Below are 230,686 nucleotides of genomic sequence, written 5' to 3' on the forward strand. Positions count from 1 at the left end.
GGAGGTTGGCGATGCGTTTCCCGGCCAGCTTGCCCGCGGGATCGAGAATGAGGATGTTCGATAGCGGCGGAGGCCCGAGCGGCTCCCGGATGCCCATGTCGGTGGCGGGGGGCTGCACGCCACGGATGGTGACGTATTGGCGGATGTGATCGACGGCCTCGGCCAAGGGCAGGTCCTCGCCGAGGAAGGAGACGACGACGACTTTCTTCATGGCGTCCTCGCGGAGCTGGGCGAGGGCGGCATCCGCTTTCTTGCGCTCATCGGTGCGGGTGTCCGGGAAGACGCCGGGCTCGATGGTGATGGAGCGGTCGTGGTAGCGGGCAGTGGCACCGCACGAAATGCAGAAGTAACGGAGGGCAACCGGGATGGGGAGGCAGCGGGCCCGCAGAGTCAACCGCCTGGCTTTCAGCGTGCCCTGGGGATCGACGAGGTCGAAATCGACGATGCGTTTTCCGGCGAGTTCCGGGATGCGCAGGTGGAAGTAGGCGAGGGCCTCCGGGAGCGTGGTGCCTTCGAAGTTCAGGCTCGGCAGGGTGACACGCTCGAGCGCGGCCTCCAGGCCCTCCGGCTCCGCGGGAGCCGGTTCGGCACAGGCAGCGGGGGCCATGGCCAGGCACGCGGCGGCGACAAGCAGCGGACGGAGGGGCATGGTGGAGTTTCTAGCAGGGGGCGGCGGGGGAGGCGAGTTCGGTTCAGGCGGCTCCTCCAGAAGGGAGTCTGTCACTCTGGGTGCCCGCCCCGTCTGGCCCGTGACCGAAAGAACCCGCGCAGGATGAAACCGATCCCCACGACGAGGCACGCGATGGCCCCCACCAGCACGGCCACCGCCACCAGGTTGGAATCCCGGTTGCCCAGGTCGACCTCGGGGCGATGGAGAAACGCCGCCACCAGGCTGGCCACCACCAATCCCAGCGGCAGGGCGAGACCGCCAAGGCACAACCACCACGCGGCGCTCCGGTAGCAGCGGGCCCGCGCGGAATGGCGGCACCAGCCGGTCTCCCCGGCGGGAGGCCGGTCAGGCAGGGGCATGGGCGATCCGTCCACGCCTCCCTTTTACCCGGCGGCAGGGGAGGGCACAAGGTCTTGGGGTAGCCGCGCTCGGGAGAGCGTGGGCGGCGTGGATCGCCCCGTTTCCGTGCAGCTCCAGTCCCCGGTTCGCGACCGTCATCCCCGAGCCCGGAGGGCGACGTATCCCAGCCGGTGGCGCCAGCCACCGGGAAAGATCGGCCATGAGGTCCAAGCCCCGGCCAGGGGCGACGCAATCGGAGGCCGGACGACGATCCTCATCCAGGTCCACATCCAACGTTCGAAGAGAGGCCCCGAGCGGAACCGGACGTGCGAGGATCGGGGTGAATCCACCCAGCCCACGCTCTCCCGAGCGCGGCTACGCCAAGATCCCGCCCTCCTGAAGGAGGAACGACGTACGAAGAACGCCCCCGGAAACCCCACCGCCGCAAACTTTTATCCCCCCGTGACGAAATTCCAAACATCCAACCCTTTACAAGAGGGGGCAGGGATGCCAAACCCCTCGAAATTTAGCCCTTGCGCGCCCTAACCGGTCCGCACGCCCCGCTTCCCGTCATGCCAAAAGACACCTCGATCCGCAAAATTCTCGTCATCGGTTCCGGTCCCATCGTCATCGGACAGGGCTGCGAATTCGACTACTCCGGTGTCCAGGCCTGCAAGGCGCTGCGCGAGGAAGGCTACACCGTCGTCCTGGTGAACTCGAATCCGGCCACGATCATGACCGATCCGGAGTTCGCCCACCGGACCTACATCGAGCCGATCACCCCGGAAGTCGTCGAGAAGATCATCGCCCGCGAGAAGCCGGACGCCCTGCTGCCGACCCTCGGCGGCCAGACGGCGCTCAACACCTCGATGTCGCTCTTCAAGTCCGGCGTGCTGGACAAGCACAACGTCAAGATGATCGGCGCGAACGCCGACGCGATCGACAAGGGCGAGGACCGCTTCCGCTTCAAGGAGGCGATGCTCAAGATCGGGCTCGATGTGCCCGAGTCCGGCGTGGCCCACACCATGGAAGAGGCCCGCGAGGTGGCCGCGAAGATCGGCCGTTTCCCGCTGATCATCCGCCCCGCCTTCACCCTGGGTGGCACCGGCGGCGGCATCGCCTACAACCGCGAGGAGTTCGAGGAGATCGCCTGCTCCGGCATCGACCTGTCCCCGGTGTCCGAGATCCTCATCGAGGAGTCCCTGCTCGGCTGGAAGGAATTCGAAATGGAGGTCATGCGTGACCGCGCCGACAACTGCGTGGTGATCTGTTCGATCGAGAACCTCGATCCGATGGGCGTCCACACCGGTGACTCGATCACCGTCGCGCCGATCCAGACCCTGACGGACCGCGAGTACCAGATCATGCGCGACGCCTCCTTCGCGGTGATCCGCGAGATCGGCGTGGAAACCGGCGGCTCGAACATCCAGTTCGCCACCGATCCGAAGACCGGCCGCATGATCGTGATCGAGATGAACCCGCGCGTGTCCCGCTCGTCCGCGCTGGCCTCGAAGGCCACCGGCTTCCCGATCGCCAAGATCGCCGCGAAGCTCGCCGTGGGCTACACGCTCGACGAAATCCGCAACGACATCACCCGCGAGACCCCGGCTTCCTTCGAGCCGACCATCGACTACGTGGTGACCAAGGTGCCGCGCTTCACCTTCGAAAAGTTCCCGAAGGCCAACCCGGTGCTGACCACCGCGATGAAGTCCGTGGGCGAGGCGATGTCGATCGGCCGCACCTTCAAGGAGTCCATGCAGAAGGCGCTGCGCTCGCTGGAAACCGGCCGCTGGGGCTTCGGCTTCGACAGCAAGGAGGCCCACGGCGTGACCCGCGAGGACATCGAGCGCAAGCTGCGCGTGCCGAACGCCGAGCGCATCTTCTGGCTCCAGACCGCGTTCGTCCATGGCTTCACGCTGGAGGAGATTTTCGAACTCACCGCGATCGACCCATGGTTCCTGGGCCACCTCCAGCAGATCGCGGAAGAGGGCAAGGACCTCGCCAACCTCGACCTGAAGCGCGCGAAGAAGCTCGGCTTCTCCGACCGCCAGATCGCCCGTGCCCGTGCCCACTCGCAGGCGATCCACAACGTTTCCATCCACGGTGAAACCGACCAGCCCGCCGGTGCCCCGCCGCGCGCCGAGCCGGAACCGGCCGTGGCCGACGTGCCGACCGAGGACACGATCCGCGCCGAGCGCAAGGCCCGGAAGATCATTCCCACCTACCGCCTCGTCGACACCTGCGCCGCGGAGTTCGAGGCCTACACGCCCTATTTCTACTCCACCTACGGTGACGAGAACGAGGCCCGCCCGTCCGACAAGAAGAAGATCATCATCCTCGGCGGCGGTCCGAACCGCATCGGCCAGGGCATCGAGTTCGACTACTGCTGCGTCCACGCCGCCTTCGCCCTGAAGGACCTCGGCTACGAGACCATCATGGTGAACTCGAACCCCGAGACCGTCTCCACCGACTACGATACCTCGGACAAGCTGTTCTTCGAACCGCTCACGCTCGAGGACGTGCTGAACATCTGCGACCAGGAGCAGCCGGACGGCGTGATCGTCCAGTTCGGCGGCCAGACCCCGCTGAACCTCGCCGCGGACCTGAAGCGCCACGGCGTGCCGATCATCGGCACCAGCCCGGAAAGCATCGAGCTGGCCGAGGACCGCAAGCACTTCTCCGCGCTGCTCGACCGCATCGGCCTGAAGCAGGCCGAGGCCGGCACCGCCACCAACGAGGAGGACGCCATCGCCGCCGCCGACCGCATCGGCTACCCGGTGCTCGTCCGCCCGTCCTTCGTGCTCGGCGGCCGCGCCATGATGATCGTTTACTCGGAAGACGAGCTCCGCCGCTACATGCGCGAGGCCGTCACCGCCTCCCCGGAGCGCCCGGTCCTCGTCGACCGCTTCCTGGATGGCGCGACCGAAATCGACGTCGACTGCATCAGCGACGGCCAGCAGGCCGTGGTCGGCGCGATCATGCAGCACATCGAGCAGGCCGGCATCCACTCCGGTGACTCCGCCTGCGTGATCCCCGCCTTCTCCCTCAGCGAGAAGATCAAGGCCGAGATCACCCAGGCTGCCAAGGATCTCGCCCGCGAGCTGAACGTGAAGGGCCTGATGAACATCCAGTTCGCCGTGAAGGACGACGAGCTCTACGTCATCGAGGTCAATCCCCGCGCCTCCCGCACCGTGCCCTTCGTCTCGAAGGCCATCGGCGTCTCCCTCGCCAAGCTCGCCGCCAAGATCATGGTCGGCAAGACGCTCGCCGAGCTCGGCTTCACCGAGACCATCATCCCGCCGCACTACTCGGTGAAGGAAGCCGTCTTCCCGTGGAACCGCTTCCCCGGCATCGACATCGTGCTCGGCCCGGAAATGCGCTCCACCGGCGAGGTCATGGGCATCGACGCCGACCGCGGCATGGCCTACGCCAAGTCCCAGATCAGCGCCTTCAACCCGCTGCCGACGAAGGGCAACGTCTTCCTGTCCGTGAACGACCGCGACAAGGACCGTGCCCTGGAAATCGCCCGCGGCCTGATCGAGCTCGGCTTCGAGATCTACTCCACCGGCGGCACCCAGGCCCGCCTGATCGCGGAAGGCCTGCCCTGCCACCGCCTCTACAAGCTCTCCGAAGGCGCCCGCCCGACGGTGATCGACGCCATGAAGAACGGCGACGTGCAGTTCGTGATCAACTCCCCCAGCAGCCACGAAAGCCGTGAGGACGAGATCAAGATCCGCGCCGGCGCGATCCAGATGAAGATCTCCCACGCCACCAACATGGCCGCCGCCGAAGCCTCCGTGGAAGCCATCCGCGCGCTGAAAACGCGGGAGCTCACCGTGAAGAGCATCCAGGAGTACCACGAGTGATCAGGGAGCACGGACATTCCTGTCCGTGTTTCTTCACTCTTCACAAAGAGGGACAGGAATGTCCCTCCTCCCTGAGCCCCCGGCCACCCGGGGGCTTTTTCTTTCGTAGCCGCGCTCGTGAGAGCGTGGGCGGGGCGGATTCTCCTCCACCCCGGCGCGGCGGTCCCCTATGAAGATCGGAGCACATCTTGTCGCCACCCTGCTGCACCACGAGCAGGAGAAGGGCTCGCCATTGACCGAAGCCGAGGTCATCGCCATCCGCGATCAAGCCCCCTGCGTCATGTCCCCGCGGGACGCCTTCGAGAAAGCCCGGGAAAGCCGCGGCTACGACGACATCGACCCCGAGGATTGCTGGAACGGATGGCAGGTGGTGAGGAAGGGCCTGCTGTGAAAGCCATCGCCCTTCAGGACGTGCATACCTTTTCCCCGTTTTCCATGCACGTTGCCACAACATGTATAGAAAAGTGACGTTTTCTATACACGTCAACCTCGACATGTATAGAAAACGATGCTTTTCTATACACGTTGATGAACCTGATTCGTTCCCTAGAACTCCTTTCAGCTCAACGGTTTGAAACACCGGAGATCTTGAAAAAGCTCAACGCTGCCAGCCGCCGTCTGGCGGAGCTGAAAGGCGTGGTCGAATCCATTCCGAACCGGAACATTCTGATCAACACCCTGGCCATCCAAGAGGCAAAGGACAGTTCCGAGATTGAGAACATCGTCACCACCCACGACGAGCTTTTCCAGGACGACCTCAGCGGAGGGAGCCGGTTGGGCCCCGCAGCGAAGGAGGTGCTGCGCTATCGGGAGGCCCTGCGTGCCGGGTTTGAGAAGGTTCGGGGCGACGGTCTCCTGACCAGCCGCCACATCCTGGAGATCCAGGCGGTCCTCGAGCAAAACCACGCGGGCTTTCGGAAAGTCCCGGGTACCACGTTGAAAAACAGCGCTGGAGAAGTCGTCTACACGCCCCCCCAGCACCCGGATGAAATCGAGGAACTGATGGCAGGGCTAGAGCGCTTCATCAACGAGCCCAACCTTTTCGACGCCGATCCGCTCATCAAGATGGCGCTGATCCACCATCAGTTCGAGAGCATCCATCCGTTCTACGATGGCAATGGACGCACCGGGCGGATCATCAACGTGCTGTACCTCGTCAAAGAGGGACTGCTTGAGATCCCGGTGCTGTATCTCAGCCGCCATATCGTGCGGACCAAGGCCGACTACTACCGGTTGCTCCAAGCCGTGAGAACGGAGGACCGTTGGGAGGAATGGGTCATCTACATGCTCACTGCCGTCGAAAGAACAGCCTCCGAAGCCATCGTCATCATCCAGAAGGTCAAAGCCGCCCTTCTCGAGACCAAGCGCCGTATCCGGGATGCCTACAAATTCTACAGCCAGGATCTCATCAACAACCTCTTCAACCACCCCTACACCAAGATCGAGTTCGTCGAGCGGGATCTAGGCGTCTCCCGCCTCACCGCCACCAACTACCTCAATGAACTCGCCGAGGGCGGCTTCCTCCAGAAGCAGAAGATCGGACGCTCGAACTACTACGTCAATGTCGTCCTGACCTCCATCCTCACCGGAGAATCCATGCAGAGGCCGGGGGCGTAGTCACACCCACGCCACTAACATGGCCGCCGCCGAGGCCTCCGTCGAAGCCATCCGCGCCCTGAAGACCCGCGAGCTCACCGTGAAGAGCATCCAGGAGTACCACGAGTGAAGTAGCGCGAGGCTCCCGCCTTGCGTGCTTCTCACGCACACCCCGAGGACGACGCGTTCATCCCTCCTTCCAAAGCCCCCGGCCACCCCGGGGGCTTTTTCGTTTCGTAGCCGCGCTCGTGAGAGCGTGGGCGGGGAGGATTCTCCTCCACCCCGGCGCGGCTATCTTCCACGGACTCAAGCAGAAGCGGCACTCTCCTGATCACCGAGGAAAAATGCTACTCATAGTCTGTCGAAGCTTCCAGCCGCCTCGGGCATGATGCGGCGATGCGCTCACTTCTTCCGAAAGATCTTCGCCCGATGCTCGGCGAGGAAGGCGGTTTCGGGCAAGGCCGAGTCGGCAGGCAGGATCAAGGGAACCCTTTCGTAAGCACCAAAGTTCTCTGCCACCGTCCTTTGCGACAGGGCTGCCTTCAGCTTGGGAGAGAGAACCATCCGCAACTCTTCATCGAAGGCGATCAGTCCTTGGTCGAATGCGGCATCGTGGAGGCGGGAGAGGCAGAGTCCATTGCGGACGTTCAGGCGCTCGCTGGGATGGGTGCCCCACGGAAGGATATGGGAGGCGATGAGCAGCTCACGGATCGCAAGCTGCGTGACCCCGCACCTGCCTCCGAAATTGTTCACCACGGAATTCCGGAAGTAATCCTGTCCGCGCCTCTGCTTCACCAGTGCGGTCTTCTCGGTAACCTCATCAAGGGGGCGCTTGCGGACTTGGAAGCCCTTGCCCGGAACAACCTCCATCGTATCGGTTTCTCTGGCTCCAATGAGTTTGCGCATGGCCTCCTCGCTGGCAGGGGCCGCCTCGTTGAGGTTCTCGTGGAACTCCTGCCACATGCTGCGGTCGAGGTCACTCGCGCCAGCAAGCCCCTTGATCCCCCGGAGCTTCAGGGCCGGATCGAGGGAGGCGAGGTTGCAGAGCTTCATGGCCACGCTACCCGGGGTGCGGCCGAGTTTCTGGGCAAGCGCGATGATCACCGGCGTGCGGGCATCCATCTGCCCGAAGGTGAGCTTGTGGTACAGATTCAGCGCCACAAGCAGCTCGTCGCGCGTCCATCGTTTGCCAGAGGCCATGTGAGGTAGCGTGACAGGGGACCTGAAAACTTCCAGCTTGTGTTAGAGCCGCCTCCTGGCCAGGTGATTCTGGCGATGAACGATCGCGTGATTCACTTTTCCCTGCCGGTGGAGGACTTCGGGCAGATGCTGGATGGGCTGATTGCCCGGCAGGAGGCGTGGGCGAAGACGGCGGCTTGGCACCGCGGGGAGGTGAACGATCCGTGGTTCCAGATCGAGGAGAGCAAGGACGAGCGTGAGGCGGAGTGGATCGCGGAGACGTATGCGGGGATCATCAGGGCGTTGCAAGAGCAGGCACGGGGGCAGCGATGAAGGACTGGAGCCTTGGGGGAACGGGGCGGATGCACCCCGCCCACGCTCTCACGAGCGCGGCTACGATGAAGAACGGGGCCGACGTGTATAGAAACCGGGCGTTTTCCACGCAGATCGCGGGGACGTGTATAAGAAATGGTGTTTTTCTATACACGTCAGGGTTCTCGCACTCAAACGCGTACCAGCTGCATGAGGGGCTCGAAGCGGTAAACGGCAGATTGACGGCCCGATGAGGGTCTCACGGTTTGCAGGAGGCCTTCGTCCAGAAGGATGCGGGTGAAGCGGGCGGCAGTGGCGGCGGGAATGCCGCTGTCATTGGTGAAGCCGCTGTTGCGGAAGAAAATATTTGAGAAACAAATGAACTTGTTGGCAATAAAATTCAAAAAATGAGAAACAAATGAGGTTGTCGTGCACGCATTACCATCAAACCTTCTTGTCTCTCAAAAAAACGATAATGTGATCAACAATCACATTTGACCCTCGAAAGTTTACGCCAAAAGGAATGGCAGCCTCAACCACAGCACCTCCCCCACTCTCCCCGTTTTGTGGTGCTTGTGGCCGGGGAGCCGGCACGGGTGGGCGGGTTGGGCGATGAGGCCCGCATCGAGGCCGAGGAGGGGGGCGTGGTCTTTCAGGGAGGCGAGGACGGGTGGAGGCGGGGTGTCGAACCAGGCGTGGAGGCTTTTGCCGCCGGTGTGGAGGATGGCGGCGAGGGTGAGGCCCATTTCCCGCCGCAGGAACCGGATGATGGCGAGGGAGTGGTGGAGGTGCGCCTCGTGCTCGGCCGGGGTGACGGGGTGGATGCCATCGAGGCCGTCGAAATCGAGGACGGTGTAGGGGCTGGATACGACGTTCGCCGTAGTTCGGGAGACGGTGCCGGGGGCCCAGTGGGCGGGGGTGGTCATGGGGCCTATCCGGAGAGGAGGTTCATGATCGGGGGCAGCGCACCATTCGGCGCAGGTGCGCCAGCGGGGGGCGTGACGGGGGCCGCTTTCGTGGACTTCGCCGGTCCAAAGCAGGGCGTGGGACGGGAAGAGGGTTTTGAGAAAATGGCGGGGATCGTGGAGGACGAGGGGGCCATCGGGGCGCTGGGGGGAGTCTTCCCAGGCGTCGTAGGGGTCCCAGGCGTGGCGGGCGAGGAGGGCTGCCCGCGAAGACGTAAGACTGGAAGAAGTAAGAGGTAAGACGGGGGAAGAAGAGGAAGAGGGGATGGGGGGACGTGGGCGGGAAGTGCGGGAGGTATGGAGGTGGCCGGTGGGGAGGCGGGATTCGTGGGAATCGCGGGGCGGGCGGGGTTCATGGACTCCGGCGAGGGCGTGGATGCGCTGGCGGTGGGCGGCATCGCCGGGGCGGGCGGCGCAGGCGAACTTGCCATCGGGGAAGATGACGAGGTGGTTGCCGGTGCGGTCGCCCTGGTCCTCGGCGCAGGCGGGACAGCGGGCGTGGGTTTTGTTTCCGCGGTGACGGAGTTTTTCGAGACGGGTGGGGTCGAGCATGGGAGAAGACGGAAGACTTGAAGACGCAAGAAGGAAGAGAAGAGGGAGAGGGCCGGGAGAGGACTTGTCCTGTTTGTTCGCGAGCCTAGGGGAATGGACAAACAGGACAGCGCATCGAGGGGCGCGGTGGAGGCTTCTGAAGGAGTTGAGCCTTGCCCTTCGGACCATGCCAGTTAGCGGCTTCGCCGGAATTAGCCCGTCGCTATCGCTCCTGCCGCATTCAGGCGAGGAGGGTCTTCCCCGGGGGCGGAGGCTGGTGGGCGGTCCCGTGGGGAAGCGGTGTGCGGAATGTCCTTCCAAGGGAGGAACGACGCACAAAGAGAATCGATAGGACGGAGCGTGGGCAGATAGAGGGAGATCGCATTCTCTCTTCTTACTCTCTCTCCTTCTGTTCACGCTCGTTCGCCCAAGACCTCCCGTGCGTCGTTTACAACGATCGAAGATCTTTCGGACTCCGCCTCCCGGGAAGACCTTCCTCGCCTGAAGGCTCAACTCCTTCACAGGCGTCCCCCGCGTTTGTCCTGTTTGTCCATTCCCCTAGGCTCGCGAACAAACAGGACAGATCCCCACGGGTCACGGTTTCCAAGTCAGGCGGCCCTCGCTGTCCTCAATGATGTGTTCCGGGTGTTCCTTGAGAACGCTGTAAGCACGGCTGCGGGAACACAGGTCATGGGAGCAGAGGCGGTTGACCGCCTGAGTGCGCGTTTCAAAACGCATGCCGGAGAGGGCTTTGGAGAGCGCCTGCAACGGGATGCCCCGTCCTTTCACGTCCTCTCCGGCCAGGAACCCGTCCATGTCGAACTCGGGGTAGGGGGTGAAGAGTCCATCGCGGCGGTGCCAGGCGCTCGGCGGGCCTTCCTTGCCGTCGTTGTTCTTGCAGCAGGTGAGGACGACGGTGTCGTCGGCGGTGGCATTGCTGGCGGGCTCGAGGGCGAAGACGCAGCGGGCGGCACTGCCGATCTGGTAGCTGCCGGCGAGCTCGTGGAGGAGATCGCGGCCGACCTTGCGGGTGGACTCGCTGCTTTTCTTCCGCATGTGGTGGAGGATGAGCAGGGCGGGTTTTTCGCAGGGGTCCTCGGGGAGGCAGGAGAAGACGGCATCGAGCGCGGCGCGGTAGTCGGTCTGCTTGTCGCCATCGGTGGCGCGGTTCCAGGGATCGAGGACGACGAGGGCGGGCCGGATCTGGGCGATGCGCTCGCGGAGGCGGACGCGGAAGGTGAGGTCGTGGAAGGCGAGGCCGTGCGGGGGTGGCGGGGTGATGCGGACCCAGTCATCGAGGTCCACGCCATCCGGGCGCTGGAGCAGCGGGGTGAGCTCGGACTTGAGGCGGTAGGGGCCGTTCTCGCACTGGACGATGAGGGTGCGGAAGCGGGCGTGGACGGGGTGGCCGAACCAGGGGGTGCCGGTGGCCCCGGCGATGGCCAGGGCGACGGCGGCACGGCTTTTCCCGACGCCGGGCCAGCCGCCGAGGACGGTGAGGCCGCCGCGGGTGAGGTGGCAATCGCCCATCAGGATGAAGTCGCGCGGCGGCTGGAAGTTGGCGAAGTCCGAGGGCCGCCAGATCGGGATCACGTCATCGAGGCGGAACATTTCCGCGGCGGCCTCGCGGAAGGAGGGGGTCTCCAGGACGGTTTTCAATGGGCACCTCCTTGCTCCGGTTTCACCGCGCGGCCGGTGCTGGCCTCGATGAAGGCCTCGAGATCGGCGCGGCGGAAACGGATCGCCGCGCCGAAACGGACCACCGGGATCTCCCCGGCGTGCACGAGATTGGAAAACTGGCGCGGCGAGAGCCGCAGGTAGGCAGCGGCCTCCCGGCGGGTGCAAAGCGGTGCGGTGTCTTTGTTTTGGTGATGGTGTGATACATCTGGATTCATATCGCCGCGAGGATGGGTGGACGCGGTCGGGGGCGGCGAGTGAACAGATGGCCAACCCTCCGGAAGACGGAAGACTGGAAGACGCAAGAAGGAAGAGAAGAGGGGGTGGTCGCACGGTTCCGAAGCAGGGCGGATCGCCAACGCGCGGCGGCAGGAAACGTAGCGCGAAGCTTGGCTTCGCGTGCAGGTGACGGCCCTACACGGAAAAGGGCATCCCCGGTTCCCATCGAGCTCTCCGCCACACGCGAAGCCAAGCTTCGCGCTACCTCGCGGCCCGGACAGGGAAGGCGGCTCCCCGGACTCCGCCCCCCGGAAGACCTTTCTCGCCTAAAGGCTCAACTCCTGCCGGAAACGGAGATTTCTTCCAAGGAACCGCCGCGCGGAGTGTCATCCCGGATGATGAAACCATCGATCACCGGCTTGGCGTTGGCAGGAGTGCTGGCGTGCGTTTCCGCTCAAGCGGAGGAGGCACCGCCGCAGCGCCTGAAGAACCTGAAGATCGAGGACGCGAAGCCGCAGGAGGGCGTGTTCCTGACCTACACCGGCTACGAAACGACGGTGCTGGAGCTGAAGGGCGGGAAGTTCCGCTACTGGTTCGAATCGGACATGAAGGGCCAGGACGACCCGGCCTATCCCCTCACCGGTACCTACACGGTCCAGGGCAACGTGGTGACGCTCGCGAACGACAAGATCTACCAGCCCGCGCGGACGTGGACGGTGCTAACGGTGAACGGCACGCCCAGCCTGTGGCGGTCCGATGCGGCGAAGCTAAAGGACACCTTCGTGATCAGCGATCTGGCCTACTTCCGCCGCTACGGCCAAGGCAGTATCCTAGTGCCCGCGAAACAAGGCGCGGAGGACACGTGGAAACACCGCGGCGCGCCGACGATCCCGGTGCCGAAGGAGGAGTGACGCGTGGAGACGGAAGACTGGAAGACGCAAGAAGGAAGAGAAGAGGCAGAGGGCGCAGGCCGGACCAGCAGCAGGAATGCTTGTGCTACTGAGGGCGCGTGGCCTAGACCGGGCGCATGTTCCACCTCGTCATGGTCGCGCCGGAGATCCCGCACAATGCCGGTGCCGCGGGCCGGCTGGCGCTCGCCACCGGATCGGTGCTGCACCTGGTGAAGCCGCTCGGGTTTTCCCTGGAGGACAAGTACGTGCGCCGCACCGGGCTGGACTACTGGCAGGACGTGGACGTGCGGGTGTGGGAGTCCTTCGCGGACCTCCAGGCGGCGGCCGGGGAGGGGGCGCGCTTCTGGTACCTGAGCACGAAGGCGACGCGCTCGCCGTGGACCACCGCCTTCCAAGCCGGGGACTACCTGGTCTTCGGCTGCGAGACGAAGGGGCTGCCGGAGGAAATCGTGTACGCCGCCGGGGACAGCGCGCTGCACATCCCGATGAAGCCGGACTCCACCCGCAGCCTGAACCTCTCCACCGCCATCGCCATCACCCTCTACGAAGCCGTGCGCCAGCAGGAGCCGGAGTGGTGAAGGGGGCAAAGGTAGGGTCGCACCGCCGGGGCGACCGGGTCGAAAAGATCCGTCCGCTGCCACGGGCACATCCCTTTCCCTCCACCACCCGGTCATCCCGGCGCGAGATGACCCTGCCGCCTCACGGCTGCTTGAAGACCACCTCGGGGGCGTCGCGGCGGTGGCCGCCGATGTCGCCGAAGAGGTCCTTGCTGGTGACGTAGAGCATCAGGCTGATGAGCATCAGCGCGAAGGCGGTCTGCACCCACTCCAGCGCGCGCGCCTTCACCGGGCGGCGGGCGATCGACTCCATGAGGGCGAGCAGGATGTGGCCGCCATCCAGCACCGGGAAGGGCAGCATGTTCAGCACCGCGAGGTTCACGTTGAAGAGCACGAAGAAGCCGAGCAGGCGGTTGTAGGGATTCTCCATCTGGAGCATCCGGTACTGGGCCTTCGCGATGCCCGCCGGGCCGCTGAGGTGGTCGATGCCGATGCTGGAGTCCTTCGAGGTGACGCGGTCCAGCGTGGTCCACATCATGCTCAGGCTTTCCCCGATCTGCTCCCACGCGCCCGGCGTGCGCGTATCGGAAGTCTGGTCCGCGATATCGGCCGGGGCGAGGCCCACCATCGGCGCGTGGTTCGCCGGAGAAACCGGCACTTCGGCCTGCACGGTCGCCGTTCCCGGGGTCCACGGGAGTTTCTTCAGCTCGCTGAGCTTCATGTCCTCCATCTTGTCGTGGCCCTCGGAGGTCCGTTCATAGGCGATCTCCACCGGCGTGGTGCCCGCCTCGGCGATGAATTTCAGGAAATCCGACACGCACGCCACCTTCCGGCCATTCACCGAAACCAGGCGGTCCCACTGCTTCAGCCCCGCCCTCTCCGCCGGGCTGCCCTTCATCACGGTGGAAACGAGCACCATCTCCGGCATCGGACTGATCCCCACCTCCCGCAGCGCCTTGCGCTGGTACCACTTCGTCTCCGGGATATCGAACTTCGACACCAGCTCGATCGGCTGCGGCTCGCCCTCGCGCTGGATGGTGAAATGGATCTCCTGGCCCTTGCTGAGAATGATCTGCTCGAAGATGCCGTTCATCTTCGAGCTGCCCGCGAAGACCTCCACCTTCTGGCCGTTCACCGCCAGGATGGTGTCCCCGGTGCGGATGCCTGCTTTCGCACCCGGGCTATCCTTGTCCACCGAACCCACCTTCGTGGTCGGGATGGTGTCCACCGGCTTGCCCACCACGGACACGATGCCCGCCGCGGCCAGCGCCAGCAGCAGCGAGAACAGCGGCCCGGCGATGGCCACGATGATCTTGTCCAGCGGCGAGATCGGTGCCAGCGGCTCGCCCTTCTCCGAGGTGCGGCCCTCGATGGACTCCATCGGCGCCATCTGCGGCAGGCTCACGAACCCGCCGAAGGGCAGCCAGCCGAGGCCGTACTGCACGCCGTTCCAGGTCTTTTTCCAGATCGGCTTCCCGAACCAGATCTGGAAGCGGTCGATCTTCAATCCGCGCCAGCGGCCGGCGAGGAAGTGGCCCAGCTCGTGGACGAAGATGATGAGATTGAACCCGAGCAGGATGAGCAGCACCTGCAGGGCGGTGTGGAGGATCTTGGCGATGTCCGGCATGAAATCTTTTTTCCGCTGCCACCCTAGCGCCGGAACCCGGTGCATCAAGTGGATTGACGCACCCCGCCCGCTTCGCAGAGACTGCACCTCATGGCATTCAGGATCGACGACGCCCTCGTGCGCGGGGAAATCGACAACACCATCGAGGGCAGGACCACCGGCCGGCTGTGGTTGCTCGGCCGCGAGGAGCCCGTGGTGCTCGATCTGGATGGCGATTGCTGGCGTGATCTGGCCGGCGCGAAACTGCTTTTCGAAAACCCCGAGCCGAAGGCCGAGGCCACCGGCACCGCCCTCGATCCGGTGCAAAACGGCGTCACCGGGGACATCACCGCCTCCCGGAAGGCCCGCGTCTCCACCGTGGGCGAGGAGGAGATCCACACCCTCCACGCCGCCGGGCAGGAGATCCCCTACCAGTGGAAGCACCTGCTCTACATCGAGTGGTTCAGCCAGGCGAACGGCCGCGTGCTCATCGAAAGCTCGTCCTTCCGCCTCACCGTCTCCGATCCGGCCTGGTCCATGGACGAGGATGCCGAGCAGGCCCAGCAGCTCGCCAATCTCCACGCCATGCGGGACTTCATGAGCACCATCATCCGCCGCCGCCAGGGGCCCGCCCCGGCCACGGACCAGGATGGCGATGACCTCGACGAATACGAATGGGAGGAGCGCCTGAAGGAATCCGACCGCCTCGCCGAAGCCTACCAGGAGGTCCTGGAGAAGTACATGGACGATGCCGACGCCGAGCGGAAGGAGGCCTTCGTGATGGGCTGGGACGGCCTGCTCGATGCCCTCGCCGAGCGCGATGAAAACGACATCCCCGGCCTCACCGAGGACATGGAGTTCTCCTCCTCCTGGACCCCGGACGAGGACGAAACCCCGGAGGCCCAGGACGACGACCGCCACCCGCTCCAGGCCCTCGCCTACGAGGTCGCCCTGCGCTCCGTGGACCTCGTCTCACGGGACGGCGGCCCGGACACCGCCGCCCACTGCCTCGTTTCCAATCTCCTCCAGGTCAGCGCCAAGCTCGCCGGAGCCCTCAATGGCTGCGGCAGCGGCTACGAACCGGAGGCCGGCTTCGTCCTCGCCGTGCTCAAGCGCTGCCTCAATTGGCTCAATGAAGCCATGGCCGCCTGCCAGGCCCTGCTCGATCAGGAAACCGACCCGGACCAGCTCCAGGCGCTCACCCGCCTGCGCCAGTCCGTTTTCGAGATCCGCGACGGAATTGTCGCGCTGCGGCGGGAACTTAAGCAAAGTTAATGATTGCGCCGGAGGAAAATGCGCGTATGGGAATTCCCATGAAAGCGCTGCTTCTTCTCGCCGCTGCCGCCGCCGGCCTTCTCCTTTCCTCCTGCAACACCGCCATCGGCTTCGGCCGCGACCTGCGCCTGCTGGGCCAGGGCATGGAAACCTCCGCCAACAAGAGCCAGGGTGGCGGCGGCGGTGGTGACCAGAGCGGCGCCCCGGTTTACTGAGACCACGGGTTCTCCAGGTAGCGCGAAGCTTGGCTTCGCGTGCGGATCACGACCCCTTTTTGAAAAGGGCGTCCCCGATACCTGTCGAGCCCGCCGCCAGACGCGAAGCCAAGCTTCGCGCTACTTCACGCTCTCACGAGCGCGGCTACGGGAATGAGGCCCACGAAAAAAGGGAAGGACGTCTCCGTCCCTCCCTCGTTCGAATTCATCACACGGCCCGCGCTTCAGCGGTAGGAGGCCCAGCCGGCGGCGTAACCGCGGTTGAACTCCACGTGCTCGCCGCCCGGCACGCTGCCCCAGTGACGGGCGGAATTGTAGGTCAGGCCGCGGCGCTTGTCGCTCGCGCCCGCGCTGTAGCCCATGCGGTAGTAGCTCACGTGGGAACCGCCGCCACCGGGATAGCCCCCGCCACCGGGGTAACCACCACCACCGCCGCCGGGATAACCTCCACCCGGATAGCCGCCCACCGAGCGGAAGCCCACCGAGTAGCCGCTGCGGTAATTGTCACGGAAGGGCGGAGCCACCGAGTACTGACCGCGGGTCGGATTGTAGCCGCGGCCCGTGCGCTTGTCGCGCGCGCCGTCGTTCTGGCCGAGGCGATAGGCCTGGCCGGCCTGGGCACCACCTCCGGGATAGCCGCCGCCGGGGTAACCCCCACCGGGATAGCCACCGCCCGGGTAGCCACCGCCACCACCGGGATAAGGATCGTAGGCGCAGCTCGTCAGGGCGACGACGCCCAGCGTAAGGGATGCGAGAATTGCATTTTTCATGGCGTGCCACGCTAACGCCGGTCCGTGCGTTCGTCCAGTGCTCTCCAACAGATTCGAAGCGCATCCCGGCCTCGACGGGTAACCCGTCCGTGACCGTTGAAGTTGACCTCACCCGCCGCAACCGGCACCCTGCGCGCCCGTCATGGAGTGGCTTCACCAAATTCTCGGCCCGGATATCAAAGCGGCGATCCCGATCGTCCTCGGCATCATCGTCTTCGAAGGCGTGCTGTCCGTGGACAATGCCGCCGTGCTCGCCACCATGGTCCGCAAGCTGCCCGTCGACCAGCGCGGCAAGGCCCTGAAACTCGGCCTGCTCCTCGGCTACGTCCTGCGCGGCTCCTGCATCCTCGCCGTGAATTTCCTCACCCAGGTGTGGTGGGTCGGCCCGCTCGGCGGCGCCTACCTGCTGTGGCTCGCCATCAAGCACTTCACCGGCCACGAGCATGTCGAACAACAAGCCGAAGAAGCCGTGGAAGTGGAGCAGGGGAACTGGTTCTTCCTGAAAGCCGCCGGATTCCTCGGCACCTTCTGGGCCACCGTCCTCGCCGTGGAGGTGATGGACCTGATGTTCTCCATCGACAACGTGCTGGTGGCGAATGCCCTCACCGACAACCGCTACCTCATCTGCATGGGCGTCTTCGTCGGCATCCTCGGCATGCGCTTCGCCGCCCAGGGCTTCGTGAAGCTGATGCACCGCTACCCGTTCCTGGAAACCTGCGCCTTCGTCGTCGTCGGCCTGCTCGGCCTGAAGCTCCTCGGCGGACTGTGGGTCCACTTCCAGCCCCAGTCCGGCTTCGCCCACCTCATCGAAAGCCAGACCTTCAAGATCGTCTGGTCCGTGCTGATGCTGCTGCTCTTCATCATCCCGGTCATCACCCACCGCCTGCTCGGCTGGCCGCGCGGCGCGGCGGAGGAAACACCCGAGGACCCCGCCTGACCTTCCCGCGGGGTTGCACGATTCCGCCATCCGCGCCATGGTGGCGGCGGTGACCGACCCCTTCGACTGGCCCGCCTTCCTTCCCACCTTCGCCTCCGCGGCGGTGGCCGCCGGCTTCCGTCCCCAGCGCTTCGGCACCACCGCCTCCGGCGACCTCATCGCCTGGCTGAAGCCCGGCCCCGGCCGCCGCACCTACCTCTCCGCCGGCATCCACGGCGATGAACCCGCCGGCCCGCTCGCCCTGCTCGAGCTCGTCCGCACCGGTGCCTTCCACGATGATGGCGAGTGGCTGCTCTGCCCCGCCCTCAACCCCACCGGCCTCGCCATGGGCCGCCGCGAGAACGCCGATGGGCGCGATCTCAACCGCGACTACTGGGTCCGCCGTACTCCCGAGGTCTGCGCCCACACCAAATGGCTCCACGCCAGCGGCATCGCCGACCGCTTCATCTCCCTCCACGAGGACTGGGAAAGCACCGGCTTCTACTTCTACGAGATCAACTGCGGCCCGGACAGCCCCGCCCGCGCCCGCGCCATCCTCGACGCCGTCTCCCCCTGGTTCCCGCCCGAACCCAGCGCCCTCATCGACGGCCACGACATCCGCGAACCCGGCTGGATCTACCACCCCGCCGAGGCCGACCTGCCCGAGCACTGGCCCGAGGCCATCTTCCTCGCCAAGAACGGCTGCCGCCTCTCCTTCACCTTCGAAACCCCCAGCAGCGCCCCGCTCGCCCACCGCGTCGCCGCCCACGTCGCCGCCGTGAAGGCCGCGATCGTCTAGCAGGAAAGGTAGGGTCGCACCGCCGGGGCGACCGGATCTCACACCCCCGTCCGCCCCCCTCAGCGCGTCCCATCCCTTCGTCTGTTGGGACGGCCTTCTTCCCGCAACCACCTCCGCCGCCCGGTCATCTCGGCGAGATGACCCTACCTCCAGAGGCACGCTGCAAAGGTAGGGTCGCACCGCCGGGGCGACCGGGCCTAGCACCCCCGTCCGCCCCCCCTCAGCGCGTCCCATCCCTTCGTCCAATGGACTCTCTTCCTCCCCCCCCACCACCCGGGCATCTCGGCGAGATGCCCCTACCGAGCACCCTACTTCTTCATCCCCAGCACCACCACCCCCGCGCCCACCATTAGGATCCCCGCCCACTCCCGCGGGCTGGGCCGCTCCTTGAGGAACAGGAACGCGAAGGCCGCCACCAGCAGCAGGCTGGACTTGTCGATCGGCGCCACCTGGGAGGCCGTGCCATCCTTCAGCGCCCGGAAGTAACACACCCACGAGGCCCCCGTCGCCAGCGCGGAGAGCACCAGGAACAGCCATGTCTTCCCCGGCAGCGCCGCCGGATCGCTCCACTTCCCGGCCGCCACCACGAAGGCCCCCAGCACCAGCAGGATCACCGCCGTGCGGATCAGCGTGGCGAAATCCGAGTCCACGCCCTGCAGGCCCAGCTTCGCGAAAATCGTCGTCACCGCCGCGAACACCGCCGATAGCACCGCCCAGTGGAACCACGTCATGACGCCACCTTAGCAGCCCGGCCGCCGCTTGTCCGCCGGAGATCGCCGGCCGTGGCGGAGGAGCCCCTCGCCAACCCACCGGAAAACCCGGCTGGATCCGCCCGGGAATGTCCTTGCTCCCTGTGGCCGCCGCGATAGTCAGCCGGAATGACATTTCGGATTCTCGCCTGCCTCTCGTTCGCGACCTGTCTCGCCACCGCGGGACTGGAGAAAAAGGAAGCCGCCGACCTGGTGGCGAAGCTCGCCGCCGAACGCCTCGCCACCCTGAAAACCGAGCGCGCCGCCGAGATCGAGGCGAAGTCCATCACCGTGGGCGACAAGACCATGCCGTGGCTGGAAAAAACCTTCGGTGACGCCCCGGTCGGCAAGCGCAGCCTGTGGATCTCCATGCACGGCGGCGGCAATGCCCCGGCCGCCGTCAACGACCAGCAGTGGCAGAACCAGATCAAGCTCTACCAGCCCCCCGAAGGCATCTACATCGCCCCGCGTGCCCCCACCAACACCTGGAACCTCTGGCACGAGGGTCACATCGATCCGATGTTCGCCCGCATCATCGAGGACATGATCGCCGTCCGCGGGGTCGATCCGGACAAGGTCTACCTCATGGGCTACTCGGCTGGCGGCGATGGCGCGTGGCAGCTCGGCCCGCGCATGGCGGACCGCTTCGCCGCCGTCGCCATGATGGCCGGCCACCCGGGGGACATGGCCCCCGCCAGCCTGCGCAACGTCCCCTTCGCCATCTTCTGCGGTGGCTGGGACCGCGCCTACGACCGCAACAAGCTCTGCAAGGACTACGGCGAGAAACTCGACGAGCTCCAGAAAGCCGACCCGGAGGGTTACACCCACATGGTCCGCATTTACGAAGGTCTCGGCCACTGGATGAACCAGAAGGACGCCGAAGCCGTGCCGTGGATGGCCGGGTTCACCCGCCGCACCTGGCCGAAGAAGGTCGTGTGGGTCCAGGACGACGTCCTCCACGACCGCTTCTACTGGCTCGGCACCCCCGCCGCCGCCGCCAAGGCCGGAGCCAAGCTCACCGCCACGGTCGAAAAGCAAACCATCACCTTGGACGGCGACGCCCCCGCCGGCACCACCCTCTGGCTCTCCGACGCCCTGCTCGATCTCGACCAGCCCGTCACCGTGAAGGCGAACGGCAAGGTCGTCCACGAGGGCAAGATCGAACGCACCCGCGACGCCATCACCGCCTCCCTCGCCGACCGCCCGGACGCCGCCGCCTGCGCCACCGCCCGCCTCGTGCTGAAATAAAGAAGGAGTTGAGGCTTCAGCCGAGGAAGGTCTCCCGGGGGGGCGGAGGCCTGAAAGTTTGCTGGTTGGCAGTGTTCAGTTTTCAAGAAGAGAGGACACCCCGTTTCCACGGCTTTCGGAGGAATCGTGCCACATCCAGCTCTTCCTCTTCTCTGGGTTCTGGATTCTGGACTCTGGGTTCTCGGCCTAGCCGTCCCGCTCACCTGACTCCCCCCGGTCATCTCGGCGTGACCCTACCTCCCCCAAAAGCAAACCGGCGGCATCCCGAAGGATGACGCCGGTAGAGTTTCCAGCAAACGAACGGAAAATCAGTTCACGGCCACCGCGGAGGAACCGGTCTCACCGGTGCGGATGCGGATGGCTTCCTCGATGGTCGAGATGAAGACCTTGCCGTCACCGATCTTGCCGGTGTTGGCGCTCTTCACGATGGCTTCGGCGACACCGCCGGCCTGCGCATCGTCCACGACGATCTCGATCTTCACCTTGGGAAGGAAATCAACGGTGTACTCGGAACCACGGTAGATCTCGGTATGGCCCTTCTGACGGCCGAAACCTTTCACTTCAGTCACCGTCATGCCCTGGACACCCACTTCGGCGAGCGCCTCCTTCACTTCTTCCAGTTTGAATGGTTTGATGATCGCTTCGATTTTTTTCATGGTTCCGGCGGATTGGTAACGGGGCTATAGCAACGGGCGTGCCAAGTTGAGGTTGGAAAATCCAACAACACCGTTTTTCTTTTAACGATCCGGGAGCCCTTTGACGAGAGGAAATCCCGCCCGCCACAAGGGATGCGGCGGATTTTCCGATCCTCCGCGCGGATTCGCCCGCGGCCGCTCATGTGGGTTGCGCGCGGCCGAAAGATCATGCAGGTTCCACCCGTTAACCTCATCCTCTCCAACATGAACAAACTGATCTTTTCCCTCGCTGCCGCCGTGCTCGCCCCGATCGCCATGGCGGAAGACGCCGCCAAGGTGGAGCTCACCGGCAACGACGCGATGCAGTTCAGCTCGAAGGCCTTCGAAGTGACCGCCGGCCAGAGCGTGAGCCTCACCTTCAAGCACATCGGCCAGCTGCCGAAGACCGCGATGGGCCACAACGTCGTCATCCTCAAGGCCGGCACCGCCATCCCCGCCTTCGCCACCAAGGCCATGACCGCCAAGGACACCGACTACATCCCGGCGGACGCCGAGTCCAAGGCCCTCATCATCGCCCACACCAAGACCATCGGCGGCGGCGAGTCGGACACCATCACCTTCACCGCCCCCACCGAAGCGGGTTCCTATCCCTTCCTCTGCACCTTCCCCGGCCACTTCGCCGTGATGCAGGGCGTGATGACCGTGAAGGCCAAGTAAGCCTTTCCGATCCGATTCCTTTTAAAAGCAGGCGGCTCCGGTGCACGGGGCCGCCTGTTTTGTTAAGTAGCACAAGCATTCCTGCTTGTGGGTGGGAAGACTCGCGAAGTCCCTCGTTCGTCCAGTCCGCCCATGAGGATCTAGGGATCAGGTGCTGGGGGCCAGGGGGAATCGACATTCAGAAAGCCCCAACGGGGCGTCATGTGACAGCCCGGGGCAACGCCCCGGGTGGTGGAGTCGGAAGGAGTCGAGCCCCTCACCGGCGGACTGGACCTCCACGGAACTCCGCGAATCTTCCCACTCGCAAGTTGGAAACTTGCGCTACTTCGCCTGCAGCGCCTGCCGGCCCGTCTCGCGGCCCATCGCATCGTAGCGGATGCAGGTGTCCCACGCGCCATTCCGGTCCAGGTCCTCCCACTTCGTCTCGAGGATCCCGTTCCTGTCGTAATCGTAGCGGAACAGCGGGAAGCCGCTGCCGCCCGGCTTGATGGTCGTGCTCACCGCCCGGCCGTTCTTCCACTGGCTCACCGAGTCGTAGCTGCCATCGAAATCCAGATCCTGCTCGGTGAGCGTCACCACCCCGTTCTCATAGGCTTCCTTCGCGTCCCACTTCCCGTCCGAGTTCTGGTCCAGGTAGCGGGCGGTCACCTGGCCCTTCGCATCGAGCTCCACCCGCTCATCGATCTTGCCGTCGTGCCGCCGGTCCTGGTCGACCTTGGAGCCACGCGGTCCGCTGCTCCGGTGGTTGAGCCCCGCCACGAACAAGCTGCCCACCGCCGCCGCCACGATCGTGAACACCAGCCAACCGGGCACCGCGTTCCGACGCTCGCGCCGGGTTTCCTCCACCGGCGGCACGCCCAGCACCTGCCGGGCCGCCGCCGCGTCCTCATCCGCCACCGCCAGCCGGATGCCGGAGGAGTTCAGCAAATAGGGCGCCGTGGAAGCCGTCGCCTCGTCCAGGATGTCCGCGGCGATGCCTTCGTTCTCGAGCTGGTTCTTCGCCAGCCACGCCTGCTCCAGCGTCGTGCACTCCTTGACCACCGTCATGCGGCAGTCATCGCACGGGGGCGGCGTGGCCGAAACCTCAAACCGTGGCCGCGGCGCGGAAAGCCACCAGACCCTCGGCACCCATGTGGCGCACCAGCACCTCGTCCGGCGCCTGGCTCAGGTCCACCAGCACCAGCGCGTCGAGCACATTGGCGAAATCCGGGTCGACGTTGAACTCCAGCAGCGTGGCATTCAGCTTGAGATACTGGCGCAGCAGCACCGGCACCCCCTTGCCATCCGGCTCCACCTGGGCGATCGCGGCGGAGACTTCCTCGATCGAGCCGAGACGGCTGCTGATCTCCTCGGATTCCAGGTCGATGGAATGATAGGGGTGGAACGGCTCCACGGTGCCGGTCAGGCCGCTATCGCGGCGGCTGCCGCGCATGAAGCGCACGATCAGCTCCTGCGAGATCGGCGAGTAATCGTTGGAAATGCTCACCGGCCCGAACAGGCGGGCGTAGCGCGGGTAGCGCGCCACGAACCGGCCGATGCCGCGCCACAGCAGGCCCAGCGGGTGGATCGAACGCTGGTATTCCGTGGCCACGAAGGAACGACCGAGCTCCAGCCCGGGCGTGAGGTGGTCCAGGAACGGCTGGCCGAGCTTGAAAAGGGTGGAGGTGTAGAGCCCCTCCGCGCCGAACTCCGCCAGCAGCGTGTCGGTGCGGCCCAGCCGGTAGGCACCGGCCACGGCCTGCGCCTCGCGGTCCCACAGGAAAAGGTGGAGGTAGGAGCGGTCGTAATGGTCGAGGTCCAGCGCCTTGCCGCTGCCCTCGCCCACGGCGCGGAACGCGATTTCACGGAGGCGGCCGATCTCGTGGAGGATCGCCGGGATGGCATCGGCATTCGCCAGATACACGTCGAAGCGCGCTTGGGAAACCAACGGACCGGTGGCGGCGAGACGCGCGATCTCGTCCAGCACCAACGCGCGGTCGGCGGGAGCGGCGACGGGCACTTGCTGAGCGTCTGGGCCTCGTTCGCACGAGGACGTCTGATCTTGAGGCTGAGGGTTCATCGGGTGATGTACCGGGTTTCGTCTCGCGGGCAGGGCAGTGCCCGTGTTTGGGCCCGCCGTCAAGCGAAAGATGGTCGACCGGGAGGGCGAGTCCACCCGTCCGCGTCAACGGTTTCGTCACGGAAGCGGCACCGACTCCATCTTTCGTCGGAGCAGTTCCGTGGCATCCGCCGACCCTTGAATGTCAGCAATTTCGATCAAATCCCCGGCCCGGCAGACGACGCGGTGGCCACGCCGGGACAGGATCACACGCGGCAACAAGGCCGTCCGCACCAGCGGATGGATCGCCCCGGCTACGTGGAACCACGGGGGGTTCTCCCCGAAGAAACGCACCGGCAGCACCGGCACCCCGGCCTTCCGCGCCAGCGCCGCGATGTGGGGCGACCATGGCCCGTCCGCCACTTGCCCCAGATGCCGCCGCCAAGTGGAAACCTCGCCCGCCGGAAAGACCGCCAGCAGCCCGCCGCCGCGCAGGTGCTCCAGCGCCGCGCGCAGCGTCAGCGCGTTCTGCCGCGCCGCCGCCCGGTCACCCAGGATCGAAAGCGGCAGGAACCAATGGCCCACGCCCGGGGCCGCCGCCGCCATTTCATTGGCCAGAATCGTGAAATCCCGCCGCGCCCGCAGGCACAGCGCGATGAGCGTGAGCGCGTCCGCGCCGCCGAAGGGGTGGTTCGCCACCACGATCGCCCCGCCCGTGGCCGGGATCGCCTCGACCACGCCCGCCGCATCCGGAGTCAGCCCGAACTGCCTCAGCACGTCCTCCGCCGGGTCCTCATGCCGCGAGGCATCCAGGAACGCCTGCCGGGACCGCCGGATACCCAGCACCGACTCCAGCAGCCCCCGCGCCGTGGCCCGCCAACCTCCCCCCGCCAGCGCCGGGAGGGCATCCTCCACGGCCATGAAACGATCCGGATTCGGGGTAGGGGAGGGTGCGGGTGTGTCCAAGTCGTGTGGCCGGGTTCAGGCCTTGTTCTTGAGGAGATCCCGGATTTCGGCAAGCAGCTTCACATCCGCCGGCAGTTCCGGCTCCGGCGCGCCCGGCTCCTCCGCCTTCTTCTCCATGCGCTTCTTCAGGTTGTTCATCGGCTTGATGAAGATGAAAAACAGGATCGCGCCCACGATGATCAGCGAGAGCGCCGAATTGATCACCACCCCCAGGTCGAAGATCCACAGCTTCAGCGACACGTCCGGCTTGCCGCCCACCGCGTTGATCAACGGGTTGATGATCCCGGTCGTGAAGGCCTTCACCACATCGCCGAACGCCGCGCCGATCAGCACGCCCACCGCGAGGTCGATCGCATTGCCCTTGAGGATGAACTCTCTGAATTCCTTTAGCATGGTTGGAAGGGGTTGAAATCAACCCACCATCCCACATGCGACCCTGTTTCCAAGCCGATTCTAACCGGAGACTTGAGAAGCGGAGGAGCCTCGGCTTCACTCCGGATGCCATGAAAATTCTCGCCTGTCTTTCCGTCATTACCCTCGCCACCACGCTCGTGTCCTGCAAGGACGGCAAGTCCGGTGCCGCCGCCAGCAACACCGTGGTGCTGGCCACGGCCGACGGCCTGCCGAAGACCGGCGCGAAGTTCACCACCAGCCGCACCATGGCCGTAAAGGAAGGCAGCGTGAAGATCAGCGCCGGCGGCCAGAACATGGACGGCACCATGAACCTCTCCGATTCGGAAACCGAGGACGTCGAGATCGCCGCTCCGGACAAGATCAAGGTCACCGTCACCGCCGGGGAGAAGGTCCAGGCCATGAAGCTCAACGGCCAGGAGCTCCCGAACGAACCCGTCCCGCCGCAGCTCCTCAAGGCCCCCGTCACCTTCACCAAGGCCGCGGGCAAATGGACCGGCGCGCTCGACACCGGTACCCCCACCGATGTCCAGAAGGCCGAAATCGCCAAACGCGAGCGCAAGTTCACCCAGGCCGCGAACGCCGCCATGTACGGCACCGCCCCACGCAAGGTCGGCGAGACCTGGAGCGTCGACGCCGCCCGCATTTCATTCGCCGAGGGCACCAATGACGTCAAAGGCAGCGTGACCCTCACCTTCAAGGGCATCGAGGACCACGGCGGCCGGAAGTGCGCCCGCCTCGAAGGTCCGATGGAGTTCAGCGGCAAGACCGATGCCGACAAGGGCGGCCAGGACCTCACCATGAAGGGCGACATCGTCGTGCTCCGCGCCATCGACGAAATGGTGGACCTCCAGACCACCTTCAAGGGCCGCATGGAAATGAAAGGCACCATCCCCGGCGGCAGCATGGCGATGGAGGGCTCCGTCTCCGTCGACGAGCACACCGAGCTGAAGTGAGGGCCCGTGGCCCATTCACGTTCGGTCGGTTAGGTGCCATCGCCGCCACCATTGGACGCTTGATCCGGCCGGGAAAATATCCATAGGCTGGAGGGCTATGAAAATCACCAACCAGCTTCTCACCCTCGCGGCCTGTACCGTCCTCGCCGCCACCGCTTCCGCCGCGGACGAAACCTACGTCCTCGCCAAGAAGGACCACACGCCCAAGGCCGGCAGCAAGCACGTCGAGTCCAAGAAAATGGCGATGAAGAACGGCACCCTCAAGGTGAAGGCCGGCGAGCAGGCCATGGAAGGCACCTGCGCCATCACCGAAACCGAGACCGAAGCCGTCGAATACGTCTCCGCGGACAAGGTGAAGCGCCTCATGACCGTCGGCGAGAAGAGTCAGAAGATGACGATGAACGGCCAGGAGCTCCCGGACGAACCGCATCCGAACCCGCTCCTGAAAGTCCCCGTGACTCTCACCAAGGCCGATGGCGAGTGGACCGCCACCCTCGACGACGGCAAGGAACCCACCGACGAACAGGAAACGGCCCTCTCCAAGCACGAGAAGAACATGGACAAAAGCGAGTCCGTGACCATGTACGGCACCGAGCCCCGCAAGGTGGGGGACACGTGGACGGTGAAGGCCGCCGACATGCCCTTCGCCCAGGACCAAGAGGACACCGAAGGCAGCGTCAAGCTCACCTTCAAGGCCGTGGAGGACTACCAGGGCAAGAAGTGCGCCCACCTCGAAGGCCCGATGGAAATCAAGGGCAAGTCCGCGGAAGGCCAGAGCATCTCGCTGAAGGGCAATGTCATCGTCTACCGCTCGATCGAGGATCTGGTCGACCTCAAGGTAAGCCTCGACGGCAAGATGGAAATGAGCGGCGACATCCCCAATGGCTCGATGAGCATGAACGGCGACATGACCATGGAATTCTCCACCAAGGTGGAGTAAGGCACCCAAGGAGTGGCGGATTTCGATCCGCCATGCCTCCAGCGACGTCCATCGCTCCGGCACCCTCGGTTCCCGCGGAACCCGGTCGTCGCGAAGCGCATGGACGTCCGCCTCCGCTCCACGCCCACCGCGGGCTTGATATACGAATGGAGCACGGCATATCTAGGCGGCCATGCGATTCACCAATCCGATCCTCACCCTCGCGGCGTCCGCCGCCCTCGTTTCGCTTTCGTCCGCCGCGGATGAGACTTACATCCTCGCGAAGAAGGACGACATGCCCAAGCCCGGCACGAAGCTCATCCACTCCCGCCTGATGGCCATGAAGAAGGGCACCGTGAAGGTGAAGGTGGGCGACCAAGCGCTCCAGGGCACCTGTGAAATGATCGAAACCGAAACCGAACACGTCGAACACGTGTCCGCGGAGAAGATCAAGCGCCTCCTCACCGCGGCGGAGAAATCCGAGAAGATGACGATGAATGGCCAGGAGCGGCCGCACGAGGCCGAGCCCAACCCACTGCTCAACGTGCCCGTGACCCTCTCCAAGGCCGATGGCGAGTGGACTGCCACCATCGACGGCGGCAAGGAGCCCACCGCGGCGCAGGAAAAGGAGCTGAGCAGGAAGGAGAAGGCGATGAGGAAGGACGAGGATGTCGACATGTACGGCACCGTCCCGCGCAAGGTGGGGGACTCCTGGGAAGTGGATGCCTCCAAGGCCCTGCCATTCTCTGAAGACGAAAAGGACACCCAGGGAACCCTCAAGCTCACCTTCAAGGCCGTGGAGGAATTCCAAGGCAAGAAGTGCGCCCGTCTCGAAGGCGCGATGGAAATGACCGGCAAGACGAATCAGGGCCAGAACATCACGATGAAGGGGAATGTCATCGTCTTCCGCTCGATCGAAGACCGCGAGGATCTGAAGGTGACCATCACCGGCACCATGGGCATGAGCGGCGAGATTCCGAACGGCTCGATGAGCATGGATGGCGACCTGACCATGGAGCTGACCACCAAGATGGAGTGAGCCCTTCCGGGCACGCCCGCGAAGGTAGGGTTGCACACGCCGGGGCGACCCTGCCTTCGCCGCTCCTTGGCCTCACAACTCCAGCAGCCCGTCCGCCCAGATGGCGTAGCCCTTCTCCGTCGGGTGGGTGCCATCCGACATCAGCTCCACCGGCAGCGTGCCGTCCGGTTGCAGGAACTTCGCGCCGAGATCGAGGAAGGTCACGCCGGGGACATTGCCCCATTGGGCCTTCAGCAGCGCGTTGAGCTCCGCGATGAGCTTCCGCCGCGGTGAGTCCGCCGCCTTGTCCCGCGGGAACACGCCCATCAGCACGATCTTCGAGGAGGGCGATTTCGACCGCACCCGCAGGATCACCTCGCGGATGCCCTCCGCCACCTCCGCCGGGGTATTCGCCCGCGCGTTCTTGGTGCCGGAGAAATTGTTGGTGCCGATGTTGATCACCACGCGTTCCGGATGCAGGCCGTCGAACTCGCCGTGGTCCAGCCGCCACAGCACGTTCTGGGTGCGGTCCCAGCCGAAGCCGAGGTTCAGCGTCTTCTTCCCGTCGAAGGCGCGCTCCCATGCCTGCGGCCCACGTGCCTTCGCGCCCGGGCTCTGCGGCTGGCCGCCCCAGAAGTGCGTGATCGAGTCCCCGATCAACACCACCTGCGGGTCGAGCCCTTCCTTCGCCTTCAGGATGTCCTCGTGGCGCTTGAACCAGTCGTAGGAATCGCTCTCCAATTTCGACACCGGCACCACCGCGTTGTTCGCGGGCGTAGGCTCCTTCGGCGTGTCCCCCATCAGGGCGGAAAGCGTCGGCTCCATCGCCTTCGCCCACGCCAGCGCGCCTGCCGGACCGGGGTGCAACAGGTCGGGCGCCAGCGCCGGATCGACGGTGCCGTCCGGCTTCAGGAACACGTGGTTCACATCGAGGAAGAACACGTCCTTGCCGTCCGCCAGCTTCGCCACCAGCTCGCCCGCCCGCAAGTTCGCCGCGAACCGCTTCTCCGCGCTGCCGCGCTCGCTGCCGTCCGGCTTCTTGTAAACGTTGGTGCGCGGGAAGATCCGCAGCAGCAGGATCTTCGATTGCGGGCACTTCTCCCGCAGCAGCTTCACGATCGCCGAGACGCCCTGCGCCACCTGCTCCGGCGTGTGGACCACCGGGTAGTTCGCGTCATCGGTGTTGTTGGTGCCGATCAGCAGCGTCACCGCCTTCGGCGACTGCCCTTCCAGCTCACCGTTCTGGAGGTTCCACAGCGTGTTCTCGGTGCGGCCGCCGCTGTAACCGAGGTCGATCGCATTCCGCGGCGCGAAGAACTGCTCCCACACCGCCTTGTACTCCGGCTTCTCGAAATTGTGCGTGATCGAGTCCCCGATCATCAGCAGGTCATACTTCTTCGCCCGGATCTGCTCCACCTTCTGCTGGTGGCGTTTCTCCATCCCCCTCTGCGGCACCGGAAACACCGGCGAACCGGGGGCGTCCTGGGCGCGGGCCACGGCCCCGCACAGCATGAGCGACAAGACGGCAATCGAACGAAATGACATGCCTCCAAGACGAAATCACCCCACGCCGCCTTTCAAGAAGGAAGGAGTGTAGCTGAAAGCCCGGGCATCCAAGTAAATACCCGCACCGTCGCAGATCTTCCTCTTTCTGGATTCTGGGTTCTTGATTCTGGACTCTCGGCTCCGCCGCAAATCACTGCATCGCCTTCGCCAACGCGTCCCCCCAGATCTTGTAGCCCTTCTCCGCCGGATGCACCCCGTCCGGCATGATCTCGGCGGACAACGAGCCATCCGGCTGGAGCAGCTCCGAGTTCACATCGATGAAGCGGATGCCCGGCACCTCCCGGTAGCTGTCCGCCAGCAGCTTGTTCAGCTCGTTGACCGGCTCGCGCTTCGAGGCATCCGGATCGCGGCCAAACGGGAACACGCCGGTGATGACGATCTTCGAGCCCGGCGATTTCGCCCGCACCCGCAGCACGATCTCGCGGATGCCATCTGCGATCTCCGCAGGCGAGTTCACCCGCGCGTTCGGCGTGCCCGCGAAGTTGTTGCTGCCGATGTTGATCACCACCCACTGCGCGTGGATGCCGTCCAGCTCGCTGTGGTCCAGCCGCCACAACACGTTCTGGGTGCGGTCCCAGCCGTAGCCGAGATTGATCACCCGCTTTCCGGAAAACGTCTGCTCGAAGGAAAGGGGACCGCGCGGCTTCATCTGGTCGGACTGCGGCGCGCCATCCCAGAAATGCGTGATCGAATCCCCGATCAGCACGATCTCCGGCTTCAGGTCGTCCGCCAGCTTCAGGATCGCGCGGTGGCGTTCCCACCAATCGTAGCCGTCCTTCTCCAATTTCGAGACCGGCACCACCGCGGTGTTCGCGGACAGCGGCTCCTTCGGAGCCTCGCCGAGCAGCGGGGCCAGCACCGGCTCCATCTCGCGCGCCACCTCCATCGCCCCGGCCGGAGTCGGCCGCTGGGACGCGGGCAGCAGCAGCGGATCGAGCGAGCCATCCAGCTTGAAAAACACGTGGTTCACATCGAGGAAGAACACCTTCTCCTCATCGGCCAGCTTCGCCACCAGCTCACCGGCCCGCAGGTCCACCGCGGCCCGCGCGCCGGCGGCCTCATCCGCCGCGGCCTCGGTGCGTGGCAGCGCGCGCAGCAGCAGCACCTTCGCCTCCGGGCACTTCTCCCGCAGCACCTGCACGATCGTGGCAACGCCCGCGGCCACCTCCTCCGGCGTGCGCCCGGCCTCCGCCGTATCGTCCCCGCCGGTCAACAGCGCGATCGCCTTGGGCGATTGCCCGTCCAGCTCGCCGTGCCGGAGATTCCACAGCAGGTTCGCCGTCCGGCTGCCCTCGTAGCCGAGGTCCAGCGGATGGCGGGCATCGAGAAAGCGGTCCCACACCTCGCGGTAAGGCGCGGTTTCCAGCGCCGCGATCTCCGCGCCGCCGATCAGAATCAATGAATGGTTGCCCGCCCGCGCCGCGGCCACCTTGGCCTCGTGCCGCGCCTCGGTGCCCGCTTGTTGGAGGCCGGGGCCCGGTTCCACCGGAGTCTCCGCGGCCAACGCCAGCGAGGCGCTTGCCAAGGCCGCCAACGCGGTCGCGATGCCATTCGGGAGCATGCTTCCATGGATACTCTTCCCCGCGGAATTGCCAAGTGTGGTCTTTACGAGTGTCAGCATGACGCGTCCGTGTTCCAGAGCACAGCGGCACACCCCGTGCCATTCGTTCCTCGATGTCCCGACCGTGCGATTTGCAGGACGTTGGAATCGCCGCCGGTGTTTCGAACCGGACGCCCTTTGCCTTGTCCACCAAGGCCCCGCCGCGTTAGGTGGAGGTGATGACCGGCGCGTTCCTCCCGAAGCCCCTCCGCCATGACTGACCCGCGCGTGCTCCAACCCGCGCCGCGCGCGCGCCTGCTCTCCTTCGATGGCGGCGGCATTCGCGGCCTGTTCGCGTTGCAAATCGCGAAACGCATCGAGACCCTGCTGCGCGAAAAACACGGTCGCCCGGACCTCGTCCTCGCCGATCATTTCCACTACATCGGCGGCACCAGCACCGGCGCCATCATCGCCGCCTTCCTCGCCTGGGGGCTGCCGGTGGACGACATCGTGGGCCTCTACCGCGAGAACGCCGTGGCGATGTTCCGCAAGGCCGGTTGGGCCCAGCGTTTCACCAGCCACCGCTTCGTGTCCGAAGGCCTCTCGGAGTTCCTCCGCTCCTTCTTCGTCGAGGACGATGGCACGCCCGCCACCCTCGGCACCGGGAAACTGAAGACCCTCTTCCTGCTGGTCGCGCGCAATGCCTCCACCGGCTCGGCCTGGCCGCTCTCGAACAACCCGCGGGCGAAATACAACGACCCGGTCTCGCCCGGCTGCAACCTCCAGATCCCGCTCTGGCAACTCGTCCGCGCCAGCACCGCCGCGCCCACCTTCTTCCCTCCCGAGGTGCTGGAGGTGAAGGGCGAGCACGGCGAACCGCTCACCTTCGCCTTCGAGGACGGTGGTGTCACCCCCTTCAACAATCCCGCCCACCTCATGCACCTGATGGCCACCCTGCCCGAGTACCGCCTCGGCTGGGCCACCGGCATCGACCGCATGAGCGTGGTCTCCATCGGCACCGGCAAAGTCCGCACCGGCCGCGGCGACAAGCTCTTCGTCGATGTCCTCGCCCAGGCCAAGAACCTGCCCGCCTCGCTCATCGGCTCCTTCCAGCAATACCAGGACCTGCTCTGCCGCATCGCCGGGGAATGCCGCCACGGCGCGCCCATCGATGGCGAGCTGGGCGACCTCATCCGCCCCCACGATGGCGCGAAGTTCCTCTACGCCCGCTACGACCGCACCTTCGACGAAGAGGACCTCGGGCTCGCCGCCAAGCACACCGAGAAGGGCTTCACCCTCGACAACCTGGAGCTCATGGACTTCCTCGCCGAACGCGGCGCGCACCATGCCGAAGCCACCGTGAGCCTCGCACATTTCGACGATGTCTGACACCCCGCCCACCGTCATCCGCCGCCTCTGGTTCACCGCCTTCGCCGGCCACCGCGCCGTGCCCGATCCCGCCGCCGCCAAGGCCGCGATCGCCCGCGAACTGGAAACGATCCGCGGCACCATCGAGGGCGAACTCATCGGTCTCTCCAGCGCCGCCGCCGGGGCCGACCTTCTGTTCCTCGAGGCCTGCGCCGAGGCCGGCATCCGCACCGTGGTGCTGCTGCCCTTCCCGCGCGAGCGCTTCCGCGAGGACTTTGAGGACGAGATCGAATGGGCCCGCGCCTGCCGCCTGATGGATGCCGCCTGGTGGTGCGAGGTTTCACCCGGTGGCGAGGACGCCCCCGCCGCCTACCACGTCGTCGCCCGCGAAACCCTCGACATCGCCGACCGACTGCTCTTCCTCTGGGACGGCAAGGCCCCGCGCGGTCTCGGAGGTACGGGGGAAACCGTACTCGAAACCCGCGAGCGCCGCATTCCCTCCCGCATCATCGCCGCGGACACCCTGGAAGCCCGCTGGGACATCGACCCGCCCGCCACCAAGGCCGACCCCGCCTTCACCGATCTCCCCGCCGCCACCGAGGTCGGGGAACTGTTCCAGAAGCTTGACGAACGCGCCTCCGCCGGGGCCCCGCGCTCGCGCTGGTTCGCCGCCGGCTCGATGTCGCTCAACCACCTCGCCACCCTGCTCCAGGCCATCCTGGTGGTGGTCGCCATCGCCGCCGAAGTCGGCGCGCTGGTGAAGTTCCTCCTCGTCCTCATCGCCGCCATCCTGCCGTGGATCGGCGGCCGCCTGCGCTGGAAGGAACGCTGGATCCGCGACCGCGTCGGCGCGGAACTCCTCCGCTCGCTCCTCGCCAGCCACCAGCCCGGCAGCCCGCTGCGCCCGCCCGCCCTCGAGCTTTTCGGCCGCGAGGAAGCCCTGCTCCGCACCGCCGCCATGCACCTCATCCGCCACCGCGGCGATTGGGAAACCGCCCGCGACCTCTACCTCCGCGAGCGCGTCGACGGCCAGATCGGCTACCTCAAGTCGAAGGGTGAAAAAGCCGCGTCCAAGATGCGGATCTTCGGCACCCTCTTCTGGGCCAGCGCCTGGACTTCGATGGTGCTCGGCGGCGTCGCCGTCACCGGTGCCTTCATGGGCGCCAAGGCCACCTCGCCCGCCGGCATCTGGCTCACCTTCCTCACCACCGTCCTCCCCGGCCTCGCCGCCTGGTGCCTCGCCATGATCTCCGTCTTCGAGTTCAAGCGCCGCGCCTCGCTTTACCGCCAGCTCGTCGACGAACTCATCCGCCTCCGCCCCAAGGTCGCCGCCGCCAACTGCTCCAGCGCCCTCACCCGCGCGATGCAACAGATCGAACGCCTCCTCCTCAACGAGCTCTGGGAATGGCAGGGCTCGCGCGACAAATGACGCCGGGGCGGGGAATGGGGCAGGGGACCCGAGTCACAACTTCCGGGCCCCGCGCATCACGAACGACACGATCCAAAGGATCAGGAAGATCACGAACAGGATCCACGCGATGTGCGCGGATGCTCCCGCGATTCCCGAAAAGCCCAGAACGCCCGCGATCAGGGCGACCACCAGGAAAACAAGGCTCCAGTGCAACATGGCTGTAAGGGTTTGGGTTGAACCGGCCCGGCAACCGGATGCCACCGGGACCACCTAACCGGTCGCCCCGGAGCCCGGGAAACGCAAATGTCCTCCCAAAGAAAATCCGCGTTCCAAAATCCAGGGATTGACAGCCGCCGCCCCAGCCCCTACGCAGTTGCCCCCGTGCGAACGGCGGAGTAGCCAACCGGTAAGGCAGTGGTTTGCAAAACCACCATTAGTGGGTTCGATTCCCGCCTCCGCCTCCACTTTTATTCTCAGCCTGTTGCGAGAATCCGGAGGTCATTATCTCCAACCATTTTTCCTGTTCGGGAGATTCGTGCCGAGGAGGCCTGATTGGCGGATTTCCGGGCCGGGTATTGTCCGGAGCACTGGAGCTCTGAAAAGAAAACAGGCCCCGGAGCGGGCGCTCCGGGGCCTGGGTGATCAGGTTGTGGCGGCAGCCGTTTAGAAGCTGGTGCTGACCTTGAGGTTGATGGAGTCGATGTCGTAGTTCTGGTTGATGGCCTTGGTGTAGTCGAGGCCGACGGAGACATCGTTCACGAAGAGCAGGTCCGCGCCGAAGCTGAGGCTGCCCACGGAACCGAGGGCGACCGGCAGGTCCATCGGAGCCACACCACGCGGGGCACCGGCGAAGCCGGCGATGACGTTGGTGTGATCCGGGGTGAGGAAGTGCTGGTAGGCGACCTCGGCGTGGAGGCGGAGCTGGGCACCGGACTGGAAGGGAATGACCTTCCCGAACTCGATCGCCGGGCGGACCCAGGCGTGGGCTTCGTTGTAGTCCCCGAGGACGAGGCTGGTGGCCCCGGCTCCGGTTTCGGTGGCGGATTCGGCGCTCAGGCGGGAGGCTCCGAAGTCGATCATCGGCTTGATGTAGAGGCCGTCGCTGGCGAACTCATGCGAGACGCGGATCATGGCGGTGAGGGCCTCCAGATCGCGATCGATGTGGGTGTAGTACGGCGTGGTGACCGCGCCGGAGCGGCGGGACTGGGCCTGGTTCCAGCTATAGGAGAGGACGCCGGCGATTTCGGTGCCGTCGAAGTCACGCTTGATGATGGCACCGAGGCGCTCGGTGTCGCCATTCGCCTTCCAGCGGCCATCATAGCCACCCGCGGTGTTCTCTTCCAGGGCGGCGGCGGCCCCGACGATCCAACCGTTCTTCAACTCCTGCTCGAAGCCCGCGGCGAAGCCATTGGAATTGTGGCGGACGGTCTTGTAGTCGTCGTAACCGCTGTGGACGGTGTCGGAGCTTTCGAAGTCGAACCACAGCAGGCGGCCCTTCTTGCCGTAGCGGTAGGCACCGCCATCGAAGAGGGTTTCGCCGAAGCGCTGGCTGCCGCGGAGCACCTCGGCCTGCTGCTCGGCGTAGAAGTCCGGGGTGAGCATGGACAGGGACTCCTTGTAGGCCTGGATCGTGGGATCGTAGAGCAGCTTGATGACGGTATCCGCGAGCGCGGGCGAGCTGCCGGCGTTCTGGATGCGGTTGATGTAGCTACCAACCTCGGTGAGGTTCCGACCCAGCTTGCCCGAGGGCGAGAAGTCGACGGTGTAGTCCAGGATGGCGTCCTTCCCGGTGGGGTAGAGGATCTGGTAGTTGATGACCATGGAGGGAGCCGTGACGAGCTCCAGGCCGTCGTTGGTCACGCCGCCATCGCCGTGGTAGAGGACCTTCTGGAAGTGGCCGGACTTGACGAGCTGCGGATTGAGCAGGCTGACATTCACCTTGCCATCGAGGCTGGCGGTGCCGGTCATGTAGAGTTGGTCGATGGTTTCGCTGCCGAAGTCGAGCTCGGCGTAGGTGATGCCGGTGTCGCTCTGGGTGAAGCTGCCGGTGACGTCGGTGTGCTGCGCCAGGAGCATGTTGCCCGGGAGCAGGATGCCGTCGTTGACGAGCTGGTTGGCGGCGGCTCCGAGGAGGAACAGCGGACCGGGAACCATGACGCCATCGGTGTGGTTGACGAACTTGTTCGCGCCCGCGCCGAGGTCGACCTGGCCGAGGAAGTCGCCGTTGTTGTCGATCACCTCGTTGCCATCGGTGCCCTTGATGCTCCACGCGGCGAGGCCATCGGCGCCGGAGACGGTGCCGTGGTTGACGAACGAGTTCGCGGCACCGCCGGAGAAGCTGATGCCGGTGCCGTTCTCGCCGAAGTAGAGGAACTTGTCCGCGGCGAGGTCGATGCTGATGTTGCCCTGGCCACCGGCACCTTGCGATTGGGCGAAGATGCCGACACCGCCTTCACCATCCGCCACCACGTTTCCGATCATGCGGAGGGTGACGGCTCCGGAGGAACCGGTGCCACCGGTGCTGCCGAAGAAGAAGTCATCCACGAATCCACCGCCGCCGCCGAGGCTCTGGGCGATGACCCCGACCGCGCGGTCGCCATGGACGACGACATCGCCCTTCTGGGTGAGATCGATGATGCCGCCGTTGCCGGTGTTGGTGGTGTTCTTGGTGATGGTGATGTTCGCGGGATCGAGGTCGGTGAAGACCGCTCCGCCGCCGCCGCCGATGGACTGGAGGATCAGGCCGTGGGCGAGTTCACCCTCGGTGTAGATCATGCCGGTGTTGTCCAGGGTGACGCTGTTGCCATTGCCGGACGCGCCGTTCTTGCCACCCAGGGACAGGGCGAGGGCCTCGAGACCGGTGAGGTCCAGCTTGCCGCCGCCCGCACCGATGCTCTGGTAGAGGGCACCGTAGGCGCGGTCACCGGCGGTGCCGATATCGCCGGTGGTGAGGAGGTTGACGACACCACCGTTGTTGGCGGCTCCGCCATCGGCCCCGAGAGACGCATCGGTGACCACCGGCGGCGGGATAAGCGCCGGTCCGGAGGAAAGGGCACCAAAGGCTGCCAACGGGGTGGGGGTGAGGTCCGGCACCCGGACGACATTGACGGACAGGTTGCCGCCGCCGCCGCCGATGGACTGGACCTCGACACCGCCGGAGCCATCGCCGGTGGTGATCACCTGGCCGGTGCGGGTGGACTTGATGTCGCCGCCCGCGCTGTTGGTGGCATCGGTGCTGCCGAGCTCGAGGTTGAGATCGACCGTGGCGTTGGTGTTGACGACGACTTCCTGGGTGGAATTGCCACCGCCCGCGCCGATGGACTGGAGCAGGGAGGCGATGGCCTTTTCACCGGAGGTGTAGAGGTCGCCAACGTGGGTGGCCTCCACGGCACTGGCGGCGCAGTTGGAAGCGAAGTCGGTGCCGAGTTTGACGGTGGACTTGATGAAGCCCATCACCGTGTCGACGTCGCCGCCGTTGTCGGGCAGCTCCACGCCATCGTCGCCGAGGGCGACGGCGTGCTTGCTGACGTCCAGGAACAGCTCGACGTTGCCGCCGCCGCCGTTGATCGACTGGCCGAGCTGCGCCGTGCTGTTTTTCCCATACATCACGATGGTGCCGGTGGTGTTGAGGGTGACGGTGCCGGCGATGCCCGCGGTGCCGTCGCGCGCGCCGAGGGCGCCCTCGATGACCAAGTCGGCCGCCATCCAGGTGGGGGCGGTGAGTTCGTAGGCGGCATTGCCACCGCCGCCGCGGACGGACTGGGCGAAGATACCGTAGGAATTGTCGCCGTGGGAGATGATCGAGCCGGTGTGGTTGACCGTGACGTTGCCGCCATTGCCACCGTCCCCGCCGAAGCCGCCGAGGCCGATGTTCATGAAGGACTTCGCCATGTCCGTCTTCGGGTTGAAGAGGATGTTCCGCGAGAGGGTGGCCGCGAAGCCGCCATCGCCACCACCGCCACCGACGCTCTGGGCGTAGATGCCGTAGGCGCTCTTTCCGAAGACCTCGATGGAGCCGCTGTTGTCGACGGTGACGGCACCGCCGTCGTTGCCATCGCCACCGGAGCCGCCGAGGGCGATGGAAACCACCTTGCCGGTGTTGTCATCGGGCTTCTTGCCGAGGGCGAGGTCGCCGGTGACGCTGACGCCACCGCTGCCGCCGCCGCCGCCCACGGACTGGGCGAGGATGCCGTGGGCCTTGAAGCCGTAGGTGGTGATGGAGCCCTCGTTGTCGACTTCGACAACACCGCCGGTGCCGCCGCTGCCACCCGCTCCGCCGAGGTTGAAGAGCAGGGCGTTGGTGGTGGCGTCCGCGGACGTTCCCTTGGTGGGCCGGAGCACGCTGATCGCGGTGCTGCCAGTGCCGCCGCCGCCGCCGATGCTCATCGCGGCGATGCCGTGGGAGTAGTTGCCCACGGTGATGATCTTGCCGCTGTCGTCATCGTCGTTGGTCTTGTTGGTGACGGTGACCTTGCCGCCGGCACCGCCGGTGCCGCCCTTTCCGCCGATGGTGATGCTGAGGTTGTTGCCGCCCGCGGAACCGGTGACATTGCTGCTGACCACGGTGTCGGCATTGCCGCCGCCGCCACCGATGGACTGGGCGAAGATGCCGATGGAGCTTTCCTTGCTGGTGCCGATGCCGCCGGTGTTCTTCACCTCGACCTCGCCACCGATCGCGCCGCTGCCGCCGCTGCCGCCGACGGTGATCATGCCGCCGTTGGTCGGGTCCTTCTGGGTGTTCTTCAGGACGGCGTTGATGGCCATGCCGGAGTTGCCACCGCCGCCGCCGAGGCTCTGGGCGAGGATGCCGTGGGAGCCGACGCCATCGGTGATGACGATGCCCCCGTTCTCGACGGTCACCTTGCTGGCATACATGCCGGTGCCGCCATTGCCGCCAACGCTGACGGAAAGGCCATCGACCTTCGAGCTGACGCCGCCCGCGCTGGACATGCCGCCGGTGCCACCGCCGCCGCCAACGGACTGGGCGAGGATGCCGACCGAGCCATCGCCGTAGGTGCGGACCTGGGCGTTGCTCTTGACCGTCACCGTGTTGCCGTAGCCGCCGATGCCACCCTTGCCGCCGACCGCGACGCCGATGGTGGCGCTGCTGAGGCCGAAGGTGTTGGCGGAGCCGCCGTTGCCGCCGCCGCCGCCGATGGATTGAGCGAAAATGCCGTGGGCGTTTTTCCCGTGGGTATCGACGAAGCCCTCGGCCTCGACCAAGACCGTGCCGGCGTAGCCGCCCTCGCCGCCTTCAAGACCGACCGCGACGCTCACCGCCTCGGCCGGTTTTTCCTCGGTGTCGGCACCGGTGATGGCGACGGAAGTGGAGGAGCTGTTGCCGCCGCCGTTGCCGACCGACTGGGCCAGCATGCCGAAGGAGCCGTCCCCATGGGTGAGGATACTGCCGTCGGAGGAGAGGGTGACATTGCCCGCGTAGCCGCCCTTGCCACCGATACGGCCGATGGTGATCGAGCCGCCGCCGCCGTCCGAGATGGCCATGGCGAGGTCCATGCCGGCGTTGCCGCCGCCACCGCCGATGGACTGGGACAGGATGCCGTAGGATTCTTTGCCGAAGGTCTCGATGTCGCCGACCTGGACCACATCGACGTTGTCACCATGGCCGCCATCGCCGGGAGCACCGCCGACCGCGAGGGCGAAGCCCAGGGTCTTGTTCTCCTTGTTGGGATCCTTGAACCCGCCGTAGGTCACGGAGAGGTTGAAATTGGCATTGCCACCGCCGCCGCCGATCGACTGGGCGATGATGCCGTGGCTGTTGGCCTGCTTGGTGAGGATGTCGCTGTAGTTGGTGACCTTGGCGGTGCTGCCGTTGCCCGCTTCGCCACCGGCGCCGCCGATCGCGAAGTTGGCGACGAAGCCGCCGTCGTCGGGGTTCTTGCCCGCCATGGTGACACCCGCGTTGAAGTTCATGCCGGCGTCGCCGCCGCCGCCACCGATGCTGGAGGCTTCGATGCCGTAGGCGTTCTTGCCATCGGTGGTGATGGTGCCGGTGGAAGCGGTCTCGCTGCCGCGGGTGACCTCGACCGCGCCCGCGTGGCCGCCGCCGGAACCCGAGCCGCCGACGCCCACGGAAATGGGCGAGCTGCTGCGGCTGAAGACGCCGGTGACGTTCATGCCGCCGGTGCCGCCGCCGCCGCCGATGGACTGAGCGGCCACACCGCGGGCGTTGTCGCCCTTGGTGGTGACGATGCCGTTCTGGGTGACCTTGACGTCGCCCGCGTCCGCGCCCTTGCCGCCGTTGCCGCCGACCCCGGCGACCACGGTGATGTCCTTTTTGCCACCGGAGTTGTCGGAGTCGGACCAGTTGAACGCGCCGGTCACGTTGAGGGCGCCGTTGCCACCGCCACCGGCGATGCTCTGCGCCATGAGGCCGTGGATCCAGTTTCCGGAGGTCGCGATGTTGCCGGTGTGGTCGACGGTCACGTCACCGCTGATGGCACCCGCGCCACCGGAACCGCCGACGCCGACGGTGATGGCGGGAACGCTGCTTTCCTTCGCGATGGCGATGCTGCCGCTGACGTTGAGGCCGCCATTGCCGCCGCCACCGCCGAGGCTCTGGGCCATGATGCCGGCGGAGGCCAGGTTCTGGGAATCCTTCGCGGACGCGTAGATGTCGGCCGTCGCGGTGACGGTGACGTCCTTCGCGACACCGGCATTGGCACCGCTGCCGCCCACGCCGACGACGAGCGGGGAATCGGACACGATGCCGCCGCTCACATTGGTGCCGCCATTGCCGCCGCCGCCGCCCACGGACTGGGCGAGGATGCCGGAATGACCGGCACCATAGGCGGAGATGCTCTTACCCCCGGTGACGAGGACATCCACGGTGTCGGCGTTGCCACCATTGCCACCGTAGCCGCCGACTCCCACCATGATGCCGTAGGCGTCACCCTCGCCGCGGGCGAAGGAAAGGCCGCCGCTGACATTGAGGCCGCCGTTGCCGCCGCCGCCGCCGATCGATTGGGCGGCGATGCCGTGCGAGCCCGCGCCATTCTCATCCAGTTCGAAATAGCCAGGCGTCACCACGTGGGTCACCGGATCGGTGACGGGCGGATGATAGGTGCCGGGAAGGGCGGAAATCGTGCCGTCGTAGGTCACATCGACCGCACCGGCCTTGCCGCCGCCGCCGCCGAAGCCACCCACACCGATGGAGGCCGCGAGCGTTTTCGCGGGACCCGAGGAAGCCGCGGTGAAAGCGATGGTGCCGCTGACATTGGTGCCGCCATTGCCACCGCCACCGCCGATCGACTGGGCGAGGATGCCGTGGGACTGGTTGCCCATGGTGATGATGTCTCCGGTGACATCCACGGTCACGATGCCGGAATCCCCCGCGCCGCCGCCAAAGCCGCCGATGCCGACGCCGATGGCGGCACCGTTCTTGCCGGTGACATTGACCGCACCGGTGACATTGGTGCCGCCGTTGCCGCCGCCGCCACCGATGGACTGGGCCACGACGCCGGACGAGTTGTCCCCGGTGGTGCCGATCTGGTTGTGGGCCGCGGTGGTCTTCACCGTGCTGGTGACATCCAAGGCATCGCCGCCATTGCCGCCGAAACCGCCCACGCCGATGCCGACGCTGCCGCCGTTCTCCTTGCTGAGATTCACCGCACCGCTGACGTTCAGGCCGCCATTGCCGCCGCCGCCACCCAGTGACTGGGCGACGATGGCATCGGAGTAATCACCCGTGGTGACGGTGCCGCCCGTGACCGTGTTGGTGACGGACTTGGCGTTGCCGCCGTCGCCACCCAAGCCACCGATGCCGATCGCGAGGGCGCCGCTGCCCTGCTTGGACGCGGTGAAGACACCGCTGACATTGAGGCCGCCGTTGCCACCGCCACCGCCCAGCGACTGGGCGAGGATGCCGGTGGAGTGGTTGCCCTGGGTCTGCACGTAGCCGGTCACGGTGTTTTCGACCTCACCGCCGTCGCCACCCTTGCCGCCCGAGCCGCCGAGACCGAAGGCGAGCGCGCCCGCACCGGTCTTGGCCGCGGCAATCGAGCCACTGATGGAAATGCCGCCGTTGCCGCCGCCACCGCCGATCGACTGGGCCGCGATGCCACCGCTGTCGTTGCCGACGGTGTAGACATCCCCGGTGACGCCACTGATGACCTTGCCGGCGTAGCTGCCGTCCCCACCCGAGCCACCGAGACCGATGCTGACCGCGCCGGTGCCGGTGCTGGCGAAAGAAACCGCGCCCGCGACGGACATGCCGCCATTGCCGCCGCCGCCGCCGATGGACTGGGAAAGAATGCCCGCGGAACCTTCCTTGGCCGTGGAAACGCTGCCGGTAACCGTGGTGGTGACCGCACCCGCGTAGCCGCCGGTGCCCGCGCTGCCGCCGATGCTCACGCCGACCGCACCGCTGCCGGTGCTGGCCCCGGAGAGGGACGCGGTGACATCGAAGGCCCCGTTGCCGCCGCCGCCGCCGACCGATTGGGCGATGATACCGGCGGAGTTCTTGCCGGTGGTCATGACGTTGTTGGCGACCGTGAGATCAACGCTCATGGCGTAACCGCCACCCGCGCCGCTGCCACCGAGGCCGACGCCCACGGAGCCGCTGCCGGTGCCCGCGCCGGAACCGGCGACGTTCACATTGAAGCCACCATTGCCGCCACCGCCACCGATGGACTGGGCGAGGATACCGCCGGACTTGTCACCGGTGGTGGAAATGAAGTCGCTGGTCTTGGCGATCACGATGCCGCCATGGCCACCACCGCCGCCGCTGCCACCGAGGCCCACGCCGATGGCACCGCTGCCGGTGCCCGCGCCGGAGACCGCCGCGTTCACGTTGAAGCCGCCATTGCCGCCGCCACCGCCGATCGATTGGGCGATGAAGGCGGTCGAATTGTTGCCCTTGGTGGTGATCGTGCCGCTGGAGCTGACATCGACCTTGTAGCCATCGCCGCCACCATCGCCGCTGCCGCCGAGGCCCACGCCGATGCTGCCGCTGCCAGTGCCCGCACCGGAACCGGCCGCGTTCACGTTGAAGCCGCCATCGCCACCACCGCCGCCGATGGACTGGGCGAGAATACCGGCGGAGTTTTCGAGAAGCGTGTCGATGTCTCCGGAGATGGTCGCCTTGACCTCACCGCCATCGCCACCGCCGCCGCCCTTGCCGCCGAGGCCCACGCTGATGGCACCGCTGCCAACGCCCGCACCCGTGCCGGCACCGGAGACGCTGAAGCCGCCGCTGCCGCCGCCGCCACCGATGGACTGGGCCACGACCGCCGCGGAGTTTTTCCCGGAGGTGCTGACGTCGTTGGATGCGGTGAGGGTGACTTTCTGGCCAATGCCGCCGCCATCGCCGCTGCCGCCGAGGCCGACATTGACCGCACCGCTGCCGGTGCCCGCGCCGGACCCGGCAACCGCCACGCTGAAGCCGCCATTGCCACCGCCACCGCCGATCGACTGGGCGAGCAGGCCGATGGAATCGGAGCCCTTGGTGGTGATCTTGCCGAGAGAGGTGTTCACGGTGACGATGCCACCGTTGTTGCCGGCACCGCCACTGCCACCGAGGCCGACGTTGACCGCGCCGCTGCCAACGCCCGCGCCGGATCCAGCGACGGTCACGCTGTAGCCGCCATTGCCGCCGCCGCCGCCGATGGACTGGGCGACGAAGCCCGCGGAGTTGTTGCCCAAAGTATCAATCTTACCGGTCGAAGAGGCGGTGACATCGCCGCCGATGCCGCCGGTGGCTCCCTTGCCACCGAGGCCGACCGAAACCGCACCGCTGCCGGTGCCTGCGCCCGCCGCACCGACCGCCACATTGAAACCGCCATTGCCACCGCCGCCGCCCACGGACTGGACGAGAATGCCGCCGGAGTTGTCCTTGGCGGTGCTGACGTTCGATTGGAGATCCGCGATGACGATGCCGCCCGCGCCGCCGCCGCCGCCCTTGCCACCGAGGCCGATGTCGAGCGCACCGGCACCGACGCCCGCGCCCGCTGCACCCGCGGCGATGGAGTAGCCGCCATTGCCGCCGCCGCCGCCGATGGACTGGGCGATGATGCCGGTGGAGTTTTCACCGCCGGTGGTGATGGTGCCGGTGCGGGTGGCGAGCCAGACGTCGCCGCCCTTGCTGCCGGTACCGGCATTGCCGCCGATGGCCAGGCTCATGCTGCCCGCGCCGCCGCCGGAGCCAGCGAGCGAGGCCGCGATCGAGCCGCCGCCATTGCCACCGCCGCCGCCGACCGATTGGGCGAGCAGGCCGGTGGAGTTGTCCTCCTCGGTGGTGATGTTGCCACCGATGCCGACGGCAACCTTGCCGCCATCGCCACCGCCCGCGCCTTCACCGCCAATGCCGATGCCGATGGAACCGCTGAAGGCCAGCGAGCCGCTGCCCGCCGCGCCGACCGCGAGGCCGCCATTGCCACCGCCGCCGCCCACGGACTGGGCGAAGAAACCGGTGGAGCGTTCGTCCTTGGTCAAAATGCTGCCGTCGAAGCCCGTGGAAATGAGGGCTCCCGTGGTGGCATTGAAGGAACCCACGGTGACCTCGCCGCCCTTGCCCGCGGTGCCGCCATTGCCGCCCACGGCAACGCTGAGCGAGCCGGACACCGGACCGCCGGAAGCGGCCACTGCGACGGAGTAGCCGCCATTGCCACCGCCACCGCCCACGCTCTGGAGGAAGACGCCCGCGGAGTCGACCCCGTCCGTCTCCACCACGCTGTAGCCGGTGCCCTTGGTGAGATTGACCACGCCGCCATCGCCGCCCTTGCCGCCTTGGCCGCCGACCGCGAAGGCCCCGGCGAAACCGACGCCCACGGAGACCTGGACCGCGCCGCCGCCGCTACCGCCGCCGCCGCCCACGGACTGGGCGAAGACACCGGTGGAGCGATCGCCCGAGGTGCTGATGAGCGAGGCATTGCTCGCATCCACGCCTTGCAGCACGACATTGACGTTGCCACCCGCGCCGCCGTTGGAGCCGGAGCCCCCGACCGCGACACCCGCGAAGACGCCCACGGAGCCGGTGCTGCCGCCGTTGCCGCCGCCACCGCCGACGGATTGGGCCATGATGCCGCGGGAGTCATTGCCGAGAGTCGTGATCGATCCACCGTTTTTCACGGTGACCGTGGAGCCGGAACCGCCGCCCGAGCCCTTGCCGCCGACCGCGACCATGCCACCGGAATTGCCACCATCACCGCCGCCGCCGCCGATGGACTGGGCCACGATGCCGCGGGAATTGTCCAGGGCTGTGGAGATGGTGCCGTAGTTTTCCACGGTCACCGCGCCGCCGCTGCCGGCCGCGCTGCCGCCGCCGCCCACGGCGACCAAGCCGCCTGCATTCGAGCCGGAGCCGCCGCTGCCGCCCACGGACTGGGCGAAGATCGCATCGGAGCTCAAACCGGTGGTCGTGATGGACCCGGTCGAGCCGTTGGTGACGGTCACCATGCTGGCGCTGCCGCCATTGGAGCCGGAGCCGCCGAGGGCGATCAGGCCGCCGGAGGTGCCGCCGGAGCCGCCGCCGCCGCCGATGGACTGGGCGAAGATGCCCTTCGACTCCTTGCCGGTGGTGAGGATCGAGCCGTTGTTGGTCACCGTCACGGTGCCGCCATTGCCACCGTTGTCGGAGGAGCCCTGCAGGGAGAGAATGAGGTTCCCGGTCGTTCCAGACGAACCACCGGAGCCACCGATGCTCTGGGCGAGGATGCCGTGAGCCTGCTCACCGGAAGTGGAGATGGTTCCGCCCGCCGAGTTGGTCACCGAGACCGCGCCGCCATTGCCACCGGTGCCGGCGGAGCCACCGGCCCCGACGATGCCCCACTGGCTGCCGCCGCCGCCGCCCTTGTTGCCGACGCTGAGGGCGTAAATGCCGTGAGCGCCATTGCCGGTGGTGATGATGTTGCCCTTGTTGTCGACCGTGACGCTGCCGCCATCGCTGGAGGCACCACCCGAGCCGCCACCCGGAGCGCCGTAGCCGGAGCCACCGGCACCCGCGGCACCGCTGCGGCTGTAGGCGAACACGCCGTACTTGTCGTCACCGGTGGTCGCGATCTGGATGCCCGCGCTGTTGGTGAAATTGACCGTGCCGCCCGCGCCACCGTCACCGCCGTTGCGGCCGCTCCAAACCGAGAGGTAGGCGCTGCCGCCATTGCCACCGTTGCCACCGATGCTGCCGATTTCGACGCCGATCTGGTTGTTGGTCGAAATGACGGTGGTGTTGGTGTTGGAGACGGCAGGGCCCGTGGCCCCGTTGCCGCCGGAAGAGGGAGGCACCACCAGCGCGCCCGCGCGGCCATTCGAACCGCCCGCACCCACGCCGACGATTCTCACGCCCGCGGCACCGCCCACCACGGTGGGAGCCACTGCCGCATCCCCCGCGGTGCCACCGCCGGGGGTGAGGAGGGTCTGGAGAGTCGTGTTGGTCGAGAACACCGTCTGATAGGAAACGGTGATCGTCCCGTTCTTGGCCGGATCCGGATCCGCCGGGAACGGAGCGAGCACCACCTCCTTGGTGGTGGTGTTCTTGCTCTGGATCTTGAAGCCCTGGGGAGGGGTATCGCCGTTGTAGACGACGTCCCCCACGGCCTTCACCAGGAAGATGTAACCGTCCGCCGTTCTCACGAAGGCCACCGTGCCCGCGGTGGGCGTGCCGGCCGGGTCCGTGACCAAGCTGGTCACCGTGGTGGCCGCGGAGGTGGCCGGGTTGTTCACCGTCATGCCGACCGTGGAGCTCTGCGAGGGGTCCGGATTGGCGGCCCAAGCGGCGGAGGACATCGAAACGAACACCGTGCTCATCGCGAGCGAACGGAGGGCCTGGCCACGGTTACTTTCTGAGGCGAACATATCTTTGGAGGGTGAGGGGGGGGTGCGAAAAACGGGCGGAAACTCCCTTCCGCGCTGGGGACGCGGACGTGCCACCATCTAACAATGCGGGCGGCATCAGGACGGGGTGACATTTCCCTATCAGGATCAAGGATTTCCGGCAAAGCTGTTTCCGTACGAATATCTTATAGGGAATCGTGCATTTTACACTGCCGTGACATTCACCCCGGTACCCGTTAACCCGTGAATACGCCGGAAAGGCTCACCGGACGTTAAAAGTTGCTCCCCCACCAAGCTCGGCTTGAATCCCGGCTAACATGGATCGGGTTCTGGAGCCGTTGGCACAGCACCGCGCGCTGGTGGAGTGGTTGAAGACCCACGAGCGGGCGGTTTGGGATTGGTACGGGGACGCGGAGCGCCAGGGACGGGACGCGGAGGCGGTGCGGCTCTCGCTGCTGCGGGACACCTACCGGATGGACGCGGAGGGGCACCCGGAGTTGTTCGTGGAAATCGCGGCCGCGAAGGAGGCGCTCGGCCTGCAGGCAGTGGAGGTGTCCGCCTATCAGGCGCAGGGGGACGGCCGGATCAACGCGGCGATCTGTTATCTGCCCGGCGAAGCCCATCTGATCTTCTCCGGCCCGATCCTCACGCTGCTTTCATCCGCCGAACTGCGCGCGGTGATTGGTCACGAATTGGCGCACTACCGCCTGTGGGACCAGGACGGCGGTGACTTCTTCCGTGCCGACCGCATCCTGCATCAGGCGGCCGACCATCCGGGAGCGCAGCCGAGCCATGGCCACAGCGCACGCTTGTGGAGCCTCGCCACCGAGTTGTTCGCGGACCGTGGCGCGTGGCTCGCGGCCGGCGATCTGGAAACGGCGGTGGCCGCCTTGGTGAAGATCTCCACCGGCCTGCCGCAGGTCAGTGCGAAGAGCTACCTGGCCCAGGCGGACGAGATCTTCTCGAAGTCAAAGCCCCGCACGGAGCAACTGACCCACCCCGAGACCTTCATGCGGGCACGGGCCCTGCGGCTGTGGGCGGACGAGGATGAGGCATTGGAGGAAGCCATCGCGACGATGCTGGTGGAGCAGGAGGGGTTGGATGAAATGGATCTGCTCCAACAGGCGCGGCTCGCGGAGCTGACCCGGCGTTTCATCGGCCACCATCTCGCGCCCTTGTGGTTCCGCAGCGAGGCGGTATTGGCGCACGCGCGCTTGTATTTCCCGGACTTCGCACCCGCCGCGGCCGGGGACGGGCTGGAAAACGAGCTGGCCTCGCTTTCGAAGCCCCGCCGCGAATACCTCTGCCACGTGATGCTGGATTTCTGCGCGGTGGACCCGGACCTGGAGGACCTGCCGCTGGCGGCGGGTTTCGAGCGGGCGCGCGACCTGGAGTGCCTGGGGCACTTCGAGAAGATCGCGACGAAGGAGCTGAAACTGAAGGCGAAGGACGTGAAGAAACTGAAGGACAAGGCCGCCGGGATGCTGGCCGCCGCGAAACTGGAGACACCATGAGCGACAACCCGTTCACCGGATTTTTGCAAGGCGGGGCCGCGCGCGGCGGCTTCGGCGTGGAGGACGTGTTGGCGGCGGTGCTGCCACTGATGCGGGAGGTGGCCGCGATCCATGACGCGGGCCGGGTCGCGCCCCTGCGCGGGCTTTCCGCCATCGCGGTGCAGGACGACCGCGCGCTGGCACTGACGTCGGCGGAGGGAATCGAGCCACGCCACCACGAAGGAGTGGTCCAGCGCTTGCTCGCACCCGCCAGCCACGGCGTCGAGGTCACCGGAGAGCAGCGGCGCGAGTCGGACGAAGGACGGCTCACCCACATCCGTAATCTCGACGTGGCCGTCTCTTCCGACGGGATCACGCGCCCGGTTTATCTGCCCGGCCACGTGAGCTGGGAGCATGCGGTGGATCACCATGACGAGCTGACGGACGTGTTCTCGCTGGGGATGCTGCTCGCCAGCCTGGCCTGTGGACTCGATTTCACGGAACTCCCCGATCTGGAGCTGTTCGCGAACTCGCGGAAGAACCTGTTCGCGCTCGCACCGCGACTGCATCCGGTGGTGGCCGCGGTGATCGTGGAGATGACCGAGCTGCACCGCGGCCGCCGCGCGCAGGATCTCGTCACCCTGATCCGCACGCTGGAAACCTACCGCGACCAACCGGTCGACGCCGACGTCAACCAGCTCCCCGGTCTCGAACAGGCCTCGAAGGGAGGCCGCCGCCGGATCATCCAAACGCATCTCCGCGACCGGCTGTTCGATGTGTCCCGCCGCAACCGGCTGCTGTATTTCAAGAGCTCCCAGTCCACGCTCAATCTCACCACCGCCAGCGTGCCGCTGGTGTTGGACTTCCGGAACATCCAGCCGGGACAATTGCTCTATTGGCACGCGCCGCTGGCGGCCGAGATCGCCGCGGGGCACACGCTGGCGTTGCAAAAGTGGCTGCGGTTCGAGGAGGCTCCCTATCTGCCGGGGCAGCTCGACAAGCTGATCAGCGAGGCTCGCCGCAGCCGCGCCGAGTTCGGTTTCTCGCAGCTCCGCCTCGTCGTCGCCTTCCTGCGTTGGAACAACCTCAAGGAGGAGCCGAACGTCCGCATCCACTCGCCGCTGCTGCTGCTGCCGGTGGAGCTGGCGAAGCGGAAGGGCGTGAAGGACCAGTACACGCTGGAACCGCAGGGCTCGGAGCTGGAGGTGAACCCGGCGCTGCGCCACCATCTCAAGCAGCTCTACGACCTCGACTTGCCGGACAGCATCGACCTGCGCGAGATCACGGTGGAGGCCTTCCACGCCGATCTCCAAACGCGCATCCGCGCCACCGAGCCGGGCGTGGGTTTGGAGCTTTCCGCGAAACCGAAGATCCAGCTCATCCACCAGAAGGCGAAGCAGCGGCTCGACCAATACAAGCGTCGCCTGGCCCGCCAAGGCCGCGTGGTACAGCGCGCCGCCGGTCTCGATTACAGCTACGACCGCGCCGACTTCCGGCCGCTGGGGCTCCAGATGTTCCAGAAGCTGGTGAAACCCTCACCGCTGCCCACCCGCGAGCTGGCGGGCGTGCCGCCCGAACCGCGCACGCCCTTCATGGTGTCCGCGGAAGCCGCCGGAATCGAAATCGAACAAAGGATGTTCACGCTCGTCGAAGAGGCGGAGGGAAACCCCTACGCGTGGGAGTTCGACCTGTGCGCGCTCACGCTGGCGAACTTCAACTACCGGAAGATGACGCTGGTGCGCGACTACGCGAACCTGATCGAGCAGGACCTTCCAAGCGTCGCCTTCGACCGCGTGTTCTCCATCGAGCCGAAAGCCGTGGAGGATGCCCCGCTCGCTCCGCTGCCACCATCCGACCAGCACCTCATCATCGCCGCGGATGCCACCCAGGTGGGCGCGATCGCGAAGGCTCGTCTCGGTGACAGCCTCATCATCCAGGGCCCGCCCGGCACCGGGAAATCCCAGACCATCACCAACCTCATCGCGGACTACGCCGCCCGCGGCAAACGCGTGCTCTTCGTCTGCGAGAAGCGAGCCGCCATCGACGTGGTGTTCCACCGCCTGCGGCAACAGGGCCTGGATGAACTGTGCTGCCTGATCCACGATTCGCAGACGGACAAGAAGGAGTTCATCCTGAACCTGAAGCAAACCTACGACCAGTGGCTCGCGGGTGAGGCCGGCAACGATGCCAGCCAGGCCAGCCGCACCGCGGCCCTGCGCGCCTTGGAAACCGAACTGGCCGCGCTGGAGGAGTACACGACGAAGATGGCGACAGCCCCGGAAAGCGCGGGCCTGCCGGTACGGGAGCTGATCCAGCGGCTGATCGAGCTCCGAGGTAGCGCCGATGGCCGTGCCTGCCCGGACTTGAACGCGGTCGAGCAGGAACGCCTGCCCTGCTACGACGAATGGCTCCGCCATGGCGACGCGGTGGTGCGTCTCGGCAGCGTGCTGCGGGATCTTGGCACAGCCCCGGTGTTCGCCAAACATCCGCTGCGCTGGCTGGGCGAGGCGGTCATCACCAGCGAGACCCCCTTGGAAGGACTCGCGGCCCGGCTCGATGACGCGGAGCGCCAGATCGACGATCTCGACGACACGCTGCGAGAAACGGGCTTGGCGGCAGACCATTGGAACACGCTCGATGAGATCGGTCAGCTCCTCGATTTCGCGGAACGCCTGCGCCCGCTCGCCGAGGGTGGATTGCTGGCACTGCTCGATCCGAAGAGCGCGAAGTCCTCGGCACTCGAGCAACTGCGCGGCGAGCATGGCGCAAGGTCACAGGCCCTCGAACAAGCGCGGGCGAAAACCCTTCACTGGCTCGACAAGCTGCCGCCGGATGACACGGCGAACGCACTCGCGATCGCGCCGAAGGTGCAGGGCGTGTTCGGCTTCCTCAATCCCGCGTGGTGGCGCCTGCGCAAGGTGATGAAATCACGCTACGATTTCAGCAAACACGCCGTGGCGCCGACATGGGAAGCACTGCTGAAGGACCTGGCCACCGAGCACGCGGCGCAGGCCGATTGGGCGGCGGTGCGGGCACGCGGTTTGGCGGAATTCGCCAGCGAGGATCCGACCGCCTTCGGCGAAGGCTTGAAACCGCTGGTGGCGCACGACGCACCGCCCGCGGTGGCCGCGCTGCGTTCGCGGTTGTTGGAATCGGAGCAGGGAACCGCGCTGGTGAAGACACTCGCGGGACTGGCTCCGAAATTCCAAGCGCTGCGCCGCGAGATCGAACTGCTCGTCTTCGGAGCCAGCGCCCAAAGCCTGGAAGACCTCGCCGCGGCCATCCGCGAGATCCGCGAGGAATCCGACGCCATTCCCGAGCTGCTGCCCACCCTGCGCGAACTGGCAGCCACGCCGGAAAAACTGCGCCGCGCCACGCGCGGCTTCGCATTCACCGCGGAGGAACTGGAGGCCGCCTGCGCGCGCAAGACACTGGAGAATCTTTATCGCTCCGACCGCGCGCTGCAGCGGTTCGACAGCCACCTGCTCCAACAAAAGCTCGACCGCCTCGCGGGTGCCCACCGCCAGTGGCTGGAGCACAATGCCGCGTGGATCCGCCGCCAGGTCCGCCAGCGGTTCCTGGAACACGTGCAGACCGCGAACCAGTCTGCGACCGTGCTCACACCGGATCAGAAGACCTTCAAGAAATCCTACAGCGCCGGACGCCGCGAGCTGGAGCACGAGTTCGGCAAGACGATGCGCTACAAATCGATCCGCGATCTCGCCGCCGGGGAAAGCGGTGACGTGGTGCGGGATCTCAAGCCAATCTGGCTGATGAGCCCGCTGTCGGTATCGGACACGCTGCCGCTCGACACGGAGTTGTTCGACGTCGTGATCTTCGACGAAGCCAGCCAGATCCCGGTGGAGGACGCGGTGCCCGCGGCCTACCGCGCGCAGCAGGTGATCGTGGTGGGCGATGAGATGCAGCTCCCGCCCACCAGTTTCTTCAGCAGCGCGGGCGAGGGCGATGACGAGCTCTCCGTGGAGGAGGAGGGCGAAACCGTCAGCGTGATGATGGACGCGGACAGTTTCCTCACCCAATCCGCGCGCAACCTGCCGAGCACGCTGCTGGCATGGCACTACCGCAGCCGCTACGAGTCGCTCATCAGCTTCAGCAACGCGGCCTTCTACGGCGGCGAGCTCTACACCATCCCGGACCGCCAGATCAGCGCGGCGGACGGGGGAGACATGCAGGTGTCCTCGGCGGAGGAAGCCGCGGAGCGGGTGACGGAACTGCTGGCGAAGCCCGTGAGTTTCCTCCGCTGCGACCACGGCGTTTACACCGACCGCCGGAATCCCGCGGAGGCCGAGGTGGTGGCCCATCTGGTGCGCCGTCTCCTGTTAACCGGGACCGGCATGAGCATCGGCATCGCCGCGTTCAGCGAGGCGCAGCAGGGCCAGATCGAATCCGCGCTGGATGCCCTCGCCGCCACCGATCCGGATTTCGCCACCCGCTTGGAAGCCGAATACGTGCGCGAGGAGGACGACCAGTTCTGCGGCCTGTTCGTGAAGAACCTGGAGAACATCCAGGGCGACGAGCGCGACATCATCCTCATGTCGGTGTGCTACGCGCCCGACGAGAAGGGAAAGATGCGGATGAACTTCGGCCCCATCAACCAGCGCGGTGGCGAGAAGCGCCTCAACGTCATCTTCAGCCGCGCCCGCCAGCACATGGTGCTCGTCAGCAGCATCCGCCACACCCATATCACGAACGATTACAACGACGGCGCTCGGGCTTTGAAGAACTTCCTGCACTACGCCGAAAGCCTGTCGCGCGGCGAATCTGCGATGGCTCGCCAGGTGCTTGATGGACTGAACCCGCTCAAGCGCAAGCCGCTCGAGCACGGTGCATCCGGCGGCCTGATCGCCACCCAGATCGCGGAGGCCTTGGCGTGCCGCGGCTGGCAAGTGGAGACGAACACCGGCCAGAGCCGCTTCCGCTGCGATGTGGCGGTGCGGGCCGCGGGCACGGAGCGCCACCAGCTCGCCGTGCTGGTGGAAGGAGGTGGAACCCGCGGCGTATTGGAGCGTTTCCATACCCGCCCCGGTATCCTGCGCGCCTTCGGCTGGCAGGTGGCCATCGTCACCGCGAAGGACTGGTGGCACAACCCCGCCGCGATCCTGGAGCGGATCGAGCGCGTGCTGCGCCGCGAGATTTCCGACGAGGAACCGGTGGCCGCCATCGAGCCCGCTCCCGAAATCGCCGCACCGGCACCGGTGGCCCCGCCTCCGCAACCGGAGCCCCTCGCCATGCCGACGGGCACGCCCGCAGGCGTCCAACGCTTCGAGTTCGTGGAAGGTCCGTCACGCAAGTTTTGGGAAGTCGCCCAAGCCGGTGAATCGCTGGAGATCCGCTACGGCCGCATCGGTACCGCGGGTCAATCGCAGGTGAAGACCTTCCCCGATGCCGCCCGCGCCACCCGCGAGATGGAGAAGCTGGTCCGCGAAAAAACCCGCAAGGGCTACCAAGCCGCCCCACCGAACCAAGCCCGCGGGTGATGGTCCGGAGCACTCCACACCGGGCCTTCTCACTCCACGGACACCTGGAGGCGCATGAAGCCGCGCGGGGTATTCCCAATCGGTGCCGTGCAATACCAGGTGAAGACCTCGAAATCACCGTCGCTCACCGGGGCTCCGGCCTGGACGACATTGGCGGCCGCGCCCGTGGAGGAGAGGCCAGTAAGGGTATCCGCCGCCCGCGGGGACAGAGTCACGCCGACGCGGACCTTTCTCAGCCGCGCCTGGAGGGTGAGATAGGTTTTCCCGTCCGCGAGGCCAATTTCGGCCGCCGGTTTGGCTTGGACGACAATCGACGACCCCGCGGCATCGGACACGAGTGGGTTGGTGCCGATCAACCATTCGATGGCATTGGAGAGACCGTCGCCATCGGGATCGGCGGCGGCCCCATTGCCACCGCCGGGGAACGAGTAAGCGGCGGCCCACGCGCCAAAGGTGCCGGGGGCGCTCTCGACCGTCAGGACGCCGTTCGGAAGATTGGTGGTGTTCCACTGGAGGCTCGCGCCGAGGGCGGGCAGCGAGGTGGCGCTGAAGCTGCCCGCGAAGGACCCCGCCGTGAACAGCGTGAACGAATCCCCGGCCGCGAAGGTGCCGCCGAGGCTGGTGACCTGCAACGTGCCCGCACGGGTGAAGGTGCCGGTGACTGCCAGCTTGTCGCAGGTGCCCGCGGTGCGGTTGATCTCCAGGCGGGTGGTGCAGCCGGTCTGAAGGGTGAGGCCACCGCCGAGGGTGAGGGTGCCGATGCCATTGCCCGGCGAAAGCGTGCCGCCAGATTGCACCGTGACCGCTCCGCCGACCGAGCCGCCGCCGCCGAGGGTGGCGGTGCTGGCGACGGTGACCGCCGTGGAGCCGAGCGAGCCATCGACCACGAGCGAGCCCGCACTCAAAATCGTCGCGCCGGTGTAGCCGCTGGCTCCGGAGAGGGTCAGCGTGCCGGTGCCGACCTTGTTCAGGGCGAGGATCTTGGCACCGTTGTTGATCGATCCGGCAAAGGTGTCGGCGGTGTTGAGGTTGCCGATCTTCAGGGTGGTGGTGCCGGTGACCGACAAACCGCCGCGGACGAGGGAGTTCGCCACACCATTCAGGGAGCCCATCTCCAGCGTGTAGTCGTTCGCGCCTCCGAGCACGAAACCCTGGAGCGATCCCTGGGCGCTCGCCAGGGTATAGGCGGCGTTCTTGCTGGTGGCCATCGCGGCATTGAACGCCGTGGAAACAGTGGTCGAGTTGTGGGTGTAGCTGCCGGTGAAGCCGCTGAAATCCCCGGTGATCGTGCAGGAGCCGGTGTTGGTGATCGTGACCGGACCGGTGAGGGTGTTGGCGAGGGTGATGTTGCGGTTGATGTTGAGCGCGGTCCCCGCGGAGGTGGTGATGGCGGCCCCACCGAGGTTGCCGCCATTGACGAGCGTGATGGTGCCGCCGGAAAGGGTGGTCGCGCCGATGTTGGTGTTCGCGCCGGAGAGCGTGAGCGTGCCCGCGCCAGTCTTCACGATCGCGATGCCGGAGGTGGCGCTGCCATCGGACAGCACCCCGTTCACGGCGAAATTGCCCGCACCTTGGAACGTGAGCGTCCGCGAGCCGGTGGCCGCCGAGGTGATGGCGCCGCCGAAAGTGAGCGTGCCGGCATCGGATTGCAGGAAGTAGTTTCCGCCGCCGGAGTTGATGGTGAGCGCGCCGGAAAGCGTGTTGTCCCCCGAGAGGTTTCTGAACGCGGGCACGGTGCCGCTGCGCCCCGACAGGGCGAGGGTGGAGGCGGTGGTCACCGGACCACGGACGCCATCGAGCTCCAAGGTCGAGTATCCGGCGTTGTTGTTCCGGATCTGGATCGCGGTGATGGCGGAGGCGGCGGTGGGATGGGCGATGCGGACGATACCGCCGTTGGTCGCGTTGTTGGCATCGATGGCGAACGTGCCCGAGAGCGAGCTCGCGCCACCCAGCACCAGCGTGCCGCTGCCGAGCTTGTTGAGGCCCTGCGTGCCCGCGAGCGGCGTCAACACGTTCGCCGTGTTCTGGGAAACGGTGATCGTCGGCGTGCCGCTGGCAGTTTCCAGGGTCAGGGTCTTGCCGCTCACGCCCGCGAGCGTCCAGGACTCCGCGCCACCCGTGTCTCCGAACTGGAGGTTGCCGATGGTGCGGGAGGCATCGAGCGTGACCGTGCGGTCCGCACCGATGTTCAGCGTGCTGAAGTTCGCGGTGTTTCCCGTGCCATTGGCGGGGAAGCTGCCGTTCCACTTCGCGACCTCGCTCCACAGGCCGCTGGTGTCGCTGGTCCAGATGCCGTTGCCGTTCACCGAGGGCAGGGTGATGTTGAGCACGGCGTAGGCGCTGGCTCCGGTGGTGTCGGTGGCGAGCACGAGAAACTGCTGGAGGCCGCCCTCATCGTAACTCGGCGTGCCGGTGAGCGCGCCATTCGCCGCAACGGTGAGCCACGCCGGTCCCTCGACCTTGCTGAAGGTGATGGTGTCGCCCGCGTCGGCATCGGTGGCGGTGCCGGCGAGCGTGCCGGAGTAGGCGACGTTCTGGGTGCCCGCGTTGCCGGTGATCGTAGTGCTGGCGAACACCGGCGCGTTGTTGGTCTGCATCGCGGCCACCTTGGTATCGGCCAGCGCGTAGGGCAGGAACTGGACGTCATCGAGGACACCGCCGAAATACGGGTCGCCGGTGAACTGGCTCTTGCCGAGGAAATTGGTGGTGGTGCCGAGGTCGACCGGATTGATCGTCATCCCGGTGTTGGTCGCCACCAGCGCGCCGTTCACGAACAGCTTGCCGGTGTTGCCGCTGATGGTGACCGCCACGTGGGTCCAGGTGTTGGTGGGCAGCACCCCGGTGTTGAGCTGCTGCTCGCCGCCACCGTTCTTGATGGCAAAGCGCATGTTGCCGCCGCCGCTCGGAGTGAGGAACATGTAGCTGTCCGTGCCATTGCCGAGATCGAAGATGCGCTGCCAGTTCGCACCTCCATTCCAGTAGACCCACGCGCCGAAGGTGAAGTCGGTGCTGTCACCGAGGCGGGAGGAAAGTTGCACATGGTCGGCGTTCGCGGCGTTGCCACTGAGCTTCACGCCCTGACCGTTTTTCCCCGCCGTAAAGGTCGCCTGGCCCTTGAGCATCGCGGCGTGGCCGTAGGCGAAGCTGTCGCTGGCATTGTTCTCGAAACGGTAGCAGGCCGCGGGTAAGGTCGGCACCTCCGGAATCACCTGCGAGTAGGACAGCGACGACGCGTGGTCGCGGTACACCACCCCGGCCGCGGTGAGAGAGCCATCGTCCCACTTCACCCGCCGCACGTCCTCGACCCAGTTGTAGAGGGCGTAGCGTTCGACGAAGGGCGTGCTCTCCAGCATGTCCATCATCTTGCCCACCGTCGCCGCCTGCTGCGCCGCGGTCGGATCGGGACCGGTGGTCCAGTTCGCGCCGTTGTTGAACTCGGTGACCCAGATCGGGCGCTTCGTGCGGTCGTAGACGTCCTTGAGAAAATTGTAGAACTGGGTGGTCGCTCCATCCGGATCGGAGGCGCTCGAATAACTGCGGTAGTAGTGGACCGCCACGTAGTCGACCCGCAGGTCGCCCGCGTCCGCCTGGTTCATGAACGATTCCAGCCATGCCACGCCGCCATCGGTGGGCGCGGGCGAGCCGACGCGCAGACCGGTGTTCAGCAGGTCCGGCCACGACCAGATGGCATCGCCCACGGCGATGTTCGCCTGGTCCGCGGAGTTCGGCTCATTGTAACCGAGCAGGGTGTTCGCCCCGCGTGCCTTCCAGTCCTGGGCCAAGCTCGGCCAGTAGCGCTGGGCCCGGATCGGCACGTATTCGAGATCGAGCGATGAATTCTGGTCGATGTTCCAATTGTAGTACCAGCCGACGTCCAGGCCGGACGCGATGGCCCCGCCGATGCCCTTCTTGTTCACCCAGCGCCATGGGAAGATGCGGATGAAGCTGATGGAATCGTTCAACTCGTCCGGCAGCACGCTGACCTCGATGTCACCGTCCTGCGCGACGTAGTTCCGGCTCACTCCCGTGCCGTCCGCGTTCTGCGCGACAGTGGCGGTGTAGCCGCGCTTCAGTTTGAACGAGCTGATGTTGTTCGCGTAAGTCGTCCCGAGATTGCTGTCGGAATACGACGTGTAGGTCGCGAGCGAGGTCGACGAGCCGGTAAAATGGCTGCCGGTGAAGACCTGCATCGGCGTGAAGGTCGAGGCCTGCGGGATCACCACCGTGCCATCGCCGTATTGCACGATCCGGCAGTTGGTGTTCAGAACCGCGGCCGCGCCATTGACCTTGATCTGGCCCAGATAGGTCGAGCTGACCACCGAGGGCTTGATCGCCGTCATGAAGAACCACGAGTCGGTGGAGTTCAGGTTGATCGTGCAACCGGACAGCGGGGTCGTCGCGCCGGTGATGCGCAGCTCCGAACGCCCGGTCATGGTCACCGTGGTGTTGGTGAGCGTGGCGTAGCTCTGCGAATCATTGGTCAGTGTCAGCGTCTGCGCGTGCGCGCTGGCGAGACACAGGGCCGCGAGCAGCCATCCCGCGGCGAAGCGGAGGCGCGGGCACACACGGTCCATCCACCGGCCCAGGGCAGGCCGGAAGGGGGTTCCAATCGTCACGGGTTTTCGAGTGGTGGGTTTTCTTTCAGGAGGGGGAAGGGGAAAGCCACGCCAACCGGCCAAGTTAACCTCCAAACCGGGGGTTCTCAACCGGGGTCGGCGACCGGCTCACGCGCGGCGGCGGCGGACCAGCGACAGGGCGATATCATTGGAACCCGCCACGAGCGTGGCGAATCCCCACAAGGAGGATTTGAGAAACAGGGAGCGTTGGGAGGGTTTCATGGACGATGCAATGCGCCGGGGGGCACCTCCCGTCGGGTCCACGGGAAACTCCCAGCCCGTCATTGCAGCCACGGAAAATGGCGTGAAACAAGGGCATTCGGCAAAACCCCCCGATCGGGGGGCTTCGCGGATCACTCAATTTGAACGATCTACGACTCACTTGGACGAAGGATTCGCGGCGGATTCCTCCCCTCGCCACGGAAGCCACGGACCCGGTCTTCCCGCTCGATTTCGCTCCGGCGGTGGGGTACGGATGCGGCCATGGAACAAGAATCCACGGCGGCTCCGACGGCGGCGTCCTCCAAGCACGGCCACCTGCGTTTCCATCTGCCGCACGCCCACCTGGCGGCCACCTTCGGCAACGATTGGTTCGGCCTGAAGGCGGAATCGTTCGCGCGGTTCTTCGGCACGCCGACCTTCCTCATCGGTCAGACGGTGATCGTGGGCGTGTGGATCGTAGCGAACCTGCTCGGCTGGTCGAAATTCGACGCCTATCCCTTCATCCTGCTCAACCTCGCCTTCAGCTTGCAGGCGGCCTATGCCGCGCCGCTGATCCTGCTGGCACAAACGCGGCAGGCGGAGCGGGACAAGACGACCTCCGACGCGGACGCGCAGCACCGCGAGGATCTGGCACGCATCTCCGCCGAGCGCCAGGCGACGGCGGCCGAACAGACCGCCCATCTGCTGGAACTGATGCGCCGCAATACCGAGCTGACGGAATTGACCAAGGCCCTCAGCGAGCGCATCGAAACGCTCACCGAGGAAGTACACCGCCACATCCTGGCCACCGAGAGTCCCCAGCGGTAACGGCGCGTCTCAGCGCGCGTCGGTCGCGAGGCGGAAGCCGAGATCGGGTCGACGCAGGCCGCGCTCCTCCACCCACTCGCGGGCCTGGGCGCCATTGGCGGGGTTCAGGAACGAACCGCCGATGATCACCCACAGCTTTTCGCCGAGGGGATTGGCCGGGTTCACCGACTGGCTGCGGGTCCACTCCGCCACCGAGCCGGCCATGCCGAGCAGGCCGTTTGGCGTGCGGTCCGGCGTCTCGGCGGTGACCGGTAGCCAGTTCGACGGCTTCAGTGTGGCTGGCTGCTGGACGCCCACGCGCAGGGCGGCGAACCATTCCTCCTGGCTCGGCAGGCTGCCCTGCTTCCACTCGCAGAAGGCGGTGGCATCCCACCAATCGACGCCCACTACCGGGGTGTCCAGGGTGACGGGGCGGCCCTTCCAGGTGCCGTTCGTCTTGGCCGCGGTGCGGAGGGTTTCCCAATCGTCAGGGAGGTGATCGGTCTTGGTCGCGGGCTGGCCTTCGTGGTCAAAGGTGCGCTCGCGCTTGTCCTTCGCCAGCAGGGCGAGGGTTTCCAAAAACTCCGCGTACTCGCCGATGGTGACCTCGTGCGAGGCCAGACGGAACGCCCGCAAATCCTCGTCCAGGCCGTCCGGCGTGGGATGCTTCCCAGCGGGAATGAGCACGGCTCCGGGCAGCGACGCCTTCGGTGGACCGGCGGGCGGCTTCGGCTTCATCACCGACAGGCCGACTCCGGCCGCCGCGATCACCAGCGCGGCGACCCCGGCAATGGCGGCCACCGGCAGCTTCTTCGGCGCGGGCAGATGGGTGGTCGCCGGACCGGCACCGGCCGCGGGATCGGCGAGCTGTTGCTCGATCTGACTGGCGTAAGCGCGGACCTGCTCCCAGGTGAGGGGAATCTCCAGCCCCTCGCCGCGCATCCACGCCAGCAGCGTGAGCATGCGCGAGGCCCCGGGGTGGCCATCCGCCACCAGCGGCACCAGGCGTTCGCCGAGGTTGACGATGTCCTGCACGGATCGCTCCGGCTCGCGCTCGCCAGCAACGGCGAGGTTCACCAGACGCACCACGCCGCTGTCTTCCAAGTGGATGTCCTCCGGATCGAGCTGGGCGGTGGCCTGGCCGCGGGATTCGAGATACAGGTTCGCCTCCGCGACACGGCGGACGGCATGGGCCAACTCGGACGGGCGCATCGCCTCGGTGGCGTGGAGGCGCTCTTCCAAGGTGGCACCAGCCAGTTTCTCGCGGGCGAAAAAGCAGTGCTCGTCCTTCGCCACAGCCTCGTACACCGAACCGATCAGCGGGTGGTCCATCGCAGCCTTCGAGCGGATGTCCGCCAGGAACGACTCGCGGGCCTCCTCGGCCTCCGGACGGAGTTCATCGACGAGGACATTGCGGCGCACGGAAACCTGCTCCGCCAGCCACGTGCGGGTCAGAGGGCCTTCCGCCAGGAGTTCGATGAGCCGGTAATCGCCTAACAGGGTGGGTGCGTCGGAAGGGGAATCCATGCGAAAGGGTGAAGCGCTCAATGGGAAGGCAGCGGCAGCAAGGGCGCGCCGGGATTGAAGTCCCGGGGCAGCTCCTCCTTGTTGAGGAACTCGGGCGGCACATCGCCGGGGCCGGGCAGGCCGTTCGGCTGCTGCTGCGGTTGTTGCGGCTGCTGGACCTGCTGGTTGCGGGCGGCCAGGTCGCGCGGCCAGGCCTGCACGTCGATGAGCTCGTTCTTGTAGTTCAGCTCCACCGATTGGCCATAGTAGGCGCGGTGGCCGAAGAGGTGCTCGTCCTGCTCATCCTGGCGCGGGATGATGTAGGTCACGCGCAGCAGTTCCTCGCCGCCGGCCCAATCGATCGGCAGGCTGGCCCACTCGGTCTTCACGACGCTGGTGTCGCGGGCCGGGACCACTTCCTTGCCCTTCAGCGAATCGTAGAAGAGCACCTTCACGAAGAAATCTTCCGCCGCCACGCTGGTGCCGGGCGCGGCCTGGACCGGGATGGTGAGCACCACGCGCTCACCGTCCTGGTATTCCGCGTCCTTGAAGATCCGGGTGCGGCCGAGCACCAGCTTGCCGCGGACGTCCGGCTCCTGGATGCCATCGCGGAGCTTACCGGCGGCCATTTCATAAAGCGTGCCAGCCTTCGAAGCCCCCATGCGGAAGACATTCTCGTAGTGCTCGGAGGCCTTGTCGTAGACGCCCATCGCCTCGTGGACGAGACCCAGCTCGTATTCCACGTTCGGTTCGTCGGGCGATTTCCGGGCGGCTTCCTCAAGCTTGATGATGGCGGCCCCCATGTCCTCGGCCACGCGGGCCTTGCGGGCCTCGGTGACGAGGCGCTCGACCACCGGATCCGCGATCGGCGGGGTGGCCACCGGCGTGGGGGCAGGCCCCACCGGCGCGACGGGAAGAGGGTTCGCCGGCGGTTTTGCGACCACGCCGGAATTGTCCGAGTCGGTCGGCAGCGTGGCCGAAATGGCCGAAATGGCCGGAATCCCCGGGCGGACGGCGGGATCGACCGCGGCCGGCACCGGAACGGCCACGATCTTCGGCACCTCGACGATCTTCTCGACGATCCGGACCGGGCGGTTCGTCTCCAGGCGGGCAGCCAACGCCACGGCGGCGCTCATCACCTCCGCGAACGCGATGACCCCGATCGTCCAGCAGGAGATGCGGAACGCGGTGAAACGGTGAGCGGAAGCGGAATGGCCTGCCATTCTTTGGACACTGGTGAATCCACCGCGGGGTGTCAATCCAGCGGGGTGGTTGTTAGCAGGGGGATACGTGGAATCCGTCCGGTGGATTCCACGATCGGTCTACCCGAAGAAAAGTCCCCCAAGCCCCAGAATGGCGACGCCCAAGGCCACCTGGCACCATCTCAGCGCCCGCTTCGCCCCGGCATCACCCTCCTGCGCCAATTCGGCGCAGCGGGACAAATCCGCGAAGATGACGCTGAAAAACGAGGTCGAGAAATTCCCCTGCCGTCCGGTCACCGGACGAACGAGCCAGAGCCAAGACAAGACCAGCATCGCGAGCCCGATGGGGACCAGGAGGAATGCGCCGGACTGCATGCCGGGCATTTTCGCACGCCCGGCATGGTTTTCAATCCAACGGATTCCTCACGGATCGAGGAACTTGCCCGGATTGAGGATACCGTGGGGGTCGAGCGTGCGCTTGAGCGAGCGGTGGATGGCATAGGACGCGTCGCCGAGCGCCTGCTTGATCCACGGTTTCTTGGCCAGGCCCACGCCGTGCTCGCCGGTGATCGCGCCGCCATTGGCGAGGATCCAGTGGAACAGCACGTCGAGCGCGGCATCCGCCTTCTCGCTGACCAGCGGATCGTTGTAATCCTGCACCATCAGGTTGGTGTGGATGTTTCCGTCCCCGGCGTGGCCGAAGCACGCGACCGGGATGCCGGTCTCGTCCTGCAGGCGGCGGGCGAAATTGACGAGTTCCACCAGCTTCGAACGCGGCACCACGATATCCTCGTTGAGCTTGGTCAGGCCGGTGTCCCGCAGCGAGTAGGAGAACTCGCGGCGGAGCTGCCAGATGCGCTCGCAGTCCTCCTCGTCCGGCGCGATCTCCAGGTGGGTGGCACCCGTCCGCATCAGCAGGGCGTGGAGTTCCGCCAGCTCCGAGGCCACCGCGGTGGGGCGGCCATCGATCTCGACGATCAGGTAGGCATCGCCCGGCGGGAACACGTCCGCGCCGAGGCGCTTGCGGGCCGCGGCAAGGGTGAAAGCATCCGTGATCTCCAGCGCGGAGGGCAGGTGGCCGGAATTCAGCACCGTCTGCACGGCGGCCGCGGCCATCGCGAAATCCGGGAACACCGCGGCCACCATGGCGCGGGCCGGCGGGCGGGGAATGAGACGCAGGGTGGCCTCGGTGACGATGCCGAGCATGCCCTCCGAGCCGGTGAAGAGCCCGCACAGGTCGAAGCCGGTCTTGTTCTTGTGGAGGCGGCCGCCGGTGCGCATCACGCGGCCGTTCACCAGCACGACCTCGAGGCCGAGGACGTAGTTACGGGTCACCCCGTACTTCAGGCAGCGCGGGCCTCCGGCGTTGGTGGCGATGTTCCCGCCGAGCGAGCAATCCTTCAGCGAGGCGGGGTCCGGCGGGTATTCCCAGCCGATCTCGCGCGCGGCGCGCTGGAGCTCCACGGTGATCACCCCGGGCTGGACCACGGCCACGCCATCGGCGGGGGCCAGTTCCAGGATCCGGTTCATCCGGGCGGTGGAAAGCACGATGCCGCCGCGCACCGGCACGCAGCCGCCCACGTAGCCGAATCCGGCACCGCGGGTGGTCACCGGGATGCGATGCTTGTGGGCGTAGGCCATCACCGCGGACACGTCGGCGGTGGATTCGGCGAAGACGACGACGTCCGGCTGGTGGCGGGCGTACCACTTGTCCCCGGCATGCTCGGTGAGCACCTTGTCGCTCAGGTCGACCTTGCCCGGCCCGATCCGCGCAACGAGGTCGGCGGCGATCTGCTCGGAGGAAATCACGGTCGGTTCCGGTGCTGGCGGAGCCTTTTCAACGGGGGCCTCCGCCACCACGGGAGCCGGGTTGGCGGGAGCTGGGGCGACGGGTTCGCCGCCCGGGACCACGATCACCCGCGGCTCGCCCTGGGAGTCCGCGTCGAGCGGCTCCCAAATGGCGGCTTCCGCCGGGGATGGCGGGGTATTCCGGACGAATCTTCCGTTTCGCTTCGGAGGCAAGGGCATGCCTCAAAGGACGCTGTGGGCCGGTGTCTGGTCAATCACCGGTTGCGCCGCCGAGGCGTAAATTTTCGTGTAGTACTCGCCCGCCATCCGGTCGGAGTCGAAGAAAGGCACGACCTCGTTCATTGAGCGCAGCATCATCCGCGCCCAGCCTTCCGGATCGTCGTAGTAGAGCGGCAGCGCCTTTTCCTCCATCTGCTCGTAGAAGCCGAGGAGATCGTGGCGGTCCCGGGACTCCGGCGAGAGCGAGGGATCGGCCGGCGGGATGATGAAGCTGTTCGTGCCGGAGAAGTCCGCGAACTCGCAAACCCAGCCATCGTAGGTGGAAAGGTTCAGCGCGCCGTTCATGGCGGCGGTCATGCCGGAGGTGCCGGACGCCTCGCGGGTGACCACCGGGTTGTTCAGCCAGATGTCCGCGCCGTTCTTGAGGAAACGGGACAGCTCGAGCTCGTAGCCGACGAGCACCGCCGCGTTCGGGTGGTGGCGGCAGAGGCCGGCGAGCTTGTTGAAGGTCTCGATCGCGCCGAAGTCGAAGGGGAACGGCTTGCCGGCCCAGATGACCTGCACCGGGCGCTGGGTGTTCGAAAGCAGCTCGCGGAACAGGCGGATGTCCCGGGTGATGAGGTCCGGGCGCTTGTAGCCGGCGAAACGGCGCGCCCACACGATGGTCAGCACGTCCGGGCGGAAGATCTTGCCAGTCTGGTCGGCAACCACCCGGAACAGGCGCTCCTTCAGCTCGCGCTTGCGGTTGCGGAGCAACTCGGTGTCGCCATGGACACGCGCGGCTTCCAGACCGTGGTCCGCCCAGTATTTCTTGTTCTGGGCGTTGGTGACGTGGGTGATCGGGCAGAGGCCCTTGTGGCTCTTCCACATCTGGCGGGACACCTCGCCGTGGAGCTTCGAGACGCCATTGGCCACGTGCGCAAGGCGCAGCGCGGCCAGCGAGTGGTTGAACACCTCGCCCTCGATGCCGGTGATCTTGCGGACCTCGGCCTCCGGCACGCTGCCGAAGAAGGTGAAATCGTTCAGCAGCTTGAAGTCGTGCTTCTCGTTGCCCGCCTCTTCCGGCGTGTGGGTGGTGAAGACGAGGCGCTTCCGCACCTCTTCCACGCTGCGGTGCTTCTCATACAGGCGGAAGGCCGCGGACAGCCCGTGGGCCTCGTTGAGGTGCCAGATCTCGGGATCGACGCCGAGTTCCTCCATCAACCGGGCACCGCCCGCGCCGAGGATCGTGTACTGGGCGATGCGGCGCAGCGGGTCGTTGTCGTAGAGGCGGTGGGTGATCGCGCGGGACAGCGGATCGTTCTCCTCCACGTCCGTGCTCAGGAAGAACATCGGCACCGTGGAGAAGGTCTCACCCGGCAGGTAGAGCGCCTTCACCCACACCGGATGGCCGTGGATCGGCACGGTGAAACGAATGCCGGTGTCCCGGAGGAACGCGTACTCGTTCTTCCGGAACTGGACCGCCATCTCGCCCTCGTCACCGCGGGTCTGGTTGTAGTAACCGTAGGACCAATAGATCCCCACGCCGCACAGGTTCTGCTTCAGCGCCGCCGCCGATTTCATGTGCGAGCCCGCCAGGAACCCGAGCCCGCCCGAGTAGATCTTGAAGCTCTGGTCGAGGGCGAATTCGCAGGAGAAATACACCGCGCTCTTCGAATACTCGGGAGCGATCTCATACGAATGGGCGAACGGTTTCGGAAGGAAGGACATGCAGCGAGGGGATGGTGTGTGGGGAGCAGGCGGTCACCCGCCTTCGGGTCACGTCCAATCCAGCACCACCTTGCCGGATTGGCCGGACATCATGGTCTCGAAGCCTTTCGCGTACTCAGTGTAGTGGAATCGATGCGTGATCACAGGCGAAATGTCCAAACCGGCACGAATCATGCTGCTCATTTTGTACCAAGTTTCGAACATTTCCCGACCGTAAATGCCCTTGAGGATCAGGCCCTTGAAAATGACCTTGTCCCAATCGATGGCGATTTTTTCCGGGAAGATGCCGAGCAGCGAGACCTTGGCGCCGTTGGAGGTGTGTTGAAGGATGTCATTGAGGCCGGACGGGTGGCCGGACATTTCCAGCGCCACGTCGAAGCCTTCCTTCATCCCGAGCTCCTTCTTCACGTCTTCCAAGGTTTCATTGGCGACGTTCACGACACGCGTGGCGCCAAGTTTCTTGGCGAGCTCGAGGCGGTAGGGGTTCACGTCGGTGACGACCACGTGGCGGGCGCCGGCGAACTTCGCCACGGCGGCGGCCATGCAGCCGATCGGACCGGCGCCGGTGATCAGCACGTCCTCCGCCACCATGTCCCAGGACAGGGCGGTGTGGACGGCGTTGCCGAGCGGGTCGAAGGTCGAGATGACTTCCTCCGGGATGGAGGGGTCGACCTTGTAGACGTTGGTGTAGGGGATGGAGAGGTATTCGGCGAAGGCACCGGGACGGTTCACGCCCACGCCGAGCGTGTTCGGGCAGAGGTGGCGGCGGCCCGCCAGGCAATTGCGGCAGCGGCCGCAGACGATGTGGCCTTCACCGGAGACGAGCTCGCCCGGGACCACGTCGGTGACGCCGGAGCCCACGGCCTCGACGACGCCGCAGAACTCGTGGCCGACATGCATCGGCACGGGAATGGTGCGCTGGGCCCACTTGTCCCATTTCCAGATGTGGACGTCCGTGCCGCAGATCGATGTCTTGCGGATTTTGATGAGCACGTCCTTCGGACCCACTTCGGGTTCCGGGACGTCCTGGAGCCACAAGCCCTCTTCCGCCTTTGCCTTGACCAATGCTTTCATAAGTTACGCGGGGGATGGTGCATGGGCCGGGCCACGGGGCCACGAAAATCTTCCGCAGCATGCGGGACTCAGGGATTCCGCGCCATACGTGCTTTTACTCCTTGGGCCGGAACCTCCAGCATACGCCAGGAAACCCACGCCAGCGCCCAGGAAATCAGCGCGAACACCCCGAGCCGGGCGGCGAACCCGAGCCCGTGCTCGAACCGGCCATTCCACAGCCACGGGCAAATCCACCCGGCCGCCAGCGGCGCGAGGTTATGGAACAGGTAAAGCCCGTAGGACAATTTCCCGAGGTGCTGGATCGCCGGGTGCTCGAGCAGCAGCGCCCGCCAACCGCGGAATCCCACCGAGGCCGCCGCAATCAACCCACAGCAGGCCACGGTGAGGAAAGTCTGCTGGAACGCCCGCAGCACCGGCACCGGATGACCCGCTTGATCGAGCCCGTAGAGCGCGGCGTAGGCGAGGAAGGCCGCCACGCCCGCCCGCCGCAGGCCGGGATGGGAGAGGGGCAGGCCGCGGTGGACCGCCAGCGCCAGCAGGCTGCCCAGCCCGAGGTAATCGCAGGCCGCGAACGGCAGCAGGTCCGGCAGGACGAATCTCCCCGCCAGTTCGGTGTCAAACAACCGGAACGCCGGAGCGACCGCGGAGAATCCCACCAGTAGCGGCACCATCGCCCGCCGCGGCACCCACCAGATCACGAACGGCCACAGCACGTAGAACTGCTGCTGCACCGCCAGCGTCCAGAAGTGCGAGGTGAAATCCGCCCAGCCGTGCGCGGCCATGTGGAGGTTCGAGGTGTGGGTGAGGTACCAGCCCCACGCCTCCCGGATGTCCCGCGCGCCGAGCAGCAGCGCGAAGGCCGCCGCCGCATAATAGGGCGCGAGGATCCGTAGCCCGCGGCGCACTTGGAAATTCTTCAGCCCGTACGCCCGCCACGCCACGCCGGAGGCCTCGCCGCGGTCCCGCTCCCGCAGCAACACGCCCGTGATCAGGTAGCCGGTGAGCACCAGGAAGAAGAACAGACCGAGCTCAAACGGCACCCAGCCGCGCGTTTCCCGCGGCAACCAATGCACGCACGCCACCCCGAGCATGCCGAACGCCCGGAGCCCGTCGATCTGCGTCGCGCGGCCTGCCATGAAGGGAGAGAGATCACACGGGTAGACGAAGTAGCACAAGCATTCCTGCTTGTGGGTGGGGAGACTTGCATGAACCTTCGGATCTCCAGTCGTCCTTTTGACACGCTAATTGCCAAGGGGCGGAGCTCAACGGGAACAGCAAACGGGTTGCTTCCCGGTGGACTGGGCACGTGAGGCACGTCGCGGATACTCCCACTCACAAGCAAGAATGCTTGTGCTACAATCAAAGCATCAACCCGCGGTTCAGCTTGCGCTTGATCTCCTTCAGCTTGCTGGTGGCGACCTCGCGCTTCAGCAGGTAGGTCGTGTGCGGCACGAGGGACCGCGCCAGGTCCTCCGGCGCGGTGTGTTTCACATCGAGATCCGGCGCGAGATCGACCCCGGCGGAGCGGAACAGATGCCGCACCAGCGCGGAGCAGAACATCGATTTCTCCCGCGAGAGGAGGTTGGTCTTACCGCGCAGGGTTTCACTCCGGATCGCCACCATCACACCGAGCAGCTCGCGCAACGAGTAGCGGGTGCGGTCCGCCACCAGATTGAGCCCCTCGGTGAGAATGGCGGTGGTCTGCTCCGGCGTCAGGCCGAAGTCGAGGATCGCCACCGTCGAGTAGAGATCCTCGTCGTGGTACTTCGAAACCCGGTTCTCCTGCACTCCGAGCCGGACGTGGCGGCGGTGGATGTCGAGGTCGGACTCGATGACCCAGTGGTGCCCATCGGCGCGCGGTCCTTGAAAAAAGAAGGCGTGGGAGAACCAGCTCCACGCGCCATCCGTCACATGACGCTGGGCACGGCAAATCGCGCGGTCGATGAGGGCGGTGCCGCCGACCAGCCCCACCCGGCCCGGAGCCGCGTGGGTGGCGAAGAATTCGGCATTGGTCAGGCCGCTCAGTTCGATGGTCTCGTGCACGAGTCCCTCTTAGCCAGCCGCGCTGGCGAACTCAAGGAGCAGGGACATTCCTGTCCCGTTCTTCAAAACGCCATAGGGTAGCCAGAAGAAGAAATTCAACCGCAGATGAACGTTAAAAACGCAGATGGAAGAAGGGATGGCAGCGCTCGGATCTATTGGGGTGACCACCCGTTGATTCCTCTTATCTGTGTCCATCCGTGTTCATCTGTGGTTGGATTTCTTCTTTTCGCTTCAACCCGTTTTTGAAGAACGGGACAGGAATGTCCCTGCTCCTTGCTTTCTCCCGGCCCCGGTGGAAACTGGCTGCTAGATCATGAAAGCCTACGATCTCCTCGTCATCGGCGGTGGTTCCGCCGGGTATGCCGCCGCCCGCACCGCGGCCGATCTGGGCAAGCGCGTGGCGGTGGCCGATGGCGCGCGCGATCTCGGCGGACTCTGCATCCTGCGCGGCTGCATGCCCTCAAAGACCCTGCTCCATGCCACCGAGGTCCTGCACCACGCGCGGAAGGGCAAGACCTTAGGCCTGCGCATCCCGGAGGCCTCGGTGGACATGAAGGCCCTCCACCGCTGGAAGGTGAAAACCATCCGCGAGTTCGCCGATTACCGCGTGCAGGGGCTGGAGAGCGGAAGGTTCGATCTCTACCGCGGCCACGCCCGCTTCACCGGGCCGAAGTCCGTGGAACTCACCGACGGCACCACCCTCGAAGCGGAACGGATCTTCATCTCCACCGGCTCGAAGGTGAGCGTGCCGCCGATCCCCGGCCTGGCGGAAACGCCGCACTGGACCAGCGACGACGTGCTCGATCTCGACTTCGTGCCCGAGAGCGTGATCGTGCTGGGCGGTGGCATCGTCGCCTGCGAGCTGGCCCAGTTCCTCCGCCGCATCGGTACGAAGGTGACGATCATCCAGCGCAGTCCACGCCTGCTGAAGGAGGTTTCCGAATCCGCCGCCGCGGTGGTCGAGCAAGCCTTCCGCGACGAAGGCATCCAGCTCCACACCGGCACGAAGATCGAGAGGATCCGCGCCACCGCGGAAGGCGTGAGCGTGAAATTCACCCAGGACGGCAAGACCCTCGTGCGCCGCGCCGCGCATCTCTTCAATGCCCTCGGCCGCGAGCCGAACACCGCGGGCCTGAACCTCGACGCCGCCGGGGTGGACCTCAACGGGCAGGGCCGAGTCACCATCAACCGCTGGCAACAAACCAGCCGCCGCCACATCTACGCCGGCGGCGACGTCTGCGGGCCGCACGACATCGTCCACCTCGCCGTGGCCCAAGGCGAACTCGCCGCGCGCCATGCCTTCGGCGTCAAGGGCCTCAAGGCCATCGATCCCGATCTGCTCCTGAGCGTGGTCTTCACCGATCCGCCGCTGGCCACGCTCGGCCTCCAGGAAAAGGAGCTCACCGAACGGAACATTCCCTTCCTCTCCGCCAGCTATCCCTTCGACGACCACGGCAAGTCGATCCTGATGGATGCGACGTACGGCTACGTGAAGCTCTTCGCCACGGCCGACACCGGCCGCCTGCTCGGCGCGGAGATCGCGGGCACCCACGCCGACTCGCTAATCCACTGCCTCACCGGCCCGCTGGCGATGAAGGCCACCGTCCACGATCTACTACGCGCGCCGTGGTACCATCCCACGCTGGCGGAGATCCTCACCTATCCATTGGAGGAGATCGCGGAGCTGCTCGCGGCCCGGCCCCGGAAGTGAACAAGGCCCCCGGTCGCCCGGGAGCCTTGTTCAGTCTTTGGGGTTCCGTGTTGGGGGGAAATCACATCTTCACGATCTCGACGCGGCGGTTCTTCGCGCGGCCCGTTTCCTCGGTGTTCGGGGCGACCGGTGCGGCCATGCCGACCCCGACCGGCACGAGGCTGGCGGACGGAATGCCATACTGGCTGGAAAGCGCGGCGGTCACCGCGGCGGCCCGTTTCATCGAAAGCGTCTGGTTGTGGGCGTACTCGCCCTGGTTGTCGGTATGGCCGACGATGAGATAGCGGCCGCCGCCTTCCTTGATCGCCTTCGCCATCTCCGTGAGCGAGTCGGCGGAGTCCGGCTTGATCTCGGCCTTGTCGGTGTCGAAGTGCACACCGTAGATCGCTATGCGGCCGGTGGTGGTGATGGAGGAGGTGATTTCCGCGGCCTTCACCACTTCCATCCGCGCTTCCATCGGGGTGGTTTCGAGAATGTCGACCCGCACCACGGTCTGGCCCTTCGCCAGCTTGTGGTTGTCCACCAGCTTCTGGAAGCCGGTGGAAACGTCCTTCAGCACGAAGGCATAAAGCGAGACGTAGACGTCGCCGCCGTTCTTCGCCTTGCCCTTCAGGACCGAGTAGCGCTGCTCCTCGTGGTTGAACTCATGCAGGTACTGGAGCTGCTCGGTTTTCAACGCGGTGGGGAAGATGCGCTCGACGAAGCGGTTGTAGCCGTCGTCCAGCTCGTCATTCGCGGCGGTGAAGCTCACCGTGAAACCCGCGGCCTTCAACTCCTGCTCATACTGGCGGTTTGCCTCCAGCGTGGAGACGTCCCCGGGCAGGCGGTAGTAGAGGGTGGTACGGGCGCCCTCGGCGGACTCCTGCTTGGTCGCCTTGAATGCCTGGGTGCCGTAGTCGTACTGGATCTTCTCCAGCGCGATCTTCATCTCGTCGAACTTCGCGGACTTCGCCCAGATGATCTCGGAGCCGGTGACGCGCTTGAGCATCGGGTGGTCCTTCGCCCCGGGTTCATCGGCGGCGGAGAGCGGTGAGGCAAGGAGCACGCACAGGGCGGCGGGCAGAAGCAGGCGGGATTTCATGGGGATCAGGGTGCGCTCGCCGCCGACCCAACAGGCCACGGCTCATCGTCCCGAGTCTCCACGCAATCCGCGTGCGTGAAAATACTTAGAACCGCGTATCTTTTCAGACCCCGTCCGGCTTCCAGCGGGCGGCGGCGGTGCGCGTTTCGGTGGCGGTCTTCGCCAGGATGCGCTGGACGTGCTTGTCCACGGTGCGCGGCGAGCAGCCGAGGATCTTCGCGATCTCGCCGTTGCGCTTGCCCTGGCGGAGCCAGTCGAAGACCTCGCGCTCGCGCGGCGTGAAGGTCGGCGGCGGATCGGACGGCTGGGCGATCACCGGCTTCAGCGCCTGCATGAGGCTGGCATTGCGATGGGCGATCTGGATGTGCGGGGCGGCCAGCTCGAGGATGATGGCCGTTTCCCGGGAGATCGGGCGATCGCGGTTCACCGTCATCGAGTGAATCCACCCCGGGCGGTTCATCAGCACGTTCACCTGGTGCTCGAGCCCGATGGGCCGGAAGACATCCTGGTAGAAGTCGGTCTTGCGGAACTGCCGGCGCGGCATCAGGTCGGCGATGTCGATCACCGGACCGGTGCCGCCCGACTGGATGTAGCTGTAGATCGGGTTCTGCTGATAGAGCACCCGCAGCCGGTTGAATATCTTCTCCTCCTCGTCCGCGGACATCTGAAAATTGTGTTCCAGCGAGTAGAAGCCGGTCGATTCCTCGATCTGATCGAAGGACACCGTGAGGCCCGGCAGCAGGCCGGAGGTGAGGCGGACCAAGTGCTCTCCGAACGCGGTGAAGGGCACGGCTTCGTGCAACCCGGCGATGAAGTCGAGCAGCCGGGCATAGTCCGCGTGGGGGAGGCGTTCCATGATGGAACGCACGCTAGGCAAGTCCCCGCCGGAAAAGCAACTTCAACGCGGCATCATGCGGATTGCATGATGACCGGAGCCGGGATCATTCCTTCGGCGCGGTGGCCGCCTTCCGATCCTCGGAAACCCAGCCGAAGAACTGGCTGGCAGTGGGAATCGTTCCCTGGGCCACCGCCGCGGCGTAACGCTCCATCGGCCCTTTCGGGGCTTCGCCGGGACTGGCAATGAGGGCCTTCGCGGTTGCCAGCGCGCCGTCCTTGTCACCCGCTTTCGCCTGGAGGGCTGCGAGCGGCACCATCTCGTAGTAGCGGCCGGGCTTGCCGCCCTGGGCCTTGATCATTTTCGCCGCGACCGCGAGGCGGAGCTCATCCGGCGCGCCCGGGGCACGGGCGTCATCGCAGAGCGCCCCCGCGAACTGGGTGAGGGGCATCAGCGCGGTGGCGTCGTCCGGCAGACCGGCGAGCGCGGTCTTCACCTCGTTCCAGTCGCCCTTGGCCTGGGCCAGCTCGAATTTCAGCGAGGGCACGGCGCGGCTGCCGGATTTCTCCAGGGCCTCGATCTTCTCCGCCATCACGGCCGTGTCCTTCTTCGCCTGAGCCGCGCGGTAGTCCTTGAAGAGCTGCGTCTCCGCGGCGCGGTCCGCCTTCTGCTTCGCGATCACGCCGAGCGCCTGGGTCTCTCCGTCGCCACCGGCGAGCAGCTTTTCGATCACCTCGTCGGTGAGCTGTCCCGGATGCTGGGTGGCGAGCAGCTTGCCGTCCCGCACCAGGAAGGTGTGGGGGATGCCGGTGACGCCCGCGAGCTTCAGCCAGGCGGTTTCAAATGCGCCGCCCTTGCCGACGAAGGCCACCGGGTAGGACATGCCCTCGCCCTTGGCCTTCACGAATTTCTCGACCTTCTCGTACGGGCCGTCGTCCCAGACATTGAGGCCGATCACCCGCAGGCCCTTGTCGGCATATTTCTTGTGCAGCTCGTTGACGTGCGGGATCGAGGCGATGCACGGACCGCACCAGGTGGCCCAGCATTCGATGAAGTAGAGCTTGCCGGGTTCCCACGCGGCGGGCGCGGTGCCTTGCACGAACTTCGCCTGGCCGAAGGCCTCCGGGGTGACGGCGTCGCCCGCCTGGAGCGCGAAAACTTGGGACACCATCGCGATGGCGGAGCCGAGGATGAGGAGCGGTTTCATGGACTGGAATGTATCGCCAGGCGCCGGGCGGACAATCGTCCGGCCCGGCGCGATTTGCTCAAACGGATTGAACAGGAGGCCTCACGGAGCGGTGACGCGGAGGCGGGTGAAGAGCTTTTCGAACGAACCCGCCGGAACGGTGACGGTGACCTTCCGGAAAGTCCCGTGGTCCTCGAAGGAATACATCTCCGGACCCACGGGATACCATTCCCCGGTCGCCATCGTCGGCGAATATTCCATCACGGGAACGTAACCGCCGTCCTCCGCTTCCTTCTGAAAGTCGAAGGTGATCGTGAAATTCGAGCCCGAGCGCACGGCGGTGGGTCGCTTTCCGGAAACGCCGGAAGCGGGATTCGCTCCCAGCACGTATTCCACCAGGTTCGCCAACCCGTCCTTGTCCGGATCGGCGGAGCCCCCGAGCACGACCGCACCGCCGCTGCCGGCATGGTAACCGAGGATCCAGGTATCATAGGCCGTAGCCGCGGTGAGCGTGACGTTCTTGCCGCCGTCGGCGTAGCGGATCAGGTAGTTCGTACCGCCCAGGGCGAAAGCGGCGCCCTCCGGCAGACCGGCGAAGGTGCCGGTAAGCGTGCCGGTGTAGGTGAGCAGGGTGAACTTCGTGCCCGGGGCGGGTGCCACGGTGCCGAGGTTCGAAACGGACAGCGCCCCGCTGAGCGTGAGATTGCCTGCGCCGGTGCCCAACACCGCGATCTTGTCGGCCGTGGTGTCGTCGGTATTGATCTGCGCCTCATAGATACCGGCGGCAGCGATATTCAGATTCGCCGCGGTGCCCGCCACCGTGATCGTGCCGATCGGAGCGGACGGCGTGCCCGGAGCGAGGATACCGCTGATGGCCGTGTTTCCGAAGGTGCCCGTCGCCGCGATGCGGGTGCCCGCGGAACCGGAAAGCGTGCCACTGCTGTGCGTGGGGTTCAGCAATTGCAAGCTGCCCGCGGACACCGTGGTGGAGCCGGAATAGGTGCTGTCCGCGGAAAGCGTGACCGCCGCCGTGCCGGTGAGGTTGAGGCTGCCCGCCCCGTTGATCGCGCTGCCGAAGGTGAACGTGCCGCTCCGGAACAGATTCAACGTGGCCCCGCTGGAGATGGTCACCGGAGCACTACCGAAAGAGCCGGTGCTGCCGCCCGTGCCCAGCAGCAGGATGCCGCCGGTGACGCTCACCGCGCCGGTCACCGGCACATCGCCGTAAAGGGTCACCGTGCCATTGCCGCTCTTCGTCAGGTTTCCGGGAACCGAGAAACCCTGCACCACCGTCAGCGAGGTGCCGGTGGTGTTGTTGCAGGAGAGCTCCGCGTTTCCGGTGGCGGTGAACGCACCGGTCCACAACGACTCGGTGCCGATGGTGTGCTGGAGAATGCCGCCCGATTCGAGCGTCACCTGCGACGAGTAGGTGCCCGGGTTCGCCGCCTGCGCCGTGCCACCCGCCTTGATGCGGAGCGTGGCTCCGAATGGATCCGGGCCGTAACCGGCGAGGCTACCGCCCTCGACCACGGTGTGGAGGTTCTTCGAGACGCCGAGCAGATACACTTGGCTGGTACCGGTCTTGGTAAGGGTGAAGCCGTCGCCGTCCAGCACCCCGCTGCTGCCGATGTCGAAATTGCGCGGGCCACCGATCGTCGCGTCTCCCGCGAGCGTCACGTTGCGGATGCCCGCCGCGGCCACGCCGGTGAAAGTGATGTCGGCGCTGCTGTTGGCGAGCGCGGGCAGGGAACCATCCCCCGTGCCCGAGATCGTGAGGTCCACCATCCGCGAAACCGCGGTCATGCCCTTGCCATTCAGGTCCAGCGAGGCCCCGGAGGCGACGGTCACGCCGGAAGTGAAACCGAGCGCCTGCGCGGTGCCGAGGATCAATCGCCCGGCGTTCACGGCGACGGGGCCGACGAACGTGTTGGTCCCGCCGAGCGTGACATTGCCGGTGCCGGACTTGGTGATGCCCGCGCCCGCTCCATCGATGGCGCCGCCGGTGAGCGTGTAGTCATTGCCAGCGAGGTTGGTGAAGGTCACCGAATGCGGGGTCATGGTACCTGCCAGCGTCACCGTTCCCGCGACACCATCGCCGAAGACCACCGCATCGGCGTTGAAATACCGGTTGTCACCGCCATCCCAGTTCGCGGAGCCGTTGATGTCCCACGTTCCGTTGGCCGAGGCGTTGAGCCAGGTGCGGGTCTGGCCGTCGAGACCGGTGATCTGGGCGGAGGTGGCCCCCACCGTGAGCGAAGGCGTGCCGCGGTAGTTCGCGGGATTGAAGCTCAGCGTGCCCGCGCCGCTCTGCGAGGCATAGGTCATCAGCGTGAGCGTGCCGGTGCCCGGCGCGGGAAACATCGAGGGTGAAACCACCGTGCTGCCGGTGAGGTTCAATGCGCCGCCGATGGCGAGGGTGCCGTGGGCATTCCTGTAGGTGATCGCGGCATTGGTCGAATCCAGCGTCAGATTGCCCGCCACCGAGGTCCCGGCCCCGAGGGTGGTGGTGGCACCGGCGGCGGTGGCGACCGACATCGAACCGCCGAGGGCACCGGGGAAATTGAAATTGCCGCGCGCCAGGCTGAGGGTGCCCGTGTAACCGGCGGCGCTGCCGAGCAGCGACACGGTGCCGGTGGTCGTGGCCGGGCTGTTGATCTCCAGATTGCCGGTGCCCAAGAGGTTCCCGCCGATGAAACCCGCGGCGGTGGTATTCACGCCGAGCCGTGCTCCCGCGGCGGCGACGGTGACATGGCCCATCACACCGCGGTTGTTTTCCAGACGGATGGCGCCCGTTTGTGCGGCGGTGTCGGCGCTGTTGGTGTAGCCGGTTCCCGCGATGGTGAAGGAATTGCAGACGCCGGTGGAGTTCAGATACGCCTGGCCTCCGGAAGCGACGGTCACGGGCCCCGCGCCGAAGGCCATCACGTAGCTGTTGGCGTTCACACGGCCACCGTTGATGGCGAGACCGCCCTTGTAGCTGTTGGACCCCTGAAGCACCAGGATGCCGGGGCCCTCCTTGGTGATGCCGAAGGTGCCACTGCCATCGGTGACCGGAGAGGAGATCGAAAGCTGGGTGGTGCCGCTGTTCGGAAAGGCGGTGGTGACCACCAGGTTGTCCTTCAGGAGCACCGAGCCGGGGCTGATGTTGTTGGTGGCCACTCCACCGGCGTTCGGCACCGTGATCGTGGCATCGGCAGTACCGGTCTGGTCGAAGATGAGCTGGGAAGTGCCCGGCGTGCCGGCGTTGACGGTGAATCCCAGGTAGCTCGTCGCCGAGTCCCCGATGTTCAGCGCGCCGAGCGTGCGGTTGCCCGCGAGGCTGATGGAGCGCGCGACGGTGATGTTGTTGGTGAGGTTGGCGATGTCACCGACACCGTTGGGCACGCCTCCGGTCCAACTGGAAGTGGTGCCCCACGTGCCCGCGGCATCGACATTCCAACTGCCGGCGACAGCGGTGGCCGGAGTGGCGGTGGAGGCGAGGAAGACGGCGGACGCCAGCGGACGGGCGATGGCAAGACGGAGGAATGCTTTGGGTTTCATGATGCAGACAGACAGAACAGGGGTTGTCGGACATGCCCGGTGAAACGGCGGCTTCGCTGCGTTGGAACGCTCGCGCCACCGGTTCACGGGGATTTCTCAACCTCACGCCCTAAAGCACTCTCCAAGCCGCCGCGATGAATTCCATGCAACGGCATTGTTCAAGATACTTGAACACGAATGCGCAGTATTCCGCTGCAAGTAATGATGATCTAACATCCATCACTTCACCCGTATCTCGATCCGCGCGAAGGCCGCGGGCCGGGATGACATGGGGACGGTGTCCCGCCACACCGCCTCGAGCTTGCCGCCGCCGAGATCGACGGTCTGATGGAGGACCATCAGTCGGGACGGGGTGAAGGACGGGGTGGTGGAGGCGAGAACGCGGTACTCCACGTTGTTCGCGGTGGTGTCCGCGGGAACGACCACGCAGAAGTAGCCGGCGGTGGTGCCGGAAACCGTGAGGGTTCGTTTCTCGCTACGAGGTCCGCCGTAGTTCGTGGTTTGCGGGGCGGTACCGTTGAGGAACTCCAGCAGGTTCGAGCGGCCGTCGCCGTCCGGGTCCGCGGCGTAAGCGGTGGTGGCGAGGCCCTTGGCCGCGGCCCAGCTGGCGAACGAGCTGCCACCGGAGCCGACCGTCTGGCCGTTGAGCTTGAGATTCACGGGCTGGGACGGCGTGCCCGAACCGATGATGCCGATCGTGCCGGTGGTGTTATTCGCCAAGGTGTAGCCTCCCCAGGTGGGATTGGTGGCGGTGTGGGTGCTGCCGCTCTTGCCGCCGTACACACCATCCCACATCGAGGACACGGTCCACGCGGCATCGAACTGGAGGTTCCAGGTGCTGAGCGCCGCGCCGGTCTGATTGGTAAAGCGCAGCTCGCCCTGGAACCCGCCGGCCCACGAATCGGTGACCACCAGCGAGAGCGCGGCTCCGGCCGCTGCGGCGTGGGACGTCCAGCCGTCCTCCGAGCTGGGGCCGCTGCTGTCGTCGTTGGTGATGGTGCCGGTGGCCGTAGCGGTACCGAGCGTCGCGCCGGTGGGATTGGAAAGCGCGAGCGTGAAGGTCTCGTCCGCTTCCACGGTTTCATCGCCGTCGATGGTCACCGCGACCGTCTTCGAGGTTTCGCCCGCGGCGAAGACCAGCGTACCGCTACGGGAAACGTAGTCGCTGTCCGCGGTGGCGGTGCCGTTCGCCGTGGCGTAGTCCACGCTCACGGAGGTAGCCGCGGCCTTGGAGAGCGAGACGGTGAAGTTCAGCACGCTGGTGCCCGCATTGCCTTCCATCATGCTACCACCGGTCACGGACACCACCGGAGGCCCGCTGGTCGATCCGGCGATCCATTCCGCGAAGGCATTCGAGAGATCCGGGTGTGAAGCGTGTTCGTGGCCGATCTCCCAGCAGCCGACGCCGCGCACCGTCGCGCCACCCGCCAGCACGGTGCCGGTGGAGGACAGCAAGCCGTCCATCTTCCGCTTCATCGCGTCCGGCGGCGTGAACCACTCGCCGTTGATCTGCACCTCCAGTGCATTCGGATCGATGGCCGCGGTGTAGGCCACCTGGTTCGCGGCCCAGGTGTCCCGTACCGAGGACCACGAGTGGTTGCCGGAGCCATAGAACGGCAGGCCGACGATCACCTTCGATGCCGGGAACCCCTTGCCCAACACGTAATCGACGCCGCCCTTCACCGAAGCCTCGGGAAGCTGGTCGTTCGCCAGCGTCCACTGGGTGGAGCCCGGCTTGCGCAGCGGACCGTTCGCCGGGTTCTTCCAATCGTAGCCGAAGTAGAAGAAGAAGTCGGTGCAGTTCCCGAGCGTGGCGAAATCGAAGCCGCCGAGGTACCAGCCCGGACCGCTGCCGAACATGACGATGTAGCGGGAATCCGCCGCCTTCACCGTGGCGTGGAGCGTCTGCATCAGCGCGGTGAAGTTCGCACGCGAGGTGCCGGCATCGGCGGGGAACTCGTAATCGATGTCGACACCGTCGAGGTGGTTCGCCTGCAGGAACGCGACCACGTTGTTCGCGAAGGTCTGCCGCAGCGCGGGGCTGGCGGCGATGGTGGCGTACTGATCCGCGAGCGCTGCCGGATATGCGCCGCCGATGCTCACGATCACGGATTTCCCGAGCGTGTGACCCTCGTTCACCACCGCGGGCAGGTACGAGGAGAACGATCCCAAGGTGGTGCCGATGGTGCCGTCCGCCTTCGGCTCGGCAAAGGCGGTGACGATCACGTCGTAGGCCTCCAGGTTCGCGGCCTGCAACGCGGCGGGATAGTCGGCGATGACCTGGTCCTGACCCTGCGCGTTGCGGAGGCCATTGAGATACCCCATCACCAGCGGATGCGAGGGCAGCGTGTTCAAACCCCGCTGCGGTCCCGTGGCGGGGGAGGGGCCCTCGGTGCCATCGGCGGGCACGGCGTCGCCAGCGAGCACGGAATTGACCACGTTCACCAGCGGGGAGTCTGTGGAGGGGCTGTAGGGCAGCTTCGCGGAGTTGTCCTGGATGGTTCCGGCGCGCAGGTCGCCGTAGGCATGCCAGACAATGACGCCGCCAAGGTTCTGCGTGCGGGCGTATTCCACCTTCAAGCCGATGCTACGGGAATCATCGTAGCTGAGGAACGAGGTCCCCTTGATCAGGTACGGTACCTTCGCCACGTCATCCCAATGGCGGGTCCAGCCGGTGAGATTCTGGCGGATGTACTCGTAGTTCGGCGTGGCGTCGTAGTCGCCCCACGTGGCGAAGTCCGCGCAGGTGGTGATCGGGCCATCCGGCTGCACGGTTTTCTGGACCTTCACGGTGGTGCCACCCAGCGCCGCGGTGCCGGAGCAGATCACGCCGCGGCCGTAGAACGGCAGGCCGAGCGCGATCTTCCCCCGCGGCACCCCCTTCCCGATCAAGAACTGCACGGCGGTGTCGCACGAGGCCGCGCCGCCTTCTTCATCCGGATACGCGTACAGCGGGGCATTGTGTCCGGCCTTGTCCGACCAGCCGCCTTGGACATCGTAGGTCATCAGGTCGATGGAATCGAGCAGGCCCGCCACCGCCACCCAATCGAAGCCCGCGAGCTTGGCGGGCGCGCAGCTCAGGGCCGCACTCATCTGTTTGCCCGAGCCGATCGCGGCGCGCACCTCCTGCATCAGCGTGACGAAATTCGCGTAGTCCGCCTGGGTGCCGGTGAAATTCATGCCGCCGGAGGTACCGGGATATTCCCAGTCGAAATCGATGCCATCGAAGCCGAGCGCGATCAGGCGCTGGCAGTCCGCGACGAAGCGCGCGCGCTTCACCGGATCCGCGGCCATCGCGCCGTAGTGCTTGCACATGCTCCAGCCGCCGATGCTGGCCATCACCTTCACCCCCTTCGCGTGGGCCAGCTCCAGGACCCCCGGCATGGTGCCCGGCACGTGGTAGGGCACCGGCATCGGCCCGGTCAGGCCGCTCGGCACGTGCCGCCAACCGCCGTTGTAGGACTCGAAACCCGCCGCCGTGACCTGCGCGGTGAAATTCCACTGCGGGCTCAGCTCGCCCCATACCAGGTAGTAGTCCCAGGATGAATAGACATCTCCGTTCAACAACGGCGCGGGAGCCTGGACCTGCCCGGCTTGGTAGATGTTCGGATTCCGGAAATCGCCGCTGTGCAGCGAGCCATCCTCCGCCACGCCGAAGAACGAGAAGTTCAGGTGGGTGTACTGGGAGTAGTCGAGGTTGAGGTGGTTGAGAAAGCCCTGCTTCGGAAGGCCCGCGGTGGTGCCTTTCCATGCGTCCCACTGGGTGATGTAGCCGATCACGCGCTTGCCATGGCTGGCGGTGGTGCGGGTCGGCAACGAGTCCGCGCCGCCCGCCGCGTAGGCGCAGAGGGGGAGGAACGGCAGCAGGCCGCCGAGCAGAAGGGTCCGGAACATGGGAGCTGTGTTTGGGGAATCCGGGAGGAGAATCCACCGAATCCATTCATCCCTGAAGATCCCGGAATCCATTGGCAATGCGTGATTCCGGCGTGATCTGTTCAATCGCCTTGAACAAAATTCCGGTAATTGCATGCTGAATCATGACCCCGGTGAAGCGTGCCCTGCTGGTCGACGATACCGCCGCCCACCTGCGGCGGCAGATCGGCGCGGGCGCGTTTTCGGGTGAGCTTCCATCATGCCGCCAGCTCGCGCGATCCCTGCAGGTGAGCGTGCCAACGGTGCTGCTGGCGTTGGAGCGGCTCACCGACGAGGGCCTGCTGCTGCGGGGAAAATCGCGGCGGCCTTACCAGCTCGCGGCGCAGCCGGGGAAACCGTCGAAAGTTGACCAACGGCGGCGGCTGATCTTGGTGATTAGCGCGAAGCCGCTCGGCGAGTTCGAGGCGAACAGCCGCGCGGCGGTAGACCGGGTGATGTCCGACTGCATGCAGCATGGCTGGGAGTTCCAGCACCGCTTGATCCCGTATTCCGATGCCCGGCGGTCGAGCCCGCGCTGGGATGAAATGCTCGACGACATCCGGCCCTCGATGCTGGTGGCGCTGGCGGGCAACAAGGTGCTGGCGGAGTGGGCGGTGCGGCGGGGAGTGCCCACGCTTTTCGTCGGCGGGGTGCCGGGCGAACACGCCGTCACCGCCATCGGGGTGAGCCTGCGCGACCGCCTGGAGGTGGCGATCGATTCGCTGCTGCGGCTCGGCCACCGCCACATCTGCCTGCCCATCTGCGGCCTGCAGGAGTACTTCATCCAGGCGATGCGCCAGCAGCTCGAGGAAGCGCTGGCCGCGCGTGGGATTCCCTTCGTGCCGATGTACCACGCCCCCGGCACCCCCCACCGCAGTCCCACGGCGATGGTCTCGCTGCTGGGCAAGGTGTTCGCGGCGCGGGTGCCCACGGCGATCATCCTGGTCGAGTGGATCGATTTCGTCTCCGCCTCGGCGCTGCTGGCAAAGCATGGGCTGGCCTTCGGCAAGGACGTGGTGGGGGTGGTGCTCACCTACGAGCCCCATCTCGAGTGGTTCCAACCGCGGCCCGCCCATTTCCGGCTGCCCTTGCAGCGGTTGCAGCGCACGCTGAGTGAGTGGCTGAAGAACCCGAACGCCCCGCGCTTCCGGAAGGGCGGCCTGATGCTCCAGCCGTGCCGCTTTTACGAAGGCGATGCCTTCCGCGGGCCCGCCGCCTGAGCGGCTTGCACCCGGCCCGTGATCCCACTACGAAACGATCATGGATGCATGGTACTACGGCAAGGACGGCAGACAGGGAGGCCCGGTCACTTGGGACGCCTTGAGAGGACTGGCAGCCTCCGGGCAACTCGCACCCGGTGACCTGGTGTGGACCTCGTCCATGAAGGATTGGAAACCCGCCGCGGAAATCCCCGGTTTGTCTTCCACTCCGCCTTCCCCGATCTCCGGAGCTGAGGCGAGCAGCCCCTATGCCGCGCCTCCCTCCACGTGGAACCCGGCACCGGCGGTAGCCCCCATCGAAGGAGAACCACTCCCCGAGGTCGCCCCCGGCAGCGTCCAAATCGGCGTGGGCGAATGCATCTCGCGGGCGTCCACCTTGGTGCTGCGGCATTTTGGAACCATCCTGCTCGTGGGAGTGGTGTATGTGGCGCTGACCTTCGCCGTGGGGTTCGCGCTGGGACTCGTCGACACCGCGCTGGGCCTGAAGCCGGTGAACACGATGGTCCACTTCGACCCCACCCACATGCGGGTCGGACCAACGGGCACCCAGGCGGAGGAGGAGCCGTCGAACGAGTTCCCGACCACCCACCGAACCCGCGTCTCTACCTTCAACCGCTCCTCGGACGGCGGACTCCTGAGCCAGATAGGCGGACAAATCCTGAGCGTCTTCCTCTCGCTCGGCTGCGCCCGCATCGGCCTGAATCTGGTGGACGGCAAGGAAGCCGATGTCGGAATGATGTTCGGCGAGGGGCGGAAGCTGCTCCGAGCCATCGGGGCCTCGATCCTCTACCTCCTGATGGTCGGCCTCGGGTTGATCTGCCTGCTCGTGCCCGGCATCTATCTGGCGATGAGGTTCGGCCTCTACCGCAAGGCGATCGTCGACCGCGACCTGGGGATCATGGACGCGTTCCGCTACAGCTCGGACCTGACCACGAACAACCGCATGAACCTCTTCGGACTGGCGGTGCTGTGCTTCCTGATCACGATCGCCGGTGCCATCGCGCTGTGCGTGGGCCTCCTCTACGCGGTCCCGCTGGTGTGGCTGGCCGAGCTGGTGGCCTACCGCTGGCTGCAACGCGGACCGCAGGTGCTTCAGGACCGGCTGCGGTTTCCGTGGCGGTGAAACCCCGCCATCCGCACCCACGCGCCAGCGGGGTGCGGTCGTAGCTTCGCGCGACCTCAAATCCCCGGCAGCGGCGGCAGCTTCAGGTCGCTCGGCGGAGTCTTGGTGGCCGGGCGGTCGAAGGGCGTGCCGTATTTCACGGACGGCTCGAGGAAGCCGCCGTTGCTGAGGAAGAAGCGGCCGTGCTCGACGCCCATGTAACGGTCGAGGCGGTCCTCCTTGCCGGTGCCGTCGTGGCTGAAGCTGGCGCGGGTGATTTCGATCCACTCGCCCTTGTCGGTGCGGACCCACTGGTTGCCGTAGTAGCACTTCCGCTGGAGCTGGCCGTTCGAGCCGCCGAAGTTCTCGCTGAAGCTGTAGAGGCCCTTCAGCCAGTCGCCGGTCTTCGGGGCCTTCCAGCTGGAAATGAGCATCCACTTCTTCTGCTCGGGGTGGAACCAGAAGCCGGAGTACACGGTGTGGCTGGCATCCAGCACCTTCGCGGTGACCACGAAGCGCTGGGTCGAGCCGGTCTTCCAATTGTAGACGAGGTGGCTGTGGCCGCCGGTGCCTTCGTTGCCAAAGTCACCGCTGTCCACGCCCTCGCCCTTCGCGATGAGACTCGTGCGGTTGTCCGCCTCGACCTTGGAGCGGTCCTTGGCCTCGCCGCCCGCGTCCCACACCGAGAAGATGATGCGGCGCTCGGTGGGGCTGTTCACCTGCATGCCGAAGTAGCCGCGGTTCCAACCGCAGACCATGTAGTAGCTCGCCACCGGATCGGTGGCGGCGGTGGCCTCGCAGTAGAAGGCCTCGACGTTCACGTCCTTCGGGTTCGGGTAGGACAGGTGAACCGACGCGGCGTTGCGGCGCTCCTTCACGTTGAAATGCGCGTCCTTCGCAGCCGGGCCATCGAGCACCAGATCGCCGACATCGCCGTTCGTTTCACCGGGGCGGTTCAGCGACTCCAGCAGGAAGCGCTGGTAGCCGGTGGCGCGGGTGATCGTGAAGCTGCCGAACGGGACCGCCACCGGGCTGCCGGTGCCTTTCACGGTGGCCTCGCGGCTCTTGCCTTCAACCGTCAGGCGCAGGCGCGATTCCTTGCCCGCGGGCAGGTTCACCTCCACCGAGCAATCCAATTTCCCGGCGGTCTTGATCTGGCCGAACCATTCGATCTTCAGCTCCGGCTTGGTCCAGCCGGTGATCGGTTTGTTCTCGGAAATCCGCGCGCCATTCGCCTCGGGCTCGAGGTAGGCGCTGTGGGCGGGAATGCGGAGCGGGTCGGCATGGAGGCCGCCCGCCATGACAAGCAAGGCGAGGATCGCGGGTTTCATGATGCGGACAAACGAATGACAAACGAGAGCCACCAGAACGGAGGCAGCCCGTCCACCTCTTTCACCCGGGACCTGGTCCAGGCCGTCAACCGTCGGTGGGCTCGTGGAGGCGGCGACGGATCTTCGCCTCCGGGCCCTCTTCCTGGATCAGCAGCAGGCCCTTGAAGATGTCGATCAGGCCGCCGGTGCGGTGCTTGTCCCGCTGGAACTGCTGGAACGCGCGCTCGTACTCGTCGGAAAAGCGGTCGGAATCCTCCAGCGAGGAATCCGCCGGCAGGTGGCTGAGGACTTCCTGGTGGAGGCGCTGGGCCTCGGCTTCGCCGTGTTTCCGGCGTGTCTCGACGCGGGTGCGCGCCGCCGCGAGGTAGGCGCGGATGACATCGAGTTGGCCTTCGACCGATTGCCACAGTTCGCGCCAATCGGCACGGTCGTCGAGGTCGAGCGAGCTATCGAGCCGGGACGAGAGACCGTGCAGGGTTTCATGCAGCGCTTCATCGCGGGCGACCACCACATCGAATCCGACGAGCGGGGAGGTGGACTCGCTTTCGAGCTCCTCTCCCAAGCGCCCGGTGTAGAGGCGGATCTCGGAAAGCAACGACTCCGCCTTTTCCCAGCCGGAGCGCCAGGCGGCGTCCGAAGCCACGGACGGGAGCGCCCGTTCCCCGAACGCGCGGGTTTCCCCGAGCATGGCGTGGAGGTCGGAGTCAGCCTCGGTGAGGTGCTGGAAGTCCGCCCGCAGGGCCTTGTTGATCCGCGACAGGACGAACACGTTCGAAATGGAATCGCTCATGGCTGGAAATGGTTGGTGATGATGGACGGGCCGCGATCACACGGCATGGATACCATTCCAACATACGCCCAACCCCGGCCAGGTGCAAACCTGCTCCGCGGGAACCGGGAGATTTCGGGGGTGAATAGGCCGGGAGGGGGAGTCGTCCAAGGGGACGTAAACCACAACCACCCACTGCCATGAAACGCATCGCAATCTCCCTTGCCGCCGCCGCGCTCGCGTTCTTCGGTGCGACCCCGAACGCGGAGGCCCGCCACTACAGCAGCAGCTCCCGGGTCTACGTCAGCAGCTACGCCCGCTGCGGTTGCCCGATTTACGTCCAGCGCTACGTCGCCTTCTACGACGGCTGGGGCCGCCCGGTCTGGCGCACCCGTATCCTGCCGATCCGCCACACCTGCGGCTGGGGCCGCCCGGCTCCGTACTACGGCAGCTATAGCCGGTCCTACACGCCCTACTATGGCGGCTACACGTACGGAGGCTACGGCTACCGCCGCCCCGGCATCGTGATCCGGTTCTGATCCCGGCTAACCCCGGACGACCGGCGCGCGCATCCGCACGTCATCGCCGATGCGCTCGTAGGTGACGTCCGCCAGTTCCAAGGGCACGGGCAATCCCGCGCCCGCGAGCGCCGGAACATCCCCGCCACACAGCAGCGGCGCGAGGTAAACGACGATCTCGTCGACGCACCCAGCCTCGAACAAGGCGGCGGAAAACAGCCCGCCGGCCTCGACCAGGACGCTGAGCACGCCCTGTTCCGCCGCGAGGCGGCGCAGGGTGTCCGGTAGATCCGCGACGGGGCGCACCAGGGTGCGGTCCCGCCATTCGTCGGTGAAAAGGTCCGCGTCCCGCGGCAACGAATCCGGCTGGCCGGTGACCACCACCCGCCACGGTTGGTTCCGGCCCTCAAGCAGACCGGGTTCCCGGATGGTGAGCTTCGGCCGGTCGCGGCGCACGGTTTCACCGGAGGTGAGGATCGCATCGACCTCGCCGCGCAGCCGCTGGACATCCGCCCGCGAGGCCGGGCTGCTGAGCCACTGGCCCTCGCCCGGCGGGCGGGTCAGGCGGCCGTCCAGGCTCATGGCGGTCTTCCAGATCACCCACGGGCGGCCGGTTTCCTGGACTTGGAAAAACGATCGCAAGAGGGCGGTGGCCTCCGCTTCCCGGACTCCGGCGAGCACCTCGATCCCGGCCTCGCGGAGCAGGGCATCGGCGCGGCCAACGTGGGCCGGATTCCTGTCGGTGACGGCGTAAACCACGCGCGCCACCCCGGCCTCGATGAGCCCCACGGTGCACGGCGGCGTGCGGCCATAGGTGGAGCAGGGCTCCAGGGTGACATAGGCGGTGGACCCGCGGATCGCTTCCGCGCCCGCGTTCCGCAGCGCGTCCGCGAGGGCTTCCCGTTCGGCGTGGGGACGGCCTGCGGCCCGGTGCCAGCCGCGCCCGATGAGCGTGCCATCCTTCACCAAAACAGCCCCCACCGGGGGATTCGGTGCCGTGCGGCCCACTCCCTTCGCAGCTTCCTCCAGGGCGAGGCCCATCCAATGCGCGTCATCCACGCCGCCAGCTTCCGCGTTCCCGCCGCCGGCGGCAAGCCCGGCCACGGAATCCCAGTTGAAACCCGCCCTCATCTCCTACATGGTGCAGGAGTTGTAGGAACCTCCACACACCATGAAAACCCCGCTCGTCCTCCTGCCGGTGGCTTGTCTCGCGTTCCAATTCGCCGCCGCCGCGGATTCCGCGCCACCCGCACCCGCCAAACCCGCCGCCACGCTCACTCCCTACCAGGAAGGCATGGCCGCCGTCGCCGCGGGCGATCCCGTCCTCGCCGAGGCCAGCTTCAACAAGGCCCTCAAGCAGGATCCCAACAACGCCAATGCCCGCTTCCAGCTCGGCGAGGTGCAACGCAACGCCGCCTCCATCGCCGCCAAGGGCCGCGAGATGAAATTCGGCAGCGTGATGATCGAGAAAATCCAACTCGACAAGGCCAAGCCCCAGGAGGCCCTCGACTACCTCGGCACCCTCGTCGGCAAGGGATCGAAGGACACGATCGCCGCCAACTTCATCCTGGATGATCCGAAGAGCATGCTCGCGACCAAGGAGATCACCCTCAAGCTGGCCAACCTGCCCGCGCGCGCGGTGCTGGACTACATCCTCGGCCAGATCGGCGCGAAAGCCCGCTTCGACGAGCACGCGATCGTGGTGACCCCGAAGCCGGGCGCTTCGTAACGGGGCTTCACACTCCGACCATCATCGAGACATGGGCGGCCGTCAGCTCGCCCATGGTCTTGCAGTCTCCGAAGCCGCTGGTCTGGTGCATCTTGTCGAGGTCCCGGGCCAGCGTTCCCACATGGGAGCGCGGCGCCAGTTCCTCGCGCCGCATGATACCGAGCAGCGCCTTGAGCCGGCTGGCCTCGACCTTGGCGCGGCGCGCCATCTGGGCGTGCTCCTCGGCCACGTACTGGTCGATGGTCTTCCGGTTCAGCACCTCGAAGGCGAGCTTGGTGATGCTGCGGTTCGAATCGAAACGGTAGGCGAGGTAGATCTTGCCGCGGCTCTCGTACGACTGCTGGTCGAAGTCGATCGGCCGCACCCGGTACTGGACCTCCTCGAAGTCCGGGGTGATGTCCACGACGTAGTTCACGCTGCGCATGTCCCCGAGCAGGCGGATGAAGCAGCGCTCGTTGAACTTGGTGAACTCCTTCGCGATGCGGACCTTGTTCAGGCCGGGGCGGTTCAGGTAGTCGTTGAGGAAGACGTTTCCCGGCACGCCGGCGATGTGCTCCTCGATCAGCGTGTTGCCGTTGACGAAGTAGTTGATGCGGTTCGGCGACAGGATGTGCTCGAGCTCCAGGCCGTAGATGCGGGAGGCGTCCGCGATCTTGACGTAGAAGTAGTCCGAGTTGTCGTTGAAGAGGTTCGTGATCCGGACCCGGAACGGGCGCGAGTTTCCGAAATCGCCGAAGTCGATGCGGTCCACGCTGAGGTGCTCGTGGTGCTCGACCTCGCCGCCGATCTTCAGCTCGGCGTAGATCTGGGTGAGCTTCGGCTTCAGGTCGGCGAAGACCTCGGGCGGATACATCACCGTGAGCCACAGGGTTTCCTTGCCCTGCGGGTCGTCGTACGGGATCGCCCCGGTGAAACGGCAGAGGTCGTTGTAGACCTGCGGGATCTCCCGGTAGCGGTCGAAGTGGTACAGGTACTGCCGCAACGGGCCGGAAACCGGGTACTGGATCTTGCGCCGGGAAATCATGGGTGGAGGGACAGTCTAGCGGGCGGGACCGCGGGGTCGAGACATTCACGGTCCCAGGGGCCGCGTCACGCCTCGTCGAGGAGGGTCTTGCGCGTGAAGAGCGTGAGCACCGGGATGCCGCGCGCCTCGATCGCCTCGCGGCCGCCTTCCTGGCGGTCCACCAACACCAGCGCGAACGCCACCTTGCCGCCCTCGCGCTCGATCACGTCGATGGCCTTGATGGTGGAGCCGCCGGTGGTGATCACATCATCCACGACGATCACCGTACTTCCTTCCTTGAAGTTGCCTTCGATCTGCTTGCCGCGGCCGTGGCCCTTCGGCTCCTTGCGCACGGTGAAGACCTGCAGGGCCTCCGCCGGGTGTTGCTTCGCGGAGGTCATGCCCACGGCCAGCGAGATCGGGTCCGCGCCGAGGGTCATGCCGCCGATGGCATCGATCTGGAGGCCTTCCGCCGCGATGCGCTCGCGTACCGCCGCCCAGCCGAGCTCGCCGATCAGGTTCGCGCCGAAGGGATCGAGGGCCGTCACGCGGCAGTCGATGTAGAGATCGCTCTCCTTGCCGGAGGCGAGGGTGAAGGTTCCGGTGCGGACGGACTTTTCGAGGAGGAGGGACTTGAGCGCGGCGGCGGACATGGGGAAAAGACTCAAGAATCCAGAATCCAGAAGCAAGAGTGGAGAAGCGCCTTGCGGGGCAGCCCAGCGGCGGCTAAATTCGATGCGTGGACACGGAACCACTCGATCGTTCCGGCCGGACCGTGAGCGTGGAACGGAAGAGCTTCCGCTGGGCAATCGCAGGTTGCCTGTTGATTTTGCTAGGAGGAGCTTCCTTTCTCTTCGGGCAACTGTGGGGGATGGACCTGATTCACCGGATGACGACTTCCAAGCTCGGCCTGGTGGAGTATTCGGCTGAACTCAACCGGATTTCCCGAATGTGCGGTCCATTTATCTGGGGTGGATTGATCGCGGGCGGCATGGGTGCTTTGGTGTTTCTCATTTCCTTCATCATGTGGTTGGCAGCTGTGCTGGACCGGCGAAGCGGAAACCCACCGCAATAGCGAGGCTGGCGCTTGCCTAGACGGGAGTCGGGCCATTACATGCGGAGGCATGGGAACCGCACCAGACACCGCCTTGACGGAAGCCCGTGAGATGGAACGGAAATGGTTTTTCCGCACATTGCTTTCGTCGCTCGCCACCCTACTCGCGTACGGAACCGGGCTTGGCATCGGTTGGTGGGGCAACAAGCTGACCGCGGAAGCGAACCTGGCCTTGGCCAATGGCCATCCGGAGGTGCTCGAACAAACGGGCGCCCGGATGCAGCCGCTCTTCACCGCCTACAAAATCTCGCTGGTGACGCTGCTGTTCGCCGGCCTGCTGTTTCTCGTGTCGCTGGTGTTCTGGCTGCTTTCGATGCGGCAGCGGCGCGGGTTGAAAGGGAGTTGAGCCTTCAGGCGAGGAAGGTCTTCCGGGGGGCGGAGTCTCGAGTGTTTCGAAATCCTCTTGGGTTACGTTGTCCACCGAGCGGGATTGGTCTGGACATCGCCGCTCCATCTCACCCTCCTGAAGGCTCGACTCCGTACACGAAAAAGCCGCTGCCCTTGCGGGAAGCGGCTTTTGGAAATTTTCGCAGCGGATCGCTCAGTTGGCGGCGGCAGCCACCGGCTGGCCGACGTTCACGCGGCGGCCATCGCGGTCGAAGAACACGCGGCCATCGGTGACGGCGAAGATGGTGTGGTCGCGGCCGATGCCGACGCCCACGCCCGGGTGCCACTTGGTGCCACGCTGGCGGATGATGATGTTGCCGGCGATGACAGCCTGACCGCCGAACTTCTTCACGCCGAGGCGCTTGGAGCGGGAGTCGCGACCGTTCTTGACGGAACCTTGTCCTTTCTTATGGGCCATGTCAGTGGGGAGGTATCGGGATTAGACGCCAACGGCGGTGATCTCGAGCTTCGTCAGGTGGCGACGGAAGCCCTTGGTCTTGTGGAAGCCCTTGCGGCGCTTGAACTTGAAGGCAACGCCCTTCTTGCCACGGAACTGCTCGACCACCTTGGCGGTGACGGACGCGCCCGCCACGGTCGGCGCACCGATCTTGACGGATTCGCCTTCGCCGACGAGGAGCACGTCGAAAGTGAGTTCGGAATCGACTTCGGCGTCGAGCTTCTCGACGTCGATTTTGTCGCCTTGCTGAACGCGGTATTGCTTACCGCCGGTTTTGATCACTGCGTAGGCCATGGCCGTATAAGGAGAGGGTTGCCGCCTTTTCGGGCGGGCGGGGAGAACAACACGGGTGGGCTCAAGCGGCAAGAAATTTTTTTAGAAACGAGATTGGCAGGTGCTTTAGGTTTCCCAAGTATCGGAAATGACCTCGCGCGCGCCCACCCCGGAAGCCATGGCAGCCCTCGGACGGGAAGCCGCGGCGCGCGCGGTGCCCGGTCAGGTCTTCGCGCTGGTGGGGGACCTGGGAGCCGGGAAAACGCATTGGACGAAGGGCTTGGCGGACGGCCTCGGATTCGCCGGTGAGGTGACCAGCCCGACCTTTTCGCTGGCCCACGAGTACCGCGGCGGACGCCTGCCCGTGTTCCATTTCGATTTTTACCGGATCGAAACGGCCGACGAGCTTTTCGGGATGGGTTGGGACGAGTACCTCGACGAAGGCGGGGTGATCGTCGCCGAGTGGGCGGACAAATTCCCCGAAGTCCTGCCGCCGGACACCCGCTGGTACCATTTCCACCTGCTGGCGGACGGCTCGCGGGAGATCACCGCGGGGTGATCCTCAGTGGGCGATCATCCGGCCGACCGAATCGGCGGTGGCCATGGCCGTTTCCCCCAGACCCTGCGCGATTCCGCAGGACGTGGAGAGGGCGCAGGCCGCAAGCACGGCAAGCTGGAGGAGGATCCGGAGCATGGCACGGACACTGACGGGTCCCGGGCCGGAGTCAAGCAGGCGGGGAAGCTGTTAGTGGCCCGGTGGCGTCAGGCGACGCGGCTATCGAGCTGGAAGATCTGGCCGGAAGTGTGGGGCAGGCCTTCTTCCAGCGTCCGGATGAACCGCGCCACCGCCCCGGGAGTATTGAAGCGCCCAAGGGTGTGCTCCGTCAGGACCTCGTCCCGCCGCTCCGGCGACACTCCGGTGGTCATGCGGGTCTCGAGGAAGCCCGGCAGCACAACATTGATGCGGACCCCGGCACGGCCCACTTCCCGGGCCAGCGACTTGCCCAATCCGATCAGACCGGCTTTCGCAGCGGCGTACGCGGCCTGGCCCGCCGGTGGATGGAGGGCGGAGAAGCTCGAGATGAAAACCACGTGTCCCGTACGGCGCTTCACCATGCCCCGCAGGGCGGCTTTGGCGCAGCGGGCGGCCCCATGGAGATTCGTTTGCAAAACGGCGTCCCAATCAGCCTCCGAGAGCTTCACCAGGGGAACGTCCCGGGTGAGCCCGGCATTGCAAACGAGCAGGTCGGTTTCCCGGTCCTTGAAAAACGCGGCGACGGAACCCGGAGAGGCCACGTCGAGGTCCACCCGGCCCGGTGCGGCCACCTCCCAACCGGCCACCCGGAACTCACCGGCGATCGCCTGCCCGAGGCCGCCCTCTCCACCCGTGATGATGATCCTGCCCGGCACCCCTGAGAGCTACGCCACTGGTCCAGTACGGACAACCCCCAAGCAACCTGCGAATAACTTGGGCAAAGACCGGGAGAACAGGAGGGGTTCGGGACCGGGAACGCTTCAGGTTCACGAAGGGCAACGTACCGTGCCCAGGTTTTTCCCACCGTGGAACCCGCTTGGTAGAGGCGAGGAACGGTCGAAATCGGGAGTTATCCACACGGTTAAGAAGAAGATTCTATGGAGTTCAAAAGGAAGAATTCTTCAGAGAGGAAGCGTTCCCACTCGTTGGATTCCGCCACGCGTTTGATCCACCCGTTCCGTTCTTCCAACAGGGCGAGCAAATGGGGCCTGAGCAACGCACGATCCACCAGGAGGCCTCCGAACGGGCCAAGCGGGGATGTGAACCGGAACGTGTCGTGCATGAGCGTGGCGCTGCCCTGGGGCTCGAACACGTGATCGTGCTCCATTTTCTGGAACGGCCCGCGGAGCATCTCGTCGCGGAAGTGGTGCGGTCGGTCGTACCCGGTGATGCCCACGGTCATGCGGAAGCGGATCCCGAAGTGGCGGGCGCTCCAAGTGACCTCCTCGTTCAGCCCGATCAGGCCGCGGGTCACACCGGCGATGGCCCGCTCACCGGTGTGGGCGGTGGAGGCCAGGTGCAGGTCGATGCTGCGCGAGAGGTCGAAAACGCGGTCGACCGGTGCCTCGATCCGCGTGGTTAGCTGGATCGTGGTCACCGGTCGGGAAGAGTTCCGGGGTGTTGGAAACCGCGGGGGCTTAGATCAGCATCAGAGCGGGTTGCTCGATGAGCTTCTTGACCTCGGCGAGGAACTTGGCGGCCACGGCACCATCGACGACGCGGTGGTCGCAGGACAGGCCGAGGTTCATGCGGATGCCGGGGACGATCTGGCCGTTCTTGACGACGGGCTTCTCGATCGCGGCACCCACCGAGAGGATGGCGGCCTGCGGCGGGTTGACGATGGCATCGAAGGACTCGACGCCCCAGGCACCGAGGTTCGACACGGTGATGGTGCCGCCGTCGAATTCGTCGGGCTTGAGCTTCTTGTCCTTGGCGCGGGCGGCGAAGTCCTTCACGGCGCGGGAGATGGCCAGCAGGGACTTGCTTTCCGCCTGCTTGATGACCGGGGTCACCAGACCGTCTTCCACGGCGATCGCCACGGACAGGCCGACGTGCTTGAAGTTGATGATGTGATCGCCGGCGTAGGAGGCGTTCACGGCGGGCACGGCCTGGGCGGCGCTGATCACGGCCTTCAGGATGAAATCGTTGACCGAGTACTTGTTGCCGTGGGTCTTCTCGGCTTGGTCGTTGACCTGCTTGCGGATCGCCATCAGCGGGGCGGCGTCGACTTCCACGTGGAGGTAGAAGTGCGGGATGGTGACCTTCGAGGTGAGCAGGCGGGAGGCGATGACCTTCCGCATCGAGGAAAGCTGGACGATCTCGTCGCCTTCCTTGGCCACCGGGAGGATGGCATTGACGGAGGGAGCGGCGGCCGGTGCGGCGGCGGTGGCCTTCGATTTCACCGAGGCGGCGAGGGCGGCGGCGGCGGAAGCGGTGCTGGACGGAGCGGGCTTCTTCGAGGCGGCTTCGACGTCGGCGCGGACGATGCGGCCGGCCGGGCCGGAACCGGTGACACCGGCGAGGTTCACGCCGAGTTCGGCGGCGACCTTGCGGGCGAGCGGGGAAGATTTGAGGCGGTCACCGCTTTCGGAGACCGGGGCGGCGGGAGCCGGGGTGGAGGTGGCGGCGGCCTGTTGGACAGGAGCAGCGGCCACAGTGGCGGCTGCCGCGGTAGCGGCGCTGGCCGGGGCGGCGGCACCGTCTTCGCCATCGAGCACGGCGAGGACCCCGCCGACTTCGAGCTTTTCCCCTTCCTGGATCAGGATCTGGGTGATGGTGCCTTCGTCGAAGGCTTCCATTTCCATCGTGGCCTTGTCGGTTTCGACTTCGGCGATGACATCGCCGATCTCGACGTGGTCACCGACCTTCTTGTGCCATTTGATGAGGGTGCCCTCGGTCATGGTATCCGAGAGCTTGGGCATTTCGATGTTTACAGGCATGGCAGGGAGGGGGCTTGGAAGCCGCGGCGAGGATTGGGAGAATGACGGTCCTTTTCCAGATTTTTCTCGGTCGCGGTGGTGACCGGCACGAAAAACGGCGGTGACCCGGAGGCCGCCGCCGTTGTTGGATGGAAGAATGATGGGAGAAGGGCTCAGGGAGCGAGGGTCTCCATGCTCGGAACGAGGCCCAGGTTCGGGCTGCCGATCATGGAACCGCTGACGCTGGCGAGCTTCTTGACCTTCGGGCCGGTGCTGCCGCAGCAGTCGTGGTCCGGGCAGTAGTAGCGGACGCAGCGGCCGCAATAGACGACGTGCTTCACCTTCTTGAAGCGCGGCACCTTGGTGGTGACGGTCTGGGTCAGGCCGCCCTTGGAACCCGCGACGGGGACTTCCTGGGTGACGGTGTCATAGCCGCAGGTGCGGACGGTCTCGGTGCGGTACTGGGCCGGAGCGAGGCCACCGAACATCGAGCAGCAGGACGAGAAGCCGAGGGAAACGGCGGCGAGCAGGAGCAGGTTTTTCATGACAGGACGGGAGTTTTCAGAACATGCAGCAGCAGGAAGTCGCGGCCAGGCACATCCCGGCGACGGAGGCGGCAAGAAGAAGCTTCATCATGGTGTCACCAATGTTAGGACGGACCCCCGCGCTGGCAACGAAAAACCGCGGTGGACGGGGAAGTTCGGGAGGTGTTCGAGGGGAATGATGCGGGGCCCATCACGACGATGGGCCGGCTCCTGTTGGAACCGGCCCATGCGATCGGAAACGGGAGGGTGAAGCGGATCAGCGCATCGAGAGGACCTTCTCGACGATCCGGCCCGGATTCGGAAGCTGCTGGTTCTCAATGTGCGGCGAGTAGATCGCCGGGGCATCGATGGTGCAAACGCGCTTCACCGGGGCATCGAGGTAATCGAAGGCGTGCTCTTGGATCAGGGTCGCAACCATGGCGGAGACGCCGCCGAAGGGCTTCGATTCGTCGACGAGCACCACGCGGTTGGTCTTGCGGACGGTGGCGAGGATGGCGTCGACGTCGAGCGGGCGGATCGAGCGGAGGTCGAGGACCTCGGCGGAGATGCCGTGCTCGGCTTGGAGGGTTTCCGCGGCGGCGAGGGCGTGGATGACCGAGCGGCCGTGGGCGATGAGGGAGATGTCGGTGCCCTCGCGCTTCACATCGGCCTTGCCGAGCGGGACGACATGGTCGCCTTCCGCCGGATCCGGCACTTCACCGGTGGTACCGTAGAGGAGGGTGTTCTCCATGACGTAGACCGGGTCGTTGTCACGGATGGCGGCCTTGATCAGGCCCTTGGCATCCGCCGGGGTGGCCGGGGCGCAGACCTTGAGACCCGGGAAGGCGGCGAAGAGGCCCTCGGGAATGTGGGAGTGGGTGGCGCCGACATTGGTGCCGCCGTTGGCCGGGCCGCGCATCACGATCGGGCAGTTGATGAGACCGCCGGACATGTAGCGGACGCAGGCGGCGTTGTTGACGAGCTGGTCGAAGGCCACGGAGTGGAACGACCAGAACATCAGCTCCATCACCGGGCGGACACCGAGCATCGAGGCGCCGATGCCCATGCCGATGAAACCGGCCTCGGAGATCGGGGTGTCGACGATGCGTTTGTCGCCCCATTTCTTCCAAAGGCCTTCGGTGACCTTGTAGGCGCCGTTGTACTGGGCGACCTCCTCGCCCATCAGGACGACGTTGGGATCGCGGGCGAGTTCCTCATCGAGGCCTTCGCGGAGGGCTTCACGGTAGGTGAGGGTACGAGACATGGAGATAAAGCTGGGAGAGTGGATGAATTACTAGAGTTACCGTAGGTGGGCGGGCTTCAGTCGTTGAAGAAGTGCCAGCCGGTCTTCGAAGCCTCGGTGTTGTTGTCGGACTCCCAGTAGACATCGGTCATGATGTCGGCGACGGTCGGGGCGGGGGATTCCTCGGCGAATTTGGCGGAAGCGGCGGCCTCGTCGGCGGCTTCCTTCGAGATCTGGTCGGCCTGCTCTTCGGTGAAGATGCCCTCGGCCACCAGACGGCGGCGGAACAAGGTGATCGGGTCGTGGTTCTGCTTGTAGTTCTCGATTTCCTCCGGGGTGCGGTACTTCTTGGCGTTGGCGTCGGCGACGCTGTGGCCGTAGTAGCGGTAGGTGGAAATCTCGAGGATGGCGGGCTTCTGCTCCTTGCGGGCGCGCTCCATCGCGATGTGGGTCTTGGCGCGGACCTCGTAGATGTCGGAGCCGTCGATCACGTCCCACTCCATGTCGTAACCCTCGGCGCGCTGCGCGAGGCAGCCGCGGTAGGAGGACGAGCGCTTCTGGGAGGTGCCCATCGAGTAGCCGTTGTTCTCGATCACGTAGATGACCGGGAGGTTGAAGAGCGCGGCGATATTGAGGGACTCGTGGAAGGCACCCTGGTTGACGGCGCCGTCACCGAGGTAGCAGAGGCAGCAGCCTTCCTTCTCAAGGTACTTCAGACCGTAGGCGAGGCCGAGGCCGAGCGGGGTCTGGCCGCCGACGATGCCGTGGCCGCCCCAGTAACCCTTGTCCGGAGCGAAGAAGTGCATCGAGCCACCTTTGCCCTTCGAGCAACCGGTCTGCTTGCCGTACATCTCGGCCATGCACTCGTTCATGCCCATGCCGACGGACAGGGCGTGGCCGTGGTCGCGGTAGGCGGTGATGAAGTGGTCGTTCTCCAGCTTGAGGGAAATGGTGCCGACGGCGACCGCTTCCTGGCCGATGTAGAGGTGGAGGAAGCCACCCATCTTGCCGGCGTTGTAGTACTTGAGCGCGGTCTGTTCGAAGCGACGGATGCGGACCATCTGTCGGAACAGGTCGATCTTTTGGTCCGGGGTCAGGTCCCGGTTGATCGGTGAACCGGCGAAATCGAGGCGGGGCGTGTCAAGTTGAGCGGTCGACATGGGTACTACGGGAGAGGGGACTGCGACTTATGTTCGGGGCAATGAGCTAGCAAGTCTTATCTGACAGCCGCGGATTCGGCGGCAGAGGCGGCTTGCGGGAGCGAATGACGGGAGAGCAGGAACAGGCCGGAGAACAGGACGTTCGCGGCGACCAGATTGCGGAGGAAGATCCAGGTGGGCATGCCGGTCTCGGGACCAGTCCACTGGGCGCGGACGAAGCCGTCGAAGGTCTTCGCGTAGAGCGGATCGACCGCGAAGGAGAGCGTGTTCGTCACGAAGTAGAACACCAGCGCTGCGACCAGGGAGGACGCCAGGACTGGCAGGACGGTGGCATGGCGACGGGTCCAGAGGGCGATGCCGAGGGTGGCGGCGACCCCGAGCAGCACGCCGAGGAGATCCCAGCCGAAGACCGGGTAACCCTGGGCCACGCTGGTGGCGGGGTAGGTGATTACCCAGGCGGCGAGCGGCAGCAGCCAGCGCTGGGCACCCTTCAGGAACACCATGCCGCAGAGCAGCAACGCGGGCAGCGGCTGGAAGTTTGGCAACGTCGTCGGAAACAACCCGCCGAGGATCCGGAAGACCACGAGCAGGGCGACGATGAGGAGGGCAGGGAGCCAGCGCTTCATGGGCGTAGATTGAAAGATCCCGGGGCCACGGGCGAGGGGAAATTTCTCCATCAAATGGGGGGTTCGTGTTCCACGTGGAACAAATCGCGCGCAGCGCGCTGACACAGAAGTCGGGAGATCTGGGAAGGCATTACGTTTCTCTTTCTTCTCTTTCTGGACTCTGGGTTCTGGATTCTTGTGTCTGAGGGACCTCCGGTCCCTCTAGCGGTACTTGTGGGTGGGGTGGGCCTAGGTTACACGATCCCCGTGTTCCGCTACCCGAAGTCCTACGATGTCCTTGTGATCGGTGCCGGCCATGCCGGAGTCGAGGCCGCGCTGGCGGCTGCCCGCCTCGGTTGCGAGGTGGCGGTGCTGACCCAGAATCTGGACACCGTCGGGCAGATGTCCTGCAACCCCGCCATCGGCGGGCTGGCCAAGGGCCACATGGTCCGGGAGATCGATGCCCTCGGCGGGGCGATGGGCCTGAACACCGATGCCACCGCTATCCAGTGGCGGATGCTGAATGCCTCGAAGGGCCCCTCGGTCCGCGCGCCCCGGGCCCAGTGCGACAAGAAGGCCTACCAGTTCCGCATGAAGTGGGTGCTGGAGGGCACGCCGGGTCTCGACCTCCATCAGGGGAACGTGGCCGAGCTGTTGGTCGAAAACGACCGCATCACCGGCATCCGGACCTCTTTGGGGATGGAAATCACCGCCCGCTCGGTGGTGCTGTCGGCCGGGACCTTCATGCGCGGCCTGATGCACGTGGGCCTGCGCAACGAGAAGGGCGGGCGGATGGGGGACGCCATTTCCACCGTGTCGGACTCTCTCAAGCACCTCGGCTTCCAGGTGGAACGCTTCAAGACCGGCACCCCGTGCCGCCTCAACGGCCGTTCGCTGGACCTCTCGGTGTGCGAGCGCCAGGATGGCGATACTCCGGTGCCGAAGTTCAGTTTCCTCGCCGACACCCTTCACAAAGGCCCGGATGACCTCTTCACCCTGAATCCCTGGGGGGACAAAACGTTCCACGTGGAACAAATGCCGTGCTGGGTGACCTACACCACCCCGGCCACCCACGACATCATCCGCGACAATCTCGACCAATCCCCGATGTATTGCGGGGTGATCGAGGGGGTGGGACCTCGTTATTGCCCCTCGATCGAGGACAAAGTCGTCCGTTTCGCCGAAAAGGAGCGCCACCAGGTGTTCCTTGAACCGGAAGGCCGCCACACCCACGAGTACTACGTCAACGGGGTCTCGACCTCGCTGCCCTACGACGTCCAGCTCGCCTTTCTACGCACCATTCCCGGTCTGGAGAAGTGCGAGATCCTGCGCCCGGGCTATGCCGTGGAGTATGATTACTGCCCGCCGACCCAGCTCCACTCCACCCTGGAGACCAAACTGGTGGAGGGACTCTACTTCGCGGGCCAGATCAACGGCACCTCGGGCTACGAGGAAGCCGCCGGCCAGGGCCTCCTCGCCGGGGCGAATGCCGCGCTCAAGGTGCTCGGAAAACCGGAGTTCGTCCTCCGCCGCGACGAGGCCTACCTGGGCGTGATGGTCGATGACCTGGTCACCAAGGGCTGCACCGAGCCCTACCGCATGTTCACCTCGCGGGCGGAATACCGCCTCCTGCTCCGCCAGGACAATGCCGACCTGCGCCTGACTCCCCGCGGGGTCGAAGCCGGGCTGGTGTCCGGGGAACGGGCCGAGCGGGTGGGGGAGAAGCAGGCGAAGCTGGAGGAAGCCCTTGCCTGGGGTCGGAAGACCAACCACGAGGGCGTGAAGCTCGACCACTGGTTCCGCCGCAGCGACACCTGCTGGGAAACCCTGCCGGATGACCTCCGCGAAATGTTCCACGTGGAACTTTGGCCGATGATCGAGACCGAGTTCCGCTACGAGGGCCACCTCAACCGCCAGCAGACCCAGATCGACCGGATGTCCCGCCAGGAGTCGAAGAAGCTGCCCGCCGACCTCGATTTCAGCGCCATCCCGGGCCTCAAGCAGGAGGCCAAGACCCGCTTCACCCAGATCCGCCCGGCTACCCTCGGCCAGGCGGGCCGGATCTCCGGCATCACCCCGGCGGACATCGCCGTGCTGGCGGTATGGCTGGAGAAGCGCGAGCGGGAAGTGTCGGCGTGAACCGCGCGGCTGAACTGATCGGGAAATCCATCGCATTCCGGCGGTGGGTTTTCTAAGGATCGTCCATGCCAATCCCACAAGCTGATCGGGATCCCTGGCGGAGGTCGCGGGCCTTCGGACTCGGGGCCGTGGGCCTGATGGCGCTGGTGGGTGGGTGGGCTACGACCCGCGGTCAGACGGCGTACCTGAGCTTCCGGAGTTCTTCCGGGGTGAAGATTTGGTTCAGTTCCGGGAAGGCGCTGGGCTTCGCACGTGTGGACGTCAAGAGCCGGGCGGCGTGGTGTGCTTCGATGGGTGGGGTGTCGACGATCAACGGCCCGTGCGGTTCCATTGACTTTGATCCGGGGACGGTGTGCCTCGCCGCCATGCTTCCGCCTCCGGGCGAGAGGATGGCCAGCGGTTGGCATGGAGGGATTCCTTTCGAGGCGGAGCAGGCTGAATCGAACGGTATCATCCGCCTTCCGTATGCTTGGCTGATGTTGGGTTACACGGGACTCTGGTTGGGCTTCTGCGGCTGGTGGCAGGCAAGGAAACGGAGGTGGGTCCGGTCCATGGCGGGAGCATGAAAGCGGGCCGGAGAGACAGGATCTTTCGTCCTTGGTGGCGCACGAGGTTCGTCGTCCCCTTGGGAATCGGGTGGCTGTTGCTGGCAGGCATGTGGATCCACTCGATGCGTTACCGGGATCAGGGATGGTGGATGAGGGGGATGACCTTGGTTGCCATCGCGAGCGACCGAGGGTCCGCGGAACTCATTCGCGTGAGCGGAAACTATTCCGAACCCGTTTTCATTTCGGGGACGGAGCTTAACCTCCTATGGGCCATTCATGCTTCGGAAAACTCTCCCGAGGAGAGGGTCACCAGCCATTTCAGCCAGCGTCCCGTCTCACTCGGGCCGGGGAGAGGAACAGGGTGGGGAGGCTACCATGGGGACGAGGGGATGGCCGTGAAGGATCGGAATCCCACCGTCCGGATTCTGCGGATTTCCTATGCCCTCGTCGGCGTGGTCTTCACCTTGGCTTGGGCGGCCATGGCTTGATGGTGGGAGAGGAGACGCCGCGTGATCCGGATGAATGAGGGGATGGTGGAACCGTAGGGCGCTGTTGAAGGAGCCTCCTTGTCCCAACGGGACGACCCATACCAGATCGTAGACCCTGGGTGAGGACCCGGTGATTCCCGCATGCTGAAGGCATGCCTCATGGAATGGGAGTTGCTCGTATCCCGGAGCCGCTTGCGGCATGGGCCTACACCCCATGGCTTACCCGGCGTCTGTGGACCTGATCCATATACGCATCTCGGAGTCTGTATCCCCGAAGGGGATGGCAGCCCAAGTAGCCGGAGGTTGAGGAGCCTAGGCGACGACACCTCCGGTCCAGGCGGAAAGCTCATTCGATCCCGAAGGCGATCGCAGCCGGGTTCATGGCCTGTGGAACTCCGTTGCTCATTTTACGCGCGGAGTCGGGGCACGCTTCTCGCACGCCCTCCGGGGTGCCGTGGCTGGTCCTTGGGTCACCCGGTGGCGGTGTCGCTACGCTCCTTGCCGACCGGCTAATTTCTCATGCCCCTGCCGGAGCGAAAGAGTGCCCGCCCCATCCCTTCGTCGGATGGAAAAGGCGTCCCGAACTCCCCGGCGGGGCGGCTCCGCCGGATGGCCATTTGTTACTAGAACACTAGTAAATCAACCCCACTGCTCCAGCCATTCCGCGGGCAGGCGGGCGGGCTTGCCCTCCGGCATCTGGACCAGCGCCAGGCCCTGGCGGGCGGTGACGAGCAGCAGGCCGTCGCTTTCCCGGACCAGCTCGAACTCGCAGATGAACCGCGCGCGGCTGAGTTCGGCCAGCCGGCCGCGGATCACGATCCAGTCGCCGAGCTTCGCCGGACGCTTGTAGTCCACCTCGGTGCGGGTGAGCACGGGGAAGAGGTGGGTGGAGGCCATTTCGAGGAGCTTCATGCCCATCAGCGCCGCCAGCCGGGTGCGGCAGGTTTCGATCATGCGGAGGTAGGCGATGTTGTGGACCACGCCACCGCAATCGGTGTCGAAGAACATCACTTCCTCACGGGTCTCGAAGGTCGGTCGGTCGGACATGGGCGGGACCATCGGGAATCCTGGCGCGGGAATCCAGAGCAACCCGTCTTGTGGTCCGCTGATTCTCCATGCAATGTGCGCTTGAGAGAGGACGTAGCGGAAAGGTAAACCTTTTGGGACAATGCGAACGGGGATCACCAGATGCGTGGGTGGGTGGGTCATGTCGGCCGCGCTGGCGTGTGCCGCAGGGCCGTTCGCGGCCCCGGCCGAGGGACCGGTGCCATTCCGCCGCGACCGCGTGCCGCTGGATGTGGGCACCATGACCGGCCTGTCCCGTGAGCTCACCCTGCTGGTTCCCGCACTGGGAACCGAGGAACCGGCGGACCGCCGCCGGATTGCCCAGGCCTTGGCCCTCGCCTTGGCGCTCGATCCGGCCAACCGCGAGGCCCGCGAACTGTTGGCCACTGTCGGGGCGGGACGCGAATTGGACCCACTGGATGATTCCAAGGCCGAAGATGCACGGGCGGGCCTCTGGAAGCTGCTGGAGTGGCTGGGCTCGACGGAGGCCGGCCAGGACGGTCAGGCGCTGGCAGCGTGCCTTCTGGACGTCGCCGCGGCCGTGGATCCGTTCCATGAGAACGCACGCGATCACAAGCAGGACGGCGGCGCGTGGAACGGCTGGATTCCGGCATTGGCCTCCTATCAACCGAAGGAGGTGACTCCGGTGGAGCCTCTGATCCCGGATACGCCCAAAACGACCGCTCCCGTTTTTGCACGGACACAGGCGACCGTGACCACGCCGCTGTGGATGCTGGAGAAGGACGCCCTCAATGGCGGCGATCACTATGTGATGCGGCCCCGCGTCATCAACATGCGCGCCGCGATCTCCCAGCGCGAGAACGGCGACGATGCCAACGGCTTCCGTTTCATCCTTCAGAACACCCAGAACCACCGCGCCCAGGACCGCACCAGCGACACCGTCACGAAGGCCCTGAAGGCGATGGGCGACACTTTCCCGACGGGCGGGCGCGCCAATCTCGATTGCAGCGGTGACTACCTGGTGGACGCGAACCGCAAGTCGATCTCCGCGGCGGCGGCGGTGCTGATGGATGCGGCCGTGAGCGGCCGTGAGCCGCACGCCACCGTGATGGGGGTCATCGGCGAGGACGGCTCGTTCAAGCTGCCCACGCGCGCCTGGGACCGCCTGCGCGCGCTTTCCAATGGCCCCGGCGGCCGCCTAGTGCTGCCGCGCGAGGCGGAGCCGATGATGTCCGCCATCCTGGTGATGGAGGATCCGGCCTTCTTCATGAAGTACGAGGTGATCCTCGCCGGATCGCTGAAGGAGCTGGTCGAACGCTCGGCGAAGGAGAGCCAGGGTACCTTGGCGGATGTCTCCGCGCGCTTTGCCGAGGTGCGCTCGAAGCAAGGTACCATGGCCGTAGGTCAGTACGCCGCGAATCGTTTCGTGCGCCAGCGCCTGACCGATATCGCGCAGGCCTATCCCGACCACGCCTCGGCGCGCATGCTCGACCTCCAGGGTGCCGGCAAGCGCCCGACCTGGCTGCCGCGGCCCTACCTTGCCTCCGAGATCCGCCGCGCCATGGAGCCGATCGGCGGCATGGTCACGAACCAAGGTTTCCAGAACATCGACGTCGACACCATCGAGAAGGTTCTTGAGGCCAGTCGCCCCGCGCTGGAATCGCTGGAGCGCTACGTCGACATGCGCGATCGCGATCTCACCGCGCACGGCAAGGACGTGCTCACGGCGGTGCGGAACCTGATCAAGGCCCGCCGCACCCGCGACGAGGACAACGGCTACCAGCGTTTCCAGACCGCCAGGGACGCGGTGAAGGGAGCTTATGAATCCTTCAAGCGGGAGCTGGACGCGGTGACGGCCGAGGAGGAGGCGCTGCCGGGTTCCGAGAACCGCTGATGGTTTTCCCCTTGCAAATCGCCTTCTGAAAGCCGCCAGTGGGGGTGCGTTCCCCTCCCACCCATGAATGCCGGATTCCGAAGGTTGCTTGCCCTGGTCGTGGTGTTTGCCACGGCCTTCGTCGCCGTTTCCGCGCTCCGCCACTGGCGCACGGGCGGTTCATGGAAGGATCTTTTCGGCGGCTCGTCGGCCGGGGAATTCCGCCCCGAGAAATTCACTCTCGCCGACAAAGCTCCGCTCGAAACCGACGATGTCGAGTTGCTGTCCCGCCTCAATGGCGAGTACGCGCGGCTGACCAAGGCGGTGACGCCGTCGGTGGTCAGCATCGGCACGGAGGGCGTCCGCACCGAGCGCTTGCTGGACAATCTCGGTCGGGCCCGCATCCGGCAGTATCCGACCCAGGGCCAGGGTTCCGGCGTGATCGTGAGCCAGGAAGGCCACGTGGTGACGAACCACCACGTCATCGCCGGCCAGCAGCAGATCCAGGTGACCTTGCACGACGGCAAGACCTACCCGGCCACACTGATCGGCGAGGATGCCTTGCTCGACATCGCGGTGCTCAAAATCGAGGGCGCGCGCGAGGTGCAGCCGCTGAAGTTCGGCGATTCCTCGGCGGTCGAGGTGGGCCAGCTCGTGTTCGCGGTCGGCAATCCCTTTGGCCTCGGCGAGACCGTGACCCAGGGCATCATTTCGGCGAAGGAGCGCTCCATTTCCGACAACCAGCGCGACCTGTTCCAGACCGATGCCGCGATCAACCCGGGCAACTCCGGCGGCCCGCTGGTGAACCTGCGCGGCGAGATCATCGGCATCAATGCCGCGATCTTCTCGTCGAACCGCGAGAACCCCGGCTTCCAAGGGGTGGGCTTCTCGATCCCGTCGAACGACGTGAAGGACGCCATTTCCCAGATCCTGGAACGTGGCCGCCCGGTGCGCGGGTTCCTCGGCGTGCAGATGGCGGACCTCGACACCCGCCTGCGCGGCATCCTCCAATACACCGGCAAGGAAGGCGCGGTGGTGGGCGCGGTCACTCCCGGCTCGCCCGCGGAAACCGCCGGCCTGCAACCGAAGGACGTGGTGCAGTCCTACAACGGTGAGGCCATCCATTCGATGAACCAGCTCTTCACCCTGGTGCAGCGCAGCCGCAATGGCCAGGAAGTGCCGATCGGGATCTGGCGTGCCGGGCAGGCACTCACGTTGAAGGCGGTGATCGTCGAAAGCGGTGCGGGCACCGCCGCGGCTCCGGTCCAGACTCCGCCGCAGGGACGCACCCGCGATCCGGAGGAGGTGCTGGCGGCGCTCGGCATCCAGGTGCGGGACCTCAGCGTGCAGGAGCGCATGCGGGGCTTCCGTGGGGTGGTCGCCACTGAATTGCTGGCCGAAGGGACGGCCGTGGAGCGGGTCAAGGCCGGTGACCTGATCGTCGCGGTGAACAACGCTCGCGTCGGCAGCGCGAATGAGTTTTACATGAACCTCGCGGCCTCCGCGGCGGTGCAGACCACCACCCTTTATCTGGTGCGGGATGGCAAGCAACTGCGGGTCGACCTGCCAGCGGTTCCGCGTCAGGAGGAGACTCCCGCGTCTGGTCGCTGATTGGCGAAACATCGGGGTCGCCACCACCGTTCCAGCGGCAGGTACATCGCGGGGCTTTCACCGGCCGCCGGATGCCGCTATCCTGCCGCCCGATCATGGCCGAGTCCCGCTCCAAGCTTCCTTACGTTTTCCTGTCCGCCACCCTTGTGCTCTCCGGCATCGTGGCCGTGGTGTTGGCCCTGCGCCATCGCCAGACCGAGATCCCGGCGGGCAACACCGAGCCGAAGGTGACCGCCGTGGATCTGAAGCCGAAGCCGGTGATTCCGACCCTCGACGGCCGCCCGCCAGGGGCCGATCCGGCGACGAAGCCCGGTGACCTCGGGCTGGGCCCGGTGGCCGCCGATCCCGCCGCGCTGGTCGCGCGAATCGGCAAGGCGCTCGAAGCCGGCGATCTCGAAACCGCTGCCAAGCTCATCGGCAAGGACGCCCTCGACGCCCACACCGCCGAGCGGCTGAAAGCGCTGGTGGGGGGATCGAATTTCAAGCTGCGCCAGCCGCCGGTCCGCGAGGTGGGCGAGCTGGAGCGCAACGAGCTCATCCGCTGGGCGCTGGAGCTCGATGGTGCCGATTTGGGGCGCGACCGCATCTACCTCGACCTCCGCCGCAAGGACGGCCAGTGGCTCGTTGAGAAGCTCGCTCTACCGCCGGGCAAGGAGGAGGGCGTGCCGAAGGCCGTGCTCGTCGACTCGCTCGGCATCGCCGACGCCTTCCTGCAGGCCGCGCTGCACCAGAACTTCCAGCTCGCGAAGGAGTTCGTCGATCCCTCCACCGTGTCCGATGCGAAGATCGCGGGCCTGTGCATTCTCTTCGAAGAGGGGAACTACCGCCTGCGCGCCGAGAAGCCGCTGCGCTCGCTGTTGAACAAGCCCGGTGCCGCCGGTTACCTTGCGAACGTGGAGACCGCCGATGGCAAGCAGGCCGCGCAGTTCTCGCTGATGCTCGGCCAGTCTTCTCCGACCGCCAGTTGGAAGGTCGGTGAGGTGAACCTCGATCAACTTCTCGACGACTACGCCAAGCGTTTCGCGGGTGGTGATGTCTACTACACGCCGCTGGTGAAGAACCCGCGCGGCGGGGACACGCTGGTGCTTTACTTTGAGTTCAACGAGGACCAGCTGGGCGAGCGCACCCGCCGCCAGCTTGAGATCGTTGCCCAGATCCTCCGCACCGATGCCGGGAAAAAACTCACCATCAGCGGCCACACCGACGCTCTCGGCAGCAAGGGCTACAACGACACGCTTTCCGAAAAGCGCGCCGACGTCGTCCGCGATTTCCTCGCCACCAAGGGGGTCGCGAGGAAGCAGATCGTGACCGAGGCGAAGGGGATGACCCAGCCGCGCCGCCCGAACTTCACCGAGTCCGGCGCCGACAATCCGGAAGGCCGCCGCGCCAACCGCCGCACCGAGATCTATCTGGATTTCTAATCGACCCAAGGAGTGGCGGATTTCGATCCGCCATTGTGAGAAGCGACGTCCATCCGCTTCGCGATCATCGGAATCGTGAGGGACTCGATCGTTGCCGGGCGATGAGTGTCTCTTGAACCATGGCTCCTCGAAAGGAGCCACTCCTTGAAAACAAAAAGTGCTGCCAGGGAATCCGCGGCAAGCCCGGACAAACTACCGTTGCTCCGATCAAGGCCTGGCGGGGTTCGCTTGCCGGACCTCCACGGCCCCTGACAGCGGCGGAAGCAAACAACCTCCCGGCCCCGCGTGCAACCGCGAAGTTTGGGGCTGAAACGATGGGATTCTTGAAACCGCGGGGAGGATTGGTAGAAGACGGGAATGGGTGCTCCTGAATTGCTTTTTATCTTCCTCGGTGTCCTGCCGCTGATCCTGTCCATCATCGCGTTGGTGCAGTGTTTGGGCGCGGAGTTCCGTGATCCGAACAACAAGATCATTTGGGTGCTCGTGATCCTGTTGGCTCCGATCGTGGGCTCGATCCTGTGGTGGGCGATCGGCAGGAACCAGCGGCGGCTGGGTTGAGGGTTTCTTTACACCAGCAGCATGCAGTCGCCGTAGCTGTAGAAGCGGTATTTCTCCTCCACCGCCTTGCGGTAGGCCTCCAGCACCAGCTCGCGGCCGGCGAAGGCGCTCACCAGCATGATGAGCGTGCTTTCCGGCAGGTGGAAGTTCGTCAGCAGCGCACCGATCACCCGGAAGTCGTACGGCGGGTAGATGAAGATGTCCGTCTCGCCGCGCTGGTCGGTTGCCGCCAGCCGCTGGCCTTCCGGGGCGGTCCGGCCGAGGTGCTCCAGCACGCGGGTCACGGTGGTGCCCACCGCCAGCACGCGGCCCGCGGCGTTGATTTTCCCCGCGGTGGCTCCGTCGATGGCGTAGCGCTCGGAGTGCATCTCGTGTTCCTCCGGGCGGTCCACCTGCACCGGGCGGAAGGTGCCCACGCCGACGTGGAGCGTCAGGAAATCATGCGGCACCCGCGCCAGTAGCTCCGGCGTGAAATGCAGCCCGGCGGTCGGCGCGGCGATCGCGCCCTCCTCCTTCGCGAACACCGTCTGGTAACGCTCGCGGTCGGAGATCTCGTCGTCGCGGTTCATGTAGTGCGGCAGCGCGAGGTGGCCGTGGGCGTCGAGGTCCACCGGCTCCGACCAGCGGATCAGGCGGTCGCCGTTCGGGAACACTTCTACGACGGTCCCAGTAGTTCCGCCGACCTCGACGACGCGGCCGATCCTCATCTTCTTGCCGGGGCGGACCAGGCAGCGCCATTCGACGGGCGAGAGCCGGTCGAGGCACAGCAGCTCGATGCTCCCGTCGTCCGAGAACACGCGGGCCGGGATGACGCGGGTGTTGTTGAGCATCACCAGGTCGTCCGGCCGCAGGTGGGATTCGAAGTCCCGGAACATCCCGTGCGTGATCGTGCCCTTCGCGCGGTCGATCACCATCATCCGGGAATCGGCGCGGCGCTCCAGTGGCCGGGAAGCGATCAGCTCCGGGGGAAGGTCGTAGTGGAAGTCGGACGTGCGCAGGCTCACGCCGACGATGTAGACCCGCTACCCGGGAAGGGCAAGGGCTCCCTGTTCCCCGCCATCCTCCTTGGGAAACCACGAAATTCACGAAGGGGCACGAAACGGGAAGAGCAGGCCTCTCCTCAATGTCGTGAATCTTCGTGTCTTTCGTGGTTGAAGACGGGGGTGATCCATCATCCGTGCAGCCGCGCCAGGAAGGCGTCGATGTGGCAGGGATCGGTCAGCGGGTTGAAGAACACCGCCTTCTCACCCGGGATCGGCTCCCACTTGTCGGTCTCGTCGTAGTTGGTATGGGTGGCGAACTGGACCCAGTTGGTGTAGAGCCCGCGCTTGCCGCGGCGCAGGAAGACCTCGCGGTGGTAGGCGTTGTGCTGCTGGATGCGGCGGCGCCAGGCCGGGTCGGCGGAGATCTCCTTGTCCCGCGCCAGTTCCGCCACCGGGTCCTTCACTCGTGCCGGATCGTAGAGTCGGAAGGCTACGGACGGGCCGTGGTTCTTCGGCGCGATCACGCACGCGCCCTTCGTTTCGTTCAGGCGGCGGCGCAGGTGGTTCGCGTTCTGCAGGCTGTTCGCGATCAGGATCCGGTAGCCGCGCTTGCCGAGGTACTGCATCGCCGAATACGCGCCGAACAGGCCGGCCGCGCCGCGCGAGCACTCGATCGTGCTCTGGAGGTGGGTCTGGCCCTGGATGTCCTTTTCGAAGTACGAGAAGTTCTCCGGGTCGTGCTCCAGCGCCTTCATCGAGTCGCGGTGCTTCACCATCACCAGGCTGGAAGTGTAGGGGACGTAGCCCCATTTCTGGAAATCCACGGTGAAGGAGTCGGCGTAGCGCAGCTCGCGGAAGCGGTCGACGTTCGCGCGCAGGCCTTCGAGCGTGGAGTCGTCGATCTCCAGCGGGTTCGCGTCGAAGTCGTAATCGAGGAAATAGATCAGCGGCCAGCCGACCGCGGCATCGACGTGGATGTGCGGCGGGGTGGTGACGCCGAAGCGCTTGCACAGCCGCTGCGAAAGATCGTGCACCGGCTTCACGCGGTCCACGCCGAAGGTGTCGGTAGTGCCCATCGTCAGCATGATGGTCGGCACCACGCAGCCGAGGCGGAAACAGGCGGTGAGCTGGCTTTCCAGGTCCTCCAGGTCGATGTCGTGGTCGTCGGTGACCTGGATGCGGATGGTTTTCTTCGCGAGGTTCACGCCGAGCAGCGACAGGTTCGTCGTGTTCGAATAGTGGCCGCCCTGCGAGTTGATCATGCGGTAGTCCTGGCCGTACTCGAGGCCGAGGTGCAGCGACTCCGGCATCGTCTTGCGGATGCCGAAGAGGTAGCCGTAGAGGTTACAAAACGTGCCGCCCTGGGTGAAAATGCCGGTCGCTTCCTCCGGATCGTAGCCCACGAGATTCGCGACCTGGCGAACCACCGTGCGCTCCAGTTCATCGGCCATCTCGCTGTATTCGCGGTAGACCAGGTTCGGGTTCGCGAGCGCGCCCACCATCGCGCCATGGATGGCGGGATCGCAGGGCATGGTCACCACGTTCTCGACGCTGGCCGGATCCTCCCAGGCCTTGGAAAGCGCGGCCGCGAACACGAGGCGCTCGTGCAGCGCCCCCGGGGCCAGGCTGTCCTCCGGCACGTGGTCGTCGGCGCGGAGTTGGCCGAGCAGGTCCGGGCCGTTGGGGTAGATCCCGAGGCGGTCGGCGGGCGGCACGTGGTGCTTGCGGACCTCGATGATGCGGGCCATCGCCGGATCGCGGAACACCGGCCACAGCTCGGGATCGCGGGAGAAATAGCGCGCGCGGACCTCCTCCAGTTGCTGGCGGAACACGGGCGACGCGGTAGGCGTGAGGACACTCGATTTCATGGGCGGCTGCGAATGGAACGGCCCCAGTGTTTCAGAAAGCCGCGGCGCTGTCTTGACCGATGTGCGCGCCGAACCCGCGGAGAACGGGCAAAGGAGTCGAGCCTTCAGGCGAGGAAGGTCTTTAGAGGGAGGCGGAGGCCTGAAGAGTTTGCTGGTTTGCAGTGTTCAGTTTTCAGGAAGAGAAGACTGGCGTCCCCGAATCTTTTTCATGGCATCCGGCTCTTCCCTTTTGCGCTTCGTGCGCCTTTTTGCGGCGAAGCACATCGAGAGCCTCCGCCTCCCTCTAAAGACCTTCCTCGCCTGAAGGCTCGACTCCCTCAGAGACGGAACTCCGGGGTCAGCTCGCCCCAGATCCGCACCAGCGTGCGTTTGCCGGGGCCGTCGCCGGATTCGGTGGCGAGCAGCAGGCGGGTGCCGTCCTTCTCCACGTCCCAGTCATCGGTCGCGCCGCCGGGTTTCCAGCCTTCGGCAAGGAGGTCGCGGAGAAACGCATCGCGGGTCTTGCCGGATTCCGACCACAGCTCGATCTCGCGGCCCGGTTCCGGGGCTCGGCGGCAGGTCCATGGCGAGCGCCACGTCCACGTCCGCCGGCGTTCCCAGGCGCGCACGCGCGGTTGCAGCCACGTCAGCATGGCCAGTTGGCAGCGGGCCCGTGTGGAGTCGAACCGCGGCTCGATCCCGCGCAGCGGCATCATCCGGTCGATCACCGATTGGTAGCCCGCCTGGCCCATCGGCCCGTGGTAGATGATCGAGTCGGTCCCGGCGCGGAGCGGCCCGCCGTTGTAAACGAAGCCGTGCCAGATCGCCTCGCCAGTCGCAGTGAAGCGCCGCGGGTGTTTCTCCAGCAGCAGCTTCTCGGCCCGGCCGTAGCCGCGTTGCTGGCGCAGGAACGCGCGGAACGACGGCCGCCGCCAATGCCACACGAAGGCTCCCGGGGCGAACCCGAGGCGGTAGCCGGCATCGCGCAGCCGCCAGCAGAAATCGACATCGTCGCCCGCCGTGCGGAACCGTGGATCGAAGCCGCCGATGGCATCGAATGCCTCCTTCGTCACCGCGATGTTGCAACCGGGCAGGTGCTCCGCTTCCTCGTCATCGAGCATCACGTGGCTCGGCGCGCCGGGCGCGGCGGAGACCACGGCCTCGGTGCGGGTGCGCGCAGGCGGCGGCAAATTCGGCCCTCCCGCTGCGGCGAAACGCCCGGAAGCAAAGGTCCGGCGCAGCCGGGTGACCCACTCGCGGTCCGGTTCGCAATCGTCGTCGGTGAAGGCGAGGATCGTGCCGGTGGCGGCGGCGGCTCCCGCGTTGCGCGCCGCGCTCAGGCCGCCGGGAGACAGCCGCAGCAGCGTCACTTCCGGGAACCAACGAGCTACGAAGTCTCCCGTACCATCTTCGGAACCATCGTCCACCACGATCGTTTCGAAGTCGGAATCCGTCATCCGGGCGATCGCTTCCAGGCAGCCGCCGATGCGCTCGCGGCCATTGCGGGTGCACACGATCACCGAGATCCGCGGCATGCCGCGGGGCGGGGCGGGGGAGTGGGCGAAGGCTTCGGTCACCGCGGCGAGCGCCGGTTTCTCCGTGCCATCGCGCCGGACCAGGCCGAAATCCCAGTCCATCACCTCCGCGCCCGCGTTCCACCAGCGGTCGCTCCATGCATAGGCGGTGAAGCCGGCGAGCTCCTCCTCCCGCGCCAGCCGGATCGCCTGGCCCAGCAGCTCCGCCTGGCGGTCCTCGCCGTTGCGGCGCGTGTCCAGGCCGAACTCCGAGACCACCACCGGCCGGTCGCCCGCGATGTGGTGGAGCCGCCGCAGGTAGCGCCGCAGCGCGGGCTCGTTTTCCAGATAGACGTTGAAGGCGGTGAAATCGGCGTTTTCCGGCTCCAGGTACTCGGTGCTCGGATAGTTGCCGTAGGCGAAAAGCAGGTGCGGCCCCAGCGAGCGGCCCAGCGTGATGAGGTCCTCCAGCGCGTGGCGCACCTTGGCCGGGCCCATCCAGCGGGCGAGGTCGGCGGGCACCTCGTTGCCGATGTAAACCCCGGCCAGCGCCGGGTGGCCGCTGGTGTCGCGCAACCCCTCCGCGAGATCCACCCGCGCGGAGGCCAGCAGCTCGGGGCGGCGGAAGAAGTCCATCGAGGACGCCCATTTCAAGCCGCCGAAGACCCGCAGGCCGTGCCGCAGCGCCGCGTCCAGCAGGTGGGCCGGCGGCATCTGATAGAGCCGCAGCGCGTTGAAACCGGCCGCCGCGATCCGCGCGAAATCCGGCTCGAACACCGTGGGCCAACCGCCCGGAAACGGCCCGTAGGTCACCGCCCGGACGTGGACACGATCCTCCCCGGCGCGGAAGAATTTCCCGTCGGTTTGGAGGCGTTCCATCGCCGCCAAGCTAGGGGGGCATTGGCCGGGGGCGCAAACCCCATCTTCGCGTGGGGTCATGCCGCCAGCACGCCGCACAGCGCGGCCAGCAGCAGCATGCCGCAGAACCGGTCATAGCGCTCCCGCAGCTCCGGCTGGGGCTGGCACTCCGCCATGATCCCCAGGACGACCGCCGCCACCAGACAGAGGACCGCGCCCCCGTAGCCGATGGCCTTCTCGACGGGATGATCCCGCGTGCAGGAACAGGCGAGGAGGGCGACGACCACGGACAGCGGACGCATGGGTTGCTTTATGCGCGATCGGATGCCGGAGCGCGACTTTTTACGGGGTTGGCATGCCGGGCGTTCCTTCACCTTGGGGTCTGTTGGTGTCCAATCAGGAGTTTCCGAGGCTGGAAGGTTTCCGCCACGATTCGATTGCGTCGGAATGAGGCTCGTTCATACAAGAACCATGCGACAAGAACTGCTCCAGAACCCCGTGTTCTCGATGGCCGCCGCCCAGTTCGACCGGGTGGCGGACTTCCTCAACCTCAACGACGAGCTGCGCGAGCGGTGCAAATGGCCGAAACGCCTGATCAGCGTGACCATGCCGGTGAAGCTGGATTCCGGCGAGGTGAAGGTGTTCTTCGGCCACCGCGTGCAGCATCACCTCACCCGCGGCCCGGTGAAGGGCGGCCTGCGCTACCACCCGGCGGTCGATCTCGGCGAGGTCGCGGCGCTGGCGATGTGGATGAACTGGAAGTGCGCGCTGATGGACCTGCCGTACGGCGGCGGCAAGGGCGGCATCACCTGCGACCCGCGCTCAATGAGCATCGGCGAGCTGGAGCGCCTGACGCGCCGCTTCACCATGGAGATCCTGCCGTTCATCGGTCCGGAGATCGATGTGATGGCGCCGGACATGGGCACCAACGAGCAGACCATGGCGTGGATCACCGACACCTACTCGACCCACGCCGGCTACCTGGTGCCGTCCATCGTCACCGGCAAGCCGCTCGGCCTCCAGGGCTCCGCGGGCCGTGCCCAGGCCACCGGCCACGGTGTCGCCTTCCTCGCCTCCAGCGCGCTCCACAAGAACAACCTGCCGGTCGAGGGTGCCACCGCGGTGGTCCAGGGCTTCGGCAACGTGGGCTCGCACACCGTCTACACGCTGGCCAGCTACGGCGTGAAGGTCCGCGGTATCTCCGACGTCCAGGGCGCGATCTGGAACGACCGCGGCCTCGATGTCCACGCGCTGCGCGAGCACGTCGCGAAGACCGGCTCCGTGGTCGGGTTCGCCAACGCCGAGCCGATCGATCCCGAGCAGCTCCTCTGTCAGCCCTGCGATGTCCTCGCGCCCTGCGCGCTCGACCGCGTGATCCACGGCGACAATGCCGCGAAGCTCCAGTGCAAGATCCTCGCCGAGGGCGCGAACGGCCCGACTACCCCGGAGGCGGACGCCATCCTCGACCAGCGCGGCGAGATCCACGTGATCCCGGACATCCTGTGCAACGCCGGTGGCGTCACGGTCTCGTACTTCGAGTGGGTGCAGAACTTCCAGCACTTCCAGTGGAGCGAGCGCGAGGTGCTCTCGAAGCTGGAAACCATGCTCCAGCGCTCCTTTGAGAAGGTCACGTCGTTCGCGGCGCGGCAGGGTGTTTCCCAGCGGGTGGCCGCGCAGGCAATCGCGATCAAGACGGTGGCGGACGCCAAGGCGCAGCGCGGGATGTTCCCGTGATGGCTTGCTACCCGCCTGTTTGCAGCTAGGGTGTTCCCGTGAGCTTCGCCATCCAGCTCCCGGTCCGCGACGACCAGACCGCGTTCAACCTGCGCGTCTGGGAAGCGGTGCTTGCCGATCCTTCGCTGGAGCGGTTGGAGCAGCGCATCGAAACGGACCGGCACGGCCATATCATCATGACTCCTCCTCCCGGTCCGGCGCATGGCAGCCGCCAGTTCACCATCGGTTTCGAACTCCGCACCCGCCTCGGCGGCCGTGTCATCACGGAATGCCCCCTCACCACCTCGGACGGGGTGAAGGCGATCGACGTGGGCTGGTATTCGGACACGCGCCATGCCCGCGCCTACGACAAGCGCTGTTTCCTGGAAGCCCCGGAGATCTGCGTGGAGGTGCTTTCACCCTCCAACACCGTCGCCGAGATGGAGGAGAAGAAGGCCCTGTATTTCGATGCGAACGCGTCCGAGGTGTGGTTCTGCGAGGAAGATGGGAGCATGGTCTTCCACACCGCCGCCGGTCAGGTAGCGGATTCCCCGTTGTGCCCGGGCTTCCCGCCGCGCATCGACGCCTGATCCATCATGCACCGCCTCGCCTTCTCCCGTTTCGGTCCACCCGCGGAAGTACTGGAACTTCAGTCGCTCGAACTCCCGCCTCTGGCGGAGGGCGAGGTGCGCCTGAGGATACTGGCCGCGCCGGTGAATCCGGCGGACCTGAACTTCATCGAGGGCACCTACGGCATCAAGCCGGAGCTGCCCGCCGTCTCCGGCATCGAGGGTTGCGGCGAGGTGACCGAGAGCGGCGACCCTCGTTTCGCTCCGGGCGACCTCGCGGTCTTCCTGAAACGCTCCGCCACCTGGGCCAGCCATGTGCAGGTGCCGGGGGACATCCTGTTCAAGCTGCCCGCCGGGATCGACCCGCGGCAGGCGGCGATGCTGAAGGTGAACCCGGCCACCGCCTGGCAGCTCCTCACCGGCTTCCGCCGCCCGGAGCCGGGCTCGTGGATCGTCCAGAACGCCGCGAACTCCGGCGTGGGCCGCTGCGTGATCCGGCTGGCGAAATCGATCGGGGTTCGTACGATGAACTTCGTACGTCGCGCCGAGCTGGTGGACGAACTGAAGGCGCTCGGAGCCGACCACGTCGCGGTCGATGGCGAGGAGGGATTCCAGGAGGCGAAACAGGTGATCGGCAAGCCCGGCGCGGCGCTCGGCTTCAACGCGGTTGGCGGCGAGAGCGCGCTGCGCGTGATGAACCTGCTGGCCCCGCACGCCGTCCACATCACCTTCGGCGCGATGGCGCGGCGTCCGCTGACGATTCCGAACGGCCTGCTCATCTTCAAGGACCTCCAGTTCCGCGGCCTGTGGATCACCAAGTGGATCGAACAGGCCTCGGAAGCCGAGATCGCGGAAACCTACGGCCGCCTGGCGGAGATGGTGGTTTCCGGGGAACTGGTCCAGCCGGTGGACGCGGAGTTCCCGCTGGCGGAGTTCCAGGCCGCGCTGGTCCGCGCGGGCGAGGGCAGTCGCTCCGGCAAAGTACTATTTGTGCCGTAGCGGCCCGCTTGTATCGTTGCGACGTCGCATTCCTACACGTGCGGCGGTTCGGTCGTTTTGAATAGCCGCAGGTGCTTGTGGGTCGGCGTGGATTGTGGTCGGGATGGAGGTCTGCATGAAGACGTCCATCCTGCCGCTCCTGGTTCTGGCCAGCCACGTTTCCGCCGCACCGCTTTCGAAGCACGTGGTCGGAAACGTGAACCGCTACCTGGCGAACTCGGCACGCACCGATCTCATTGGCCCGGAGATGTGGACCTGCCCGAAGGAGGTGAGCGACGAGCGGGTGTCGAAGCCGGACCAGAAGGACGGCACCGTGGTCGGCCCGCAGTTGCCGGGCGAGAACTGGGGCCCGCCGGGCTTCGGATTGCAGGGCGTCTTCTGCGCCGGCCATCAGACCGGGTTGCAGGATCTCATCGGGCTCGCCGCCAGCGAGACGCGGGATGGCAAGACGGTGACGCTGGAGTTCGTGCCGACCCGCCACCAGTGGACGCCCGCCTGGGAGGTGAGCAGCTACCGGCCGCTGCCCACCGGGGCGGCGGGCACTTCGCCGCTGGCGGGAAATCTTTCGATCAAGGAGACGAAGTGCATCACGCCGGAGAACGTCTTCGTCGCCGAGCTGGAGATTCTCAACGACCAGCGCGAAGCCGGCACCTTCGATTTCGAACTCGTCGCTCCGGATCTCAAAATGAGCGGTGAAGGAGCCGTGACCTTCACCGCCATCACCAATGCCGGTGGCATCGCCCGCGAGGTGCCGGGGCAGAAGGAGCGCCAGGGTTGGCCGGTCCATGGCAGCGGCTGGCTCGCGGCAAAAGGGGATCTCACTTTCGGAGAAGGTGTCCAGCTCCCACCACAGCGCACGGTGAAACTCCGATACGCCTTCGCCATCGACGAAGTGGGCACCACCAACGCGCGGGCGCGGGTCGAGGCGGTGCTGGCGGAGGCCAATCCCTTCCAGCGGAGCGAGACCGCCTTCAACGCGTGGTATGCCGCGAACGTGCCCGCGTTCCAATGCGGCGATCCCGACCTGCTGAAGCTTTACTACTACCGCTGGCTGGTGGTGAAGCGATCGGTCCACGATCCCAAGAAGTTCATCGCCGGGCATCCTTACAAGCGGCCCGCGATCTACGAGAGCCCGGTGGGCGATTGGTTCTGCGCGGTGATCGGCCTGCCCATCCCGGTGCAGATCGAGGAGATCCGCTGGTGCCGCGACATCACGCCGGGCAAGAACCAGATTCTGAACTGGGTGGACAACGTCCATTACCAGTACCGCGACTACCTCCAGTTCACACCCGCCGCGATGTGGAACTTCTACAAGCTCCACCCCGATCCGGAGATCCGCGCCGCGGTGGCGCAGCCCGCGACCGATTACGCGTGGAAGGACGTGCCGGTCCATGGTCAGCCGCAGCTCCCGGTGCAGGAGGGGAGCTGGCCGACCGGCGCGGAGTACCAGCCGAACTTCTACCAGTTCACCAAGCCGGAGCCGTGGGACTGGCGGCACGACGTGGAAGGCCACAAGCAGGGCTTCCCGTACGCGAAATCGATCCGCCTCGACAAGGCCAGCTTCACCATCGCGAACCTCTACGGTGCCGCCCATTTCATGGAGGAGCTGGGGAACGTGAAGAGCTTCACCGATTCCCGCAACCAGGCCGACCGGATGCTCAGGACCATCGAGGACAGGCACTGGAAGGACGGCTTCTTCTACGCCGCCGATCCCGAGACGTACGCGCTCGCCGACCAGGCCGCGTGTTACGACGGCTTCCTGCCGTTCTTGTTCGGCATGATACGGGATCCGCAGTATTTCCGCGCCTTCGACCGCTTCTTCGATCCCGCGTGGTTCTGGACCGAGTACCCCATCACCACCGTGGCGCGGACGAATCCGATGTACTGGAGCGGCAATGCCATCGCCGGTCCCACAGCCTCCAGCGTGTCCCAGCCGCACGGCTACCCGTGTTCCTGGAACGGCCCGATGTGGAACTACAACAACAGCGCGATGTGCGAGGCGCTCGGTTCGGTGGCGTCGTCACCGGGCGGCGAGCGCTATCGCGACGGCTGGCTCGAATTCCACCGCCGCTGGTCGGACAGCCACTTCATCTACGGCGACCGCTCGGTGCCGTGCGCGATGGAGCACCTGCGCCCCACCGACGCGGCGAACTTCCGCCGCCGGGTGGTGGACTATTTCCACAGCGCGTGGCTGGACTCCACCTTCAGCTACTGGGCGGGGATCCGCGTCACGGACGACCGGAAGGCGGTGGTGTTCGATCCGTTCACGAAGGAGGACTTCCGGTTGGAGAACGTCCCGGCGGGCGGGCGGGAGCTGACCTTCGTGCAGGAGGATGGGAGGAAGCGCGTGCTCGATGCCTCGGGCAAGGTGCTTGCGGAGGGGCCGGCGGGGAAGGCGCTGGAGGTAAGCGCGAAGTAACAAGGAGCAGGGACATTCCTGTCCCGTTCTGAAGAGAGAAGATGACGGGACAGGAATGTCCCTGCTCCTTGGGGGCTACTTATTTCATCGCCTCGCGGCACCACGCCAGCGCCATCAGCGCGTAGCCGGTGCCGTAGGGCTTGTGGTAGTTGTAGAGCGGGTAGTCCCACCACGAGCCGTCCTTCTGCTGGCGGGTGAGGATCAGCGCGGCGAGGCGTTTCGCGTAGGCGGCCTGCTTGTCTTTCGGCAGGTGCTTCGCGGACTCGGTGAAGTAGTAGATGCCGTAGTAGTAGAAGTAACCGGCGATCTGGAACTGCGCCTCGTGCGGTACCGGGCGCTCGCGGCCGTGGTCGAGGAATCCCTGGCGGTCGAGGAAGCGTTCGGCCCAGGTGTCCAGCACGGCGTTGGTCACCAGCTTGTCGCCGTCGAACGCGCGCAGCGCGGCGTTGCAGGCCTGCGAGCGGGCGAGCGAACCGGCCGGGCGGTTGATCGGCACCCGCGGGCGGTAGACGAAGCTCAGCGAGTAGAGGTAGGAGAAATCCGGCGTGCGCTGGCGGCGCAGCGAGACCAGCGCGTGCTCGACGAGCTTGTCGTCCAGCTTCACGCCCATCGTGTCCCGGGCTTCCGCCATCGAGAGAAGTACGGTGGCCGTCGTAAATGACGTCGGGACGCCCGAGGGCTTCTTCGTCGTCAGGTCGTCGTGCATGTCAAGATAGCCCCAGCCGCCGTTGACGTCCTCGGAGCGGCCGACGAGTTCGATCTGCTCCTGTCCCAGCTTCTGCCACTCCGCTTTTTTCACGGGATCGGTCTCGTGCTCCCAGAAGCGCGTCATCGCACGCAGCCCGTAGGCGTGGCCCCACACGTTGTAGGTGGTCGTCTGGTCGGCGCGGCGCAGCTTCGGCAGGTTCTCGCGGGTCCACGCGGCGGCCTTGTCGAGTGCGGCCTTCACCTCGGGTCGGGTATCGTGGCAATCCAGCAGCCCGGACATCGCCAGGCCGGAAGCCCCGGCGCGGAAGGCGTGGTGGGCGCCCGGCAGCGGCGCGTAGATGTTGAGGTCCTTGGTCAGGGTGGGGCCGCCCCACGAACCGTTGGGGTTCTGGTTCGCCACTAGGAAATCGACGCCGCGGCGGATGGCGGTCTCGATGTTCTCTGCGGTGGCGGGCACCGGCACGAGCTCCTTCACCGGGTCGCGCGGGGTCTCGTCCTGGCCGCGGGCGCAGGCGAGCAACAGCGCCGAGATGACCAGCGGGCGGATCACGGCACGACGACCTGGCCGGCTTCGAGACCGGAGAGGATTTCGGTTTGCTCGCCGGACACGCGGCCGCGTTTCACCGGGCGCGGGGCGGTCTTGCCGTCGGCGAGCTTCACCGTCACGGTCCAGCCGTCCTTGGAGGCTTTCAGAGCGGAAACGGGGAGCGCGATGGCGGACGGGTTCTCGTACGAGATGATGCGTACTTGGGCGGTGGCACCGGGGACCGGCGGGGCCTCGGCGGGCCAGTTGCCGGCGAGGTCCACGCGGTAGCGGCCGTCGGTGCCGGGCGTGTCCGCCACCTGTTTCACGGTGGCGGTGGCGGCGAGATCCTCGCGGCCCGGCAGGGTGGCGGCACCGGTGGCGTCCTTCGGCAGCGAGCGGGCGGTGGCCTCGTCGGCGAAGGCGACCAGGCCGAGCGGCGTGCCCGCCGGAATGAAGGTGGCGAAGCCGCGTCGCGCGGCCACCGAGCCGTGGGGGATGAGCGTTTTCACCGCCTCACCGGTGGTCCAGCGGCCATCCTCGATCACGCCGTGGTAGAACCACCCGGCGGCCGGAGCCTTGATCGGCTCGGCGGTCTTTCGGGCGTCCTCCAGTTTCGCGAGGTCGTCCTTCTGGCGACCGAGAAGGGTCTTGGCATTCGCCACCTCGATCTCCTTGAGCTGGATCTGGCGGGGGAGGTCGACTTCGGACTTCCCGAGTGCGAGGCTGGCCGATCGCGCACCCGCGTCGAAATCCTCGGCCTGGCGGGGAAGGGTGGTGTCGAGAATCCGCCTGTTGTCCTGCTCCGCCATCCGCACCATGAATTCGGCGCTGGCCACGGCGTCGCGCTGGCGCACCAGGATGATTTCCTCGGTGTCCTCGGTGAGGTCGTCCGCCTTGTACATCTTTTCGAGCTGGCGCAGCTCCTCGCGGGCGTTTTCGAGCTGCTGCTTGGAACGCTTCAGCGCCTCGTTCGAGCGCTCCTCCTGGGACTTGCGGCTGGTGTTCGAGAAATACGCCAGATCGTCCGCGGCATTGCGGGCGGCCCGTTTGGCGGCGTCCGCCCGGAGCGTGTAGTTGTCCTTCAGCGAACGCAGCTCGGTCTCGGACTGGCCGAGCGTGAGCACCGCACTGTCGAGCGCCTTGCGGGCGTCCTCGAGCTTGCGGTCGAGCGCCTTGGTGTCGAAGGAAACGAGCACGTCGCCCGCGTTGACGCGGCTGCCGTGGGCGGCGATCGAGTCGAGCTCGAAGGCAGGCCAGCCCTCGGCCTCCAACTTCAGCACCATCGGCGCGGGCGGCAGGGCGGTGGCCGCCAGCGTGCGCTCGATGGTGAACGGCTTCAGCTCGAGGGTGATCTCGCCCGCCGGAGGGGCCGCGGCGGCGAGGGTCGGGAGCAGGGCGGCGGTGGCGATCAGGCGCATGGCGGACGGACGGTTACGGAGGAAAGGCGGGGAGTATTACTCCGGCCTGCCCTTCCGGGCGAGCCAAACCGGCAGCAGGCGCGGGCGCTTGGCGGTGGTGGAGGAGGGGACCCGGTGCTCCACCACGGTGAAGCCCGCGCGCTCCAGCGTGCGGAACAGCGAGGCCAGCGGCCGCGAGGAGGCGATCGCCAGCAGGCCGCCCGGTTGCAGCGCGTCATAGGCGGCGGTCAGCCAGCGGCGGTTTTCCACGATCGATTTGCCGTCCTTTCCGATCGGAGCGGTTTCGGTGTGGAGAATGATGGCGTGCAGGGTGCCCTCGTGGCTGGCGAGCCCGCTCGGGCCGGCATCCTGCTCCAACACCACGCGGCCGTCCTTCACGAAGGCTCCTTCCGGGAAATGCTCGCGCTGCCACGTGACGAGCTCCGGCTGCGGCTCGGCCACGAAGAACGTGCCCCGTTTCTGCAACAGCGACTCGCAGGCCGCCGCGAGCGATTGGCCCAGGCCGAGTCCGGCGAACCAGATCTTCGGCTGGCGGGCCGGCCGGAAGGGCGCGCAGGCGAGCCGCGCGCATTCTTCTTCCGCGGTCCGGGTGGAGGCTCCGGCGATTTCCTGACCGCGCACGACCAGCGAGTGGCGGCCATCGTGTTCCTGGAGCTCGAGCGGGGTTCCGTCCGCGAGCGTGGCCGTGGCGAGGGTGATGCGTGGTTTCATGTGTTGGAGACTTGCGGCTTCCGGGGGGCGATAGTAGAAGAAAATGCGTATGTCCATCGATCCTTCCATTCCACCGCCCTCGATTCCGCCGGTTCCGCCGCCGGATCTCACCCCTCCGGCTTCGCCCGCGCCGCCTCCGGCCGCCGCCGCTGAACCCTACACCCCTCCTGCCGCAGCGGCTTCGGCACCGCCCGCAGTCGCGCCGGCAGGAGAGAATACGGTCGCCGTGGTGGCTTACCTCACCCTCATCGGGTTCATCGTGGCCATCGTCATGAACAAGGATGAGAAGAAGAACAGCCTCGGGAACTACCACCTGCGCCAGATGCTCGGATTGCTCATCCTCGGCATCGGCGGCTCGGTGATCATCAACATCGTCGCCTTCGCCCTGCACCGCGTGCCCGTCGTCGGCTCGCTCGTGGGCCTCACCGGGTGGGCGTTTCAGATCGTCCTAATCGTGGCTTGGGTGCTCGGCCTCATCGATGCCCTGAACCGCCGCGAGAAGCCGATTCCGGTCGTCGGGCCTGTCATCCAGGACAAGCTGAAGAACGTTTTCGCCTCATGAGACGGGAGAACTTGCCGCCCGTCCTTTGAACCGTTAGAAGCGCGATTGTATGTCAAACGACCCTTCCTCTCCCGCTCCGGCACCCGCACCCATTCCGGGCGCGGACAAGAAACTGCTGGCAGGCTTGCTCGGCATCCTGCTCGGCTGGACCGGTGCCCACAAGTTCGTCCTCGGCTATCAGAAAGAGGGCATCATCCAGCTTGTTGGCAGCATCGTCACCTGTGGTTTCGGTGGCATTGTCGGCATCATCGAGGGCATCATCTACCTCACGAAATCCGACCAAGAGTTCGTCGACACCTACGTCAACGGCCGCAAGCCCTGGTTCTAACCACCGGTGCGCCGGGCCTCGCGCCCGGCGTCTCCAGTCCCTTCAACAAGAAGACCCCGGCCGCGAGGCCGGGGTCGTTCGTGTCGGGTTTTTGAGGAGTCGTAGGGAGGCCCGGAGGCCGGGAATTACAGTCCGCCCTTGAGGGTGGAGGAAGCCTTGAAGCCAACGGTCTTGGAGGCGGCGATCTTCATGGACTCGCCGGTCTTCGGGTTGCGGCCGAGGCGCGCGGCGCGCTTCTTCACTTCGAAGGTGCCGAAACCGATGATCTGGACCTTCTTGTCCTTCTTGATGCCTTTTTCGATGGCACCGAGAACGGCGTCGAGGGCTTCGTCGGCGGCTCGCTTGGTCGCGTCTTTTCCGAGGGCTTTCTGGATGGCTTCAACGAGTTCAGCTTTATTCATGGCGACGCTTTTTCTGAGAAGCCTGTCGATGGTTTGCAAGAGAAATCCGGTTTAAAAATTCCCTACGGGCGGCTTGACTTCCGGGCATGGCGGCTCTCCGGGGAGGCCCGCGGATGCCCGTCCCGGGCCGGTCGGAGAACGTTAGGGAGACCTGTTAGATTCTGTTAGAAAACGGCCGGGATTGACCCCCGCTTTCCGGAGGTGCAGAACACCGGACGATGGAACCGATGGATGAACTGCTCCGGCGCGAGGTGCCGGTGGTCCTCGCCGCGGCGCGCGCGCTGCCGGCGGAGGCGCATCTCGCCGTGGAGCTGGCCCATGTCCGCGCCGCGTCCGCGCGGGGCTACTTCCTGCCGGACGAGGACGAGTCGGTGCGTCTACGATACATGCAGTATTTGGCGCTGCGCGCCTCCCTGCTCGGCTCGATGTCCGCGCTGGCGGCGGCCGCGGACCGGCATGGCTGGGAGGAAGGCCTGCCGGCGTTCGCCACCGCCTTCGCCGCGGCCTGCGTGCTGGCGCGGGCCGCGCGCTTCATGAGCGGCGTGGCGCTGGAGCACCCGGTGCTGTGGAAGAAGCTGGACGAAGCCGACTCCCGCCTCGGCCTGCCGCGGAAGAGCTTCACCCGCGCCTACAAGGAATCCGTCTCGCCCGTCACGCTCGCGCGCTTCCGCGCCGCGGCGGAGTTCTACGGCACCCATCGTAGTGAAATCCACGCCCTGGCCGCCGATCCGGCGCTCGCCCCGGTGGTCGGGCTGCTGGGGTCCGAGGAGCCACGGATCGAGGCCGGCCGCCGCGCGGCGGTGCGCCGCCATTTCCTCTACCGGATCTTTTCCTTCCGCCGCCGCCATCGCTCCGCCTGGCGGCAGGTCATGTTCGGCCTGTTCGAAACCGGCGGCCGGGCGGTCTCCGACCTGCACCTGCCCGGCATCAAGCCCGCCGGGGCCCCGAAACGGGTCACCCCGGAGCTGCGCGCCGCCCTCGCGCCCCACCTCCGTCCCGGCGACGTGGTCGTCACCCGCCACGATGACGCGGTGAGCAATCTCTTCCTCCCCGGTTTCTGGCCCCACGCCGTCCTCCACCTCGGCAGCGCGGAGGAACGGGCCGCCCTCGGCATCGAGTCGCCCGCCCACGGCCGGGGCGAGGTCCGGTTCCTGGAATCCAAAAAGGACGGCGTCCGTTTCCGGCCGATGGACGAGACGCTGGAGGTCGACGCCTGCGTGGTGCTCCGTCCGCCGCTGGAGGGGGAGGGGTTGGCCACCGCGATCCGCCGCGCGATGTCCCACGAGGGGAAACTCTACGACTTTCTGTTCGATTTCCGCTCCGCCGACCGGCTGGCCTGCACCGCCGTCATCTACCGTGGCTTCGACGGCGTCGGGCCGGTGGCGTTCCGTTTGAAAGAGGTGTCCGGCCGACTCTGCCTGCCCGCCGAGGACCTCCTCGACCAAGCCCTCGGCTGCGGATTCCGGGTCGTGGCGACCTGCGGGATCGGGGGGAATTCCCTGCTCCTCGGAGCCCCGGCCGAGGAGGCCTTCCGGGCCACCCGGAAGGGGGCCTGAATCCGTCACAAGCCACGGATTATCAACCTACCTGCGGAGCTTGTGAAATTTTTCACAAGAACATTACAATTAGAACTTGCATGGCAGGTTCCCCCTCACTATGCACCCGGGCGCCCGCCGTCAACGGGCCCTTCCGCATGCGCTTCCTCACCTCGACCCTGACTGTCTGGCTCCTCGGCCTTGCCTCCACTTTCGCGAGTGAGGGCGGTGCCCACCACGGCCTGCCGCTGCACGCCGAGAAGATCGTCGAAGGTCTGCCGATCAACAACTCGATGATCATGGTCTGGATCGCGGCGCTGATCATCATCCTCTTCGCCAAGATCGCCACCCACCAGATCAAGCTGATCCCGGCCGGCCTCCAGAACCTCGCCGAATGGCTGGTGGAGAGCCTTTACAATTTCCTCGAAGGCATCCTCGGCAAGCACCTCGTCAAGCGCACCTTCTGGTTCTTCGGTGGCGTGTTCATCCTGATCCTGGTCACCAACTGGATCGGCCTGTTCCCGGGCGTCGGCACCGTCAAATACAACGGCGTGCCGCTCCTCCGCGGTGGCAATGCCGACCTGAACATGACGCTGGCCCTGCCGATCCTGTTCAGCATCCTGTGGCTGTATTGGTCCGTCACCGAGAACGGCGTCAAAGGCTTCCTCGCCCACATCTTCGCGCCGAAGGGTGACTTCAACGGCATCATGAAGCTGGTGATGGGTGTCATTTTCTTCGCGGTGGGGATCATCGAGGTGTTCTCGATCATGCTTCGCCCGGTCGCCTTCTCCTTCCGTCTCTTCGGCAACATCTACGCCGGTGAGAACATGCTGGAGATCATGATGAGCCTGGTTCCGAAGTCGATCGCCTTCCTGCCGGCCCTTCCGTTCTACTTCCTCGAGCTCTTGGTGGGCCTGATCCAGGCGCTCGTGTTCATGCTGCTGTCCGCCGTCTTCCTGAAGCTGATGTGCGAACATCACGACGAAGAGCACGGCGCGGACCACGCCCACTGAAAAATTTCCCGGTCCGACCATGGCACAGACCGTGGGGGCCGGAACACCAAACCGAAACCAACTGAAATACCATGACCCTTGAAATCCTCCCCATGCTCGGTGAGCTCACCGGCAGCCTCCAGTCCGGTCTTGCCGCCATCGCCGCCGGCGTCGGCATCGGTCTCATCGGCTCCAAGGCCGCTGAAGCCACCGGCCGCAACCCGGGTGCCTCCGGTCAGATCCTGACCCTCTCCATCATTCTTGCAGCGCTCGTCGAAGGTGCCTTCTTCGTCGCCGCTCTTGTGAAGTGATTTTCCCGGGCGGCGGCCCCACAACCGGCCGCCGCCCACCCCTCTTTCCGTCCGCCTCTTCTTCTTCCAGCCAAGCCCGCCGCCATGTTCGCTTTCCTCACGATTCTTGCCTCCGATGTGCACGCTGAAGCCGCCCAGGCCGCCGCGACTCCCGGCAATCCCGCCGAGGCCATCGCCAAGGGCTTCCACTTGGAAGGGCCGCTTTTCCTCGCCCAGTTCATCAACATCGTGGTGGTGCTGATCGTCCTGAAGAAGTTCGCCTTTGGCCCGATCGTCGCCATGCTCGAGCAGCGCAAGGCCCGCATCGCCGAGGGTGAGGCCAACCTCGTCCGCATCCAGCAGCAGCTCGCGGATTCCGAGAAGCACACCGCCGAGGCCATCGCCAAGGCCAACTCCGAGGCCCAGCGCCTCGTGACCGAGGCCAAGGAAAGCGCTGCGGTCTTCTCCGAGCAGAAGTCGCAGGAAGCCATCGCCTCCGCCCAGCAGATCCTCGCCAAGGCCGAAGCCGCAGCCCGCGCCGAGCGCGAGCAGATCGCTTCCGAGCTGAAGCGCGAGTTCGGCCGCCTCGTGACGGCCACCACAGCCCAGGTCACCGGCAAGGTCCTCAATTCCGACGACCAGAAGCGCATCAACGACGAAGCGCTCGCCACCGTCGAAGCCTGATCCTCTTTTCCCGCCGCGTCGCCATGAAGATCTCCAAGAACGCCACCATCGCCGCCCGCCGGATTTTCCGCTCCTGCCAGACCCCCGCCGGCCTGGATGAGCCGAAGCTCTCCGCGGCGATCCGCGAGCTCGTGGCGACGCAGCCGCGCGACTTCCGCGGCATCCTCCACGGCCTGAAGCGCCTCGTGCGCCTCGAGGTCGAGCGCCGCCAGGTGGTCGTCGAAAGCGCCGCCGACCTGGACGCCGCCTCCCGCGGCCGCGTCGAAGCCGGCCTCACCGACAAGTACGGCCACGGCCTCACCTTCGAATACCGCGTGAACCCCGCCCTCCTCGGCGGTCTCAAGGTCCGCGTCGGCAGCGACGTCTTCGACGGCTCCGTGAAGGGCCGCCTCGACCGCCTCGCCCAAGTCTTCTGATCCGCCTGTCTCCTCCGTCCACCAACTTCCCACTCTCAACCCGCCACTCCCATGAGCAGCATCCTGCAGGAACTCGAAAAGGAAATCGCGAACGTCGCGACCTCCGTGAACAAAACCAACGTCGGTATCGTCCGCCAGGTCGGTGACGGCGTGGCCCGCGTGGAAGGCCTTTCCGACGTCATGCTCAACGAGATGATCTCGTTCCCGGGCGGCGTCACCGGCATCGCGCTGAACCTCGAGGAAAGCGAAGTGGGTGTCGTGCTTCTCGGCGAATACAACTCGATCACCGAAGGCACCGAGTGCTCCGCCACCGGCAAGCTGCTCTCCGTGCCGGTCGGCCGCGCCACCTTCGGCCGCGTCGTGAACGCCCTGGGCGCCCCGATCGACGGCAAGGGCGAGATCGCCGCCTCCGCCCAATACCCGATGGAGAAAATCGCGCCGGGCATCATCAAGCGCAAGTCGGTGTCCGTTCCGGTCCAGACCGGCATCATGTCCATCGACGCCATGATCCCGATCGGCCGCGGCCAGCGCGAGCTCATCATCGGTGACCGTGCCACCGGCAAGACCACCATCGCGGTGGACACCATCATCTCCCAGGCCAAGCAGAACAAGCTGGCCGAGCAGGGCAAGCTGCAGAACTTCAAGCCGCTCTACTGCATCTACGTCGCCATCGGCCAGAAGCTCTCGAACGTCGCCCGTATCCAGAAGACCCTGGAAGACGCCGGCGCGATGGAATACACCACCATCGTCTCCGCCACCGCCTCGGACGCCGCCGCCATGCAGTTCCTGGCTCCCTACGCCGGCTGCGCCATCGCGGAATACATGATGGACCAGGGCGAGGACTGCCTCATCGTGTTCGATGACCTTTCCAAGCACGCCGTGGCCTACCGCCAGGTGTCCCTGATCCTGAAGCGCCCGTCCGGCCGCGAAGCGTATCCGGGTGACGTGTTCTACCTCCACTCCCGCCTCCTCGAGCGTTCCGCCCGTCTCTCCGACGCGGCCGGTGGTGGCTCCCTCACCGCCCTCCCGGTCATCGAGACCCAGGCCGGTGACGTGTCCGCCTACATCCCGACCAACGTGATCTCCATCACCGACGGTCAGATCTACCTCGAAACCGACCTCTTCTACCAGGGCATCCGCCCCGCCATCTCGGTGGGTCTCTCGGTGTCCCGCGTGGGTTCCGCCGCCCAGACCAAGACCATCAAGTCCGTCGCCGGCACCACCAAGCTCGACCTCGCCCAGTTCCGCGAGCTCCAGGCCTTCGCCCAGTTCGGCTCCGATCTGGACGCCTCCACCAAGAAGAAGATCGAGCGCGGCCAGCGCATCGTCGAGCTGTTCAAACAGAACCAGTACTCGCCGCTCTCCATGGAGATGGAGTCCGTCTACCTCTTCGCCATGCAGAACGGCTACTTCGACGATGTCGCCGTCTCCGACGTGAAGCGCTTCCAGAAGGATCTCGGCGAGTTCTTCGAAACCCGCAAGACCGACCTGCTCGACAAGATCCGCAACGAGAAGCCGGACCTCAAGAAGGACGCCACCTCCGTCGGCGCCGTCAAGCAGGCCATCGAGGACTTCAAGAAGGGCTGGAAGTAAAGTTAACGGTTATGGGTTAGAGGTTATGGGAGGGGGCCACGGTCCATCTCCGGCCTCTTCCCCTCTAACAAATAACTCTTAACACGTAACGTTTCCCATCAATGGCCAACCTCCGCGACATCCGCCGGCGTATCAAGTCCGTCAAGGGCACCGCACAGATCACCCGTGCGATGCAGCTTGTTGCTGCCGCCAAGATGAAGAAGGCGCAGGACCAGGCGCTCGCCGGCCGTGACTACGCCAAGCAGCTCAAGGAAGTCCTCGTCAACCTCAAGGAGAACGTCGCCGAGGACGCCCACCCGCTGCTCGTGAAGCGCGAGGGCAACCGCGAGCTCGTCCTCGTGGTGTCCACCGACAAGGGCCTTTGCGGCGCGCTCAACACCAACCTCTACAAGAAGCTCCGCGCCGAGACTTCCGAGACCGCCGACTTCGTGACCGTGGGCCGAAAGCTCCGCACCACGCTGGAGAAGCTCGGCAAGCACCTCGTCGCCGACTTCGAGATCAAGGACCCGGTTCCCTTCGCGGAAGCCCGCCCGATCGCGAAGCTGCTCAGCAAGCTGTTCCTCGACGGCAAGTACGACAAGGTCAGCGTCGCCTTCACCAACTTCGTCAGCACCCTCCGCCAGGAGCCGACGGTCGTGCAGCTCCTGCCGATCGACGCCAACCATCTCGGCGAGGACCAGGCCTACGAAGGCATGGCCGGCATCGACCACGGCACCGCCGACAAGAAGACCGCCCTTTCCAAGGACTACCTCTTCGAGCCGTCCCCGGCCGACGTGCTGGGCACCCTGCTGCCGCTCTACGTGAACTTCCAGGTCTACCAGATGATCGTGGAGTCCCGCGCCTCCGAGCACTCCGCCCGGATGGTCGCCATGAAGAGCGCCACCGACAACGCCAAGAAGTTCATCAAGGAGCTCACGCTCGAATACAACAAGCTGCGCCAGGCCGCCATCACGTCCGAGCTGCTTGAGATCACCACCGCCATGAAGGCGATGGAGTAACCCCTTCAACGTCCGTCCAATTCCAACCCCGATCGCGCCCGCGATCCCGTCCCACTCCCACCATGTCCAACCAAGGAACCATCGTCCAGGTCATCGGCGCCGTCATCGACGCCGATTTCTCGAAGGCCGCCAAGCTGCCGGAGATCTACAACGCGCTTGAAGTCAGCTACCCGCTCAATGGCGTGGAGACCAAGCTCGTGCTCGAAGTCCAGCAGCACCTCGGTGACGGCTGGGTCCGCGCCGTGTCCATGTCCACCTCGGACGGTCTCAAGCGCGGCATGACCCTGGTTGACACCGGCAAGGCGATCGCCGTGCCCGTCGGCAAGCAGGTCCTGGGCCGTATCTTCAACGTCACGGGTGACCTGGTGGACGAAAACGTGCCGCTCGCGGACGCTTCCCTGCGCTCCCCGATCCACCGTCCCGCTCCGTCCCTGACCGAGCAGTCCGCGAACACGGAGATCCTTCCGACCGGCATCAAGGTCATCGACCTGATCTGCCCGCTGCTGAAGGGCGGCAAGGGCGGCATGTTCGGTGGCGCGGGCGTGGGCAAGACCGTCGTCATCATGGAGCTCATCAACAACATCGCGAAGGCGCACGGTGGTTTCTCCGTGTTCGCCGGCGTGGGTGAGCGCACCCGTGAGGGCAACGACCTCTACTGGGAAATGATCGAGTCCGGCGTTATCGCCACCGAGAAGGACGAGAACGGCCACATCAAGCTCGATGACAAGGGCAACCCGGTCCTCACCGAGGGCTCCAAGGTGGCCCTCTGCTACGGCCAGATGAACGAGCCGCCAGGTGCCCGTCTCCGCGTCGCGCTCTCCGCCCTGACCATGGCCGAGCACTTCCGCGACCAGGACAACCAGGACGTGCTCCTGTTCGTCGACAACATCTTCCGCTTCTCGCAGGCCGGTTCCGAGGTGTCCGCCCTTCTCGGCCGCACCCCGTCCGCGGTGGGTTACCAGCCGACCCTCTCCGAGGAAATGGCGTCCCTCCAGGAGCGCATCACCTCCACCAACAAGGGCTCCATCACCTCCATCCAGGCGGTGTACGTGCCGGCGGACGACTTGACCGACCCGGCTCCGGCGAACACCTTCGCCCACCTTGACGCGACGGTCGTGCTTGAGCGCTCCCTCGCCGAGCAGGCGCTCTTCCCGGCGGTCGACCCGCTCGCCTCCACCTCCAAGGCCCTCGCGCCGGAAGTCGTGGGTGCCGAGCACTACCGCGTGGCCCGTGGCGTCCAGCAGATCCTGCAGCGCTACAAGGACCTCCAGGACATCATCGCGATTCTCGGCATGGACGAGCTTTCCGACGCGGACAAGCTCACCGTGTTCCGCGCCCGCAAGATCCAGCGCTTCCTCACCCAGCCCTTCCACGTGGCGGAAATCTTCACCAACGTCCCGGGCGCCCTCGTTTCCCTCGAAGACACCGTCCGCGGTTTCGCCGAGATCATCGACGGCAAGTGGGACGATGTGCCGGAAGGCAACTTCTACATGAAGGCCGGCATCGACACCGTCTCCCGCGACTGATCGGCTATAAGTTAGAGGTTATTTGTTAAGGGTTATTGGGTAGAACCAGAACCTCAATAACCTCTAACCTCCAACCAATAACCTTCCCCATGGCCCTCCATCTCGAAGTCGTCACCCCGGAAAAGAAGGTGTTCTCGGACACCGTCGAGAACGTCTACCTTCCCGGTGAAGACGGCGAACTCGGCATCCTCGAGCATCACGCCGCTCTCGTGACCGGCCTGAAGCCCGGCGAACTCCGCTACCAGAAGGCTGGCCAGACCGTTCATCTCGCCATCGGCTCCGGCTTCGCCGAAGTCACCGACACCAAGGTCGTCGTCCTGACCGACAACGCCCTCGGCGAAGCCGAGATCGACGAAGCGAAGGCCGAAGCCGCCATCCACCGCGCCGAGGAGGCCCTCAAGTCCCTCGACCACGCCGCGGATGCCGAGGAAGTCGCCCACCTTCAGGGAGTCATCGCGAAGAACCTCGCCCAGCTCAAGCTGAAGCGCCGCCACCATTCTTGACCAAGGAGCAGGGACATTCCTGTCCCGTTCTTGTTCTTCCTTTCAAGCAGCCGCCGGAGCCATCCGGCGGCTGTCTTGTTTAGTTGCACAAGCATTCCTTGCTTGTGAGTGTGTGAACTCCGTCTGCCCGGGGAGATCCACGGACGATCCCCACGGGTCATTTGGAACATCTCCGGGCATCGCACCGCTCCCGCTCACAAGCAGGAATGCTTGTGCTACCCACCCAAAAACCAATCGGCGGATCTCGGAACGGGGGGATTCCGACATCCGCCGATCGAAAGCTCGGGGGGAGTTGTTTTCTTCCGGGGGGAGAAGGTCGGCGGTCGATCGGGGGGACTCTCGCGCTGACATGGATAGACTGCCACAAATTCGGCCACAGCGAAATCACGTGATCGCGTTCCCCTAATCTAGGGATGATATCACGGCTTGGAGCGGGCTCCGGGCTTGCCGCGCCGGGGCTCATCGCCCATGCTGCCCGCGACATGATTTTCGCCAGCGAGCACTCCTGATTCCTCCGCGGCCACGAGCAGTGGCCATCGGAGTCCGCGCGTCCGCTGACGCGCGCCCCGGCAGCGGCGTCCATTCGTTCCGCCGGTCGCCAGCGCTGCCGTTCTTGAATCCAGGAACAGGAGAATCCTCATGTCCACTCATCGCGAGCCGCGCTTCTGGCGCGTGCCCGGACGCCTCGTCGTCCACCTCATCGACGGTCTGCCATGGACCGTATCCCATGTCCGTCCCAACCCTCTCCGGCAGCACTGCCGCCAGCTGGCCCGCACCTTCCGGGTCTCCAATCCCATTGCGGATCGCCTCCGGCCGAGGTGCCGGAGGCTCTTCGAAGTGGTCGCGGACCGTAGCGGGCTGCTGACGGCCGTTCATCCATCGGAGTTCCGGTCGGCCGTCCTGATCCGGATGGTGTGGTATTCAGACGCCTGGTGCCAGCCACCGGAAGACTGGTGGCCGGACACCACCACTTCGCCGCGCGTTCAATGGCGGTCGTTGCTGCGTCATCTCTTCGGTCCCTATCCGGTGCCGGCGTTCTTCGAGTCCGCGTGGTTCGTCGAGGGACCGTTGTCGTGTCCCGAGCGGGATTGGTATTGTCTGGCCTCCGCGGGCAAGAGCCTGCGACGTGCCCAGGGAATGCCACCTTCCGTCAGTGCCCGGGCCCTGCACCTCGCCATGCAAGCCCCGGCCGATTTCACCATCCGTCAGGCCCTGCGCTGGGGGCAGCTACGGGCGCTCGGCTGCCGTCCGAGGTTCCGCAAGCTGGTGCTGGAGAGCGGGATGGCCTCCGATTTCAGGAACGATGCCGTTTGGCTGAAGTTGATGGCAAAGGTGGCCGTCACCCGGTCCGGACAGCGGGATTTCGGGAAAGTGGTGGATTTCCTCGCAGAAGAGCTCCGATGGACCGGATCGGCCAGTGGCTTGAAATGGGTCGGTCTACCTTGGGACGAACTGCGGACCAAGGCACGCCGCTTCTGGCGGAAAGCTTTGGCCCAATCCCAACAGCAGGGTGTGGCGTGGCCGCGGGCGGAGTTGGGAAACCCCTTGTTCCGTCTCCGGCTGAGTCATTGCTTGAGAGACCGCTGGGAGCCGATGCCGGAACCCCCTCTGTTCGAAAGCGGTACGCAGGGCCGCTGGCGGTGGGAGATCCTGCAACTGACCACCCAACTCGAGCTGATGATGGAGGGCCGCGCGATGAAGAACTGCTTGGCGACTTACGGAAAACTCTGCCGCGAGGGCCGGGCTGCGATCTTCAGCTTCCGATTGGCGGAGGATTGGGAACCGACTACCCGGTGGTGTGTGGTGGATGTGGATCCTTCAAGCCGCAAGGTGATGCAGGTCCGGGATCGTGCCAACCACCGGCTCCCATGGCAAAGCGTCCCCTTTCTCCGCGACTGGGCCCGTCGCCATGGCCTGAACTAACCGCCTGAAAAGCCGATCGGCGGATGTCGGAACGGGGGGATTCCGACGTCCGCCGATCTAGAGATCTCGGGGGGAGTTATCTTCCGGGGGGAGAAGGTCGGCGGTTGAGCGGGGGGACTCTCGCGCTGACAGGGATAAACTGCCACAAAATCGGCCACAGCGGAATCACGTGATCGCGTTCCCACGATCCAGGGGGGCCACAAGTCCTTGGAAAACGTCCCATGGGAGCCGATTAACATGGAATTCCTTCGCCGATTCCGTCCCACTCGCCGCGGCAAGAACGGCGCGGTTCCGTTCCGGGTAAATGGAAGCCTCACGTCACGAAACCACGCTCTGGCAGGACCTGCGGACCCTTCCGCTGGAGTACTGGATCCTGTTCTGGGGCACGCTGGTCAACCGCTTCGGCAATTTCGTGATGCCGTTCATGACCCTCTACCTGCGCCACGAGCGGGAGGTCGGCCATGGCAACTATCAGGAGTGGATGATCGGGCTGGTGCTGAGCACCTACGGCGCGGGCTCGCTGGTATCGGGAATCCTCGGTGGTTACCTCTCGGACCGGATCGGACGGCGGGCGACCATGATGTGGTCCTGCTTCGGCGGCGCGTTTTTCATGCTGCTGCTGTCCCAGGCGCAGGGGCTGCCCGCGCTGATGGGCTGCGTGTTCATGATGGCGCTGCTCACGGCGCTCTACAATCCGGCGGCCAGCGCCCTGATCGCCGATTTGGTGCCCCCGGCGCTGCGGGTGCGGGCGTATTCCTGTCAGCGGCTGGCGGTGAACACGGGCTTCGCCGCGGGGATGGCGGCGGCGGGGTTCATGGTGCGCTACTCGTTCTCCTGGCTCTTCATCGGGGATGCCGTCACCACGCTGGTGATGGGTTTCGCGGCGTGGTTCGGCCTCCGGACCCGGGTGTCGCCGCCCTCGGACAACCACGGCTGGAGCCACGCGCTCCGCCACATGAAGACGAATCCACCGTTCCAGCTCGCGGTGGTGTCCTCGTTCCTGGTGGCGCTGGTCTTCACCCAGATCAGCAGCAGCTTTGGCCTGCAGGCGACTTCGAAAGCGGGGCTCAATGATCAAGCCTACGGCTACCTGCTGGCCCTGAACGGCTTGCTGGTGGTGCTGTTCGAGCTGCCCTTGACCTCGTTCACCCGCCGCTTTCCCCCGCCGCGGATAATGGCGGCGGGATATGCCTTGGTGGGAATAGGGCTGGGCTTGAATGCTTTTGGGGCCACGGTGCCGGTTCTGGTCACCAGCATGGTGATCCTCACTCTCGGCGAAATCGTGTCGTTCCCGATCAGCAATGGCTATCTCGCCGGACTGGCACCGGATGACATGCGCGGCCGATATCAGGGGGTGATTTCCATGACATGGAGTGGAGCCACCTTGTTTGGTCCCTCGGTCGGACTCGCGGTCTATCAGCGCAACCCGTTGATGTTGTGGGTGGCGACTTTGGTCCTCTCTTGGGTGGCGGCGGCATTCATATGGTCCACCCGGAGCAAGGCGGGGAATCCTGCGTCTTCCTGAGCGTCCTATCCGGCGAAAGATATTCCGGTATTCGACATGTTTTTCATGCATGTCGTGACACAAATCGGAGTTGTCTCCGATTCTAGGTTGCCCGCCGGAATGAGTAGTCATGACTCCGATCTTCGACATCGCTGGAACGCTTGGGTGCACGAACATGGTTGGAAACTGTTCGCGCACGCCCGGCAGTTCTGCCGTTTCGCGCATGAGGCCGAGGACCTTGTGCAATCCGTTGTCACGGAGTTGTGGAACGGGGGCTCGCTCTCCAATCCGCCCGATTTCCCGCTCGCCCTGGCCTGCATCCGCCAGCGCGCCATCGACCTGACCCGGTCCGAGACCAGCCGCAGCCGCCGCGAGAGCGATTGGCAGTGGCAAAGCCAGGCCGGGGAGGCTGATCCGCCGGTGCTGCCCTCCGATCTGGAGCACGATCGCCAGCGGGTGCAGACCGCGCTCGATCAGCTTCCACTGATGTTCCGGGAGGTCGTCAGCTTGAAGCTCTGGTCGGATCTGACGTTCGAGCAGATCGCCGGTCTGCTGAACATTTCGAAGAACACGGCGGCGTCCCGCTACCGCCTGGCCTTGGAAAAACTGCGTCCACTCCTCAGTCCCACCGAATGATGCTATCCGATCAAGAACTAGAAGCCCTCGTCCGCCGCAGCGCACCGCGGGAGTTGCCTCCCGTGCTTCAGCGATCACTCACCCGGCTCACCAACCCGCACGCCTCGCCGATCCTCGCCTGGGCCGGTGCTTCCATGATCGCGCTGTCGATCGCGGCTCTCGTGTTGGTCGGGTGGTTCGAGCGCCACTGAAGCGTCCATTTTCCTTTTCGGTCCCCATCCGGAGCTCCCCCCGAAGTGCTCATGATCTCCGGATGGGGGCCGTCTTTTCGCTATCGCCCGGGCCGTTTCGCCGCCAGGTTGCCCGGATCATGGCCGATGTTTGGTCCGCCGAGAAACGCTCCGAGGTCATGGCCCGCATCCGCGGCCGTGACACCAAGCCGGAGCGAGTGGTGCGCGCGCTGCTGCACCGCCACGGCTACCGCTTCACGGTGAATGGCCCGCTGAATCGGTCCCTACCCGGGCGGCCGGACCTGGTGCTGCCGCGCTACCGCACCGTGGTCTTCGTCCACGGCTGCTTCTGGCACGGCCATGAGCACTGCGGGGACTTCCGCATCCCCTCCAGCCGCACCGAGTGGTGGACGGCGAAGATTACGGGCAACAAGGTCCGCGATGTCCGCAACGAGGCTGCCTTGCGCGCCATGGGCTGGCACGTCGTCACCATCTGGGCCTGCGCGGTGAAGACCCGCGCGGCCCGGGAGTGGCTGGAGAAACGGCTGGGGAAGCTGATCGGGTGAGATTGTAGCTGAAAGCTCCGCTTTCAGAATGTATCGGGCGGCTCCAGCCGTCCGGTGGGGTGGGCGTCGCCTGGCCTCACCGCCCCGCCAATTGGAGCTGGCGGGGACAATCCGAAAGCGGAACTTTCGGCTACATGGGGACTCAGCGGCCCAGCGGCGCGCCGAGGCGGATGAGGGCCGGGTCGATCTTGTACTTCGAGTCCACCACCGTGTGGATCGGCAGGTGGCCGTAGGTGCCGTCGCGGTAGACCATGATGGCGTTGGTTTCGCCGGCGTGGAGGGCTTCCACCGCGCCCACCGCGAACTTGTAGGCCATGATGCGGTCCTGGACGGTCGGCGAGCCGCCGCGCTGGACATGGCCGAGCACCGTCAGGCGGGCGTCCATGTCGAGCGAGTCCTTGATCCAGCGGGTCAGGTAGTCGGACATCTTCACGCCCTCGGCGACGATGGCGATGATGTAGCCACGGCCTTCGTGGTTGATCTCGTGCTTGAGGCGGGCGCCGATGGCGTTGAGGTCGTATTCCAGCTCCGGGACGAGGCAAATCTCCGCGCCGCAGGACAGGGCGCTGGTGAGGGCGAGGTAGCCGCAGTGGCGGCCCATCACCTCGATCACGAAGGCGCGGGAGAACGAGCTGGCGGTGTCGCGGATCGAGTCGACGGACTGGCGGATCATGTTCAGCGCCGTGTCCACGCCGAGGCAGTAGTCGGTGCCGGCGATGTCGTTGTCGATCGTGGCCGGGATGCCGGCGAAGGGCACGCCGAAGTCCGCGTAGAACTGGTTGAGGGCACGGAAAGATCCGTCGCCGCCGATGACGATGAGCTTGCTGATGCCGCGGCGCTTCAGGTTTTCGTAGGCTTGGCGGCGGTATTCGATGTCGAAGAACCGCTGCGAGCGGGAGGAACGCAGGATGGTGCCGCCGCGGTGGAGGATGCCGGAGACGAGCTCGCGGTTGGCTTCCACGATCCGGTCGTCGATCAGGCCACGGAGGCCGTCGTAGACAAGGAAGGGCTTGTAGCCCTTCGCCGCCGCATATTCGACCGCGCATTTGATCGCGGGGTTCATCCCGGCGGCATCACCGCCCGAGGTCATGATAGCAAGTCCTTCAGCCATGTCGCGCGCGCAGGGAACGCATTCCCGCGAGGGCTGGCAAGCACGAGAAATGCCGGAATCGTGCGAATTTTCACGCAGGCAACAGGGCCAGCCGGTCCAAAACCGACGAGATCCGGTCAAACTTGGTCAATTTCCCGGACCAAACGGAGGGAAAAGCAGCCAATCCATGCTTTGCGCCCATCAGCAGCCCCAGCGGAATCCCGCGTGCCGCGGAGTCGCCGCCGAGCCGGGCATTCTCACGCAGGGCGGCCACCGGGTCGCTTTCGTGCTTCAGGGCCAGGGCCACCATCAGCGGAAACGCCTTCGCCACGTCGCAGCTCAAGCCGAGATTGGTGAGATCCTCGTCCGAGCCCTGCGCGGCCTCATGGGCGGCGGCCAGATCGGGCATGCCCTCGGTGGCGGCGGACTCGAAGGCGTGGGCGAACGAAGCCCCCTCCAATACCCGGCGGGTGGCGAGGGTGATGAACTCCGCCACGGCCGGGACCCGCGGGTCGCCGTGGGTGAGGTGGGTCTGCGCGCGGGCGGCGGCCACCGCCTCGTCATCGTTGGAAAAGTTCAGGGCAAACAGGGCGGCCGCGCGCGCGGCTCCGCCGAGGTCGTGGCTCTCCGAGGGCCGGTCCAGCCCGGCGGCGGAGTTCTCCAGCGTGCGGCGGGTCGCGCCGTCGAGGTACGAGTTCGGCTTGCCGCGCCAGTAGGTCAGCCAGTCCTTGCGCCAGGCCGCGGCATCGAAGCCACGGTGGCGATCGAGTGATTCCAGCAGCACCAGCGTCTGGTCGCCGTAATGGGTGAAGTCGCCGGCCTGCTTGCCGGGATGGTAGTCGCTGCGCGGATCCTCGTAGTCACGGATGCCATCCGGGAAGGCTTCCGCGATCTCGGCGTCATCGTAGATCCAGTGGGCTCCTAGGGCCAAGGCGTCGCCAAAAAAGGCGGGTAGGACGAGGTCGCGGACTGTCATGGGATGCGGAGCATCAGCTTCACCCGGATGGGCCGCATTGCAAGAACTCGTGTGAAATTGTCGGGGTGTTCGGGTCATCAGGCACCGGGGGTCGCCCGGTGCCTGTTGGACGCGGCCTGCCGCCGGAAATTCACTTCGGTTGGTCCGGATCGCCGTGTTTCAGGCCCGCGGCGTCGTAGTGCTTCAGCACGCCGTCGAGACGGCCGCGGAAGTCCTCGAAGTTCTTCCGCTCCAGCGGCGTCCACGCGATCTCGGCCAGCGCGGCGATGCGCGGGAAGGCCATGTACTCCATCTTCGGGAAATCGTGGAAGTACTCGGCCCACAATTGGGCCTGCACGCCGAGGACATGCTTGCCTTCCGCGGCGGTCAGGGCCTTCGGCACCGGGTCATAGGAATAGACCTTCGAGAGCGGCAGGAATCCGCCGATCGCTTCCTTGTCGCCGCCCTTGGCCAGCGCGGCTTCCTTCGGCTCCTGGTAGTGGTCGAAGTAGAGGTGCGAGTTCGCGGCCATCACCACGTCGTGGCCTTCCTTGGCGGAATCGATGCCGCCCTTTTCGCCTCGCCAGGACATCACGGTGGCTTCCGGGGACAGGCCGCCCTCGCGGATCTCGTCCCAGCCGATCAGCTTGCGGCCTTTCTTCGCCAGGATCTTCTCCACGCGCTTCACGAAGTAGCTCTGCACGTCGTGGCCGTCCTTGAGGTTCTCCTTCTTCTTCAGCTCCTGCACCCGCGGGGACTTGTCCCACTGGTCCTTCGGGGCCTCGTCGCCGCCGATGTGGATGTACTTCGAGGGGAACAGCGCGCAGACCTCGGTGAAGACGTCATCGATGAAGCGGAAGGTGTCCTCGGTGGGCGCGAAGGTGTAGGGGTGCACGCCCCAGCGGGTCATCACCTTCGGCGCGTAGCCCGGGATGTCATCGTTGCCCAGCTTCGGGTAGGCGGTGATGGCCGCCGCGGCGTGGCCGGGCATTTCAATTTCCGGCACCACGGTGATGTGGCGGGCGGTGGCGTAGGCGACGATGTCCTTGACCTGCTCCTGGGTGTAGAAGCCGCCGTAGCGCTTGCCGTCGTCGGAATTGCGGTTGCCATAGGGCGGGGAGGACTCGCGCCAGGAGCCGGTCTCCGTGAGCTTCGGGTACTTCTTGATCTCGATGCGCCAGCCTTGGTCCTCCGTGAGGTGCCAGTGGAAGACGTTGAGCTTGTGGTAGGCCAGTTCGTCGATGAAGCGCTTCACGTCCTTCACCTCGAAGAAGTGGCGGCCGCAATCGAGCATCATGCCGCGCCAGGCGAAACGCGGGTAGTCGCTGATGGAAACGGCGGGGAGTTTTTCCGGGGCCTGGTCCTTCCACGCCGGGTCGTTGGCGGCGGGCAGGAGCTGGAGCAGGGTACGGGTACCGTAGTAGGCCCCGGCGGCGTCCTTGCCGGTGACGACCACCGTCTTCGGCGTGATCTCCAGCTTGTAGCCGCCGACGGGCAGATCCGCGGCGGCATCGACGTCCAGGCGGATTTCGCTGGGCAGGAGGATCCGCATTTCCTCGCTGGCGGTCTTCGGCGCGTTGCCGGTGAGCTTCTGGAGGTCGGCGGCGAAGAGGTCGGCCTCGGCCTTCAGCGTGCGGTCGTAGCGGATGCCGGTGGCGGCGGTGAAATCGAAGGCGCCTTCGCCCGGTTTCACGGACACGGGCTGGGGAATCAGCGGCAGGCTGTCGGCGGCGGCGAGGCCGGATAGCGCCATCATCGAGGCAAGGAGCGGATGTTTCATGAAATCAATCGGGTACGGACAAAAAGGGTCGGCCCTTAACGTGAAAAAACCGCGGTCTTCTTTCAATGACCAATCCGCCGCGGTCATTGACATCCGGACCGTCCTGCGGAGAGTGCCGCGGATGCGTGTCGGATGGATCCTCCCCGTGATGGCCGTGCTGCTCTGCGGCTGCGGCCGGCGGCAGACCGTCCGGACGCCCAAGGCGGTCCCGGTGCGGGAGGACGGTGCCATCGCGCTGCGCCTGGTCACCTTCAACCTGCGCTATGAGAACGAGGGCGACCGCGGCCCGCGCAATTGGCACGAGCGGGTGATCGCCTCCGTCCGCAGTCTCACCCGGATGTCGCCGGACGTTTTCGCGGTCCAGGAGGCGCTCCACGGCCAGGTGGCGGACCTGCGGGCCTCGCTGCCGGACTACGATTTCACCGGCGTCGGCCGCGACGATGGCCGGCGGGAAGGGGAATACACCGGCATCTTCTACCGCGCCGACCGTTTCGTGAAGGACACCTCGGACGCCGGGACCTTCTGGTTGTCCGACACCCCGGAGATCCCCGGTTCGAAAACCTGGGGCAACGAGATCCCGCGTATCGCCTGCTGGACCCGGCTCACCGACCGCGCCACCGACCGCTCCTTCTACGTCTTCGCCACCCACTGGGACCACCGCAACCAGCCGTCCCGCGAGCGCGCCGCGCGCCTGATCGCCCAGCGCATCGACTCCCGCCGCCACGCCGACGAGCCGGTGGTGCTGCTCGGCGATTTCAACGCGGTGGAGGGCAACCCTGCCGTGACCTACCTGCTCGGCCAGGGCGGTTGGAAAAACGGCCTCGTCGATGCCTTCGACAGCCGCCACCGCGGCGAGGGCAACCGCACCACGCTCCACTTCTGGGAGGGCAAGCGCGCGGGCACCCGCAACGTCGACCACATCCTGGTGTCGAAGGGCGCGCGGGTGCTGGACGCGGACATCGTGGTCGATCCCGAGCCGCTGCCCTCGGACCACTTCCCGGTGTCCGCGCGGGTCGAGTTCCCGCGGCCGTGAGCGGTCTTCCGCCTTGCCAGCCGGGGCGGGTGGTAGTTTCCTGCCGCGGTCATGGCCGACCCGCTGACGCGTTCCGCCGTCCGCCAGCCACGCCTCGAGGGCCTGATGCCCGCGGACGTGGCCGCACGGCTGCGCCATCTCGGCGGGCTGGTGTTCTTCGATACCGCCGGCAACCAGCCCTCCAGTGCGCCGATGCCGGTTTCCGTGATCGCGGCGCGGCCGTTGAGCCTGATCGAGGGCAATCTCCACCGTTCCGGCGACCGCGCGCGGTTGCAGGCGATCCTCGATGCCTCGCGTGGCGAAACTGCGGACCGCGGCTTCCCGCTCGGCGGCCTCTGTGGTTGGGTCGGCTACGAGGGCGATTTCGTCTTTGGCGAGTTTCCCGAGATGCTCGTGTTCATCCACGACCGCGGCGAGTGGTGGGAAGCCGGCACGCTGTCGTCCGAACTGCGGGAGCTGCCCGATGATCCGGTGCGCGTCGGCGCGTTCCAATCGTGCACGCCGCGCGAGCGGTATTTGGACAATGTCCGCCGTGCCCAGGAATGGATCGCGGCGGGGGACATCTATCAGGTCAATCTCTCGCAATCGTTCCGCGCGACGGTCGAGGGCGGCTCGTTGTTTCCGCTCTACGGCCACCTCCGCGAGGCCACGCCCGCGCCGATGGCCGCGTGGTTGGCGCTCGGTGGCACCGAGGTGCTGAGTTCCTCACCCGAGACCTTCCTGCGCATCTCCGGCCGCGGCATCGAGACCCGCCCGATCAAGGGCACCCGCCCGCGTTTCCCGGATCCGGATGATGACCGCCGCAGCGCCTACGAGCTCCAGACTTCCGCCAAGGAAATCTCCGAACTGGTGATGATCACCGACCTGCTCCGCAACGACATCGGACAGGTCTGCGAGTTCGGCAGCGTGCACGTCGCCGAGATGCTGAAGCTCGAAACGCTCGAGCAGGTCCACCACCTCGTCTCCACGGTCACCGGCACGTTGCGCGAAGGCACGACCGCCATCGACGCGTTGGCCGCGTGTTTCCCCGGCGGCAGCATCACCGGCGCGCCGAAGAAGCGGGCGATGGAGATCATTTCCGAATTGGAGCAGCGCGAGCGCGGCCTCTACTGCGGCGCCATCGGGTGGTTCGGCTTCAATGGCGAAAGCCAGTTCAACATCGCCATCCGCACCCTCGTCCGGGATGGCGGGCGGTTGAGTTACGACGTCGGTGGCGGCATCGTGGCCGACTCCGATCCGCAGAAGGAATACGAGGAAACCCTCCACAAGGCCGCCGGCATCCGCCTCGCGATCGAGCGGTGGATGGAGTAAGAGGCTCTTTGCCCCGGTAGGGGCATGGGATGGTAGCCGGTGGCAAGGAGCGAAGCGACGCCCCCACCGGTTGAGATGGTTGGTTTGAATCGCATGCCGGAGGTATGCGGGAGAGCGGTTTTCGCGTTGAGACCACCGGATGCCTATCGACTTCGCAGGTCTCCCGCATCCCTGCCGGGATGCCATTCCATGTCCGCGGCGTGACCGGTGGGGTCGTCGCCTAGGCTCCTCCGCCACCGGCTACCATCCGGTGCCCCTGCCGGGGCAAAGAAGGGGCCCGATTGCCTTTTCGAAACGAGATCCGCGGCCTGGCTGGGACGCGGAAGGGAGGTTTCACCCTTGAAGCGGAACCCAAGCACCCGCCATCCTCCCATCATGTCGTCCACTCATCTCAGTTTGCATGTCCACGTGATCTTCTCCACGAAGGACCGCCAGCCATGGATCGACACCGAATGGAGAGGACGCCTGCACGCATATCTGGGAGGGGCATTCCGGGATTTGAACGTGTTCCCCGAGGCGATCGGCGGGGTGGCCGATCACGTCCACGCGCTCATTGGTCTTCAGGCCGTTCATCGCCTCTCGGACGTGATGCGGGATATCAAACGACCTTCCTCCGAATGGGTGCATCGCACCATCGGATTGAAGGAGTTTCAATGGCAGGAGGGATACGGCGCGTTCACCGTCAGCCCATCGTCACGTGAGGATGTGAGGCGCTACATCGCCCGGCAGGAAGAACATCACCGGAAGAAGTCGTTCCAAGAGGAATACCGCGAGTTTCTGGCCAAATGCGAAGTGGAATACGATGCGCGGTTCGTCGATTGAGGGAGCGCCTCCCGCGTCCCTGCCGGGACGCGAATTACCACCGCCGTCCAACCGGTGGGGGCGTCGCTTCGCTCCTTGCCACCGGCTAACATTCCACTGCCCCTACCGGGGCAAAGAGACTGGTCAACCCACCGTCCCGAACCGTCGCACGAGTTCCTCGCGGCGGAATTGGAAGATCTTCTCCAGCTTCGGCCGGACCAGCAGCGGATGGAGGAGATTGCCGATCGGCCCGCCGGGCACGGCGTAGTGGATTTCATCGGTCATCCGCGTGCCGCCCGCGATGGTTTCGAAGGTGTGGCGGTGGTGCCAGAAGGCATACGGCCCGGACCGCTGCTCATCCACGAACGAATGCCCGTCCCGCACCGCCTTGATCTCGGTGACCCAGTTCACCGTGACCAGCGGCGCGATGCCGATGCGGTAGCGCAGGATCCGGGATTCGTACATCGGCCCGGAGTGGTCGCCGATGAACTCGAAACGGATGTCCGGCGGTGTGATGGCCTGGAGATTGGCCGGGGCGCAAAAAAAGGCCCAGGCCTCCGCGACGGACATCGGGAGGTCCTGGACCTGCGTGAGCGTGTGGAGGATCATGGGGCGGGGCGGAGCATGTCCCCGCCCGCCGGGTCCATCAATCCTTCTTCATGTCGAGCGCCTTGGTCAGGAACGCCCACTCGTCGGCGGATTGCTCGATGCTCTTGTTGAGCGCCGTGCCCGCGCCGTGGCCGGCGCTGGTTTCGATGCGGATCAGCACCGGCGGCCCGTCCTGCGCCTGCGATTCCTGGAGGCGCGCGGCGAACTTGAAGCTGTGCGCGGGCACCACGCGGTCGTCGTGGTCGGCGGTCATCACCAGGGTGGCCGGATAACGCGTGCCGGACTTGAGGTTGTGGTACGGCGAGTAGGCGTAGAGCGCCTTGAACTCGTCCGCATTGTCCGAGCTGCCGTAGTCGCTCTGCCACGCCCAGCCGATAGTGAACTTGTGGAAACGCAGCATGTCCATCACGCCCACGTGCGGCAGCGCCGCGCCGAAGAGGTCCGGACGCTGCGCCAGGCACGCGCCGACGAGCAGGCCGCCATTGCTGCCGCCCTGGATCGCGAGCTTCGGTGTCGAGGTGTATTGGTGCGAGATCAGCCATTCACCCGCGGCGATGAAGTCATCGAAGACATTCTGTTTCCGCAGCTTGGTGCCGGCCTCGTGCCACTCGCGGCCGTATTCGCCGCCACCGCGCAGGTTCGCCACCGCCAGCACGCCGCCCATCTCCAGCCACACCGCGCGCGGGATCGAGAAGCCCGGTGTCAGGCTGGTGTCGAAGCCACCGTAGCCGTAGAGCAGCGTCGGGTTGGAGCCATCGAGTTTCAGGCCCTTCTTGTGGACGATGAACATCGGCACCTTGGTGCCGTCCTTGCTCGGGTAGAACACCTGCTCGCTCTCATAGGCGTCGCTGTCGAAGCCGACCTTCGGCTTCCGCCACAGCTTGCTTTCACCGGTCGCCAGATCGAGGCGGTAGATCGAGCCGGGCTCGGTGAAGGTGGAGAAGCCGTAGAAGGTCTGCTTGGCCTCCTTCTTCCCGGCGAATCCACCGGCGCTGCCCAGGCCGGGCAGCGCCAGCTCGCGGATCAGCTTGCCATCGAAGCCCACGCACTTCACCGCGCTCTTCGCGTCCTGGAGATACTGGCAAACGAGCTGGCCGCCCACCGATGACACGCCCTTGAGCAGGTCCTTGCTCTCCGGGATGACCTGCTTCCAGTTCGCTCGCGCGGGCTCGCGGGTGTCGATCGCGATCACGCGGCCGCGCGGCGCATCGAGGTCGGTCTTGAAGAAGAACACCGGCCCGTCGTTGTCGATGAAGTCATACTCGGCATCCGCGTCCGGCAGCAGCTCCACCACCTTCGCGTTGTCCGCGATCTCCTTGAAGAACACCCGGTTCTTCGGATCGGTGCCCTGGCTGATGCCGATCACGAGGTAGCGCCCGTCCTCGGTCACGCCGCCGTGGATGCCCCAGTTGGCGTGGTCCTTGCGTTCGTAAACGATCGGGTCCTGGGCCTGCGGCGTGCCGATCTTGTGGAAGCAGAGCTTCTGGAACTCGTTCTTCTGGGTCAGCGCCGCGCCCTCCTTCGGTGCATCGTAGCGGCTGTAGAAAAACCCGCTGCCGTCCTTCTTCCAGGACACGCCGCTGAATTTCACCCATTTGAGATGGTCCTCCAGGTCCTTGCCGGTGGCCACGTCGCGGACGCGGATTTCCTGCCAGTCGCTGCCGCCGGCGGAGAGCGAGTAGGCGAGCAGTTTGCCGTCCTCGCTCGGGCTCTGGCCGGCGAGGGAAACGGTGCCGTCCTTCGAGAGCGTGTTCGGATCGAGCAGGACCTTGCCCTCCGCCTCGGGCGAATCCGCGACCATCAGCACCGCCTGGTTCTGGAGACCGCTGTTGCGGCTGAAGAACCACTTGCCGCCGTATTCGGTCGGCGCGCCGATGCGCTCGTAGTTCCAGAGGGTGCGCAGGCGCTCGCGGATCGATTCGCGGCGCGGGATCGCGGCGAGGAAATCCCGGGTGACCTTGTTCTCCTCCTGGACCCAGGCCTTGGTGTCGGCGGCGTTGTCATCCTCCAGCCAGCGGTAGGGATCGGCCACCTTCGTGCCGTGGTAGTCGTCGGTGACGTTTTCCTTCCGCGCGGCCGGGTAGGCCGAGGCGGCGTGGGTGAGACAGGTGAGGGCGGACAGGCAGACCAGCGGAGACGGGATTTTCATAAAGGAACGACAAACAACTGGTCCGCCATACGGACCGTGGCCAGCCGATTTGTCGGAGTTGAGGCTTTAGCCGAGGAGGGTCTTCGGGGGGCGGAGGCTGGTGAGCGGGACGGCCAAGCCGAGAACCCAGAGTCCAGAATCCAGAGAAGACCAAGAGCCGGATGCGATACGATTCCTTCGGGAGCAGCCGAAACGGGATCTCCTCCCTTCCTGAAAACTGAACACCGGCAACTAGCAAACTTTCAGGCCTCCGCCCCCGGAAGACCTTCCTCGGCTAAAGCCTCTACTCCTTTCACTCCATCCCGAGCACCTTGCTCAGGAACGCCCACTCGTCGGCGGACTGGTCGATCTCCTTGCTCAGCGAGGTGCCGGAGCCGTGGCCGGCGCTGGACTCGATGCGGATCAGCACCGGCGGGCCGTCCTTCGGCTGGCACTCTTGGAGACGGGCGGCGAACTTGAAACTGTGCGCGGGCACCACGCGGTCGTCGTGATCGGCGGTCATCACCAGCGTGGCGGGATAGCGCGTGCCGGGCTTGAGGTTGTGGTAGGGGGAGATGGCGGACAGCGCCTTGAAGTCCTCCTCCTTCTGCGGATCGCCGTATTCCGTTTCCCAGGCCTTGCCGATGGTGAACTTCGGGAACCGCAGCATGTCCATGACCCCCACCTGCGGGATCGCCGCGCCGAAAAGGTCCGGCCGCTGCACCAAGCACGCGCCGACGAGCAGGCCGCCATTGCTGCCGCCCTGGATCGCGAGCTTCGGGGACGAGGTGTAGCGATTCGCGACCAGCCATTCGCCCGCGGCGATGAAGTCGTCGAAGCCATTCTGCTTCCGCGTCTTGATGCTGGCCTCGTGCCAGTCCCGGCCGTACTCGCCGCCGCCGCGGATGTTCGCCTGGGCGTAGATGCCGCCCATCTCCAGCCACGCGATCCGCGGGATGAAGAAGTCCGGCGGGCTGCTGATGGCGAAGCCGCCGTAGCCGTAGAGCAGGGTGGGGTTCGTGCCATCGAGCTTCAGACCCTTCTTGTGGACGATGAACATCGGCACCTTGGTGCCGTCCTTGCTCGGGTAGAACACCTGCTTCGTTTCGAAATCGTCCGGGTTGAAATGGACCTTCGGCTGCCGCCACAGCGTGCTCTCGCCGGTGACGGGATCGAGTCGGTAGACGGTGCCGGGCTGGGTGAATCCACTGAAGTTGTAGTAGGTCTCCTTGTATTCCTTCCGGCCCTCCAGGCCGTAGATGCTGCCGATGCCGGGCAGGGGGATGTCGCGCAGGAACTTGCCCTGGTGGTCGTAGCTCTTCAGCGCCGCCTTCGCGTCCTGGAGGTAGTGGCAGGTGAGCACGCCGCCGACGGTCGAGACTCCCTCGAGCAGGTCCTTGGATTCCGGGATGATCTCCTTCCACTTGTCGCGGGCGGGCTCGCGGGTGTCGATGGCGATGACCCGTCCCCGCGAGGCGTTGAGGTCGGTTTTGAAATAGAAAACCGGGCCCTCGTTGTCGATGAAGCTGTATTCCGCGTCGTTGTCCGGCAGCAGGTCCACGACCTTCGAGTCCGGCTTCGAGAGGTCCTTGTAGAACACGATGGTTTTCTCCTCCGTTCCCTCGCTGCACGTGATGACGAGGTAGCCGCCATCCTCGGTCACGCCGCCGCCGATGCCCCAGGTGGGGTGGTCCTTGCGCTCGTAGACCAGCACGTCCGCGGACTGCGGCGTGCCGAGCTTGTGGAAGTAGAACTTCTGGAACTCGTTGGTGCCGGTCAGCGCCTCGCCCTTCTTCGGCTCGTCATAGCGGCTGTAGTAGAATCCGCCGCCGTCCTTCGCCCACCCGATGCCGCTGAACTTCACCCACTTCACCACGTCCTTCAGATCCTTCGCGGTGGTGGTGTCGCGCACGCGGATCTCCTGCCAGTCGCTTCCGGCGCGGGACACGGCGTAGGCCAGCCGCTTGCCGTCCTCGCTGGCGGCCTCGAATTCCACCGAGGCGGTGCCGTCCTTCGAGAGCGTGTTCGGGTCCAGCAGCACCTTCGGCTCGCCGCCGGGAGAGTCGGACACGTAGAGCACGGCGAAATTCTGGAGGCCGGTGTTGCGGTAGGTGAACCACTTGTCGCCGGAGCGGAAGGGGGTGCCCACGCGCTGGTAGTCCCACAGCTCGCGCAGGCGCTTGCGGATCGTTTCGCGGCGCGGGATCGCGGCGAGCCAGGCCTGCGTCACCTTGTTTTGGGCCTTGGTCCACGCCTTGGTGTCCTTCGCGTTGTCGTCCTCCAGCCAGCGGTAGGAATCGGCGATCTTCGTCCCGTGGTAGTCGTCGGAGACGTCGACCTTGCGGGTGACGGGGTAGTCCGGAGCCGCGTGGACGGCGGAGACGAGGGCGAGCAGGCAGATCCAGGAGCGCGGGGCCGGAACATTCATGGCTGGCTGCACCTTGGCGGAACCGTTCCGGCGGCGCCAGTCATTCCTCCGGGCCGTCATTTGATTCCCGCGCGGATGCCGTTAGTGTGCCAGTTGGAAACCCAGCCACCGCCATGCCCACGAAGAAGAACTCGCTGTTCACCCGCTTCGCCAAGAACACCTCCCGTTATGCGGGCAAGCCCGCCACCTTCGCCAGTGCCGTGCTGCTGTTGATCGTGTGGGCGGCTTTCGGTCCCGTGTGTAAGTACAGCGACACCTGGCAGCTCGTCATCAACACCAGCACCACCATCATCACCTTCCTGATGGTGTTCCTGATCCAGGACACCCAGAACCGCGATTCGGAGGCGCTCCAGATCAAGCTCGACGAGCTGATCCGCGCCCTCGAACAGGCGAACAACAGCCTGCTCGACCTCGAGGAGTTGGAGGACGAGGACCTCGACAAGATCCGGGACAAGTTCCTCAAGCTCGCCGAAAAATCCCGACGGGAAAAGCCCACCGGTGATGACGACGGAGGGTGAAATGGGATGGCCCGGGACGGCTTGTGATATTCTTCGAATCGTTGGTGGTCTGTCGAGCGAACCACCAGATCGTTGTTGCGGCTCTCCCGGTGTCTACTGGAATGGGCCAAATCCCACCGCGGTCGAAACCCAGAATCCGACCGCTCGAAATTCGATGCAACCTCCTGATTGCAAAGAATATCCCAAGTTTCAGTTTGACTCTCCGGGGTGGCCTTGCAGGGTGAGATTCACGTTTGTCCCTAGGTTTTTTTGTTCATTGCCATGCACCTTCCGCGCGCTATTTCGATCAGCGAATCCACGGCCGAGGTCATCAAGACGGGATTGCAAGCCCGGCGATGGCCCACTCTTCCCGGCGAACGCCATCTCGCGGCTCAGCTCGGCGTCAGCCGCGCCACCGTCCGCAATGCCCTGGCCTTGCTGACGGAACAGGGCCATCTCTCGTCGCCGAGCCAAGGGCTCAAACGTTCGGTGCGCTCGCTGCCTTCGGTGGCGTCCGCGGACAGCCTGAGGGTCGACCTGCTGCTGGGGCGGGACTATCATACGATGGACCGCGGTGACCACCGCTTCCTCGCCATGCTCGGCGAGGCGATCTCGCGCGGCGGGCATGTGCTCGCGCACGACCAGCCGGACCTCGCCGCCGTCCGGCGGAAACACCGCGGGCTCGGCCGGTTCATGAACGAGCGCGGGGCGGACGCACGCATCGTTTATCTCGGCGTGTGGGAGGACCTCGACTGGTTTTCGCGGCAGGACGTGCCGGTGCTCGCCCTCGGCGGTCGCTCGCTCGGCATCGAGATCGACAGCGTCGGCATCGACTCCAGCCTCGCGCTGCGGGAGGCCATGCAGGTCCTGACCGGCCGCGGCCACCGCCGCATCGCGCTTCTTTGCGAACGCTTCGTGCGGGAGGCCCCGACTCCCGGCCGGATGGCACGGGCCTTCACCGAGGAGCTGGCGGCCGTTTCCGTCACCGCCTCGCCCTACAACCTGCCCGCCTGGGATGAGACTCCGGAGGGCCTCCAGACGGTGCTGGAGGAGCTGTTCCGCATCACACCGCCTACGGCAATCATCGTGAACAACGCGCTCGCCCTGTCCGGCTTGCTTTCGTTCTGCAACCGCCGCGGCCTCCGCATTCCCGAGCATCTCTCAGTGCTGGTGATGGAGAGTTCGGCGGAAATCGAGTGGTTCCGGCCGAAACTCGGCATGCTCGGCGGGATGTCGATCACGGACCTCGTCGCCGGCGTCATGGAGTGGCTGGACAACCCCTCCCGCCAGGACCGCGCGCCGGGGCAAAAACTACTTCCCTCGTATTTCATCGAGGGTGAGAGCATCGCCGCGCCGTTCAACGGGCGGCTGCCAACCGGCCGCTGACGGGTGTGCGGTTCCGCTCGTCCACGAGGTCGTTCAGCGTGCAGAAGTCGTAGAGCCAGCCGAGGCCGAACAGGCCGCCGGTCAGCAGCCACAGGACGCCCGTCCCGATCTTTCCGAGGTAAAAGCGGTGCACGCCGAACACCCCGAGGAAAGTCTGGAGGATCCACGCCACGGAGTAGTCGTAGCGCCCGCCGGTGAAGTTCCGCGCCGCCTGCCGCTCCATCGAGGGGATCAGGAACAGGTCGATGAGCCAGCCGATGCCCAGCAGGCCCGCGGTGAAAAACCAGATCACGCCGGTCACCGGCCGCCCGTAATAGAACCGGTGGGAGCCGGTGAAGCCGAAGATCCAGAGCAGGTAGCCGATGGTCTTGCTGTGAGTCGCGGTGGACATGGGGACACGGAACATGATTCCGGGCCGCGCGTCCCATGGAAAAGAGGTCCCTGTTTGGAACCCGAAATGTATTGATGGAGTTGTTCACAATTCATAGGACAACGGACGTCCGCTTTGTCTCCCGCATGTCTCCCGGTGCTTCCGGGAATCTGTTGGAAACCGGCATCGCGGACGAGAGACCCCAAGGAAAACCGCGCGGCATGAGGGCCCGCGCTTATCACAACGACCATGAACGAATCGCCCAAACCGAAACCGTTGTTCTTCGTCGTGCTCGCCTGCGTTGTCGCTGGCCTGCTCGCGTATGGATTCCGGAACGTGCTCTTCCCGAAGGGCAACGAACACGCCCCGACCACCATCACCGCCGCCGACCTCAAGCAGGCCTCGGGCGCGGAAGCGCAGGACGCGAACGTCCCGACCACCGTCAAGGAGTACACCTTCAAGCCCAGCGAGAAGCTGCCGCCGCTGAAGGGCACCAGCGCCTATGAACCGCTCCAGGCGCGCACCGTGAAGTTCGCACTCAACGTCTGGGCCGGCTGGGCCCCGATCATCCTCCAGAACGAGGGCGGCACCGCCGGCAAGGTCTGGACCACGCCGTCCGGCCAGCCGTTCAAGGTCGAGCTGGTGCTCATCGACAACCCCGTGGCCATGCGCGACGCCTACGCCGCCGGCAAGGTCCACATCGGCTGGGCCACGCTCGACATGGTGCCGCTGTTTATGGACCAGTTCAAACAGGACACCCGCCTCTCCCCGCGCATCTATCAGCAGGTGGACTTCTCCAACGGCGGTGACGGCATCGTGATCCGCCGCAAGGCCGCGAAGGACCCGGCCAAGCCAACCGTTGCCGACCTCCGCGGCAAGAAGGTCGTGCTCGCCCAGAACTCGCCGTCCGAATATTTCCTCCTCAATGCCCTGGTGAACGGCGGCGTGCAGCCGTCCGAGGTCCAGTTCGTCTACACCGAAGACGCCTTCCAGGCCGCCGCCGCCTTCAACGCGGACAAGAGCATCGCCGCCTGCGTGTCGTGGGCCCCGGACATCTACAACCTGTCCAAGATCGCCGACAACCACCTGCTCGTCAGCACCGCCACCGCGAACAAGCTGATCGCGGACGTGTGGTTCGCCCGCTCCGACTTCGCCCGGGACAATCCGGACATCTGCGAGGGCCTCGTCCGCGGCATCTTCGCCGGCATGGAGAAGATGAAGACCGAGGAAGGCCGCAAGCTGGCCGCCTCCCACATGTCGAAGCTCTACAGCATCCCGGAAGCCGACACCCTCGGCATGCTCGGCGACGCCCACTCGACCAACTACGCCGAGAACCGCGAGTTCTTCCTCAACCAGAACAACCCGGCCAACTTCGAGCGCACCTGGAACACCGCCTATCTGCTCTACCGCAAGATGAACCGCATCCAGCAGCAGGTGCCCTTCGACCAGGTCATGGACTTCTCCATCCTCCAGAAGCTGGAGAACGACGAGCCGTTCAAATCCAGCCGCAACGAGTACCAGATCAACTTCGCGCCGAAGACCGTCCAGACGATCAAGGCCGAGGGCAGCGAGATCCTCACCAAGGTCATCACCCTCCACTTCTATCCGAACTCCTGGGACCTGCGGAAGACCGTGCCCGCGAAGGAGAACGGCAAGGACATCCAGAAGCCCTACGAGCCGAACGTCGATCCGGTGCTTGAAGAAGTCGGCAAGCTCGCCGCCCAGTACGGTGCCGCGAACATCGTGGTGGAAGGCCACACCGATTCCAGCATGAAGGGCCAGGTCAGCCAGCAGATGGTGAAGGAGCTGTCCGCGAACCGTGCCGCCGCCGTGAAGACCGAGCTCGTGAAGAAGTTCCCGAACTTCAATCCGAACCAGTTCGTGGTCGATGGCATCGGCTGGGACCGCCCGTTCGACGCCGATGATCCGATGAACCACGCCAAGAACCGCCGCGTGGAGATCAAGGTCATCGCGTTGGAGAACCCGACCGAGTGATCGAATGTGGCGGCTGGAAACGGCCGCCACGCTTATCCTTCACCTCCGACTCCCATGTCCGATCCGATTAAGGAGCCCGGCTCCGTCGTGCCGAAGAAGCGCCAGCCGCTCGTTGCTTGGCTGAAGCGTTTCGGCACGCTCCGCGATGAACCGTCCTTCCTTGAAGGCGGGTTGCTTGGCGCGGCGATGATCGGCGTGGTGTTGCTGGTGTGGTGGTTCTTGACCCGCGGGGAAGGGGACGCGCGCATCGTGGATGCCTACACGTTGCCCAGCATCCGCGAGACGTTCTCGTCGTTCTCCTCGCTGTGGTTCGACCGCGGCCTGTCGATCAGCGCCATGGTCAGCCTGGCACGCGTGCTCGGGGGCTTCCTGATCGCCGCCGCCGTGGCGGTGCCGCTCGGGCTGCTCGCGGGAAGCTATTTCCGCCTCGGCGCGATGCTGAAGCCGCTCAGCATCTTCGGCCGGAACGTGCCAATCGCCGCCCTGATCCCGCTCACCTTGATCTGGTTCGGCCTCGGCGAGGTGCAGAAGGTGATGTTCATCTTCCTCGCCGCGGTGACGTTCGTGTTGTTCGACACCACTTCGTCCGCGCGCGCCGTGCCGGACCGTTTCCTGGAAACCGCCTATACGCTGGGCGCGAAACGGAATTGGTCGAAGGGCCTGCGCCTCGCCTGCCTGCTCGCCCTCGGCTACGCCGCGATCGCCTCCCTCGGCTGGCAGTTCCTGCACGAGCAGGGCAGCATGACGGTGGTCGCCGAAGCGGTGCCCGGCGCGCCCGAGCCGAATCCGTTCCTCGAGGCCATGGCCACCGGCCCATTTTGGATCCGTGCCGCGATCGGATTCGTTGTCGGCTTCGGCCTGTGGTTCCCGATCCTCAGCCACCAGACGCTGCGGAAGGTCATCATGCCGATGGCGATGCCGGACATCGTCAACAGTCTGCGCCTGCTCTTCGGCCTGGCCTTTGGCTACATCATGCTCGCCGAGGTCATCAATGCGAAGCGCGGCCTCGGCTCGCTCATCATCCTCAGCCAGCGCCAAGGCCCGCGCGAACACATCTACCTTTGCCTGATCATCATCGCCCTCCTCGCGTGGGCGATCGACAAGCTGATCCTGTGGCTCCAGCGCCAGGCATTCCCTTACTTGAAACATGGCCAGGACTGAACTCCAGACGGGCGATGCCCCGTGCGAACTCAAGCCGGTGGAGTCCGATCCCACGCTGGCGCGTATCGTCGAATTCAAGAACGTCTCGAAGGTCTACAACCCCGGGACGCGCCACGAGTTCACCTCGATCCGGGACATCAATTTCCACATCGAGGACACGCCGAAGGTTGGCGAGTTCATCGGCATTCTCGGCCCCAGCGGCTGCGGAAAGAGCACCGTGCTGCGCCTGATCGCCGGACTTGCCCCGCACTTCCCGGCCACCACCGGTGAGGTGCTGGTCCACGGCCAGCCGGTCGAGGCTCCTGGCCCGGACCGCGGCTTCGTGTTCCAGGACTACGCGAACTTCCCGCACCGCACGGTGCTGGAGAACGTCGGCTTCGGCCTGGAGTGCGCCCACGTCCCGGACAAGGAGCGCATCGAGCGCGCCAAGGAATGGATCGCCAAGGTCGGCCTCGATCCGAAGAAGGACGCCGGCAAGTATCCGCACCAGCTCAGCGGCGGCATGAACCAGCGCGTGGCGATCGCCCGCACCCTGATCATGCACCCGCGCATCATCCTGATGGACGAGCCCTTCGGCGCGCTCGATCCCGGCACCCGCCAGAACATGCAGGACCTGCTGGTGAAACTCTGGCGCGAGCTGGAGGCCACCGTGTTTTTCGTGACTCACGATGTGTCGGAAGCCGTCTATCTCGGCGACCGCGTGTTCATTTTCAGCCCGTCGCCGGGGACGATCGTCCACCAGCTCGCGGTGATGCCACCGGACCGTCCGGCGGCGGAAATGCAGGTGGAGCCCGCCTTCCTGTCCTCGGTGAAGGAAGTGCGCCGCCTGCTCGATCAGGCTGGTAAACCGGCCCTGTAGGATGGAGAGATGGAATCATGAGTGAAGAAGGTTTGGGAGCGTCCCTGAAGCGGGCTGCCAAATGGCATTGGAACCTCCTCGGCGTGGGGGCGGGCGGCGTGTTCGCCCTGCTCAGCGGGGTGCCGCTCGGCGTGCTCGCCATCGTCGGCGGCCTGGAACTGGCCTACCTCGGCTTCCTCGGTTTGAACCCGCGGTTCCAGAAGGTGCTGCGCGGCCAGAAGCTGGTGCCGCGCCCGCAGGCCGTCGCCTCGTCCGCCCAGCTCGAGCAACTGATGTCCTTCCTCTCCACCGCGGACACCCAGCGTTTCGCCGCCCTCCGCCAGCGCTGCGCGGACCTGCTCGAGCTGCGCCGGAACATGGACGCGAAGGAGCCCGGCATGGCGGATCAATTCCGCGGTGAAGGCCTCGACCGCATGCTGTGGCTGTTCCTGAAGCTGCTCCACCAGAAGTCCGGCTTGGAGCGCTTCCTCGCCACCACCAGCCGCGAGTCGATCGTCGCCGAGCTGTCCCGTTCCGAAACCCAGCTCAAGGACGCGCAGGGCAAGCAGCCCGGCGGGGTGGATGGACCGGAAAGCCGCCTCGTCACCTCGATCCGCGAGCGCATTGCCACCGTCCGCGAGCGCTTGGACAACCACCAGCAGGCCGGGGAAAACTGGGAGCTGGTCTGCGCCGAGATCGACAAGACCGAGCAGCAGATCAACCGCCTCTGCGAGGTCGGCATGACCCTGCGCGACGCCGGCGAACTCGCCGCCCAGGTGGATAGTATTTCCTCCTCGCTCCAGTCGTCCGAGCGCGCCTTCGCCGATGCCTCGGTGGGCGGCCTGCTGCTCGACGAGGTGCCGCCGCCGCTGCTCTCCGCCGCCCTGCCTGCCCGCAACGGCCCGCCGCCGCTGGTTCCCCGTGTTGCCCAGAGCGAATGATCCGCCTCGCCAGCCGCCACCCTTTCATGCTCCCATGAGCCGATCCGTGTAATCACCGGTGCATTTTGGAATCTCCAAACGCGCGTCCATTCTCTAACATCCTCTCCCATACCGCCATGTTCAAACGCATCGCCAATCTCTTCCGCGGCTTCATCGGCCTGTTCGTGTCCGGCCTTGAGAAGCGCAATCCCGAGGCCCTGCTCGAGCTGGAGAAGGAGAACCTCCGCGGCCAGATCGCGCAGTTCAACCAGGGCCTCGCTGCCCATGCCGGGCTGTGTGAGAAGCTCATCGCCCAGGTGAAGCGCCAGGAGCGGGACGAACAGGACCTGCGCGCCCGCGCCGCCGCCAACCTCCGCGCCGGAAACCAGCGCCTCGCCGGTGAAATCGCCCTTCAGCTCCAGAGCCTCCGCAAGGAGCTCGCCGACAACCGCAGCCAGCTCGGCGATGCCGAGAAGACCTACAAGGAACTCGTCGCCGCCCGCGATTCCGCGATCAAGACCGCCCGCGAGAAAATCGAGGCCCTGCGCCGCGATCTCGATGGCCTCAAGATGCAGAAGGCCCTCGCCGAGATGAACGAAATGGCTTCCGGGATGCTTTCCACCATCGGCGGCAGTGGCGACACCCTCTCCCGCCTCCACGAAATGGTCGAGGAGCAGAAGACCGAGGCCGCCGGCCGTGCCCGCGTCGCCCGCGACAGCATCGATACCACCCAGTTCCAGGCCAAGCAGGCCGAGCGCGAAGCCCTTGAGGACCTTGCCCTCGCCGACCTCGCCGCCGAACTCGGCATGCCCGCCCCGGCCTCCAGCGCCCCGGCCGCCGCGCCCGCGCCGGTCGAGAAGCAGATGGCTCCGGAACAGCAGCAGCTTTGATAGTGGTTCTTCACTAAATCTCAGTATGGAGATTGCCTCGCTTGGCTCATTGGTTCCTGACGCACGCTTTCCAGAACTGCTCGTCTCCCAGCCCGTTCCAGTTCCCTACTTTGATGGCAGTGAACTTACGTTTACCTTTGATGGGCTATCGGAAGAGTATGCCGACGCCGCAAGGAAGGCGGTAAATGCGTTTCTCGCCCTTGGGGCGAATGATCGAACGGCTGCAAGTCCCTACGTTTACGAAAACTATCGCCATGTGAAGGAAGCTAGCGGGGACGCTAAAATTGGATTTCAGATCGCTTCCCCCGAGGAAGTTTGGCGCCACGTGCATCCTTCCGAGATCTTCGTGTCCCAACGCGGACGAAGAGATGATCTCCTATACGTCAGTATCACCGCGGAATGCGATTGGGAACCCGAGCATGGATTGCAGATCGTTTACCGTAAAGGGTGTGAGCTTTCTCGCGTCAGCTACCAAGACGGTCATTTAACCCACACTGACGCTTACGATCTACCGGAAGAACAAGACCAAATCGTCTGACTCAAGAGGGCCGGGATTGTATCGTCCCGAGGACCCGTTATGAGGTTTGAACGTTTAGCTCTTGATCAAAGATCCCGACCACAAATCAAAATATGCCCGCTCCCGGAATGCCTGCATGGGCACAAGAACTGATCTCGCTCTACGAATCGGGAGCGGCCTCGCAGTTCATCCTTCACGGCAATATCGGCGACCGTCTGGTCGCCACGGTCGCGGGCACACCGAAGCTGGTCCCGCTGGAAGGCTTCCTGAAGGACACGCTGCTCCAACGTTTCGACGTCATTCTCAGCTACGATCTCGGCAACGGGATGCGGGTCGAGAAGGGCGGCGAGACCTTCGCGAAATGGCCGTCCTACGGTGAACGTGAGCTGCCGTCCGCGCCGCGCGAGGCGGTCCATGTGATCACCCATTACCTGCGTTTCTGCGCGAACCTCGCGGCGATGAAGCCGGAGCGCGCGATCCGCGTGGCGGTGATCGTCCGCGCCGCGGATCTCGTCGTGCCCGCCTCCGCCGGAAGTGCGAATGTGGAAACCAGCGCGATGGCCCTGCAGATCCGCGAGTGGTCCACCGATCCGATGATCACCGGCCACCACTGCGCCAGCTTCCTGATCACGGAGAACTTCAGCGACCTCCACCGCCTCGTCGCCCAGAACGCGCGTGCCGCCCGGCTCACCGTGCCGCTGCCGGACGCGGCGGGCATCGAGGCTGCCCTCGCCATTCTCGAACCCGCGTGCGCGAAGGCGCTCGCCCCGTTCAGCGGTCGCCTCGGCGAACCCGCCGCCGCCTTGGTCGGCTCCACGGTGCACGCCGTGTCCGCCCTGCTCCAGCGTCGCCAACACGCCGCCGCGCCAATCACCGATGCCGACCTGATCGAGCTGAAGAAGCAGCTCGTCGAGGAAGACGCCCAGGGCCTCATCGAGTTCATCCAGCCGGTGCGCACCCTCGAGGATCTCCACGGTCAGGAAGGCGTGAAGAAGTGGCTGCGCCAGGACATCGTGCTGTGGCGGAAGAACGATCTCCAGGCCCTGCCGATGGGCTATCTGTTCTGCGGACCCGTCGGCACCGGCAAGACGTTCCTCGTCGAGTGCCTTGCCGGAGAAGCGGGCGCGCCGGTGGTGAAGATCAAAAATTTCCGCGACCGCTGGGTCGGCTCCACCGAGTCGAACCTGGAGAAGATCTTCCGCCTCCTCGAAGCGCTCGGCCGCTGCATCGTCTTTGTCGATGAGGCGGACCAGGCGCTCGGCCGCCGCTCCGCGGAATCCGGGGACTCCGGCATCTCCGGCCGGGTCTACGGTATGATGGCCGAGCAGATGAGCCAGAGCCGCAACCGCGGCCGCCTGCTGTGGGCACTCGCCACCAGCCGCCCCGATCTCGTCGAGGTCGATCTGAAGCGCCCCGGGCGCGTCGACGTGAAGATCCCGCTGTTCCCGACCGGCACGTCCGAGGAGGGCTACGGCCTGATCCGCGCCCTTTCGAAACGCCGCGGCCTGATCCTGCCGGACACTCTGCCCGACGATCTGCGCGCGAAGATCCCTGATCTCCTCACCCCCGGTGCCGCCGAGGCCCTCGCGGTGAAAGCCTACCGCGTCACCAAGACCACCGATCTCACCGAATCCGCCGCATTGGCCGAAGCGCTGAAGGACTACCAGCCGCCGGTATCCCCGGTGATCTTGGAGCAACAGATCGGCCTCGCCGTCGCGGAAGCCACCGACCTCAGCTTCGTGCCCGAGCGATTCCGGCGATGAAACGTAGCTGAAAGCTCCGCTTTCAGAATGTAGAGGGAAGCTCCAGCTTTCCCTCTTCGGGGGAGGAGATCGCTTGGCCTGACAAGCCCCCGCCAACGGGCGCTGGCGGGGACAATTCGAAAGCGGAGCTTTCGACTACATTCAATCCTCCAGCCACCGGTCCAGCGCCTCGGCCAACGCCGGGCCGCGCTTGACGTGGAATTTTTCCCCGGCCTCGACGGTGATGCGGCGGCCGGCGCTGTTCTGGATGTGCAATAGCACCGGTGTCTGGCCCGGGTGATTCACCAGTGCCTTGCGGATCTGGTCGATGTCCCGCTCGCTGTGGCGGGTGGTCCACAGTGTCAGCTCCAGCGGTCCCTTCGCGGCGTTGGCCTCGGAGGTGCGCTTCGGCTTCAGCTCGCCGAGTTCGTAGCCGGTGAGGCGATAGCCGCCGGTGCGGTCGTCCACCTGCACCGAGCACTTCAGCTTGATGATCTTGCCGGCCTCCAGGATGCCGTTGTCGCGGGCGGGCACGAAGGTTTCACCCCACAGCATGATCTCCGAGCTGCCGGTGAAGTCCTCCAGGATCAGCACGCCGAAGGGCTTGCCGGTCTTGGTGACTTTCGATTCCAGGCTGCGGATCATCCCGGCGAAGGGGAAACGCGCGCGCGGGTTGGAAGTGTCCAGCTCGTCGACCAGGCCGAGGCGGTGGTAGCGGTCGGAGTCGATCACGCCGCGGAATTTGTCCAGCGGATGGCCGGTGACGTAGAAGCCGAGCAGCTCCTTCTCATGGGCCAGCCGGTCGTCCTTCGGCCACTCCGGCACCGCGGCCACGGAGGTCTTCGCGGTCTGCACGGGCGCGACGAAATCGAGCGCGTCGAACAGCGACACCTGGCCGGCGGCGCGGTCCTTCTGGGTGGAGGACGCGGAGGCCACCACCTGCTCCAGGCGGCTGAACATCCCGGCGCGGGTTTCGCCGGTCCAGTCGAGCGCCCCGGCCTTCACCAGGTTTTCGAGGATACGCTTGTTCACCGACTTCGAATCGAGACGGGTGGCAAAGTCCTCCAGCGAGACAAACGGGCCCTTGGTCTGGCGCTCCTCGATCGCGGCGGCCATCGCGCCTTCGCCGCAGTTCTTGATCGCGGCCAGGCCGTAGCGGATGCCGCGGCCGCCGGTCGGGGTGGACTCCGGGGCGAAGCGCAGCTTCGACGCGTTGAGGTTCGGCGGCAGGATCTCGATACCCATGCGGTGGCACTCCGCCACGAAGACGCCGATCTTGTCGGTGTTGTGGATTTCGTTGGAGAGCAGGCCGGCGAGGAATTCCACCGGGTGGTTCGCCTTCAGGTAGGCGGTCCAGTAGGAGATGTGGCCGTAGCAGGCGGAGTGGGACTTGTTGAAGCCGTAACCCGCGAACATCTCGATCTTCTCGAAGATCTGGTTCGCCAGCTTCTCGCCGATGCCGTTGGTGGCGGCCGCGCCCGCGACGAATTTCGAGCGCTCCTCCGCCATCTTCTTCGGGTCCTTCTTACCCATCGCGCGGCGCAGAAGGTCGGCGCCGCCGAGCGTGTAGCCCGCCAGCAGCTTCGCGGCGTTCTGCACTTGCTCCTGGTAGATCATGACGCCGTAGGTGTTGCCGCAGACCTTCTCGAGCAACGGGTGCTCGTAGACCGCCTGCTTGCGGCCCTTCTTCACCTCGATCATCTGGTCGATGAACTGCATCGCGCCCGGGCGGTAGAGCGCCAGAAGGTCGATGATGTCGTCGATCTTCTCGATCTGGTACTTCCGGCAGGTCTCGACCATGCCGCCGGATTCAAGCTGGAACACGCCCATCGTTTCGCCGCGGTTCAGCAGGTCGAAGGTCGGCTGGTCGTCCAGCGGCACCTTGGTGATGTCGAAGTCCGGGATGTGGACCTTGATGTGCTCCACCGCGTCCTGGATGACGGTCAAGTTCTTCAGGCCCAGGAAGTCCATCTTCAGCAGGCCCACGTCGGTGATCGCGCCCATGTCGTACTGGGTCACGACTTCGCCTTCACTCGCGCGGGTGAGGGGGACGTGCTCGTCCAGCGGCCGGTCCCCGATCACCACGCCCGCGGCATGGACGCCCACGTTGCGGACCAGGCCTTCCAGCTTCAGCGCGTAGCCCCACAGCTCCTGGTAGGTGGAGGAGCTCTCGATCATCTCCTTGATCTCGGGCTTGGCCTTCCACTCGCCGTCCAGGCTGATGCCCGGCTTCGCCTCGATCATCTTGGCGATGCGGTCGGCCTCGCCGTAGGACACGCCCATCACGCGGGCCACGTCCCGCAGCACGCTCTTCGCGCCGAGGGTGCCGTAGGTGATGATGTGGGACACGCTGCGCTCGCCGTACTTGTGGCGCACGTAGTCGATCACCTCCGGACGGCGGCTTTGGCAGAAGTCGATGTCGACGTCGGGCGGGCTGACGCGCTCGGGATTGAGGAAGCGCTCGAACAGCAGACCGAACTGGAGCGGGCAGATGTCGGTGATCCCCATCGAGTAGGCCACCAGCGAACCGGCGGCCGAACCACGGCCCGGGCCCACCGGGATGTCATGGTCGCGGGCCCATTGGATGAAGTCCGCGGTGATCAAGAAGTAGGACGCGAACCCGAGCTGGTTGATAATGTCCACCTCGTACTTCAGGCGGGTCACCTTCTCCGGGTCGACCGCGCCCTCCTCGCCGTAGCGTTTCACCATGCCCTTCTGGCAGACGCGCATCAGGTACTCCTCGCGCGGGGAACCGTCGGGAGTGGGGAACTGCGGGTATTTCTCGGAGCTGGTGGAGTCCAGCTTGATGGCCACGTTGCACTGCTCGGCGATCTCCAGGGTGGCGTCGCAGGCTCCCGGGATCTCCCGGAAGAGGTGGCGCATCTCCTCGGCGGTCTTGAAATGGACCTCCGGGGTGTAGCGCATCCGGTTCTCATCGATCAGCAGGTGGCCGGTGCCGATGCAGATCATCACGTCGTGCGCCTCGTGGTCGTCGCGGTTGAGGAAATGGACGTCGTTGGCGGCCACCGGGCGCAGCTCCAGCTCCTTCGCCAGCTTCAGCAGGCCGGGAGTGACCTTTTGCTGGGCCTCCAGCCCGTGGTTGTGGATCTCCACCCAGGTGTGCTCGCCGCCGTAGATGTCCTTCAGGGTGGACAGCGTCTCGCGGGCCTTGTCCTCGTCGCCGGCCAGCAGCCACTCGTTCACCGGCCCGGAAATGCAGCCGGACAGGCAGGTCACGCCCTTCGAAAACTCGGCCAGGGATTCGTAGTCCACGCGCGGCTTGCCGTAGTAGAGGCCGTCGAGGTGGCCGCGGGACACCAGCTTGCTGAGGTTGTTCCAGCCCTCGATGTCGCGGGCCAGCAGGGTCATGTGGGTGGAGCGCTTGCGTCCCACCAGGTCGCGTTTGTCGTGGCGGGACGCGGGCGCGAGGTAGATCTCGCAGCCGAAGATCGGCTTCACCCCGGCCTTCTTGCAGGATTGGTGGAATTCGATCGCGCCGTAGAGGTTGCCGTGGTCCGTCATCGCCACCGCCGGCATCCCGTAGTCGACCGCCTTCTTGGCCAGATCCTTGGTGCGGATCATGCCGTCGAGCAGGGAGTATTCGGTGTGGAGGTGGAGGTGGACGAACGAGTCAGACATCGGGACGGCCCACCGTAGCCAGGTGCCCCGAAAGGGCAAGAAGCGGTGGATCTGGAACGCATCGTGCAGAGTGGACACGTAAATCCACGTAGTCCTTGCCAACCCCCGATCCTCCCGACAGCTTGGCCGCCTTGGAGCACGGCCCCTGGTGGCCGCGGTCCGAGTCACTGTCATTCACCCCTCTCCTCATGGATGCGTTTTCCCCTTCGCCATTATCCGATATCGGCCTCTTCCAAGGCTCCAGAATCGGAAAAAGAAACTGTCACGTGACCCAAATTGAGACTGTTTCCAGTTTCCCAACCGGGGAGTCACGCCGCCACCGGGGAAACGATAGAACCTTCGGCAGTTTTGTTAGATAAGGTTTCGTTGATCGTAATCTCCTATTGATGAGGCTCGATAGCCCTCTTATGGCCGATTTTGTGCCCATGGTGGCCGAAATTGTCACCATTGGCGGGCCTTTCATCGAGTCGTGATCATAAATATCGCGTATTTATTCATAAATGATGGAGGTATTTCCATCTTTGTTGTTTACTCGCGGCCAGTCTAGTCCTCCCTCAACACAGATCGCAAATCCATGCCCCTGGATGCACATTACTTGCAAGTCTTCAAAGCGGTGCTGGCCGAGTGCTCGATGAGCCAGGCCGCGATGCGGTTGCGGACCAGTGCCTCTAACGTGAAGCGCATCGTGACCGCTCTGGAAGGGGAGCTCGGGGTGCCGCTTTTCGACCGCGAGAGCCGCGGCAAATTCCAGCCCACGACCCATGCCGACCGCCTGAACCAGGAGATGACCGGGTTCATGGAGGAGATGGAATCGCTCCAGCAGTATGTCTCGCAGATCCGCGAGACCGGACGGACGTTGAAGATCGGAGCCCAGCGGTGGTTTTTTGAAACCGCCTACTTCGTGCGGCTGTTCAATCTGATGCGCCAGGACAACCGCTTCCGAGCGACCTTCCTGGAGGTTGCCACCGGCCAGGAACGCACGATGGTGGAATCCGGTGCCTGCGATGTCTACGTGGGTTTGGTCACTCCGGCCAGCAAGCGGGTGACCACCGTGCACCTCGCCCCGCTGCCGATGAGCGTGGGTTGCGTGGCCCCGGGGTTCGTCCCGCGGGAATTGTCCGATCTCTCCGAAATCTCGCCGTGGGGCCTCCACGCGCCGGACCTTCGGGCCGCCAGCCGCGAATGGCTCCAGTGCATCGAGATCGCCGGCGGCGGCATCGGCCGGCAGCTCACCAGCTCCCAGTTCCGCGAATGGTCGACCTGCCCCTCGTCCTCCAACCTGCAGGCGGTGGTGGCACCCGCTCCCGCGGAAGGCACCACGGAGCCGAGCATCCGCTGGCAGCCGCTGCCGCTGCTCACTCCCATTCCCGTCCGCGCCAGTTTCCTCTCCCAGCATCCCTACGGGTGCCTCGAACATGCCCTCCACAAGGCCAGCGCCAGTCTGAAGCAGCATGAGCATTCAGTTTGATATCGATGAACTGAAGACCTTCGTCCTGCTGGCTGAGAACGGGCATTTCACCGAGACAGCCCAGGCACTGGGGATCAGCCAGCCGGCCGTCAGCCAGCGCATCGCGCGGCTGGAGAGCACGTTCGGCCTGATGCTGTTCACCCGTTCCGCGGAGCGGGCGGTGCTCACGACCTACGGCGAAAAGGTGCTCGGCTGCGCGCGCCGCTGCGTGGAGAGCCATGAGGAAATGGCGCGCCGCCTCACGCAGCAACAGCGGTCGTCGGTCGGGAAAATCCGCTTGTGGATCGACCATTCGTCGCACGGCGAGAAGTTCGCCGAACTGCTCGAACGCACCGCGCCCGACCAGGTGGAGCTCGAGCGCGTGGATTCCCTTGGCGGCAGCCATTGGACCGACCGGCTCCGTCATTTCGAGTGCGATCTCGCCCTGTCCGGCGTGTTCCTCCAGAGCGACGCCCCGGTGGGCCTCAAACGGATCGAACTGCGCCGCGAGGCCGGCCTGTCCGCCATGTGGGCTCCGCAGCACTATCAGGTTTCCGCCTCCGCCTTCAGCCTGTCCGATGTGCTGGGCACCACCCTGCTGGTGGGCTCCGAGCGCTTGGTCCCGGGATTCCGGGGCTTCCTCGAGGATTGGTGCAAGCGCGCCTACGGCAGCGCCCCGAGCGACATCTTGGAGTTCGATACCGCCCAGGAAGCTCTCCAGGCCTGCCAGGCGGGATTCGGGATCAACCTGATTCCCGGCAACTCCTGCCCGTCGGTGGATTTGCCCGGCCAGCCGGTGGAAAGCCGTTCGCTGTTCAGCGAGGTTTTGCCGAATGCCTACGCCTATGGCCTGCACATGCGGGCCGGGGAGAAAAACGAGGCGGTGATCGATACCGCGGCCTGGCTGGTGGAAGTGTATAAGGAACTTTCCACCCGAGAAACCGGCAAGGTGTTGGGGCGGGTGACGGTCTAGGCTGAATCCACATTCAAAGGGGAGGCCGGGTACCTCTGACATGGAGTGCGGCGAGGTATCGCCGCTCTGAGCGGAGGCGAGTTATCGCCGGGGGCAACACCTGCATTCGCCAACCCGCTCCTTTTCCACGGCTCCGCTGCGAATCCCGTCGATTCTCTCCGGCACCCAAAGCGGCGATGCCTCGCCGCACTCCATGTCCAGAGCCCCCTCTGGAGGCTTTCCGGCCAAAGCTGAATGAATGTCGATTCAACCCAACATATCGAATGTTCCCGTTTGGATAGCGTGAGCGAAAATGGTTGCGGCCGGAATTGAACCAATTTCTTATTGGTTAGAATAACGGATTGGTCTCAAGGTAAGGTTGTGCTGACTATCATAACATGGGATTAGTCGAGTCCCATGAAATCCGCGTTCACCCTCCTGTGCGGACTGGCTCTTACCCCCCTCTTGTCAGCCCAGTCATTGGTCAATGGTACCAATTATTCCGATCTGTTCGGCCCGAATGGATCCAGTGTCTCCGCTCCCGCGCCTCCACCCGTTTTAGCCGGGGTCCACACCGGATCAGGTGCAGGACCGTCCGCGATGGGCACCTATTGGGATGCTTCCGTTTCCGGAGCGGTCGCCCTGTCGATTGCAGGCCTCGATGTGGTAACCTCAACACCGAAAGTGTCGTTGGATGGAAGTGCGCTGCATTTCGATCTCGTCAGCAGTGGTGCTCTCGGCAACCTCGCTGGATTGGGCGCGGTCGGTGCCAACTGGACTGCCACCGCGACTTTTGACAAGTCGGGCAATGAATTGATCCTCCAGCCCAACACCACCTACCGGGTCAGTTTCCTGGTCGATGGCAGCGACGGTCTTCTCAACCAAGGCATCACGGCGAATCCCAGCTTCACGGTTGAGTTTTTGGACGGCGGCGGCACCGCCGTCGGCTCGGTGAGCAATGGCACGCTGGTCGGCGTGGTGGGCTTGCTTGGCACCGGGGTGCCCTCGGGCACGGTCACGGTGGATTTCGTCACGGGCAATACCGTGAACACCACCGATGCGGCATCGCTGCGCTTCAAAGCGGGAGGTCTTGCCACCGTTTCCCTGCTCGGCATCGGCGATAACTTCGCCACTGTCTCCGGTCTGTCGATTGTCCAGGTCCCGGAAACCTCGTCCGCCTTGCTCGGCGCGATGGGCGCGCTTCTGGTTCTGCGCCGTCGGCGTTAACTTTCATAGGAACAGCACAACAGCGGCACCGCCCCCTCGTGGGATACGGTGCCGCTCTTTGTACAGACTGGTCTCGGGGGCGCAGATTGCAAGATAAGCCTTTTTTCCGTCACCCGGAGATAAGGCAATTTTCTAATATTTGCGAATGGCCGAAAAATGGTCCCATAAATTTAAGAACCCCCCGGTGGTTTGATCGATCTAACTAAATTTTTTATGACTGTGGGCGATGAATGCACCGCTCGCCCCGGCCGGTAGCTCCACCCACCAAGAGGTGGTTGCGCTTCCACGGATCGATGCGATGGATCTCATCACCGTCTCCGGGACCTCGGTTCTGGAGCCATCCAGTTTCGGTCTTGTCGGATTCAGTGCCCCGGTTCTGCCGGGGCGGAAACGATAGGGCAGTGTTGGGAACAGCAACCCAGGCGGTATCGGCTTTCCGGGGGGAGGGCCGATGCCGTCGACTGCGTACGGAGGGTGTGCCCCTTGACGGGGCGGGGGAGCCGTCGTAGGGAGGCCGCCGTTGTCCGCCGGGCCGGTCCCTTGACAGGTTCAGAACCGGGGATATTTTGCGTTTCTTAACAAATGAAGGCCTTCATCCGCACCATCCTCGGAGCCGCCGTGCTGGGGCTCGGACTGCTTCCCCACGATGCCCACGCGATCAGCGCGAGCATGTACGACAAACTTTTCGACAAAGCCGACACTGACGATGACGGCTTCATGTCGCTCTCTGAATACGCCGAGACCCAGGCCCGCGGCTCCCGCTGGGTCGACATCAAGTGGCGTTTCGTCTACAACGACGTGAACCAGGACGGGTTTCTCGACAAGCTGGAGTACCGCGCCTCCCGCGGCGGCAAGGACGGCGGCCGTCCGTCGAAGCTGAACAGCTTCCTGCTCGCCGACCTCAATGACGACGGCTTCCTCGATCCGTTGGAATTCCCGCTGACCCAGCCGCAGGTGTGGCCGGCGCGCAAGGTGAGCATCCTCTTCGCCCAGCGCGACCGCGACTCGGACGACCTGCTCAGCCCGCGCGAATTCGGCGCTCCGGATCCCAAGTAACGGCATCTGCCGTGGATTTCCGCCGGAGGACCGCCAGCGCGGCCTCCGGCTTTTTCGTGGCCTGGTTTCAGGCCGGACCGATGGAATCGAGGAAGGCCGGGGACGCGCCCTTCATCACGAACCAGCCATCGCGATGGCGGATCACCTTCAGCGGATTGGCGATGGCGACGAAGACGAGGCCGGCGATCAAGATCAGGATACCGGCACCCAGGATGAGGCCCCCTGCATCACTGGAATTCCCAAGGCTGGCGATGCCGGTTCCAATCAGGATCATGCCGAGGAAGAATCCACTCCATCCCCAGATCGTCCGGTTCCGGAAACGGGCCCGCTCCGCCTTCGAGAGACTGTAGGTGATGGTGAATTTTTTCTGGAGAACCAGCGAGAGGATCAAGGGGAGCAGCAATCCCGCCACCAACGTCACCCAGATCCAGGGTGGGGTGAAAACCATTTTCTTGGTGCGGGTCCAATCGTCGGGACCGATCGGCGCGTTGGTGCGGATGCAACGCGCGGGCAGGACCGCGGCATCCCAGATCAATAGATTCTTTCCATCGCGCCGCACCAGATCGCTGCCGGAGACGACGACCGGCGGTGCACTGATTTCGGCCGGAGCCGCGTAGGGATTCGCTTCGAGGGACATGCCCCGCGGATAGCAGAATGGCGGCCGGGAAGATACGAAATTCCGATCGAGGAAGATTTGTCACATCTGCGACCTGATGCTCTCCGGGGCCAGGGCTTCCAGTATCCGTGGATGCACCCGCCGGATCTCGAAGAGGCCGTCGCGCATCCGCCGACAGGTCATCCGGCGTTGGATTAGAAACATGTAGGCCAGCAGGCTGAGCCAGGCCCAGCCGAGGAACGGCACCACCCACCCGACGAACTGCATGCCGTTCATGCGGGCGATTTCGATCGCCGGCCCGACCAGCAGGTTGAGCAGGAACAGGAGGGTGGTGGCGGCCCCCAACTGGCGCCTCCAGCGGTGGGTCGGGAGGCTGAAGAAGACCTGCGCCCTGGCCCTCGGAAACACCATGCCGACCAGCATCCGGAGAGCCAACCCGATCAGGCACCCGGCGATGCTGTTGCCGATCCGGTCCGATGGAGCCCCGGCCCATGCTCCTGCGATCGCGAGGCCGAGCGGCAGAATCCACAACCACGGGGGCCGGTAACGGACCACCACCAGGTTCATCCGCATCCGCTCCGGGCTCTCACCGGAATAGGGATCGATCATCGGCAGCGTCGCCACCGCCTCCACCCACAGCCGCCCGTCCTTCGCATACCAGCCGTGGGACCGTGGCCCATCGGGCACGCCACCGGGGTCCGCGGCGGCCGGGGCGGCATAGGGGTTTAGGCTCATGCGGAAAGGGATCGGCCGATGACCAATTGGGCCAGCGCCAGTGGATGGACGCCGCGGATTTCAAACCACCCGTCCTTCACCCGGCGGCACACCAGCCGCCGTTGGAGGAAAGTGGCGTGCAGGGCCAGGATCAGCAAGGCACCTCCCGAGGTCGCGGCGAGCCACCATGACTGGGGTTCGCGGAAATCGGAGCGTGTCATGGCCAACAAGGTGATGACCAGCAGCACCTGGCTGATCACCAGTGAAACCCTGCGGGACAAGGCGGTGGAGGAGGAGAGGAAGATCCGCATGCGGCACCGTGGAAAGCGCAGCGCCAGCACCCCGCAGAGCACGAAGCCAGCGATCAATCCCCACATGGCCCCGATCTTCGCCTCCGTCTCCATGGTGGTTGCCGCACCTGCGGCCGCGAGGGGAAAGGGAAGCCACCAGAACCACCACGGGGTGCGTGGCAGGAGAAGGGGCACCCCGGTCATCGGTCCACCGCTGCCGCCGGTGTAGGGGTCGATTTCCGGCAGCACCGCTCCATCCTCCACCCACAGCCGTCCATCCCGAACCCGCCAACCTTGCGTCGAAGAGAGGTCGAACGGAGTCAGCTGGCTATCCGCCTGCGGCGGAGTGTAGGGATAGTCGGACACGGACTCCGGGGCAGGGGATGAGTCACCGTCCGACATGGGATCGTTCAGCGCCGCTTGCCGCGGAAGCGGTTGCGGGGGTCGTTCTCGTCGGCCAGTTCGGCGTCCTTGTAGCGCAGGATGCCACGCTGGCGGAGGTTGCGGATGAAGGTGCGGGCGTCGGTGCCGGTGTCCTTGTCGTAGGCCAGGGTGCCGAGCAGGCCCTCGCTCTTCTCGGCCTTGGCGACCGCGTGGCCGATGCTGTCGGCGGCGTTGGCAATGGCGTTGACGGCCTTGGGCACCTCCTTGAAGGCGGGCTTGATGTCGGTGATCGCCTTGTCCGCGCCCTCGGCGGCGCTGCGGATCGATTTGATGGCCTCGCGGGCGTCCACGATCGTCGGTTGGAGTTCGCCGCTGGCCTTCTTCCACTCGCCGGTGGCGTCCTTGAGGTTGGCGATGGTCTCGTCGACGTTGGCGAGGTTCTTGTCGGAGAGGATGGAGACATTGACCTTCTCGACGGTTTCGCCGAGACGGCCGGTGACGGCGCGGAGGTCGTCCACGGCGGAGTCGATCTTCACCACCGTGCCCTCGGCGTTCTTCATCAGGCGGCGGACGTCCTGGGTGACCTTCTCGGCTTGGTCCGCGATGGCGTCGAGGCCGCCGGGGGCTCCGCCGAGCACGGTTTGGCCGGGTTCGATGAAGGTCCCGGTCTTGTCATCCGGCGGGGTGATGGCGATCAGCTTGTCCCCGAGCACCGAGGCCGAGGCGATCTGGAACTTCGAGTTGGTGGGAATCTGGATACGGTCGTCGACGGAGAGGACGACCTGGACCTTCACGTTCTCGTTGAGCTCGGGTTGGGCGGCCACCTTGCCGATCTTGGCACCGCCCATGCGGACTTCGGAACCCTTGATCAGGCCGGCGGCGTCGTCGAAGACCACGTAGACTTGGTAGTGGCCCTTGATCCGGTCGCCGAAGCGGCCGAACTGGAGGATCAGCCCGCCGAGCAGGAGCAGGCCGGTGAAAAAGAAGAGCCCGACGAGGAGTTCGGTGCGGCGTTCGGAGCTGGCCATGACAAAAAGGGAAAGGGGGTGAGGGCGTCAGTTGTCCCACGGCTCACCGGAATCGCCCTCGATGAAGGCGCGGAGTTCCGGGTCGGTGGTGTTCTGGAGTTCGTCCGGGAGGCCGGTCCAGTAGACGCGCCCTTCCTTCAGGAAAACGATACGGTCGGCAATGCGGAAGACACTCCGCATTTCGTGGGTGATCACCACATTGGTGATGCCGTGGGACCGCTGGAGATCCTTGATGAGGTGGTCGATCGAGTCACCGGTGATCGGATCGAGGCCGGCGTGGGGCTCGTCGTAGAGCACGCAGGCAGGGCGGGAAACCACGGCGCGGGCGAGGGCCACGCGCTTGCGCATGCCGCCGGAGAGGTCGGAGGGCATTTTCTTCTCCTGGCCGGGCAGGCGGACGATTTCGAGCGCCTCGCTGACGAGGCGGGCGATCTCCTTGTCATCCTTCATGCCCTGCTCGCGCAGCGGGAAGGCCACGTTCTGGGCCACTGTCAGCGAGTCGAAGAGGGCGCCGCCCTGGAACATCATGCCGATCTTCTTCCGGATCGGGCCGAACTGGCGTTCCTTCAGACAGCCGATTTCCACGCCATCGACGTGGATGGTGCCCTTCCTCGGCTTCAGCAGGCCGGGCAGGTGCTTCACCAGCACGGACTTGCCGCCGCCGGAGCCGCCCAGCAGGCACAGGGTTTCCCCGCGGTGGATGTCCATGTCCACGCCGCGCAGAACGTGCTGGCTGCCGAACCGTTGTTCGAGCCCGCGGATCTGGATGAAGGTTTCGGCTTCGGCGGCGTCGGCCATGCACAGGAGAAACCACGGTCCGGCCCGCGGCGCAAGCAGACGCCTGCGGCGGGAGCCAAGAATCCAGAATCCAGAATCCGGACGGGAGGAGAAAGTAGGGCTGGTTAGAACAGGCGGCCGAGCTGTTGGACGTCGGTCTTGCCGACCAGCATGTAGACGTTGCTGCCGTCCGCCCAGGTGGCGCTGGACCAGGTGCCGTTGCAGTTGAACACCGGGGGGGTGCCGACGGCCGGGGTGTCCGCGATGTCGTCCCGGCGGAAGATGATGAGGTGCACGATGCCGTCCTTGCCGCGGTTGAAGCAGATCAGGGAGCCGCGTTTGCCATCGATCACCAGTTCCCGGCAGCCGAGGCTGGGGATGTCCTTGATGCCGCGGGGCAGGCAGGAGCAGCCGGAGGACGGCAGCTTTTCATCCTGGAGCTGGGTGAGCAGCACGTCGTGATCCGGGTTCTTGTGCTCCAGATCGAAGGCCGGGGACTCGAAGGTGCGGATGAAGCCCGCCTTCACCGCGGACACGGGGACCTGGGACACGGCGGGGATCCCACCTTGTTGGCCGGGAGGGTTCGAAACGGAGCGGGTCGGGGAGGGGCTCTGCGTGAGAAACGCCAGCGCCACTCCGGCGGCGGCCGCGGCGGGCAGGCCGAAGCGGAACCACGGGAACGGCTTCTTTACCGCGGGCGCGCCCTGCTGGGCTTCCATCGCCGCGAGGATGTCTGCCCGCAGCGAAGGCGGCGGCTGCACGCTGGCGAGGGCGGCGATGAACGAGCGGTCGAGCCCGTCATGGGGCAGCGGCAGTTCGCCGCGGGCCACCGCGAATCCGGCGAGGATGTCCTCGCGCAGGTCGTGCGGGATCGGCACCCGGCCGAGGGCTTCGGAAAAAGCGGCGTCCTGGCCGCGCTCGGCGGCCAACCACTCGCCCAGCTCGCGGTCTTCCGCGGCCAGGCGGAGCGCCCCGGCGAAGTCCGGATCGCCGGCATCCGCGCCATCCGGGCGGAAGCTGCGTAGAACGAAGCGGGCGTGTTCCTTATCCATGGTGCTGTCGCAAGGCCTCCGGGTTGAGTTGGAGGATGTTCTTCGGCGCGCTGGCCGGTTCGGCGGTCATCTGGCGGCGCAGCATGTCCTTGGCGCGGGCGATGCGGGACATGACGGTGCCGATGGGGATCTCCAGGATTTCGGCGATCTCCTTGTAGCTGTGCTGCTGGAGATAAAAGAGGGCGAGGGGGGCGCGGAAAGTTTCGTCGAGCGAGCCGAGCAGCTCCAGGGCGCGCTGGCCGTCCATCTGGCGGTCGGGATCGTCCTCGCTGGAGGCCAGGGTGCCGTGCAGGGATTCCACCGGCTCATCGGAGTAGCGGGAGGCGCGGCGGCGCTGGCCGAGGAACTCGCGGTGCAGGGTGGTGAAGAGCCAGGTCTTCGCCTTCGAGCGGTCGCGGAGCTGGTCGCCCTTTTCCGCCCAGGTGCAGAAGGTCTCCTGCACCAGGTCCGCCGCCCGGTCCGGGTCACGGGTCAACGACACCGCGAACCGGAACAACGGTTGGTAGTGGGCGTCGACCAATTCCTGGAATTCACTCATCAACTGCCGGTTGGGAGGTGGACAGCTTCAAGATATTCCCGAAAAAATCAACGGCAGTCCGACGTTTAGGCTGGTGCCCGTGATGAAAACGGCTCATTGGTTATTGCATCCAATTATGAAAGCGCTATTGCCTCTCCTCATTCTCGCCGCCGCGCTGCCGGCTTCCGCTGCCTTCCGCACAGAAAGCGGCAAGGGCTCGCTGAAGGTGCTCGATGGCGACAAGCTCGTAACCGAGTACCGCACGGACTCCCGTGTGCCCTACCTCGCGCCGCTGCTGTCGCCCGGTGGTGCCACGCTGAACCGCCACTGGCCGATGGAGGACGGCGTGGCGGGCGAGGAGAAGGACCACCCGCACCACCGTTCGCTGTGGTTGTCCCACGGCGAGGTCGATGGCTTCGACTTCTGGGCGTGGAAGGGCAAGGGCGACCCGAAGATCGAGCACCAGGAATTTTCCGAGGTCAAAGCCGACGAGAAATCCGCCACCTTCACCGTGTCGCTGCTGTGGAACGCGGACGGTGCCACCCGCCTGAAGGAGAAGCGCACCTACACCATTCGCAAGACCGACGCGGACACCACCGAGATCGAGGTGGCCACGGTGCTGGAGTCCGCGGAGGAGAAGACGGTTTTCGGCGACACCAAGGAGGGTTTCTTCGGCCTGCGCGTGGACCGCACGCTGCGCCTGAAGGGGCCGGAGGCGAAGGGCCACATCGTGGACAACGAGGGCCGCAAGGACGAGGACTGCTGGGGCAAGCGCTCGAACTGGGTGGCCTTCACCGGCCCCGATGAGAAGGGTGAGCCCACCGTGATCGCGATGATGGACCACACCTCGAACTTCCGCCACCCGTCCTGGTGGCACGCGCGCGATTACGGCCTGCTGGCGGCGAACCCCTTCGGCATCCACGATTTCGAGGGCAAGAAGGACTCGAAGCCGGGCGAGTACACCCTGAAGAAGGGCGAGAAGCTCACGTTCCGCTACCTCGTCGTGCTCCACCACGGCACCGAGGAGAGCGCGAAGCTGGCCGAGCGCTGGAACACGTTCTCCAAATAACCCGCCATGAACCGCCGGAATTTCCTCGCGCTCTCGGCCTTCGCCGGAAGCTGGAGCCTGCTGGCTCCGCACGCCCGCGCCCAAGGGGCGAACGGCGAGCTGCGCGTCGCCGTGATCGGTTTCAACGGCCGCGGCAAGGGCCACATCGAGGCCCTGCAGAAGGTGAAGGGCGCGCGGCTCGTCGCGCTGTGCGATGTCGACTCCACCGTGCTCGACAAGGCCGCCGCGGACCTCGCGGCCAAGGGCCTGGTGGTGGCGAAGTACGGGGACTACCGTAAGCTTTGTGAATCGAAGGAGATCGACGCGGTGGTGATCGCCACGCCGAACCACACCCATACCCTCATCGCGGTGACGGCCGCGGCGAATGGCAAGCACGTCTACGTTGAGAAGCCGGTGTCCCACAACGTGTGGGAGGGCCGCAAGCTGGCCGAGGCACAGGCGAAGTACAAGGTGATCATCCACCACGGTTTCCAGCGCCGCTCGGAAACCTGCTGGGAGGAGGGCCTTGCGTGGCTGAAGGAAGGCCAGGTCGGGAAAATGACGCTGGCCCGCGGCCTGTGTTACAAGCCGCGCCCGTCGATCGGCAAGGTCGCCGCGCCGGTGAAGCCGCCCGCGACGGTGGACTATGACCTGTGGTGCGGTCCGCGCGAGATGGCGCCGGTGAAGCGCACGAAGTTCCACTACGACTGGCACTGGCAGTTCCCCTACGGCAATGGCGACCTGGGCAACCAGGGACCGCACCAGCTCGATGTCTGTCGCTGGGCGCTGGGCGATCCGGCCCTGCCGAAGGCGGTGCTCTCCGCCGGGGCGCGGCTCGGTTACCAGGACGATGGTGACTGGGCGAACACCCAACTCGTGTGGCTGGACTATGATCCGGTGCCGATCCTCTTCGAGGTGCGCGGCCTGCCGAAGAAGGGCTTGGACTACAAGAGCGGCAGCGATGTCTTCAAGGACCAGTCGATCGGCAACATCATCGAATGCGAGGGCGGTTGGCTCGCTGGCGGCCATCTGCCGGGCTGCAAGGTCTTCGACAAGGACGGCAAGGTGGTGAAGGAGTTCAAGGGCTCCAAGTCCCACATGCAGGAGTGGATCGATGCCGTGCACTCTGGGAAGCCGCGCGCGATCCACGGCGCGGAGAGCGGCCACCTGTCCGCCGCGCTGGCCCACATCGGGAACATCTCGTGGCAAACCGGTGGCGATGCGCCGATGGACAAGATCCGTTCCGCCTTCGCCGAGCCCGCGCGCGAGGCCGTCGACCGCCTCGCGGCGCACCTTGAGGCGAATGGCATCGATCCGGCGAAGACCCCGCTGAAGTTGGGCGCGGCCCTCGCGGTCGATGCCAAGGCCGAGCGTTTCACCGGTCCCGGCGCCGAGGCCGCGAATGCCCGGTTGAAAGGCGAGTACCGGAAAGGATTCGAACTTCCGTTGTGAGAGCGGGCGTGCTGCCGTGCGGCTCAGGCCGTGCGGCAGCACCTTTTCCCGATCAGGTGATCGAGAGAGATCCGTCCCGCGCCGAAGGCCAGCAGCACCAGGCAGACGATCAGGAAGGGGAATGGCTTCTGGTCAATGAAGGCGCTCACGTGCGTCAGGAACGCGCTGAGTCCGGTGGCACCCTCCGCGTCCTCGGGGTGGAGCACGTCGTTCAGGTGGGCGGTGAGATAGGCGACGACCATGGAGACGGTGAGCGGCACCGCGGCGAGCCGGGTGGCCAGACCGAGCACCAGCAGCAGGCCGCCGATCATCTCGACATTGGCCACCAGCACCGCGTGGAAGTGGGGGGCGGGGATGTGGAGGCTTTCGAAGAAGCCGGAGACCTTGTCGAGGTGGGCGAGCTTGCCTTTCCCGGTGAGGAAGAACTGCGCGCCGATGGTGAGGCGGAGGAAAAGCAGGACCGCGTCGCGGCCGGGGGCCTCCAGACCGCGGAGGCGGGTGCAGAGCTTGGCGAGGCAGGCGTTCATGATCCCATTGGATACCACCGCGCGGGGATTATTCCAAGGAGTTGAGGCTTTAGCCGAGGAGGGTCTTCAGAGGGAGGCGGAGTCAGGAGAGATTTTTGCCGCAAAAAGGCGCAAAGAGAGATCGCAAAAAGGAGAGTTGGAGGTCGGGCAACAGGTTCGTCAAACCCTCCTCGCCTGGAGGCTCAACTCCTCACGAACCGGCCGCGACCTTCAGCTCCTCGACGAAGGCGAGCACGCGTGCGGGCACCTCACCGGTGGCGGGGACTCCGGCGCTGACCTTGGTGGTGAGGGGTTCTTCGGAAAGAGGCCGCATCACCATGCGGGCGTCGGCACCGCCGCTGATGCGGGTGGTTTCGGCGGCGAGGGCGAGTCCCATCCCCGCTTCCACCGCCGCGCTGAGGCTGACGATGCCGTCGAACTCGCCGGCGATCTTCGCCTGGAGGTTGCGGTCCTTGAAGAACCGGATCACGCGGTCCCAGTAGTCCGGGTAGCCCTCGCGTTCGAACAGCAGCAGGCGCTGGCCATCGAGGTCCTTGGGATCGATGCGCTTTTTCTTCGCCAGCGGATGGTTGGCGGGGACCAGCACGCGCCAGCCGACGTGGCGCAGCGGTTCCCAGCGGATCGCGTCGCCGGGGCAGGGCACGGTGACCATCAGGTCCAGCTTGCCGGCCAGGATGCCATCGCGCATCTCCGCGCTGGACCAATCGTGGAGTGTGATCCGCACCCGCGGGTGGAGCTGGGTGAAGCGCTCGATGGCGATCGAGAGGAAATCGGAGGCAAGGGAGGGGGAGTAGCCCACCCGCAGCGGCTCGCCTTCGGCCTCGGCCTTCACCTTCCGCACCATCGCGTCGGTGAATTTCAGCAGCTTCACCGTTTCGCCGCGCAACACTTCGCCCGCGGGCGTGAGGGTCACGGAATGCGCGCCGCGTTCGAAAAGGGATACGCCGAGCTCCTCCTCCAGCGCCTTGATCTGGCGGCTCAGCGCCGGTTGCGTGAGACGCAGCACCTTGGCCGCGGCGGTAATGCTTCCCGCCTCCGCCGTCTCCGCAAACGCCCGCAACTGACGCAGTTCCATGGGCCGAAAGTCACGGCTCGAAAGACGCCGGTCAACTTCCATCCGCGGCTTCGAGAGCCCGTTTCCCGGCGGCATCCACCGCCTTCACCGTGTGGAGGCCCAGGGGCTTCGTGCCATCGGCTGGGAGAAGGGCCCAGTCGTTCAGATCGGATAGATCCAGGGCCACCGGGTCCCCGAGCTTCAATCCTCCGAGATCCACCGGTTCGTTGTCCAGGGTCCCGTAAGCGGTTTCCTCCGAGAGATCGGTCACGGAAAACCAGATGTATTCCTGTCGGTTCCCGGAGCGCACCGGACCTTTCACGAGGAATCTCTCGCCGTCGTCCCGTTCGAGCCACCGCTTCCTGAAATCGGGGAAAGAAGCCCGGGCTTCGGCGACCGCGGCCACCATCAGGGGATCATCGTCCTCGACGTGGATCACCGGTGGTTGGGACCGTTGGGTGAAGTCTTGAAGCGGTTCCGGGCCGCACAGCTTGGCCGCGACCTCGTCGTCCCACACGTTGATGTGGCCCGTTTCCGGTCGGAAAATCGCCAGCGTGTCTTCGTCCGCAAGCTCGCGCAGCAGCCGGAAAATGTGGGGGTAGAACGATTCCGCCGACAGCGATTTGTCGAATGGTGCGGTCAGGTCGACTGCCAACCAGGCACTGTGATCCCGAACGGCTTTTTGCAGCCGCATTTCAGGAACCGACGCGATGGCTTGTTCGACGTCGTCAAAGTAAGGGTGGGCCCGGTTGTGCACGGTCCAAAGCCCCGCTCCATTGCGCACGATGAACAAGGAGCCGTCACCCACCGCGAACAGTTCCTCGTCATCTGCGGGTTTCCGCGGATGGCTCCACGCGCGGCGGACGACGGCGGAAAGGGAGTCCTGATCGAGTGGCAAGGCGTGGCGCCGGAGCAGGACAATCGAGATCATCGGCTTGTCCTCGGATTCGGAAGGATCGGGCAACGGGGTTTCACCGGGAACCAGCGGATCATCCCAGGTCGCTTGTTTTTGGAGAATGCGCCCGTATTTCCGCCAGCACTGCCAGATGCCCACGAATAGCAGCAGGCCGATGGCGGTCTTGATGCCGAAGCCTTTCCGGAAGATGACCGAGAGGTTGTAGAGGCCCATCGCAAGAATCACCACGAGGGTGAGATAGATGCCAGCGATCGTGTGCCGGTAGAGCAGCAGTCCCGCGACGATGAGGGTGATGGTTTCAGCGGCCACCAGCCAGTGTTGGCCCGAGGCGAGCCAGATGCAGAGGGCGGCTCCGAGCACCATGAGCATGGTGCCGTCGCTTCTGGCTTCGTCTCCAATCGTTTGCCTGGCCATGGGGCGGACGCTGCCGGTGCGGTCCGGGGGTGGCCAGACAAATCACGATGACGGGGACCCATGATCCCACGGCATGCTCAGACTGACGAGCGGGCATTATCCAAGCGCCGGATTTCTGGCAGGATGAACGCATGAAAACGAACCCGACGCTGACCGTCCGCCGCAGTGAAGAACGAGGCCATGCCAACCACGGTTGGCTGGACAGCCACCACACCTTTTCCTTCGCCGATTATTACGATCCGGCCCACATGGCGTTCCGCTCGCTGCGCGTCATCAATGACGACCGCATCGCGCCGCAGGGCGGATTCCCGAGCCACCCGCACCGGGACATGGAGATCTTCTCCTACGTGCTGGACGGGCAGCTCGCCCACCAGGACTCGATGGGGAACAAGCGCGTGCTCAACCCCGGTGAGATCCAGCTCATGAGCGCCGGCAAGGGCGTGCTCCACTCCGAGTTCAACCCCTCGGCCAAGGACTGGACCCACATGCTCCAGATCTGGATCATGCCGCGCCAGCGCCAGCTCGAGCCCGGCTACACCGAGTGGAAGCCCGCCCCTGGCACGGAGAACGACCCGAAGGTCCTCGTGATCTCGCCGGACGGCCGTGACAATTCCGCCACCATCCACCAGGACGCCGACATCTACCGCGTGAAGCTGGCCCCCGGCCAGTCCATCACCCACGAGCTGCCGGAAGGCCGCGGCCTTTGGCTGCACGTGGCGCGGGGCACCGCGAAGGTCGCGGACGTCGACCTGAATGGCGGCGACGCCATCTCCTCGGAAACCGCGGGCACCTACACCATCGCCGCGGGCGCCGAACCGCTCGAAGCCCTTCTCTTTGACATCGGCTGAAGCCGTGCTCTCTAACACACGATCAATCCAAAGAACAGACACTGACATGAAAACGACCATGCTCCTCGGCTCCGCCGCCCTCCTCGCGCTCGGCCTCGTCTCCTGCAACGACCCGGCCAAGAACACCGCCAAGGCCGACGTGAAGGACGCCGTGACCAAGTCCGACACCGGTGCCGCCGGTGGCACGAAATACACCTTCACCCCGAACTCCAAGATCGGCTTCGTGGGCGCGAAGGTCACCGCCAGCCATCCCGGCGGTTTCAAGACCTTCAGCGGCTACTTCACCGTGAAGGACGGCGCCCCCGTGGGCAACGAGCACAAGGTGACCATCGACATGTCCTCCACCTTCGCCGATGGCGGGAACGAGGAAGGCTCCGCGAAACTGACCGGCCACCTGAAGTCCCCGGACTTCTTCGACGTCGCGAAGTTCCCGCAGTCCACCTTCGACGTCACCGAGCTGAAGAAGAACTCCGACACCAGCTACACCGTTTCCGGGAACTTCACGCTCCACGGCGTGACCAAGAACATCTCCTTCCCCGCCACCGTGGCGAAGGACGGCGAGACGGTGAAGATCGCCTCCGAGTTCAACATCAAGCGCCAGGACTTCGGGATCAACTACCCGGGCATGGCCGACAACCTCATCAAGGACGAGGTCGTGATCAAACTCGACCTCGAGGCCAAGCCGGGCGCCTGAACCGGCGATGGGAAGCCCCCGCGTGAGAGATCGCGGGGGCTTCTTTCTTTGAGGCTCACATGCCTCCTTCCACTCTTCTTTACTCCCCACTTCTCATGAAAATCGCCATCGTCTATTTCTCCGGCACCGGAAACACCGCGAAGCTCGCGGAAGCCGTGCTGGAAGGCGCCCGCTCCGGTTCCGGGGTGGAGGCCGAGCTCCTGGCCATCGAGGGCAAGGACATCGTCGAAGGCCGCTATGCGAACGACGCCGTGTTGGCGTCGCTCGATGCCGCGGACGCGATCATCTTCGGCTCGCCGACCTACATGGGCGGCCCGGCCGGCCAGTTCAAAGCCTTCGCCGACGCCACCGCCGGCCGCTGGTTCGGCCAGCAGTGGAAGGACAAGCTGGCCGCCGGGTTCACCGTTTCGAATTCCCCGAGCGGCGATAAGCTCAACACGCTCCAGTACTTCCAGATCCTCGCCGCCCAGCACGGCATGCTCTGGGTGACCCTGGGGCTGCTGCCGAATGTCGAGCCCGCGGGCTTGAACCGCCTCGGTTCGTTCGGCGGCGCGATGGGCCAGGCCGGGCAGCTCGAATTGTCCGATCTGGACAAGGCCACCGGCCGCGCGCTGGGCGAGCGGGTCGCCTCGGTGGGGCTGAAACTCAAGGCCTGACAAGGGTTCCGCGCGCGCGGGCATCGTTTTCCAGTTGGGTGCGGCGGCATTTCGTGTTAGAATGCCCGTCCAGCCCCTTGGAACGCCATGTCCCGCGCGCTCTCCCTCCTCTTCCCGATGGCCGCTTTCACGGCCAATCTCGTTTCGTGCTCGAATTTCTCGCCATTGACCTCGGTGTCGCTGCCGCATCCGGCTCCGGAGCGGCATTTGTTCGAGTGGAATGACGATGGCGGCCCCGGCGAGGTGGCGGTGAAGATCAACCTGAGCACCCAGCGGGCGACCTACACCCGCGGCGGCCGGCCGATCGGCTGGTCCTATGTGGCCACCGGCAAGGAAGGCCACGGCACGCCGCCGGGCCGCTACTCGATCACCGAGAAACTGGAGGACAAGTATTCCGGCTCCTACGGTTGGATCGAGGATGAGTTCGGCAACACGGTGAACGGCGACGCCACCCCCGGGACCCGTGTCCCGACGGGCTGCCACTACGTTCCCGCGCCGATGCCCTACTGGATGCGCATCACCGGCTACGGCATCGGCATGCACGCCGGGATCATTCCGAACCCCGGTGAGCCCGCTTCCCACGGCTGCATCCGCCTGCCGAAGCCCTTCGCGCCGATCCTCTTCGACAACGTCCGCGTGGGAACGCCGGTGACGATCGTGTACGGAGGATGAGGCCGTATTTGGGAGCCCGAGCGGAAATCGTCGCGGGGTGTCCGTGCGTCATCGAGAGCGATGCCGTGGGCCAGCCCCACGGGGTGGTCTTTGAGGACGACGGCGGCACCGGTTACTTTTACGCCAGGGATTACCGTATCGAGGGCTCGCTGTTCGTTGACGCCCTCCACGTTTACACGGTGAAGGAGGGGAGTGAGGGCGAGAGGCCTTCCTCGCTCCGGATCATCTGGTCCAACGATTGGAGGAAGGCCGCGCTTCTGATCAACGATTCTCCCCTGGCGATGTTCGATTTCGAACGGAGAACCGGCTATTCCCTCGATGTGTTCCCGGATCCTGATCCCAAGTCGGGTTGGCATCGAGCCCCGTGGAGCAGCGACTTGAAGGGCCATTTCTATCAGGATTGAGTCCACGACGGCTTCGTGGACCCGAGTGCCCACGGCTGCTACCACCTCGTTTCCGGGGGATGAGTTGAGCCTTTAGGCGAGGAAGGTCTTCCGGGAGGCGGAGGCCTGAAGAGAGTTTGCTGGTTTGCAGTGTTCAGTTTTCAGGAAGAGAAGACGAGCTTTCGGGGAGTGCATCCCGTCGCCGTTGATCTCTTCCTTTTGCGCTTCTTGCGCCTCTTTGCGGCAAAGAATCTCCCTAGCCTCCGCCCCCCCTCTAAAGACCTTCCTCGGCTAAAGCCTCAACTCCCCGTGACGCTTTTGCCGCTGGCGTTTTCCGCCTGCTGTGACAAAGGGTGAGGGAACCCGCGAAAACCATGTCCGAATCCCACATTCCCGAAGGCTACCACAGCGTTACGCCGTCTCTGACCGTGGCCGATGCGCCCGCCGCGCTGGCATTCTATCAGGCCGCGTTTGGCGCGGTGGAGATCTTCCGCATGCCGGATGAGAAGACCGGCAAGATCATGCACGCCGAGATCGCGATCGGGAATTCCCGCCTCATGCTTTCCAGCGAGTTCCCGGAATGGGGCTGTGTGGCTCCGGAGGTGGGGACGGGCGGGGCGTTCATGATCTACGTGGCCGATGTGGATGCGGCCTACGCTCAGGCGGTTGGGGCGGGCGCTACCTCCCTGCAGGAGCCCACCGACATGTTCTGGGGCGACCGCACCTCGCGGGTGGCGGACCCGCACGGCTACCGCTGGAGCCTCGCCACCCATGTCCGCGACGTGTCCCCGGAGGAGATCGCGAAGGCGGCGAAGGAGTGGGATTGCAACGCGTCCTGAACCATGGAGGACGTGCTGGTGATTTTCGCGCACCCGGCCTTCCACCGGTCGCGCACGAACCGCGCCCTTGTCGCCGCGGCCCGCGCGACCGAGGGGGTGGCGGTGCATGATTTGTACGAAACCTATCCGGATTTCCTGGTCGATGTCCGCGCCGAGCAGCGGCTGTTGGAACAGTACCGCACGGTGGTGCTCCAGCACCCGTTCTTCTGGTACAGCAGCCCGGCCTTGCTGAAGGAGTGGCTCGACCTGGTGCTCCAGTTCAACTGGGCCTACGGGCCGGATGGCCGCGCGCTGCGGGGCAAGGTGCTGGCCCAGGCGATCACCGCCGGCGGGCCGGAGGACGCCTACCGGCGGGAGGGCACGAACCACTTCTCGGTCCGCGAGCTGCTCTCGCCCTTCGAGCAGACCGCGCGCTTGTGCGGCATGGCCTATGCCGAGGCGTTCACGGTCCACGCGGCGAACCATATCACGGAGGAGACGCGGGACGAGGCGGCCCGGGACTATAGCCGGTGGCTGACCTCACTTCGCGCCGGTTCCGTCTCGCTCTGGTTGCCGGGGCCGGAGTAGTCCTTGGGAGCAGTGGCGTTCGAAAGTGTTTTCCTCCAGGCGTTCATCTACCTTGCCGCGGCATTGGTCGCGGTGGTGGCTGGGAAGCGGCTCGGCCTCGGGGCCGTGCTCGGGTATCTGATCATCGGCGCGGCCATCGGGCCGTGGGGCCTCGGCTGGATCGGCGGGGAAAGCGAGCAGGTCACCCACTTCGCGGAGTTCGGGGTGGTGGTGATGTTGTTCCTGGTGGGGCTGGAAATGCGGCCCACCGAGTTGTGGCGGATGCGACGGCAGATTTTCGGGCTGGGCGGCATGCAGGTGGTGTTGTGCGCGCTGGGTCTTGCCGGAGCGGCGGTGGCCTTCGGCTGCCATTGGAAGCCCGCGCTGGCGATGGGGATGATCCTCGCGATGTCGAGCACCGCCATTGTCCTGCAATCGCTGGCGGAGAAAAACCTGCTGCGCACCGAGGCCGGCCAGAACTCGTTTGCGGTCCTGTTGTTCCAGGACCTGGCGGTGATCCCGATCATCGCGCTGCTGCCGCTGCTGGCCACCGGTGCGGCGCATGGAACCGCCGGACACGCGTCGCACGATTGGATGGAGGGCTGGCCGGCGTGGGGGCGGGGCTTGGTCACGGTCGGTGCCGTGGTGCTGGTGGTGGTGATCGCGCGGCTGGCCACGCGGCCCTTGTTCCGCGCCATCGCGAAGACCCGCCAGCGCGAGGCTTTCACCGCCGCGGCGCTGATGCTGATCATCGGCATCGCCCTGCTGATGACGAAGGTGGGACTCTCCGCCGCGCTCGGCACCTTCGTCGCGGGCGTGGTGCTGGCGAACAGCGAGTACCGCCACGAGCTGGAAAGCGACCTCGAACCGTTCAAGGGGCTGCTGCTCGGGTTGTTCTTCCTCGGCGTGGGGGTGGGCATCGACTTCGGGCACATCGGGCGTTTCCCCGGCACCGTGCTCGGTCTCGCCGCCGGGCTGATCGTGGTGAAGGCGGTGATGATGTACGCGCTCGCGCGGCTCCACCGCTCGCCCCGGGAACCGTCGTTCGTGTTCGCCGCGGCGCTCGCGGGTGGCGGCGAGTTCGCATTCGTCTTGATCGGCCTGGCGCTCGGCTCCGGGGTTTTCGATGAAAGCCAGGGGAAAACCCTCACCGCCGGGGTGGCCATCTCGATGGCAGCCACGCCCCTGCTGATCCTTGCCAGCCACCGCCTCACCGCCCGCTCGATGAAGAAGCCGGTGGTCGAGCGGGAGAGTGACGTGCAGGACGAGGGCGCGCCGGTCATCATCTGCGGTTTCGGCCGCTTCGGTCACATCATCGGTCGCCTGCTGCGCACCCAGGGCATCCACAGCACGGTGCTCGACAATGATCCGGACCAGGTCGACACGCTGCGGGCGATCGGCATGCCGGTGTTCTTCGGGGACGCGGGTCGGCCGGACATGCTGCTCACCGCCGGGGCGGCGCGGGCGAAGATCCTCGTCATCGCGCTGAAGGACGTGGCCACGACGCTGAACATCGTGGAGACCGCGCGGAAGCACTTCCCGCACCTGAAGATCTTCCTGCGCGCGCACAGCCGCGCCGAGGCCTACGAGCTTCTGGACGCGGGGGAGGAGCGGATCTATCGCGACACGCTGGACACCTCGCTCACGCTGGCCACCGACGTCCTGCGCGAGCTCGGCACCCCGGCCTACACCGCCTACCGCGTGGCGAAGCTCTATCGCCGCCGCGATGAGATCTTCCTCCGCAAGATGGCGAAGCACCGCCACAAGGACGACGACGCTTTCATCTCCGCCGCGCGCGAGGTCCAGCGCACGCTCGACCAGGTCATGCGTGAGGAGCCCGGCCACGACTTCGGCGACGAAGGCTGGGTGCCGCCCGGTGCCGATCCGAATGCCAAACCTTCTCCCAAACCCGAATCCTTATGATCACTCCCGCCGACCTTGCCGCGGAGCTCGCCTCCGCCAACCCGCCCGTGGTCCTCGATGTCCGCCTCGCGGACGATTACGAGGCCTGCCACATCACCGGCGCGCTGAACAACGCCGTCTTCGAGGTGGCCTGCAACGAGCGCTTCCCCGCCCAGCTCCCGGACAAGGCCCGCGCCGTGCGCCTCTACGGGGCTTCTGGTAACAGCCTGGAGGCCCGCATGGCGGTGGAGAAACTCCAGCGCGCGGGCTACACCGACGTCGCGGAACTCGAGGGCGGTCTGGAGGCCTGGTTGGAGGCGGGGCTGCCGAATACCTGTGGTGCTCCGCTGCCGCCCGCGCCGGAGGTGCCCGAGGGCCGGGTGCTGGTGGATCTGGAAGCCTCCAGAGTCGGCTGGACCGGCCGGAACCTGCTCAACAAGCACCACGGCACCATCGCCATCCGCTCCGGTTGGCTCGATCTCGCCCACGGCCGTCTCACCGGCGGCGAGATCGTCCTGGATCTGACGCGCCTCGATTGCAGCGACCTGTCCGGCACCGAGTACCACGCGGTGCTGATCCACCACCTGCACGACCACGATTTCTTCGATGTCGCGCGGTTCCCGGAAGCCCGTCTCACGATCACCTCCGCCACCCATCTGGAGGTTGGCACGCCCGGTGCGCCGAACCTGCACCTCGCCGCGGAGCTGACGCTGAAGGGGCAGACCCATCCGATCGAATTCGCCGCCACCTGCGGCCTCACCCCGGACGGCAAGGCCGCCGCGCAGGCGACCTTTTCCATCGACCGCACCCGCTGGGGCGTCCTCTACGGTTCCGGGAAATTCTTCCACCGCCTCGCGGGGCACCTCGTGAACGACCTCATCGATTTCGAGGTGAAGATCGTGACGGGGTGATCCGTTCCGTAGCCGAAGTCGTGACACTTCGGGCTGGGTGGACGGCCTCATACCCTTCGCGAATTCACCCCGCCTGAAGTGTCATCACTTCAGCTACCCATGGCCAGCGCCCTACCAAACCGACACGTGGGAGCCGTCCTTGTGAACGGTCACGTTCTCACTATCGAGGCGGCGGGCCACCATGTTTCCCGCGGGATCGTAGGCGATCCGGAACGTGTGTTTGTCATCAAGGCCGGAGACTCGATCGGAGGCTGCCCTCGGGATGTTGATAGCCTCTCCAATTCCGAAGGTGAAGATGCTGGATTGCCCCGCGGCACTGTACTCCCTGGGATCCAGAACGTAACCATCGATCCGATAGGTATCCACGGTGGCCACGAGCTTGCCCGGTGGTTCGATGTTTCCGCGGACCGGAAGATTGAGGGTCGGATACCGCTTCGCCAAGGAGCCCAGAGTGCGGGGTTTCGAGAAAGTTTCGGACGAAGTGGGCTGACCCAGATGCCCAATGACCTTTGCGCGGTTGAAGGAGGCGTTCCCCGCCGTGTACTCGGTCAGGTCCGTGGCTCCGGACTTGAGGAGAACCAAGGAGCAACTTGTGCTTGCCAGGGCGGCTGAACAGCAAGCCAGCAAACGGAGGAGCCGCGGGAGATGGGGCATGACAACGGCGAATTTGTCTTCGATCGCCGTCTTGTCCAACGGGAATGCCGGTCTTGCACACCAGGCGCGCGGTGCCTGTTAGAATCCCTCCACACCACGGGCGTCCGGCAGCTGAAACACCGGCCGCCCGTGGTGGGTTTGGGGGGAGAGTCAGTTGCCGATGGCTTGCAGCCGGGCATCGCCCAGCACCCGCGACAGCTCGCGGCGGAGCTTTTCCGGGGCGTAGAGGAAGGAGGAGGGGACCCGGATCAGCGGCAGGCGGTTCCAGGCGAAGAGCCGGTCCATGAAGCGGTTGCGCTCGGCGCGGGCGGCATCCACGTAGGCGCGTTCGTCCACTTCGATGGCGACCAGCATTTCGGAGGTCCGCGGATCGCAGAGCACGAAATCGACGTGCTGGCTGCCGATCTTCTCGAACACCGGGCTGGCCTCTTCGCCGCGGCGGAACCCGAAGAGGTCGGCCATGCGGGCTTTGGTCAGGATCAGGCAGCGGTCCTGCACGACGCGGTTGAGCACGTGGAGGAAGGAAAGTTCGGACTGCGTGAGCAGCGTCTTGTGACGCCACGTGCGTTCGACCTCGGAAACTTCGGTATCTTGGGGGGCGGTACGGGACTTCGCGGACGGGAGCCATCCGAAGAGTCTTTCCATACGACCCGCTTGGGGGGAGCGGTTCGTCATGGTTAGATTGATAGCACGGGTTTCCTTTAAAAAGAATCCCGTGATGAGGGGTAATGCAGAGGGTGTCGTGAAAATATCACGAAATCTTAATCATCGGGGTGGCTATCTGATTCAGTGGTCTTGCCCACCTTTGTCAGCTCATTTCAAGCTGCGTGTTTCGTGCATCGAGTAATCTCCCGAGAGATTCATGTCGTCTCCAGATGTTTCCACGGTACCGGTGAAGTCCCGCTTCAAATCGATCAAGTCATCCAAGGAGCGGAGGATGACGACGGAGCCTTTCATCAGGACCTTCGGTTTACCGGTATCTTCGTTCCCGTTCTTTTGGCCCATGTCCATTACGGCTTCGAGGCGGGCGCACTTCTTGCCCTCGAAGGTTTCGATTCCCTTGAACGTGATCGTCACGCTTCCCGCCGCTGTGTTGGAATCGCTGACCCCGGCAAAGGGGAAATCCACAAGGTTCACCACCCATGAATCACCGATCTTGCGGGGGGCAGTTCCGTAAGCGGTGATGTCCTTGGAGGAGGAGTCTGGGTACTTCAGGTCCTTCAGCAGCGATCGTTGCAGTGGAGTGGGATTGCCTTTTTCAAGGGCTGCCGTCCAACCGGCCTCGGAACGTGTCATGATGACGGGAGTGTTCAGGAGGGGGGAAGATCCCCGCTGGGGGTTCTCCTTTCCATCGATGACGAAGGTTTGGACTTTGGAGGCGGCAGTGACGGTGCGCCTGATTTTGTCGGGAGCCAGGAATTCGATGGCTTCGGTTCCGCTTTCGCTGCTTTCGCAGGTGCCTTCTTTGGTTTCTCCGGCCATGGTGGCCTTGAACTTGCCGTTTTTCAGTTCCTGCCCCTGGGTGATCACGCAGTTGGCAGGAGGGGTGGAGCCGGGTTTGGCGAGGACGTAGGCCGCTTTCCCAGCGGATGTGGTCTCCTGGCCAGAGGCCATCAAGGTCAGGGCGGCAAAGGAGGTGATGGAACGGAGGAGTTTCATCGCCGCACGGGGCCAGATATCTGTTGTCCGTGGCAAGAAGAATTGAGAAACGGTTGGTGCCTTGCCGGGTCAGAATAGGCTTGCGGTCCGGGGCCTCCGCCCGTATAGCGCCGCCGCTGCCCGCAAGGGATCAGCCGTTTTCATCCGTTTCGGCAGGGGGGTATCCCCGCGGTTCTCTGGTTGCAAACGACATCGGCCGCTTCTGACAAACCGGCCGTTTCTCCTCCGATGCCATCGGAGTGAATCAACCAGAAACCACATCGGGAGACACACTGTCTTCCCCTGGCGTTTGTCGCCCTGACAAGGCCGTGCCGCGATCGCGCGCACCGGCCACCTGACGAAATGATGACCACGTTTGCTTCCTTCAATTTGAATCCCGCCATTGCCAAGGCCATCGACGCCTGCGGCTTTGAGACCCCCACCCCGATCCAGGCCAAGTCGATCCCGATCGTGATGGCCGGCCGCGACCTGATGGCCTCCTCGCAGACCGGCAGCGGCAAGACCGCGTCGTTCGTGGTGCCGATGCTGCACCGGCTGATGGAGCGTTCCGGCACCGGCCGCCGCGGCCCGCGCGCGCTCGTCCTGACCCCCACCCGCGAGCTCGCGGTGCAGGTCCAGGAAGAGGTCCGCCGCTTCGGCAAGTTTTCCGGCCTGACCTCCGGCATCGTCGTCGGCGGTGTCGGCTACGGCCCGCAGTACCAGCTTCTCTCCCGCCCGCTGGACGTGCTGGTGGCTACCCCCGGCCGCCTGATCGACCACCTCGACCAGAAGAAGGTGGACCTTTCCAACGTCGAGTTCCTCGTCCTGGACGAGGCCGACCGCATGCTGGACATGGGCTTCGTGAAGCCGGTGCGCCGCATCGCGGGCTACACCCCGGATTCCAAGCAGTCGCTCCTGTTCTCCGCCACGCTGGAGGGCGAGGTCCGCCGCGTCGCCACCGACCTGCTCCGCCAGCCGGAACTCGTCGAGCTGGCCGCGAACAAGGTCCGCCACGAGGGCATCGAGCAGAAGCTCTTCCACGTCGACAATGTCGACCACAAGCGCCGCCTCCTCGACCACTGGCTGGGTGACCGCGAGATCAAGCAGGCCGTCATCTTCACCGGCACCAAGCGCCGGGCCGACCGCCTCGCCAAGTCGCTGGCGCTCAGCGGCCATTCCTGCGCCGCGCTCCATGGCGACAAGACCCAGGGCCAGCGCAAGCGCACCATCGACCAGATGCGTGACGGCAGCGTGAAGCTCCTCGTCGCCACCGACGTGGCGGCCCGCGGTCTGGATATCGATGGCATCAGCCACGTGATCAACTACGACCTGCCGATGGTCCCGGAGGACTACATCCACCGCATCGGCCGCACCGGCCGCGCGGGAGCCACCGGCACCGCCATTTCACTGGTCGCGCCGGAGGATCGCGAAAAACTGCGCGATATCGAAAAGCTCACCGGCAACCGCCTGGTGGGTGAGCACCTGAAGGGTGACGAGCCGAAGATCCCGCTCACCGTGGTGATCCCGAAGGCCCCGAAACCGGCGCCCCGCGGTCGCGGCCAGCAGGGCGGCGGACAAGGTGGCGGACAGGGCCGGGCCCCGCAGGGCAATGGCCAGGGCCGTAACCGCAACGGTGGCGGCGGTCGCCCGGGTGGCCAACCGCAGGGGGGCGGCCGCTCCGAAAACCGTGGTGGCAGCCGGGGTCCGCGCCCCGCCCGTGCGTAACTCCCCCCGGTCCCGGGTTCTAATTGTTCGCGACTTTCGCGCCCCCGGCCTTACAGATGCCCATGGCTACCTGTGGCCGGGATTGACCCGGGACTCCAAACCCTTTACACGCAGCGATCCTTTTCCTCATGACGAAGCTCCAGATTCCCTTTGAGCGGGTCAATTGGCTCAATACCGTCTTCCTCGCCATCATCAGCCTGACCGCCGTGGTGGCCGCCCCGATCTACCTCTGGCATCACGGCATGGACTGGTTCCAGTTCGGCATGATGATGTTCTACATCATCGCCACCGGCATGAGCATCACGCTCGGCTACCACCGGTTGTTCTCCCACCTGTCCTTCAAGGCGAAGTGGCCGATCCGGTTCCTGACCCTCGTTTTCGGTGCCTGCGCGTTTGAAAACTCGGCCCTGAACTGGTGCTCCGACCACCGCCGCCACCACAAGCACACGGACCACGACGACGATCCGTATGACATCACCAAGGGTTTCTTCTGGGCCCACATCGGCTGGATCCTCTTCAAGCTCAACCCGGAGCCGCCGATGGACAACGTCCAGGACCTCCGCAAGGACAAGCTCGTCATGTGGCAGCACCGCTGGGACAAGGTCATCGCCCTCGTGGTCGGCCTGCTGATTCCCGCCGCGCTCGGATTCGTCTGGCACAAGTTCGCCAAGGGTGGCGACGGCTACACGGGTGCCCTCGGCGGTTTCCTGCTCGCCGGCGTCCTGCGCGTCTTCCTCGTCCAGCAGAGCACCTTCTTCATCAACTCGCTCTGCCACTGCATCGGCAGCCAGCCCTACTCCACCCGCTGCAGCGCCCGTGACAGCTTCGTCATGTCGCTCTTCACCTTCGGCGAGGGCTACCACAACTATCACCACGAGTTCCAGCACGACTACCGCAACGGCGTGAAGGCCTGGAATTTCGATCCGACCAAGTGGGCCATCTGGCTGCTCGCCAAGGTCGGTCTGGCCAGCGACCTGCGCCGCGTGCCGGCCAGCAAGGTGGTCCTTTCCCAGATCATGGAGGCCCGCCGCAAGGCCGCCGACGAAATGGAGCGCCTGCTGGCCGCCGACGACCATCCGTGGCGCGACAAGGCGGTGGAGGCCGTTCACGCCCTCAGCGAGCGCCTGGCCGCGAACTACCACGAGCTGGAAGCCGCCGTCGCCGGTCGTGTCGATCTCTCCCGCAAGGCGCTGCGCCGCTGGAGCAAGGAGACCCGCGAAATGCTCGACCACCTCGCCGAGGTGTGCAAGCTGCCGGAAGTCAAAGTCCCCGCAACGGCTTGAGCCTGTGCGCTTCGGGTGGACAGTTCCCGGAGCAACCCGTAGAGTGATCCTCGCGTGACGTTGCTCCAACTCGGCTGGAATCCCTTTTTTGAAGAGGCCTTTGCTCCCTACCGGAGCAAGGGCCTTGTTCCTGCCCGCTTGATCCGGGAGACCGCCATCAATTATGGCGCGTTTCTGGAAGGCGGGGATGAGATCGATGTCGTCCTGTCCGGCAAGGTCTGGCATGACGCCGCCAACGATGCCGAATTGCCCGCCGTGGGCGATTGGGTGGCGGTCGATCTGGGCGGCGAGAATGAGGAAGCGGTGATCCGCGCCCGGCTGCCGCGCCGCTCGTGTTTCTCCCGGAAGATGCCGGGCAAGAGCTCCGAGGAGCAGGTCATTGGCGCGAATGTCGATGTCGTGGCCGTGGTCACGGACGCCGGCCCGGACTTCAATCCACGGCGGATGGAGCGCTACTTCACCTTGATCGCCCGCAGCGGCGCGAAGGCGGTGGTGCTGATGAACAAGGCCGACCTTTTCACCAAGGAGGAGAATGCCGAGGCCGCCGCCGTGCTCGCCGCGCTCTGCCCGGAGGCGGACATCCACATCACCAGCGCCCTGAACCGGAAGGGGCTCCATGTCCTGAAGTCCTACCTCAAGAAGGGCTCCACCATGTGCGTGGTCGGCTCCAGCGGCGTGGGCAAGTCCACCTTGGTCAACCAGCTATACGGCGATGAGTGGCAGTGGACCGGCGATTGCAACGAGGTCACCGGCAAGGGCCGCCACACCACCACCTCCCGCGAGCTGGTGCCGCTGCCCGGGAACGGGATGCTCATCGACAATCCCGGGATGCGGGAGATCCAGATGTGGACGGACGAGCAGACGCTGCGCGAGAGCTTCGCGGACGTCGAGGCGCTGTCCCATGACTGCAAGTTCGCCGATTGCCGCCACCAGAAGGACGCCGGCTGCGCCATCCGCGGCGCGGTGGAGGCCGGGACGCTGGAGCTTGGCCGCTATGAAAGTTTCCTGCAGCTCGAGGACGAGATCGCCGAGCTGCGGCGGCGCGCGAAGAAGCGCCAGATGTCCGTGGAGCGGTGGGCGAAGCGGAACCACCGGGTGAAGGCCCGGAATCTGAACGACCGCATCCAGTTGGAGAAAGACGAGCGCGGCGACTGGCGTTGAGAGGGGTGTTCGCCGGTTCGACCCCGTGATTCGCGAGATTATCGCAACTCCGAGTGGTGGCCGGGGTTTACAAGCAGTTGCAAGACAGCCGGTAGGCATTGGGGCGGGGGAGATATCCCGCGTTGCCATATGCTTGGTTTTGGCTAAAGTCCGCCGCTTTCTCTGTTTGTCGCATCAACCCTCTCCTGCCATGACACCTCCCAAACGGCCGGTCCCGCCACCGCGTCCCCAAGTGCCGCCCGCCGGCAATTCCCGTCACGCCATCCAGGCGGAATACAAGAAACGGGAACAGCAGGCCCAGATCCGCACGGTGCTGCTTTCCATCATCGCCCTCGGCGGGGTGTGGATCGGGCTCCAGAAGTTCGGCATCACGAAGAAGTTCATTTCCAGCGCCGCCCCGGCCGAGCAAACGGCCAAGAAGAAGCGCCTGGGTTCCGGTGCCGTCTCGGGCGACCACGAATCCGAGGTCGGCTACGCGGACTTGTTCAAGAACCCGCTGCCGGCGACTACCCCCGGCAGCAAGGGCACGACTGCTTCGGCGAACGGCACGGACACCGCCGGTGGCTCGTCCAGTGGCGGCACCGCCTCCGGCGAAACCCACGGCACGGTCGGCGAGGTGCTGGCTGCCAACGACGATGACGTTTTCGGTGACTCGATCCTGCCGCTGGCCGGTCAGGACGCCACCCGCGAGATCACGCTCAAGAAGGACCGCGAGTTCCTGGAACGTGCGGTCACCGAAGGCGCGTGGGCGAGCTACCGCAAGCTGATGGGCCGCTCGATGGACGCCGCGGTGGCGACCATGCGCCTTGGCGATGGCCGGAACCGCTACGATGAGTTCTGGAAGACCCCGATGTTCTACCAGGCCTTCCTGCGCTGGCAGGTGCTCGGCCGGTTCTCTCCGCAGGACATCCATGACGTGACCCACGACACCCGCGCGCGGGACATGATCACCTGGGTGATGAACACCCCGGAGAAAATGGAGGAGATCCTCCTCACGGTGCGTCCGGAGGACGACAAGCAGAAGGTCATGGTGTTCTTGAAGGACGCCTGGACCGCGAAGGAGGACGTCGCGAAGAAGTACTTCAACCTCGCCTTGGCCACCGCCGTGGTCTTCGACAAGCCGATGACCGCCAAGAACCCGGGCGGCGAGAAGGATTACTCCGCGGAGCTCTCGATCGACCCGCTCGTCCGCTACCTCTGGTACATCGAAAAGGACGAGAAGGGGAAGATGGTGGGGCCGATCGACCGCCTGCCCGCCCGCGATCTCGTCTACGTTGTCTGCGCGCCGGTGATCCAGTCCGAGCTGGATTGGGCGGTGAACAAAATGCACCTCAGCCGGAAGAACTGGGGCGATGCCTATGGCATGATCAACTACCTCATGGAGCGCGCCGTGAAGGGCATCAATCCCTACAAGGAATACACCTTCGCCGAGATCCTGAAGGAAGGCGGCATCTGCGGCGACCAGTCCTATTTCTGCGCGAACACCGCGCGCGCCAATGGCATCCCGGCGATGGTCTTCGCCGGTGAAACCGACCTCGGCGGCCACGCCTGGGTGGCGCTCAAGGTGAAGGACGACGAATGGACCACGAGCGTGGGCCGCATCGGCGGCGTGTCGAAGGGCCAGACGGACAACCCGCAGGTGGGCGGTGGCATCACCGAGCAGGAGGTCTGGCAGTGGAACGACCGCGACCACCAGAGCGCCGTGATCACCCTCGGCGTGTTCCGTCACCTGTGGCTGACGGATTACTACACCGCCCAGGGCAAGAAGGAGATGGCCGCGGAGGTCGTGCGCCTCGCGAACACCGTCGGCCGCTCGTTCGTCGAGACCTGGACGAAGCTCTACGGCGTGATGGAGGACGAGACCGGCGCTAAGGATCCGAAGTCCAGTGAGGTCTACGATGCTTGGAAGAAGTTCGCCTCCGACATGCGCCGCGAGTTCCGCGAGAACCCGCGGATGGCCGCGCTCGCCGCCAAGGCCGAGACCGAGCATGTCTTCCCCTACGGCAGTGAGAACGATGCCAAGACCGCGTTCCTGCGCGAGCGCCGCCGCGACGAGCGCAACCAGTCCGAGCAGAAGGACCTGATCGCCGAATCGCTGAAGCGCGAGGCCGAGATCATCCTCAAGCGCGGCTCGGCGACCGCGAAGAAGGACATCGAGCACCTCTACGATCCAGCGCTGCGCGAGTATGGGGGCAGCATCACCGGCTTCAAGATGATCATGGCCGATTACTTCGGCTACATGAAGGACGATCCGGAAATGGCGAAGAAGGCCGTCCGCGACATCGAGCTGGCGTTCAACCGCGTCGTGAAGAGCGATTCCGGCAACTGGTTCCGCACCAAGACCGAGGCGGGCATCGTCACCACCATCGCCGGGTACTACCGCCAGGTCGGTGAAGAGGACCGCGCGAAACTCCTCGAGAAGCGCTACGAGCGCGAGATGGCGAAGGCCGAGCGGGACGCGCTCTGAATGTCTCCTTTCTCCTCCGAAGGCCCGGCGGACGAGCTCCGCCGGGCTTTTTTGTAGCTGAAAGCTCTGCTTTCAGAATGTAGGGGGAAGCTCCCGCTTTCCCTCTTCGTGGAGAGGACATCGCTCGGCCTATCCGCCCCCCGCCAACTGGAGCTGGCGGAGACCTTTCGAAAGCAGGGCTTTCGACCACATTGGCTTGGCAGCGGGGGAAAGGGGCCCTTTGTTGGCAGCCATGATGGAAGTCGATCTGACCCGCCTGCCCGATGCCGATCCGATCCGGGCCTACCGTTACCGGGATGGTCTCTATGGCGCGGACCTGGTGACGGCGGCGCTGGTGCACCTCGATTTCTTCACGTGGCTGGGCGAGCATCCGTCGGATCTGGCGGGGATCTGCGCGCACTTCGGGTTCGCGGCCACGCGTCCGGCGGACGTGATGATGACCTTGTTCGCCGCGAACGGGTTCGTGCGCTCGGAGGGCGGAGTGTTCCATCTCACGGACAGCGGCCGGATCGCCCTGACCGGCGGCTCGCCATGGTCGCTGGCCCCTTACTACGCCTCACTCAAAGACCGTCCGATCACCAAGGATTACCTGAAGGTACTGGCGACCGGAAAACCCGCGAACTGGGGCAGCTACAACGCGGGCGACTGGCACAAGTCGATGGAGGACGATGCGTTCGCGCGCCTGTTCACCGCGGCGATGGATTGCCGCGGCGTGCTGCTGGGGCCGGCCATGGCGAAGGCGCTCGATCTTTCGGGGTTCACGCGGGTGCTGGACATCGGCGGCGGCTCCGGGATCTACGCCTGCTCGCTGGTGGCGAACCATCCGCATCTCTCCGGAGTGGTGTTCGACCAGGCCTCGGTCGAGCGGATCGCGCGCCAGCGGGTTTCAGAGCTGGGGTACGGCGAGCGTGTGGAGGTGGTGGCGGGCGACATGTTCCGCGATCCGTTGCCGCAGGACTGCGATCTGCATCTGTTCTCGAATGTCCTGCACGATTGGGACGAGCCGGAGGTCCGCGAGCTGCTGGCCTCGTCCTTCCGGGCGCTGAAGCCCGGTGGCATGCTCATCCTCCACGATGCCTTCATCCACGCCGACAAGGCCGGGCCGCTGCCGGTGGCCGAGTATTCCGCGCTGCTGATGCACTCCACCCAGGGGAAATGTTACTCCACCGGCGAGTACGAGGCCCTGCTGGCGGAGGCCGGATTCCACGGCTTCACCTATCAGGACACCGCCGCCGACCGCGGCGTGATGACGGCGCTGAAGCCGTGACGTAGCGCGAAGCTGAGCTTCGCGTGCGGGAAACGGCCTGATGCGAACCGGGGTCCCCTTTTTGGGAAAGGGCCGGGAGCAGCACGCGAAGCCAAGCTTCGCGCTACCTGATTCCCCTTACGCCGAGCGCTTCGAGATCTTGCTGGGCACCACGTTGTCCGGTTCCGCGGCTTCGGCGCAGTGGCCGGTGACGGTGCGGCCGAGCATGGCCTCGTAGCGCTGGATGTAGGCGGAGGCGGTGGCCTCGTGGTTGAAGCGCTGGTTGGACTCCCGCATCACCCGGGCGAGCTGGCGTTCGCGTACCTCCACGGGTTGGGCATGGAACCTCAGCGCCTCCTCCACGGCCCAGCGCAGGCCGCCGGGATCGAAGATCTTGAACAGGAAGCCGTTGCCTTCGTCGTTGGCTACGTTCATTTCCTCCACGGTGTCGTGCAGGCCGCCGGTGTCGTGGGCGATGGTGAGGCTGCCGTACTTCGGCGCGATCATCTGCGGCAGGCCGCAGGGCTCGAACGAGGACGGCATGAAGATGAAGTCGCTGGCGGCATAGCCGACATGGGACAGCGTCTCGCAGAAGTCCCGCACGGCGACGCGTTCCTGGAGCCCGTGCATCGCCACGATGCGTTGGAAATGGTGCTGGTAGGCACCGCTGGCGACCACCGCGATCTGCAGGCCGCTGTGGGCGTGGTCCGCCACCAGCTTGTAGAGGATCTCGGTGAGGAGCTGGCAGCCCTTCTGGACCGGGTCGAGGCGGGACGGCCAGAAGAACAGCGGCGCGTCCGGGTCGAGCTTGAGGCCGAGCTGGGCCTGGAAGGCCAGCTTGTTGGCGCGTTTGCCTTCGATCACATCCTTCGGCCCGTAGGAGTGGGGCAGGCAGGGATCGGTGGCGGGGTCGAAGACGGCGTCCGGGGCATTGAGGATGCCGCTGGCGTGGCCGCTGTGGAACTTGGCCCGGAGCTCGTTGCGGATCGGGTCCGGGACGAAGCCGTGGCAGCCGTCCACCACCTCGTGGAGGAAGGTCGGGCTCACCGTGTTCACATGGCTGGCGGCGAAGATGCCGCTGGTGAGCAGGTCCACCGGGTTCTCGCCACGGCTTTCCTCGTAGCTGTACGGCGTGCGGCGGTAGTAGAGGTGCTGCCAGAAGTCCGCGGCATCGATGCCGCGGTCCTCGATCTGGGCGAGCGTGCGGTGCTCGCTGTGGATGTTGTGGACGGTGAAGAGGCAGGGAATGCCGTGGCGCTTCGCCACGCCCGGGATCAGGCCGGTCATCCAGTCGTTGCAGTGGATCAGGTCCGGCCGCACCTGCGGGATGGTGTGGTTGATCACCTCGCGCTGGAAGGCGAGGGCGATCAGGTGGTTCTCCGCGCCGTAGACCGTGTTGCGGTGATAGAACACGCGGTCCTCCGCCAGATGGATGCGCTGTTCCGGCAGGGATCGGCTGACCTTCTCATACTCATGGGCCAGCACGCTCTCCACATCGAGGTGGAACATCCGGCGGTAGTTCGGCAGGGCCACATGGACGTCCGCGCCCTGGTCGTAGAGCGCCTTCACCAGTGAGGCGGATACATCCGCCAGGCCCCCGGCTTTCGCGCACATCCGTTGGGCGAGATTGCCCATTCCTTCCGGGAGATAAGTGATCTCCGGCGTGACGACGAGAATGCGGGGGCGGTGGGTCGGGGTCATCCGAGGCAAGGGGGTTTCTATCAGCGATAGGCGAGGCGGTGGAAGATCGCAAGAATTGTCGCGTCCGCTCGAAAAAGAGAACGTGGTTGCTTGGCCGTATGCATTTCCATGTGGCTTCGCTGCGGGATATGGGTCAAAAGTTAGGGTTACGGCAAATTGTTTCAGCAGGCTGAATTGTCGTTTTGGTTATGACGTCATGTTGGGGCCGAAAATCATCCGTATTGGCCGAAATTGAGGGTTTCGAATCGGCCGGTCCTGCCTGAAACTCGGCGCATGATCCGTGTCTTGGCCGCCGCATTGCTGTTGGGTTCCGCGCCCCTTCACGCGCAGTTGACCAACCTGCTGCCGAAGGATGCGCCGAAACAGGTGGAGGCCACCGAAACTCCGCAGCAGGTCCGCGACCGCTGGCAGGCGTGGCTCACCGAGGCGAGGGCCCAACTGGTGCGTCTGGACGATCCGGCGGCCGAGAGCCAGTTGCCACCGGGGGTGAATACCTCGGAGTATGCCGAGCGCCGGCGGGACGTGCAGCAGACGGTGGCGTCGCTGGAGCGTTCTTTGAAAAGTGTCTCGGTGTTGAACGACAGCGTGAAAGAGGCCACCCGCGCCCGGGAGGCCCGCGCGGCCTGGCATGGCTTCAAGGACACTCCGCCCTATTCGGTGTTGATGGTGGACGAGTTGCGGAACCAGCGCGACGTCGCCCGCGAGAAGAAGACCACCGCGGAGTCCTCGATCAGCCTGCTCGAGCACCTGGTGGACGAGGCCCGCCAGCTTTCCGCCACCAACGATGCCGATGTCCGCCGCGCCCAGGATGCCGCGTCCTCGAACGAGAAGGACATGGCGGCGAAATGGCGGCTGGATTCGGTGAAGATCCGCCAGCGGATGCTGGTGGTGCGCATCGAGTCCGCCACGGCGGGCATCGAGGTCCAGCGTAACGATCTCGCCGCCGCCGGGGACGATCTTTCGCTGGCGGAGATCCAGATCAACGCGGCCGCGCCGCAGCAGGCCTTCCTGAAGGGGGATCTCGACAAGATCCGCAAGGCCGCCGCTGACCGCCAAGCCGCGCTGAAGAAAGAGGTCGATGGCCTCGACAAGCGCCGCCGCTCGATCCTGGCCGACCGCCGCAAGCTCGAGCCCGCGCCCGGCGCGGATGGCAAGGTGCCGCCGGTGGACGAGCTGACCCAGCTCCGCCTCGATTCCGCCCAGGACCGCGCCGACGCGTTGGAGTTCTCCGCGGACCTGCTCGGCTCGCTCGGGCAGTTGGAGAACCAGCTCCTGGACGCCTACGACGCGCGCAACACCCTGATGACCTCGCAGGACGCGGATGCCCGCGCCGCCGCCCTCAAGACACTGGGCGACATCGTCGGCCGCGTCGGCCCGTGGGGCGTCTATGTCGACAACCAGTTCAACCTCGCCGGGGCGAAACTCCGCAGCCAGGAAGCGCGTGCCGCCTCGCTCGCCGCCGGCGACCCGAAGCTCCAGCCGATCAACGAGGCCCGCGACGCCCTCGGCGAGCAGATGGCGGTGATCCAGCGGGTGAAGCAGAATGTCGACCTCGCCAGCCGCCTGATCCACCGCTGGCAGGAGGACTACGATGCCCATGTCCAGAAGCAGTCGCTGGGCGAGCGGACCTCGTCGTTTTTCCGCTCGGTGTGGCGTGGGGTTCGGAGCACCTGGCAGTTCGAGGTTTTCCACGTCGACAACAAGGGGGTCACGCTCGGCCGCCTGATCATCGCGCTGGCGCTGTTCGGATTCGGCTATTTCGTGGCCTCGCGGGTGACCCAGCGGCTCCAGCGGGTGGTGGTGGCCCGCGGCCGGGTGGCGGAGGCGCAGGCCGGCACGCTGCGGCGGTGGCTGATGGTGCTGCTCGGGTTCTTCCTGGTGGTGGGGACGCTGCAGGTGATGAAGATCCCGCTCACGGTGTTCGCGTTCTTCGGGGGCGCGCTCGCCATCGGCCTCGGTTTCGGCACCCAGACGCTGATCAAGAACTTCATCAGCGGCATCATCATGCTGTTCGAGCGGAACATCCGGGTGGGGGACATCGTCGATGTCAGCGGCTCGGTCGGCACGGTGACGGAGATCAACACCCGCTCCTCGGTGATCCGCAGCGGCGACGGCCTCGAAACGATCGTGCCGAACTCGATGTTCCTCGAAAACAAGATCACCAACTGGACCCACAGCAACCGCCGGTTGCGCCGCAGCATCCGCCTCGGGGTGGCCTACGGGGCCTCCAGCCAGAAGGTCTCGGAGATCCTCCTGGATTGCGCCAGCCGCCACGGCCGGGTGCTGAAGGATCCGGAGCCGCTGGCCTTGTTCGAGGACTTCGGCGAGAACGTGTTGGTGTTCTCGCTCTACTTTTGGGTCGAGCTGGCGGGGAACACCAACGCGGCGGTGGTTTCCAGCGACCTGCGGTTCATGATCGAGAAGCGGCTCAATGACGCCGGGATCGAGATTCCTTCCCCGCAGAAAGACCTGAAGTTCACGACGGACGCGCCGCTCCGGGTGGAGTGGGCACCGCGCGGGGAGGAGTGATCAAGCGTAGCCGGAAGCTCTGCTTTCGGATTGTCCCGGATGGCTCCAGTCATCCGGCGGGAAGGCTTGTTCGGCCTGAGCGGCCACCGCCAACTGGAGCTGGCGGATACATTCTGAAAGCGGAGCTTTCAGCTACCATGTGCCCTACGGGCACCTCACGGCACGCGGAAGACCTCGCCGGTGGAGGGGTCCTTGGCGAGCTTGCCGCTCTTGATGCCCTCGACGTCGATCACGTTGTAGGGCGGGTAGGGGCTGAGCACCCGGTTCGGGTTCGCCGTCTTGGTGGCGGTCGGGTAGCTCTTTTTGGTGGAAGAGCCGGAACCGCTGCCACTTGAGGACGGCGGGTTGGAGCCGCGGCTGCCGGAGGGCGGGTTTTCGGTGTAGCTGCCGCCGTCGCTGGAGGAGCCGTAGGGGTCGCCGGAACGGCTGGAACCATCGCCACTGCCACCGTTGTAGCCATCCCCGCGTCCGCCGCCGTAGCTGCCCCCGTAGGGATTGCTGTAGCCCTGGGAATCGCCACCGTATGGATCGCCGTAGCCATCACCCCGTTGCGGGTTGGGGCGCTGGGGGCGCACGTCGTAAGGGCTCGGCTGCCAGCCGATCGGCGGACCGTAGGGGTCGCAGGAGGTCAGCAGGAGGCCCCCGGCCAGCGCGGCCGTGGTGAGGGACAAGCGGGTCATCATGTTCATGGAACGTCGATGCGGATGGGTTTATTCACCGGACAGCGTCGGCCGGGTGATCAGGTGCTTGGAAAAGATGGCGAGCTTTCGCGCTTTGGAAAGGCGGTATCTACGGTCGAATACGCGGAATCCATCGCGTTTCATCTTCCCGAGGAGGGTCCGGTAGGTGTCCTCCATGATCGCGGCGGGCACCAGCGCGGCGCGGTCGGCGGCCGGCAGGGTGGCGTGGATCGCCTTGGCTTCCTGGTAGAAGGCCTCGGTGCGCTCGGCCTGATAGGCCATCATGGCGAGGAAGCGGCCGTCGTGGACGCGCCCGACGAGGTCGCGCTCGGTGTATTGGAAACGGGCGAGGTCGGCGAGCGGCAGGTAGATCCGCAGCTCGTTGGAAAGGTCTTCGCCCACGTCGCGCAGGATGTTGGTGAGCTGGAGGGCGTGGCCGAGGGCCACGGCGAAGCGGTCGGCGTCCGGGTGGGTGCAGCCGAAGAGGCGGACCGAGACGAGTCCCACGGCGCAGGCGACCTTCCAGGTGTATTTCGAGAGGTCTTCCCAGGTGCCGAAGCGCTGCGGGCGGAGGTCCATCTTGCAGCCTTCGATGATGGCCACCAGCAGCTCGGTGGGGAGCTGGCGGGCATCGCGCAGGCCGATCACCTCGCGCTGGAACGGGGTGGGGTCGGCGAAACCGTTTTCCAAGCCGTCCTTCCAGGCATTGAGGGCGGCCTCGCGCTTGGCGGGAGCCACGGCCTGGTCATCGGCGAGGTCGTCGACCACGCGGCAAAAGGCGTAGAAGACGACCATGTCGTCCCGGCGTTCCTTCGGCAGGATGCCCAGCGCGAAGGCGAGGTTGGATTTCGCCTTGCGGGTGATTTCGGAGGAAACGACGGACATGAATCAGCGGATGAAACCCCAATGTTTGGTGGTGACCGGCCAGAGCGAGAACAGGGCCGGACCCACCAGATTGAATTCTTTCACGGTGCCCCAGTAGCGGGAATCGAGCGAATTGCCGCTGTTGTCGCCCAGCGCGCAGTATTCGCGCATGCCGCGCGGGGCGTCGACCGCGAGGGTCATGCTGTCGGTTTCGCGGAGGAGCTTGGGATTGGGATAGTGGTCTGCGTTGGCGAGCGAGTATCCCTTCTGGCCGGGGCGGTTCCAGAGTGGCAGGTTGTAGACGTTCTCGAAGCCCCGCTCATGGGCGATCTGGCCACTGATCAGCACGTTGGGTGGGGCGATCTGGATCTTGTCGCCCGGCACGGCCGCGAGCCGCTTGATGTAGTGGGTGACACTTTCGCCCTGCTCCGCCAGTTCGCTCCGGCCACCCTTCGGGGCCTGGGGCTTGGTCGGGATGTCACGGGTGTCGAAGACGAACACTTCGCCGCGGACCGGCTTGCGGAAGTGATAGGAAATCCGATCCACCAGTACCAGATCACCGGCGTCGATGGTGCCCTCGCAGAGCACCGTGCCGGCGGGCATCACGCCGCCGTTGCGGGCGGCTTTGCCCAGGGCGTCGCGCAGGCCGAGGTCGATGACCTGGGACAGCGGGGCGGGCAGGCGTTGGACGGAGCCGTCCGCGAAGTGGATCTCGGAGCGGCTGAAGAAATGGAGAAACTGGATGTCCCGGATGTCCGGCTGGCCGTCATTCTTGAAGGCGAGGCGGCGGTCGCTCTTGTTCACCTCATGGACATAGCTGCGGCCGCGCAGGACGCCGTCGGCGAGGCGGGTGGGGAGTGCTGGCCAGTCCTTCTCCGGGGTCGGGGTGCCGATGATCCCGTTGAGGGTCGGCTGCATGGAGCCGGTGGGGATGCGGAAGGGTTGGAGAACGTAGGTGCGCAGGCCGAGGGCGATGACGATGGCCACGAACATGACCTCGACGTTTTCCTCCCACCAAGTCGGCGGCTGCTGGCCTTTCAGCGAGTTCTCGCAGGTGCCGCGGAGTTGCTTGGAGGCTTCGTCGACCTTGGAAAGGTCCTTGGCCTTGATGGCGTCGAGCAGGTCCTGGCGGCGGGACTCGATCTCGGCGATGCGGTCGGGCTTGAGGAGGTCGCGCTTGTAGTGGACGAATTTCCGCGCGCCTTTGACGAGCAGCATGGCTTCCTTCTTCCACTTCGGCGTGAACATGCGCGGGAGTGTCGTGGGGGTCGGACGATTGCGCAAGTGCGCTTGCCGGGATTCGCCGATACAGATTTTTACAATTTCAGGCGGGAAGTTTGGCCCGGCCCGGATAATTCGTCGGATCGGCAGCCGTAACGGGGGCGCTTTCCAAACCCGCCCACCGGACCGCGAATGCGGCGGAACCGCCCCGCACCCGGGAGTTTGCACCGGCCCGGGTTCATGGTTTGGTAGCGCTTCCCCATCATGTCCGAGCCGAATCCACCCGCCAAACGATCTTCTCCGCTCAAACCGATCCTGTGGCTGTTGGTCCTCGGAGGGCTCGGATACGGCGGCTGGCACTGGTATCAATCCCGGGCCGCAGCTCCTGGCAGCGAGGCCCAAGGAGGCGCGGGTGGCCGGCGCGGGGCCTCGGGACCGGTCACGGTGGCCACGGACACGGTGAAGGAGGCGGATTTCGAGGAATGGACCACGGTTTCCGGCACGGTCACACCGCTGAACGTCGTCACCGTCCGCAGCCGGGTGGATGGCGAGCTGCTGCGGGTGAATTTCAAGGAGGGTGGCACGGTGAAGCAGGGGGACATCCTCGCCGAGATCGACCCGAAGCCCTACCAGGTGCTGCTGGACCAGGCGAAGGGCCAGAAATCGCGGGACGAGGCGCTGGAACAGAACGCCCAGGCTGACCTGAAGCGCTACCAGACGTTGCTGGCCCAGGATTCGATCGCGAAACAGCAGGTCGACACCCAGGAGTCGCTGGTCCGCCAGTACGCGGCCGCCATCGAGTCCGACACCGCCGCGGTGGCCGCCGCGCAACTCCAGCTCGATTATACCAAGGTCGAGGCCCCGCTGACCGGGCGCGTCGGCCTGCGCCAGGTGGATCCGGGAAACCTGATCCGCGCCTCGGACACCAACGGCTTGGTCACCATCACCCAGATGGACCCGATGGGGCTGATCTTCGCGGTGCCGCAGGAACTGGTGCCGACGCTGGTGGGTTATCTGAACACGAAGACCGAGGTGCCGGTGGAGGCGTTGGCGTCCGACCAGCGCACGGTGGTGGCGAAGGGCAAGCTGTTGACCAGCGACAACCAGATCAACGCGACCTCCGGCACTCTGAAGCTGAAGGCCGAGTTTCCGAACGCGGACGGCAAGTTGTTCCCGAACCAGTTCGTGAACGTCCGCATCCGGGTGCGCGTCGACCCGAAGTCGGTGGTGGTGTCGGCGGGGGCGGTGCAGGAAAGCTCGCGCGGCCGCTACGTTTATCTCGTCAATCCGGACCAGACGGTGACCTTCCGCCAGGTGGAAACCGGGGCGACCTACCGCGAGACGACCCGCATCGTGAAGGGACTGGCCCTGGGCGACCAAGTGGTGGTGTCCGGGCTCGACCGCCTGCGCGATGGTTCGAAGATCGTGTTGGCCTCGCCTACCGGTGGTGAAGGCGGCGGCGAGCACAAGCACGGTGAAAAGGCCGAGGGTGGAGACGCCGCCAAGCCGGAAGGCGAACGGAAGCACAAGCGCCCGCAATGAACCCGTCGCGGATTTTCATCGAGCGCCCGGTGGCGACCACCCTGCTGATGGTGGCGCTGCTGCTGGCGGGCTTTTTCGGCTACCGGCTGCTGCCGGTCTCGGCCCTGCCGGAGGTGGACTATCCCACCATCCAGGTGACCACGCTTTATCCGGGCGCGGGTCCGGAGGTGATGGTGTCCTCGGTGACCGCGCCGCTGGAGCGCCAGTTCGGCCAGATGCCGGGGCTCACCCAGATGTACTCGATCAGCAGCGGCGGGGCCTCGGTGCTCACGCTGCGGTTCACGCTCGGCATGAGCCTGGACGTGGCGGAGCAGCAGGTGCAGGCGGCGATCAACGCGGCCTCGAACCTCCTGCCCACCGACCTGCCGAGCCCGCCGGTCTACAACAAGGTCAACCCGGCGGATGCCCCGATCCTCACCTTCGCGCTGTCGTCCAACAGCCTGCCTCTCACCAAGGTCCAGGATTACGCGGACACCCGGCTGGTGCCGAAATTGTCACAGGTCTCCGGCGTCGGCCTGGTCACGCTCAGCGGCGGGATGCGCCCGGCTGTTAGAATCCGGGCCAATCCCGGTGCGCTGGCCTCCCGCGGCCTGACCACCGAGAACCTCCGCACGGTCATCGCCACGTCGAACGTCAGCCAGGCCAAGGGCAGCTTCGACGGCCCCACCCGCTCGAGCACGCTCGATGCGAACGACCAGCTCATTTCCGCCTCCGACTACCGGAACCTGGTGGTGGCGTGGAAGGATGGCGCGCCGGTGCGCGTGAAGGACGTGGCCGATGTGATTCCGGGAGCCGAAAACGACCGCCTCGCCGCGTGGGCGAACGATCGCCCCGCCGTCATCATCCAGATCCAGCGCCAGCCCGGCGCGAATGTCATCGAGGTGGCGGACAGCGTGAAGACGTTGATGCCGAAGCTCAGCGAGGGCCTGCCGTCCGGCATCGACATCACGCCGCTCACCGACCGCACCGTGACGATCCGTGCCTCGGTGAAGGATGTGCAGGAGGAGATGCTGATCGCCATCGCGCTGGTGGTGGCGGTGATCTTCGTGTTCCTGTGGAACTGGCGGGCCACCGTGATTCCCGCCGTGGCGGTGCCGCTGTCGCTGGTCGGCACCTTCGCCGCGATGTACTTCTGCGGGTTCAGCCTGAACAACCTCACGCTGATGGCGTTGACCATCGCCACCGGGTTCGTGGTCGATGACGCGATCGTGATGATCGAGAACATCGCGCGCTACATCGAGGACGGCGACCCGCCGCTGGAGGCCGCGCTGAAGGGCGCGAAGCAGATCGGCTTCACCATCATCTCGCTGACCATCTCGCTGATCGCGGTGTTGATCCCGCTGCTGTTCATGGGCGATGTGGTGGGGCGTTTGTTCCGCGAATTCGCGATCACGCTGGCGATGGCGATCCTCATTTCGGCGGTGATCTCGCTGACGCTCACGCCGATGATGTGCGCGCGCCTGCTGAAGGACGAGGCGCATTCGCAGCCCGGCCGCCTCGGGCGGTTGGTGAACGCGACCTTCCAGCACATCATCGAACTCTATGGCAAGGCGCTCGACGTGGTGCTGAACCACCGGGCGATCACCATGCTGGTGTTCATCGCCACGCTGGTGGCCACGGCCCTGCTCTATCACACCGCGCCGAAGGGGTTCTTTCCGGACCAGGACACCGGCGTGATCCAGGGCATCACCGAGGCGCCGGAAAGCGTGTCGTTCGAGGAGATGTCCGCCCGCCAGCAGGAGATGGCGAAGTTGATCCTGCAGGACGCGGCGGTGGAGAGCGTGTCCTCGTTCATCGGCGTGGATGGCGCGAACTCGACTCCGAACGTCGGTCGCGTGCTCATCAACCTGAAACCGCTGGAGAAGCGGGACGGCAGCGCCTCGGACATCGTGCGCCGCATCCAGGACCACGCGCGGTCGATGCCCGGCATGGAGCTCTATCTCCAGGCGGTGCAGGACCTCGGCATCGACGACCGCGTCAGCCGCACCCAGTACCAGATGACGGTGGATTCGCCGAGTTCCGCGGACCTCGCCGAGTGGGTGCCGAAGATCGTCGCGAAGATGAAGGAGAACCCGCAGGTGACGGACGTGGCGGATGACCTGCTCAACAAGGGGCTCCAGGCCCGGGTCGAGATCGACCGGGATCTCGCCGGCCGCCTCGGCATCACCGCGGCGCAGATCGATGCGTCGCTCTACAATGCCTTCGGCCAGCGGCAGGTTTCCACGATCTTCACGCAGGGCGGCCAGTACCGCGTGATCCTGGAGAGCGGTCCGGCGTTCAAGCGTGGCTTCGAGGCATTCGACCACGTCTATGTCACCGGCGGCGATGGCACGCCGGTGCCGATCACCAGCGTGGCGCGGATCGTCGAGGAGCCGACCTCGCTGTTGATCGCGCGGCAGGGCCAGTTCCCGGTGACCACCTTGTCCTTCAACCTCGCGCCGGGTGCGGCGCTCGGCGCGGCGGTCGAGTCGGTGCGGAAGGACGTCGAGGCGATGAACCTGCCGCAGAGCATCAAGTTCGAGTTCCAGGGCACGGCGGTGGCGTTCCAGGCCGCGCTGACCAACCAGCTCTGGCTGGTGCTGGCGGCGGTGGTGGTGATGTACCTGGTGCTGGGCATCCTCTATGAGAGCTTCATCCATCCGGTGACGATCCTTTCCACGCTGCCCTCCGCCACGGTGGGCGCGCTGCTGGCGCTGAACCTCACCGACACCCAGCTCGGCGTGATGGCGATCATCGGCATCGTGCTGCTGATCGGCTTGGTGAAGAAGAACGCGATCATGATGATCGACTTCGCACTGGAGGCGGAGCGCACCCGCGGGGCCGACCCGCGTTCGGCCATTCACGAGGCATCGATGCTGCGTTTCCGCCCGATCCTGATGACCACGCTGGCGGCGCTGCTTGGCGCGCTGCCGCTGATGCTGGGCAAGGGGGTAGGCTCCGAGCTGCGTCATCCGCTGGGCATCACCATGGTCGGCGGCCTGTTGGTCAGCCAGGTGCTCACGCTGTTCACCACGCCGGTGATCTACCTGATGTTCGATTCCCTCGCCCGCCGCTGGAGAGGGAACCGCGAGGAGGAAGTGGTGCCTGAGACCGAAGCCGCGCCCGTGCCATGAGGTTCACCGAGATCTTCATCGATCGCCCGGTGGCCACCACGCTGGCCACCCTGGCGGTGGCGTTGGCCGGGGCGCTGGCCTATTTCGAGCTGCCGGTCTCGCCGTTGCCGCAGGTCGATTTCCCGACCATCGGGGTGAACGCGAGCCTGCCCGGCGCGAGCCCGGAAACGATGGCGGCCACCGTGGCCACGCCGCTCGAACGCACGCTGGGCCGCATCCCCGGTGTCACCGAGATGACGTCGAACAGCTCGCAGGGCAGCACCGAGGTGACCCTCCAGTTCGATCTCAGCCGCGACATCAATGGCGCGGCCAACGACGTACAGGCGGCCATCAACGCCGCGCGGAGCCTGCTTCCATCCGGCATGCCCTCGATGCCGAACTACCGGAAGCGCAATCCGGCGGACGCGCCGATCATGATCCTCGCGCTGACCTCGGACGTCTACAAGCCGGGGCAGATGTACGACACGGCCTCGACGGTGATCGCGCAGAAGATCGCGCAGGTGCCCGGCATCGGCCAGGTGTTCGTGGGCGGCAGCTCGCTGCCCGCGGTGCGGGTGGCGCTGGACCTGCCGGCGGTCGAACGCTCGGGGCTGTCGGTGGATGAGATCCGTAGCACCGTTTCGTCCAACAACGTCAGCCGCCCGAAAGGCTACGTGGAGGAGGGGGGCCGCCGTTGGCAGGTGACCGCCTCCGATCAACTCAAGAAAGCGGACGATTACGTGCCGATGATCATCGGCTACAAGGAAGGCTCGGCGGTGCGGCTGGGGGATGTCGCGCAGGTGGAGGATTCGGTGCAGGACGTGCTGAACTACGGCACCAGCAATGGCGTGCCGTCGGTGTCGCTGGTGTTGTTCCGCCAGCCGGGCGCGAATATTTTGGAAACCACCGCCGCGGTGCGGAAGCTGTTGCCCCAGCTCGAGGCCTCGTTGCCCGCGTCCATCGACCTGAAGGTGACGATGGAGCGTACCGCCACCATCAAGGCCTCGCTCAACGAGGTGCAGCACGCGATGTTCCTTTCGGTCATCCTGGTGGTGATGGTGGTGTGGCTGTTCCTGCGCCGGGCGCGGGCCGCGCTGGTGCCCGGGGTGGCGGTGCCGGTGTCGCTGATCGGCACCTTCGCGGTGATGTACGCCTGCGGTTACAGCATCGACAACCTCTCGCTGATGGCGCTGACGATCGCCACCGGCTTCGTGGTGGATGACGCGGTGGTGGTGCTGGAGAACATCGCGCGCCACATCGAGGCGGGCATGCCGGCGAAGGAGGCGGCGCGGAAGGGCGCGCGCGAGGTGACCTCCACGGTGATCTCGATGAGCCTGTCGCTGGTGGCCGTGTTCATTCCGATCTTGTTCATGGGCGGCATCGTCGGCCGCTTGTTCCGTGAGTTCGCGGTGGTGCTGTCCGCGTCGATCGCGGTGTCGCTGGTGGTGTCGCTGACGGTCACGCCCACGATGTGCGCGCGGCTGCTGTCCCACAAGAAGGGCGAGCGCCAGCCGGGCCGGATCTCCCGCGGCATCGAGTGGTGCTTCACCGCGCTCCAGAACGCCTACACCCGCACGCTGGACGTGGCGCTCACCCACCGCTGGCTGACGCTGCTGGTGCTGATGGGCACCGTGGCGCTGACGGCGTGGCAGTACGTCACCATTCCGAAGGGTTTCTTCCCGCAGCAGGACACCGGGCAGATGCGCGGCAACATCAGCGGCGACCAGAGCATCTCGTTCGCGGCGATGAAGGAGAAGGTCATCGAGATGGCCGAGATCATCCGCCAGGACCCGGCGATCGATTCCGTGAACGCCAGCACCGGCGGCGGTGGGCCGGGCGGTGGCTCGCGGAACAACGGCAGCATTTACATCTCCCTGAAACCGCGCAGCGAACGCACCGAAGGCGCGCTGGAGGTCATCGCCCGCCTGCGCAAGAAGACCGCCCATATCGCCGGGGCCACGCTTTATCTCCAGCCGAACCAGGACATCCGCATCGGTGGCCGCGCCAGCGCCGCCAGCTACCAGTACACGCTCCAGTCGAGCGATCTCACCGAGCTGCGCTCATGGGAATCGAAGGTCCGCCAGGCGCTGATGGGCATCAAGTCCATCACCGACGTCAACAGCGACTTCCAGGACAAGGGCGGGCTCACCCGCGTGGTCGTGGACCGCGACACCGCCTCGCGGCTCGGGATCGCGATGAAGGACATCGACACCGCGTTGAACAACGCCTTCGGCCAGGCGCAGATCTCGACCATCTACGCCGAGCTGAACCAGTACAAGGTGGTGTTCGAGGCGGACCGCCATTTCTCCACCGATCCCGGCGGGCTCGACCACATCCGCCTGAAGTCCGCCGATGGCACGCTGGTGCCGCTCACCGCCTTCGCGCGCTGGGAATCCGCGCCCGCGCCGTTGTCCGTGAACCACCAGGGCCAGTTCGCCGCGGTGACGTTCTCGTTCAACCTCGCGCCGGGCGCGTCGTTCAGCGATGCCACCAACGCGGTGAACGAGGCGGTGAACAAGCTGGGGATTCCGGAGACCGTGCAGCACAACTTCGCGGGCAGCGCCGGCGTGTTCGCGGACTCCATGTCGAGCCAGCCGTGGTTGATCATCGCCGCGCTGCTGGTGATCTACCTGACGCTGGGCGTGCTCTACGAAAGTTTCCTGCACCCGCTCACGATTCTCTCCACGCTGCCGTCGGCGGGCGTGGGGGCCTTGCTCGCGCTCCAGCTCTGCCGGATGGACTTCGACATCATGGGCTTCATCGGCATCTTCCTGCTGATCGGCATCGTGAAGAAGAACGCCATCATGATGATCGACTTCGCGCTGGATGCCGAGCGCACCCGCGGGCTTGGCCCGAAGGAAGCGATCCTCGAGGCCTGCGAGCTGCGCCTGCGGCCGATCCTCATGACCACGCTCGCCGCCATGCTCGGCGCGCTGCCGCTGGCGATCGGCTTCGGCGAAGGCTCCGAGTTGCGGCGTCCGCTTGGTGTCGCCATTGTCGGCGGGCTGTTGCTCAGCCAGCTCCTCACGCTCTACACCACGCCGGTGGTTTATCTCTTCCTCGACCGCATGCGGCATCGCTTCCTGTCGAAGCGGAAACACCCGTCTTCTGAAGCTCTTCCCAACGAACCTCAGACCGTTTGAATGGAACCACGGATAGACACGGATGAACGCGGATAAGAATTCAGAAATGTTTCTTCTTCCTCTTCATTCACGTCCATCTGCGTTCATCTGCGGTTAAAATTCTTCCTCCCGTGAAACGCCCTCTCCACCTCACGCCTCTCGTCGCTTTGCTCACCGGTTGTTCACTGGTGGCACCGAAGCAGCAGCTCGACCTCGGCATCCCCGCGAACTTCAAGGAGAGCGGGATCTGGCGGAGGGCCCAGCCGGCGGCGCATCTGCCGCGCGGCGATTGGTGGAGCTTGTTCCATGACGGCGAGCTGTCCTCGCTGCTGAAGCGCGTGGAGGTCTCGAATGCCTCGCTGGCTTCGGCCGAGGCGCAGGCGCGGGAGGCTGCCGCGCTGATCACCAGCGCGAAGCTTTCGTTCGTGCCCTCGTTGACCGGGAATGCCTCCGCGATCGGCAGCGGCCAGGCCGGGAAGAGCAAGGGCACGGAGTATAGCATCGGAGCCTCGTCATCGTGGGAACTCGATCTGTGGGGCCGCCTCCGCCACAGCGCCCGCGCCACCACTGCGGATGCGGAGGCCGCTGCCGCGGACGTGCAGTCGACCAAGCTCAGCCTCCAATCGCAGGCCGCGCAGACGTATTTCTCGCTGCGCGCCGTCGATGCCCAGCGCGACCTGCTCGACCGCCAGATTGAGAGCTACGAGAAGTCGCTCGAGATCACGCGCAACCGCTACACGCAGGGCATCGTTTCCCGTGGCGATGTGGCGCAGGCGGAAACGCAGCTCGCTTCCGCGCGCACGGCGGCCATCGAGACCGGGGTGCAGCGCGCCACGCTGGAGCATGCGCTGGCGGTGTTGGTGGGGCAGGCTCCCGCTGCGTTCTCGTTGCCGCGTCGTCCACTGGCCTCCTCGGTGCCATCCATTCCCGCGTCCACGCCGTCGCGGTTGTTGGAGCGTCGGCCGGACATCGCCGCGGCGGAGCGCCGTGTGGCGGCAGCCAACGAACGCATTGGTGCCGCGAAGGCCGCGTTCTTCCCGACGATCTCGCTCGGCGCCAGCGGTGGCTGGAGCGGGGCGGGCAACCTGTTTTCCGCGCCGACGCGGTTCTGGTCGCTGGGACCGGAGCTCGCCGCGCCGCTGCTCGATGGTGGCCAGCGCCTCGCCGCGAAGGCCCAAGCGGACGCCACCTACGACCGCACCGTGGCCGATTACCGCCAGACCGTGCTCACCGCTCTGAAGGAAACCGAGGACGCGCTGGCCACGCTGCGTGTGCTCTCGCAGGAAGCCTCCGCCCAGCAGCAGGCGGTGAAGGCAGCGCGCGAAAGCGAGCGCATCGCGCTGAACGAATACAAGGCGGGCACCAACACCTACCTCAATGTCTCCGTGGCCCAGGCCGCGGCGCTCACCGCCGAGCGCAACGCGCTCGACCTCCAGTCGCGGCGGCTCAATGCCGCGGCCGCGCTGGTGGCGGCATTGGGCGGAGGGTGGTAAGCTCACCGTTCCCATGCCTGGCATTTATCCAATTTCCGAGGATGAGCTTGAGCGGCCAGCTCACGTGCAGGCGTCGCGGAAAGAGCGGTTGGCCGTCATTGGAATTTCCGCCGCGTTCCTGTTGGCGGCCTGCTGTTTGCCCGTGATTGAAAAGGATGGCCAGCCTTGGTTATTCGGGTGGGAGTTGCTGAAATCCGGATGGATCGGCATCCTGTCTTTCCAATTCGCGTGGTATGGAAACCTGCTGATGGTGTTCGCTTGGCTGTGTGTCGATCTCCGCCAATGGAAAGGCGCGATCGGATTGAGCGCCATTGGCTATCTGTTCGGTTTGGAAGCTCTGCTCCCGTTTCTCCATTTCGCGGAGAAGAGCCTTCAGCCCGGCTTTTGGGGCAGCGATGACCTTTCCGATCTTGGTCCGGGTTTTTATCTCTGGTATGGTGCCTTGTTGGCTCCGTTGGTGGGGGCGATCATTCTCCGTTACCGTGAGCGCCGGGAGTGACATTCCGGAAGCCCCAAAGGAGGGATGAACAGGGATACGGCTTTCCGCCCTAACATCCCGCCCCTTCAGGGCTCGACTCTTTCCGCCTCCACCACCCAGGGCGTTGCCCTGGGCTTTCACATGTCGCCCCTTTGGGGCTTTGCCGCACCGCTGGTTCTTTTGATGGAAACGATCCGGTTGCGGAATTCGGGCTACCCATGCCAATGGATCGCCTTCACCCCGGGCAGGGTGGACAGGGCCTTCACCATTTCCTGCGGCAGCGTCTTGAGGCGGGTGTTCTTGAACTTGAGGTGGAAGCGCAGCTCGCGGTGGCCGGTGACCACGTCCTCCTCCCAGTTCACGCCCTTGACCTTCACCTTCAGGGCTTCGATGGCGGTGGTCACGGTTTCGACCGCGGTGGCCTGGTCCATCTTCACGGTGAGGTCCGCGTACCAGTCCTTCGCGATGTGGCGTTCGAACTTGGGAACGAGATAGAGGATCACCGTCGAGATCCCGGTGGCGAGCGCGGCGAGCCCGAGGGCGCCGGCTCCGAAGCAGATGCCGACGATGGCGCTGAACCACAGGGTGGCGGCGGTGGTCACGCCGCGGGTGACGTTGGTGCGCTGCTGGTGGATGATCACTCCCGCCCCGAGGAAGCCCATCCCCGCCAGCACCCCGGCGGCTAGCCGCGCGGGGTCCGGATGGGTGGAGGGCCCATAGCCGATGGCCCGGAAACTTTCCTGATAGAAGAGGTTCGAAACCACCATCGCCACGCACGAGGCGAGGCAGACGATCAGGATCGTGCGCAGGCCGGCGGCGCGGCCGTGGTGCTCGCGCTCCAGGCCGAGGATGGTGCCGGCCACCACCGCGAGTCCCACGCGCAGGATCGAGTCTCCCGTCAGTTCGAATGAAAGCGCGCCCAGCATTCCGCCATCCTAACCGATCCAGGCCGCGGAGTCATCTCTTCGTACGAAGAGACCGCAGCGCGAGCACCACCACCCCGGCCACGATGCCCCAGAACGCCGAGCCGATCCCGGCCAGCTTGATGCCGGAAAGGGTCACGAAGAACGTCATCGCCGAGGCCTCCCGATAGCGTTCGTCGCCCAGTGACAAGGCCAGCCCGTTCGCGATGGTGGTCAGCAGCGCGAGACCGGCCACCGCCAGCACCAGCTCTTTCGGAAATGCCGCGAACAGTCCGGCCACCGTCGCACCGAACACGCCGATCAGCACATAGAACAGGCCCGCGCACACCGGTGCCCAGTAGCGGCGTTTCGGATCGGGGTGGGCCTCCGGGCTGGTGCAGAAGGCGGCGGTGATCGCGGCGAGGTTCACGGAAAAACAACCGAACGGAGCCAGCAGCAGCGTGGTGACGCCGGTCCAGCCGATCACCTTCGAGACCGGTGGTTCATAGCCGCCCACGCGGATCGCGGACACGCCCGGCAGGTTCTGGGAGGCCATCGTCACGATGAACAACGGCAGCGCCACGCCGAGCAGCGTGCCCGCGGTGAATTCCGGCGTGGTCCACACCGGCAGGGTGACCGTCCACGGCACCGCTTCGAGATGGAACAGCTGTTGTTTGGCGGCGATCGCGATGCCGGTGGCCAGCACCAGTGGCACGTTCGCGCGCGGCCAGAACCTCCGGCCCAGCACGTAGGCGGCGGCCATCGCCAGCACCAGTTTCGGGTTTTCCGGCGCGGTCATGAACCCATCGAGGGTGAACTTCGAAAGCACCCCGGCCAGCAGCGCGGAGGCGAGTGGCAGTGGCAGCCGTTTCATCACCCGCTCGAAGGCTCCGCTGAACCCGGCCACGATCACCAGCACCGCGCTGGCGATGAAGGTGCCGATCGCCTGGGGCAGCGTCAGGTTGCCCGAGGCCGCCGCCGTGCCCACGACCGCCACGCCGGGCGTCGACCACGCGATCAGGATCGGCTGCCGCCAGACGAGCGAGAACACGATGCTGAGCAGGCCCATGCCCATCCCGATCGCCCACAGCCACGAGGCCGTTTGTGCTGCCGTGGCGTGGAGATGCTGCGTGGCTTGGAAGATCACCGCCACCGAGCTGGTGAAGCCCACCAGTACCGAAACGAACCCCGCCACCAGCGCGGAGAAGGAGAAGTCTTTCAGCATGGACGCCCGCACGCCGCCAGCGAAGCAGATCCCGCGCGCTGCCGCCACCGCGATCGCCGGAAACATTTTCGGCCAGAGATATGGCTCGTGGATACCTAACTGTCACGGCTATAACATCATTCCGTAACATAATGGAATAGTTGCACCGATGCATTGCGGTGGAGTTGATAATACGGGATTCATGAGATCCCATGAAACGCCATCTTGTTTTCACCCTTGCCACTTTGGCGGGTTTCGTGAGCCAAACCCACGGCCAGGCCCAGGTGCTGGTCGATTCCACGACGTATCCGAACCTGTTCAACCCGGCGAACAGCCAGGTGACCGTCGTTCCCAACTCTACCCTCGGCAATCTCTTCGGCTTGAACGGCACCGCTTCAGGCGCGCTCGGCACCTACTGGCAGGCCGATGTCAACGGCGGTGCCATCGTGGTGGCCGTCGCCAGCACCGGTGCCCAGGCGAAGCTCACCGGCAGCGCGCTGCAGTTCAATGTCAGCAATGACCCGAATACCGTTCTCGGATCGCTCGGCGCGGGGCTCAGCATCGATTTGAGCTGGGCCGCCACCGCGACCTTCAATGCCAGCGGTGCCACGCTCAATCTCCAGCCGAACTCGACCTACCGGGTGTCGTTCGATGTGGTCAACGGCCAGGGATTGCTGAACTCCGGCCTGGGGATCAGCCCCACCTTCGGCGTGTCCCTGCTCAATTCCCAAGGAAACGCGATCGGGGTCAGCACCGGTGGATCGGTGGCGAATATCCTCGGCCTCACCCTCGTGAACCAAGGCGCGACCGGACGGGCGACGGTGGACTTCAAGACCGGCGCGAGCGTGCCAGCCGGCGCGGCGAAGTTGAAGTTCACCGGTTCCGCGAACTTGCCGATCTCGGTGGGGGCGCTCGGCACCACCTTCGCCACCGTGTCGAATGTCTCGGTGTCCTATGTCTCTCCCTACACGCTTTATGTCGAAAGCCAGGGCATCACCACTCCCGCGGCCCAGGACCCGAACGCGGATCCGGATGGCGACGGGCGCAACAACCTCGGCGAGTTCGCGTTCAACTCGAATGCCAACGTGAGCGACGGAGGCAACCAGCACTACGCGATCGGCGATCCCGATGGCGGCGGGCCGGAAACCTCGGCGTTCGTGTACACCTTCCCGGTGCGGAATGGGGCGACCTTTGCCCCCAACGGCAATACCCAGCTCGCGACGGTCGATGGCGTCCACTACCAGGTGGAGGGTTCCTATGATCTGGCGAGCTGGACCCAGGCGGTTTCCGAGGTCACGCCGAACGGTTCCTACACCTCGGCGCTGCCCGCGCTCCAGACCGGCTGGGGCTACCGCTCGTTCCGGGTGGCCGGCCAGACCACCAACACGCCGAAGGCCTTCCTGCGCGTGAGGTACTACTGATTTTTTGGTAAACGCCAAAAATGGGATGGGGATTGGGAGATCCACACCGGGTTTCCCAATCCTCAGCCCCGTCGTTGCGGTCCACCGGGTTCAGCCCGCGTGGGCTTTTTTCAAGGCGGCGATGTCGAGCTTCCGCATCTCCATCAGCGCGGCCATGGCGCGCAGCGCGCCCGGACTCCCGGTGTCCGCCAGCAGCTCGGGCAGGATCTTCGGCACGATTTGCCAGGAGAGGCCGAACTTGTCGGCCAGCCAGCCGCATTGTTGGGCGGAGGGATCGCCGTCCGCCCCGAGCTTCTCCCAGTAGTAGTCGATTTCCTCCTGGGTCTCGCATTCCACCGCGAAGGACACGGCGCAACTGAACTGGAACATCGGCCCGCCGTTGAGGGCGGAGAGGGCTTGGCCATCGAGCTCGAAGGACACGACCATCACCGAGCCGGGTTCCTTGCCGTGGTGCTCCTTGCCGGTGTCCGGGTAGCGGACGACGGCGGTGATTTTCGAGTTCGGGAAGATGCCGACGTAGAAGTTGGCGGCCTCCTCGGCCTGGGTGTCGAACCACAGGAACGGGGTGATTTTCGTTTTCATGGGTCTGCGGATGAGGGTGGGTTTGGAAACGGGGTTCATCCTGACGACGAACGGCCCGCCCCAATCCGGACACCAGAGCACGATTTTCTTCCCTCGAAAGGTGGAATCGGTTGGCTACGAGGGCTCCTGTTCCACCTCCGCGGCCGGGGGCTCGTTGCCGAGCACCTGCCGCGCCATCGCGGAACGCGCCGTTGCCAGCCGGTAGGCCTGCCACAACGCCACGATGCTCATCACCAGCAGCCAGAAATGGAACGCGCGTGGCACGGCGCGGGCGATTTCCGCGGGTAGCTCGGAGATGGAGAGCAGGCTGCCGGAAGCGTAGAGCGGCAGGCTCACCGGGGAGACCGCGATGACCCACGCCGCTGCCGTTCCCAGATGATCGCTGATGGTGCCGAGTACGGCGCCTACGAGGATCGGAGTGACGCCGCCGAGGATCGCCGCGAGGCCCATGAAGCGTCCGCCCCGCGCCTCCAGCACGGTTTGGAATGCCATTCCAACGGCGAGCATGACCGCCGTGAAGTAACCGAGCACGGACAGCGGCACCGTGTGGCCCGGAAACCACCGGGACTCCACCAGGCCGCGGGTGAAGAGGAACCATCCGGTCGCCCCGGCCAACGCCATCACCACCACGAACCAGGTGCTGGTGGCGGGATCGGACAGGATACCCAGCGAGCGTGCCCCTTGCTTCCGTGCCCGCCGCCATCCGCGTTCCTGGTCCTCGGGAGCGGGAGTGATGAGACCGGTGAGGATGAACAGCAGCACCAAGGTGACCACGCCATAGAGTCCGGACATGCCCACCGTTTCCGTGGCCGAAGGCTCCCAGTCGGCTGCGATGTGGACATAGCGCGCGAATCCACGTGAGGGGAACAGGTTGCCGGATTCCACCAGTGGCAGCGCGTTGCCGAGCAGGAGGATCTGGATCCAGATGAAGAACACCGTGGCCCAGATCTTGCCGAGCAAATGGGACTCCGCGCGTTTCCACCTCCGCGCCAGCATGATCAGGAAGGTCAGGATCAGGCTGCTTTGCGAGAAGAGGGTGAACACCAGCTCGGAGAAATCGAGGTTGAAGAACTTCACCGTGGGGGCCAGCAGCTTGCCCACCTCCACCACCGCTCCCACCGGCTTCGGCAGCAGGGCGGGCATGCATTCCTCCAGCACCGGCGTGATCGTCAGGTACTTGAAGAACACCAGCCCGAAGCGGGCCATCTGCGGCACCACCGTGTAGAGGCTGAACACCAGGCCGATCGAGACCAGGAAGGCCCAGCGGCGGTTTTTCACCACCGTGCCGGTGACCAGTCCGGTGAAGTGGTAGAGCAGGGTGGTGGTGAAGAAGACGGCATACAGTGGCAGCCACACCGCGGCGGCCACCTGGCCCTTCCACAGGCACCAGGCGGTGAACGGCAGCGTGGCGAAGACCATCACATACTCGCGCACCGGCAGGCCGAAGAGGTAGCCGATTACCTTGGCCATGGGAGTCATCGGGATCAGCCGCTGGTAGTCGATCACGCCTTCGTCCCGCTCCGCTACCATCCCGCCGGACACCTGGGCGGTGCCCAGCACGAACAGCACCAGGCCCTGCAGCACCAGCAGCGGGATCAAGGGCGCGCGCTCCGCGTCGGCGGGCGTCAGGTGGGCGCGGTATTCGGCGGCGGAACGGGTGATCGCGAACAGGAAGCCCGCGATCAGGACCGTCACCAGAATCGACACGAACAACCCGCGCGGGCGCAGCCGCGAACGGCAGTAGCGGCGGAAGATCGGATTGTCCCAGAACCGCCACGCGGGATGGGGGGAGGAAACGGAGGCGTCGTTCATGAGCGGCGGTTGGATTCGGCGACTTCGACCAGGATCTCCTCGAAGGACGTGCGTTTCTCCTCGAAGGTCCGCACGCGGAAGCCCTCGTGGATCAGCCCTTCCATCAGCCCCGCCTGGTCCTCGTCGGAGCCGCTGAAATCAAAGACCACCTGGTGTTCGGTGGCGCGCAGGTGCTGGACCGCGGGCCGTGTCTCGATCCACGCGGCGGCATCCGCGGCGCGGGTCAACAGGGTGACGGTGAGCGTGCGCTCGGTGCTGCCGAGCTGGTGTCGCACCTCGTCGGCGGTGCCGGAGGCCAGCAGCCGGCCGCGGTTCATCACGCAGACCGAAGTGCACATCTCGGCGAGCTCGCTGAGGATGTGGGAGCTCACGAACACCGTCGCGCCCTGGTCGGCCAGCTTGCGCAGGGTCATGCGAAGGTCGCGGCGGGCGAGGGGATCGAGTCCGCTCGCCGGTTCATCGAGGATGAGCACCTTCGGCCGGTGCAGCAGGGTCTTGGCCAGCACCACCCGCTGGGTCTGGCCGCGGGAGAGTTCCTTGCACCACTTGTGCCGCTGGTCGGTGAGCGCCACTTCCTCCAGGCACTCCGCCACCCGTTCGCGGCGCCGGGCCTTGGTCCCCAGCCCGTAGGCGGCGGCGTGGAAGTCGAGGAACTCCCACACTTTCAGGTCGGAGGGCACGGGGGCCAGGTCCGGCATGTAGCCCACGATCCGGCGCGCGCTTTCCAGATCCTCCTGGATGTCCACTCCTTCGAGGAAGACGTCGCCGTAGGTCGGCATCATCAGGGTGGTGAGCACGCGGAAGGTGCTGGTCTTGCCCGCGCCGTTCGGCCCCACCAGCCCGAAGACCTCGCCGCGGGGCACGGTGAGCGTGAGGTCGTCGACGGCGACGAAATTGCCGTAGTCCACCCGCAGGTCGCGGATGTCGATGGCGGTCGGCCGGTCCGACGGGGGGCGCGTTTGCACGTGGTTCATGGCAAGGGATTATGGATCGAGGGGGTCCCAGTTCGCGGGCAGGCTCAGGCCGATGGCTTCGAGGTCCTTGGCGGCCTCCTGGCGCCGCCGCTGTTTTTCCGCCAGGTACTTCTCCTGTTGCTCGGGGCGCAGGGCCGCCAGCGTGGCCTCCTCGGGCGTGCCCTTGCCGATGGTGGCGATGTCTCCGGCGGCTCCTTCCAGCTTCACGGAGGCGTCGTAGTCCGGTGACTGGCGGGCCATGATGCCGAACACTTGGTCGCGCTGGCTGGCGTCCAGTTCCACGATGGAATCGATCCGCTCCACGCGCATGTCCGCCTCCTGCTGGATGCGCTCCGCTTTCTCCGTGGCCCGCTGGGTCTTGAAGGCGGCCAGTTTGTCCCCGCTCAGCATCGTTTCCATCACACTGTCCAGTCCCTGGTCCGGCCGGACATTCCGGGCTTCTTTTGCCAGATCCTGCAGCGAGGTGCCCTTGCGGCTGACCAGATCGGTCCACGCCTTGGCATCGGCCTCGGCTTTCTGTTCGAACCACCGCTTGAGCGCCGCCTGCTGGCCGGGATCGAGGCCGTACTTGCGGATCATTTCCCCGGCCAGGCTGTCGGCGATCTTCTCGGCCTCCCGCACGCGGATGCGCTCGAACAGAGGGGCCAGCGTGCCGATCAGCGGCTGGCACTTCTGGAAAATGTCATCCGGGCTCACCGGGCGGCCGGCGCGGATGTCCTCGGCCAGTTCGCGGAGGCCGTCGGACACGGTCCGGCCCGGCCGCCCGGTGCGACCGCTGGCCTCCAGCTCCGTGATCCGGTTGCGGGCGCTTTTCAGCTCCACCTCCAGCCGGGTGACCTGTGCTTCAGGGGTGCCCTCGGCTCCCGGGTGGCTGCCGGCGAACAAACCGACCCCGGCACCGCCGATCACCAGACCGGCCACGAGGGGCACGAGAGAACGAAGGGAGGATGGCGCGGACATGACGGTGGCGGTGATGACGACCTACTGTGAAAGACGGATGAGAGGTTCATGAAATTTCGCCGCCGGTCGGTGGTGGCGTGTGTGACAAAAATGCTCGAATGGTAAAATAAATTGCCTTTTGAGAAACATGTTGATTGGGTGCGGTTTGTCGCCCGCATGTTGTTTCCAGGGTCAATTCGTGCCTGATGGTTTCCCAAAAAGCAAAATTATGAATCTTTGTTCATTCGTCATTCTGGGTTGTAGCCTTTTCGCTGCCACGGGTCACGCCGCCGTTACGACCGGGCTGGTGGCCTATTACGATTTCCAGGATCCCGCGTCGGGAGGGGCCATCGCCAACCGGGCTCAGGCGGTTGGTTCGGATTACGCGGGGCCGTTCGTGAACGCCACGGTGGTGGGCACCACTCCCACCAGCGGCTTCAGCGGCGATGCGGCGTTCAATTCCACGGGAGCCACCGGAGCCGGAAACACGTCGAACCGTTCCACCCTGCTGGCGGGGAACGCGGCGAACTTCACCCACACCAGCACGGACGCCATCAGCACGGGCGTCGGCACCGCCACGCTCGGCCAGAGTTACTCGATCAGCGCGTGGTACTTTGCCGCGCTCGATCCGAACCAAGCCGCGAGCCAGCGTTACTTCGTGTTTGAAGATGGCACGAACACCTCGCAGTTCGATCTCTCCTACGGTTCGCAGGCCGCGGCGGCCAATGCCACCAGCCTGGCGATGTGGTCGTACAACAACGGCGAAACCAACGCCGCCATTCAAGGCAGCGCGACCACCAATGCCTGGCACCACGTCGTGCAGGTCGTCACGCCGAACGGCGCGAATTCCACCATCGCCGTCTACATCGATGGCGTGCTTGCCGGCAGCTACACCACGACCAACGGCCAGCCGTCGTTCACCGACATCAACCTCGGCAACGCCCGCGATGGCCAGAGCCGCGGTTGGGACGGCATGATCGATGAAGTGGCGATCTACAACCGCGCGCTGGGCCAGTCCGATGTGACCGAGCTGCGCAATCTCGGGCTGGCAGGGCTGGCCGTTCCCGAGCCAGCCAGCGCGGTGCTGGGTGGCCTGGGTTCCCTGCTGCTGTGGCGCCGCCGCCGCGCCTGAGCGGGCGACATCACTCGCCGTCCTTGCCCTCGATCACCTGCTTCTGCTCGGCGGCGGTGAGTTCGCCGAGCCAGAGGTAGTTACCGCTGAAGTAGGCGCGGGCACCGTGGAAGGAGCCGGTGTTTTCCTCCGTGACCCGGATGGAGCCATTGTAATCGAGGCCATCGAGAAAGGTCAGCCAGGTGGGGTCCTTCTCGCCCTCGCCCTTGGTTTCGAACCAGCCGGTGCTGCCATTGACCTTCACCTGCCCGGCGATCTCGCCGGTGTGGGACGACGGCCCGCGCACCACGGAGAGGGTGAACCACGCATGGCCGTCCTTCTCCACGATCTCCAACAGGCCGCCGCGGCCATCCGAGTAGCGACCGGACCAGCCCTTGCGCTGGTCGAGCTTCTTCCATGCCTTCAGCCACGCGATGCGGGCCTCGGTGAGTTCCGCGGCACCGGTCCAGCGGTCCGGTGTGGCGTCGGTCGCATCACCGGTGCCGGGGCCGGTGGTGATGTAGTCGCGGTATTCGACCCAGCCGCGCTGGTCCTCCTGCATCTTCACGAAGAGGTCCGGACGCAGCTCCTTCTTCAGCGTGGTGAAGACGGTGTTGAGCGCCTTGTCTTTCTCGGCGAATGCGGCCTTGGCCTTCGCAAGGTCATCGGCCTGGGCCGTGAGCGTCCACGTGAGCACCAGCAATCCGGCGAGCCATTTCATCCTGCCACCCTAACCGCTGCCTCCCGGCGTTGGCAATGCGGTTCGGGCCGGGATTACTCGCCGGGGCAGGGCTCGCTGATGGATCCGTCCGGCACGCTGGTGGCCTGGTTGGCGAGCTGCTCGCGTTGTTCCGGGGTGGAAGGGTGGCGCCATTCCGCGTAGGCGGCGGCGAGGTCGCGGGAGTCCGGATGATCGCCGAGCCACGATTCGAACGCGGTGGCATCGCGGGTCGCCCACGTTTCCGCGATTGCGGTGCTGGCGAGGGTGCGCAGTTGAGTGTCCTCGATGTCGGTGGACCAGGCGGCGGCGGCGGGCGCGTCCTGGACTGTCCAGCGTTGCACGGTGGCGGCCAGCAATAGGGGCGAGTGCGCCGCCTCCATGGTGCCCGCGGCGAGCAGATCGATGGCGGCCGGGGCATCGACCGCGGCCAGGGCGGGGATGAGCCGGGTTTCGATGGCGGCGCGTTGCGAAGGACCGGTTTCGGCGTGGAGCAGGGCGAGGGCGGCGCGGGGATCGCGCTCGAAAAGGAAAGCGATGGCGAGCGCCACGGTTTCGTGGCGCAGCGGGTCCGCGACGATGAGGCGCGCGTACTGGAGCGCGAGTTGCGGATCGGTGCGGCCGTGTTCCGCGGTGAGGATGGAAAGCACCTCGTCGCGTTCGCTGGCGGGAAGTCCGCTCAAAAGCCGCGCGACCTCCTCCGCGGAGCGACCTTCGAGGCGGCGTGCGGTTTCCGCGGAGCTGCGGGAACCGCTCGGATGGCCGGTGGGGCGGGTCCGTGCCGGTGATCCGGAGGACGCGGGAGGCGTCCGATCCTGACGACACAGCAGGACCCCGCCGAGCAGCAGGGGCAGGGCGGCGGCGAGGACGAGTGGATGGCGGATGGACGGCATGGCGGGAGTGGCTCCGCGCCTGCTTCACGGGGAAGCAAACGCGGAGCCGTGGGTTTTTGGGTTTGGATGGGGGGAGCGGGAACGTCAGGGGGTGACCGTGACGTTGTCGAAGCCGGTGGTGCGGGTGCTGGAGTTGTTCAGCGCGCTCACGGCCAGGCCGACGTAGACCGAGCTGGCCATCGAAACGGTGGTGGTGCTCACCGTGGTCCACGTCGTGCCATCGGTGGAGGTGGCGGAGACGAAGGTGTCGCCGGTGCGGGTCAGCTTCACCCAGGTCGGAGTGGCGGCGGTCGCGCCATTGACTTCGGTGGAGGAGCCGCCGGTGGTGGTGCGGCGGGTGGTCACGTTCTTGGCGATGTCCGAGTGGAACAGGGTGCTGACGTGCTTCGATCCGGCAGTGAGGGTTTCACGGATCATCACCCCGGACTTGCCGCGGGCCTGGGAGGAGGTGGAGGAGGCCACCCGGGCCACGATTTCGCCATCGCCGGTCATCGGCTGGTAGACGTAGCGGAAGGCGTCCGCGGTGCTCCAGATGTCCGCGCCCGAGCCCATCAGGGTGTAGGTGGTGCCATCGAACGAGGTGCCGCCCACGGTGCCGACGCTGCCGATGTCCGCGCTGACCCACGGTGCCGCCGGTTGCGGGGCGGGGTTGACCATCACCCAGCCCTTCGCCTCGTAGTTGGCGGAGTCCTTGATGCGGTAGCTGAACCAATCGAGGCCGCTGGTGAACGACGAGGGCGCGGTGTAGATGAGCTGGTCGCGTCCGCCCGGGCCGGTGCCCACGGAGCGGGTGATGGTACCGCCCTTGTTCGAAGCGGTGTCGAAGGACGGGATCGTGATCGACTGGCCGTTCGAGTCGGAGTCGTTCGCCATCACGTCCAGGGTGATCGGGGTGCGGGAGGCATCCACGGTGGCGCGGTCCGCGTTCGCGCGCGGCGGCAGCGGATAAGTGTAGCCGCCGAGGTTGGTGAGGATGCCGGTCTTGGTGTTGCGGTGGGCGATGATCTTCGCCAGTTCGGAGCTGGAGAAACGGCTCAGCGCGTTGTCCGACATGATCGTCGGGCCCTCCGGCTTGCCGCCGCCCTCGTAGTGGCTGGAGCCCCAGTTGTGGCCCGCCTCGTGGCGCCAGATCACGGTGAAGTTGCCGTCGCTGTTCGCGCCATTGGCGCCATAGCGGCTGCTGGTGCCGATCACGCCGACATAGGCCAGCCCGCCGCCCGCGCCGGGGCGCACCAGCGCGGCGAGGTCGTAGGACGTGGCGGGCAGGGCGGTGGAGAGCACGTTGTTCCAATGGTCCCGCATGCCGGGCAGCAGCACGCTGAGGTCGGAGGAGCCGGCGTAGGGATCATCGGCGGTGCTGGTGCGCACGATCACGCGGCCGAGCTGCATCTTGATCGCCGCGTCCCGCAGGTAGACGGCATCGGTCTCGATCAGGCAGTACTCCGCCATCTCCAGCGCGTTGTCCACGTTCGAACCGGTGGCGGTGTAGTAGGACGGCGTGAGGTCGAGCGCCACGTCCGCGGCATAGACCGAGGAACCGGCGCCGCCCGCGGGGGCAACGGTGGTGGGATAGATCGGGGTCCAGCTCGCGGCGGCGGGAATCGTCATCGAAAGCGTGGTGCCGCGCCAGGTGGTGCCGTCCTCGAAGATGATCGAGGTGCGCAGGCTGCCGTCATCGCGGAGCTGGGCCGCGGCGATCGCGCCGGGATAGCCGGTCACGGTGCCGAGGTAGGTGCGGTTCGGGCGGGACGGCGTGTGGGCGGTGTAGGCCCCGCCCGCGGCCTGCGAGTAGACGCCGAAGTTCGGGCCGCGCACGTCGTGCAGCGAGTAGTTCACCGTGAGGCTGCCACCGGTGTAGGTGTAGGTCTTGGTCAGCGTGGAGGGCGGGGCCTGCGCGCCCGCCAACGACGAGAGTCCTAGTAACAAGCCGGCCGGTGCGGCCAGGAGGCGGGTGGTGGAGACGGCGTGGCGGAGCGCGCCGCGGGTAGACCTGCCGTGGCAGGGTGCAAGGGTTTGGGTCATGATGGGTTTTTGCGTTTTGCACGGAGCCCGTGTCTTCCGTCGTCGCCGCCGGGATGGCGGATAGGTCGGATTCGGTTTCTCCGTGGGGCCTCGTAAATGCCTCACCCCGAACAAAGTGCAATGGTTTCGCATCCTCCAAAATCCAACTTCGATGGTCAAAAAATACAACTTCCGCGGTTTCCGGCTGGTCCGGGGATCGAACCACCCTGTATGCATGATCGGTTATTTGCTCAGTTTGCTTTTTTGTTATGAGAGACAGGGAGATGCAGGGATATCCCGGCAGGCCGCGCACGCTCGCGGTGTTGCTCGGCGTCCATGACGCACAGCTTCACAAGGGCATCGCCGATTGGGCGCGGGAGCACGAGTGGGAGATCGACACCGGCCTGATGTCGCCCGCGCCCTTGCCTTCGGTCCATGATTGGGATGGCGTGCTGGCCACCGTGTACCGCGCCGAGGTGGCGGAGTGGCTGCGCCATTTGCGATGTCCGGCGGTGCGGATGCTGCAGGCCAGGCCGCTGGACGAGGAGTGGCTGCTGCGCGCGGTGCCGAAGGTCGATTGCGACTACGAGGCGATCGGGGCCGCGGGAGCCGAGCACCTGCTGGCGCTGGGGCAGCCGCACTTCGCCTTCTACCGCCGCCACCGCGGCGCGGACGCGAAGGCGATGGAGCGCGGGTTCCGCGCGGTGATGCGGGAGGCGGGACGTCCCGCGGCGGTGCTCGATTTCCTGGGCGACCACCCGGACGTGCATCCGGACCACGCGGTGCCGCGTGAGTTCCGCCTCGGCTGGCTCCAGCGGCGGCTCGCCGAGATGCGCGGCCCGCTGGCGGTGATGGCGGAGGACGACCGCTTCGCGCTGGACGTGATGTACGCCGCGCGTCGTATGAGGCTGCGGGTGCCCGAGGACATCGCGATCCTCGGCGTGGACGACAAGTATCCGCTGCTCGAGGTTTCCGAGGTGGCCATCTCCTCGATCGACACCAACCTGCGGGGCGTGGGCTATGCCGCCGCGGCGCTGCTGGCGCGGATCGTGGAGGGCGAACCGCCGCCGGAGCGTCCGCTGCTGGTGCCGCGGAACCGGGTGATGGCCCGCATGTCCACCGCCACCTACGCCGGCACCCACCGGCTCGCGAACGAGGCGCTGCGCCACGTGAGGCAGAATTTCCGTTCACCGGACCTGACCTCGGAGGGCGTGGCGAAACTCCTGCGGATCACCCCCTTCGGCCTGCAGAAAATCCTCCAGCGCGAGATCGGCATCACCCTCAGCCAGGAGATCCTGCGGTTGCGGATGGAGGAAGCGGTGCGGTTGTTGATGGACAGCTCGCTGAAGCTGGACTCCATCGCCCACGACGTGGGATTCGGCAGCGGCCGGAACTTCGCGCGTGCCTTCAAGAAGGCCTGCGGGGTCACGCCCCAGCACTGGCGTGCCTCGCTGGAGATGCCGGATGGTGGTTGCTCCACCGTGGCCGCCCGCGGGGGATGATGCTGGAACTCACGGCACTTCGGTGATCTCCACGGCCACCGATTGCAGCGCGCGCCAGCCCCAGTGGATCGTCAGGCCGCGGGTCATCAGGAAGTCTCCTCCCAGTGTCTTGCCGTCCTCGGCCACGATCGAGGCGTCCGGGTTCTTGGCGTACTTGTTCTTCGTGCCGTCGCGGTTGATCTCCACCACCTGGTAGCGCTTCGCGGGATCGAGGCCCTGCAGCGCCACCGGCCCGTAGCCGGAAATGAGGCGGTGCTCCTTGAGATAGGCGAAGAACACGGAGTGCTTCGCGCCCTTCTCCTCCCGCACGTATTGCAGCGCGGCGAGATCGCCCTGGTAGGGATTCTTCAGTCGGTAGAGATCGCCGAACTGCACCACGGGGCGGATGCGCTTGTACTCGGCGACCGCCTTGTTCGCGTAGTCGAGTTCCTCGGGAGTGAGTTTCTTCGGCGAGAGCTCCAGGCCGAGGCGGCCGCTCATCGCCACATCGAAGCGGAACTTCAGCGGAGTGACGCGCTGGCTGTAGTGGTTCGGCGATTCGGTGACGTGCGCGGCCATCGCGATCGCGGGGAAGAGGTAGCTGGCGCTCCATTGGATGAACACGCGGTCGTAGGGGTCGGTGTTGTCGGAGGTCCAGAACTCGTGGTGGAACTTCATCGCGCCGTAGTCCGCGCGGCCGCCGCCGGAACCGCAGGCCTGGAACACCACCTTCGGATGCGCCTTGGTCAGCTTGTCGAGCACCTCGTAGTAGCCCCTGATGTAATCGACCTGGAGGTTCTGCTGGCGGTCCGCGGCAAGCGCGCCGCTGCCGGGATCGACGATGGTGTAGTTGCAGTCCCACTTGATGTAGCAGATGCCCGGGTTTTCCGTGAGCAGCTTGTCGATCACACCGTGGACGAACTCGCGGACCTCGGGGCGGGTGAGATCGAGCACGAGCTGGTTGCGGCCCTCACGGCGCGGGTGGTCCTTCATCGCCACCACCCAGTCCGGGTGCTTTTCGTAAAGATCGCTCTGCGGGTTCACCATTTCCGGTTCCACCCAGATGCCGAACTTCAGGCCGCGTTCCTTCGCGGCGTTGACGAGCCCTTCGATGCCGTGCGGCAGCTTGGTCGCGTTCACCTGCCAATCGCCCAACCCGGCCTTGTCATTGTCGCGCGGGTGGGCGTTGCCGAACCAGCCATCGTCCAGCACGAAGAGTTCCACGCCCATCTGCTTGCAGCCGTCCATCATGCCGTGCAGCACGCTTTCATCGAACTTGAAGTAAGCACCCTCCCACGAGTTCAAGAGGATGTCGCGCGCCTGGTCGCCGCCGCGCAGGCCGCCGGAGCGGGCCCAGCGGTGGAGGTTCCGCGAGGCCTCGCCGGTGCCGTGGCCCGAGCGGGTGAGGATCATCCGCGGAGTGGTGAAGGTCTTGCCCGCGTCCAGCGTGTAGGCTGAGTACGCCGGATCGTAGCCGAAGCTCGCGTCCACTTCATTCGAGGTCGCGGCATTGTCGAACTGGAACGCCCAATTTCCGGACCACGCGAGCGCGCCCAGCACCACCTCGCCGGTGGTTTCCGCCGCCGGTTGGTCGAGCGAGAGGATGAACGCCGGACTGCCCTCCGCCGCGCCCTTCGGGGTCGAGCCGGAGCGCAGCAACGCGCTGCCACCCTGCACGATCTCCTGCTCGCGCGCCGTGGCCTCCCGGCCCCAGGTGCCCGGGAACGAGGTGAGGAAATACCGGTCCGCGCGGAAGTGCAGCGTGGCCGAGGCCGCCTTGTTCAGCACCACCGGTTTGTCGCCGCCATTGGTGACCTCCACCCAGCGCTCGAACACGTTCGAGTCCGGGTGCGCCAGCACGCACACCGCCAGCGTCACCGGATAGCGGCGGTCCTTCAGGATCACGCGCAGCAGCTTGCCGCCCTCCGCGTCGGTGAGGGCGTGGGACTCGTACACCGGATCGAGCGCGAGCTGGCCGTCCGGCTGGGTGATCGCGATCCCGTGCGAACCGGTCTGCGCGTCCCAGTGGGAGGGATAGAAGAGCGAGGCGGATTCCGCGGGCACCGCCACGTCACCGCTGTCCCGGACCTTCGGCCCGAAATAGGTGCCGGCCACCTTGCCATCGTTCACGTCCAGACGGAGCGTGGTGGTGTTCGTTTCGAGCAGGATCGGAGCGGCGAGTGCGGATTGGACGAGCATGATGAACGGGAGCGCGAACCTCGTGGGCATCTTGGTAGAGTGGCGTCTCCATTCCGAGCCTCCAGTCATTTCCACCGTACTCTTCGAGAGTGCGCCTGTTCGTCCAGACGGCGACGGGAAGATAGGGTGAAAGGGACGGTATGGACTCGTCCTCCGGACTATCGTCTTGAGTCCCGCGGAGGATTCATCTGAATGTTAGCGGATTTCTCCCGTCTCATCCGCTACCCATGAAAACCCTCCTCCTTCCTCTCGCGGTGGCCTCCACGCTGCTCCTCTCCGCCCATGCCCAGGAAGCCCCGCTCCCGGCTCCGGAACTCGCCGGCTGGGGCGCGCCCACCGATCCGGACGGAGATTGCAAGATCAGCGTCGTCGAGGACGCCCTGCAGATGGAGGTTCCCGGCGGCAAGGCCCACGACCTCGCCGCCGAGATCGACACCACCAATGCCCCGCGCGTCCTGCAGGCGGTGAACGGCGACTTCACCCTGCAAGTGAAAGTCGATGGCAAGTTCTCGCCCGGCGAGGAATCCACCAAGGCCAGCCGCACCGGCTACAACGGTGCCGCCATCATCGCCATGATGAACGCCGACAACGTGGTGACCCTCGCCCGCGCCGTGCTGCACAATGGCAGCGAGGAGGTGCCCTACGCGAACTTCGAGATCCGCTCCGAGGGCAAGCTGCTGCGGATGGGCAGCACCGGCGACCAGGAGCTGCCGAAGGACGGGCCCGTTTACCTGCGTCTCGAGCGCCGCGGCGACAAGTTCCTCGCCGCCACCAGCAGCGACGGCACCACTTGGAAAACCCTCACTCCGAAGGATGTGCCGGGCGATTGGTCGCAGGAGCTCCAAGTCGGCCTCGCCGCCATCAGCACCTCGAAGGAACCCTTCACGCCGCGCTTCTCGAAGCTCCAGCTTCTCAAGTGACGTCCGCGGCCACCGCGTCCAGCTCGCCCGTCACCTCGCGGTCCGCCAGTTCACCCAGCAGCTCGAGCTCCGCCCGCAGCGTCTGCCGCGCGGGCGGGCCACCGCCACAGGACATCCCGCAGGGCGTGAAAGCGGAGAACCCCGGGTAGCCGGGATGCGCCGCCGGATCGTGGTCCGGGGTGGCCAGCGTCAGCACCGGCCGCTCGCCGCGGCGGCCCGGCTTCAGGATGACCGGGTGCATCCAGCACGACACCGGTTTCCAGAACCACGGGTGGCGGCCCTCGTCCATCGCCAGCCGTTGCAGCACGCAACGGTGTTCCGCGTCCAGGAACACGCAGCGGGTCTTCGGGAAGTGCGCCGGGAATGCCGCGGCGGGTGCGTCATCGGGCAACGTCACCGACTTCCACCGTCCGTCCGGCAGCCGCTGGAAAATCTCCGGGGCCTCCCAGCCGTATCTGGCCAGTTGATCCGCGTGCGACCCGATCACCTCGCCGATGATCTCCCGCTCTTCCGGCTCCAGGAACACGCCATCGTGACAACACGTCGCGCGGCACTCCGCCAGCTCGCAGATCTTCAGCGGCATCGCGAACGCCTCATGGTCCACCCGTGCTTCCCGCACCTGCCGGGCGAGTTCCTGTTGCAGCGAGGTGAAGGCGATCATGTCCGTGGGCGGATCGGATCACGGAACGAGCCAGGGAGTCGAGACTTGAGCCAAGGAGGGTCTTCAGAGGGGGCGGAGGCTTCTGACGCGCGTACCCGACGATGCGGCGAGGCCTACTCCTCCACCACCGGCGCGGGCCGCGGCGGTGCCTGCCTCTGGAGTTCCAGAAGATCCGCCTGGAACGCCTGGTAGTCCTTTGGAAACGCCGGGTTGGCGGGGAACAGATAGCGGCGTGTCAGCCAGAAGCCGTAGCGTTCGTCGCCCGAGGCTCCGTCCCCGCTCAGCAGGCGTGAACCCAGCGCCTCGCGGGTCTGGTCCCACTCGTCCACGTAGGACAGCGCG

Annotated in this window: 188 protein-coding genes, 1 tRNA gene, 1 other RNA gene and 1 pseudogene (2 of these 191 only partly in view); 96 read left to right on the forward strand and 95 right to left on the reverse strand. The window is 65.7% G+C overall.

Features of this window, described 5'->3' with window-relative positions:
* Together llg_RS06280 and llg_RS06285 are read right to left on the reverse strand one after the other, a co-directional pair.
* A protein-coding gene (locus tag llg_RS06280; RefSeq protein WP_338288851.1) for a hypothetical protein crosses the window boundary here: on the reverse strand, positions 1-649 show its 5' portion. The gene continues 104 nt to the left of window position 1, outside the view; only the first 649 of its 753 coding nucleotides appear in the window; its start codon is at positions 647-649; its stop codon lies beyond the left edge, outside the window.
* A gap of 71 nt (positions 650-720) precedes the next feature.
* Entirely contained in the window at positions 721-1,029 is a 309-nt protein-coding gene (locus llg_RS06285) for a hypothetical protein (protein WP_338288852.1), read from the reverse strand.
* A 552-nt stretch (positions 1,030-1,581) separates the two neighbouring features.
* Here llg_RS06285 and carB point away from each other — a divergent pair.
* The 3 genes from carB to llg_RS06300 all read left to right on the forward strand — a co-directional run bounded on the left by carB (position 1,582) and on the right by llg_RS06300 (position 6,492).
* Positions 1,582-4,875: a carbamoyl-phosphate synthase large subunit gene (gene carB / locus llg_RS06290; protein WP_338288854.1), complete on the forward strand. Its 3,294-nt coding sequence runs from the start codon at positions 1,582-1,584 to the stop codon at positions 4,873-4,875.
* 169 nt (positions 4,876-5,044) lie between these two features.
* The gene (locus llg_RS06295; RefSeq protein WP_338288855.1) at positions 5,045-5,266 is read left to right on the forward strand and encodes a hypothetical protein; all 222 of its coding nucleotides are present in this window, start codon (positions 5,045-5,047) and stop codon (positions 5,264-5,266) included.
* Positions 5,267-5,403: 137 nt separating this feature from the next.
* The gene (locus tag llg_RS06300) at positions 5,404-6,492 is read left to right on the forward strand and encodes a Fic family protein (RefSeq protein ID WP_345789192.1); all 1,089 of its coding nucleotides are present in this window, start codon (positions 5,404-5,406) and stop codon (positions 6,490-6,492) included.
* A gap of 381 nt (positions 6,493-6,873) precedes the next feature.
* Here llg_RS06300 and llg_RS06305 read toward each other — a convergent pair whose 3' ends face one another.
* Positions 6,874-7,671, reverse strand: a complete 798-nt coding sequence (locus tag llg_RS06305) for an HNH endonuclease (RefSeq protein WP_338288857.1) — start codon at positions 7,669-7,671, stop codon at positions 6,874-6,876.
* A gap of 87 nt (positions 7,672-7,758) precedes the next feature.
* Here llg_RS06305 and llg_RS06310 point away from each other — a divergent pair, with 87 nt between their 5' ends.
* The gene (locus llg_RS06310) at positions 7,759-7,983 is read left to right on the forward strand and encodes a hypothetical protein (RefSeq protein ID WP_338288858.1); all 225 of its coding nucleotides are present in this window, start codon (positions 7,759-7,761) and stop codon (positions 7,981-7,983) included.
* A 170-nt stretch (positions 7,984-8,153) separates the two neighbouring features.
* Here llg_RS06310 and llg_RS06315 read toward each other — a convergent pair.
* From llg_RS06315 to llg_RS06330, 4 genes and pseudogenes are all read right to left on the reverse strand, one after another.
* A pseudogene (locus llg_RS06315) lies at positions 8,154-8,321 on the reverse strand (Fic family protein); the annotation flags it as partial.
* A 150-nt stretch (positions 8,322-8,471) separates the two neighbouring features.
* Positions 8,472-9,479, reverse strand: a complete 1,008-nt coding sequence (locus llg_RS06320) for a hypothetical protein (protein ID WP_338288860.1) — start codon at positions 9,477-9,479, stop codon at positions 8,472-8,474.
* A gap of 573 nt (positions 9,480-10,052) precedes the next feature.
* Complete coding sequence (locus tag llg_RS06325) at positions 10,053-11,117, reverse strand: AAA family ATPase (protein ID WP_338288861.1); 1,065 nt, start codon at positions 11,115-11,117, stop codon at positions 10,053-10,055.
* Complete coding sequence (locus tag llg_RS06330; RefSeq protein ID WP_338288862.1) at positions 11,114-11,353, reverse strand: helix-turn-helix domain-containing protein; 240 nt, start codon at positions 11,351-11,353, stop codon at positions 11,114-11,116. Before llg_RS06330 ends, llg_RS06325 begins: the two co-directional genes overlap by 4 nt.
* Positions 11,354-11,752: 399 nt before the next feature.
* Between llg_RS06330 and llg_RS06335 the strand changes: the two genes are divergently transcribed.
* A complete protein-coding gene (locus llg_RS06335) occupies positions 11,753-12,265 on the forward strand; it encodes a hypothetical protein (protein ID WP_338288863.1) in 513 nt (170 codons plus the stop codon).
* A 116-nt stretch (positions 12,266-12,381) separates the two neighbouring features.
* On the forward strand, positions 12,382-12,843 hold the full coding sequence (locus llg_RS06340; RefSeq protein ID WP_338288864.1) for a tRNA (cytidine(34)-2'-O)-methyltransferase: 462 nt from the start codon (positions 12,382-12,384) through the stop codon (positions 12,841-12,843).
* Positions 12,844-12,964: 121 nt separating this feature from the next.
* Here the strand turns inward: llg_RS06340 and rseP are convergent, their stop codons facing one another.
* Positions 12,965-14,449 (reverse strand): RIP metalloprotease RseP, encoded by a 1,485-nt coding sequence (gene rseP / locus llg_RS06345; protein WP_338288866.1) that lies wholly within the window; start codon positions 14,447-14,449, stop codon positions 12,965-12,967.
* A gap of 90 nt (positions 14,450-14,539) precedes the next feature.
* Here rseP and llg_RS06350 point away from each other — a divergent pair, with 90 nt between their 5' ends.
* Positions 14,540-15,703: a hypothetical protein gene (locus llg_RS06350; protein WP_338288867.1), complete on the forward strand. Its 1,164-nt coding sequence runs from the start codon at positions 14,540-14,542 to the stop codon at positions 15,701-15,703.
* 38 nt (positions 15,704-15,741) lie between these two features.
* Positions 15,742-15,918, forward strand: a complete 177-nt coding sequence (locus llg_RS06355; RefSeq protein WP_338288868.1) for a hypothetical protein — start codon at positions 15,742-15,744, stop codon at positions 15,916-15,918.
* A gap of 224 nt (positions 15,919-16,142) precedes the next feature.
* Here llg_RS06355 and llg_RS06360 read toward each other — a convergent pair whose 3' ends face one another.
* On the reverse strand, positions 16,143-16,688 hold the full coding sequence (locus llg_RS06360; protein WP_338288869.1) for a hypothetical protein: 546 nt from the start codon (positions 16,686-16,688) through the stop codon (positions 16,143-16,145).
* Between the two features lie 142 nt (positions 16,689-16,830).
* On the opposite strand from llg_RS06360, the gene llg_RS06365 reads away from it, so the two are divergent.
* Positions 16,831-17,625 (forward strand): hypothetical protein, encoded by a 795-nt coding sequence (locus tag llg_RS06365; RefSeq protein WP_338288870.1) that lies wholly within the window; start codon positions 16,831-16,833, stop codon positions 17,623-17,625.
* Between the two features lie 13 nt (positions 17,626-17,638).
* The gene (locus tag llg_RS06370; RefSeq protein ID WP_338288871.1) at positions 17,639-18,403 is read left to right on the forward strand and encodes a M14 family metallocarboxypeptidase; all 765 of its coding nucleotides are present in this window, start codon (positions 17,639-17,641) and stop codon (positions 18,401-18,403) included.
* Between the two features lie 308 nt (positions 18,404-18,711).
* Here the strand turns inward: llg_RS06370 and llg_RS06375 are convergent, their stop codons facing one another.
* The gene (locus tag llg_RS06375; protein WP_338288872.1) at positions 18,712-19,134 is read right to left on the reverse strand and encodes an EamA family transporter; all 423 of its coding nucleotides are present in this window, start codon (positions 19,132-19,134) and stop codon (positions 18,712-18,714) included.
* Between the two features lie 147 nt (positions 19,135-19,281).
* Here llg_RS06375 and llg_RS06380 point away from each other — a divergent pair, with 147 nt between their 5' ends.
* A complete protein-coding gene (locus llg_RS06380) occupies positions 19,282-20,400 on the forward strand; it encodes a hypothetical protein (protein WP_338288873.1) in 1,119 nt (372 codons plus the stop codon).
* Between the two features lie 308 nt (positions 20,401-20,708).
* Here llg_RS06380 and llg_RS06385 read toward each other — a convergent pair whose 3' ends face one another.
* The gene (locus llg_RS06385) at positions 20,709-21,056 is read right to left on the reverse strand and encodes a P-II family nitrogen regulator (protein WP_211630810.1); all 348 of its coding nucleotides are present in this window, start codon (positions 21,054-21,056) and stop codon (positions 20,709-20,711) included.
* A gap of 243 nt (positions 21,057-21,299) precedes the next feature.
* Here llg_RS06385 and azu point away from each other — a divergent pair, with 243 nt between their 5' ends.
* Positions 21,300-21,752 (forward strand): azurin, encoded by a 453-nt coding sequence (gene azu / locus llg_RS06390; protein ID WP_338288874.1) that lies wholly within the window; start codon positions 21,300-21,302, stop codon positions 21,750-21,752.
* Positions 21,753-22,073: 321 nt separating this feature from the next.
* Here azu and llg_RS06395 read toward each other — a convergent pair whose 3' ends face one another.
* From llg_RS06395 to mscL, 4 genes are all read right to left on the reverse strand, one after another.
* A complete protein-coding gene (locus llg_RS06395; protein ID WP_338288875.1) occupies positions 22,074-22,799 on the reverse strand; it encodes a hypothetical protein in 726 nt (241 codons plus the stop codon).
* Positions 22,800-22,836: 37 nt separating this feature from the next.
* Complete coding sequence (locus llg_RS06400) at positions 22,837-23,751, reverse strand: GNAT family N-acetyltransferase (RefSeq protein WP_338288876.1); 915 nt, start codon at positions 23,749-23,751, stop codon at positions 22,837-22,839.
* Positions 23,752-23,928: 177 nt separating this feature from the next.
* A complete protein-coding gene (locus llg_RS06405) occupies positions 23,929-24,705 on the reverse strand; it encodes a 1-acyl-sn-glycerol-3-phosphate acyltransferase (protein ID WP_338288877.1) in 777 nt (258 codons plus the stop codon).
* 66 nt (positions 24,706-24,771) lie between these two features.
* Complete coding sequence (gene mscL / locus llg_RS06410; protein ID WP_338288878.1) at positions 24,772-25,149, reverse strand: large conductance mechanosensitive channel protein MscL; 378 nt, start codon at positions 25,147-25,149, stop codon at positions 24,772-24,774.
* 110 nt (positions 25,150-25,259) lie between these two features.
* On the opposite strand from mscL, the gene llg_RS06415 reads away from it, so the two are divergent.
* The 3 genes from llg_RS06415 (at position 25,260) to llg_RS06425 (ending at position 28,081) form a co-directional block, all read left to right on the forward strand.
* Positions 25,260-26,123 (forward strand): hypothetical protein, encoded by an 864-nt coding sequence (locus llg_RS06415; RefSeq protein ID WP_338288879.1) that lies wholly within the window; start codon positions 25,260-25,262, stop codon positions 26,121-26,123.
* Positions 26,124-26,220: 97 nt separating this feature from the next.
* Positions 26,221-27,063, forward strand: coding sequence for a hypothetical protein (locus llg_RS06420; RefSeq protein WP_338288880.1), 843 nt, complete (start codon positions 26,221-26,223; stop codon positions 27,061-27,063).
* Positions 27,064-27,235: 172 nt separating this feature from the next.
* Positions 27,236-28,081: a hypothetical protein gene (locus llg_RS06425; RefSeq protein WP_338288881.1), complete on the forward strand. Its 846-nt coding sequence runs from the start codon at positions 27,236-27,238 to the stop codon at positions 28,079-28,081.
* Positions 28,082-28,153: 72 nt separating this feature from the next.
* Here the strand turns inward: llg_RS06425 and llg_RS06430 are convergent, their stop codons facing one another.
* Both llg_RS06430 and llg_RS06435 read right to left on the reverse strand, forming a co-directional pair.
* Positions 28,154-29,605, reverse strand: a complete 1,452-nt coding sequence (locus llg_RS06430; protein WP_338288882.1) for a GDSL-type esterase/lipase family protein — start codon at positions 29,603-29,605, stop codon at positions 28,154-28,156.
* Positions 29,606-29,756: 151 nt separating this feature from the next.
* A complete protein-coding gene (locus tag llg_RS06435) occupies positions 29,757-31,187 on the reverse strand; it encodes a GDSL-type esterase/lipase family protein (RefSeq protein ID WP_338288883.1) in 1,431 nt (476 codons plus the stop codon).
* Positions 31,188-31,439: 252 nt separating this feature from the next.
* Between llg_RS06435 and llg_RS06440 the strand changes: the two genes are divergently transcribed.
* Both llg_RS06440 and llg_RS06445 read left to right on the forward strand, forming a co-directional pair.
* Positions 31,440-32,555: a patatin-like phospholipase family protein gene (locus tag llg_RS06440; protein WP_338288884.1), complete on the forward strand. Its 1,116-nt coding sequence runs from the start codon at positions 31,440-31,442 to the stop codon at positions 32,553-32,555.
* Positions 32,548-33,963 carry a hypothetical protein gene (locus llg_RS06445; RefSeq protein ID WP_338288885.1) on the forward strand — a complete coding sequence of 472 codons (1,416 nt, stop codon included), beginning with the start codon at positions 32,548-32,550 and terminating at the stop codon, positions 33,961-33,963. The genes llg_RS06440 and llg_RS06445 overlap by 8 nt, the downstream gene beginning before the upstream one ends.
* A 33-nt stretch (positions 33,964-33,996) precedes the next feature.
* Here the strand turns inward: llg_RS06445 and llg_RS06450 are convergent, their stop codons facing one another.
* Complete coding sequence (locus llg_RS06450; protein WP_338288886.1) at positions 33,997-34,161, reverse strand: DUF1328 domain-containing protein; 165 nt, start codon at positions 34,159-34,161, stop codon at positions 33,997-33,999.
* 173 nt (positions 34,162-34,334) lie between these two features.
* Between llg_RS06450 and llg_RS06455 the strand changes: the two genes are divergently transcribed.
* A tRNA-Cys gene (locus llg_RS06455) sits at positions 34,335-34,409 on the forward strand.
* Positions 34,410-34,608: 199 nt separating this feature from the next.
* Here llg_RS06455 and llg_RS06460 read toward each other — a convergent pair.
* On the reverse strand, positions 34,609-46,752 hold the full coding sequence (locus llg_RS06460; protein WP_338288887.1) for an autotransporter outer membrane beta-barrel domain-containing protein: 12,144 nt from the start codon (positions 46,750-46,752) through the stop codon (positions 34,609-34,611).
* Between the two features lie 296 nt (positions 46,753-47,048).
* Here llg_RS06460 and llg_RS06465 point away from each other — a divergent pair, with 296 nt between their 5' ends.
* Both llg_RS06465 and llg_RS06470 read left to right on the forward strand, forming a co-directional pair.
* Complete coding sequence (locus tag llg_RS06465; protein ID WP_338288888.1) at positions 47,049-48,245, forward strand: M48 family metalloprotease; 1,197 nt, start codon at positions 47,049-47,051, stop codon at positions 48,243-48,245.
* Positions 48,242-53,722 (forward strand): AAA domain-containing protein, encoded by a 5,481-nt coding sequence (locus tag llg_RS06470; protein ID WP_338288889.1) that lies wholly within the window; start codon positions 48,242-48,244, stop codon positions 53,720-53,722. Before llg_RS06465 ends, llg_RS06470 begins: the two co-directional genes overlap by 4 nt.
* Before the next feature lie 29 nt (positions 53,723-53,751).
* On the opposite strand, the gene llg_RS06475 is transcribed toward llg_RS06470, so the two are convergent.
* The gene (locus tag llg_RS06475) at positions 53,752-58,338 is read right to left on the reverse strand and encodes a glycosyl hydrolase (RefSeq protein ID WP_338288890.1); all 4,587 of its coding nucleotides are present in this window, start codon (positions 58,336-58,338) and stop codon (positions 53,752-53,754) included.
* A gap of 483 nt (positions 58,339-58,821) precedes the next feature.
* On the opposite strand from llg_RS06475, the gene llg_RS06480 reads away from it, so the two are divergent.
* Positions 58,822-59,367: a DUF1003 domain-containing protein gene (locus llg_RS06480; protein WP_338288891.1), complete on the forward strand. Its 546-nt coding sequence runs from the start codon at positions 58,822-58,824 to the stop codon at positions 59,365-59,367.
* A gap of 9 nt (positions 59,368-59,376) precedes the next feature.
* Here the strand turns inward: llg_RS06480 and llg_RS06485 are convergent, their stop codons facing one another.
* From llg_RS06485 to llg_RS06520, 8 genes are all read right to left on the reverse strand, one after another.
* Positions 59,377-60,873, reverse strand: a complete 1,497-nt coding sequence (locus llg_RS06485; protein ID WP_338288892.1) for an SUMF1/EgtB/PvdO family nonheme iron enzyme — start codon at positions 60,871-60,873, stop codon at positions 59,377-59,379.
* Between the two features lie 17 nt (positions 60,874-60,890).
* Positions 60,891-62,075: a hypothetical protein gene (locus llg_RS06490; RefSeq protein WP_338288893.1), complete on the reverse strand. Its 1,185-nt coding sequence runs from the start codon at positions 62,073-62,075 to the stop codon at positions 60,891-60,893.
* A 99-nt stretch (positions 62,076-62,174) separates the two neighbouring features.
* Positions 62,175-62,429 carry a hypothetical protein gene (locus tag llg_RS06495; protein WP_338288894.1) on the reverse strand — a complete coding sequence of 85 codons (255 nt, stop codon included), beginning with the start codon at positions 62,427-62,429 and terminating at the stop codon, positions 62,175-62,177.
* Between the two features lie 48 nt (positions 62,430-62,477).
* A complete protein-coding gene (locus llg_RS06500; RefSeq protein ID WP_338288895.1) occupies positions 62,478-64,082 on the reverse strand; it encodes an FAD-linked oxidase C-terminal domain-containing protein in 1,605 nt (534 codons plus the stop codon).
* Between the two features lie 3 nt (positions 64,083-64,085).
* Positions 64,086-65,792 carry an alpha-glucan family phosphorylase gene (glgP, locus tag llg_RS06505; RefSeq protein WP_338288896.1) on the reverse strand — a complete coding sequence of 569 codons (1,707 nt, stop codon included), beginning with the start codon at positions 65,790-65,792 and terminating at the stop codon, positions 64,086-64,088.
* 48 nt (positions 65,793-65,840) lie between these two features.
* Positions 65,841-66,866, reverse strand: coding sequence for an L-threonine 3-dehydrogenase (gene tdh / locus llg_RS06510; protein ID WP_338288897.1), 1,026 nt, complete (start codon positions 66,864-66,866; stop codon positions 65,841-65,843).
* Positions 66,867-66,934: 68 nt separating this feature from the next.
* Positions 66,935-68,002, reverse strand: a complete 1,068-nt coding sequence (locus llg_RS06515) for an acyltransferase (protein WP_338288898.1) — start codon at positions 68,000-68,002, stop codon at positions 66,935-66,937.
* A gap of 223 nt (positions 68,003-68,225) precedes the next feature.
* Entirely contained in the window at positions 68,226-68,909 is a 684-nt protein-coding gene (locus llg_RS06520; protein ID WP_338288899.1) for a hypothetical protein, read from the reverse strand.
* Between the two features lie 313 nt (positions 68,910-69,222).
* Here llg_RS06520 and llg_RS06525 point away from each other — a divergent pair, with 313 nt between their 5' ends.
* Complete coding sequence (locus tag llg_RS06525; protein ID WP_338288900.1) at positions 69,223-70,620, forward strand: NAD(P)/FAD-dependent oxidoreductase; 1,398 nt, start codon at positions 69,223-69,225, stop codon at positions 70,618-70,620.
* Between the two features lie 61 nt (positions 70,621-70,681).
* On the opposite strand, the gene llg_RS06530 is transcribed toward llg_RS06525, so the two are convergent.
* From llg_RS06530 to llg_RS06550, 5 genes are all read right to left on the reverse strand, one after another.
* On the reverse strand, positions 70,682-71,701 hold the full coding sequence (locus tag llg_RS06530; RefSeq protein WP_338288901.1) for an OmpA family protein: 1,020 nt from the start codon (positions 71,699-71,701) through the stop codon (positions 70,682-70,684).
* Positions 71,702-71,804: 103 nt separating this feature from the next.
* On the reverse strand, positions 71,805-72,557 hold the full coding sequence (locus llg_RS06535; protein ID WP_338288902.1) for a LuxR C-terminal-related transcriptional regulator: 753 nt from the start codon (positions 72,555-72,557) through the stop codon (positions 71,805-71,807).
* Between the two features lie 85 nt (positions 72,558-72,642).
* Entirely contained in the window at positions 72,643-73,743 is a 1,101-nt protein-coding gene (locus llg_RS06540) for a TlpA disulfide reductase family protein (protein ID WP_338288904.1), read from the reverse strand.
* 81 nt (positions 73,744-73,824) lie between these two features.
* Positions 73,825-77,262 carry an autotransporter-associated beta strand repeat-containing protein gene (locus tag llg_RS06545; RefSeq protein WP_338288905.1) on the reverse strand — a complete coding sequence of 1,146 codons (3,438 nt, stop codon included), beginning with the start codon at positions 77,260-77,262 and terminating at the stop codon, positions 73,825-73,827.
* 219 nt (positions 77,263-77,481) lie between these two features.
* Positions 77,482-81,156: a glycosyl hydrolase family 18 protein gene (locus llg_RS06550; protein ID WP_338288906.1), complete on the reverse strand. Its 3,675-nt coding sequence runs from the start codon at positions 81,154-81,156 to the stop codon at positions 77,482-77,484.
* A gap of 143 nt (positions 81,157-81,299) precedes the next feature.
* Between llg_RS06550 and llg_RS06555 the strand changes: the two genes are divergently transcribed.
* Positions 81,300-82,394, forward strand: coding sequence for a GntR family transcriptional regulator (locus llg_RS06555; RefSeq protein ID WP_338288907.1), 1,095 nt, complete (start codon positions 81,300-81,302; stop codon positions 82,392-82,394).
* A 40-nt stretch (positions 82,395-82,434) separates the two neighbouring features.
* The gene (locus llg_RS06560) at positions 82,435-83,517 is read left to right on the forward strand and encodes a GYF domain-containing protein (RefSeq protein ID WP_338288908.1); all 1,083 of its coding nucleotides are present in this window, start codon (positions 82,435-82,437) and stop codon (positions 83,515-83,517) included.
* 56 nt (positions 83,518-83,573) lie between these two features.
* Here llg_RS06560 and llg_RS06565 read toward each other — a convergent pair whose 3' ends face one another.
* Positions 83,574-84,827, reverse strand: a complete 1,254-nt coding sequence (locus tag llg_RS06565; RefSeq protein ID WP_338288909.1) for a DUF3472 domain-containing protein — start codon at positions 84,825-84,827, stop codon at positions 83,574-83,576.
* An 85-nt stretch (positions 84,828-84,912) separates the two neighbouring features.
* Positions 84,913-85,617 (reverse strand): hypothetical protein, encoded by a 705-nt coding sequence (locus llg_RS06570; protein ID WP_338288910.1) that lies wholly within the window; start codon positions 85,615-85,617, stop codon positions 84,913-84,915.
* Between the two features lie 179 nt (positions 85,618-85,796).
* Here llg_RS06570 and llg_RS06575 point away from each other — a divergent pair, with 179 nt between their 5' ends.
* Positions 85,797-86,135 carry a hypothetical protein gene (locus tag llg_RS06575; protein WP_338288911.1) on the forward strand — a complete coding sequence of 113 codons (339 nt, stop codon included), beginning with the start codon at positions 85,797-85,799 and terminating at the stop codon, positions 86,133-86,135.
* Between the two features lie 6 nt (positions 86,136-86,141).
* Here the strand turns inward: llg_RS06575 and ribD are convergent, their stop codons facing one another.
* A complete protein-coding gene (ribD, locus tag llg_RS06580) occupies positions 86,142-87,245 on the reverse strand; it encodes a bifunctional diaminohydroxyphosphoribosylaminopyrimidine deaminase/5-amino-6-(5-phosphoribosylamino)uracil reductase RibD (RefSeq protein WP_338288912.1) in 1,104 nt (367 codons plus the stop codon).
* 40 nt (positions 87,246-87,285) lie between these two features.
* On the opposite strand from ribD, the gene llg_RS06585 reads away from it, so the two are divergent.
* Positions 87,286-87,843 (forward strand): hypothetical protein, encoded by a 558-nt coding sequence (locus tag llg_RS06585; RefSeq protein ID WP_338288913.1) that lies wholly within the window; start codon positions 87,286-87,288, stop codon positions 87,841-87,843.
* 7 nt (positions 87,844-87,850) lie between these two features.
* Here the strand turns inward: llg_RS06585 and llg_RS06590 are convergent, their stop codons facing one another.
* Complete coding sequence (locus tag llg_RS06590) at positions 87,851-88,867, reverse strand: hypothetical protein (protein ID WP_338288914.1); 1,017 nt, start codon at positions 88,865-88,867, stop codon at positions 87,851-87,853.
* Between the two features lie 65 nt (positions 88,868-88,932).
* Positions 88,933-89,499, reverse strand: coding sequence for an orotate phosphoribosyltransferase (pyrE, locus tag llg_RS06595; RefSeq protein WP_338288915.1), 567 nt, complete (start codon positions 89,497-89,499; stop codon positions 88,933-88,935).
* Between the two features lie 86 nt (positions 89,500-89,585).
* Here pyrE and llg_RS06600 point away from each other — a divergent pair, with 86 nt between their 5' ends.
* Both llg_RS06600 and llg_RS06605 read left to right on the forward strand, forming a co-directional pair.
* Positions 89,586-89,921, forward strand: a complete 336-nt coding sequence (locus llg_RS06600) for a hypothetical protein (protein ID WP_338288916.1) — start codon at positions 89,586-89,588, stop codon at positions 89,919-89,921.
* A gap of 73 nt (positions 89,922-89,994) precedes the next feature.
* Entirely contained in the window at positions 89,995-90,306 is a 312-nt protein-coding gene (locus llg_RS06605) for a hypothetical protein (RefSeq protein ID WP_338288917.1), read from the forward strand.
* Between the two features lie 195 nt (positions 90,307-90,501).
* Here llg_RS06605 and rpmA read toward each other — a convergent pair whose 3' ends face one another.
* Both rpmA and rplU read right to left on the reverse strand, forming a co-directional pair.
* Positions 90,502-90,765, reverse strand: a complete 264-nt coding sequence (gene rpmA / locus llg_RS06610) for a 50S ribosomal protein L27 (RefSeq protein ID WP_338288918.1) — start codon at positions 90,763-90,765, stop codon at positions 90,502-90,504.
* A gap of 21 nt (positions 90,766-90,786) precedes the next feature.
* Positions 90,787-91,098, reverse strand: a complete 312-nt coding sequence (rplU, locus tag llg_RS06615) for a 50S ribosomal protein L21 (protein WP_211630613.1) — start codon at positions 91,096-91,098, stop codon at positions 90,787-90,789.
* Between the two features lie 157 nt (positions 91,099-91,255).
* On the opposite strand from rplU, the gene tsaE reads away from it, so the two are divergent.
* On the forward strand, positions 91,256-91,636 hold the full coding sequence (tsaE, locus tag llg_RS06620; RefSeq protein ID WP_338288919.1) for a tRNA (adenosine(37)-N6)-threonylcarbamoyltransferase complex ATPase subunit type 1 TsaE: 381 nt from the start codon (positions 91,256-91,258) through the stop codon (positions 91,634-91,636).
* 3 nt (positions 91,637-91,639) lie between these two features.
* On the opposite strand, the gene llg_RS06625 is transcribed toward tsaE, so the two are convergent.
* The 8 genes from llg_RS06625 to llg_RS06660 all read right to left on the reverse strand — a co-directional run bounded on the left by llg_RS06625 (position 91,640) and on the right by llg_RS06660 (position 98,083).
* Positions 91,640-91,771, reverse strand: coding sequence for a hypothetical protein (locus llg_RS06625; RefSeq protein ID WP_338288920.1), 132 nt, complete (start codon positions 91,769-91,771; stop codon positions 91,640-91,642).
* A gap of 68 nt (positions 91,772-91,839) precedes the next feature.
* Positions 91,840-92,487 carry an SDR family NAD(P)-dependent oxidoreductase gene (locus tag llg_RS06630; RefSeq protein WP_338288921.1) on the reverse strand — a complete coding sequence of 216 codons (648 nt, stop codon included), beginning with the start codon at positions 92,485-92,487 and terminating at the stop codon, positions 91,840-91,842.
* A gap of 206 nt (positions 92,488-92,693) precedes the next feature.
* Complete coding sequence (locus llg_RS06635) at positions 92,694-93,209, reverse strand: SRPBCC family protein (protein WP_338288922.1); 516 nt, start codon at positions 93,207-93,209, stop codon at positions 92,694-92,696.
* Between the two features lie 40 nt (positions 93,210-93,249).
* A complete protein-coding gene (locus llg_RS06640) occupies positions 93,250-94,551 on the reverse strand; it encodes a dihydrolipoamide acetyltransferase family protein (RefSeq protein WP_338288923.1) in 1,302 nt (433 codons plus the stop codon).
* Between the two features lie 152 nt (positions 94,552-94,703).
* Entirely contained in the window at positions 94,704-95,075 is a 372-nt protein-coding gene (locus tag llg_RS06645) for a hypothetical protein (RefSeq protein ID WP_338288924.1), read from the reverse strand.
* A 256-nt stretch (positions 95,076-95,331) separates the two neighbouring features.
* Positions 95,332-96,318, reverse strand: a complete 987-nt coding sequence (locus llg_RS06650) for an alpha-ketoacid dehydrogenase subunit beta (protein ID WP_338288925.1) — start codon at positions 96,316-96,318, stop codon at positions 95,332-95,334.
* Between the two features lie 56 nt (positions 96,319-96,374).
* Positions 96,375-97,457, reverse strand: a complete 1,083-nt coding sequence (gene pdhA, locus llg_RS06655; protein WP_338288926.1) for a pyruvate dehydrogenase (acetyl-transferring) E1 component subunit alpha — start codon at positions 97,455-97,457, stop codon at positions 96,375-96,377.
* Positions 97,458-97,513: 56 nt separating this feature from the next.
* Positions 97,514-98,083: a DUF6580 family putative transport protein gene (locus llg_RS06660; RefSeq protein ID WP_338288927.1), complete on the reverse strand. Its 570-nt coding sequence runs from the start codon at positions 98,081-98,083 to the stop codon at positions 97,514-97,516.
* Between the two features lie 246 nt (positions 98,084-98,329).
* On the opposite strand from llg_RS06660, the gene mnmG reads away from it, so the two are divergent.
* A complete protein-coding gene (gene mnmG / locus llg_RS06665) occupies positions 98,330-100,201 on the forward strand; it encodes a tRNA uridine-5-carboxymethylaminomethyl(34) synthesis enzyme MnmG (protein ID WP_338288928.1) in 1,872 nt (623 codons plus the stop codon).
* 1,675 nt (positions 100,202-101,876) lie between these two features.
* Here mnmG and llg_RS06670 read toward each other — a convergent pair.
* On the reverse strand, positions 101,877-102,284 hold the full coding sequence (locus llg_RS06670) for a thioesterase family protein (protein WP_338288929.1): 408 nt from the start codon (positions 102,282-102,284) through the stop codon (positions 101,877-101,879).
* 160 nt (positions 102,285-102,444) lie between these two features.
* Between llg_RS06670 and llg_RS06675 the strand changes: the two genes are divergently transcribed.
* The 3 genes from llg_RS06675 to llg_RS06685 all read left to right on the forward strand — a co-directional run bounded on the left by llg_RS06675 (position 102,445) and on the right by llg_RS06685 (position 107,168).
* Positions 102,445-104,157 carry a hypothetical protein gene (locus tag llg_RS06675; RefSeq protein ID WP_338288930.1) on the forward strand — a complete coding sequence of 571 codons (1,713 nt, stop codon included), beginning with the start codon at positions 102,445-102,447 and terminating at the stop codon, positions 104,155-104,157.
* 63 nt (positions 104,158-104,220) lie between these two features.
* The gene (locus llg_RS06680; RefSeq protein ID WP_338288931.1) at positions 104,221-105,747 is read left to right on the forward strand and encodes a trypsin-like peptidase domain-containing protein; all 1,527 of its coding nucleotides are present in this window, start codon (positions 104,221-104,223) and stop codon (positions 105,745-105,747) included.
* A gap of 95 nt (positions 105,748-105,842) precedes the next feature.
* The gene (locus tag llg_RS06685; protein WP_338288932.1) at positions 105,843-107,168 is read left to right on the forward strand and encodes an OmpA family protein; all 1,326 of its coding nucleotides are present in this window, start codon (positions 105,843-105,845) and stop codon (positions 107,166-107,168) included.
* Between the two features lie 158 nt (positions 107,169-107,326).
* Here the strand turns inward: llg_RS06685 and ffs are convergent.
* An RNA gene (gene ffs / locus llg_RS06690) (signal recognition particle sRNA small type) lies at positions 107,327-107,422 on the reverse strand.
* A 103-nt stretch (positions 107,423-107,525) separates the two neighbouring features.
* On the opposite strand from ffs, the gene llg_RS06695 reads away from it, so the two are divergent.
* Positions 107,526-107,726, forward strand: coding sequence for a PLDc N-terminal domain-containing protein (locus tag llg_RS06695; protein WP_338288933.1), 201 nt, complete (start codon positions 107,526-107,528; stop codon positions 107,724-107,726).
* Between the two features lie 8 nt (positions 107,727-107,734).
* On the opposite strand, the gene queA is transcribed toward llg_RS06695, so the two are convergent.
* From queA to llg_RS06715, 4 genes are all read right to left on the reverse strand, one after another.
* Positions 107,735-108,724: a tRNA preQ1(34) S-adenosylmethionine ribosyltransferase-isomerase QueA gene (gene queA / locus llg_RS06700; protein WP_345789196.1), complete on the reverse strand. Its 990-nt coding sequence runs from the start codon at positions 108,722-108,724 to the stop codon at positions 107,735-107,737.
* A 173-nt stretch (positions 108,725-108,897) separates the two neighbouring features.
* On the reverse strand, positions 108,898-110,577 hold the full coding sequence (locus llg_RS06705; RefSeq protein WP_338288935.1) for a pyridoxal-dependent decarboxylase: 1,680 nt from the start codon (positions 110,575-110,577) through the stop codon (positions 108,898-108,900).
* 317 nt (positions 110,578-110,894) lie between these two features.
* Positions 110,895-112,949 (reverse strand): glycosyltransferase, encoded by a 2,055-nt coding sequence (locus llg_RS06710; RefSeq protein ID WP_338288936.1) that lies wholly within the window; start codon positions 112,947-112,949, stop codon positions 110,895-110,897.
* A 56-nt stretch (positions 112,950-113,005) separates the two neighbouring features.
* Positions 113,006-113,230 carry a hypothetical protein gene (locus llg_RS06715; protein ID WP_338288937.1) on the reverse strand — a complete coding sequence of 75 codons (225 nt, stop codon included), beginning with the start codon at positions 113,228-113,230 and terminating at the stop codon, positions 113,006-113,008.
* A gap of 169 nt (positions 113,231-113,399) precedes the next feature.
* Here llg_RS06715 and llg_RS06720 point away from each other — a divergent pair, with 169 nt between their 5' ends.
* From llg_RS06720 to llg_RS06735, 4 genes are all read left to right on the forward strand, one after another.
* Complete coding sequence (locus tag llg_RS06720) at positions 113,400-114,662, forward strand: Glu/Leu/Phe/Val dehydrogenase (protein ID WP_338288938.1); 1,263 nt, start codon at positions 113,400-113,402, stop codon at positions 114,660-114,662.
* A 38-nt stretch (positions 114,663-114,700) separates the two neighbouring features.
* Positions 114,701-115,231, forward strand: a complete 531-nt coding sequence (locus tag llg_RS06725) for a Uma2 family endonuclease (protein WP_338288939.1) — start codon at positions 114,701-114,703, stop codon at positions 115,229-115,231.
* Between the two features lie 6 nt (positions 115,232-115,237).
* Positions 115,238-116,209 carry a 2-enoyl thioester reductase domain-containing protein gene (locus tag llg_RS06730; RefSeq protein WP_338288940.1) on the forward strand — a complete coding sequence of 324 codons (972 nt, stop codon included), beginning with the start codon at positions 115,238-115,240 and terminating at the stop codon, positions 116,207-116,209.
* A gap of 115 nt (positions 116,210-116,324) precedes the next feature.
* Complete coding sequence (locus tag llg_RS06735) at positions 116,325-118,628, forward strand: hypothetical protein (protein WP_338288941.1); 2,304 nt, start codon at positions 116,325-116,327, stop codon at positions 118,626-118,628.
* Between the two features lie 79 nt (positions 118,629-118,707).
* Here the strand turns inward: llg_RS06735 and llg_RS06740 are convergent, their stop codons facing one another.
* From llg_RS06740 to llg_RS06750, 3 genes are read right to left on the reverse strand one after another with little or no spacing between them, the layout of a single operon-like run.
* A complete protein-coding gene (locus tag llg_RS06740) occupies positions 118,708-119,886 on the reverse strand; it encodes a prenyltransferase/squalene oxidase repeat-containing protein (protein ID WP_338288942.1) in 1,179 nt (392 codons plus the stop codon).
* Complete coding sequence (locus llg_RS06745; RefSeq protein WP_338288943.1) at positions 119,883-121,280, reverse strand: hypothetical protein; 1,398 nt, start codon at positions 121,278-121,280, stop codon at positions 119,883-119,885. Before llg_RS06745 ends, llg_RS06740 begins: the two co-directional genes overlap by 4 nt.
* Positions 121,281-121,316: 36 nt before the next feature.
* Complete coding sequence (locus tag llg_RS06750; RefSeq protein WP_338288944.1) at positions 121,317-121,991, reverse strand: hypothetical protein; 675 nt, start codon at positions 121,989-121,991, stop codon at positions 121,317-121,319.
* A gap of 49 nt (positions 121,992-122,040) precedes the next feature.
* On the opposite strand from llg_RS06750, the gene llg_RS06755 reads away from it, so the two are divergent.
* Positions 122,041-122,553: a hypothetical protein gene (locus llg_RS06755; RefSeq protein WP_338288945.1), complete on the forward strand. Its 513-nt coding sequence runs from the start codon at positions 122,041-122,043 to the stop codon at positions 122,551-122,553.
* A gap of 49 nt (positions 122,554-122,602) precedes the next feature.
* Positions 122,603-122,881 carry an NINE protein gene (locus llg_RS06760; RefSeq protein WP_338288946.1) on the forward strand — a complete coding sequence of 93 codons (279 nt, stop codon included), beginning with the start codon at positions 122,603-122,605 and terminating at the stop codon, positions 122,879-122,881.
* Between the two features lie 125 nt (positions 122,882-123,006).
* Here llg_RS06760 and llg_RS06765 read toward each other — a convergent pair whose 3' ends face one another.
* Positions 123,007-123,282: an HU family DNA-binding protein gene (locus llg_RS06765; protein WP_338288947.1), complete on the reverse strand. Its 276-nt coding sequence runs from the start codon at positions 123,280-123,282 to the stop codon at positions 123,007-123,009.
* 227 nt (positions 123,283-123,509) lie between these two features.
* Between llg_RS06765 and llg_RS06770 the strand changes: the two genes are divergently transcribed.
* From llg_RS06770 to vsr, 14 genes are all read left to right on the forward strand, one after another.
* Positions 123,510-124,838 (forward strand): YiiX/YebB-like N1pC/P60 family cysteine hydrolase, encoded by a 1,329-nt coding sequence (locus llg_RS06770; protein WP_338288948.1) that lies wholly within the window; start codon positions 123,510-123,512, stop codon positions 124,836-124,838.
* 137 nt (positions 124,839-124,975) lie between these two features.
* On the forward strand, positions 124,976-125,830 hold the full coding sequence (atpB, locus tag llg_RS06775; RefSeq protein ID WP_338288949.1) for a F0F1 ATP synthase subunit A: 855 nt from the start codon (positions 124,976-124,978) through the stop codon (positions 125,828-125,830).
* Between the two features lie 71 nt (positions 125,831-125,901).
* Complete coding sequence (locus llg_RS06780) at positions 125,902-126,120, forward strand: ATP synthase F0 subunit C (RefSeq protein ID WP_338288951.1); 219 nt, start codon at positions 125,902-125,904, stop codon at positions 126,118-126,120.
* A gap of 84 nt (positions 126,121-126,204) precedes the next feature.
* The gene (locus tag llg_RS06785; protein WP_338288953.1) at positions 126,205-126,783 is read left to right on the forward strand and encodes an ATP synthase F0 subunit B; all 579 of its coding nucleotides are present in this window, start codon (positions 126,205-126,207) and stop codon (positions 126,781-126,783) included.
* Positions 126,784-126,806: 23 nt separating this feature from the next.
* A complete protein-coding gene (locus llg_RS06790; protein WP_338288954.1) occupies positions 126,807-127,199 on the forward strand; it encodes a F0F1 ATP synthase subunit delta in 393 nt (130 codons plus the stop codon).
* Positions 127,200-127,250: 51 nt separating this feature from the next.
* Positions 127,251-128,792 carry a F0F1 ATP synthase subunit alpha gene (atpA, locus tag llg_RS06795; protein WP_338288955.1) on the forward strand — a complete coding sequence of 514 codons (1,542 nt, stop codon included), beginning with the start codon at positions 127,251-127,253 and terminating at the stop codon, positions 128,790-128,792.
* A 101-nt stretch (positions 128,793-128,893) separates the two neighbouring features.
* Positions 128,894-129,790: an ATP synthase F1 subunit gamma gene (gene atpG / locus llg_RS06800; protein ID WP_338288956.1), complete on the forward strand. Its 897-nt coding sequence runs from the start codon at positions 128,894-128,896 to the stop codon at positions 129,788-129,790.
* Positions 129,791-129,852: 62 nt separating this feature from the next.
* Positions 129,853-131,316 (forward strand): F0F1 ATP synthase subunit beta, encoded by a 1,464-nt coding sequence (atpD, locus tag llg_RS06805; RefSeq protein WP_338288957.1) that lies wholly within the window; start codon positions 129,853-129,855, stop codon positions 131,314-131,316.
* An 89-nt stretch (positions 131,317-131,405) separates the two neighbouring features.
* Positions 131,406-131,819: an ATP synthase F1 subunit epsilon gene (gene atpC, locus llg_RS06810; RefSeq protein ID WP_338288958.1), complete on the forward strand. Its 414-nt coding sequence runs from the start codon at positions 131,406-131,408 to the stop codon at positions 131,817-131,819.
* 639 nt (positions 131,820-132,458) lie between these two features.
* Entirely contained in the window at positions 132,459-133,742 is a 1,284-nt protein-coding gene (locus llg_RS06815) for a PcfJ domain-containing protein (protein WP_338288959.1), read from the forward strand.
* 304 nt (positions 133,743-134,046) lie between these two features.
* Positions 134,047-135,267 (forward strand): MFS transporter, encoded by a 1,221-nt coding sequence (locus llg_RS06820; RefSeq protein WP_338288960.1) that lies wholly within the window; start codon positions 134,047-134,049, stop codon positions 135,265-135,267.
* A 144-nt stretch (positions 135,268-135,411) separates the two neighbouring features.
* A complete protein-coding gene (locus llg_RS06825; protein WP_338288961.1) occupies positions 135,412-135,882 on the forward strand; it encodes a sigma-70 family RNA polymerase sigma factor in 471 nt (156 codons plus the stop codon).
* Between the two features lie 62 nt (positions 135,883-135,944).
* The gene (locus tag llg_RS06830) at positions 135,945-136,073 is read left to right on the forward strand and encodes a hypothetical protein (protein ID WP_338288962.1); all 129 of its coding nucleotides are present in this window, start codon (positions 135,945-135,947) and stop codon (positions 136,071-136,073) included.
* Between the two features lie 119 nt (positions 136,074-136,192).
* Entirely contained in the window at positions 136,193-136,618 is a 426-nt protein-coding gene (gene vsr, locus llg_RS06835; protein WP_338288963.1) for a DNA mismatch endonuclease Vsr, read from the forward strand.
* A gap of 142 nt (positions 136,619-136,760) precedes the next feature.
* On the opposite strand, the gene llg_RS06840 is transcribed toward vsr, so the two are convergent.
* From llg_RS06840 to llg_RS06850, 3 genes are all read right to left on the reverse strand, one after another.
* Positions 136,761-137,729, reverse strand: coding sequence for a 6-phosphofructokinase (locus tag llg_RS06840; RefSeq protein WP_338288964.1), 969 nt, complete (start codon positions 137,727-137,729; stop codon positions 136,761-136,763).
* Between the two features lie 70 nt (positions 137,730-137,799).
* Entirely contained in the window at positions 137,800-138,684 is an 885-nt protein-coding gene (locus llg_RS06845) for an ADP-ribosylglycohydrolase family protein (RefSeq protein ID WP_338288965.1), read from the reverse strand.
* Between the two features lie 130 nt (positions 138,685-138,814).
* Positions 138,815-140,443 carry a beta-N-acetylhexosaminidase gene (locus tag llg_RS06850; protein ID WP_338288966.1) on the reverse strand — a complete coding sequence of 543 codons (1,629 nt, stop codon included), beginning with the start codon at positions 140,441-140,443 and terminating at the stop codon, positions 138,815-138,817.
* Between the two features lie 121 nt (positions 140,444-140,564).
* On the opposite strand from llg_RS06850, the gene llg_RS06855 reads away from it, so the two are divergent.
* From llg_RS06855 to tnpA, 3 genes are all read left to right on the forward strand, one after another.
* A complete protein-coding gene (locus llg_RS06855; RefSeq protein ID WP_338288967.1) occupies positions 140,565-141,476 on the forward strand; it encodes an endonuclease/exonuclease/phosphatase family protein in 912 nt (303 codons plus the stop codon).
* Positions 141,477-141,527: 51 nt separating this feature from the next.
* Positions 141,528-142,787, forward strand: a complete 1,260-nt coding sequence (pabB, locus tag llg_RS06860) for an aminodeoxychorismate synthase component I (protein WP_338288968.1) — start codon at positions 141,528-141,530, stop codon at positions 142,785-142,787.
* A 375-nt stretch (positions 142,788-143,162) separates the two neighbouring features.
* Positions 143,163-143,609, forward strand: coding sequence for an IS200/IS605 family transposase (tnpA, locus tag llg_RS06865; RefSeq protein WP_338288969.1), 447 nt, complete (start codon positions 143,163-143,165; stop codon positions 143,607-143,609).
* Between the two features lie 123 nt (positions 143,610-143,732).
* On the opposite strand, the gene llg_RS06870 is transcribed toward tnpA, so the two are convergent.
* From llg_RS06870 to llg_RS06880, 3 genes are all read right to left on the reverse strand, one after another.
* Positions 143,733-144,197 carry an SRPBCC family protein gene (locus tag llg_RS06870; RefSeq protein WP_338288970.1) on the reverse strand — a complete coding sequence of 155 codons (465 nt, stop codon included), beginning with the start codon at positions 144,195-144,197 and terminating at the stop codon, positions 143,733-143,735.
* Positions 144,198-144,234: 37 nt separating this feature from the next.
* Complete coding sequence (locus llg_RS06875) at positions 144,235-146,346, reverse strand: prolyl oligopeptidase family serine peptidase (RefSeq protein ID WP_338288971.1); 2,112 nt, start codon at positions 146,344-146,346, stop codon at positions 144,235-144,237.
* Between the two features lie 292 nt (positions 146,347-146,638).
* Positions 146,639-148,753: a prolyl oligopeptidase family serine peptidase gene (locus tag llg_RS06880; protein ID WP_338288972.1), complete on the reverse strand. Its 2,115-nt coding sequence runs from the start codon at positions 148,751-148,753 to the stop codon at positions 146,639-146,641.
* Positions 148,754-148,866: 113 nt separating this feature from the next.
* Between llg_RS06880 and llg_RS06885 the strand changes: the two genes are divergently transcribed.
* Positions 148,867-149,271 carry a low affinity iron permease family protein gene (locus tag llg_RS06885; RefSeq protein WP_338288973.1) on the forward strand — a complete coding sequence of 135 codons (405 nt, stop codon included), beginning with the start codon at positions 148,867-148,869 and terminating at the stop codon, positions 149,269-149,271.
* A gap of 261 nt (positions 149,272-149,532) precedes the next feature.
* Positions 149,533-150,636 carry a substrate-binding domain-containing protein gene (locus llg_RS06890; RefSeq protein ID WP_338288974.1) on the forward strand — a complete coding sequence of 368 codons (1,104 nt, stop codon included), beginning with the start codon at positions 149,533-149,535 and terminating at the stop codon, positions 150,634-150,636.
* Here the strand turns inward: llg_RS06890 and llg_RS06895 are convergent.
* The gene (locus llg_RS06895) at positions 150,608-151,027 is read right to left on the reverse strand and encodes a TM2 domain-containing protein (protein WP_338288975.1); all 420 of its coding nucleotides are present in this window, start codon (positions 151,025-151,027) and stop codon (positions 150,608-150,610) included. The genes llg_RS06890 and llg_RS06895 overlap by 29 nt on opposite strands.
* A gap of 228 nt (positions 151,028-151,255) precedes the next feature.
* Here llg_RS06895 and llg_RS06900 point away from each other — a divergent pair, with 228 nt between their 5' ends.
* The 7 genes from llg_RS06900 to llg_RS06930 all read left to right on the forward strand — a co-directional run bounded on the left by llg_RS06900 (position 151,256) and on the right by llg_RS06930 (position 159,090).
* Positions 151,256-153,001 carry a phosphate ABC transporter substrate-binding/OmpA family protein gene (locus llg_RS06900; RefSeq protein WP_338288976.1) on the forward strand — a complete coding sequence of 582 codons (1,746 nt, stop codon included), beginning with the start codon at positions 151,256-151,258 and terminating at the stop codon, positions 152,999-153,001.
* 54 nt (positions 153,002-153,055) lie between these two features.
* On the forward strand, positions 153,056-154,162 hold the full coding sequence (locus llg_RS06905; RefSeq protein ID WP_338288977.1) for an ABC transporter permease subunit: 1,107 nt from the start codon (positions 153,056-153,058) through the stop codon (positions 154,160-154,162).
* The gene (locus llg_RS06910) at positions 154,149-155,021 is read left to right on the forward strand and encodes an ABC transporter ATP-binding protein (RefSeq protein ID WP_338288978.1); all 873 of its coding nucleotides are present in this window, start codon (positions 154,149-154,151) and stop codon (positions 155,019-155,021) included. The genes llg_RS06905 and llg_RS06910 overlap by 14 nt, the downstream gene beginning before the upstream one ends.
* 17 nt (positions 155,022-155,038) lie before the next feature.
* Entirely contained in the window at positions 155,039-155,941 is a 903-nt protein-coding gene (locus llg_RS06915) for a hypothetical protein (RefSeq protein ID WP_338288979.1), read from the forward strand.
* A 116-nt stretch (positions 155,942-156,057) separates the two neighbouring features.
* Entirely contained in the window at positions 156,058-156,810 is a 753-nt protein-coding gene (locus llg_RS06920; protein ID WP_338288981.1) for a PspA/IM30 family protein, read from the forward strand.
* 25 nt (positions 156,811-156,835) lie between these two features.
* A complete protein-coding gene (locus llg_RS06925) occupies positions 156,836-157,348 on the forward strand; it encodes a hypothetical protein (protein WP_338288982.1) in 513 nt (170 codons plus the stop codon).
* 107 nt (positions 157,349-157,455) lie between these two features.
* Positions 157,456-159,090 (forward strand): AAA family ATPase, encoded by a 1,635-nt coding sequence (locus llg_RS06930; RefSeq protein WP_338288984.1) that lies wholly within the window; start codon positions 157,456-157,458, stop codon positions 159,088-159,090.
* A gap of 141 nt (positions 159,091-159,231) precedes the next feature.
* On the opposite strand, the gene dnaE is transcribed toward llg_RS06930, so the two are convergent.
* Positions 159,232-162,708, reverse strand: a complete 3,477-nt coding sequence (dnaE, locus tag llg_RS06935; protein WP_338288986.1) for a DNA polymerase III subunit alpha — start codon at positions 162,706-162,708, stop codon at positions 159,232-159,234.
* Positions 162,709-163,303: 595 nt separating this feature from the next.
* On the opposite strand from dnaE, the gene llg_RS06940 reads away from it, so the two are divergent.
* The 4 genes from llg_RS06940 (at position 163,304) to llg_RS06955 (ending at position 167,390) form a co-directional block, all read left to right on the forward strand.
* On the forward strand, positions 163,304-164,176 hold the full coding sequence (locus llg_RS06940; protein ID WP_338288987.1) for a LysR family transcriptional regulator: 873 nt from the start codon (positions 163,304-163,306) through the stop codon (positions 164,174-164,176).
* Positions 164,160-165,128, forward strand: a complete 969-nt coding sequence (locus llg_RS06945) for a LysR family transcriptional regulator (RefSeq protein ID WP_338288988.1) — start codon at positions 164,160-164,162, stop codon at positions 165,126-165,128. The genes llg_RS06940 and llg_RS06945 overlap by 17 nt, the downstream gene beginning before the upstream one ends.
* 579 nt (positions 165,129-165,707) lie before the next feature.
* Positions 165,708-166,334: a hypothetical protein gene (locus tag llg_RS06950; protein ID WP_338288989.1), complete on the forward strand. Its 627-nt coding sequence runs from the start codon at positions 165,708-165,710 to the stop codon at positions 166,332-166,334.
* A 582-nt stretch (positions 166,335-166,916) separates the two neighbouring features.
* Complete coding sequence (locus llg_RS06955; RefSeq protein WP_338288990.1) at positions 166,917-167,390, forward strand: hypothetical protein; 474 nt, start codon at positions 166,917-166,919, stop codon at positions 167,388-167,390.
* Positions 167,391-167,457: 67 nt separating this feature from the next.
* Here the strand turns inward: llg_RS06955 and llg_RS06960 are convergent, their stop codons facing one another.
* The 7 genes from llg_RS06960 to llg_RS06990 all read right to left on the reverse strand — a co-directional run bounded on the left by llg_RS06960 (position 167,458) and on the right by llg_RS06990 (position 172,789).
* Positions 167,458-168,027, reverse strand: coding sequence for a hypothetical protein (locus llg_RS06960; protein WP_338288991.1), 570 nt, complete (start codon positions 168,025-168,027; stop codon positions 167,458-167,460).
* A 60-nt stretch (positions 168,028-168,087) separates the two neighbouring features.
* Positions 168,088-168,741: a hypothetical protein gene (locus tag llg_RS06965; RefSeq protein ID WP_338288992.1), complete on the reverse strand. Its 654-nt coding sequence runs from the start codon at positions 168,739-168,741 to the stop codon at positions 168,088-168,090.
* A complete protein-coding gene (locus llg_RS06970) occupies positions 168,738-169,376 on the reverse strand; it encodes a hypothetical protein (protein ID WP_338288993.1) in 639 nt (212 codons plus the stop codon). The genes llg_RS06965 and llg_RS06970 overlap by 4 nt, the downstream gene beginning before the upstream one ends.
* A 44-nt stretch (positions 169,377-169,420) precedes the next feature.
* Positions 169,421-170,422, reverse strand: coding sequence for an MlaD family protein (locus tag llg_RS06975; protein ID WP_338288994.1), 1,002 nt, complete (start codon positions 170,420-170,422; stop codon positions 169,421-169,423).
* Between the two features lie 27 nt (positions 170,423-170,449).
* Complete coding sequence (locus tag llg_RS06980) at positions 170,450-171,220, reverse strand: ATP-binding cassette domain-containing protein (RefSeq protein ID WP_338288996.1); 771 nt, start codon at positions 171,218-171,220, stop codon at positions 170,450-170,452.
* 104 nt (positions 171,221-171,324) lie between these two features.
* On the reverse strand, positions 171,325-172,251 hold the full coding sequence (locus llg_RS06985; protein ID WP_338288998.1) for a hypothetical protein: 927 nt from the start codon (positions 172,249-172,251) through the stop codon (positions 171,325-171,327).
* A complete protein-coding gene (locus llg_RS06990) occupies positions 172,244-172,789 on the reverse strand; it encodes an RNA polymerase sigma factor (RefSeq protein WP_338288999.1) in 546 nt (181 codons plus the stop codon). Before llg_RS06990 ends, llg_RS06985 begins: the two co-directional genes overlap by 8 nt.
* A 115-nt stretch (positions 172,790-172,904) precedes the next feature.
* On the opposite strand from llg_RS06990, the gene llg_RS06995 reads away from it, so the two are divergent.
* Together llg_RS06995 and llg_RS07000 are read left to right on the forward strand one after the other, a co-directional pair.
* Positions 172,905-173,837 carry a PmoA family protein gene (locus llg_RS06995; RefSeq protein ID WP_338289000.1) on the forward strand — a complete coding sequence of 311 codons (933 nt, stop codon included), beginning with the start codon at positions 172,905-172,907 and terminating at the stop codon, positions 173,835-173,837.
* 6 nt (positions 173,838-173,843) lie between these two features.
* Complete coding sequence (locus llg_RS07000) at positions 173,844-175,268, forward strand: Gfo/Idh/MocA family oxidoreductase (RefSeq protein ID WP_338289002.1); 1,425 nt, start codon at positions 173,844-173,846, stop codon at positions 175,266-175,268.
* 23 nt (positions 175,269-175,291) lie between these two features.
* On the opposite strand, the gene llg_RS07005 is transcribed toward llg_RS07000, so the two are convergent.
* From llg_RS07005 to llg_RS07015, 3 genes are all read right to left on the reverse strand, one after another.
* On the reverse strand, positions 175,292-175,795 hold the full coding sequence (locus tag llg_RS07005; RefSeq protein ID WP_338289003.1) for a DoxX family protein: 504 nt from the start codon (positions 175,793-175,795) through the stop codon (positions 175,292-175,294).
* Between the two features lie 190 nt (positions 175,796-175,985).
* Positions 175,986-176,870 carry a LysR family transcriptional regulator gene (locus llg_RS07010; RefSeq protein WP_338289004.1) on the reverse strand — a complete coding sequence of 295 codons (885 nt, stop codon included), beginning with the start codon at positions 176,868-176,870 and terminating at the stop codon, positions 175,986-175,988.
* 31 nt (positions 176,871-176,901) lie between these two features.
* On the reverse strand, positions 176,902-178,179 hold the full coding sequence (locus llg_RS07015; RefSeq protein WP_338289005.1) for a DUF2314 domain-containing protein: 1,278 nt from the start codon (positions 178,177-178,179) through the stop codon (positions 176,902-176,904).
* Positions 178,180-178,310: 131 nt separating this feature from the next.
* Between llg_RS07015 and llg_RS07020 the strand changes: the two genes are divergently transcribed.
* The 9 genes from llg_RS07020 (at position 178,311) to llg_RS07060 (ending at position 185,630) form a co-directional block, all read left to right on the forward strand.
* Positions 178,311-179,027 (forward strand): pirin family protein, encoded by a 717-nt coding sequence (locus llg_RS07020; RefSeq protein ID WP_338289006.1) that lies wholly within the window; start codon positions 178,311-178,313, stop codon positions 179,025-179,027.
* A gap of 46 nt (positions 179,028-179,073) precedes the next feature.
* A complete protein-coding gene (locus llg_RS07025) occupies positions 179,074-179,721 on the forward strand; it encodes a YceI family protein (RefSeq protein ID WP_338289008.1) in 648 nt (215 codons plus the stop codon).
* 95 nt (positions 179,722-179,816) lie between these two features.
* Positions 179,817-180,377 carry a flavodoxin family protein gene (locus llg_RS07030; protein ID WP_338289009.1) on the forward strand — a complete coding sequence of 187 codons (561 nt, stop codon included), beginning with the start codon at positions 179,817-179,819 and terminating at the stop codon, positions 180,375-180,377.
* 87 nt (positions 180,378-180,464) lie between these two features.
* Positions 180,465-181,049 (forward strand): L,D-transpeptidase family protein, encoded by a 585-nt coding sequence (locus llg_RS07035; protein WP_338289010.1) that lies wholly within the window; start codon positions 180,465-180,467, stop codon positions 181,047-181,049.
* The gene (locus llg_RS07040) at positions 181,046-181,453 is read left to right on the forward strand and encodes a DUF2251 domain-containing protein (protein WP_338289011.1); all 408 of its coding nucleotides are present in this window, start codon (positions 181,046-181,048) and stop codon (positions 181,451-181,453) included. The genes llg_RS07035 and llg_RS07040 overlap by 4 nt, the downstream gene beginning before the upstream one ends.
* 353 nt (positions 181,454-181,806) lie before the next feature.
* Positions 181,807-182,271, forward strand: a complete 465-nt coding sequence (locus llg_RS07045) for a VOC family protein (protein ID WP_338289012.1) — start codon at positions 181,807-181,809, stop codon at positions 182,269-182,271.
* Between the two features lie 3 nt (positions 182,272-182,274).
* On the forward strand, positions 182,275-182,838 hold the full coding sequence (locus llg_RS07050) for an NAD(P)H-dependent oxidoreductase (protein ID WP_338289013.1): 564 nt from the start codon (positions 182,275-182,277) through the stop codon (positions 182,836-182,838).
* 12 nt (positions 182,839-182,850) lie between these two features.
* Complete coding sequence (locus llg_RS07055; protein WP_338289014.1) at positions 182,851-184,740, forward strand: monovalent cation:proton antiporter-2 (CPA2) family protein; 1,890 nt, start codon at positions 182,851-182,853, stop codon at positions 184,738-184,740.
* Entirely contained in the window at positions 184,737-185,630 is an 894-nt protein-coding gene (locus llg_RS07060; protein ID WP_338289015.1) for a YceI family protein, read from the forward strand. The genes llg_RS07055 and llg_RS07060 overlap by 4 nt, the downstream gene beginning before the upstream one ends.
* 111 nt (positions 185,631-185,741) lie before the next feature.
* On the opposite strand, the gene llg_RS07065 is transcribed toward llg_RS07060, so the two are convergent.
* The 3 genes from llg_RS07065 to llg_RS07075 form a co-directional block, all read right to left on the reverse strand.
* The gene (locus tag llg_RS07065) at positions 185,742-186,212 is read right to left on the reverse strand and encodes a hypothetical protein (protein WP_338289016.1); all 471 of its coding nucleotides are present in this window, start codon (positions 186,210-186,212) and stop codon (positions 185,742-185,744) included.
* Positions 186,213-186,434: 222 nt separating this feature from the next.
* The gene (locus llg_RS07070) at positions 186,435-186,959 is read right to left on the reverse strand and encodes a DUF2726 domain-containing protein (protein WP_338289017.1); all 525 of its coding nucleotides are present in this window, start codon (positions 186,957-186,959) and stop codon (positions 186,435-186,437) included.
* Between the two features lie 138 nt (positions 186,960-187,097).
* Positions 187,098-187,943: a hypothetical protein gene (locus llg_RS07075; RefSeq protein WP_338289019.1), complete on the reverse strand. Its 846-nt coding sequence runs from the start codon at positions 187,941-187,943 to the stop codon at positions 187,098-187,100.
* Positions 187,944-188,285: 342 nt separating this feature from the next.
* On the opposite strand from llg_RS07075, the gene llg_RS07080 reads away from it, so the two are divergent.
* From llg_RS07080 to llg_RS07100, 5 genes are all read left to right on the forward strand, one after another.
* The gene (locus llg_RS07080) at positions 188,286-189,647 is read left to right on the forward strand and encodes a DEAD/DEAH box helicase (protein ID WP_338289020.1); all 1,362 of its coding nucleotides are present in this window, start codon (positions 188,286-188,288) and stop codon (positions 189,645-189,647) included.
* A 128-nt stretch (positions 189,648-189,775) separates the two neighbouring features.
* Complete coding sequence (locus tag llg_RS07085; protein ID WP_338289022.1) at positions 189,776-190,930, forward strand: fatty acid desaturase; 1,155 nt, start codon at positions 189,776-189,778, stop codon at positions 190,928-190,930.
* Positions 190,931-190,984: 54 nt separating this feature from the next.
* Entirely contained in the window at positions 190,985-192,091 is a 1,107-nt protein-coding gene (rsgA, locus tag llg_RS07090; RefSeq protein ID WP_338289023.1) for a ribosome small subunit-dependent GTPase A, read from the forward strand.
* Positions 192,092-192,281: 190 nt separating this feature from the next.
* The gene (locus llg_RS07095; protein WP_338289024.1) at positions 192,282-194,558 is read left to right on the forward strand and encodes a hypothetical protein; all 2,277 of its coding nucleotides are present in this window, start codon (positions 192,282-192,284) and stop codon (positions 194,556-194,558) included.
* A gap of 232 nt (positions 194,559-194,790) precedes the next feature.
* Positions 194,791-195,825, forward strand: a complete 1,035-nt coding sequence (locus tag llg_RS07100; protein ID WP_338289025.1) for a methyltransferase — start codon at positions 194,791-194,793, stop codon at positions 195,823-195,825.
* A gap of 117 nt (positions 195,826-195,942) precedes the next feature.
* On the opposite strand, the gene llg_RS07105 is transcribed toward llg_RS07100, so the two are convergent.
* On the reverse strand, positions 195,943-197,505 hold the full coding sequence (locus tag llg_RS07105; protein ID WP_338289026.1) for a glycogen/starch synthase: 1,563 nt from the start codon (positions 197,503-197,505) through the stop codon (positions 195,943-195,945).
* A 273-nt stretch (positions 197,506-197,778) separates the two neighbouring features.
* Here llg_RS07105 and llg_RS07110 point away from each other — a divergent pair, with 273 nt between their 5' ends.
* Entirely contained in the window at positions 197,779-200,034 is a 2,256-nt protein-coding gene (locus tag llg_RS07110; protein ID WP_338289027.1) for a mechanosensitive ion channel domain-containing protein, read from the forward strand.
* A 155-nt stretch (positions 200,035-200,189) separates the two neighbouring features.
* Here the strand turns inward: llg_RS07110 and llg_RS07115 are convergent, their stop codons facing one another.
* From llg_RS07115 to lepB, 3 genes are read right to left on the reverse strand one after another with little or no spacing between them, the layout of a single operon-like run.
* A complete protein-coding gene (locus llg_RS07115; RefSeq protein ID WP_338289028.1) occupies positions 200,190-200,723 on the reverse strand; it encodes a hypothetical protein in 534 nt (177 codons plus the stop codon).
* 21 nt (positions 200,724-200,744) lie between these two features.
* On the reverse strand, positions 200,745-201,599 hold the full coding sequence (locus llg_RS07120) for a squalene/phytoene synthase family protein (RefSeq protein WP_338289029.1): 855 nt from the start codon (positions 201,597-201,599) through the stop codon (positions 200,745-200,747).
* Between the two features lie 3 nt (positions 201,600-201,602).
* Complete coding sequence (gene lepB / locus llg_RS07125) at positions 201,603-202,826, reverse strand: signal peptidase I (protein WP_338289030.1); 1,224 nt, start codon at positions 202,824-202,826, stop codon at positions 201,603-201,605.
* Positions 202,827-203,063: 237 nt separating this feature from the next.
* Between lepB and llg_RS07130 the strand changes: the two genes are divergently transcribed.
* From llg_RS07130 to llg_RS07150, 5 genes are all read left to right on the forward strand, one after another.
* On the forward strand, positions 203,064-204,341 hold the full coding sequence (locus llg_RS07130; RefSeq protein ID WP_338289031.1) for an efflux RND transporter periplasmic adaptor subunit: 1,278 nt from the start codon (positions 203,064-203,066) through the stop codon (positions 204,339-204,341).
* The gene (locus llg_RS07135; protein WP_338289032.1) at positions 204,338-207,454 is read left to right on the forward strand and encodes an MdtB/MuxB family multidrug efflux RND transporter permease subunit; all 3,117 of its coding nucleotides are present in this window, start codon (positions 204,338-204,340) and stop codon (positions 207,452-207,454) included. Before llg_RS07130 ends, llg_RS07135 begins: the two co-directional genes overlap by 4 nt.
* Positions 207,451-210,576: a multidrug efflux RND transporter permease subunit gene (locus llg_RS07140; RefSeq protein ID WP_338289033.1), complete on the forward strand. Its 3,126-nt coding sequence runs from the start codon at positions 207,451-207,453 to the stop codon at positions 210,574-210,576. Before llg_RS07135 ends, llg_RS07140 begins: the two co-directional genes overlap by 4 nt.
* A gap of 110 nt (positions 210,577-210,686) precedes the next feature.
* A complete protein-coding gene (locus llg_RS07145) occupies positions 210,687-212,048 on the forward strand; it encodes an efflux transporter outer membrane subunit (protein WP_338289034.1) in 1,362 nt (453 codons plus the stop codon).
* A 13-nt stretch (positions 212,049-212,061) separates the two neighbouring features.
* Positions 212,062-212,547, forward strand: a complete 486-nt coding sequence (locus llg_RS07150) for a hypothetical protein (RefSeq protein ID WP_338289035.1) — start codon at positions 212,062-212,064, stop codon at positions 212,545-212,547.
* Between the two features lie 191 nt (positions 212,548-212,738).
* Here the strand turns inward: llg_RS07150 and llg_RS07155 are convergent, their stop codons facing one another.
* Positions 212,739-213,452 carry an MgtC/SapB family protein gene (locus llg_RS07155; protein WP_338289036.1) on the reverse strand — a complete coding sequence of 238 codons (714 nt, stop codon included), beginning with the start codon at positions 213,450-213,452 and terminating at the stop codon, positions 212,739-212,741.
* A 31-nt stretch (positions 213,453-213,483) separates the two neighbouring features.
* Complete coding sequence (locus llg_RS07160; protein WP_338289037.1) at positions 213,484-214,719, reverse strand: benzoate/H(+) symporter BenE family transporter; 1,236 nt, start codon at positions 214,717-214,719, stop codon at positions 213,484-213,486.
* A gap of 125 nt (positions 214,720-214,844) precedes the next feature.
* Between llg_RS07160 and llg_RS07165 the strand changes: the two genes are divergently transcribed.
* Positions 214,845-216,053 (forward strand): hypothetical protein, encoded by a 1,209-nt coding sequence (locus llg_RS07165; protein ID WP_338289038.1) that lies wholly within the window; start codon positions 214,845-214,847, stop codon positions 216,051-216,053.
* A 90-nt stretch (positions 216,054-216,143) separates the two neighbouring features.
* Here the strand turns inward: llg_RS07165 and llg_RS07170 are convergent, their stop codons facing one another.
* The 4 genes from llg_RS07170 to llg_RS07185 form a co-directional block, all read right to left on the reverse strand.
* A complete protein-coding gene (locus llg_RS07170; protein WP_338289039.1) occupies positions 216,144-216,635 on the reverse strand; it encodes a VOC family protein in 492 nt (163 codons plus the stop codon).
* Between the two features lie 114 nt (positions 216,636-216,749).
* Positions 216,750-218,447 (reverse strand): hypothetical protein, encoded by a 1,698-nt coding sequence (locus llg_RS07175; protein WP_338289040.1) that lies wholly within the window; start codon positions 218,445-218,447, stop codon positions 216,750-216,752.
* Entirely contained in the window at positions 218,444-219,421 is a 978-nt protein-coding gene (locus llg_RS07180; RefSeq protein ID WP_338289041.1) for an ABC transporter ATP-binding protein, read from the reverse strand. Before llg_RS07180 ends, llg_RS07175 begins: the two co-directional genes overlap by 4 nt.
* A 9-nt stretch (positions 219,422-219,430) precedes the next feature.
* A complete protein-coding gene (locus llg_RS07185; protein WP_338289042.1) occupies positions 219,431-220,381 on the reverse strand; it encodes a hypothetical protein in 951 nt (316 codons plus the stop codon).
* Between the two features lie 208 nt (positions 220,382-220,589).
* Here llg_RS07185 and llg_RS07190 point away from each other — a divergent pair, with 208 nt between their 5' ends.
* Positions 220,590-221,492, forward strand: coding sequence for a LamG domain-containing protein (locus tag llg_RS07190; protein ID WP_338289043.1), 903 nt, complete (start codon positions 220,590-220,592; stop codon positions 221,490-221,492).
* Between the two features lie 10 nt (positions 221,493-221,502).
* Here the strand turns inward: llg_RS07190 and llg_RS07195 are convergent, their stop codons facing one another.
* From llg_RS07195 to llg_RS07205, 3 genes are all read right to left on the reverse strand, one after another.
* Positions 221,503-222,192 carry a lysozyme inhibitor LprI family protein gene (locus llg_RS07195; protein WP_338289044.1) on the reverse strand — a complete coding sequence of 230 codons (690 nt, stop codon included), beginning with the start codon at positions 222,190-222,192 and terminating at the stop codon, positions 221,503-221,505.
* Positions 222,193-222,245: 53 nt separating this feature from the next.
* Positions 222,246-223,082, reverse strand: a complete 837-nt coding sequence (locus llg_RS07200) for a hypothetical protein (protein WP_338289045.1) — start codon at positions 223,080-223,082, stop codon at positions 222,246-222,248.
* Positions 223,083-223,166: 84 nt separating this feature from the next.
* Positions 223,167-225,104, reverse strand: coding sequence for a zinc-dependent metalloprotease family protein (locus tag llg_RS07205; RefSeq protein WP_338289046.1), 1,938 nt, complete (start codon positions 225,102-225,104; stop codon positions 223,167-223,169).
* A 263-nt stretch (positions 225,105-225,367) separates the two neighbouring features.
* On the opposite strand from llg_RS07205, the gene llg_RS07210 reads away from it, so the two are divergent.
* On the forward strand, positions 225,368-226,585 hold the full coding sequence (locus tag llg_RS07210; RefSeq protein ID WP_338289047.1) for a substrate-binding domain-containing protein: 1,218 nt from the start codon (positions 225,368-225,370) through the stop codon (positions 226,583-226,585).
* 9 nt (positions 226,586-226,594) lie between these two features.
* Here the strand turns inward: llg_RS07210 and llg_RS07215 are convergent, their stop codons facing one another.
* Complete coding sequence (locus tag llg_RS07215; RefSeq protein ID WP_338289049.1) at positions 226,595-228,763, reverse strand: alpha-galactosidase; 2,169 nt, start codon at positions 228,761-228,763, stop codon at positions 226,595-226,597.
* Positions 228,764-228,990: 227 nt separating this feature from the next.
* Here llg_RS07215 and llg_RS07220 point away from each other — a divergent pair, with 227 nt between their 5' ends.
* The gene (locus llg_RS07220; RefSeq protein ID WP_338289050.1) at positions 228,991-229,683 is read left to right on the forward strand and encodes a hypothetical protein; all 693 of its coding nucleotides are present in this window, start codon (positions 228,991-228,993) and stop codon (positions 229,681-229,683) included.
* Here llg_RS07220 and llg_RS07225 read toward each other — a convergent pair.
* Positions 229,676-230,344, reverse strand: a complete 669-nt coding sequence (locus llg_RS07225) for a hypothetical protein (RefSeq protein WP_338289051.1) — start codon at positions 230,342-230,344, stop codon at positions 229,676-229,678. The two genes, llg_RS07220 and llg_RS07225, sit on opposite strands and share 8 nt — an antisense overlap.
* A gap of 113 nt (positions 230,345-230,457) precedes the next feature.
* Positions 230,458-230,686, reverse strand: partial view of a hypothetical protein gene (locus llg_RS07230; RefSeq protein WP_338289052.1) — the end only. The gene runs 545 nt beyond the window's last position; 229 of the gene's 774 nt are visible here — the last part of the coding sequence; the start codon falls outside the window, past its right edge — the gene reads right to left on this strand; its stop codon occupies positions 230,458-230,460.

Source organism: Luteolibacter sp. LG18 (genome assembly GCF_036322585.1).
Taxonomy (GTDB): Bacteria; Verrucomicrobiota; Verrucomicrobiia; order Verrucomicrobiales; family Akkermansiaceae; genus Luteolibacter.

Excerpts from the sequence above, each read along its gene's own strand:
- llg_RS07035 (WP_338289010.1), top strand. The coding sequence starts at position 180,465 with ATGTCCCGCGCGCTCTCCCTCCTCTTCCCGATGGCCGCTTTCACGGCC.
- mscL (WP_338288878.1), bottom strand. The coding sequence starts at position 25,149 with ATGCTAAAGGAATTCAGAGAGTTCATCCTCAAGGGCAATGCGATCGAC.
- llg_RS06470 (WP_338288889.1), top strand. The coding sequence starts at position 48,242 with ATGAGCGACAACCCGTTCACCGGATTTTTGCAAGGCGGGGCCGCGCGC.
- llg_RS06490 (WP_338288893.1), bottom strand. The coding sequence starts at position 62,075 with ATGGCAGGCCATTCCGCTTCCGCTCACCGTTTCACCGCGTTCCGCATC.
- llg_RS06565 (WP_338288909.1), bottom strand. The coding sequence starts at position 84,827 with ATGAAACCCGCGATCCTCGCCTTGCTTGTCATGGCGGGCGGCCTCCAT.
- llg_RS06975 (WP_338288994.1), bottom strand. The coding sequence starts at position 170,422 with ATGGCCAGCTCCGAACGCCGCACCGAACTCCTCGTCGGGCTCTTCTTT.
- atpB (WP_338288949.1), top strand. The coding sequence starts at position 124,976 with ATGCGCTTCCTCACCTCGACCCTGACTGTCTGGCTCCTCGGCCTTGCC.
- llg_RS06885 (WP_338288973.1), top strand. The coding sequence starts at position 148,867 with ATGCCCACGAAGAAGAACTCGCTGTTCACCCGCTTCGCCAAGAACACC.
- llg_RS06360 (WP_338288869.1), bottom strand. The coding sequence starts at position 16,688 with ATGAAAAATGCAATTCTCGCATCCCTTACGCTGGGCGTCGTCGCCCTG.
- llg_RS06985 (WP_338288998.1), bottom strand. The coding sequence starts at position 172,251 with ATGGATAAGGAACACGCCCGCTTCGTTCTACGCAGCTTCCGCCCGGAT.
- llg_RS07115 (WP_338289028.1), bottom strand. The coding sequence starts at position 200,723 with ATGAACATGATGACCCGCTTGTCCCTCACCACGGCCGCGCTGGCCGGG.
- llg_RS06760 (WP_338288946.1), top strand. The coding sequence starts at position 122,603 with ATGTCAAACGACCCTTCCTCTCCCGCTCCGGCACCCGCACCCATTCCG.
- llg_RS07005 (WP_338289003.1), bottom strand. The coding sequence starts at position 175,795 with ATGAACGCCTGCCTCGCCAAGCTCTGCACCCGCCTCCGCGGTCTGGAG.
- llg_RS06990 (WP_338288999.1), bottom strand. The coding sequence starts at position 172,789 with ATGAGTGAATTCCAGGAATTGGTCGACGCCCACTACCAACCGTTGTTC.
- llg_RS07095 (WP_338289024.1), top strand. The coding sequence starts at position 192,282 with ATGACACCTCCCAAACGGCCGGTCCCGCCACCGCGTCCCCAAGTGCCG.
- llg_RS06385 (WP_211630810.1), bottom strand. The coding sequence starts at position 21,056 with ATGAAAAAAATCGAAGCGATCATCAAACCATTCAAACTGGAAGAAGTG.
- llg_RS06660 (WP_338288927.1), bottom strand. The coding sequence starts at position 98,083 with ATGAAGCGCTGGCTCCCTGCCCTCCTCATCGTCGCCCTGCTCGTGGTC.
- llg_RS06590 (WP_338288914.1), bottom strand. The coding sequence starts at position 88,867 with ATGATTTCCCGGCGCAAGATCCAGTACCCGGTTTCCGGCCCGTTGCGG.
- llg_RS06895 (WP_338288975.1), bottom strand. The coding sequence starts at position 151,027 with ATGTCCACCGCGACTCACAGCAAGACCATCGGCTACCTGCTCTGGATC.
- llg_RS06905 (WP_338288977.1), top strand. The coding sequence starts at position 153,056 with ATGTCCGATCCGATTAAGGAGCCCGGCTCCGTCGTGCCGAAGAAGCGC.
- rplU (WP_211630613.1), bottom strand. The coding sequence starts at position 91,098 with ATGGCCTACGCAGTGATCAAAACCGGCGGTAAGCAATACCGCGTTCAG.
- llg_RS07100 (WP_338289025.1), top strand. The coding sequence starts at position 194,791 with ATGATGGAAGTCGATCTGACCCGCCTGCCCGATGCCGATCCGATCCGG.
- llg_RS06695 (WP_338288933.1), top strand. The coding sequence starts at position 107,526 with ATGGGTGCTCCTGAATTGCTTTTTATCTTCCTCGGTGTCCTGCCGCTG.
- llg_RS06900 (WP_338288976.1), top strand. The coding sequence starts at position 151,256 with ATGAACGAATCGCCCAAACCGAAACCGTTGTTCTTCGTCGTGCTCGCC.
- llg_RS06980 (WP_338288996.1), bottom strand. The coding sequence starts at position 171,220 with ATGGCCGACGCCGCCGAAGCCGAAACCTTCATCCAGATCCGCGGGCTC.
- llg_RS06910 (WP_338288978.1), top strand. The coding sequence starts at position 154,149 with ATGGCCAGGACTGAACTCCAGACGGGCGATGCCCCGTGCGAACTCAAG.
- llg_RS07070 (WP_338289017.1), bottom strand. The coding sequence starts at position 186,959 with ATGACGAACCGCTCCCCCCAAGCGGGTCGTATGGAAAGACTCTTCGGA.
- llg_RS07195 (WP_338289044.1), bottom strand. The coding sequence starts at position 222,192 with ATGAAATGGCTCGCCGGATTGCTGGTGCTCACGTGGACGCTCACGGCC.
- llg_RS06540 (WP_338288904.1), bottom strand. The coding sequence starts at position 73,743 with ATGAAACCGCTCCTCATCCTCGGCTCCGCCATCGCGATGGTGTCCCAA.
- llg_RS06430 (WP_338288882.1), bottom strand. The coding sequence starts at position 29,605 with ATGTCATTTCGTTCGATTGCCGTCTTGTCGCTCATGCTGTGCGGGGCC.
- llg_RS06850 (WP_338288966.1), bottom strand. The coding sequence starts at position 140,443 with ATGAAACATCCGCTCCTTGCCTCGATGATGGCGCTATCCGGCCTCGCC.
- llg_RS06465 (WP_338288888.1), top strand. The coding sequence starts at position 47,049 with ATGGATCGGGTTCTGGAGCCGTTGGCACAGCACCGCGCGCTGGTGGAG.
- llg_RS07210 (WP_338289047.1), top strand. The coding sequence starts at position 225,368 with ATGCAGGGATATCCCGGCAGGCCGCGCACGCTCGCGGTGTTGCTCGGC.
- llg_RS07015 (WP_338289005.1), bottom strand. The coding sequence starts at position 178,179 with ATGGCCAGGCAAACGATTGGAGACGAAGCCAGAAGCGACGGCACCATG.
- llg_RS06780 (WP_338288951.1), top strand. The coding sequence starts at position 125,902 with ATGACCCTTGAAATCCTCCCCATGCTCGGTGAGCTCACCGGCAGCCTC.
- llg_RS07045 (WP_338289012.1), top strand. The coding sequence starts at position 181,807 with ATGTCCGAATCCCACATTCCCGAAGGCTACCACAGCGTTACGCCGTCT.
- llg_RS06420 (WP_338288880.1), top strand. The coding sequence starts at position 26,221 with ATGAAAATCACCAACCAGCTTCTCACCCTCGCGGCCTGTACCGTCCTC.
- llg_RS06715 (WP_338288937.1), bottom strand. The coding sequence starts at position 113,230 with ATGCGTCCGCTGTCCGTGGTCGTCGCCCTCCTCGCCTGTTCCTGCACG.
- llg_RS06355 (WP_338288868.1), top strand. The coding sequence starts at position 15,742 with ATGAAAGCGCTGCTTCTTCTCGCCGCTGCCGCCGCCGGCCTTCTCCTT.
- llg_RS07150 (WP_338289035.1), top strand. The coding sequence starts at position 212,062 with ATGCCTGGCATTTATCCAATTTCCGAGGATGAGCTTGAGCGGCCAGCT.
- llg_RS06575 (WP_338288911.1), top strand. The coding sequence starts at position 85,797 with ATGAAACGCATCGCAATCTCCCTTGCCGCCGCCGCGCTCGCGTTCTTC.
- llg_RS06425 (WP_338288881.1), top strand. The coding sequence starts at position 27,236 with ATGCGATTCACCAATCCGATCCTCACCCTCGCGGCGTCCGCCGCCCTC.
- llg_RS07060 (WP_338289015.1), top strand. The coding sequence starts at position 184,737 with ATGATCACTCCCGCCGACCTTGCCGCGGAGCTCGCCTCCGCCAACCCG.
- llg_RS06545 (WP_338288905.1), bottom strand. The coding sequence starts at position 77,262 with ATGAAACCCAAAGCATTCCTCCGTCTTGCCATCGCCCGTCCGCTGGCG.
- llg_RS06305 (WP_338288857.1), bottom strand. The coding sequence starts at position 7,671 with ATGGCCTCTGGCAAACGATGGACGCGCGACGAGCTGCTTGTGGCGCTG.
- llg_RS06790 (WP_338288954.1), top strand. The coding sequence starts at position 126,807 with ATGAAGATCTCCAAGAACGCCACCATCGCCGCCCGCCGGATTTTCCGC.
- llg_RS06525 (WP_338288900.1), top strand. The coding sequence starts at position 69,223 with ATGAAAGCCTACGATCTCCTCGTCATCGGCGGTGGTTCCGCCGGGTAT.
- llg_RS06645 (WP_338288924.1), bottom strand. The coding sequence starts at position 95,075 with ATGAAAAACCTGCTCCTGCTCGCCGCCGTTTCCCTCGGCTTCTCGTCC.
- llg_RS06380 (WP_338288873.1), top strand. The coding sequence starts at position 19,282 with ATGACATTTCGGATTCTCGCCTGCCTCTCGTTCGCGACCTGTCTCGCC.
- llg_RS06365 (WP_338288870.1), top strand. The coding sequence starts at position 16,831 with ATGGAGTGGCTTCACCAAATTCTCGGCCCGGATATCAAAGCGGCGATC.
- vsr (WP_338288963.1), top strand. The coding sequence starts at position 136,193 with ATGGCCGATGTTTGGTCCGCCGAGAAACGCTCCGAGGTCATGGCCCGC.
- llg_RS07165 (WP_338289038.1), top strand. The coding sequence starts at position 214,845 with ATGAAACGCCATCTTGTTTTCACCCTTGCCACTTTGGCGGGTTTCGTG.
- llg_RS06945 (WP_338288988.1), top strand. The coding sequence starts at position 164,160 with ATGAGCATTCAGTTTGATATCGATGAACTGAAGACCTTCGTCCTGCTG.
- lepB (WP_338289030.1), bottom strand. The coding sequence starts at position 202,826 with ATGTTCACGCCGAAGTGGAAGAAGGAAGCCATGCTGCTCGTCAAAGGC.
- llg_RS06880 (WP_338288972.1), bottom strand. The coding sequence starts at position 148,753 with ATGAATGTTCCGGCCCCGCGCTCCTGGATCTGCCTGCTCGCCCTCGTC.
- llg_RS07180 (WP_338289041.1), bottom strand. The coding sequence starts at position 219,421 with ATGAACCACGTGCAAACGCGCCCCCCGTCGGACCGGCCGACCGCCATC.
- llg_RS06320 (WP_338288860.1), bottom strand. The coding sequence starts at position 9,479 with ATGCTCGACCCCACCCGTCTCGAAAAACTCCGTCACCGCGGAAACAAA.
- llg_RS06930 (WP_338288984.1), top strand. The coding sequence starts at position 157,456 with ATGCCTGCATGGGCACAAGAACTGATCTCGCTCTACGAATCGGGAGCG.
- llg_RS07175 (WP_338289040.1), bottom strand. The coding sequence starts at position 218,447 with ATGAACGACGCCTCCGTTTCCTCCCCCCATCCCGCGTGGCGGTTCTGG.
- pabB (WP_338288968.1), top strand. The coding sequence starts at position 141,528 with ATGGCCGACCCGCTGACGCGTTCCGCCGTCCGCCAGCCACGCCTCGAG.
- atpD (WP_338288957.1), top strand. The coding sequence starts at position 129,853 with ATGTCCAACCAAGGAACCATCGTCCAGGTCATCGGCGCCGTCATCGAC.
- llg_RS06925 (WP_338288982.1), top strand. The coding sequence starts at position 156,836 with ATGGAGATTGCCTCGCTTGGCTCATTGGTTCCTGACGCACGCTTTCCA.
- llg_RS07155 (WP_338289036.1), bottom strand. The coding sequence starts at position 213,452 with ATGCTGGGCGCGCTTTCATTCGAACTGACGGGAGACTCGATCCTGCGC.
- llg_RS06710 (WP_338288936.1), bottom strand. The coding sequence starts at position 112,949 with ATGGAACGCCTCCAAACCGACGGGAAATTCTTCCGCGCCGGGGAGGAT.
- llg_RS07140 (WP_338289033.1), top strand. The coding sequence starts at position 207,451 with ATGAGGTTCACCGAGATCTTCATCGATCGCCCGGTGGCCACCACGCTG.
- llg_RS07040 (WP_338289011.1), top strand. The coding sequence starts at position 181,046 with ATGAGGCCGTATTTGGGAGCCCGAGCGGAAATCGTCGCGGGGTGTCCG.
- atpG (WP_338288956.1), top strand. The coding sequence starts at position 128,894 with ATGGCCAACCTCCGCGACATCCGCCGGCGTATCAAGTCCGTCAAGGGC.
- llg_RS06920 (WP_338288981.1), top strand. The coding sequence starts at position 156,058 with ATGTTCAAACGCATCGCCAATCTCTTCCGCGGCTTCATCGGCCTGTTC.
- llg_RS06965 (WP_338288992.1), bottom strand. The coding sequence starts at position 168,741 with ATGAGCCTAAACCCCTATGCCGCCCCGGCCGCCGCGGACCCCGGTGGC.
- llg_RS06705 (WP_338288935.1), bottom strand. The coding sequence starts at position 110,577 with ATGAAATCGAGTGTCCTCACGCCTACCGCGTCGCCCGTGTTCCGCCAG.
- llg_RS06625 (WP_338288920.1), bottom strand. The coding sequence starts at position 91,771 with ATGCTCCGGATCCTCCTCCAGCTTGCCGTGCTTGCGGCCTGCGCCCTC.
- rseP (WP_338288866.1), bottom strand. The coding sequence starts at position 14,449 with ATGCCGGACATCGCCAAGATCCTCCACACCGCCCTGCAGGTGCTGCTC.
- llg_RS06295 (WP_338288855.1), top strand. The coding sequence starts at position 5,045 with ATGAAGATCGGAGCACATCTTGTCGCCACCCTGCTGCACCACGAGCAG.
- llg_RS06435 (WP_338288883.1), bottom strand. The coding sequence starts at position 31,187 with ATGCTCCCGAATGGCATCGCGACCGCGTTGGCGGCCTTGGCAAGCGCC.
- llg_RS06445 (WP_338288885.1), top strand. The coding sequence starts at position 32,548 with ATGTCTGACACCCCGCCCACCGTCATCCGCCGCCTCTGGTTCACCGCC.
- llg_RS06870 (WP_338288970.1), bottom strand. The coding sequence starts at position 144,197 with ATGATCCTCCACACGCTCACGCAGGTCCAGGACCTCCCGATGTCCGTC.
- tnpA (WP_338288969.1), top strand. The coding sequence starts at position 143,163 with ATGTCGTCCACTCATCTCAGTTTGCATGTCCACGTGATCTTCTCCACG.
- pdhA (WP_338288926.1), bottom strand. The coding sequence starts at position 97,457 with ATGTCGACCGCTCAACTTGACACGCCCCGCCTCGATTTCGCCGGTTCA.
- llg_RS06855 (WP_338288967.1), top strand. The coding sequence starts at position 140,565 with ATGCGTGTCGGATGGATCCTCCCCGTGATGGCCGTGCTGCTCTGCGGC.
- llg_RS06485 (WP_338288892.1), bottom strand. The coding sequence starts at position 60,873 with ATGGATTCCCCTTCCGACGCACCCACCCTGTTAGGCGATTACCGGCTC.
- llg_RS06500 (WP_338288895.1), bottom strand. The coding sequence starts at position 64,082 with ATGCCCTTGCCTCCGAAGCGAAACGGAAGATTCGTCCGGAATACCCCG.
- llg_RS06890 (WP_338288974.1), top strand. The coding sequence starts at position 149,533 with ATGCACCTTCCGCGCGCTATTTCGATCAGCGAATCCACGGCCGAGGTC.
- llg_RS06765 (WP_338288947.1), bottom strand. The coding sequence starts at position 123,282 with ATGAATAAAGCTGAACTCGTTGAAGCCATCCAGAAAGCCCTCGGAAAA.
- llg_RS06735 (WP_338288941.1), top strand. The coding sequence starts at position 116,325 with ATGAAGACGTCCATCCTGCCGCTCCTGGTTCTGGCCAGCCACGTTTCC.
- pyrE (WP_338288915.1), bottom strand. The coding sequence starts at position 89,499 with ATGTCCGCCGCCGCGCTCAAGTCCCTCCTCCTCGAAAAGTCCGTCCGC.
- azu (WP_338288874.1), top strand. The coding sequence starts at position 21,300 with ATGAACAAACTGATCTTTTCCCTCGCTGCCGCCGTGCTCGCCCCGATC.
- llg_RS06755 (WP_338288945.1), top strand. The coding sequence starts at position 122,041 with ATGTCCATCGATCCTTCCATTCCACCGCCCTCGATTCCGCCGGTTCCG.
- llg_RS06585 (WP_338288913.1), top strand. The coding sequence starts at position 87,286 with ATGAAAACCCCGCTCGTCCTCCTGCCGGTGGCTTGTCTCGCGTTCCAA.
- llg_RS07075 (WP_338289019.1), bottom strand. The coding sequence starts at position 187,943 with ATGAAACTCCTCCGTTCCATCACCTCCTTTGCCGCCCTGACCTTGATG.
- llg_RS06640 (WP_338288923.1), bottom strand. The coding sequence starts at position 94,551 with ATGCCTGTAAACATCGAAATGCCCAAGCTCTCGGATACCATGACCGAG.
- llg_RS06480 (WP_338288891.1), top strand. The coding sequence starts at position 58,822 with ATGGAACAAGAATCCACGGCGGCTCCGACGGCGGCGTCCTCCAAGCAC.
- llg_RS07020 (WP_338289006.1), top strand. The coding sequence starts at position 178,311 with ATGAAAACGAACCCGACGCTGACCGTCCGCCGCAGTGAAGAACGAGGC.
- llg_RS06340 (WP_338288864.1), top strand. The coding sequence starts at position 12,382 with ATGTTCCACCTCGTCATGGTCGCGCCGGAGATCCCGCACAATGCCGGT.
- llg_RS07205 (WP_338289046.1), bottom strand. The coding sequence starts at position 225,104 with ATGACCCAAACCCTTGCACCCTGCCACGGCAGGTCTACCCGCGGCGCG.
- llg_RS06670 (WP_338288929.1), bottom strand. The coding sequence starts at position 102,284 with ATGTCCGACCGACCGACCTTCGAGACCCGTGAGGAAGTGATGTTCTTC.
- llg_RS06950 (WP_338288989.1), top strand. The coding sequence starts at position 165,708 with ATGGGCACCTATTGGGATGCTTCCGTTTCCGGAGCGGTCGCCCTGTCG.
- llg_RS06285 (WP_338288852.1), bottom strand. The coding sequence starts at position 1,029 with ATGCCCCTGCCTGACCGGCCTCCCGCCGGGGAGACCGGCTGGTGCCGC.
- llg_RS06685 (WP_338288932.1), top strand. The coding sequence starts at position 105,843 with ATGGCCGAGTCCCGCTCCAAGCTTCCTTACGTTTTCCTGTCCGCCACC.
- dnaE (WP_338288986.1), bottom strand. The coding sequence starts at position 162,708 with ATGTCTGACTCGTTCGTCCACCTCCACCTCCACACCGAATACTCCCTG.
- llg_RS06675 (WP_338288930.1), top strand. The coding sequence starts at position 102,445 with ATGTCGGCCGCGCTGGCGTGTGCCGCAGGGCCGTTCGCGGCCCCGGCC.
- llg_RS06845 (WP_338288965.1), bottom strand. The coding sequence starts at position 138,684 with ATGACAGTCCGCGACCTCGTCCTACCCGCCTTTTTTGGCGACGCCTTG.
- llg_RS07225 (WP_338289051.1), bottom strand. The coding sequence starts at position 230,344 with ATGATCGCCTTCACCTCGCTGCAACAGGAACTCGCCCGGCAGGTGCGG.
- llg_RS07220 (WP_338289050.1), top strand. The coding sequence starts at position 228,991 with ATGAAAACCCTCCTCCTTCCTCTCGCGGTGGCCTCCACGCTGCTCCTC.
- llg_RS07135 (WP_338289032.1), top strand. The coding sequence starts at position 204,338 with ATGAACCCGTCGCGGATTTTCATCGAGCGCCCGGTGGCGACCACCCTG.
- glgP (WP_338288896.1), bottom strand. The coding sequence starts at position 65,792 with ATGTCCTTCCTTCCGAAACCGTTCGCCCATTCGTATGAGATCGCTCCC.
- tsaE (WP_338288919.1), top strand. The coding sequence starts at position 91,256 with ATGGCAGCCCTCGGACGGGAAGCCGCGGCGCGCGCGGTGCCCGGTCAG.
- llg_RS06680 (WP_338288931.1), top strand. The coding sequence starts at position 104,221 with ATGAATGCCGGATTCCGAAGGTTGCTTGCCCTGGTCGTGGTGTTTGCC.
- llg_RS06300 (WP_345789192.1), top strand. The coding sequence starts at position 5,404 with ATGAACCTGATTCGTTCCCTAGAACTCCTTTCAGCTCAACGGTTTGAA.
- llg_RS06560 (WP_338288908.1), top strand. The coding sequence starts at position 82,435 with ATGGATGCATGGTACTACGGCAAGGACGGCAGACAGGGAGGCCCGGTC.
- llg_RS07050 (WP_338289013.1), top strand. The coding sequence starts at position 182,275 with ATGGAGGACGTGCTGGTGATTTTCGCGCACCCGGCCTTCCACCGGTCG.
- llg_RS06770 (WP_338288948.1), top strand. The coding sequence starts at position 123,510 with ATGGATGAACTGCTCCGGCGCGAGGTGCCGGTGGTCCTCGCCGCGGCG.
- llg_RS06395 (WP_338288875.1), bottom strand. The coding sequence starts at position 22,799 with ATGACGGTGGTCAAGGAGTGCACGACGCTGGAGCAGGCGTGGCTGGCG.
- llg_RS07215 (WP_338289049.1), bottom strand. The coding sequence starts at position 228,763 with ATGCTCGTCCAATCCGCACTCGCCGCTCCGATCCTGCTCGAAACGAAC.
- llg_RS06750 (WP_338288944.1), bottom strand. The coding sequence starts at position 121,991 with ATGAAACCACGCATCACCCTCGCCACGGCCACGCTCGCGGACGGAACC.
- llg_RS06495 (WP_338288894.1), bottom strand. The coding sequence starts at position 62,429 with ATGCAGTCCGGCGCATTCCTCCTGGTCCCCATCGGGCTCGCGATGCTG.
- llg_RS06415 (WP_338288879.1), top strand. The coding sequence starts at position 25,260 with ATGAAAATTCTCGCCTGTCTTTCCGTCATTACCCTCGCCACCACGCTC.
- llg_RS07130 (WP_338289031.1), top strand. The coding sequence starts at position 203,064 with ATGTCCGAGCCGAATCCACCCGCCAAACGATCTTCTCCGCTCAAACCG.
- llg_RS07120 (WP_338289029.1), bottom strand. The coding sequence starts at position 201,599 with ATGTCCGTCGTTTCCTCCGAAATCACCCGCAAGGCGAAATCCAACCTC.
- ribD (WP_338288912.1), bottom strand. The coding sequence starts at position 87,245 with ATGAGGGCGGGTTTCAACTGGGATTCCGTGGCCGGGCTTGCCGCCGGC.
- llg_RS06745 (WP_338288943.1), bottom strand. The coding sequence starts at position 121,280 with ATGCGCCTGATCGCCACCGCCGCCCTGCTCCCGACCCTCGCCGCCGCG.
- llg_RS06785 (WP_338288953.1), top strand. The coding sequence starts at position 126,205 with ATGTTCGCTTTCCTCACGATTCTTGCCTCCGATGTGCACGCTGAAGCC.
- llg_RS06350 (WP_338288867.1), top strand. The coding sequence starts at position 14,540 with ATGGCATTCAGGATCGACGACGCCCTCGTGCGCGGGGAAATCGACAAC.
- llg_RS07030 (WP_338289009.1), top strand. The coding sequence starts at position 179,817 with ATGAAAATCGCCATCGTCTATTTCTCCGGCACCGGAAACACCGCGAAG.
- llg_RS06450 (WP_338288886.1), bottom strand. The coding sequence starts at position 34,161 with ATGTTGCACTGGAGCCTTGTTTTCCTGGTGGTCGCCCTGATCGCGGGC.
- rpmA (WP_338288918.1), bottom strand. The coding sequence starts at position 90,765 with ATGGCCCATAAGAAAGGACAAGGTTCCGTCAAGAACGGTCGCGACTCC.
- llg_RS07190 (WP_338289043.1), top strand. The coding sequence starts at position 220,590 with ATGAATCTTTGTTCATTCGTCATTCTGGGTTGTAGCCTTTTCGCTGCC.
- llg_RS06555 (WP_338288907.1), top strand. The coding sequence starts at position 81,300 with ATGACCCCGGTGAAGCGTGCCCTGCTGGTCGACGATACCGCCGCCCAC.
- tdh (WP_338288897.1), bottom strand. The coding sequence starts at position 66,866 with ATGAAAGCATTGGTCAAGGCAAAGGCGGAAGAGGGCTTGTGGCTCCAG.
- llg_RS06460 (WP_338288887.1), bottom strand. The coding sequence starts at position 46,752 with ATGTTCGCCTCAGAAAGTAACCGTGGCCAGGCCCTCCGTTCGCTCGCG.
- llg_RS06535 (WP_338288902.1), bottom strand. The coding sequence starts at position 72,557 with ATGGAACGCCTCCCCCACGCGGACTATGCCCGGCTGCTCGACTTCATC.
- llg_RS07085 (WP_338289022.1), top strand. The coding sequence starts at position 189,776 with ATGACGAAGCTCCAGATTCCCTTTGAGCGGGTCAATTGGCTCAATACC.
- llg_RS06730 (WP_338288940.1), top strand. The coding sequence starts at position 115,238 with ATGCACCGCCTCGCCTTCTCCCGTTTCGGTCCACCCGCGGAAGTACTG.
- llg_RS07160 (WP_338289037.1), bottom strand. The coding sequence starts at position 214,719 with ATGTTTCCGGCGATCGCGGTGGCGGCAGCGCGCGGGATCTGCTTCGCT.
- llg_RS07010 (WP_338289004.1), bottom strand. The coding sequence starts at position 176,870 with ATGGAACTGCGTCAGTTGCGGGCGTTTGCGGAGACGGCGGAGGCGGGA.
- llg_RS06955 (WP_338288990.1), top strand. The coding sequence starts at position 166,917 with ATGAAGGCCTTCATCCGCACCATCCTCGGAGCCGCCGTGCTGGGGCTC.
- llg_RS06995 (WP_338289000.1), top strand. The coding sequence starts at position 172,905 with ATGAAAGCGCTATTGCCTCTCCTCATTCTCGCCGCCGCGCTGCCGGCT.
- llg_RS06815 (WP_338288959.1), top strand. The coding sequence starts at position 132,459 with ATGTCCACTCATCGCGAGCCGCGCTTCTGGCGCGTGCCCGGACGCCTC.
- llg_RS07000 (WP_338289002.1), top strand. The coding sequence starts at position 173,844 with ATGAACCGCCGGAATTTCCTCGCGCTCTCGGCCTTCGCCGGAAGCTGG.
- llg_RS06820 (WP_338288960.1), top strand. The coding sequence starts at position 134,047 with ATGGAAGCCTCACGTCACGAAACCACGCTCTGGCAGGACCTGCGGACC.
- llg_RS07110 (WP_338289027.1), top strand. The coding sequence starts at position 197,779 with ATGATCCGTGTCTTGGCCGCCGCATTGCTGTTGGGTTCCGCGCCCCTT.
- llg_RS07105 (WP_338289026.1), bottom strand. The coding sequence starts at position 197,505 with ATGACCCCGACCCACCGCCCCCGCATTCTCGTCGTCACGCCGGAGATC.
- atpA (WP_338288955.1), top strand. The coding sequence starts at position 127,251 with ATGAGCAGCATCCTGCAGGAACTCGAAAAGGAAATCGCGAACGTCGCG.
- llg_RS07080 (WP_338289020.1), top strand. The coding sequence starts at position 188,286 with ATGATGACCACGTTTGCTTCCTTCAATTTGAATCCCGCCATTGCCAAG.
- llg_RS06335 (WP_338288863.1), top strand. The coding sequence starts at position 11,753 with ATGAAACCATCGATCACCGGCTTGGCGTTGGCAGGAGTGCTGGCGTGC.
- carB (WP_338288854.1), top strand. The coding sequence starts at position 1,582 with ATGCCAAAAGACACCTCGATCCGCAAAATTCTCGTCATCGGTTCCGGT.
- llg_RS06915 (WP_338288979.1), top strand. The coding sequence starts at position 155,039 with ATGAGTGAAGAAGGTTTGGGAGCGTCCCTGAAGCGGGCTGCCAAATGG.
- llg_RS06650 (WP_338288925.1), bottom strand. The coding sequence starts at position 96,318 with ATGTCTCGTACCCTCACCTACCGTGAAGCCCTCCGCGAAGGCCTCGAT.
- llg_RS06530 (WP_338288901.1), bottom strand. The coding sequence starts at position 71,701 with ATGAAATCCCGCCTGCTTCTGCCCGCCGCCCTGTGCGTGCTCCTTGCC.
- llg_RS06960 (WP_338288991.1), bottom strand. The coding sequence starts at position 168,027 with ATGTCCCTCGAAGCGAATCCCTACGCGGCTCCGGCCGAAATCAGTGCA.
- llg_RS06515 (WP_338288898.1), bottom strand. The coding sequence starts at position 68,002 with ATGGCAGGCCGCGCGACGCAGATCGACGGGCTCCGGGCGTTCGGCATG.
- llg_RS06330 (WP_338288862.1), bottom strand. The coding sequence starts at position 11,353 with ATGAATCCAGATGTATCACACCATCACCAAAACAAAGACACCGCACCG.
- llg_RS07200 (WP_338289045.1), bottom strand. The coding sequence starts at position 223,082 with ATGCCGTCCATCCGCCATCCACTCGTCCTCGCCGCCGCCCTGCCCCTG.
- llg_RS06570 (WP_338288910.1), bottom strand. The coding sequence starts at position 85,617 with ATGAGCGATTCCATTTCGAACGTGTTCGTCCTGTCGCGGATCAACAAG.
- llg_RS06875 (WP_338288971.1), bottom strand. The coding sequence starts at position 146,346 with ATGAAAATCCCGTCTCCGCTGGTCTGCCTGTCCGCCCTCACCTGTCTC.
- llg_RS07025 (WP_338289008.1), top strand. The coding sequence starts at position 179,074 with ATGAAAACGACCATGCTCCTCGGCTCCGCCGCCCTCCTCGCGCTCGGC.
- llg_RS07185 (WP_338289042.1), bottom strand. The coding sequence starts at position 220,381 with ATGTCCGCGCCATCCTCCCTTCGTTCTCTCGTGCCCCTCGTGGCCGGT.
- llg_RS06440 (WP_338288884.1), top strand. The coding sequence starts at position 31,440 with ATGACTGACCCGCGCGTGCTCCAACCCGCGCCGCGCGCGCGCCTGCTC.
- llg_RS07170 (WP_338289039.1), bottom strand. The coding sequence starts at position 216,635 with ATGAAAACGAAAATCACCCCGTTCCTGTGGTTCGACACCCAGGCCGAG.
- llg_RS06550 (WP_338288906.1), bottom strand. The coding sequence starts at position 81,156 with ATGTTCCGGACCCTTCTGCTCGGCGGCCTGCTGCCGTTCCTCCCCCTC.
- llg_RS06720 (WP_338288938.1), top strand. The coding sequence starts at position 113,400 with ATGCGACAAGAACTGCTCCAGAACCCCGTGTTCTCGATGGCCGCCGCC.
- llg_RS06840 (WP_338288964.1), bottom strand. The coding sequence starts at position 137,729 with ATGGCTGAAGGACTTGCTATCATGACCTCGGGCGGTGATGCCGCCGGG.
- atpC (WP_338288958.1), top strand. The coding sequence starts at position 131,406 with ATGGCCCTCCATCTCGAAGTCGTCACCCCGGAAAAGAAGGTGTTCTCG.
- llg_RS06375 (WP_338288872.1), bottom strand. The coding sequence starts at position 19,134 with ATGACGTGGTTCCACTGGGCGGTGCTATCGGCGGTGTTCGCGGCGGTG.